General features: G+C 57.0%; 210 protein-coding genes, 1 tRNA gene and 2 pseudogenes (2 of these 213 only partly in view). 99 read left to right on the top strand and 114 right to left on the bottom strand.

All coding sequences use genetic code 11. The annotated features are described in order from the left end of the window. The 3 genes from QPM17_RS10470 to QPM17_RS10460 all read right to left on the bottom strand — a co-directional run. On the bottom strand, positions 1-1074 hold the 5' portion of the coding sequence (locus tag QPM17_RS10470) for a type I restriction-modification system subunit M (RefSeq protein WP_285390652.1). The gene continues 423 nt to the left of window position 1, outside the view; only the first 1074 of its 1497 coding nucleotides appear in the window; it begins with the start codon at positions 1072-1074; the stop codon falls past the left edge of the window. A 50-nt stretch (positions 1075-1124) separates the two neighbouring features. Further along, the gene (hsdR, locus tag QPM17_RS10465; RefSeq protein WP_285390651.1) at positions 1125-3557 is read right to left on the bottom strand and encodes an EcoAI/FtnUII family type I restriction enzme subunit R; all 2433 of its coding nucleotides are present in this window, start codon (positions 3555-3557) and stop codon (positions 1125-1127) included. 273 nt (positions 3558-3830) lie between these two features. After that, the gene (locus QPM17_RS10460) at positions 3831-4121 is read right to left on the bottom strand and encodes a type II toxin-antitoxin system Phd/YefM family antitoxin (RefSeq protein WP_285390650.1); all 291 of its coding nucleotides are present in this window, start codon (positions 4119-4121) and stop codon (positions 3831-3833) included. 103 nt (positions 4122-4224) lie between these two features. Here QPM17_RS10460 and QPM17_RS23775 point away from each other — a divergent pair. Then, positions 4225-4361: pseudogene (locus tag QPM17_RS23775) on the top strand (transposase domain-containing protein); the annotation flags it as partial. A 9-nt stretch (positions 4362-4370) separates the two neighbouring features. On the opposite strand, the gene QPM17_RS10455 reads toward QPM17_RS23775, so the two are convergent. Then, on the bottom strand, positions 4371-4550 hold the full coding sequence (locus tag QPM17_RS10455) for an RSP_7527 family protein (RefSeq protein ID WP_285390764.1): 180 nt from the start codon (positions 4548-4550) through the stop codon (positions 4371-4373). 127 nt (positions 4551-4677) lie between these two features. Here QPM17_RS10455 and gcvA point away from each other — a divergent pair, with 127 nt between their 5' ends. Next, complete coding sequence (gene gcvA / locus QPM17_RS10450; RefSeq protein ID WP_285390649.1) at positions 4678-5625, top strand: transcriptional regulator GcvA; 948 nt, start codon at positions 4678-4680, stop codon at positions 5623-5625. Positions 5626-5867: 242 nt separating this feature from the next. On the opposite strand, the gene QPM17_RS10445 is transcribed toward gcvA, so the two are convergent. The 7 genes from QPM17_RS10445 to QPM17_RS10420 all read right to left on the bottom strand — a co-directional run bounded on the left by QPM17_RS10445 (position 5868) and on the right by QPM17_RS10420 (position 12986). Beyond that, positions 5868-7664, bottom strand: coding sequence for a DUF2326 domain-containing protein (locus QPM17_RS10445; protein WP_285390648.1), 1797 nt, complete (start codon positions 7662-7664; stop codon positions 5868-5870). Then, positions 7651-7899: an ABC-three component system middle component 8 gene (locus tag QPM17_RS23725; RefSeq protein WP_340366519.1), complete on the bottom strand. Its 249-nt coding sequence runs from the start codon at positions 7897-7899 to the stop codon at positions 7651-7653. Before QPM17_RS23725 ends, QPM17_RS10445 begins: the two co-directional genes overlap by 14 nt. After that, positions 7893-8846 (bottom strand): ABC-three component system protein, encoded by a 954-nt coding sequence (locus QPM17_RS10440; protein ID WP_285390647.1) that lies wholly within the window; start codon positions 8844-8846, stop codon positions 7893-7895. The genes QPM17_RS23725 and QPM17_RS10440 overlap by 7 nt, the downstream gene beginning before the upstream one ends. 347 nt (positions 8847-9193) lie before the next feature. Further along, positions 9194-9269: transfer RNA gene (locus QPM17_RS10435), tRNA-Phe, on the bottom strand. Positions 9270-9377: 108 nt separating this feature from the next. Further along, complete coding sequence (locus tag QPM17_RS10430) at positions 9378-9650, bottom strand: oxidative damage protection protein (protein WP_285390646.1); 273 nt, start codon at positions 9648-9650, stop codon at positions 9378-9380. 94 nt (positions 9651-9744) lie between these two features. Beyond that, on the bottom strand, positions 9745-10809 hold the full coding sequence (gene mutY / locus QPM17_RS10425; protein WP_285390645.1) for an A/G-specific adenine glycosylase: 1065 nt from the start codon (positions 10807-10809) through the stop codon (positions 9745-9747). Further along, positions 10806-12986 carry an AsmA family protein gene (locus QPM17_RS10420; RefSeq protein ID WP_285390644.1) on the bottom strand — a complete coding sequence of 727 codons (2181 nt, stop codon included), beginning with the start codon at positions 12984-12986 and terminating at the stop codon, positions 10806-10808. Before QPM17_RS10420 ends, mutY begins: the two co-directional genes overlap by 4 nt. A 197-nt stretch (positions 12987-13183) precedes the next feature. Here QPM17_RS10420 and QPM17_RS10415 point away from each other — a divergent pair, with 197 nt between their 5' ends. The 5 genes from QPM17_RS10415 to hisF all read left to right on the top strand — a co-directional run bounded on the left by QPM17_RS10415 (position 13184) and on the right by hisF (position 16546). Continuing rightward, positions 13184-13645 carry an SRPBCC family protein gene (locus tag QPM17_RS10415; RefSeq protein ID WP_285390643.1) on the top strand — a complete coding sequence of 154 codons (462 nt, stop codon included), beginning with the start codon at positions 13184-13186 and terminating at the stop codon, positions 13643-13645. 113 nt (positions 13646-13758) lie between these two features. After that, positions 13759-14352 (top strand): imidazoleglycerol-phosphate dehydratase HisB, encoded by a 594-nt coding sequence (gene hisB, locus QPM17_RS10410; protein WP_285390642.1) that lies wholly within the window; start codon positions 13759-13761, stop codon positions 14350-14352. A 39-nt stretch (positions 14353-14391) separates the two neighbouring features. Beyond that, positions 14392-15033, top strand: coding sequence for an imidazole glycerol phosphate synthase subunit HisH (gene hisH / locus QPM17_RS10405; protein WP_285390639.1), 642 nt, complete (start codon positions 14392-14394; stop codon positions 15031-15033). Continuing rightward, complete coding sequence (gene hisA / locus QPM17_RS10400; RefSeq protein ID WP_285390638.1) at positions 15027-15764, top strand: 1-(5-phosphoribosyl)-5-[(5-phosphoribosylamino)methylideneamino]imidazole-4-carboxamide isomerase; 738 nt, start codon at positions 15027-15029, stop codon at positions 15762-15764. Before hisH ends, hisA begins: the two co-directional genes overlap by 7 nt. A gap of 8 nt (positions 15765-15772) precedes the next feature. After that, a complete protein-coding gene (gene hisF / locus QPM17_RS10395; RefSeq protein WP_285390637.1) occupies positions 15773-16546 on the top strand; it encodes an imidazole glycerol phosphate synthase subunit HisF in 774 nt (257 codons plus the stop codon). A gap of 111 nt (positions 16547-16657) precedes the next feature. On the opposite strand, the gene QPM17_RS10390 is transcribed toward hisF, so the two are convergent. The 4 genes from QPM17_RS10390 to gpmM all read right to left on the bottom strand — a co-directional run bounded on the left by QPM17_RS10390 (position 16658) and on the right by gpmM (position 21639). After that, the gene (locus QPM17_RS10390; protein WP_285390636.1) at positions 16658-17467 is read right to left on the bottom strand and encodes a divergent polysaccharide deacetylase family protein; all 810 of its coding nucleotides are present in this window, start codon (positions 17465-17467) and stop codon (positions 16658-16660) included. After that, entirely contained in the window at positions 17464-18852 is a 1389-nt protein-coding gene (locus QPM17_RS10385; RefSeq protein WP_285390635.1) for a S41 family peptidase, read from the bottom strand. The genes QPM17_RS10390 and QPM17_RS10385 overlap by 4 nt, the downstream gene beginning before the upstream one ends. Before the next feature lie 106 nt (positions 18853-18958). Further along, complete coding sequence (locus QPM17_RS10380) at positions 18959-20095, bottom strand: murein hydrolase activator EnvC family protein (protein ID WP_422732751.1); 1137 nt, start codon at positions 20093-20095, stop codon at positions 18959-18961. Next, entirely contained in the window at positions 20092-21639 is a 1548-nt protein-coding gene (gpmM, locus tag QPM17_RS10375; protein WP_285390634.1) for a 2,3-bisphosphoglycerate-independent phosphoglycerate mutase, read from the bottom strand. Before gpmM ends, QPM17_RS10380 begins: the two co-directional genes overlap by 4 nt. A 146-nt stretch (positions 21640-21785) precedes the next feature. Here gpmM and QPM17_RS10370 point away from each other — a divergent pair, with 146 nt between their 5' ends. Further along, the gene (locus QPM17_RS10370; RefSeq protein ID WP_285390632.1) at positions 21786-22202 is read left to right on the top strand and encodes a rhodanese-like domain-containing protein; all 417 of its coding nucleotides are present in this window, start codon (positions 21786-21788) and stop codon (positions 22200-22202) included. A 35-nt stretch (positions 22203-22237) separates the two neighbouring features. After that, positions 22238-22738 (top strand): protein-export chaperone SecB, encoded by a 501-nt coding sequence (secB, locus tag QPM17_RS10365; protein ID WP_285390630.1) that lies wholly within the window; start codon positions 22238-22240, stop codon positions 22736-22738. Positions 22739-22792: 54 nt separating this feature from the next. On the opposite strand, the gene QPM17_RS10360 is transcribed toward secB, so the two are convergent. From QPM17_RS10360 to traF, 6 genes are all read right to left on the bottom strand, one after another. Beyond that, positions 22793-23527 carry a substrate-binding periplasmic protein gene (locus QPM17_RS10360; protein ID WP_285390629.1) on the bottom strand — a complete coding sequence of 245 codons (735 nt, stop codon included), beginning with the start codon at positions 23525-23527 and terminating at the stop codon, positions 22793-22795. Next, the gene (trmL, locus tag QPM17_RS10355) at positions 23511-23975 is read right to left on the bottom strand and encodes a tRNA (uridine(34)/cytosine(34)/5-carboxymethylaminomethyluridine(34)-2'-O)-methyltransferase TrmL (protein ID WP_285390628.1); all 465 of its coding nucleotides are present in this window, start codon (positions 23973-23975) and stop codon (positions 23511-23513) included. The genes QPM17_RS10360 and trmL overlap by 17 nt, the downstream gene beginning before the upstream one ends. 7 nt (positions 23976-23982) lie before the next feature. Then, entirely contained in the window at positions 23983-25161 is a 1179-nt protein-coding gene (locus QPM17_RS10350) for an acetyl-CoA C-acetyltransferase (RefSeq protein WP_285390627.1), read from the bottom strand. Positions 25162-25252: 91 nt separating this feature from the next. Continuing rightward, a complete protein-coding gene (locus QPM17_RS10345; protein WP_285390626.1) occupies positions 25253-25999 on the bottom strand; it encodes a pteridine reductase in 747 nt (248 codons plus the stop codon). 8 nt (positions 26000-26007) lie between these two features. After that, a complete protein-coding gene (locus tag QPM17_RS10340; RefSeq protein ID WP_285390624.1) occupies positions 26008-27117 on the bottom strand; it encodes a tRNA nucleotidyltransferase/poly(A) polymerase-related protein in 1110 nt (369 codons plus the stop codon). A gap of 131 nt (positions 27118-27248) precedes the next feature. Next, positions 27249-28508 carry a conjugal transfer protein TraF gene (traF, locus tag QPM17_RS10335; RefSeq protein ID WP_285390623.1) on the bottom strand — a complete coding sequence of 420 codons (1260 nt, stop codon included), beginning with the start codon at positions 28506-28508 and terminating at the stop codon, positions 27249-27251. Positions 28509-28761: 253 nt separating this feature from the next. Between traF and QPM17_RS10330 the strand changes: the two genes are divergently transcribed. After that, on the top strand, positions 28762-29304 hold the full coding sequence (locus QPM17_RS10330; protein WP_285390621.1) for an LPP20 family lipoprotein: 543 nt from the start codon (positions 28762-28764) through the stop codon (positions 29302-29304). A 14-nt stretch (positions 29305-29318) separates the two neighbouring features. Next, a complete protein-coding gene (locus QPM17_RS10325; protein WP_285390620.1) occupies positions 29319-30509 on the top strand; it encodes a flagellar assembly protein T N-terminal domain-containing protein in 1191 nt (396 codons plus the stop codon). Positions 30510-30527: 18 nt separating this feature from the next. Here the strand turns inward: QPM17_RS10325 and QPM17_RS10320 are convergent, their stop codons facing one another. The 7 genes from QPM17_RS10320 to sufB all read right to left on the bottom strand — a co-directional run bounded on the left by QPM17_RS10320 (position 30528) and on the right by sufB (position 37216). After that, positions 30528-30989: a SufE family protein gene (locus QPM17_RS10320; RefSeq protein WP_285390618.1), complete on the bottom strand. Its 462-nt coding sequence runs from the start codon at positions 30987-30989 to the stop codon at positions 30528-30530. Beyond that, positions 30990-31532, bottom strand: a complete 543-nt coding sequence (gene sufT / locus QPM17_RS10315; RefSeq protein ID WP_285390617.1) for a putative Fe-S cluster assembly protein SufT — start codon at positions 31530-31532, stop codon at positions 30990-30992. 126 nt (positions 31533-31658) lie between these two features. Continuing rightward, a complete protein-coding gene (locus QPM17_RS10310) occupies positions 31659-32012 on the bottom strand; it encodes a HesB/IscA family protein (RefSeq protein WP_285390616.1) in 354 nt (117 codons plus the stop codon). 13 nt (positions 32013-32025) lie between these two features. Then, positions 32026-33279: an aminotransferase class V-fold PLP-dependent enzyme gene (locus QPM17_RS10305; protein ID WP_285390615.1), complete on the bottom strand. Its 1254-nt coding sequence runs from the start codon at positions 33277-33279 to the stop codon at positions 32026-32028. 6 nt (positions 33280-33285) lie between these two features. Continuing rightward, a complete protein-coding gene (gene sufD / locus QPM17_RS10300; protein ID WP_285390614.1) occupies positions 33286-34572 on the bottom strand; it encodes a Fe-S cluster assembly protein SufD in 1287 nt (428 codons plus the stop codon). A 12-nt stretch (positions 34573-34584) separates the two neighbouring features. Continuing rightward, positions 34585-35358 carry a Fe-S cluster assembly ATPase SufC gene (gene sufC, locus QPM17_RS10295; RefSeq protein ID WP_285390611.1) on the bottom strand — a complete coding sequence of 258 codons (774 nt, stop codon included), beginning with the start codon at positions 35356-35358 and terminating at the stop codon, positions 34585-34587. A gap of 409 nt (positions 35359-35767) precedes the next feature. Next, positions 35768-37216: a Fe-S cluster assembly protein SufB gene (gene sufB, locus QPM17_RS10290; protein WP_285390610.1), complete on the bottom strand. Its 1449-nt coding sequence runs from the start codon at positions 37214-37216 to the stop codon at positions 35768-35770. On the opposite strand from sufB, the gene QPM17_RS10285 reads away from it, so the two are divergent. Continuing rightward, complete coding sequence (locus QPM17_RS10285; protein WP_285390609.1) at positions 37215-37421, top strand: hypothetical protein; 207 nt, start codon at positions 37215-37217, stop codon at positions 37419-37421. The genes sufB and QPM17_RS10285 overlap by 2 nt on opposite strands. A gap of 295 nt (positions 37422-37716) precedes the next feature. Here the strand turns inward: QPM17_RS10285 and trhP are convergent, their stop codons facing one another. Next, complete coding sequence (trhP, locus tag QPM17_RS10280) at positions 37717-39036, bottom strand: prephenate-dependent tRNA uridine(34) hydroxylase TrhP (RefSeq protein WP_285390608.1); 1320 nt, start codon at positions 39034-39036, stop codon at positions 37717-37719. A 178-nt stretch (positions 39037-39214) separates the two neighbouring features. On the opposite strand from trhP, the gene QPM17_RS10275 reads away from it, so the two are divergent. Further along, complete coding sequence (locus QPM17_RS10275; protein ID WP_285390607.1) at positions 39215-39568, top strand: helix-turn-helix transcriptional regulator; 354 nt, start codon at positions 39215-39217, stop codon at positions 39566-39568. A 58-nt stretch (positions 39569-39626) separates the two neighbouring features. Here QPM17_RS10275 and fabB read toward each other — a convergent pair whose 3' ends face one another. Together fabB and fabA are read right to left on the bottom strand one after the other, a co-directional pair. Beyond that, positions 39627-40838, bottom strand: coding sequence for a beta-ketoacyl-ACP synthase I (fabB, locus tag QPM17_RS10270; RefSeq protein ID WP_285390606.1), 1212 nt, complete (start codon positions 40836-40838; stop codon positions 39627-39629). Positions 40839-40848: 10 nt separating this feature from the next. After that, positions 40849-41358 carry a bifunctional 3-hydroxydecanoyl-ACP dehydratase/trans-2-decenoyl-ACP isomerase gene (gene fabA, locus QPM17_RS10265; protein WP_285390605.1) on the bottom strand — a complete coding sequence of 170 codons (510 nt, stop codon included), beginning with the start codon at positions 41356-41358 and terminating at the stop codon, positions 40849-40851. Between the two features lie 182 nt (positions 41359-41540). Here fabA and QPM17_RS10260 point away from each other — a divergent pair, with 182 nt between their 5' ends. Then, positions 41541-42053 carry an SRPBCC domain-containing protein gene (locus QPM17_RS10260; protein WP_285390603.1) on the top strand — a complete coding sequence of 171 codons (513 nt, stop codon included), beginning with the start codon at positions 41541-41543 and terminating at the stop codon, positions 42051-42053. 32 nt (positions 42054-42085) lie between these two features. Here the strand turns inward: QPM17_RS10260 and QPM17_RS10255 are convergent, their stop codons facing one another. Continuing rightward, positions 42086-43270 carry an NnrS family protein gene (locus QPM17_RS10255; RefSeq protein ID WP_285390601.1) on the bottom strand — a complete coding sequence of 395 codons (1185 nt, stop codon included), beginning with the start codon at positions 43268-43270 and terminating at the stop codon, positions 42086-42088. A gap of 129 nt (positions 43271-43399) precedes the next feature. Here QPM17_RS10255 and QPM17_RS10250 point away from each other — a divergent pair, with 129 nt between their 5' ends. Then, positions 43400-43771, top strand: a complete 372-nt coding sequence (locus QPM17_RS10250; protein WP_285390600.1) for a SirB2 family protein — start codon at positions 43400-43402, stop codon at positions 43769-43771. A gap of 18 nt (positions 43772-43789) precedes the next feature. Here the strand turns inward: QPM17_RS10250 and QPM17_RS10245 are convergent, their stop codons facing one another. Next, positions 43790-44620 (bottom strand): ion transporter, encoded by an 831-nt coding sequence (locus QPM17_RS10245; RefSeq protein ID WP_285390599.1) that lies wholly within the window; start codon positions 44618-44620, stop codon positions 43790-43792. Between the two features lie 146 nt (positions 44621-44766). Then, on the bottom strand, positions 44767-46128 hold the full coding sequence (locus tag QPM17_RS10240; RefSeq protein ID WP_285390598.1) for an MFS transporter: 1362 nt from the start codon (positions 46126-46128) through the stop codon (positions 44767-44769). A 315-nt stretch (positions 46129-46443) separates the two neighbouring features. Between QPM17_RS10240 and QPM17_RS10235 the strand changes: the two genes are divergently transcribed. The 3 genes from QPM17_RS10235 to QPM17_RS10225 all read left to right on the top strand — a co-directional run bounded on the left by QPM17_RS10235 (position 46444) and on the right by QPM17_RS10225 (position 49363). After that, complete coding sequence (locus QPM17_RS10235; RefSeq protein ID WP_285390597.1) at positions 46444-46905, top strand: universal stress protein; 462 nt, start codon at positions 46444-46446, stop codon at positions 46903-46905. 28 nt (positions 46906-46933) lie between these two features. After that, on the top strand, positions 46934-48448 hold the full coding sequence (locus tag QPM17_RS10230) for an MFS transporter (protein WP_285390596.1): 1515 nt from the start codon (positions 46934-46936) through the stop codon (positions 48446-48448). Between the two features lie 159 nt (positions 48449-48607). Further along, positions 48608-49363, top strand: a complete 756-nt coding sequence (locus tag QPM17_RS10225) for a PEP-CTERM sorting domain-containing protein (RefSeq protein ID WP_285390595.1) — start codon at positions 48608-48610, stop codon at positions 49361-49363. A gap of 16 nt (positions 49364-49379) precedes the next feature. On the opposite strand, the gene QPM17_RS10220 is transcribed toward QPM17_RS10225, so the two are convergent. Further along, on the bottom strand, positions 49380-50972 hold the full coding sequence (locus tag QPM17_RS10220; protein ID WP_285390594.1) for an MFS transporter: 1593 nt from the start codon (positions 50970-50972) through the stop codon (positions 49380-49382). A gap of 256 nt (positions 50973-51228) precedes the next feature. Beyond that, on the bottom strand, positions 51229-52374 hold the full coding sequence (locus tag QPM17_RS10215) for an NnrS family protein (RefSeq protein ID WP_285390593.1): 1146 nt from the start codon (positions 52372-52374) through the stop codon (positions 51229-51231). Between the two features lie 113 nt (positions 52375-52487). Here QPM17_RS10215 and QPM17_RS10210 point away from each other — a divergent pair, with 113 nt between their 5' ends. Next, positions 52488-53051 (top strand): Yip1 family protein, encoded by a 564-nt coding sequence (locus tag QPM17_RS10210; RefSeq protein WP_285390590.1) that lies wholly within the window; start codon positions 52488-52490, stop codon positions 53049-53051. Here the strand turns inward: QPM17_RS10210 and trhA are convergent, their stop codons facing one another. Next, a complete protein-coding gene (trhA, locus tag QPM17_RS10205) occupies positions 53052-53717 on the bottom strand; it encodes a PAQR family membrane homeostasis protein TrhA (RefSeq protein WP_285390589.1) in 666 nt (221 codons plus the stop codon). Between the two features lie 197 nt (positions 53718-53914). Here trhA and wrbA point away from each other — a divergent pair, with 197 nt between their 5' ends. Next, positions 53915-54514, top strand: a complete 600-nt coding sequence (wrbA, locus tag QPM17_RS10200) for an NAD(P)H:quinone oxidoreductase (RefSeq protein ID WP_285390588.1) — start codon at positions 53915-53917, stop codon at positions 54512-54514. Positions 54515-54587: 73 nt separating this feature from the next. Here wrbA and QPM17_RS10195 read toward each other — a convergent pair whose 3' ends face one another. The 9 genes and pseudogenes from QPM17_RS10195 to QPM17_RS10155 form a co-directional block, all read right to left on the bottom strand. Next, entirely contained in the window at positions 54588-55319 is a 732-nt protein-coding gene (locus QPM17_RS10195; protein ID WP_285390587.1) for a Crp/Fnr family transcriptional regulator, read from the bottom strand. A 274-nt stretch (positions 55320-55593) separates the two neighbouring features. Next, positions 55594-57084, bottom strand: a complete 1491-nt coding sequence (locus tag QPM17_RS10190; protein ID WP_285390585.1) for a nitrite reductase — start codon at positions 57082-57084, stop codon at positions 55594-55596. Next, positions 57081-57917, bottom strand: a pseudogene (gene cobA / locus QPM17_RS10185) (uroporphyrinogen-III C-methyltransferase); the annotation flags it as partial. The gene QPM17_RS10190 and the pseudogene cobA, both read right to left, overlap by 4 nt. Before the next feature lie 38 nt (positions 57918-57955). Continuing rightward, positions 57956-59152: a heme d1 biosynthesis radical SAM protein NirJ gene (gene nirJ, locus QPM17_RS10180; protein WP_285390581.1), complete on the bottom strand. Its 1197-nt coding sequence runs from the start codon at positions 59150-59152 to the stop codon at positions 57956-57958. A 13-nt stretch (positions 59153-59165) separates the two neighbouring features. After that, complete coding sequence (gene ahbB, locus QPM17_RS10175; RefSeq protein ID WP_285390580.1) at positions 59166-59681, bottom strand: siroheme decarboxylase subunit beta; 516 nt, start codon at positions 59679-59681, stop codon at positions 59166-59168. After that, positions 59656-60147 carry an Lrp/AsnC family transcriptional regulator gene (locus QPM17_RS10170; protein ID WP_285390579.1) on the bottom strand — a complete coding sequence of 164 codons (492 nt, stop codon included), beginning with the start codon at positions 60145-60147 and terminating at the stop codon, positions 59656-59658. Before QPM17_RS10170 ends, ahbB (QPM17_RS10175) begins: the two co-directional genes overlap by 26 nt. Beyond that, positions 60131-60631 carry a siroheme decarboxylase subunit beta gene (gene ahbB, locus QPM17_RS10165; RefSeq protein WP_285390759.1) on the bottom strand — a complete coding sequence of 167 codons (501 nt, stop codon included), beginning with the start codon at positions 60629-60631 and terminating at the stop codon, positions 60131-60133. Before ahbB (QPM17_RS10165) ends, QPM17_RS10170 begins: the two co-directional genes overlap by 17 nt. Positions 60632-60672: 41 nt before the next feature. Continuing rightward, complete coding sequence (locus QPM17_RS10160; RefSeq protein WP_285390578.1) at positions 60673-61137, bottom strand: AsnC family transcriptional regulator; 465 nt, start codon at positions 61135-61137, stop codon at positions 60673-60675. A 27-nt stretch (positions 61138-61164) separates the two neighbouring features. Continuing rightward, a complete protein-coding gene (locus QPM17_RS10155) occupies positions 61165-62889 on the bottom strand; it encodes a nitrite reductase (protein WP_285390576.1) in 1725 nt (574 codons plus the stop codon). A 257-nt stretch (positions 62890-63146) separates the two neighbouring features. Between QPM17_RS10155 and QPM17_RS10150 the strand changes: the two genes are divergently transcribed. Genes QPM17_RS10150 through QPM17_RS10130 form a run of 5 tightly spaced genes read left to right on the top strand, consistent with a single transcriptional unit; the run spans position 63147 to position 66581 of the window. Further along, complete coding sequence (locus QPM17_RS10150; protein WP_285390575.1) at positions 63147-63458, top strand: c-type cytochrome; 312 nt, start codon at positions 63147-63149, stop codon at positions 63456-63458. Positions 63459-63484: 26 nt separating this feature from the next. Further along, complete coding sequence (locus QPM17_RS10145; RefSeq protein ID WP_285390573.1) at positions 63485-64702, top strand: cytochrome D1 domain-containing protein; 1218 nt, start codon at positions 63485-63487, stop codon at positions 64700-64702. Between the two features lie 25 nt (positions 64703-64727). Continuing rightward, positions 64728-65456 (top strand): type 2 periplasmic-binding domain-containing protein, encoded by a 729-nt coding sequence (locus QPM17_RS10140; RefSeq protein ID WP_285390758.1) that lies wholly within the window; start codon positions 64728-64730, stop codon positions 65454-65456. Then, on the top strand, positions 65453-66241 hold the full coding sequence (locus tag QPM17_RS10135; protein WP_285390572.1) for a CbbQ/NirQ/NorQ/GpvN family protein: 789 nt from the start codon (positions 65453-65455) through the stop codon (positions 66239-66241). The genes QPM17_RS10140 and QPM17_RS10135 overlap by 4 nt, the downstream gene beginning before the upstream one ends. Further along, positions 66228-66581: a hypothetical protein gene (locus tag QPM17_RS10130; protein WP_285390571.1), complete on the top strand. Its 354-nt coding sequence runs from the start codon at positions 66228-66230 to the stop codon at positions 66579-66581. The genes QPM17_RS10135 and QPM17_RS10130 overlap by 14 nt, the downstream gene beginning before the upstream one ends. A gap of 143 nt (positions 66582-66724) precedes the next feature. Here the strand turns inward: QPM17_RS10130 and QPM17_RS10125 are convergent, their stop codons facing one another. The 6 genes from QPM17_RS10125 to QPM17_RS10100 are packed head-to-tail and all read right to left on the bottom strand — an operon-like array spanning position 66725 to position 72273. Continuing rightward, on the bottom strand, positions 66725-66964 hold the full coding sequence (locus QPM17_RS10125) for a cytochrome C oxidase subunit IV family protein (RefSeq protein WP_285390569.1): 240 nt from the start codon (positions 66962-66964) through the stop codon (positions 66725-66727). Positions 66965-66976: 12 nt separating this feature from the next. Beyond that, positions 66977-67549 (bottom strand): cytochrome c oxidase subunit 3, encoded by a 573-nt coding sequence (locus QPM17_RS10120; RefSeq protein ID WP_285390568.1) that lies wholly within the window; start codon positions 67547-67549, stop codon positions 66977-66979. A 5-nt stretch (positions 67550-67554) separates the two neighbouring features. Beyond that, positions 67555-69378, bottom strand: a complete 1824-nt coding sequence (locus tag QPM17_RS10115) for a nitric oxide reductase activation protein NorD (RefSeq protein ID WP_285390566.1) — start codon at positions 69376-69378, stop codon at positions 67555-67557. Continuing rightward, the gene (locus tag QPM17_RS10110; RefSeq protein ID WP_285390565.1) at positions 69363-70340 is read right to left on the bottom strand and encodes a 4Fe-4S binding protein; all 978 of its coding nucleotides are present in this window, start codon (positions 70338-70340) and stop codon (positions 69363-69365) included. Before QPM17_RS10110 ends, QPM17_RS10115 begins: the two co-directional genes overlap by 16 nt. 57 nt (positions 70341-70397) lie before the next feature. Continuing rightward, positions 70398-71813: a cbb3-type cytochrome c oxidase subunit I gene (locus tag QPM17_RS10105; RefSeq protein ID WP_285390564.1), complete on the bottom strand. Its 1416-nt coding sequence runs from the start codon at positions 71811-71813 to the stop codon at positions 70398-70400. Between the two features lie 10 nt (positions 71814-71823). Continuing rightward, positions 71824-72273 carry a c-type cytochrome gene (locus QPM17_RS10100; RefSeq protein ID WP_285390563.1) on the bottom strand — a complete coding sequence of 150 codons (450 nt, stop codon included), beginning with the start codon at positions 72271-72273 and terminating at the stop codon, positions 71824-71826. 191 nt (positions 72274-72464) lie between these two features. On the opposite strand from QPM17_RS10100, the gene QPM17_RS10095 reads away from it, so the two are divergent. Further along, the gene (locus tag QPM17_RS10095; RefSeq protein WP_285390561.1) at positions 72465-73388 is read left to right on the top strand and encodes an AEC family transporter; all 924 of its coding nucleotides are present in this window, start codon (positions 72465-72467) and stop codon (positions 73386-73388) included. Positions 73389-73396: 8 nt separating this feature from the next. On the opposite strand, the gene QPM17_RS10090 is transcribed toward QPM17_RS10095, so the two are convergent. Both QPM17_RS10090 and QPM17_RS10085 read right to left on the bottom strand, forming a co-directional pair. Then, positions 73397-73960: a ferritin-like domain-containing protein gene (locus QPM17_RS10090; RefSeq protein ID WP_285390560.1), complete on the bottom strand. Its 564-nt coding sequence runs from the start codon at positions 73958-73960 to the stop codon at positions 73397-73399. Positions 73961-74080: 120 nt separating this feature from the next. After that, a complete protein-coding gene (locus tag QPM17_RS10085; RefSeq protein WP_285390559.1) occupies positions 74081-74716 on the bottom strand; it encodes a cation diffusion facilitator family transporter in 636 nt (211 codons plus the stop codon). A 307-nt stretch (positions 74717-75023) separates the two neighbouring features. Between QPM17_RS10085 and feaR the strand changes: the two genes are divergently transcribed. Then, complete coding sequence (gene feaR / locus QPM17_RS10080) at positions 75024-75938, top strand: transcriptional regulator FeaR (RefSeq protein WP_285390557.1); 915 nt, start codon at positions 75024-75026, stop codon at positions 75936-75938. A 48-nt stretch (positions 75939-75986) separates the two neighbouring features. Here the strand turns inward: feaR and QPM17_RS10075 are convergent, their stop codons facing one another. The 8 genes from QPM17_RS10075 to QPM17_RS10040 all read right to left on the bottom strand — a co-directional run bounded on the left by QPM17_RS10075 (position 75987) and on the right by QPM17_RS10040 (position 86267). Then, complete coding sequence (locus QPM17_RS10075) at positions 75987-77396, bottom strand: aldehyde dehydrogenase family protein (RefSeq protein ID WP_285390555.1); 1410 nt, start codon at positions 77394-77396, stop codon at positions 75987-75989. Between the two features lie 35 nt (positions 77397-77431). Beyond that, a complete protein-coding gene (locus tag QPM17_RS10070) occupies positions 77432-78760 on the bottom strand; it encodes an alginate export family protein (protein WP_422732756.1) in 1329 nt (442 codons plus the stop codon). Between the two features lie 104 nt (positions 78761-78864). Then, entirely contained in the window at positions 78865-81123 is a 2259-nt protein-coding gene (locus tag QPM17_RS10065) for a copper amine oxidase (protein ID WP_285390553.1), read from the bottom strand. A gap of 230 nt (positions 81124-81353) precedes the next feature. Continuing rightward, the gene (cadR, locus tag QPM17_RS10060; RefSeq protein WP_285390551.1) at positions 81354-81812 is read right to left on the bottom strand and encodes a Cd(II)/Pb(II)-responsive transcriptional regulator; all 459 of its coding nucleotides are present in this window, start codon (positions 81810-81812) and stop codon (positions 81354-81356) included. Between the two features lie 6 nt (positions 81813-81818). Further along, positions 81819-82586: a Type 1 glutamine amidotransferase-like domain-containing protein gene (locus tag QPM17_RS10055; RefSeq protein ID WP_285390549.1), complete on the bottom strand. Its 768-nt coding sequence runs from the start codon at positions 82584-82586 to the stop codon at positions 81819-81821. Between the two features lie 17 nt (positions 82587-82603). Next, positions 82604-83584, bottom strand: coding sequence for a HesA/MoeB/ThiF family protein (locus QPM17_RS10050; protein ID WP_285390548.1), 981 nt, complete (start codon positions 83582-83584; stop codon positions 82604-82606). A 681-nt stretch (positions 83585-84265) separates the two neighbouring features. Continuing rightward, a complete protein-coding gene (locus tag QPM17_RS10045) occupies positions 84266-85615 on the bottom strand; it encodes an ATP-binding protein (RefSeq protein ID WP_285390547.1) in 1350 nt (449 codons plus the stop codon). Continuing rightward, the gene (locus tag QPM17_RS10040; RefSeq protein WP_285390546.1) at positions 85602-86267 is read right to left on the bottom strand and encodes a response regulator transcription factor; all 666 of its coding nucleotides are present in this window, start codon (positions 86265-86267) and stop codon (positions 85602-85604) included. Before QPM17_RS10040 ends, QPM17_RS10045 begins: the two co-directional genes overlap by 14 nt. 156 nt (positions 86268-86423) lie before the next feature. Between QPM17_RS10040 and QPM17_RS10035 the strand changes: the two genes are divergently transcribed. From QPM17_RS10035 to QPM17_RS10010, 6 genes are all read left to right on the top strand, one after another. Next, entirely contained in the window at positions 86424-86963 is a 540-nt protein-coding gene (locus QPM17_RS10035; protein ID WP_285390545.1) for a cupredoxin domain-containing protein, read from the top strand. A gap of 13 nt (positions 86964-86976) precedes the next feature. After that, positions 86977-88668 (top strand): copper resistance system multicopper oxidase, encoded by a 1692-nt coding sequence (locus QPM17_RS10030; RefSeq protein ID WP_285390544.1) that lies wholly within the window; start codon positions 86977-86979, stop codon positions 88666-88668. Continuing rightward, positions 88665-89408, top strand: a complete 744-nt coding sequence (locus tag QPM17_RS10025) for a copper resistance protein B (protein ID WP_285390543.1) — start codon at positions 88665-88667, stop codon at positions 89406-89408. The genes QPM17_RS10030 and QPM17_RS10025 overlap by 4 nt, the downstream gene beginning before the upstream one ends. 131 nt (positions 89409-89539) lie before the next feature. Then, positions 89540-90052, top strand: coding sequence for a hypothetical protein (locus QPM17_RS10020; RefSeq protein ID WP_285390541.1), 513 nt, complete (start codon positions 89540-89542; stop codon positions 90050-90052). Positions 90053-90141: 89 nt separating this feature from the next. Next, positions 90142-91761, top strand: coding sequence for a BCCT family transporter (locus QPM17_RS10015; RefSeq protein ID WP_285390540.1), 1620 nt, complete (start codon positions 90142-90144; stop codon positions 91759-91761). Beyond that, a complete protein-coding gene (locus QPM17_RS10010; protein WP_285390539.1) occupies positions 91733-92197 on the top strand; it encodes a universal stress protein in 465 nt (154 codons plus the stop codon). Before QPM17_RS10015 ends, QPM17_RS10010 begins: the two co-directional genes overlap by 29 nt. 70 nt (positions 92198-92267) lie before the next feature. Here the strand turns inward: QPM17_RS10010 and thpD are convergent, their stop codons facing one another. After that, the gene (thpD, locus tag QPM17_RS10005; protein ID WP_285390538.1) at positions 92268-93173 is read right to left on the bottom strand and encodes an ectoine hydroxylase; all 906 of its coding nucleotides are present in this window, start codon (positions 93171-93173) and stop codon (positions 92268-92270) included. A 167-nt stretch (positions 93174-93340) separates the two neighbouring features. On the opposite strand from thpD, the gene QPM17_RS10000 reads away from it, so the two are divergent. From QPM17_RS10000 to QPM17_RS09930, 15 genes are all read left to right on the top strand, one after another. Then, positions 93341-94681: an acetyl-CoA C-acetyltransferase gene (locus QPM17_RS10000; RefSeq protein WP_285390537.1), complete on the top strand. Its 1341-nt coding sequence runs from the start codon at positions 93341-93343 to the stop codon at positions 94679-94681. 51 nt (positions 94682-94732) lie between these two features. After that, positions 94733-96841 carry a 3-hydroxyacyl-CoA dehydrogenase NAD-binding domain-containing protein gene (locus QPM17_RS09995; protein ID WP_285390536.1) on the top strand — a complete coding sequence of 703 codons (2109 nt, stop codon included), beginning with the start codon at positions 94733-94735 and terminating at the stop codon, positions 96839-96841. Between the two features lie 36 nt (positions 96842-96877). After that, a complete protein-coding gene (gene ftsH, locus QPM17_RS09990; protein WP_285390535.1) occupies positions 96878-98821 on the top strand; it encodes an ATP-dependent zinc metalloprotease FtsH in 1944 nt (647 codons plus the stop codon). Positions 98822-98830: 9 nt separating this feature from the next. Beyond that, positions 98831-99685, top strand: coding sequence for a YihY/virulence factor BrkB family protein (locus tag QPM17_RS09985; protein WP_285390534.1), 855 nt, complete (start codon positions 98831-98833; stop codon positions 99683-99685). Positions 99686-99748: 63 nt separating this feature from the next. Further along, a complete protein-coding gene (locus QPM17_RS09980; protein ID WP_285390533.1) occupies positions 99749-100870 on the top strand; it encodes a CapA family protein in 1122 nt (373 codons plus the stop codon). A 17-nt stretch (positions 100871-100887) separates the two neighbouring features. Further along, complete coding sequence (locus QPM17_RS09975; RefSeq protein ID WP_285390532.1) at positions 100888-101448, top strand: flavin reductase family protein; 561 nt, start codon at positions 100888-100890, stop codon at positions 101446-101448. 55 nt (positions 101449-101503) lie between these two features. After that, the gene (locus tag QPM17_RS09970) at positions 101504-102004 is read left to right on the top strand and encodes a Na+/H+ antiporter subunit E (protein WP_285390530.1); all 501 of its coding nucleotides are present in this window, start codon (positions 101504-101506) and stop codon (positions 102002-102004) included. Further along, on the top strand, positions 102001-102312 hold the full coding sequence (locus QPM17_RS09965) for an MrpF/PhaF family protein (protein WP_285390529.1): 312 nt from the start codon (positions 102001-102003) through the stop codon (positions 102310-102312). The genes QPM17_RS09970 and QPM17_RS09965 overlap by 4 nt, the downstream gene beginning before the upstream one ends. After that, the gene (locus QPM17_RS09960; protein WP_285390528.1) at positions 102309-102629 is read left to right on the top strand and encodes a cation:proton antiporter; all 321 of its coding nucleotides are present in this window, start codon (positions 102309-102311) and stop codon (positions 102627-102629) included. The genes QPM17_RS09965 and QPM17_RS09960 overlap by 4 nt, the downstream gene beginning before the upstream one ends. Further along, a complete protein-coding gene (locus tag QPM17_RS09955) occupies positions 102622-102897 on the top strand; it encodes a Na(+)/H(+) antiporter subunit B (RefSeq protein WP_285390527.1) in 276 nt (91 codons plus the stop codon). Before QPM17_RS09960 ends, QPM17_RS09955 begins: the two co-directional genes overlap by 8 nt. Further along, positions 102894-103595 carry an MnhB domain-containing protein gene (locus QPM17_RS09950; RefSeq protein WP_285390526.1) on the top strand — a complete coding sequence of 234 codons (702 nt, stop codon included), beginning with the start codon at positions 102894-102896 and terminating at the stop codon, positions 103593-103595. Before QPM17_RS09955 ends, QPM17_RS09950 begins: the two co-directional genes overlap by 4 nt. Next, entirely contained in the window at positions 103592-103912 is a 321-nt protein-coding gene (locus tag QPM17_RS09945) for a cation:proton antiporter subunit C (protein ID WP_285390525.1), read from the top strand. The genes QPM17_RS09950 and QPM17_RS09945 overlap by 4 nt, the downstream gene beginning before the upstream one ends. After that, complete coding sequence (locus tag QPM17_RS09940; protein WP_285390524.1) at positions 103909-105378, top strand: complex I subunit 5 family protein; 1470 nt, start codon at positions 103909-103911, stop codon at positions 105376-105378. The genes QPM17_RS09945 and QPM17_RS09940 overlap by 4 nt, the downstream gene beginning before the upstream one ends. Next, positions 105375-106871 (top strand): proton-conducting transporter transmembrane domain-containing protein, encoded by a 1497-nt coding sequence (locus tag QPM17_RS09935; protein WP_285390523.1) that lies wholly within the window; start codon positions 105375-105377, stop codon positions 106869-106871. The genes QPM17_RS09940 and QPM17_RS09935 overlap by 4 nt, the downstream gene beginning before the upstream one ends. Then, a complete protein-coding gene (locus tag QPM17_RS09930; RefSeq protein ID WP_285390521.1) occupies positions 106868-108361 on the top strand; it encodes a complex I subunit 5 family protein in 1494 nt (497 codons plus the stop codon). The genes QPM17_RS09935 and QPM17_RS09930 overlap by 4 nt, the downstream gene beginning before the upstream one ends. Before the next feature lie 61 nt (positions 108362-108422). Here the strand turns inward: QPM17_RS09930 and QPM17_RS09925 are convergent, their stop codons facing one another. The 14 genes from QPM17_RS09925 to QPM17_RS09860 form a co-directional block, all read right to left on the bottom strand. Beyond that, on the bottom strand, positions 108423-108566 hold the full coding sequence (locus QPM17_RS09925) for a DUF2256 domain-containing protein (protein WP_285390520.1): 144 nt from the start codon (positions 108564-108566) through the stop codon (positions 108423-108425). Between the two features lie 128 nt (positions 108567-108694). Next, entirely contained in the window at positions 108695-109579 is an 885-nt protein-coding gene (apbC, locus tag QPM17_RS09920) for an iron-sulfur cluster carrier protein ApbC (RefSeq protein WP_422732750.1), read from the bottom strand. Positions 109580-109593: 14 nt separating this feature from the next. Then, entirely contained in the window at positions 109594-110370 is a 777-nt protein-coding gene (locus QPM17_RS09915; RefSeq protein ID WP_285390519.1) for a ferredoxin--NADP reductase, read from the bottom strand. A gap of 36 nt (positions 110371-110406) precedes the next feature. Beyond that, positions 110407-111414, bottom strand: coding sequence for a YeiH family protein (locus QPM17_RS09910; RefSeq protein ID WP_285390518.1), 1008 nt, complete (start codon positions 111412-111414; stop codon positions 110407-110409). Next, positions 111411-111722, bottom strand: a complete 312-nt coding sequence (locus QPM17_RS09905; RefSeq protein ID WP_285390517.1) for a DUF971 domain-containing protein — start codon at positions 111720-111722, stop codon at positions 111411-111413. The genes QPM17_RS09910 and QPM17_RS09905 overlap by 4 nt, the downstream gene beginning before the upstream one ends. Continuing rightward, complete coding sequence (locus QPM17_RS09900) at positions 111715-111891, bottom strand: hypothetical protein (protein WP_285390516.1); 177 nt, start codon at positions 111889-111891, stop codon at positions 111715-111717. The genes QPM17_RS09905 and QPM17_RS09900 overlap by 8 nt, the downstream gene beginning before the upstream one ends. A 3-nt stretch (positions 111892-111894) precedes the next feature. Then, positions 111895-112218 carry a ferredoxin FdxA gene (gene fdxA / locus QPM17_RS09895; protein ID WP_285390515.1) on the bottom strand — a complete coding sequence of 108 codons (324 nt, stop codon included), beginning with the start codon at positions 112216-112218 and terminating at the stop codon, positions 111895-111897. A gap of 73 nt (positions 112219-112291) precedes the next feature. Beyond that, a complete protein-coding gene (locus QPM17_RS09890) occupies positions 112292-113251 on the bottom strand; it encodes a HEAT repeat domain-containing protein (protein ID WP_285390514.1) in 960 nt (319 codons plus the stop codon). 8 nt (positions 113252-113259) lie between these two features. After that, entirely contained in the window at positions 113260-113493 is a 234-nt protein-coding gene (locus tag QPM17_RS09885; protein WP_023012262.1) for a 4Fe-4S dicluster domain-containing protein, read from the bottom strand. Positions 113494-113561: 68 nt separating this feature from the next. Beyond that, positions 113562-115295 (bottom strand): fumarate reductase/succinate dehydrogenase flavoprotein subunit, encoded by a 1734-nt coding sequence (locus QPM17_RS09880; protein ID WP_285390513.1) that lies wholly within the window; start codon positions 115293-115295, stop codon positions 113562-113564. Between the two features lie 9 nt (positions 115296-115304). Beyond that, positions 115305-116048, bottom strand: coding sequence for a GntR family transcriptional regulator (locus QPM17_RS09875; RefSeq protein WP_285390512.1), 744 nt, complete (start codon positions 116046-116048; stop codon positions 115305-115307). Positions 116049-116118: 70 nt separating this feature from the next. Continuing rightward, positions 116119-116997 (bottom strand): ABC transporter ATP-binding protein, encoded by an 879-nt coding sequence (locus QPM17_RS09870; protein ID WP_285390511.1) that lies wholly within the window; start codon positions 116995-116997, stop codon positions 116119-116121. Continuing rightward, the gene (locus QPM17_RS09865) at positions 116994-117737 is read right to left on the bottom strand and encodes an ABC transporter permease (protein ID WP_285390757.1); all 744 of its coding nucleotides are present in this window, start codon (positions 117735-117737) and stop codon (positions 116994-116996) included. The genes QPM17_RS09870 and QPM17_RS09865 overlap by 4 nt, the downstream gene beginning before the upstream one ends. A gap of 255 nt (positions 117738-117992) precedes the next feature. Beyond that, entirely contained in the window at positions 117993-119354 is a 1362-nt protein-coding gene (locus tag QPM17_RS09860) for an ABC transporter substrate-binding protein (protein ID WP_285390509.1), read from the bottom strand. A gap of 351 nt (positions 119355-119705) precedes the next feature. Here QPM17_RS09860 and QPM17_RS09855 point away from each other — a divergent pair, with 351 nt between their 5' ends. Beyond that, the gene (locus QPM17_RS09855; RefSeq protein ID WP_285390508.1) at positions 119706-121394 is read left to right on the top strand and encodes an HAD family hydrolase; all 1689 of its coding nucleotides are present in this window, start codon (positions 119706-119708) and stop codon (positions 121392-121394) included. A 2-nt stretch (positions 121395-121396) separates the two neighbouring features. Here the strand turns inward: QPM17_RS09855 and QPM17_RS09850 are convergent, their stop codons facing one another. Continuing rightward, positions 121397-122644, bottom strand: a complete 1248-nt coding sequence (locus tag QPM17_RS09850; RefSeq protein ID WP_285390506.1) for a substrate-binding periplasmic protein — start codon at positions 122642-122644, stop codon at positions 121397-121399. Between the two features lie 120 nt (positions 122645-122764). Here QPM17_RS09850 and QPM17_RS09845 point away from each other — a divergent pair, with 120 nt between their 5' ends. The 7 genes from QPM17_RS09845 to QPM17_RS09815 all read left to right on the top strand — a co-directional run bounded on the left by QPM17_RS09845 (position 122765) and on the right by QPM17_RS09815 (position 130752). Next, complete coding sequence (locus tag QPM17_RS09845; protein WP_285390504.1) at positions 122765-123481, top strand: response regulator; 717 nt, start codon at positions 122765-122767, stop codon at positions 123479-123481. Beyond that, positions 123468-124937, top strand: coding sequence for an ATP-binding protein (locus QPM17_RS09840; protein WP_285390503.1), 1470 nt, complete (start codon positions 123468-123470; stop codon positions 124935-124937). Before QPM17_RS09845 ends, QPM17_RS09840 begins: the two co-directional genes overlap by 14 nt. Positions 124938-125047: 110 nt before the next feature. Next, positions 125048-126484 carry a carbohydrate porin gene (locus QPM17_RS09835; protein WP_285390502.1) on the top strand — a complete coding sequence of 479 codons (1437 nt, stop codon included), beginning with the start codon at positions 125048-125050 and terminating at the stop codon, positions 126482-126484. Positions 126485-126523: 39 nt separating this feature from the next. Then, positions 126524-127783, top strand: a complete 1260-nt coding sequence (locus QPM17_RS09830; RefSeq protein ID WP_285390501.1) for an ABC transporter substrate-binding protein — start codon at positions 126524-126526, stop codon at positions 127781-127783. 54 nt (positions 127784-127837) lie between these two features. Beyond that, complete coding sequence (locus QPM17_RS09825) at positions 127838-128764, top strand: carbohydrate ABC transporter permease (RefSeq protein WP_285390500.1); 927 nt, start codon at positions 127838-127840, stop codon at positions 128762-128764. Continuing rightward, a complete protein-coding gene (locus QPM17_RS09820; RefSeq protein ID WP_285390499.1) occupies positions 128757-129626 on the top strand; it encodes a carbohydrate ABC transporter permease in 870 nt (289 codons plus the stop codon). Before QPM17_RS09825 ends, QPM17_RS09820 begins: the two co-directional genes overlap by 8 nt. A 7-nt stretch (positions 129627-129633) precedes the next feature. Further along, entirely contained in the window at positions 129634-130752 is a 1119-nt protein-coding gene (locus tag QPM17_RS09815) for an ABC transporter ATP-binding protein (protein ID WP_285390498.1), read from the top strand. Between the two features lie 7 nt (positions 130753-130759). Here the strand turns inward: QPM17_RS09815 and QPM17_RS09810 are convergent, their stop codons facing one another. Beyond that, a complete protein-coding gene (locus tag QPM17_RS09810) occupies positions 130760-132292 on the bottom strand; it encodes a cryptochrome/photolyase family protein (RefSeq protein ID WP_285390497.1) in 1533 nt (510 codons plus the stop codon). Positions 132293-132641: 349 nt separating this feature from the next. On the opposite strand from QPM17_RS09810, the gene hemN reads away from it, so the two are divergent. Next, on the top strand, positions 132642-134060 hold the full coding sequence (gene hemN, locus QPM17_RS09805) for an oxygen-independent coproporphyrinogen III oxidase (RefSeq protein WP_285390496.1): 1419 nt from the start codon (positions 132642-132644) through the stop codon (positions 134058-134060). A gap of 21 nt (positions 134061-134081) precedes the next feature. Here the strand turns inward: hemN and QPM17_RS09800 are convergent, their stop codons facing one another. Continuing rightward, positions 134082-136811, bottom strand: a complete 2730-nt coding sequence (locus tag QPM17_RS09800) for an EAL domain-containing protein (RefSeq protein ID WP_285390495.1) — start codon at positions 136809-136811, stop codon at positions 134082-134084. Further along, positions 136808-138844: a methyl-accepting chemotaxis protein gene (locus QPM17_RS09795; protein ID WP_285390494.1), complete on the bottom strand. Its 2037-nt coding sequence runs from the start codon at positions 138842-138844 to the stop codon at positions 136808-136810. Before QPM17_RS09795 ends, QPM17_RS09800 begins: the two co-directional genes overlap by 4 nt. A 222-nt stretch (positions 138845-139066) precedes the next feature. Between QPM17_RS09795 and QPM17_RS09790 the strand changes: the two genes are divergently transcribed. From QPM17_RS09790 to QPM17_RS09780, 3 genes are all read left to right on the top strand, one after another. Next, positions 139067-139273, top strand: a complete 207-nt coding sequence (locus tag QPM17_RS09790) for a CsbD family protein (protein ID WP_285390493.1) — start codon at positions 139067-139069, stop codon at positions 139271-139273. A 97-nt stretch (positions 139274-139370) separates the two neighbouring features. Next, positions 139371-140366 (top strand): ubiquinone anaerobic biosynthesis protein UbiU, encoded by a 996-nt coding sequence (gene ubiU / locus QPM17_RS09785; protein ID WP_285390492.1) that lies wholly within the window; start codon positions 139371-139373, stop codon positions 140364-140366. Positions 140367-140378: 12 nt separating this feature from the next. Next, a complete protein-coding gene (locus tag QPM17_RS09780; RefSeq protein WP_285390491.1) occupies positions 140379-141269 on the top strand; it encodes a U32 family peptidase in 891 nt (296 codons plus the stop codon). Positions 141270-141275: 6 nt separating this feature from the next. Here the strand turns inward: QPM17_RS09780 and QPM17_RS09775 are convergent, their stop codons facing one another. Genes QPM17_RS09775 through QPM17_RS09760 form a run of 4 tightly spaced genes read right to left on the bottom strand, consistent with a single transcriptional unit; the run spans position 141276 to position 146888 of the window. Beyond that, positions 141276-141746: a cytochrome c gene (locus QPM17_RS09775; RefSeq protein WP_285390489.1), complete on the bottom strand. Its 471-nt coding sequence runs from the start codon at positions 141744-141746 to the stop codon at positions 141276-141278. Between the two features lie 48 nt (positions 141747-141794). Further along, positions 141795-144896: an efflux RND transporter permease subunit gene (locus QPM17_RS09770; RefSeq protein WP_285390488.1), complete on the bottom strand. Its 3102-nt coding sequence runs from the start codon at positions 144894-144896 to the stop codon at positions 141795-141797. Then, positions 144893-146266: an efflux RND transporter periplasmic adaptor subunit gene (locus tag QPM17_RS09765; RefSeq protein ID WP_285390487.1), complete on the bottom strand. Its 1374-nt coding sequence runs from the start codon at positions 146264-146266 to the stop codon at positions 144893-144895. The genes QPM17_RS09770 and QPM17_RS09765 overlap by 4 nt, the downstream gene beginning before the upstream one ends. Then, positions 146250-146888 carry a TetR/AcrR family transcriptional regulator gene (locus QPM17_RS09760; protein ID WP_285390485.1) on the bottom strand — a complete coding sequence of 213 codons (639 nt, stop codon included), beginning with the start codon at positions 146886-146888 and terminating at the stop codon, positions 146250-146252. The genes QPM17_RS09765 and QPM17_RS09760 overlap by 17 nt, the downstream gene beginning before the upstream one ends. A gap of 208 nt (positions 146889-147096) precedes the next feature. Between QPM17_RS09760 and QPM17_RS09755 the strand changes: the two genes are divergently transcribed. From QPM17_RS09755 to QPM17_RS09745, 3 genes are all read left to right on the top strand, one after another. Further along, entirely contained in the window at positions 147097-147459 is a 363-nt protein-coding gene (locus QPM17_RS09755) for a DUF488 domain-containing protein (RefSeq protein ID WP_285390484.1), read from the top strand. Between the two features lie 230 nt (positions 147460-147689). Continuing rightward, positions 147690-149699 carry a methyl-accepting chemotaxis protein gene (locus tag QPM17_RS09750; RefSeq protein WP_285390483.1) on the top strand — a complete coding sequence of 670 codons (2010 nt, stop codon included), beginning with the start codon at positions 147690-147692 and terminating at the stop codon, positions 149697-149699. Between the two features lie 46 nt (positions 149700-149745). Continuing rightward, complete coding sequence (locus tag QPM17_RS09745) at positions 149746-152844, top strand: bifunctional diguanylate cyclase/phosphodiesterase (RefSeq protein WP_285390482.1); 3099 nt, start codon at positions 149746-149748, stop codon at positions 152842-152844. An 89-nt stretch (positions 152845-152933) separates the two neighbouring features. Here QPM17_RS09745 and QPM17_RS09740 read toward each other — a convergent pair whose 3' ends face one another. After that, on the bottom strand, positions 152934-153380 hold the full coding sequence (locus tag QPM17_RS09740; protein WP_285390481.1) for a hypothetical protein: 447 nt from the start codon (positions 153378-153380) through the stop codon (positions 152934-152936). An 89-nt stretch (positions 153381-153469) separates the two neighbouring features. On the opposite strand from QPM17_RS09740, the gene QPM17_RS09735 reads away from it, so the two are divergent. Both QPM17_RS09735 and QPM17_RS23770 read left to right on the top strand, forming a co-directional pair. Then, positions 153470-153673 (top strand): YgaP family membrane protein, encoded by a 204-nt coding sequence (locus tag QPM17_RS09735; protein ID WP_285390479.1) that lies wholly within the window; start codon positions 153470-153472, stop codon positions 153671-153673. A gap of 206 nt (positions 153674-153879) precedes the next feature. Continuing rightward, a complete protein-coding gene (locus tag QPM17_RS23770) occupies positions 153880-154002 on the top strand; it encodes a hexameric tyrosine-coordinated heme protein (protein ID WP_422732749.1) in 123 nt (40 codons plus the stop codon). Between the two features lie 50 nt (positions 154003-154052). On the opposite strand, the gene QPM17_RS09730 is transcribed toward QPM17_RS23770, so the two are convergent. From QPM17_RS09730 to QPM17_RS09720, 3 genes are all read right to left on the bottom strand, one after another. Further along, complete coding sequence (locus QPM17_RS09730; protein WP_285390478.1) at positions 154053-155216, bottom strand: cytochrome P450; 1164 nt, start codon at positions 155214-155216, stop codon at positions 154053-154055. 99 nt (positions 155217-155315) lie between these two features. Then, the gene (locus tag QPM17_RS09725; protein WP_285390477.1) at positions 155316-156518 is read right to left on the bottom strand and encodes a trans-sulfuration enzyme family protein; all 1203 of its coding nucleotides are present in this window, start codon (positions 156516-156518) and stop codon (positions 155316-155318) included. A 6-nt stretch (positions 156519-156524) separates the two neighbouring features. Further along, the gene (locus tag QPM17_RS09720; protein ID WP_285390476.1) at positions 156525-157238 is read right to left on the bottom strand and encodes a succinate dehydrogenase iron-sulfur subunit; all 714 of its coding nucleotides are present in this window, start codon (positions 157236-157238) and stop codon (positions 156525-156527) included. Between the two features lie 255 nt (positions 157239-157493). On the opposite strand from QPM17_RS09720, the gene QPM17_RS09715 reads away from it, so the two are divergent. Further along, the gene (locus QPM17_RS09715; RefSeq protein WP_285390475.1) at positions 157494-157712 is read left to right on the top strand and encodes a hypothetical protein; all 219 of its coding nucleotides are present in this window, start codon (positions 157494-157496) and stop codon (positions 157710-157712) included. A gap of 31 nt (positions 157713-157743) precedes the next feature. Here QPM17_RS09715 and QPM17_RS09710 read toward each other — a convergent pair whose 3' ends face one another. After that, complete coding sequence (locus tag QPM17_RS09710) at positions 157744-158169, bottom strand: OsmC family protein (RefSeq protein WP_285390474.1); 426 nt, start codon at positions 158167-158169, stop codon at positions 157744-157746. A gap of 245 nt (positions 158170-158414) precedes the next feature. Between QPM17_RS09710 and QPM17_RS09705 the strand changes: the two genes are divergently transcribed. The 4 genes from QPM17_RS09705 (at position 158415) to selD (ending at position 162587) form a co-directional block, all read left to right on the top strand. After that, positions 158415-158549 carry a hypothetical protein gene (locus QPM17_RS09705; RefSeq protein WP_285390473.1) on the top strand — a complete coding sequence of 45 codons (135 nt, stop codon included), beginning with the start codon at positions 158415-158417 and terminating at the stop codon, positions 158547-158549. A gap of 6 nt (positions 158550-158555) precedes the next feature. Next, a complete protein-coding gene (locus QPM17_RS09700) occupies positions 158556-159398 on the top strand; it encodes an iron-sulfur cluster assembly protein (protein WP_285390472.1) in 843 nt (280 codons plus the stop codon). A 119-nt stretch (positions 159399-159517) separates the two neighbouring features. Then, a complete protein-coding gene (locus QPM17_RS09695) occupies positions 159518-161524 on the top strand; it encodes a putative bifunctional diguanylate cyclase/phosphodiesterase (protein WP_285390470.1) in 2007 nt (668 codons plus the stop codon). Positions 161525-161534: 10 nt separating this feature from the next. After that, entirely contained in the window at positions 161535-162587 is a 1053-nt protein-coding gene (selD, locus tag QPM17_RS09690) for a selenide, water dikinase SelD (RefSeq protein ID WP_422732755.1), read from the top strand. On the opposite strand, the gene QPM17_RS09685 is transcribed toward selD, so the two are convergent. From QPM17_RS09685 to QPM17_RS09650, 9 genes are all read right to left on the bottom strand, one after another. Beyond that, on the bottom strand, positions 162577-163446 hold the full coding sequence (locus tag QPM17_RS09685; RefSeq protein WP_285390468.1) for a beta/alpha barrel domain-containing protein: 870 nt from the start codon (positions 163444-163446) through the stop codon (positions 162577-162579). The genes selD and QPM17_RS09685 overlap by 11 nt on opposite strands. After that, positions 163439-164530, bottom strand: coding sequence for a 3-phosphoserine/phosphohydroxythreonine transaminase (gene serC / locus QPM17_RS09680; protein ID WP_285390467.1), 1092 nt, complete (start codon positions 164528-164530; stop codon positions 163439-163441). The genes QPM17_RS09685 and serC overlap by 8 nt, the downstream gene beginning before the upstream one ends. Further along, entirely contained in the window at positions 164530-165036 is a 507-nt protein-coding gene (locus QPM17_RS09675; RefSeq protein ID WP_285390466.1) for a urate hydroxylase PuuD, read from the bottom strand. The genes serC and QPM17_RS09675 overlap by 1 nt, the downstream gene beginning before the upstream one ends. A gap of 1 nt (position 165037) precedes the next feature. After that, positions 165038-166171, bottom strand: coding sequence for a pyrroloquinoline quinone biosynthesis protein PqqE (pqqE, locus tag QPM17_RS09670; protein WP_285390465.1), 1134 nt, complete (start codon positions 166169-166171; stop codon positions 165038-165040). Next, positions 166140-166433 carry a pyrroloquinoline quinone biosynthesis peptide chaperone PqqD gene (pqqD, locus tag QPM17_RS09665; protein ID WP_285390464.1) on the bottom strand — a complete coding sequence of 98 codons (294 nt, stop codon included), beginning with the start codon at positions 166431-166433 and terminating at the stop codon, positions 166140-166142. Before pqqD ends, pqqE begins: the two co-directional genes overlap by 32 nt. A gap of 81 nt (positions 166434-166514) precedes the next feature. Further along, positions 166515-166589 (bottom strand): pyrroloquinoline quinone precursor peptide PqqA, encoded by a 75-nt coding sequence (pqqA, locus tag QPM17_RS23765; RefSeq protein ID WP_422732754.1) that lies wholly within the window; start codon positions 166587-166589, stop codon positions 166515-166517. Positions 166590-166814: 225 nt separating this feature from the next. Further along, positions 166815-167318: a ubiquinone anaerobic biosynthesis accessory factor UbiT gene (ubiT, locus tag QPM17_RS09660; protein WP_285390463.1), complete on the bottom strand. Its 504-nt coding sequence runs from the start codon at positions 167316-167318 to the stop codon at positions 166815-166817. 68 nt (positions 167319-167386) lie between these two features. Next, a complete protein-coding gene (narL, locus tag QPM17_RS09655) occupies positions 167387-168046 on the bottom strand; it encodes a two-component system response regulator NarL (RefSeq protein ID WP_137435558.1) in 660 nt (219 codons plus the stop codon). A gap of 36 nt (positions 168047-168082) precedes the next feature. Continuing rightward, complete coding sequence (locus QPM17_RS09650) at positions 168083-169942, bottom strand: histidine kinase (RefSeq protein ID WP_285390462.1); 1860 nt, start codon at positions 169940-169942, stop codon at positions 168083-168085. A gap of 184 nt (positions 169943-170126) precedes the next feature. Between QPM17_RS09650 and QPM17_RS09645 the strand changes: the two genes are divergently transcribed. From QPM17_RS09645 to QPM17_RS09580, 14 genes are all read left to right on the top strand, one after another. Further along, positions 170127-171404, top strand: a complete 1278-nt coding sequence (locus QPM17_RS09645; protein WP_285390461.1) for an MFS transporter — start codon at positions 170127-170129, stop codon at positions 171402-171404. Positions 171405-171534: 130 nt separating this feature from the next. Continuing rightward, the gene (locus QPM17_RS09640; protein ID WP_285390460.1) at positions 171535-175278 is read left to right on the top strand and encodes a nitrate reductase subunit alpha; all 3744 of its coding nucleotides are present in this window, start codon (positions 171535-171537) and stop codon (positions 175276-175278) included. Further along, positions 175275-176843 (top strand): nitrate reductase subunit beta, encoded by a 1569-nt coding sequence (gene narH / locus QPM17_RS09635; protein ID WP_285390459.1) that lies wholly within the window; start codon positions 175275-175277, stop codon positions 176841-176843. The genes QPM17_RS09640 and narH overlap by 4 nt, the downstream gene beginning before the upstream one ends. A 10-nt stretch (positions 176844-176853) precedes the next feature. Next, positions 176854-177594: a nitrate reductase molybdenum cofactor assembly chaperone gene (gene narJ / locus QPM17_RS09630; RefSeq protein WP_285390458.1), complete on the top strand. Its 741-nt coding sequence runs from the start codon at positions 176854-176856 to the stop codon at positions 177592-177594. 20 nt (positions 177595-177614) lie between these two features. Beyond that, positions 177615-178292, top strand: coding sequence for a respiratory nitrate reductase subunit gamma (gene narI / locus QPM17_RS09625; protein ID WP_285390457.1), 678 nt, complete (start codon positions 177615-177617; stop codon positions 178290-178292). A gap of 137 nt (positions 178293-178429) precedes the next feature. Then, positions 178430-179236 (top strand): peptidylprolyl isomerase, encoded by an 807-nt coding sequence (locus QPM17_RS09620; protein WP_285390456.1) that lies wholly within the window; start codon positions 178430-178432, stop codon positions 179234-179236. 374 nt (positions 179237-179610) lie between these two features. Next, positions 179611-180360 carry a Crp/Fnr family transcriptional regulator gene (locus tag QPM17_RS09615; RefSeq protein WP_285390455.1) on the top strand — a complete coding sequence of 250 codons (750 nt, stop codon included), beginning with the start codon at positions 179611-179613 and terminating at the stop codon, positions 180358-180360. 23 nt (positions 180361-180383) lie between these two features. Further along, on the top strand, positions 180384-180785 hold the full coding sequence (locus QPM17_RS09610; protein WP_285390454.1) for a ribonucleotide reductase subunit alpha: 402 nt from the start codon (positions 180384-180386) through the stop codon (positions 180783-180785). Between the two features lie 196 nt (positions 180786-180981). Continuing rightward, the gene (gene nosR, locus QPM17_RS09605) at positions 180982-183102 is read left to right on the top strand and encodes a transcriptional regulator NosR (RefSeq protein WP_285390756.1); all 2121 of its coding nucleotides are present in this window, start codon (positions 180982-180984) and stop codon (positions 183100-183102) included. A 59-nt stretch (positions 183103-183161) separates the two neighbouring features. Further along, entirely contained in the window at positions 183162-185051 is a 1890-nt protein-coding gene (gene nosZ / locus QPM17_RS09600) for a TAT-dependent nitrous-oxide reductase (RefSeq protein WP_285390453.1), read from the top strand. Between the two features lie 227 nt (positions 185052-185278). Next, a complete protein-coding gene (locus QPM17_RS09595; protein WP_285390452.1) occupies positions 185279-186544 on the top strand; it encodes a nitrous oxide reductase family maturation protein NosD in 1266 nt (421 codons plus the stop codon). Next, complete coding sequence (locus tag QPM17_RS09590) at positions 186544-187476, top strand: ABC transporter ATP-binding protein (RefSeq protein WP_285390451.1); 933 nt, start codon at positions 186544-186546, stop codon at positions 187474-187476. Before QPM17_RS09595 ends, QPM17_RS09590 begins: the two co-directional genes overlap by 1 nt. Next, positions 187473-188303, top strand: coding sequence for an ABC transporter permease (locus QPM17_RS09585; protein ID WP_285390450.1), 831 nt, complete (start codon positions 187473-187475; stop codon positions 188301-188303). The genes QPM17_RS09590 and QPM17_RS09585 overlap by 4 nt, the downstream gene beginning before the upstream one ends. A gap of 13 nt (positions 188304-188316) precedes the next feature. After that, positions 188317-188901 carry a nitrous oxide reductase accessory protein NosL gene (locus QPM17_RS09580; protein WP_285390449.1) on the top strand — a complete coding sequence of 195 codons (585 nt, stop codon included), beginning with the start codon at positions 188317-188319 and terminating at the stop codon, positions 188899-188901. Positions 188902-188934: 33 nt separating this feature from the next. On the opposite strand, the gene QPM17_RS09575 is transcribed toward QPM17_RS09580, so the two are convergent. The 5 genes from QPM17_RS09575 to QPM17_RS09555 form a co-directional block, all read right to left on the bottom strand. Further along, positions 188935-189516 carry a DUF6448 family protein gene (locus tag QPM17_RS09575; RefSeq protein ID WP_285390448.1) on the bottom strand — a complete coding sequence of 194 codons (582 nt, stop codon included), beginning with the start codon at positions 189514-189516 and terminating at the stop codon, positions 188935-188937. Positions 189517-189663: 147 nt separating this feature from the next. Further along, positions 189664-190683 carry a helix-turn-helix domain-containing protein gene (locus QPM17_RS09570; RefSeq protein ID WP_285390447.1) on the bottom strand — a complete coding sequence of 340 codons (1020 nt, stop codon included), beginning with the start codon at positions 190681-190683 and terminating at the stop codon, positions 189664-189666. A gap of 144 nt (positions 190684-190827) precedes the next feature. Further along, positions 190828-191820 carry a GTP 3',8-cyclase MoaA gene (moaA, locus tag QPM17_RS09565; RefSeq protein ID WP_285390446.1) on the bottom strand — a complete coding sequence of 331 codons (993 nt, stop codon included), beginning with the start codon at positions 191818-191820 and terminating at the stop codon, positions 190828-190830. 112 nt (positions 191821-191932) lie between these two features. Further along, on the bottom strand, positions 191933-192415 hold the full coding sequence (locus QPM17_RS09560) for a hemerythrin domain-containing protein (protein ID WP_285390445.1): 483 nt from the start codon (positions 192413-192415) through the stop codon (positions 191933-191935). Positions 192416-192475: 60 nt separating this feature from the next. Next, entirely contained in the window at positions 192476-194767 is a 2292-nt protein-coding gene (locus tag QPM17_RS09555; protein WP_285390444.1) for a nitric-oxide reductase large subunit, read from the bottom strand. A gap of 223 nt (positions 194768-194990) precedes the next feature. Between QPM17_RS09555 and QPM17_RS09550 the strand changes: the two genes are divergently transcribed. The 4 genes from QPM17_RS09550 (at position 194991) to QPM17_RS09535 (ending at position 198091) form a co-directional block, all read left to right on the top strand. Then, positions 194991-195206: a hypothetical protein gene (locus tag QPM17_RS09550; protein WP_285390443.1), complete on the top strand. Its 216-nt coding sequence runs from the start codon at positions 194991-194993 to the stop codon at positions 195204-195206. Between the two features lie 46 nt (positions 195207-195252). Beyond that, positions 195253-195627, top strand: coding sequence for a YbaN family protein (locus QPM17_RS09545; protein ID WP_340366441.1), 375 nt, complete (start codon positions 195253-195255; stop codon positions 195625-195627). A 30-nt stretch (positions 195628-195657) separates the two neighbouring features. Further along, positions 195658-196095 carry an RrF2 family transcriptional regulator gene (locus QPM17_RS09540; RefSeq protein WP_275705265.1) on the top strand — a complete coding sequence of 146 codons (438 nt, stop codon included), beginning with the start codon at positions 195658-195660 and terminating at the stop codon, positions 196093-196095. A gap of 265 nt (positions 196096-196360) precedes the next feature. After that, a complete protein-coding gene (locus QPM17_RS09535; RefSeq protein WP_285390442.1) occupies positions 196361-198091 on the top strand; it encodes a sensor domain-containing diguanylate cyclase in 1731 nt (576 codons plus the stop codon). Here QPM17_RS09535 and QPM17_RS09530 read toward each other — a convergent pair. Together QPM17_RS09530 and QPM17_RS09525 are read right to left on the bottom strand one after the other, a co-directional pair. Next, positions 198082-199179, bottom strand: coding sequence for a fatty acid desaturase family protein (locus QPM17_RS09530; RefSeq protein ID WP_285390441.1), 1098 nt, complete (start codon positions 199177-199179; stop codon positions 198082-198084). The two genes, QPM17_RS09535 and QPM17_RS09530, sit on opposite strands and share 10 nt — an antisense overlap. Positions 199180-199249: 70 nt before the next feature. Further along, entirely contained in the window at positions 199250-200353 is a 1104-nt protein-coding gene (locus QPM17_RS09525; protein WP_285390440.1) for a ferredoxin reductase, read from the bottom strand. 182 nt (positions 200354-200535) lie between these two features. Between QPM17_RS09525 and QPM17_RS09520 the strand changes: the two genes are divergently transcribed. After that, positions 200536-201165 (top strand): TetR family transcriptional regulator, encoded by a 630-nt coding sequence (locus tag QPM17_RS09520; protein ID WP_285390439.1) that lies wholly within the window; start codon positions 200536-200538, stop codon positions 201163-201165. A gap of 17 nt (positions 201166-201182) precedes the next feature. Here the strand turns inward: QPM17_RS09520 and QPM17_RS09515 are convergent, their stop codons facing one another. Beyond that, positions 201183-202664, bottom strand: a complete 1482-nt coding sequence (locus QPM17_RS09515) for a WS/DGAT/MGAT family O-acyltransferase (RefSeq protein ID WP_285390438.1) — start codon at positions 202662-202664, stop codon at positions 201183-201185. A 270-nt stretch (positions 202665-202934) separates the two neighbouring features. Between QPM17_RS09515 and QPM17_RS09510 the strand changes: the two genes are divergently transcribed. From QPM17_RS09510 to QPM17_RS09490, 5 genes are all read left to right on the top strand, one after another. Further along, entirely contained in the window at positions 202935-203822 is an 888-nt protein-coding gene (locus QPM17_RS09510) for a bile acid:sodium symporter family protein (RefSeq protein ID WP_285390437.1), read from the top strand. Next, the gene (locus tag QPM17_RS09505) at positions 203819-204199 is read left to right on the top strand and encodes a CidA/LrgA family protein (protein ID WP_285390436.1); all 381 of its coding nucleotides are present in this window, start codon (positions 203819-203821) and stop codon (positions 204197-204199) included. Before QPM17_RS09510 ends, QPM17_RS09505 begins: the two co-directional genes overlap by 4 nt. Continuing rightward, positions 204192-204917: an LrgB family protein gene (locus QPM17_RS09500; protein ID WP_285390435.1), complete on the top strand. Its 726-nt coding sequence runs from the start codon at positions 204192-204194 to the stop codon at positions 204915-204917. The genes QPM17_RS09505 and QPM17_RS09500 overlap by 8 nt, the downstream gene beginning before the upstream one ends. Before the next feature lie 144 nt (positions 204918-205061). After that, positions 205062-207125 (top strand): TonB-dependent receptor family protein, encoded by a 2064-nt coding sequence (locus tag QPM17_RS09495; protein WP_285390434.1) that lies wholly within the window; start codon positions 205062-205064, stop codon positions 207123-207125. Between the two features lie 38 nt (positions 207126-207163). After that, complete coding sequence (locus tag QPM17_RS09490; protein WP_285390433.1) at positions 207164-208522, top strand: TrpB-like pyridoxal phosphate-dependent enzyme; 1359 nt, start codon at positions 207164-207166, stop codon at positions 208520-208522. A gap of 29 nt (positions 208523-208551) precedes the next feature. Here QPM17_RS09490 and QPM17_RS09485 read toward each other — a convergent pair whose 3' ends face one another. The 4 genes from QPM17_RS09485 to tmpT form a co-directional block, all read right to left on the bottom strand. Next, entirely contained in the window at positions 208552-210096 is a 1545-nt protein-coding gene (locus QPM17_RS09485) for a SpoVR family protein (RefSeq protein WP_285390432.1), read from the bottom strand. Next, on the bottom strand, positions 210093-211382 hold the full coding sequence (locus tag QPM17_RS09480; RefSeq protein WP_285390754.1) for a YeaH/YhbH family protein: 1290 nt from the start codon (positions 211380-211382) through the stop codon (positions 210093-210095). Before QPM17_RS09480 ends, QPM17_RS09485 begins: the two co-directional genes overlap by 4 nt. 53 nt (positions 211383-211435) lie before the next feature. Further along, the gene (locus tag QPM17_RS09475) at positions 211436-213358 is read right to left on the bottom strand and encodes a PrkA family serine protein kinase (protein WP_285390431.1); all 1923 of its coding nucleotides are present in this window, start codon (positions 213356-213358) and stop codon (positions 211436-211438) included. Positions 213359-213591: 233 nt separating this feature from the next. Then, entirely contained in the window at positions 213592-214245 is a 654-nt protein-coding gene (tmpT, locus tag QPM17_RS09470; RefSeq protein WP_285390430.1) for a thiopurine S-methyltransferase, read from the bottom strand. 99 nt (positions 214246-214344) lie between these two features. Between tmpT and QPM17_RS09465 the strand changes: the two genes are divergently transcribed. From QPM17_RS09465 to QPM17_RS09445, 5 genes are all read left to right on the top strand, one after another. Further along, the gene (locus QPM17_RS09465) at positions 214345-215274 is read left to right on the top strand and encodes a D-2-hydroxyacid dehydrogenase (protein ID WP_285390429.1); all 930 of its coding nucleotides are present in this window, start codon (positions 214345-214347) and stop codon (positions 215272-215274) included. Positions 215275-215791: 517 nt separating this feature from the next. After that, complete coding sequence (locus QPM17_RS09460; protein WP_285390428.1) at positions 215792-224029, top strand: Ig-like domain-containing protein; 8238 nt, start codon at positions 215792-215794, stop codon at positions 224027-224029. Between the two features lie 10 nt (positions 224030-224039). Next, on the top strand, positions 224040-224330 hold the full coding sequence (locus QPM17_RS09455; protein ID WP_285390427.1) for a hypothetical protein: 291 nt from the start codon (positions 224040-224042) through the stop codon (positions 224328-224330). Beyond that, positions 224317-224934, top strand: coding sequence for a hypothetical protein (locus QPM17_RS09450; protein WP_285390425.1), 618 nt, complete (start codon positions 224317-224319; stop codon positions 224932-224934). Before QPM17_RS09455 ends, QPM17_RS09450 begins: the two co-directional genes overlap by 14 nt. A gap of 124 nt (positions 224935-225058) precedes the next feature. Next, the gene (locus tag QPM17_RS09445) at positions 225059-226381 is read left to right on the top strand and encodes a YihY/virulence factor BrkB family protein (RefSeq protein ID WP_285390424.1); all 1323 of its coding nucleotides are present in this window, start codon (positions 225059-225061) and stop codon (positions 226379-226381) included. On the opposite strand, the gene QPM17_RS09440 is transcribed toward QPM17_RS09445, so the two are convergent. The 3 genes from QPM17_RS09440 to QPM17_RS09430 all read right to left on the bottom strand — a co-directional run. After that, positions 226378-227418, bottom strand: coding sequence for an HDOD domain-containing protein (locus tag QPM17_RS09440; RefSeq protein WP_285390423.1), 1041 nt, complete (start codon positions 227416-227418; stop codon positions 226378-226380). The two genes, QPM17_RS09445 and QPM17_RS09440, sit on opposite strands and share 4 nt — an antisense overlap. A 124-nt stretch (positions 227419-227542) precedes the next feature. Next, on the bottom strand, positions 227543-228772 hold the full coding sequence (locus QPM17_RS09435; protein ID WP_285390422.1) for a DUF445 domain-containing protein: 1230 nt from the start codon (positions 228770-228772) through the stop codon (positions 227543-227545). Positions 228773-229030: 258 nt separating this feature from the next. Further along, positions 229031-229429 carry the 3' portion of a 16S rRNA (uracil(1498)-N(3))-methyltransferase gene (locus tag QPM17_RS09430; RefSeq protein WP_285390421.1) on the bottom strand. It continues 336 nt past the right edge of the window, so 399 of the gene's 735 nt are visible here — the last part of the coding sequence; its start codon lies off the right edge, out of view; the stop codon is at positions 229031-229033.

Below are 229429 nucleotides of genomic sequence, written 5' to 3'. Positions count from 1 at the left end.
AGGGTTAAATACACCGTTGGGCAGGCGCACGATGGTGTGCAGGTTACACTCTTCCAGCAGCTTTTCCTTGAGGCGGGTTTTCATGCCTTCGCCGAACAGGAAGCCGTCTGGCAGCACGACGGCGGCACGGCCACCATCCCGTAGCAGGTGGATGAAGAGGGTCATGAACAGGTCGGCGGTTTCCCGGGTGCGGAAGGCGCTGGGGAAGTTGGTTTCGATTCCGTCCTCTTCCATGCCACCAAAGGGCGGGTTGGCCACGATAACGTCCACCCGCTCTTTCGGCCCCCAACTGATGAGCGGGCGGGCCAGGGTGTTATCGTGCTTAATCTGGTCCGGCACTTCGATGCCGTGCAGAATCAGGTTGGTTGTGGCCAGCAGGTGCGGCAGGGGCTTTTTCTCAACGCCGTGGACGCTCTTCTGCAGGGTTTGTTCATCCTTCGGCGTTTCCACGTAGTTCTTGCGCTTGTGCTCAATGGTGCACGTGAGAAAGCCGCCGGTGCCGCAGGCAGGGTCCATCACTTTCTCGTCCAGCTTCGGGTCTACCCGGTTGACCATGAACTCGGTCACGGCCCGTGGTGTATAGAACTCACCGGCATTGCCGGCGCTCTGCAGGTCTTTGAGGATTTGTTCATACATATCGCCGAGTTCGTGACGCTCGGCGGATTTGTTGAAGTCGATGCCATCTTGCAGCTTGTTGATAACTTGGCGCATGAGCTGGCCGGACTTCATGTAGTTGTAGGCATCCTCGAACACGTTGCGGATAACTACGCCGCGGTAGTCGTCACCGGCAGGTTCCAGGTTCTGAAGGCCGGGGAACAGGGTGTTGTCGATGAAGTCTTTCAGTTCGTCGCCGGTCATGCCCTCCGGGTCGGCGGCCCAGTTTCGCCAGCGCAGGTGTCCCGGGATTGGAGATTTATAGTCATCGTAGAACAGTTCCCATTCCTGTTCCCGATCGTCGAAGATTTTCAGGAACAGCATCCAGACTAACTGACCGATGCGCTGGGCGTCGCCGTCTACGCCTACGTCTTTGCGCATGATGTCCTGGATGGATTTGATGGTGGTGCTGATAGCCATAAGTGTTCAGTTCCTGGGTGTCCGGAATAGGTGTTAAGTGGTCATTCGGATTATGAGGTTTGCCGGTACAGCTCGTCTTCCAGGTCTTTCACGGCTTTGGTGTAGCCGGGCTTGCCGCCAAAGGCCTGTAACAGCTCCATGGGCGCACCGAGCTGGCTGAAGGGGGCAATGGTAAGCACCTTCATGTCCTCGATGGGTTCGATACCGTCATCGGTGTACTTGTCCAGCAGGGCATCCAGAACCTGTTTGCTGGCCCCCTCGTATTTGCTGAAGTAATCCTGCTTGCGCACGTGTTCAGCGCGCTCCTTGCGGCTCATGGGCGGCTGGTCGTAAACGATGTGGCAGATGACATCGAAGGGGTCTGGCTCGGCGCCCAGCTTTTTGCTTACGTCCCTGATGAGGTCGTCCCAGATGACACCTTGCTCGGCTAGTTCTTCGATAATGGCCTGTTTTCGCTCGGCCTGGTTCCAGTGTTTGAGGAAGTCCGTAAGTGTTGCATATTGCTCTTTGACTTTCTTGCGGGTGAAGTCTTTCAGGCTCTCGGTGATGAGCTTGCCGTCCGGCCCCAGATACTGGACACGTTCAGCAATAACGGTCACTTCGACATCACCCACAACGTAACGAGTTCTGCCTCCACCCGTTCCGCCGCCCTCGCCAGGGCCGCCGGTATCACCGCCCGTCGGGTCGTCGGTTTCCCAGCCGGAGCCGGGCTCCACTTCATAGCCTTCTGGTTCCTCACCACATTCGTGCTCCAGATCTGTGGTAGGCGTTGTCTGTTCGTCATCGGGGTTAACCGGGTCTCCGGCGCCCGGTTCATAGACCTTCACCGGGTCGCCGTCGAAGGCCGGGTCTGCAAACAGCTCGGTGGCTTTCTTGAAGTCCAGGATGGTGAACCAGTGCTTGTTGTAATCGTCGTTGATGCGCGTGCCACGGCCGATAATCTGCTTGAACTCGGTCATGGACTGGATCCGCTGGTCCAGCACGATGAGTTTGCAGGTTTGCGCATCCACGCCCGTGGTCATCAGTTTGCTGGTGGTGGCAATCACCGGGTAACGCTCTTCCGGGTTGATGAAGTTGTCCAACTCCGCCTTGCCTTCCTGCTCATCGCCGGTAATGCGCATCACGTACTTGCGGTTCTCCTTCACGCGCTTCGGATTCAGGTTCACCAGGGCCTGGCGCATGCGTTCGGCGTGGTCGATGTCTTCGCAGAACACGATGGCTTTCTGGTACGGATCGGTCTGCTCCAGAAACTCAGTGACTTTCTGTGCCACCACTTCGGTGCGCTTCTCAAGAACCAGAGTGCGGTCGAAATCCTTCTGGTTGTATATGCGGTCGTCTATCAGCTCACCGTGCTTGTCTGTCTGGCCCTTGTTCGGGCGCCAGCCTTGCAGGTCGCGGTCCAGGTCGATGCGGACCACTTTGTACGGGGCCAGGAAGCCGTCTTCGATCCCCTGCTTCAAGGAGTAGGTGTAAACCGGCTCGCCGAAATAGTCGATGTTGGAGACTTCTTTGGTTTCCTTTGGTGTCGCGGTCAGGCCGATGTGAGCCGCCTCAGAGAAATATTCCAGAATCTGGCGCCAGGCAGAATCCACGGAGGCGCTGCCCCTGTGGCACTCGTCGATAACCACCAGGTCGAAAAAGTCGGGCGAGAACTGTTTGTAGATGTTCTGCTCTTCCTCGCTGCCGGTGATGGCCTGGTAAAGGGACAGGTAAATCTCGTATGACGGGTCCACCGTTCGGTTGGTGACCTTGGTCATGGCCTGGCCGAAGGGCTTGAAGTCGTTGTTCTTGGTCTGGTCCACCAGAATGTTACGGTCGGCCAGAAACAGAATTCGCTTCTTCTGCTTGGACTTCCACAGCCGCCAGATTATCTGAAAAGCGGTAAAGGTTTTGCCTGTGCCAGTGGCCATTACCAGCAGGATTCGGTTCTGGCCCCGTGCCACTGCTTCTACGGCGCGGTTGATGGCGACCGTTTGGTAGTAGCGTGGTGTTCGGCCACTGCCGTCGTCGTAGTACGGCTGTTCGACGGTTTGCCGGCCAGCCTGGGTGATGCCTTTGAACTGGCAGTAAAACTCCCAGAGCGTGTCTGGGGAGGGGAATTCATCCAGGCTCAGAGTGGATTCGGTTTTACCGAAAAGGCCGGTACGGTCGTGGAGCAGGAAGCCATCGCCATTGCTGCTGAAGACGAACGGTGCATCGAGGGCATCGCTGTAGGCCAGTGCCTGCTGCATACCGTCACCAAGGCTGTGATTGTTGTCCTTGGCCTCAATGATCGCGATGGGCATGTTCTTCTTGTAGCTCAGAACGTAGTCTGCCCGGCGGCGCTTGCCTCGGGTGTGCAGGCGGCCACGAACGATGATACGGCCAGCGGTGAACGATACTTCCTCCCTCACCTGGCTGTGCATGTTCCAGCCTGCTTTCTCCAAAGCGGGGTTGATGAACTTGCTGCAGATGTCCCGCTCTGTGAGCTTTTTCTTGTCCATGCGCCCGCCGCCGTTACTTCCTGTTTGCAACTATCTGAGTTGAAATAGTTTTGTCGCTTCAGGGTAGCTCAAATCGTCAGGTTTCAGAAGGACTGGTCAATTCTCAGGGTTTGCGGGAGATTTTGAGGGGTGCTCACGTATTTGGCAGCTGTGGAAGAACAATGTTTTTGGGATCTGAGTTTGATCTTGTAGAAGTCGGAGGAACCCTTTAACTGGTGTTTCGGAATTCTTGGGTTTTCCAGGATCTTCAGAAACTCCGCCTGGATAGTAGGGTTAAGCTTGTTCCACTCCTTGAGCGCTTTTTTCTTGAATTGCAGCTCGTAGCTCATCGATAGTCACCGGTACTGATTCGTCGTCCATACGCTTGCGTGCCTCCTGTAGAAGCCGGTAATCCTCGAGCTGCTCTTGCATCTGTTCGAATGTCTCGACAGGTACCATGTAGGCCCTGGGCTTGTTGTGACTCAGGATCACAATCGGTTCGCCATTAGCCTGGTTGAGCACCTCATTCGGATTAGCCTTCAACTCCGAAATGGTGGCTGCAAGCCTCGCAAAAAGGCTTCTCATGGTGGTTTCCTCATTGGTTTTTGAGCGGCTGTTCTGTTGTTTTTTTCCGCAGGCAGTCAGAGGCTAGTATGAGTAGATACTTTGAAGGATTTTTCAAGAGATGTGCGGACTGCACGACATCAATCCTACACTTATCTGGCGGACGTGCTGCAGCGCATCAGCCAGCACCCGGCCAGTGAGGTCAGTGACTTGACGCCGCGTCTGTGGAAAGCGCGGTTCGCCGACAAGTCACTACGGGCATCAGATCAATCAGTGACTCGGGGACTGTTTAGAAGCCACAATCTGAAACCGATAACGAAGAGCAGCTTTGAACCTTTTCACCAAGGCTGTGGTCTTGTCCGCGATGTACTGGTTGCGTTCTGCTTTGGCCAGTTTTATATAGTAATCAATTTCGGTGCTGCTCGGCATAGTTGAGTATTGCTTAGCCATGGTGTGATCCTCTCAGGTGGCGTCTATAAGTTTCTATGTTGACTATGCTAATGAGGCCAAGGCTATTGGAAAAGCGATCCTTTCTAACCATAATGATGAGAATGATTCATCATAAGTGGTAACGCCTATGCGTCGTCTTCCTCCTCTTAATGCGTTGAGAATGTTTGAGGTCTCTGCCAGAAAAAGCAGTTTTGCGGCTGCGGCAGAGGAGTTGTCCGTGACCGCTTCTGCCGTTAGTCACCAGATCAAAACGCTTGAAGAATATTTAGGGGTAAGACTGTTTAGCCGAAGCAAGCGGAAGGTTGAGCTGACGCCATCCGGGGAGCAGTATCTGATGTCCGTCAAGCACGCGCTGGATGAGATTGAGATGGCGACTCGCCGATTGGCAACGAATAAGGAAACCAATGTCGTTCAGATTAGTGTGGCACCCAATTTTCTGACCCGGTGGCTAATGCCACGGATGTCTCGTTTCCGGGAGCTCTATCCGGATATTGAGCTTCAGATAAACGCTTCTATGGGATTGCTCGATTTCAGTCGGTCGAGCACCGATATGGCGGTCTACTATGGGCACGGCGAATGGGATGACATTGAGGTTCACTTTCTGCAGAAAGTTATGCTGGTGCCTGTGTGTAGTCCGAAGCTTTTAAATGGAAAGCTTCCTCTGGAGGTTCCGGAAGACCTGCGTCATCACACATTAATCTATGTCAGCAAACGCAAATGGGAGTGGGAAGATTGGCTACAATTGGCTGGCGTAGAGTTCATTACCCCAAGGGACAGCCTTCAGTTATCCAGTGGTCAGCTAACCACCGCGGCCGCACAGGAAAATCTGGGTGTGGCTCTGGCAGATCCCACACTGACATCCAGAGAAATCAGTTCAGGGGATCTGGTAGTGCCGTTCAATATTCCGCTTGATACGCACAGGGCTTTTTATCTCGTCTATCAGAAACACCGCCCTTTAACCTCGGCCATGAAGGCCTTCAAGGAGTGGTTGATGAGCGAAATGCAAGCCATCGACGCTTATGACGTGGGGCATGCTCCGTCACCGGGTAAGAGCGCCAACAAGAAGCCTCAGTAACGGACATTACTAAAGAGTAGTTGGATTAAATACTGGGGGCGGGTCAGATGTACCCCCCTTAGGGGTACCTGACATGCAAACCGAACTGAAACACACCGGTAATAAATCTGTGAACTTGTGGAGTCTAGGAAAGTTTGAAGATGGTCCCGAACCGCGCTCAGCGTTCCCCGCGGTGATGAATTCCGGCTGGGAAGGACCCGCCGAGACAGCACAGAGTGCTGGTGTAACCTTGGCGTTGGCTTTTACCAGCTGGCCATTCTAAAGAGCCTTCCAGAACTATCCTCATCATGAAGTCTCAGTACAACCTGTGCATTACTAAAGACGGGAGAGTCCTGCGTATTTCTTGCCGGAAGATCTGAGTCAATTGCAGTTACAATCATTTGTATTCCAAGATCTGTATATTCATGGATGACCTCTAGAAGATTTTCCTTCTTACGATTGTCTAACGACTCGAATATACCGTCATGGTAAAGCCAGCGCGGGAACCGCCCCTCTAAATGAACTCGAAGAATAGAAAGGTCGAATGCAACGCATAATAGCTTTTTGTATGTGTGTCCGAGGTCAGCACTGGTCGAATTGCCATCGTCATCAAGGATCTCTGCTAAAAATTCAATATGTCCTTGCTGATTCACGGAAACGCTTAATAAAGCTTTTCTTGATAATACCTTTTCAACGATATCACTAAAATACTCTCTGACCTTTGAGAAGCGGCTATTAGGGTCACCGTTGATGGTATCGACATTATGTTCGATCTCCTCTTGGACTTCGGACAACTGGCTCTTTATGTTTCGAAGCTCACTTCTTAGCTCTTGAAGCCGCTTCAAATTCTCCCGTTGCCTTTCTAAGGTTTCAATGTCAGCCTTGATCTTAACTAGATCTCTAGAGATCGATTTGTACTTCTCAAATACATCAACTTCTTTAATAAATCTAAGGTTTTTAGATCGCTCACCTGACAGGTTTTCGATTTGAGCCTTGATGTTGCCAAGTTCATCGTTGATTTCTTTCAGGTCTTCTTCGAGGTAGGACTTTCTTTCTTCGGTAATGGCTTGGTTAAACTCAATTAGCTGATCGAAGTCTTTTTTTATTTGGTCCTTAAATAATACGCCTGCTTCCTCGAATAATTGTTTCGCTTGTTCCGTATCGAAAAGTATAGAGTTATCCTTTATCGATTCCTCAATCTCAGATTTCGATTGGTTAAGGTAATATCTTCTAGTGGTTAAGTCCGCCAATTCTCGGTCGTAATCCGAAATTGTGACTTCGGCTAGCTTTGCATCTTCTTCGCGAAAATCAAACTGGGATAGTAGGGATTCTTTTTTTTCAGATTCACGCAGTTTTAGTTGTAGTAAGCCTTCAATCTTACCGGAATCGAGGTTTAATCCACCCAGCTCGGTCTTGACAGTTTCAAGGGACTTCTCTGCGCTATCGACTTTTTTCTCGGTTTCATATTGTTCGGTAATGAAGGCAGATTCAAAACCTAAGACTTGGGCGAGAAATGGCTTCCAAGTTTCATGCTTGCCTTTGAACTTCTGGAGCTGAAAGACATCTGTATAATCATTTTGGGTTCTAAGTAAATATCCGGTGATTTGTCTGTAGCTCCAAGGTGACAAATCACGGAGATCTAAAGCGCTGTCCAAAACATTTCTTGCTCTGTCGAACGTAACGCCTGCATGATCCCAATGAGCATCATCGAGTTGAGTGAAGTCTTGGTGCTTTTCGTTGTGATATTTAAAGGATATTTTGCTTGGCTTTGACACCGACCGGCGGATTGTTAAGAATTTTTCTGAGGTAATTTGAACCTCCAAAAAGAACACAAAACTTTCGAACATCGATAAGTGTTTGAACAAGAATTGTTTTTTGTTGCGTTGAGCAAGCAGAAGAAAGTCTAGCAACCTTGCCAGTGTGGTTTTTCCAAGGTTGTGAGTGTCCTTTTCTTTGTTCTCCGGTTTTCTTATCTCTGCGATTACAGCATTTAAGCCATCATTAAGAAAAATGGGGGCGAAAATTTCATCTTGATTGCTATAAATTTTAGTTAGTTTCATGATGGTCTATGTATTCAAAAGAATCAGTGTTTTGGTGGTACCTAACTTTCCCCATGATAAAAAGAAAGCTGAGCGCTGGGATGTAAAGGTTCTCTCCGCCAGCAATACGGCTTTTAGTTAGTTTTAAAAGCTCAGAATATTCAATAATTCGATCGTCTTTCAATGCTTTTAACAAAAGCAATGCTGCGCTTATAACTGTGCTGTCGGGGTGTGAATATTTGGTTGGCCTCAACATTCTTCATCCTCACCGATGTCACAGTTCCAATACATATAAAATAGCATAGCCCTAGTCAAAGACCTGTGCCTTCTAAGATCTGGGTCGCGCTCCACCAGTGACCGAAAAATATGATTCAATACTTCATCAAAATTTTGATGGTCTTTCCTCTTTGCGATGATGTTACACTGAAATTCATCAACTGTTGACTCATACATTTTCACAAATTTTGAATTTTGTGGCGCCGAAAGGAAAGAGTCAATTTTTGACGTTTCCTTCAAAAACCGGCTTCGCCAATATCGAGCCCCCTCAACTGTAAAGTTGTTAATTTTGTTTTTTGTTTTATATTCGACCCGGGGGGTTGGAGGCGTGTCATCGATTGTTTTAAAGCTCGCCTTTTGGCCATCTAATGCTTGAATCACCTCAGCGAGGTCATCTGGTGAGACTAGGAGTGGTGCGTCAACAGGATCGAGGTGAACTTGATCAGGGATTTCTCGAAAGAACTTCAGCCACGATTCAAGCTGTTCTATACCGCATACTTTGATCTGGGACTGGGGCAGGTTACAAGCGCTGGATATATAGGAAACAATCTGACTTTCGCCATTTCCTGTCAAGCGTCTGTTAGCAATCAAAAGATAATTATCTAACTCACCTTTTGAAATTAAGCTTTGGATTCTAGGGATTTCTTTTTGAATAACGCAATTTTCATTGTCTTTGCTAAAAAAATCGCTTTCGGTAAAGCTTTTATTTAATCCAATTGTATGTTTTGCCTGGATTATTGTGGTTCCTTGCCAAGGTGAGCTCGTGCTCGGATACCTCTCAGCTATGCCGACGAATTTTGCGTCACGTCCACCATCTGGACCCTTTGCAAACCCTTGTGTTGCTAACCCGAATAAATGCTGACAGATGGCAAGAACCAGTTCCTCGAATTGGCCGTCACTGAGATCAGAGTATGCATATTTCGCCATGTTTCGTCGGTGCCTTTCGGATTTTGTCTCTGCCAGTATGCTTGCTGGTAAACGTATACCCTACGTTCACTATAGGCAATTCTGAACGGCCTAAAATTAAGACCTAGTTTGCGCCCAGTCGTAAGGAGCGTTTGTCTGACGCGAATCGAGGGCGTTTGATTTTGCTCCGGTGTGTTCTTGGTCAGCCCCGTTCTGCGCCTGAGTCACCTCTTAGTCGAAACTAGCAAAAAGGGGAGGAAATTATGATCGGCTTTGCTGTTAGTAAATGAAGGTGCTTACATATTGCTTACAAATCCGAATTCGAGAAACAACAAAGCCCGCACAAGGCGGGCTAAGTCATTGAATCTTGGTGCCCGGAGGCGGAATCGAACCACCGACACGGGGATTTTCAATCCCCTGCTCTACCAACTGAGCTATCCGGGCGCGTTGCGGTACTGCTGTGCAACGGGGCGCTATTAAACCGGTTTAGGTTGCCCGAGTCAAGGCTGTTCCGGGAAAATTTTAATAGGCGCTTCCGCAGGTTGGGTGCGCCTACTTCTCGGGCGGCACATACCCTTCGGCCTTGTCGAACGGCTCATTGTTGAAGAAGCGTTCCATCTGCGCCTGGAGGTACTTGCGAGTGTTGGGGTCCATCAGGCTCAGGTGCTTTTCGTTGATCAGCATGGTCTGCTGGGCCTGCCATTCTTCCCAGGCTTTCTTGCTGATGTTCTCGTAGATGTCTTCGCCTTTTTTGCCGGGCATGGGCGGGAAATCCAGGCCTTCGAGTTCCTGTTGGTATTTGCGACAGAATACGGTGCGGCTCATGTCTGCTCCTGTTTGGAGGTAGAGTTGCGAAATCTGCGGTGGATGATAACAGATTGCGGCGTGGTGGCATTGACCGGTGTTAAGACTGTCCGCCTCAAAGCAGGACGGATTGTTCTGGCGATGTCAGGAGGGTACGTATGGGGGCGGGCAGGCCCAGGGCCAGAGCTTTATCCCGGTGAATCCACCGATGATTTTCGGCGTCTTTGACTTGTGCGGAGCTGTGAACAGTCAGCCGTGCCGGCCGAATGTGCAGGTGGTAGTGGCTGAAAGTGTGGCGGAAACCGCTGGTGAGCGCCGGTTCGCCGCAGTTGAAGCCGAAGGCCTGTTCGCAGGCTTCTGGCAGTTCATCCGGGCCATAGGCCGGGTCAAGTTCCGGCAGGCTCCAGAGGCCGCCCCAGATACCGCTCGGCGGCCGGCGTTCCAGCAGGATGCGCCCGTCATGATCTTGCAGTATCACCATCCAGGTGGTTTTCTCGGGTTTGGTTTTTTTGGGTTTGGAGCCGGGGTAGAGGCCGGTTTCGCCACGGGCATAGGCCTCACATCCGGTTCTCAGTGGGCAGCTTTCACAAGCCGGGCGGCTGCGGGTGCAGACCATGGCGCCCAGGTCCATGATGGCCTGGGTGTAGTCACGGATGCGCTCTTTCGGTGTGTGTTCTTCTGCGCGCGCCCAGAGCAGGTTGAGTACGCTGGTTTTACCCGGCCAGCCGGCAATGGCGTGGTAGCGGGCCAGCACCCGTTTTACGTTGCCGTCCAGTATTGCGGCCCGGCGCTGGAAGGCCTGGGCTATTATCGCCGCAGCGGTGGAACGGCCAATGCCGGGCAGGGTCTGTAGCTGTTCCAGGTCTTCCGGGAATTGCCCGTTGTGGTTCTCAACCACTTGTTGGGCGGCCTTCTGCAGGTTGCGGGCGCGGGCGTAGTAGCCCAGGCCTGACCAGTGGCTGAGCACATCGTCCACTGGCGCAGAGGCCAGCGCTTCCACATCCGGAAAGCGCCGCATGAAGGCTTCGAAGTAGGGGATGACGGTGGTGACCTGAGTCTGCTGAAGCATGATTTCCGAAACCCATACGCGGTATGGGTTCCGGTCATGATGCCAGGGCAGGTCATGCCTGCCATTAGTGTCGTACCAGGCCAGTAGCCTGTGGGCAAAACTGTCACTCATCGGTCGAACAGACCTTTCAGGGCATCCTTGACCTGCTCGCCACCTTGCTCACCGAGTTTTTCCTGCAGCTTCTTGGTGGCCTTTTCCGTGGCTTCGGCTTTTGCCTTATCGACTTCTTCACGGGCCTTGGCTTTTGCAGCATTCGCGGCGATGGTTTTCAGGGTGTCGCGGAAACGGGAACCGTCGAAGGAGCAAAGGCCTGCAGGGTCTTCGGCAAAGTCGCCGCGGCACTCGACAGGAATGACCACGTCTTCCACATATTCCGTGACCCGACAGGCTTCATCCCGGTGGATCTCGCCGACGATGCGAAGGCCAATTTCGTAATCAAGGTTGGAGGCAGCCAGGTCCACGGTGCCGTCGCCTTCAAGTCTCATGCCAGCGAGGGCAGCTACCAGGTCAGTATTGTTCAGAGTATTGCCGTCAATCTTCAGGGTACCTTTCATGTCGTTGAACGGCGTACTGGTGCCCCAGTCCGAGGTTCCCAGGCTTTCCTGGTTGACCAGAGCAATGCCCTGGCAGGCCATACGGGTGAGGTTCATCTGGGTGAACTCGCCTTCGGCCAGGTTGAAGTTGATCTCGCCTTTGGCGTTGTTGCGCAGGGCAGAGATCCGATTGCCAGTGGTTTTCACGTTCACCGCCATGTTGGCGCCCCCCGAAAGCAGGTCCACTTCGGCCAGATCCGTTAGCAGAGGGAGTGTCTGAACGTTCTTGATGTCCTTGGTGATGGTCCACTGGGGGTTGTCAGAGCGGGCATCCAGGGTGACGCTGGAGCGAAACGAACCGTCATAAAGCTTGCCACTGAAATCTTCCACTTTCAGCAGGCCGTTACGCGCAGTAATGGCGGACTTGATGTCATTGATGGTGAGATTGCTCACAATCAGTTCGCCCAGGCCCAGATTGATATCCAGTACCAGTGATCGCAGGGTCTCCAGTGGCAACAGGTCGCCTTCTTCTGCAGAGCCGCCGCCCTGTGGCTGCTCTTCAGCAGTTACTGGTTCTTCGTCAGTGGCAGGGGGGAGATAGCGGTCCACATTGATTGCATCACCCTGCAGGTTGAGGCCGATGGCATTATTGGCCAGACCATAGCTTGCCCCGCCCTTGAATGTGGTGTCGTCCAGGCTGATGGTCAGAGCGGTCAGCTCCACAGTGCCAGCAGGGCCGCCAATGTTGGTGGAGAAGGCAATGGCTTTCATCACATCCGGGTCTTCTGTCTCAAGCGCCGGCTGGCCCAGCGCGGCGAGCAGGGCTTTCAGGGAGAATTCATCAATACTGAGGCTGCCCTCAATTTTCGGCTTGTCACCAAAACCATTAACCGTCAGATCGGTGTTCAGTTTCAGGTCTTCCAGGCTGGCGGTGACGCCGTTGAGGGTCGCGGTTTCATTTTCCAGATTGGCTTCCAGTGAGCCTGCCAGTTCGGCGCGAACGGCTTCGCCGGCAAATGGTTCACCGCTCATGTCGAATACGGCTTCGAGGCCCGATACGCCAAATTCATTGAGGGCCTCGTTGGCGGCCAGGCGTGCGTTTATGTCGCCCTTGACTGCAAACTGGGGCTGATTGGTGGCAAAGCGGAACGCTACGTTCAGCGGGAAGCTGGAGCCCAGCGTAATATCGCTGGCGGTAACGGCGAAGTCTTCGAGGGTGAAGGCCTGGCCGGTGCGTTTGTCTTCGTAATGAACCCGGGCGTTGCTGATTTCGACGCTTTCCACATTGAAGTCAAGCGGCTCGCCGTCGCCAGTGTCTGCCTCGGCCGTTTGCTCGGGGGCCGCATCTTCCTGCTGCTGTGCATCGCCCTCCGGCATGATCCGTGTCCAGTTGCCGGTGCCGTCTTCGTTAACGGACAGATTGGCGTCCAGACCACTGAGCATGAAAGTATTCACCCGCGGCGACATGGTTACCAGCGACCAGAAGCTGACTTTCGCCACCAACTGGTCAAGACGAACCAGCCGCTCTTCTTCCAGTGTTGCCTCAACATCGTTGAGTTCCAGGCCCAGAGGGATGAAGGACCAGCCGATGTCTCCAGCCAGGATCAGGTCGAGGTTGGTGCTGTCTTCAACCACCTTTTCGATTTGCGGCTTGTAGGTGTTGGGATCTATGACGGCAATGGCAATGGCCACGGCGGCAATGGCAAGGATGATCAGGCCGACAATGGCGAGAGCCACATAGCGAACAGCTTTCATGATTCTGGCGTCCTTCCGTTAATTCGTGTCCGGGTACTGGGCGAATTGTTAGTCCAAGGATAACCCAGGGGTAACAAAATAAAAGCCTGGATGTATGACAATACGTTAGTGATCAGCCAAAATAGGCACCTTATTTCCACACGCTTTTTTTAACAGCAACGTAATGCGCGTCTTACAATCATAAAAAGGAGCAAGCAGTGGCTATTACTGTCTCTATTGAGCTGAACCGTGAACTGGATATGCCAGCCGGATATGACGAAGTTTTTGAGCTGCTGGCGGATGTTCCGAAATCGGCCAGCCACTTCCCCAAGGTGCAGAACCTGGTAGATCTGGGTGACAACACCTATCGCTGGGAAATGGAAAAGGTGGGCGTGGACAAGCACGCCATTCAGTCTGTCTATGCCTGTAAGTACCATGCAGACAAGGAAAACGGGAAAATTACCTGGGAGCCGGTGAAAGGCGAGGGTAATGGCGTGGTCAAGGGCTCATGGACTCTGAAGGCAAAGGACGACAACACCACCTCAGTGAAATTCCAGACCAGCGCTGAGTTGACTGTGCCGCTGCCAAGCCTGCTGAAACTGGCAATCAGCCCGGTGATCAAGCACGAGTTCAACAGTCTGGTGGATACCTACATGAAAAACCTGAAAAACGCGTTCTGATGCCTGTGGCTATCATCGCCATAAAGGCTGTTGCGGGACGCAGGAAGTGATAAAAGGTATAATGCTCGCAGACAATTTTCCGGCATTTGCCGATTGATGACTTTGGAGTCTCCATGGCCGAACGCAAGGCTCGGGTAGAAAGAAATACCCTGGAAACACAGATCACCGTTGAAATCGATCTCGATGGCACCGGCAAGTCCAGTTTCGACACCGGCGTGCCTTTCCTTGAGCACATGATGGATCAGATTGCCCGGCACGGGCTGATGGACCTGAACATCGTTTCCAGGGGTGACCTGCATATAGATGATCACCACACGGTGGAGGACATTGGCATCACCCTGGGGCAGGCCTTCAAAGAGGCGGTGGGCGACAAGAAAGGTATTCGCCGCTATGGCCACGCCTACGTGCCGCTGGATGAAGCGCTGTCCCGCGTGGTGATTGACCTGTCGGGCCGCCCGGGACTGATGATGCATGTGCCCTATACCCGGGGAGCCGTGGGTGGTTTTGACGTCGACCTGTTTGCCGAGTTCTTCCAGGGCTTCGTGAACCATTCCATGGTGACCCTGCACATCGATAACCTGAAGGGCAAGAACACCCACCATCAGATTGAAACGGTGTTCAAGGCCTTTGGGCGCGCCCTGCGCATGGCCATCGAGATGGACGAGCGTATGGCGGGTATTACTCCGTCCACCAAGGGGTCGCTGTAAGCGGCCCCTGAATCCACGATTCAGGAAGTCTCTCTTCACATGAAAACCGTTGCCATTATCGACTACGGCATGGGTAACCTTCATTCCGTCAGCAAAGCGGTTGAGCACGTAGCGCCAGACACTCGCGTGCTGGTCACAGACAACGCCGATCAGATTCGCGGTGCGGACCGGGTAATCCTGCCGGGCGTGGGGGCCATCCGCGACTGCATGGCGGAAATCCGCCGCCTGGGCATTGATGACCTGGTACGGGAAGTCTCCGCTGACCGCCCGTTGCTGGGCATCTGCGTCGGCATGCAGGCCCTGATGTCCCGCAGCGAAGAAAACGGCTGGGTGGATTGTATTGACCTGTTCCCGGCGGAAGTTCGTTTCTTCGGCGATAATCTCACCGAAAACGGCGAACGCCTGAAAGTGCCCCACATGGGCTGGAACGAAGTCTTCCAGACCATGGATCACCCGCTCTGGCATGACATTCCAGACGGCGACCGCTTCTATTTTGTGCACAGCTACTACGTCGAAGCGGACGGAAACCCCGATATCGCAGGCCGTACCCATTACGGTGTCGACCTTGCCGCAGCGGTAGCAAGAGACAACATCTTTGCGGTGCAGTTCCACCCTGAAAAAAGTGCACGGGCGGGTCTGCAGTTACTGAAAAACTTTACCAACTGGACTGGAAAATGCTGATTATCCCGGCCATAGATTTGAAAGACGGTAAGTGCGTAAGGCTGCGCCAGGGCCGCATGGACGACTCCACCGTTTTTGGTGATGATCCTGTTGATATGGCAACCCGCTGGGTTGACGCCGGCGCCCGCCGCCTGCACCTGGTCGATCTGAACGGCGCCTTCGCTGGTGAGCCCATCAATGGCGAAATCGTCCAGGCTATCGCCCGTAAATATCCGGACCTGCCGATCCAGATCGGTGGCGGTATCCGCTCCGCCGAAACCATTGAGGCCTACCTGAAAGCCGGCGTACAGTGGGTGATCATCGGCACCAAAGCCGTCAAGGAGCCCGAATTCGTCACCGACATGTGCAAGAAATTCCCTGGCCACATCATTGTTGGCCTGGACGCCAAAGATGGTCGTGTTGCCACTGACGGCTGGGCGGAAGTGTCTGAAGTAATGGCGACTGACCTGGCCAAACGCTTTGCCAATGACGGTGTGGACGCTATCGTTTACACGGATATCAGTCGTGATGGCATGATGCAGGGTGTTAATGTGGAAGCCACAGCGGCGCTGGCGGAAGAAGGCGGCATTCCGGTGATTGCGTCCGGCGGCGTAACCAATATGGACGACCTGAAGCGCCTGGCAACCGTGGCTGACAAAGGCATCCTCGGTGCCATCACCGGCCGTGCCATCTACGAGGGCACTCTGGATGTGGCTGAGGCCCAGGCCTTCTGCGACAGCCTGAAGGGGTAAGACGAATTATGGCTCTGGCGAAACGTATTATTCCCTGCCTCGATGTTGACAAGGGTCGCGTTGTAAAAGGCGTGAACTTTGTCGATATCCGCGATGCCGGTGACCCCGTTGAAGTGGCTCGCAAATACAATGAGCAGGGCGCTGACGAAATCACCTTCCTGGACATTACCGCCAGCCATGAAAGCCGTGACACCACTTACGAAACTGTGGAGCGCATGGCGGCCGAAGTGTTTATCCCGCTAACGGTTGGTGGTGGCGTGCGCACGGTAGATGATATCCGCAAACTGCTGAATGCCGGCGCCGACAAGGTGTCAATCAACACCGCGGCGGTGTTCAATCCCGAATTCGTTCGCGAAGCCGCCGACCGCTTTGGCAGCCAGTGCATTGTGGTGGCCATTGATGCCAAGCGTGTCAGTGCTGAAGGTGAAGAGCCGCGCTGGGAAATTTTCACCCATGGTGGCCGCAAGCCAACCGGGCTGGATGCTGTGGAATGGGCCCGCAAGATGACGGCCATGGGTGCCGGTGAGCTGCTGTTGACCAGTATGGACAGGGACGGTACCAAGGTGGGCTTTGATCTGGGGCTCACGCGTGCCATCAGCGACGCGGTGTCGGTGCCGGTCATTGCCTCAGGTGGTGTTGGTGAGCTGCAGCATCTGGCGGATGGCGTGACTGAAGGGCGTGCGGATGCGGTGCTTGCGGCGTCTATTTTTCACTTCGGCCAGCATACGATTCCGGAGGCGAAGGCGTTTATGAAGGCGCAGGGGATTGTGGTTCGGGAGTAGGGCGGGAACTTGTTTGTCGGATTACGCCTTCGGCTAATCCGACCTACGAAAGGCTCGACTCCACAGTAGGTCGGATTAGGCGAAGCCGTAATCCGACACCCCGCTTGAGTTCTACTCCTGCTTCGCCAGCGCCGGCCGGATTGCCCGCTTTTCACCCTCCGCAAACATCCGCCGGTTACCATTTCTCATGGCCCAAACACCGCTGATGGTGGCAATGGCGATGCCCTCCTCGTCCAGTTCCGGTAAACGCTTCTCCAGATAGTCCACGGTGACCCTGTGAGGGTGGCCGATACCGACGGCGCTGCCGTTCTCTTTTGCTCTCTTGATCAGAAGCCGGAACTGCCTGTCGATATACTCCTCGGTCTGTTCATGATCAAGAAATACGTCACGGGTGAGGGTAGGGATACGATAGGCAGCGGCCACTTCGCCAGCAATTGAGGAGGCGATGGTGCGGCTGTCAACAAAATAGACCGGGTAGTGTTCAAGTTCCGCCATCACCCAGTCCATGGCTTCCAGTTGCTGGGTGAGCAGGCTGCCCATGTGGTTGTTCACGCCACGGACATGAGGAATGGACTGCAGTGCGCGGCGAAGGGTAGTCGCCATACTGTTCTTGCTCATGCCCGGGCTCAGGCCGCCGGGACCAAGGCCAATGTTGCGGGTGTTGGCCATGGGGGCATGAAGCATGATCTCCTTCTGCTCCAGATGCGCCTGCTCTGCCAGTTCCGTTGTATGCCTGCGATAGGGGAGAAAAGCCAGTGTAATGGGCTGGTCGAGGGCAATCAGCCGTTTACCCTCCACCAGGTTGTGTCCCATGTCATCAATGATGATGGCGATTGTGGGCGGAACCCGCTGGCCACGTTCCCCGGCAAAGACCGGGGATACAGCAAGAGCAGCCGCAATCAGTGTTGCCAGGACTTTCAATCCGCGCTTTCCTGTTCTGGTTTGTTACGCTGGTTGAGGATGCTCAGTCCCTTGAGCAGGTTCAGTGCGGACCGCAGCTGAAAGTCTTTGCTTGCCGGCGAAGTTTGCTGGCGCTCTTCCTCGACCGTTTCCTGCCCTTCATCCTGTCCTTCGAGGTGGCCGCTGAGATCCGCCTCGGTGAAGAACGGCTGACTATCCAGCTCTGTTAGCTCGGCCGGCTTCACTTCAATGTCGGGTTTGATGCCTTTGGCCTGGATGGAGCGGCCGTCGGGAGTATAGTAGCGGGCGGTTGTCATCTTGATGGCGTGTGTTTCATCCAGCGGAATGACGGTCTGGACGCTACCCTTGCCGAAAGACTGCGTGCCCATGACAACCGCGCGCTCGTGATCCTGCAGTGCTCCCGCCAGGATTTCCGAGGCAGATGCGGAGCCACCGTTGATCAGAACCACCATGGGGGTGTTCGGCATGATGTCGCCGGGCTTGGCGTTAAAACGAAGGCGAGAGCTCTGTATCCGGCCCTCGGTATAAACAATCAGGCCCTCATCAAGCAGGGCGTCGGCCGCCTCAACGGCAGCCTGGAGGATGCCGCCCGGGTTGTTGCGCAGGTCGATAATCAGGCCGTCCAGATCGCTGCCATGCTCCTTCTCAAGGTCTTCAAGCGCCTTGGTGAACTGGGACCCGGTGTCTGCCTGGAACTGGGTAATCCGCACGTAACCATAGCCGTTCTCGATAATACGGGATTTGATGCTGGTAACTTTAATGATGTCCCGCTCCACATCAATCTCAATGGGGGCGGACTCGCCCTCACGCATGATAGTGAGGGTAAGGACGGTGCCCGGCTTGCCCCGCATGAGCTTGACCGCTTCTTCCAGCGACATGCCTTTGACCGGCTGATCGCCCAGTTTGATGATCAGGTCGCCAGCCTGTACGCCAGCCTTCTGGGCAGGTGTGTCGTCGATGGGAGATATGACCTTGACGAAGCCGTCCTCCATGCCCACTTCAATACCGAGGCCCCCGAATTCACCGGAGGTGCTCTCTTCCAACTGTTCGTAGTCTTTCGGGGCCAGGTAGGTGGAATGGGGGTCCAGGTCTGACAGCATGCCCTTGATAGCGCTCTCCAGAAGCTGACGATCGTCCACTTCTTCCACGTAGGCGTCCTTGATGCGCCCGAACACTTCGGCAAACTTGCGCAGGTCGTCAAGGGGTAGCTGCTCTTCCGGATCCGGGAGCTCGATTTCCACCTGTTCGCCGTGCTGAATGCCTTCCAGCAGGCGCCGGGTTTCTTCATCAGCTTCCTGGGCATGAATCAGGCCGGGCAGTGCGGTCAGGCAGAAGGCGAGTACGCTGATGGTTGCGGCATGGTTAAAACATCTTACCCGTCTCATTCACATATCCTGTGTTAATCCGATGACTGTTGGGTTCCCGAGTATTGCCGGACAGTATGGCGTTACCAGGCTGATTTGTCAGCCTTTAGGGTATCACGAGCGAGGCTCAGCGGTTGCCAAGCCAGCGCTGCGGGTTAACCGGTTTTCCATTATGACGGACTTCAAAGTACACGGCGGGGTTGTCAGTGCCTCCGGTGCGGCCTGCCTGGGCAATGGCTTCGCCGGCCTCAACCCAGTCGCCGGGGCTGGTGTAAAGGCTGCTGCTATGGCCATAGAGGGTCATGTAGCCGTCGCCGTGATCGAGAATCGTCATCAGGCCAAACCCCCGTAACCAGTTGGCAAACACAACACGGCCATAGTGAACCGCCCTGACGTCGCTGCCCTCATCGGTGTTGATCAGTAACCCGTTATAGCGAAGCTTGCCACTGGCATAGCTGTCACCAAAACTGCTGGCAACCTTGCCCTCGGCTGGCCAGGGCAGTTTGTTCCGGAGTGACCCGAAAGGATCTGATTCGTTTGGGATGGGGATGTTGGCGATGGCCTCTTCCACTTCTTTCAGCAGTTTTTCCAGCCGTTTGCGGTCTGCCGCCAGTTCCTGGCGTTCATCTTTGCGGTCACTGATGTCTGCCTTCAGGGCCGCCAGTGTCTGCTCCCGCTCCTGCTTGCTGGCGCTCAGTTTCTGCTGGCGTCCGGCAACATCCTGCTCAAGTTCAGCAAGGCGCAGTCGTCCGGCCTTTACCTGCCTCTGTGTTTCTTTGAGCTTGCGGAGGTTGGCGGCGAATGCCTCCAGCCGGTCAATGGTATCCCGGCTGAGGTATTCGTAATAGGTCATGGTGCGGGCAACCTTGTCCGGGTCAATCTCGTTGAGCAGCACTTTCACGGCAGGTGCGTCGCCTTCCATCCAGGCAGCACGGATCTGCATTTTCAGGCTGTCACGCTGGCTTTCCAGCGTGCGGGTCAGTTCTGCCTCATCCTCTGACAATTCCGCGAGACGCTGCTGCTGCTTTCTGGCCTGCTCACGGAGTTCGCGACGCTCCCGCGTAAGCCGGCCGATCTGCTGCTCGATACCGGAGAGCTGTTGCTCCAGCGACGAGCGGTCCTCCTCGGCATCTGCCAGCCACTCGTCAATATCGGCAATCTCTTCCCTGAGAGCTTTTATCTGGCCAGGGGTAACCTGTTGCTCCGCCAGTGCCGGTGCGGCAACGGCAAACAGTGCCAGCACCAGCCAGTGACGTACAATCAATCGATCTCCACCAGGCTGTGGCCTGTCATTTCCGCCGGTTTCTCAAGGCCCATCAGGGTCAGCAGGGTGGGTGCGACGTCGCTCAGGCTGCCGTCGTTCTTCAGGGAGACCTTGCGCGGGCCAACGTAGACCAGGGGGACGGGGCCAATGGTATGGGCCGTGTGAACCTGGCCGGAACTGGGATCGGTCATTTGCTCGCAGTTGCCGTGGTCTGCAGTGATCAGTGCTTCGCCGCCTACTTCTTCCAGTGCCTCGGTAATGCGGGCGACGCACTGGTCGATGCATTCGGCGGCCTTGATGGCTGCATCCAGTTTGCCGGTATGGCCAACCATGTCGCCGTTGGCGTAGTTGCACACCACAAGGTCGTATTTGCCGCTCTTGATGGCTTCCACCAGTTTGTCGGTCACCTCCGGCGCGCTCATTTCGGGCTTCAGGTCGTAAGTGGCTACCTTGGGGGATGGCACCAGGATGCGATCTTCCCCTTCGAATGGCGTTTCCATGCCACCGTTAAAGAAGAAGGTAACGTGGGCGTACTTTTCGGTCTCGGAAATGCGCAGCTGGGTTTTGCCCAGGTTTGAAACATACTCGCCCAGGCCATTGGTCAGCTGTTCCGGCGGATAGGCGCAGGAGGCTTTGATATCGGCGGCGTATTCGGTGAGCATGACGAAATCCGCGAGCTCAGGGTGCTTGCGGCGCTCGAAGCCTTCGAAGTCTTTCTCGACAAAGCAGCGCGTCATTTCCCGGGCGCGGTCCGCGCGGAAGTTCATGAAGATCACTGTGTCACCATCACTGATGGTGCCTTCCGGTTCACCGCTGACCTGAATGTGAGTGGCCTTGACGAACTCGTCGTTCTCGCCGCGCTCATAGGCCTGTTCCAGAGCGGTTATCGGATCCGCTGCGGTAAACTCCGCCTCTCCCAGGGTCATCACATTATAGGCTTCTTCAACCCGGTCCCAGCGGTTGTCCCGGTCCATGGCGTAGTATCGACCGACAATGGAGGCTACCCGGCCGACCCCAAGGTTCTTCAGTTTGGTGGCGGCTTTTTCCAGTGACGCTTTCGCACTGCGGGGCGGCATGTCGCGGCCATCCAGGAATGCGTGGATGTAGACTTCTTTGGCTCCGCGTTCGGCTGCCATTTCAGCAGCTGCCAGGATATGGTTCTCATGACTGTGCACGCCACCGGGCGAGAGCAGGCCCATCAGGTGAACGGCCCGGCCGCTGTTGATGGCCTTGTCCATGGCCGCACACAGAGTAGGGTTTTGCGTAAAAGTACCTTCTTCCACGTCTTTGTCGATACGTGTCAGGCTTTGGTAAACCACCCGTCCTGCGCCAAGATTCATGTGGCCGACTTCAGAATTACCCATCTGTCCCTGGGGCAAACCAACGAACATTCCAGACGTGTTGATCAGGGTTTTTGGCTGGTTTTTCCAGAGCTTATCCCAGAAAGGCGTATTGGCGTTGCTGATGGCATTGTCGTCAGCCGGGTCACGGTGACCCCAGCCGTCAAGAATAATCAGTGCAGTAGGCTTACGCGTGGCAGTCATCACTCAATCCGATGGTAGTTTGGTAAATTTACTAAAACGAACATTGATTCTAAACATTTCCGCACCCTTCGGCCACCTCGGTTATCTTCTGTCAGTGGGTAAGGGTGTGTATAATCCCGCCACAAACTATTCAGCAAGGTGTTTTCATGGAAAGGGTGTTCGAATTTGCGGTTAACCATTACATTCTGGTGTCTCTGTTTGTCGCTTTCCTGCTTGCCATACTGGTGCTGGAGTCCCGCCGTGGTGGCAAGAAAATATCGGCACAGGGTGCGGTAAACCTGATTAACCGCGATGAAGCTGTTGTTGTCGACATCCGTGACCGCAAGGATTTTAACGAGGGCCGGATTACCGGTGCAATCAATATTCCCCTTAATAGTATCAAAAGCCGTGCGTCGGAACTGAAGAAGTTCAAGGACAAGCAGATTATCGTGGCGGACAAGATGGGCCAGCATTCCGCTATGGCAGTCAAACAGCTGAATGCGGAAGGGTACACCAATGTGGTTCGTCTCGATGGCGGCATCGCCGACTGGAAAGGCAGCAACCTGCCGCTGGTCAAGAAGTAACGGTTCTATCCACTAATTGAAGAAAGGACAGTAAAATGGCTGAAAATGAACAGGCCGCAGCAGGCAACGAAAACCAGGCACAACCCCAGTTCGCCCTTCAGCGTATCTACGTGAAGGACCTGTCGTTTGAGTCTCCCAACTCTCCGACCGTCTTTCAGGACCAGTGGAAGCCGCAGGTAAACCTGGACCTGAACACCTCCCACAACAAGGTCAGTGACAACCAGTATGAAGTGGTTCTGTCCCTGACCGTGACTGCAAAGGTCGACGAGAAAGTAGCCTATATCGTCGAGATCCAGCAGGCCGGTGTGTTTTTGGTGAAAGGCATTGAAGGTCCGCAGCTTGGCCAGATGCTGGGTGCATACTGCCCCAATATCCTGTTCCCATACGCCCGTGAAGCCATCGACGGTATCGTGGGCAAGGGCAGCTTCCCCGCACTGATGCTGGCGCCGGTCAATTTTGACGCCATCTATGCCCAGGCGCTGAAGCGCAAGCAGGAAGAAGCAGCGGGCGAAAACAAGGAAGAGCAGACGCACTGACGCTGCCTTTTCTGGCAAGCAGAAAAACCCCACTGGCGCGCCAGCGGGGTTTTTTCATTCTGGTGAGCCTGATTCGATGCCGTCCCGAATTAAGCGCTGGAGTTCGCCGTCTTCCTTCATATCGATGAGTGCCTCGGAAAGGCAGGCAATGTCATTTTCCCTGGATTGGTGGACCCAGTGATAGATGGGGGATTCGAGTAGCGGTTTGCCGATGACCATGTCCGGGTTCTGATGCTTGGCGGCCAGCGCGTCCCATTCCAGTGTGAGGGCGACATCAATCCGTTTGCGCTCAAGCAGGCTGACCAGTTGAAAGGTGTCGCTGGTGGCTACCTGCGTGGCATTATCCGGTAATACGGCAGCAATCATCCGGTAGCCATTGAGAAAGCCGATTCGTTTGCCTGTCAGGTCTGAGTGGGCAGCAGCCGATTCACTGTCAAGGAACAGCGGGACCAGCCGTGCCATTTCAATGGGTGTATGTAATGGAACCAGGGGCGCTTCGTCCTTCACGGCCATGGGGATGCGTGCCAGCTCACCGTCGGACTGGCTTTTTTCCGCCATCATTACCGCGCGGGCGGCGGGCACATCCAGGTAACTGATGTTGAGCCCACAACTGGCATAAAGCTCTCTGATAATCTTCTTGCCGAGTACCACCGACACTTCTGAAGTAATCGAGGGGGTGGTTATAACCCGGGTGCCGTTGTACTCGGGCCAGGCCCTTGAGGCGAACAGCAATACAATGGCTGCAAATATCAGCTCTGCTGCCCGACGTTGTTTATTGAGCTCCTTCAAAATCCAGCTGTCTCCATGCTTCATAGACCACCAGGGCAACCGTGTTTGACAGGTTGAGGCTGCGGCTTTCCGGCCGCATCGGTACTCTCAGGCGATGCGCCTCGGGAAGCGCCTGGCGAATGTCTGCTGGCAGGCCCCGGGTTTCAGGGCCGAACATCAGATAATCACCCCTCTGGTATGACACTTCATGATGTCCACGGGAGCCCTTGGTAGTCAGTCCGAACAGTCTCGCAGGCTGTTCGCTATCCAGAAAGCTCTTGTAGTCTGCGTGAACCGTGACTGTTGCATATTCACTATAGTCCAGGCCGGCCCGCCGCATCTGTTTGTCTTCCAGAGTGAATCCCAGGGGTTCAATCAGATGCAGCCGGCATCCTGTATTGGCGCAGAGCCTGATAATGTTGCCGGTATTCGGCGGTATCTCCGGCTCGAACAACACCACGTTCAGCATTCTGTGATCAGCGCTCCACGGCAAGGGCCACGCCCATGCCACCACCGATACACAAAGTTGCCAAGCCTTTCTTCGCATCCCGGCGAGCCATCTCGTGCAACAGGCTGACCAGAATCCGGCAGCCTGACGCCCCGATCGGGTGGCCCAGTGCAATGGCGCCACCATTCACGTTGACCTTTGAGGTATCCCAGCCCATGTCCCGATTCACGGAAATGGCCTGGGCTGCAAAGGCTTCGTTGGCTTCAATAAGGTCCAGGTCGTCTACTGACCATCCTGCCAGTTTCAGGCAGCGGTGACTGGCCGGAATAGGGCCGGTGCCCATGATGGTGGGATCAACGCCTGCATTGGCATGAGCCCTGATGGTAGCCAGCGGCGTGAGGCCCAGCTCCTTTGCCTTGTCAGCACTGCAGACAATCACCGCTGCCGCACCGTCGTTCAGGGAAGATGCATTCCCGGCGGTGACGGTTCCATCCTTCTTGAATGCGGGGCGAAGTTTGCCGAGCCCCTCGGCGGTAACGCCGGCGCGGGGAGTCTCATCCCTGTTCACGACCAGTGGGTCGCCTTTTCGCTGGGGGATGGTGATGGGAACGATCTGGCCGTCGAAATAACCGGCGTCCATGGCGGCGGCGGCTTTTTGCTGGGAGGCGGCGGCGAAGGTATCCTGCTCTTCGCGGCTAATACCGTATTTCTCCACGATGTTTTCTGCGGTCACACCCATGTGATAGTCATTGAACGCATCCCACAGGCCATCGGAAATCATGGTGTCCACCATGTTCCAGTTACCCATGCGCTGGCCATTCCGGCTGTTGGGGAGCACGTGGGGCGCCTGGCTCATGCTTTCCTGGCCGCCGGCGATCATCAGTTCGGCGTCACCACAACGGATGGCCTGCACCGCCATGTGCACGGCCTTCAGGCCGGAGCCACATACCTTGTTAATGGTCATGGAGGGTACCGACGCCGGAATGCCCCCATTGATGGAAGCCTGGCGCGCGGGGTTCTGGCCACAACCGGCAGTCAGTACCTGGCCCAGGACGACCTCGTTAACCTGCTCGGCAGCAACACCGGACTCTTCCAGCAGGGCCTTGATAACGGCGCTGCCGAGCTGGTCGGCACGAAGGCTGGAAAGCCCACCTCCGAAGCTGCCGACGGCGGTACGTTTGGCGGCTACGATAACAACATCACGCATGGAGTCTCTCCGGTTTTCAGGCAGGATTTTAAAAGCTACCTGCATTGTATCGGAAAGCCGGAGTGGGCCAAAGCGGGTAGATGCAGTCCTGTTACATATTCAGGCTGCGCCCGCCATCCACTGACAGTATCTGACCGGTCACAAAAGGCGCATCACAGAGGAGGAATGCAATGGCGCCAGCAATGTCTTCCGGGATGCCAGTGCGTGCCAGGGGTGTTCTGGTCAGTATGCTGTGCTGGTAACTCTCATCAACGGCTGCATCACCCTCCGGCCAGAGGATGGCGCCCGGTGAAACACCATTCACACGGACTTCCGGTGCCAGGTCCTTTGCCCAGGAAAGTGTTAGCGACGCCAGGCCGGATTTGCTGGCGCAGTATAACGGATGATCGGCCAGTGGACGCTGACTGTAGATATCAACCAGGTTGATGATCGCTCCGTGGGTCTGTTTCAGCGCTGGCAGGCACGCCTGGCCGAGAAAGAAGGGCGCGCGCAGGTTGGTGTTCATGATGATGTCCCAGTCATCGGCGCCTGCCCCGACTGTGGGATTGGGGTAGAACACGGAGGCGTTATTGACCAGCCCGTCCAGACGGCCCCATGCGGCAATGGCCTTTGCGCCCAGCGACTCTGCTTCACCGGGAATGGCCAGGTCGGCCTGGAGAGATACGGCCGAACCATGTCTGATGCTATTCAGTTCCTCGCACAGGGCGTTGGCCTGGGCTTTTCGTGAGCGGTAATGAATGATCAGGTTCCAGCCGCGGTGATGCAGGTGTCTGGCGGTGTGTGCGCCCAACCGGTGTGCTGCTCCGGTGATAAGCACTACAGGTGTTGTTGATTCCATGGCGTGTCTCACTGTGTCCGCTTAAGTGCAGAGATACGCTGCAACCGCTCATTGCGGATTGCTTCCCCCAGTTCTTTACCCTTGAACCCCTGTGCGAGCAATTCCTTCGCTTCAACACTGAGTGCGGCGTGTTGTGCCGAAATCAGCCAGTCGAGTTTTGTTATCTCGGTATCTGGCAGGGCACACTTGAGGGCCTGCAGTAGCCGGTTAAATCGTTCTGCGCGCCGCGAGATATCGGCCTCCTCCAGCAGTTGTAGCAGCACCTCTGCCCGATAGTCTGTCATTGCGACAATCTGCGGTGCGAGGCTGGTAGTGAGGCGGGCCAGGTTCAGGCAGTCGTTCGGAGCCTTCAGTTGTGCGGCGCGGTTACGGGCTTCTTCTGGCGTCAGTGGCGACATCAGCGCTGCAAAGCGGGTGTCGGTATCGCCGCCGCTTTTGTGCACGCAGCGAAGTGCCTGAATGGCCGCTGGAAAGGCCTCCTCCTGGTCCAGTTCCGGAATAAGACGTGCCAGGGCGCCACAATCACGCAGTATTTCGAAAAAAGTGCCCGGTTCATTTTCGTGCAGTGCCCGCTGGATTTCCTGCCAGACCCGTTCCGGCACCAGGTGTCCGACTTCGCCGTCCTTGACCATCTGCTGCATCAGGGCCATGGTCGGTTCCGCCACGGCGAAACCAAGGGGCTGAAGGCGTGCCGCAAAACGCGCGGTGCGGAGAATCCGCAAGGGGTCTTCGGCAAAGGCGTCAGAGACATGGCGCAGGCTGCGGGTGCGGATGTCTTCACGGCCTCCGAAAGGGTCAACAAGTTCGCCGTCCGTGGATTTTGCCATGGCATTGATGGTGAGGTCCCGACGCTTGAGATCGTCCTCCAGGGTGACGTCAGGTGCGCTGTAGACAGTAAAGCCGTGATAGCCTCGCCCCTGTTTCCTTTCCGTCCGCGCCAATGCGTATTCTTCGCGGGTATCCGGGTGCAGGAACACCGGAAAGTCAGCCCCCACCTGTTTGAAGCCCCGTTGAAGCATCTCGTCCGGCGTTGCGCCGGTGACCACCCAGTCCCGGTCTTTCACCGGCAGGCCAAGAAGTTCGTCACGTACTGCGCCGCCAACCAGGTAGGTTTTCATGAATCGGGTGTTGCTCCTTGAAGAATTTACTCAGGGGATTATCAGGGTAAGGCCCGTTACTGGCAAACCGGCCGCCCACAAAAAAGCCCGGCACAGGGCCGGGCATTAGCAGGGTTTTTAAAAGGGTTGGGTCAGAACGCAGCCCCAAGCTCAATGGCAGCGCCGATATCCGCATCGCTGACCAGTGCGCCGATGTCCAGGCGGGCGCCAAACGGCGACAGGCCAATACCGGCGGTAAACTGGGTATCTTCCTCAATGCCATCGTTGTCGTCGTTGCTGGCGAGATTCTGGCGTACGCCAACGCGGAGCTGGGCATAACGGAAGGCGTCGAATTCGGCACCGAGGGCAAGCCACTGGGTGTCATCCTCGTAGCCGAAAGCTTCCTTCTTGGTCAGGTCCACTTCTGCGGTTACAACGTGGAAGTCGCCTTTATGGGCGATGCCGGCAGTGACCATGGGGTTCAGCTCAAGAGTTCGCTTCTCTTCAGTGGGGCGGTTTGCTGCTGAATCCAGCTCCATGGGAATGAGGTTCTTGACTACAACGCCGGTGTTCCACTGGTTCCGGGAACCGAAAGCATAGGCGGCGCCGACATCCAGGTTAAGCCCGCTTTTGTCGGTTTCATTCTCGTCACTGTCGAAGTCGTCGTCCTCGAAGCCTGATACTGTCTCAGTGTATTGGAAGGTGCGCAGTTGAACGTATTTGGGCGAAACCCCGATCTGCAGCTGCGAGTCGTTCTGGAGGTCAATGGAAGTGGCCAGAGAAATACCAACTTCGGTAACGGCAGAGGCCAGGACGCTGCCGCGGGATTGCAGGTCACGATCCAGGTTTGCAGTCAACAGCTCGGCTGTGCTCGCAGTTTCCAGGTCGGCCAGGAATTGGTCGTCATCCTGGTCGAATTCACCCCTTACTGTGGCGCGCAGGCTGCCATTAGTGAAAAAGCCGACGGATAGGGAATCCAGGGGTACGGCCAGCGCAATGCCCAGGCCAGCATCAATCCGGACGGTGTCACGATCAAAGTCATTCAACTGCTGCCGCAGTTCGCCGGCCGTCTGCCGGGCTTCTTCCTCGCTGGAGTTCTTGTCCAGTTCGTTGAAGCGGTCAATGGTGTCCTGAATGTCATCGATCTGGTCAATGGTTTCTTCTTCGTCAGCAAAGCGGGCGTTGACGGAGGGAAGGATCAGGCCAAAGTCATCCGACCACTCGTGTTGCTCGGCTGCCATCATGGCCGGGTTGGAAGCACCGGCTGCTGCCGGATGTGCGATGGCAACACCGGTTCCGCCCATCGCAAAGGAGCGCGACGACATAAACGTTTGCGGGCTGGCCATGGCGGCAGTGGTGGCGATGGATAGGCCGATGGCCAGGGAGAGTTTTGTCAGACGGTTTTCGGTCATGATGGATCCTGATTGTGCATCTGTATTATCGGTTTTAAGTTTGCGCAGGATTCAGACTAATCCAGTTCGGCCGGTGACACACCGGTGATGCGGTAACGGTTTGTTTTCCTAGTGTAAATGGCGGTGGTTTTTTGCCGCTCTGGCGGGATGTAAACAGTGCTGTCCGGTGTGCAGCGATAGATTTCAGCCAGTTACAAAGGTTGGCCTGAATTTTTCATGGAAATGGCGAACGGATACTTTTCGGAGAATCAACATGACCCTGCGGTGGATACTGATACCTGCGCTTGTGGTGACTATAGTCGGCTGTGCCCCGGTCGGTCAGCAGCGGGATTCGGGCGCCTCACAACAACAGACCAACCTCGACCCGATCACGGTTCGAGTCAGCGGTTTTGGTACCTATGAGGAAGTCTCGAAAGATCGCCTGAACACCCGTAAACGCCTGCTTGCCCGCCGGGCCTCGCAGCTGGATGCCTACCGCAACCTGGCGGAGCGGGTTTATGGCACGGTGATTTACGGTAGTTCAACGGTAAACGACTTCGTATTGCAGAACGATATGTTCCGCACCTATGTCGATAGCTATATCCGCGGCGCCAAAATGGTGGCCGTGAATGAGCACAGTGATGGCGTCGTGGAAACCGTGATGGAGTTGAAACTGGAGCCCAGATTCCGTGCCTGTGTTTCCCGGGTTTCTGACACGGAAGTTCAGGACCTGTGTCCGATTCCCATGCCGAGGGGCAATGACAGCGCTGGCGATGTCCAGAGCCGCGGCGTGGACTCCCTTTACTACCTGGATTGAGAGACTCATTCTCCATGAAGCTGGCAATTTTCTTTTTTACTGCGCTGATTCTTGCGTCCAATGCCCAGGCCGTGGTGCTGGAGGGTGTGGGGCATGCCACTATCCATGGTGATGATGTGGATGGCGCCAGGCAGGAGGCCAGAAAAGCAGCATTGAGGGATGTGTCCCTGCAATACGAGGCCAGAATCAGCAGTCGCGATACCGTCGAAAACGGTGTGGTGACAGAGTCCCGCCTGCAGGTGGCGTCCTCATCCCGGGCCAGATCCGTGAAAGTGGTGGACGAGTATCGCCGGGGCAATCTTTTACGGGTAACCGTGCGGGCCGATATGTCCGAAAGCGGAAGTTGCAGTGCAGGAGAGGCAAGTGGCCTGAGAAAACGCGTTGCGGTAACCGGCTTCCCAATGGTGTATCCGGACCAGGCGCGAATTGGCCGTATCGATGATGCCGGCGAGATCTTGCCGCAATTATTGCAGGCGGAGCTTCGGAGCACCGGCAATCTTCAGGTATTTGGTGCCACCACCCAGCGCCTGTTCAGCGATCTTCTGAACGCGCCAACCCAGCAGAAGTTCAATAACCGTCTTACCAACGTAATCCAGGTGGCGCGGGAACTGGGTGTGCAGTTTGTTGTTGCCGGCGTGATCCGTGATGTGGGTGTGTCTGATCCGGATGCCTGGGGCAGTTCCATAATCGACCGTATGCAGCGGGGGATTGGTGCCGTGAACCAGAATCGGAGGTTTGTGGCGGATCTGATGATTTACGACGGATTCAGTGGTTCGCCCATCTACCAGGAGCGTTTCGCGACCGAGGCGCGCTGGGACGCCGGCCCCGGCTCTGCTGACGGGTTTGGTTCCGCCGGCTTCCAGGAAACCGGTTATGGCAGGGCGGTTGGCGGCCTGATGAGGGATATGACAACCGCAATCAACAATGCCTTGGCATGTCAGCCTTTTATCACCCGGGTAACCCGGGTGGATGGCAGCAAAGTGACTCTGGATTCCGGCGCAACCGCAGGGCTGAGGCCGGGAGATGAGCTGAAACTCTACCGCAGTGCCAGTTTCTTCGATTCGCCGGGTGCAACCCCAGAGTTGCAGGACAGCCGCACAACCATGACGCTGAACAATGTCCACCCGGACTTCAGTAACGGTAATATTCCGGTCTCAGGCGGGCAGATCAATATCCAGCGGGATGATGTGGCAATCGTCTGGTAAATGTTGTTGCGAGAGCCCTCAGGCTGCGGCGGTTTCCGCAGCGATATCCCGGATCTTGCTCACCATGGCGCGAAGACCGTTGCCCCGGGTCGGGGAGATATGGCGGAACAGGTCGAGCTCTTCGAACAGCTCGTCAATATCCGTGGCCAGAAGATCCCTGGGTGTCTTGCCGTTCAGCGCCACCAGGATGATGGCAGCAAGGCCGCGCACGATAATGGCATCGGAATCAATCAGCAGGTAAAGCTTGCCGCTTTCTTCATCATAATGATGTATCAGCCACACCTGGCTCTGACACCCGTGCACGTAGTTCTCTTCCGTGCGCTCGTCATCCGGAAATGGCGGTAGCTGCTTGCCCAGGTCGATAATGAATGCGTAGCGTTCTTCCCAGTCGTCCAGGAATTCGAAGCCATCCACTACATCTTCCAGGGTGGTGTCTTTTCCCAGAGGGTTATTCAGAAAATCCTGTTCAGAGGCAGTCATTCACAGCATCCCCAGTTCAAGCTTGGCTTCGTCGGTAAGCATGTCGTTGTTCCAGGGTGGGTCGAAGGTAAGTTCAACCGTCACCTTGTCGACGTTGGGTACATGCTCGAGCTTGGTCTTGACGTCCTCGGTGATCACCGGGCCCATGCCACAGCCGGCGGCAGTGAGGGTCATCAGAACGTAAACGTGGTTACCGTTTTCAGGGTCGTTCTCTATCTTACAGTCGTAGATGAGGCCAAGATCCACCACGTTGACCGGAATTTCCGGGTCGTAGCAGTTTTTCATGGCTTCCCAGACCTGGTTTTCGTTCACGGTGCCGTCTTTGGGGGTTTCGAAGCTGCTTTCCAGCGGCTTCTTGCCCAGGGCGTCGGCGTTGTGGCCTTCAATGCGAGCAAGATTACCATTCACGGCAACGGTAAAGCTGCCCCCCAGTGACTGTGTGATGGTCACAAAGGTATCCGACGGAATCATGATTTCCGTGCCGGTGGGCACCAGTCGTGCCTCTACTTCGCGTTTGGTCAGGACCACTTCCCGTTCTTGCATGCCGTCTGGGGCCTCGTTTTCTCTCTAGCTGGTTTGTCGGATTGCGCTGCGCTTAATCCGACCTACATTGGTTGTCTTTGTAGGTCGGATTAGGCGAAGCCGTAATCCGACACCACAGTTTCAGGTTCAGGCAACCGTGAAACTCTCCCCGCATCCACACTCAGCGGTGGCATTCGGATTCCGGAACTGGAACAGGGAGTTCACCCCCTCAGTCACAAAATCGATCTCGATGCCATTCACCAGCGGCAGGTGCTCTTCCTTAACGAACAGGTCCACGCCATCAATGTGGAACACCTTGTCATCCGCGCCAACTTCTTCAACCCACTGGGTTTCATATTTGAAGCCGGAACAGCCGCTTTTCTTGATGGCCAGGCGGATACCTTTCGCCTCGGGCTTTTTGTCCAGTTGTTTGCGTACGTGTTTCACCGCAGTGGGCGTCATGGTGACGGCTACGGTTGGTGTGAAGACTTCGGCTGTCATGTTTCCACCTCCATCAGGCAAACAGACGCTGGATTTTCTGCAGGGCAGTGAACAATTGTTCCACTTCCTCCAGCGTATTGTAAAATGCAAAGGACGCCCGTGCTGTACCGGGAACCCCGTAAAAGTCCATCAGTGGCATGGCGCAGTGATGGCCGGTGCGGATCTCGATACCCTGCTGGTCCAGCAGGGTGCCTATGTCACTGGGGTGCAGGCCAGCAATTTTAAAGGACATAACCGGCATTTTATTGCTGGCCGTACCAATCACTTCCATGCCTGGGACGCTTTCAACCAGCTGGTTTGCCCGGGTGAGAAGCGCCGCTTCGGCCGCTTCCATGCCCTTGCGGTCGAGGCTGTCCAGATAGTCGATGGCAGCCCCCAGGCCGACTGCTTCGGCAATGGGTGGGGTGCCCGCCTCAAATTTATAGGGCAGTACGTTCCAGGTGGTGCGCTCGAAGGATACCCGTTCGATCATTTCCCCACCGCCCTGGTAGGGAGGCATTTCCTCGAGCAGTTGGGCTTTCCCGTAGAGCACGCCGATGCCAGTAGGACCGAACAGTTTGTGGGATGAGAACACATAGAAGTCGCAACCCAGTGCCTGTACGTCCGGCTGGAAGTGGGGCACCGCCTGGGCGCCGTCGATCAGGGTAATCACACCCCTGGCCTTGGCCTGTTCTATCAGCGGGGCAACCGGGTTAACCGTGCCCAGAACGTTGGAGACGTGGGTCAGTGCCAGCACGCGGGTGCGATCGCCCAAAAGGCTGGTGAACGATTCCAGGTCGAGCTCACCTTCCGGTGTTACCTGCACAGGAAGCACCTTCGCCCCCGTGCGCTCGGCCACCATCTGCCAGGGCACAATGTTGGCATGGTGCTCCATATGGCTGACGAGAATTTCGTCGCCCGGCTTCAGGCGGCCGGCCAGCCCGTTGGCGACCACATTAATGGCTTCGGTGGTGCCCCGCGTCCAGATGATCTCACGGGTACTGCCGGCGTTCAGGAATGACCGTACCTTCTCGCGAGCGCCCTCGAAAGCGCTGGTTGCGCGATCCCCCAGGGTGTGGGCACCCCGGTGAACATTGGAGTGCATTTCCCGGTAATACCGATCCATGGCGTCCAGTACGGCAATCGGCTTCTGGGCCGAAGCACCGTTGTCCAGATATACGAGGGGCTTGCCGTTGATCTGCTGATCAAGGATCGGGAAGTCCCGGCGGACAGCATCGACATCAAACGTCGCTCTGCCAGCCTTGTTTGCCACGGAAAGGTCTGTCATAACCGGTCAGGCCTCCTCAAATGTCTGATCGAAAAACTCATTCAGCCGAAGCTGTGCAGCGTCTTTGACTGCCTGAACCGGAATCTGTTCAACAAGTTCGTTAATGAAGGCCATAGTCAAAAGGGTATTGGCTTCACGGCGCCCGATCCCGCGGGAAACCAGATAGAACAGGGATGTCCTGTCCAGCTGGCCAATGGTCGCGCCATGGGCGCACTTGACGTCATCTGCGTAAATTTCCAGCTCGGGCTTGGTGTCAATCTCGGCGCCAGTGGAGAGCAACAGGTTCTTGTTGTTCATGTTGGCGTTCGACTTCTGGGCATCCTCATGAATATGGATGCGGCCATTGAACACAGCGTGGGACTCGTCTGCAGCGATATTGCGATAGGTTTCCTCGCTGTTGCAGTGAGCCGCCACGTGTTCAATGGAGGTGTGGTTGTCGTAATGCTGCTTGCCCTGAGTAACGACCACACCGTTCAGCTTGCACTCGCCACCCTCGCCTTCGAGACGAACCATCAGGTCGTGCCGGCGAAGAGGTCCGCCGAAGCCCACGCAATGGCTTTCGAAGCGGGAGTTGGCGGCCTGGCGAACACCGGTGGCGCCGATGTGCTGGACATTCTCACCTTCCATGACCAGCCGTACGCTGGTGACGTTGGCGCCGTCTTCCAGCATGTACTCGGTGACCGCGTTGACCATGACCGGCTCGTTGCCGCTGGAGAGGTACTCCTCCACCAGTGTGATCTGGCTGTGACGCGCAGCATCCACATAGATACGCGGATAGGCAGAGCCGGAGGCGGTGCCGGTTACTTCGTGCACAATGAACAGCGGCTGATCCAGCACGACTTCCTTGTCGAGGCGGATGTACAGGCCGTCTTCGAATCGTGCAGAGTTCAGCCTCGCCATCTGCACCGCGCGGGTGTCCAGGGTGTTGTCCAGGCGTTCTGCAAGGGCGGCTGCATCGTCGTCGTCAAGATCGCCGAAATTCTGGATGCGCACGCCATCAAGGTCCGGAAAATCAGACGCTTCCGGAATCATCACGCCGTTGTGGAACACCACCCGGTAACCGGGCAACGACAGGCTGTAGCCGTCCTTGCCGGTAGCGGGCAGGGTGGTGGCCAGATCATCCGTCAGTTTCAGATGCCGGCTGGAGTACTTCCAGTTTTCGGTTTTGCGGGTTGGCAAAGGCATGTCCACCAGTGCCGTACCCCGTTGTTTGCGCAGCTCAAGCAGTGGCGCCGGCAGTGAATGCCCGCGCGGCTCAAGGAAGGCGCTGGAAAGCGTTGGTGCTGGTTTCATTCCACGGCCTCCTTAACTGGCTGCACTGGGTGTGGCTTCTTCGTCTTTCACGCCGAGCCAGCCGTAACCGCGCTCTTCAAGCTCCAGCGCCAGCTCACGGCCACCGGATTTCACGATTTTGCCGCCGGCAAGAACATGCACGTAGTCCGGCACGATGTGATTCAGTAGACGCTGGTAGTGAGTCACCATCAGAATGGCGCGGTCTTCGGCACGCAGGGCGTTCACGCCCTTTGAGACCACCTGCAGGGCATCGATATCAAGCCCCGAGTCGGTCTCGTCCAGAATCGCCAGCTTGGGCTGGAGCAGAAGCGCCTGCATGATTTCGTTGCGCTTCTTCTCGCCACCGGAGAAGCCTTCGTTGACACCGCGCTTGAGGAAGGCCGGGTCCAGATCCACCTGTTTGGACACTTCCCTGGCCAGCTTCATGAACTCAGCCGCGTTCATCTCCGGCTCGCCACGGTGTGTGCGCATGGCGTTAACGGCGGTACGCAGGAACTGCAGGTTGCTGACGCCGGGAATCTCTACCGGATACTGGAACGCCAGGAAGATGCCTTCGCGGGCCCGCTCTTCGGTTTCCAGATCCAGCAGGTTGTCGCCATTGAGGGTAATCTCGCCTTCGGTCACCTCAAACGTCTCATTGCCCGCAAGCACCTGGGACAGCGTACTCTTGCCTGAGCCGTTCGGGCCCATGATGGCATGAACTTCCCCGGCCTTGATTTCCAGGTTGATGCCCTTGAGGATCTCTTCACCCTCAACGGATGCGTGCAGGTTCTTGATACTCAGCATTTGTAGGCTTCTCTCTCTTTTAACCGTCTGAATTCTGTTGCCTTGGGCTGACTGCCAACTGTGGAGGAGTCAGCCCTCGGGCAGGCCCTTCCGGGATACGCTGTGAATACGTCCATGTACGCTCGGAAAAATCATCCCTGATTTTTACGATCCCGGAAGGGCCTGCCCGATGGCTTCCGCATACTTTTGTGTTTGCCGTCCGAGGCAAAATAACGCTCTGTCGGAAGACCAAATGTTCGTGCCCGTAAGATGTCTGGGGCAGTGAGCAGGTTGGGCCTTCCGGAACCCTAAAAAACAAGGATGTTTTTTAGGAGCCTACATGGACGTATTCACGGCGTGTTCCGGAAGGCCCAACCTGCTCGCTGACCTCCACCCAAACCAGCGGGGCAGAGATCAGCAAACCAATCAGTTAACCAACAGACCCCTCAAGACTAACCTCAAGCAACTTGCCAGCTTCCACGGCAAACTCCATAGGCAGCTCCTTGAACACCTCTTTACAGAAGCCGTTCACAATCATGGAAACAGCCTGCTCAGGGTCGATACCACGCTGGCGGCAGAGGAACATCTGCTCGTCGCTGACCTTGGAGGTGGTCGCCTCGTGCTCGACGATGGCCGACTTGTTCTTGCTCTCGATGTACGGGAAGGTGTGGGCGCCGCAGCGGTCGCCGATCAGCAGCGAATCGCACTGGGTGTAGTTACGCGCACCTTCCGCACCCGGGCCGAACTTCACCAGGCCGCGGTAGGCGTTGGAGCTCCTGCCCGCGGAAATGCCCTTGGAGATGATGGTGCTGGACGTATTCTTGCCCAGGTGAATCATCTTGGTGCCGGTATCGGCCTGCTGGTAGTTGTTGGTCAGCGCCACCGAGTAGAACTCGCCCACGCTGTTGTCACCGCGCAGAATGCAGCTCGGGTACTTCCAGGTTACCGCAGAACCGGTCTCTACCTGGGTCCAGGAGATTTTCGAGTTCTTGCCAATGGCGGCGCCACGCTTGGTGACGAAGTTGAAGATGCCGCCCTTGCCGTTCTCGTCGCCCGGATACCAGTTCTGGACGGTGGAGTATTTGATCTGCGCATCGTCCAGGGCAACCAGTTCAACCACGGCAGCGTGGAGCTGGTTCTCGTCCCGCATGGGGGCGGTACAGCCTTCCAGGTAGCTGACGTAACTGCTGTCTTCAGCAATGATCAGGGTGCGCTCGAACTGGCCGGTGTTGGCCGCGTTGATGCGGAAGTAGGTGGACAATTCCATGGGGCAGCGCACGCCCTTGGGCACGTAAACAAAGGTGCCGTCGGAGAAGACTGCGGAGTTCAGGCCGGCGAAGAAGTTGTCGCCAGCAGGCACCACAGAGCCAAGATACTTTTTGACCAGTTCCGGATAATCCTGGATCGCTTCGGAGATGGAGCAGAAAATCACACCGGCCTTGGCCAGTGGTTCCTTGAAGGTGGTCGCCACGGAGACGGAATCGAATACCGCATCGACAGCTACACCTGCCAGCTTTTCGCGCTCGTGCAGGGGGATGCCCAGTTTCTCATAGGTTCTGAGCAACTCCGGGTCCACTTCGTCCAGGCTCTGGGGCATGTCTTCCGGGCGCTTGGGCGCGGAGTAGTAGGAAATCGAGTTGTAGTCGATCTTCGGGTACCCGACGTGGGCCCAGTCCGGCTCGTCCATTTCCAGCCAGCGACGGTAGGCTTTCAGGCGCCATTCCAGCATCCATTCCGGCTCTTTCTTGATGCCGGAAAGGCGCGCAATGACGTCTTCGTTCAGGCCGGGCTCGAACGTGTCGGATTCTATCTCTGTTACGAATCCGTGTTCGTATTCCCGTTTGATCAGCTCGTTCACCTCTTTGTCGGTGGTCGCCATGATCGTCGCTCCGTATTCTCTCATCTCGGGCTTTTCAGCCCCTGGTGTCGCCGGTGGCGGCATCTGCTGGCCGCCGGGCGGATGTAAAACTTTCGGCGTTGCAGTGGTCGCTCAACTAATGAGTACGCCCTGCAATCGGTTTTTGGATGACGGATTTGGTGTTGCCCTGTTGATAACCAAGGGCAAAATCCGTTTCTTCTGGTGAGCGAGTATACAATACCAGAGTAAAATAGTCAGGTATTAAATTGCGCGTGTCGTGATTATACCTTATTCGGCCCTTGGGGCACTAAGGGGCTGGCAATCGTGGTGATAGCTTTGGTCTGGCTTGGGGTAAGACTGGATGTTGCGGTGGCGGGCGTCAGGCGGGGCTTCCTCCCAAAACACGCCGTGAACCCATCCATGGGGGCTCGGCATTGCCATCCATGGCAATGCACGGTTTTGGGAGGAAGCCCCGCCTGACGCCTTCGACTAATTGCTGGTCTCCACCGACTCACAAACTGCTATGTAGATGATGGCAGGATTCGGGTCAGGTAACTGAAATCAAGCGAATCGGGCAGCGAGTGGGGTTTGGGGATGCGGACGACATGGCCGCTGCCGGGGGCATATTCCATGGCTTCACCATTCCGGTTTTCCATGGTTTCCGCACTGAACCGCAGGTTGCCGGCCGGTGTGATCAGTTCCAGGGCGTCACCGGGGGCGAACTTGTTTTTCACGTCGATGGTCAGCCACCGGTCATCCACGTCAGTAATAGTGCCGACCACCTGCTGGCTGCCGTTCAGGGAGGAGCCCTGTTCGTAGTTCTGGTATTCCTGGGGCACGTGGCGGCGGAGGAAACCTTCGGTGTAGCCGCGGTTGGAGAGCGCTTCCAGCTGTTTCATCAGGTTCATGTCGAAGGGCTTGCCGCCTGCGGCGTCGTCGATGGCGCGGCGGTAGGCCTGGGTGGTGCGCGCGACGTAGTAGGTGCTTTTGGTGCGGCCTTCGATTTTCAGGGAGTGGATGCCCATTTCCGCGAGTTGAGCGACGTGCTGGACGGCGCGGAGGTCCTTTGAGTTCATGATGTAGGTGCCGTGTTCGTCCTCGTAGGCGGGGATGTAGCTGCCTGGGCGGTTGGGTTCTTCCAGCAGGATCTCCTTCGGCTCTGCCATCCGGGCTTCGGCGCTGTTTGATGTGGCGATAAGGTCGCCGGTCTGGTCGTGACTGTGGCTGACTTCCTTGTAGTTCCAGCGGCAGGCGTTGGTGCAGGCACCCTGGTTGGCGTCGCGGTGGTTCATGTAGCCGGACAGCAGGCAGCGGCCGGAATAGGCCATGCAGAGGGCGCCGTGTACGAAGACTTCCAGTTCCATTTCCGGAACTTTTTCGCGGATGTCGCGGATCTCGTCCAGGGCCAGTTCCCGGGACAGGATGACGCGGTTGATGCCTTGCCTGCGCCAGAACTCGACTGTGGCCCAGTTTACGGCGTTGGCCTGTACTGACAGATGTATGGGCTGGTCTGGCCATTTTTCCCGTACCAGCATGATCAGGCCGGGGTCTGACATGATCAGGGCATCCGGCCGGTATTCCAGTACCGGCTCCAGATCCCGGAGATAGCTGCGCACCTTGTCGTTGTGGGGGGCGATGTTGGATACGAGGTAGAACTGCTTGCCAAGTTCGTGGGCGCGGGTGATGCCTTCGCCCAAAGCCGTAATGTTTTTGAAGCTGTTATTTCTTACTCTCAAAGAGTATCTGGGCTGGCCGGCATAGACGGCGTCGGCGCCATAGGCGAAGGCTGTCTCAAGGTGTTCGGCGGTGCCGGCGGGGGCGAGCAGTTCTGGGGTGTGCATCGGGGCTCCGGATAGGGTCATCGGTTGTTCGGAGAGTCTTGGTTGCCGATGGTGTCTTATTGACCGGGTTTTTACCTTGATGCGGCTCAAGGCTGGAGATGGTTATTTTCGGCTAACATGTGTACGCTGACTGGCGCGGGCATTCGATGTCTGCGTTGAACTATCAGGAGAAAGTGATATGCGATCAGATCCGATGGGGCCACTTGCGCCAAAAGCACCCTTCAGTGCGCGAGTGGCTTCGTTGATTGCCGGGCACCTGGAGCGTGGTCGTGTGGGGGTGGAAGCCGTTGCCTCCCAGCTGCACATGAGCCGGCACACACTTCATAAGAGGCTGAAGCAGGAGAACCTGACTTTCGCGGCTCTGCTGGAGGAAATTCGGCGCGAACGCGCATTGGCCTACCTGAAGGACCGTAGCAAGTCCCTGGTGGAAATCGCGGAGCAACTGGGGTTTTCTGAGCTCAGTGCGTTCAGCCGTGCATTCAAGCGCTGGATGGGTAAGTCGCCGGGGGCCTACCGCTCAATGGCGGCATAAAGCCTGACCAGGCAGCCGGGGTAGCGAACTCGCATGCCCCGGTGCCTTCCTGAAGGTATCAGACCTTCTTGAAGATCAGGGTGCCATTGGTGCCGCCGAAGCCAAAGCTGTTGCTCATCACCAGGGGCAGGTCCACGTTGTCCTGCCGTTCCCGCACGATGGGGTAGCCTTCGGCGCCTTCGTCCAGGTTCTCGATGTTGGCCGACGGGGCAATAAAGTTCCCCCGCTGCATGATCAGGCTGTAGATAGCTTCGTGCACACCTGCAGCGCCCAGAGCGTGGCCGCACAGGGGCTTGGTTGAGCTCAGTGGTGGTATCTTGTCACCAAAGGTTTCCTTCAGTGCTTTCAGCTCGGTGACATCACCTGCGGGCGTGCTGGTGCCGTGGGTGTTGATGTAGCTGATCTCGCCGTCCACATTCTTCATGGCCTGCTGCATACAGCGAATCGCGCCTTCGCCGCTGGGAGCGACCATATCGGCGCCGTCAGACGTGGCACCAAAACCGACCAGTTCGGCCAGGATAGTTGCGCCACGAGCCTCTGCGTGTTCCAGGGCTTCGAGTACCAGCACACCGCCGCCACCGGATATAACAAAGCCATCCCGGTCCTTGTCATAGGTGCGGGACGCCCTTCCCGGCGTGTCGTTGTACTTGGTGGACAATGCACCCATGGCGTCAAACATCAGGCTCAGGGTCCAGTGGATGTCTTCGCCGCCACCGGCAAACATCACATCCTGGCGGCCCAGAGCAATCAGGTCACCGGCATGGCCGATGGAGTGAGCGCTGGTGGCACAGGCGGAGGTGATGCCGTAATTGACGCCGGTAATGCCGAATGCAGTAGACAGGGAGGCGTTGATGGCGCTGCCCATGGTGCGTGGCACCCGGTAAGGGCCAACCCGGCGGATGCCCTTGGCGCGATGGGTATCAATCGCGTCCATCAGTTCCACCGTTGATGCACCACCGGCGCCCATGATCACGCCGGTCGAGTTGGCGCGGATCTGCTCATCGGTGAGCCCTGCCTGTTCAATGGCTTCCTTCATTGCCAGGTAGGAATAACCGGAGGCCGGGCACATGAAGCGCATCAGCTTGCGGTCGATCAGATCCGGCAGGTTCAGGTCGATCTGGCCGCAGACATGGCTACGCAGGCCATTATCCTTGGCTTCCTGACTGAAGCCGATACCGGGTATTGAATCCCGCAGTGACCGGGTCACTTCGTCTTTATTGGTTCCGAGGCTGGAGACAATCCCCATGCCGGTAATAACTACACGACGCATTTAATGGCTCCTAGAAGTCATCCGTAGAATTGAACATGCCAACCTTGAGGTCCTTGGCGGTGTATATCTCGCGGCCATCCACTTCCATGCGGGCATCGGCGATCGCCATGGTGAGCTTGCGGCGAATTACCCGTTTGATATCGAGGTGATAGCGAACCAGCTTGTTGGTTGGCAGCACCTGGCCAGAAAATTTTACCTCACCTGAACCCAGTGCCCGGCCCTTGCCTTCGCCACCGGTTGCCGCCAGGAAAAAACCTACCAGCTGCCACATGGCATCCAGCCCCAGGCAACCCGGCATGACCGGATCATCGACAAAATGAACCTTGAAAAACCAGAGGTCTGGATTGATGTCCAGCTCGGCAACGATGCTGCCTTTGCCATAAAGTCCATCGGTTTCGCTGAAATGGGTTACGCGGTCCATCATCAGCATTTCATTGATGGGTAGCCGCATCTTGCCTGGAAAAAGCGTGCCGTGCCCACAGGCGATCAAATCCGCCTTGTCAAAATGATCGGGGGTCATAATGCCATTATCCCTGTTACAAAATGGTTTCTTATACTTTAGCTGTTATTCGCCGTATGGCTATTGACCATTGGTTGCAGTTTTCAGAGAAGTGGCTGTCAGGGGGTTGATGGTCATCAAGGTGCTTTTCGGGGTAATTGGTTATTTTTCAGGCTGATCCTGAACAGATGCAAGGAGTCGTCATGTCAGCCACGAGAAACGCCTGGGGTGAACTGAGCCGCAGGGATGGCCGGGTTTTTGCGAAGCTGAAACGCAGAACGGACCATAGTCCTGCGAGGGTATGGTCGATGCTGACCGGTTCTGCCAATCTTGCCAACTGGCTGGCACCGGGAACGGTTGAACAGTGGCAGGGCGGTTCGGTGAAAATCGACTTTGAACAGAGTGGTTCGCCGATAGACAGCTATGTTCGCGCTATCAAACCCGAGCGGCTACTGGAATATTCCTGGAGTACCGGCGATGAGCCGCAGCGACCAGTACGCTGGACGTTGATTCCCGATGCGGAGGGAACCACCGTAGAACTCACATTGCTTTTGCCGGACGACCACCGGGTTTCGATTTCCTGCGCCGGCTGGGACGCGCATCTTGAAATGCTGATGGCGTCACTGGAGGGCATTCACATTCACTTCCCTGCTGATCGCTTCCGTGAAGCGCGGGCAGCATTCAGTGCAATCGTCGAGGAAGAGTTGGCAGCGTGACCAGCTCTTCCCCAGGCGGTTTTTCCTGAAACTCAGCCTTCTTTACCATCCGGCCTTGGCGAGGCCAGTATCCTTGTGTAGCGCACCAGGTATATGCCAAAGGCGAGCACCCACAGCAGGGAGCTTATCCCTACGCCCGCGTGCCAGGGCAGGACCTCGAACGCGGTGACTACCCGCACCAGTGCCGCCAGGTGAATCATCACGAACGCGGCCACCATGCCCTGTGGCAGGATCAGAGGACGGCCGGTATGGCCCAGGGAAACCCGGGCAATGACCCCCAGGATCAGACAGCCAACGGCACCGGTGCCGGCGGCATGTGCCCAGGCGTTGGTGGGCCAGTCGGCGAGAATGGAGCCGGCGAGAAGAAGCAGTGCAATCGGCACCCACAGAATCGACAGGTGCAGCACCCACAACAGTGGCTCTTTGCGGAACAGCCAGCCTTTCCAGCCTGCCAGGCGCACCAGCATCAGAACGGCAGCGATAATCGCAAGACCGGCGGTTACCGTTTGCCAGTCAGAAACCAGTGACGCCATCAGCAGAACCATAATGAACAGGGCAGCCATGTCCAGCGCCGGAACCATCCTGACCTGTGTTGCGTCAAGCCCACGCTGACGGAGCCAGCCGGCAGAGAAGGCAGGGGTGATGCGCCCCCCGATGATGCTAATCAGTGCCATCGCCATGATCAGGGCTCCGTAACTGAAGGCGGGGTCGAGTCGCGTTACGAAGCCGATCTGCATCAGCCAGAGCAGCCCGAGGACCACCAGTATCATCAGTTGACGTTTCTGCCTGGCGTGCCATACGCGCCAGCCGGCATCAAGCATTACCAGGGGCAGGAAGGCAAGGTTAACCCCCTGCACCAGCCATTCCGGAAGGTCAGCGCCGAACGCCAGCAACAGGCGACCTGCAAGCCACACGCCCCACAACAGAGCAAGGCGCACGCCATGGGTCCGGTTGGTCTGGGTCCATACACACACGGCTGTCAGCAGGAAGCCCGCAATTGCTGCCGAGAGAAAACCGAACAGCATTTCGTGCTGGTGCCAGAACAGGCCCGGCATCGCCAGTGGCAGCTGGATAGCGCCACTGACCTGTAGCACCCAAACAGGGATGGAAAGCATGGCCAGCACGGTCATGGAAAGGAAAAAAATACGGAATGGGTAGCCGAACAACTGGCGGATGCTTGCACTCTCCGCAGATTCGGATGTTGGAATAGCCTGCATGACGGTAACTCCACTGGCTGCCTGGATATAACTTATATCTTAAATAAATGTTTTATGAAATAACATACCCATCAGGCGGTACTTTTGCGTACAATGCCGCTATCGACTTGATTCCAAATGGATTAATTTATGAGTAGCTATCTGATCCTGAAAAGCATCCATATGTTTGCTGCCTACCTGACGGTGGTGCTGTTTTCCCTGCGTCTGCTGCTGGATGCAGTGGGCAAGCCTGACTGGCGGAAAACACCGTTGCGCTGGATCCCACACGCCAACGATACGATTCTGTTGCTGGCCGCCATCAGCCTGCTGTTTGTGACGCCCTGGATGCCATTCGTGCACGGTTGGCTGACAGCGAAGATTGTTCTGCTGGTCGGCTACATTGTGGCTGGCGTGTTTGCATTGAAGGAAACCCGTAGCCTGCAGGTGCGGTTGATCGCCACGGTACTTGCTTTTGTCCAGATCATGGCCATTTTCCACCTGGCTATCGCCAAACCCTTCTGACGCGCAAAATGCCGGGGGTCATCGCCCCCCGGCCTTCTCAGACATCTGTCTGGTCAGTTCCTGCAGCTGTTCCTGAACCGCTTTAAGCTGGCGGGCAATCTCATCCCTCTCATCATGGGCCTCCTGCGCCTGTTTGGCATTCTGCTCTTCGCTCATCACTTCCAGTATCGCACCGATCATCATGTTCAAAAACACAAACGCCGTCAGGAAGATGAACGTCAGGTAGTAGATCCAGCTCAGCGGATACTGCTCCATGGTGGCATACATGACATCTGTCCAGTCCTCGAACGTAGCCACGCGGAACAGCGTCAGCATGGCGATGGCGACATCTCCCCACAGTTCCTCATCCACCTTTGCAAAGAACATGGAGCCCATAGCTGCATAGATGTAGAAGATGATGAACATCAGCACCGCAATGTAGCCCATGCGGGGAATGGCTTTAAGCAGGGAGTTGATCAGGAACCGCAATTCCGGCACTACCGAGATAAGACGCAGAACCCTGAATACCCGCAACAGCCTGCCCAGCAGAACAGCATCGGAATTGTCCAGCGGAATCAGGCTACCAACCACAACCAGGGTGTCGAACAGATTCCAGCCGTCCATCAGAAAGCGTTTCTTGTTGGGACATGCGGCGAACCGGAACAGGATTTCCAGCAGGAAGAACACCGTGATGGCGTTGTCCATTACGATCAGTGAGCCTTCCACCAGAGGCGGAAGTTCATAGGTCTTGGCGCCGATGGTCAGTGCCGAAAGAATAATGATGCCAATGACCACACTCTGGAATATGCGGCTGGACTCGATTTGTCGTAATCGCTCAAAACCGGTTGCAGGACTTGATTGGGGAGGCATGGAAAACAACAGCTCCAGACAGTTCGTGGAGCCTGAATTCTAAAGCGAGTTGGGCGACTTGGATACAGTCCCCATAAAAAAGCCCCCGGCAGGCGGGGGCAGTGGTAGCGCAGGTCAAAGCTACAGAAGCAGGGAGTTCCGGTGCATCACTTCAGGGGCGGATGGCCATTGAGTGACTGCTTGTCGTTACGGGGCGGCCGGTTCAGTGGATAGAACAGCTGTGGTGATGCCAGTTCCGGCAAATCCGTCTTGGTTTCCTGGGCAGCCCATTCCACCCTCTCGGCAGAGCGGATGGCGTAATGCATCCAGGCCAGAGCGGCAGCCACGATCAGGAACATCAGCATGAAACTGCTTTGCCAGATACCGGTGATGTCATTCAGCACACCGAACATCAGCGGCAGCAGAAACCCACCGAGGCCGCCGATCATGCCGACAACACCGCCAACAGCCCCAACGTGGGTGGGATAATAAACCGGAATGTGTTTGTACACCGCAGCTTTTCCCAGTGACATGAAGAAACCAAGGATAAAGGTAAGCACCACAAACGGTATCAGTCCTACTTCCAGGAAGAAGCGGATGTCGCCATCTATGCCGTGCACCACGTATTCGGTTGGCGGATAGCTGAGCAGGAAGGTGCAGACAACGGAGGCCGTGAACGTCCAGTACATGACACGACGGGCACCGTAGCGATCCGACATCCAGCCGCCAAGAATACGAAACAGCGATGCGGGAATGGTATAGAGCGCGGCAATCATACCCGCGGTTTTAACATTCAGGCCGTAAACGCCAATCAGATAGTGGGGCAGCCACAGGGCCAGGGCCACAAACGCCCCGAACACGAAGAAATAGTAAAGCGCGAAGCGCCATACCCGAAGCTCCTTCAGTGGGGCCATCTGTTCCATGAAGGACTGGGACTGTTTACTGGCGCGCTCCTTCGCCATCGGATCTTCTTTTGCAAGGAGGATAAACAGCACCCCCATGACAGCCAGTACCGTGGCATAGACCTGTGCGGTCCCCTGCCATCCGAGTGCCACCAGCAGAAAGGGCGCGCCGAAATTGGTCACTGCAGCCCCGACGTTACCTGCCCCGAAGATACCCAAGGCTGTCCCCTGGCGCTCCCGTTCGAACCAGGCCGCGGTGTAGGTCACCCCAACGATAAATGAACCACCCGCCAGGCCAACTCCCAACGCACCCACCAGCAACATCAGATAGCTGTTTGCAAAGGTAAGCAGGTAAACACAGACAGATGTTGTGAGCATCAATATGCCAAACACCCAGCGGCCGCCAAAGCGATCTGTCCAGATGCCAAGGAAGAGGCGGCTGATGGAGCCGGTCAGAATAGGCGTGGCCATCAGCAGTCCCAGCTGGGTATCCGACAGCCCGAAGTCCTGGCTAATCTTGATGCCGATGATGGAGAAAATGGTCCAGACCGCAAAACAAAGCGTGAAGGCAAACGTGGAGATGCCCAGCGCCCGGTACTGTTCAGGTTTTGATACGCTGTTTTCCATAATTAATACCCTCCCGCAGCAAGCTGCAAATACCTGCCTTCGACTGTATCCCGACAGCCCGGTGACGCTACTTGAACAATATCAAGAAAGGTCGCTATGCCGCCGTGGCATTGGAGGTACCCCTTCAAGGCAGGGGGAGGTAGGCATTTGCAGGTTGATTCGGGCGAAGGTGATATCCGCTCTGTGTCTCTGGTGGGGTACCCGGCTGCAGGTTTGACGCATATCAAGTCCGGGCAATGGGTGATTGTGGGCTAATGCTGACAAATATGAAGCCTGCCATGCGTGTGTGCTGGCATAACGGGTCTGGAGTTTACGATGAAAATCATGATTGCCTATGACGGTTCGAGAAATGCCAGGTTGGCTCTGGCGCAAACCATCACCATGTTTCGGGATCTGAAGCCGCAGATTACGCTGGTTGCGGTGGCGGAAAACCCCCGTGACATCACCTCGGGAAACGAAGACTTCTTCCAGGAAGAAGTGGACGAGCTCAAACAGCACCTGGCGGAGGCGATGGACGTCTGCGAGAAAGAACAGATTGCTGCTGAAACCATGATGCTGGAGGGCGATGCCCGCAAGATGCTGCTGTTCGCGGCAGAGAAGAAAATCCGCCCTGACATGCTGGTGATAGCACGCCACAGCCACGAGCCCGATGGCGGCTTTATTGCCCGATCCCTCACCTATTTCGTGGATGAGCTGGATTACATGACCTTTGGCAGCGTGAGTTCATTTCTCGCGCGCCGGGTTCAGTGCCCGCTGCTCATTCTCCCCAGCCTTTAATAACCCTTGAATAGCCCCGGAGGCTGAAATGAAAGTCGCTGATGTGTTCCGCGTCCGCAATCCGGAAATCAGGGCATTGCACCTGACCTGGATTGCCTTCTTTATTACCTTCTATGTCTGGTTCAACATGGCGCCGCTGGCATCCAGCATGCTGAAGAGTGTGGACTGGCTGACGAAGGATGATATCCGGCTGTTTGCCATCTGTAACGTCGCCCTGACCATCCCCGCCCGCATTATCGTGGGCATGGCTCTGGATCGGTTTGGCCCACGCCGGGTGTTCTCGGTACTGATGGTGTTAATGGCCATCCCCGCACTGGTGTTTGCTTTCGGTACCACCATGATGCAGCTGCTCGTCAGCCGTCTGGTCCTGAGCTCTATCGGCGCCAGCTTTGTGGTGGGCATCCACATGACTGCCATGTGGTTCAAGCCCAGGGATATCGGCTTCGCCGAGGGTTTCTATGCTGGCTGGGGTAACTTCGGTTCGGCCGCCGCGGCCATCTCTCTGCCTACTATTGCACTGCACATGTATGGCGGTGAAGACGGCTGGCGCTGGGCCATTGCCCAGAGTGCGATTTTCATGGCGGCTTACGGTGTCTACTACTGGTTTGCCATCACCGACGGCCCTGTGGGTACCGTTCACCGCAAGCCCCGCAAGGCCATCGCGCTGGAAGTCAGCAGCTGGGGTGACATGGTCAAGCTTATCCTGTGGACCATTCCTCTGGTCGGCGTGCTGGGTATCCTGGTTTGGCGCATCGAAAGCATGGGGTACATCGGCAGGACCGGCGCGCTCATCTGCTATGGCATCATCGCTGCCATTGTGGTTTACCAAATCATCCAGATCCTGCGGGTGAACATCCCCATCCTCAAAAAAGGCGTGCCGGAGGATGACAAGTACCCGTTCAACAGTGTCGCGGCCCTGAACAGCACCTATTTCGCCAACTTCGGTGCCGAGCTGGCGGTGGTGTCCATGCTGCCAATGTTCTTTGAAGAAACCTGGAGCCTGAACGCAGCTGCAGCAGGCCTGATCGCGGCCTCGTTTGCCTTTGTGAACTTGCTGGCACGCCCCATGGGTGGCCTGGTCTCTGACCGCATGGGTAACCGCCGGTTCGTAATGCTCAGCTACATGTTCGGCATCTCCATTGGCTTCGCGCTGATGGGCTTCATGAACTCCAGCTGGCCGCTGATCATCGCCGTTGCGATTACCGTCTTCACCTCATTCTTCGTACAGGGGGCTGAGGGCGCCACTTTTGGTATTATCCCTTCCATCAAGCGCCGTCTTACCGGACAGATTTCCGGAATGGCCGGTGCCTATGGCAATGTCGGTGCCGTGGTATACCTCACCATCTTCACCTTCGTTACCCCCACTCAGTTCTTCTATATCATTGCCGCGGGCGCCTTCATCAGCTGGGTGTTGTGCCTGATGTGGCTGAAAGAGCCTGAGTCCGGGTTCGCCGAAGAATATCAGGTGTCTTCTGTTGACCTTCAGATCGAAGAGGAGGAGCGCAAGAAGCAGGCTGCCGCAGCCGCTGCAGCTTCCGGCTAGTCACCCCCCGAAAACTGCGAAGAAGCCCGCCCGGAGCAATCCCGGCGGGCTTTTTGCGTTCAGGACGAGCAATGTGCCCATAAACTTGACACAGTTCCGTTACATGATGTTACACGCTGATAGGATAACAAAGCGATTGAAACACAAGGAGAAATGATCGTGATAACAACAATTTCGAAAGCAGTTCTGATGGCTGGCCTGTCTTGCCTGCCGTTTGCCGCGGGAGCGAATGTTATTACCGGAACATTCAGTGGTTATATCAGCCATGGAGATTACGACCGGACCGGCGCGGTGACAGGAAATAGCGGTAGTGGAGCTAATGAAGGCCGTGAGGTGAACGGCACGTTGATGATTGATCTTGCCACTGCGCCAGTCGACGCCCTCGCAAATCCTGACCAGGGCGAGTACGCATCCTCCCTGGACTGGGTTTCCCTGTCTATTGACGGGTTTGATTTTGGCTTGCCGGATGATCAATCAGGTTACCTTACGGAAGATTCGGTCGGGATCTTTAATGAGGGCTCGCCTGATAAGCTGACGGTGCAGGATAGGGTCAGTGAGAGCACATCAATCAACGCACGGGTCTATTTGCGGCAGAAGCTCAGCATCTATTCCGAGCTTCTGGACTTCCTGTCGGATGATACTCTCGAGCAGTCAATTACTTGGAGTGACTCTGTCTCCGGAACAGTCGACAACAATTATGGACTCTTTGATTATCAGTACCTGTGGCGAGATGACGATCTCGGAGTTCTGGAGCAGGCTGATGGTTCAGTGGTGATCACCTCGTTCAACCTTGCGTCGGTGGCACACGAGGTACCGGAGCCCGGGGCGGCGCTGCTATTTTTGTCCGGTATGCTGGGCCTGGGAGCGTTACAACGAAAAAAAACCGGCCCTTGCGGGCCGGCAATCGATTCGTGAATCTTTTGCTGTCACATCATGGATTCTTGATATACGCATTCTTGCGCAGGTAGAACCACCAGTTCACCACAAGGCACAGTGCGTAAAACACCGCAAACCCGTACATGGCCACTTCCGGAGTTCCGGCCTGGATCTCCTGGCCCATCACTCGCGGTGCGATGAAGGCGCCATAGGCGGCGACGGCAGAGGTCCAGCCAAGTACCGGGCCTTTCTGCTGCTGGTCGAAGATTACGCCGATGCTGCGGAAAGTGGAGCCATTGCCGATGCCGCTGGCGGCGAACAGCACAATGAACAGAATCAGGAAGATCGCGAAGTAGCTGTTGGGGTCGGTTGAGTTGTACGCCAGCATCATCACGTAGCCGGTTGCCACCGATGCCACCACCATGACCACTGAGATGATCTGGGTGACGATGGAACCGCCCATCTTGTCGGAGATCCAGCCACCCACCGGACGGATCAGGGCGCCTACGAAGGGACCGATCCAGGCCCAGGTGAGGGCGCTGGGGGCGTCAGGATTGGTGACGCGGGTCACGGTGCCATCTGCGGCCACTTCCATCATGTTGCCGAAGATAACACTGATGGACAGAGGAAGTGCAGCGGAGAAGCCGATGAATGAGCCGAAGGTAAGAATGTACAGTACCGTCATGGCCCAGGTGTGCTTGTTGTTGAAAATGGCAAACTGCTTCTGAATGTTCGGCTTGATGTCGCCCGGGATCAGGCGCAGGAGAACAAGCGTCAGGATGATGGTGAGGGGCAGCGCCACCCACATGTTCAGGATGCCAAGCGCATAAACCCCGACCAATGAGGTGGCAAGGCCAACCGTATACAGGCCGATAATCTTTGCAAACGCTGACGCAGGGCTGCCAGGGTTCGGAGTGATGGTGCGCAGGTTGTTCATGCCGAACCAGCCAGCGAAGGCCAATGGGATCAGGAACACCAGCCAGATAAAGCCGGCGTTCTGGATCCAGGTGTCCGTGCCGGCCTCAATGCGACCGATCAGAGTGCCGCTCGGGCTCTGCAGCTCCAGGGGGCCGCCTGCGAGTGCTTCGAAAACTCCCACGGTCATTACCAGGGGAATCACCACCTGCATGGTGGTAACACCAAAGTTTCCAAGCCCGGCGTTCATGCCCAGTCCGTAGCCCTGCTTGCTCTTGGGATAGAAGGAACTGATGTTGCTCATGGAGCAGGCAAAGTTGCCGCCGCCGATACCGGACAGCAGTGCCAGCGCCTGGAAAACAATGAAGGGGGTATCCGGGTTCATCAGTGCGATGCCGGTGCCCAGGGCGGGCAGCATCAGCAGGGCAGTGGTCAGGAAGACCGTGTTCCGGCCACCTGCGATCTTGATCATGAACGACGCAGGGATCCGCAGGGTCGCGCCGGAAAGGCCGGCAATGGCTGTCAGAGTGAACAGTTGATCAACGGTAAAAGGGAAACCCAGGTTCTTCATCTGGGTGGTAATCATGCCCCACATCAGCCAGACGGCGAAGCCCATCAGCAGGCTGGGGATGGAAATCCACAGGTTGCGGGAAGCGATGCGCTTGCCTTCCCTTTCCCAGAATTCTTCGTTTTCGACATCCCAGTGTTCGATGTCGGCGTTGGTTTTAGCCATGTTAACTGCTCCTTTAGTTGCTGACCCTTGGCCACGGCAATGATGGCGTATGGGCTATGGGAGCCATTCTGCAAACGGAAGGTGTTGGTTGATCATGACAAATATCAAGGACAGGATGGGTCGGCTGGTTCTTGTTTTTTTGACGGTTTTAAGGCTAGCAGTGAGGCCTTTATTTGGTTTTTAAATCAATTGGTTATGTTGGTTATATACCTTATGGAGTAGTCGGCGCCGCTCCTGGCGCAGTGGAGGTAGCCAATCATTTCCGGCGCTTCTGGCTGTCACGAAACAGGGTAATAAGCTGTATGGCGACCAGCCCGTAGGCGGAGGACCAGCACAGGGCGGACAACCAGAGCAGACTGGGGTGGGCAAACGGGGTAGTGCCCGCCTGGAGCCGCGCCAGCACCGCAACTGACATTGCAATGGCAATGCCAAGAACCTGCCATGCTGGGGGAAAGGTTCTCCTGGCGCGTTGCCAGGCGAGGCGCAACATGACACTGGTAGACAGTGTGCCAAGGGCGCCAATGGTGATGACATGAAGTGCTGGCAGTGGGTCGGTTGCCTGCAAGAGAAAAATGCCCGTAATGCCGGCCCCAATCGCCAACCAGAGATAGCCAACCGCAAGCACCAGCAAATCGGGCCGGTTCATGCAATGCCAGAGCTTCCAGCGCATGGTTCGGATCATTATCAGCAGGGACGAAATAACCAGAAGTATGCCCGTGACCGGATCTGAAGAAGGCATGAGCGATAGCGCCATTGCCGCCGGAAGAATCAGCAGAAGCGCACCTTCAATCCGTGGCTGCACTCTTGCTTCCAGCCGGATGCCATGTTTGTCCATTGTGCCCGCCACCGCCGGAGCAATGATTCTGCCACCCATGAACGCCATCAGCAGTAACAGACCAAGAATTGCGGTTATCAACACACGTCGGGTGTCTGGCACGGGAAGCATCGGGGCATTCCGGAGATCAGTTGCAATCCAGAAAACCACCGGCAGAAGACAAAGAACCAGTATCAGCGGGCCAGCAATTCTGTTGCGCCATTTTTTGGCAGCCTGAAACCTGGGCACAGCGTATCGGGCAAGCAAGAGGGCAAAGGCTGGACTCAACAGCTGTGATGCCAGGCTCGCCGGTGCCAGTGTCCAACAAAGGCGTGCGACGAGCCACAGCAGAAACAGGGGTGCAAGTACCTTCCAGGGCTGGGGGCCCAGGGTATAGCCGGCTATCAGGGCCAGGGCAAAACCGAACACCAGCTCGTGGCCATGGCCAGCGCCGAGCAGCCCTGGTGGCCAGGCCGAACCTGACAGCACCGCAAGGATAGACAAGGGCACAACCACGGCTGCCCATAGTGCTGCCGCAGGGAAAAACAGCCAGAACGAATGAAATGGTTTTGCCTGTGTCCGTGCCATTAGCCTGTTACCGATAGCGGTGTGTCGACTTGTCCGAGGTCATGACTGGATATTGACCATACAGGTTGACCCGGCTATCACTGAAGTACAAGAACCGACGAAAGAGGTGCATTATGACTATCTCTCAGTTGTTTCATTTGCCATTCTCGGGCAACGGCGTATGGCTGGAGCTCAAACGCCAGAACTTCTCGATTCCCTTCCTGGCGTGGGTGGTGGTTGTGCCCATGTCATTTTTACCGCCTGTAATGCTCTATTATGCGGGCACCCATTACGGCGACGCCTTTCTGGCCGGGTTTGCAGACAAGGAATGGCGCTTCATAACGACCATCCTGTTCCTGGCGGAATTGTTGACGTTTTTCGTAATGGGCTGGCTTATCCGCGCCGTTCTTGATGGCTACAAGATGGAAATCAGTTATCAGGACTCGTACCTTCTGGCCACAGTGGCACCCATACCCTTGTGGCTGTCTTCCCTGGCGCTGCTGGTGCCGGTATTGGCGGTAAGCGTGGTAGCCGTCGCGGTAGGCATGTTCCTGTCCTGCGCTCTGATCTATCAGGGAGTCCGTTCCCTGTGTCACCGATCTGATAACGATGTGGTTGCCATGTCTGCAACCTATACCGTGATGGCCGCAGCGCTGCTGGCCTGGGGCATCCTCATGGCGATGGTCTGGGCGTTCTGATCAAGCCGTGTATGGAAGTACGCCGTAGTAAACGGCACTGAAGTGAAGGGCGCTGCCGCCTATTACAAACAGATGCCAGATGGCGTGCATGTACGGTATGCGATCGGCCAGGTAAAAAACGACGCCGGCGGTGTAGGCCACGCCGCCGGCTATGGTCAGATAGAGCGCGGTTTCGTTCAGGCTGGCCACCAGATCCGACGAGGCGAAGGTGATCAGCCACCCCATGGCAATATAGATGCCTACCCGGGCGAGTTTGAAGCGATTCTTGAAGATTATCTTGAGCACCACGCCGGTGAGCGCCAGCGACCAGATGATGGCGAACAGCGTCCAGCCTGTGGTGCCGCGCATGTTGACCAGCAGAAAAGGTGTATAGCTGCCGGCGATGAGCAGGAATATGGCGCAATGGTCCAGGGTTTTGAACAGTGCCCGCAGCCGCGGGTGGCGGGTGCCATGGTAAAGCGCCGATGCCACGTAAAGCAGGATCAGTGAAGCACCGAAAATGCTGAAGCTGACAATCTTCCAGACGTCGCCCATTTGGCTGGCTGCAACAACCAGGGCGATCGTCCCGATAACACTCAAAAAGGCTCCCAGCCCGTGGGTAGCGCTGTTCAGCCATTCTTCGATGCGGTGGTGGGTGGATTCCGTGGCAGTGCCGCTAGGTTTCATCAGTGTCGTTTCCCTTTTCATTCATAGTGCTACGGTACTTCAGCGTACACGTGTACGCAATGGGAGAAGCGTGGCATCTCTGTGAGGATCATCAGAAATTCTGAACAAGCCGAATGAAATCTTCCGATTTTTCGTTACCTGTCCTTGGAGTAGCCTTGGCACATTCATTAACTGCAACAAGCAGGAGGCTCTGAACTATGGCAAAGGTACTTGTTCTTTATTACTCCATGTATGGGCATATTGAGACTATGGCCAGCACCGTCGTTGAAGGCGCAAAAGGCGTCGCCGGTGCTGAGGTGACCGTCAAGCGTGTTCCGGAAACCATGTCCGACCAGGCATTCCTGGGCGCTGGCGGAAAATCCGACCAGGCGGCACCCGTAGCGGACCCGAAGGAGTTGCCGGAATATGATGCTGTCATCTTCGGCACGCCGACTCGGTTCGGCAACATGTCCGGTCAGATGCGCACGTTCCTGGACCAGACCGGCGGCCTCTGGGCAGAGGGTAAACTCCACGGCAAGCTGGCCAGCGTGTTCACGTCCACGGGAACCGGTGGCGGCCAGGAACACACCATCAGCTCGTTCTGGACCACACTGGCCCACCACGGCATGGTGATTGTGCCCCTTGGTTATGGCATTCCGGACTTCTTCGATGTCTCGGAGATGAACGGAGGCACGCCCTATGGCGCCTCGACCATCGCCGGTGGTGACGGCTCCCGCCAGCCCAGCGAGAAAGAACTGAACATTGCCCGCTATCAGGGCAGGCATGTGGCGGAACTGGCAGTGAAGCTGTTCGGCTGATAGTTGTTGCATTGATCAAGCGTTGAGCGTTTTCCAGGGTAGCAGGCGAGAGTTTGCTGCCCTTTTTTGCGCGTTATCTCCGCGCCTCTGCTGTGCCCTGTTTCGGTTTATTCACCGCGCCGGTTTTGAGCCGGGAAAAGGTTGCCGGCACTACGCCCAGCCAGGAAGCCAGCTGATTGTCGGGCACACGTTTGACCAGCTCCGGATATTCTTCCAGCAGCAACTGGTAGCGTTCGCCGGCGGACATGGTGTGTTTCCGGAACTCCCTCATACTGGTCAGTTCCGCCATTTCCTCGGTCAGTACCAGCGCGAATCGCGGCCATAGCCCTTCCCCGTGAGACTGGATTGCGGAGCGGAAGGCAGCAAAATCAGCCACCCACGCAGTGACCGGGGTTACGCTCGTCAGGCAGAGGGTATTTCGCACCGTGCGGCTGCGGCCGAAAACCGGCCAGACCATGTCGCCCTCGGAAAAGAAATGGTGCACGGCAACCTTGCCGCTTGGTGCTTCCCGGAATAGTCGCATGATGCCGTACTGGATCAGGTAAACGTTGGCCCAGGGGGTGTCATGTTTCTCCAGGGTGGTTTCGGCATCCACTCTGCGCTGGTGGAACAGGCGGGCGAGGTCTGCCAGAAACCGTGCATCTGGCTCGTTTTCATGCCCTGCCAGGCGAATACCGAATATACGGCTCAGGCCGTTGAGGAGCGCCGTCGACTCTGGCGCGGCATCCTGCTGGATTATGTCTGGATTGTTGTCTCCCAGCATGCAAGGTGCGGAAGACACGACAGGCCTGAATTGACTGTTCATGTCATTGATCCGTTGATGAATGTCTCATTAATTATGGTATCAAAAAAACATCTTTTAAAATGACTTAAATCATTAAGCCTTTTTCACTGAGTCGATTAATGCAGAAGGTTAGCGGGAGGCCCGGGCGTGGGGGTATCTTCCGAAACTGTGCGGAGCCATGGATGGCGGAGCTCAAGCGTCACATGGACGTGCCGAAGGAGCGTGTTTCGGAAGATACCCCCACGCCCGGGCCTAATCTCCAGGTGAGCGGCGAAGGCTGAGGAGGCCAACTCCCTCAGTGGCTGGTTCCTTCCTCATAGTTGATCTTGTTCCAGACGTTATATTTGCCAGAAGGCTTGTTCATGGGAATGCGCTTTTCCTCCTCCAGTGTATCGGCGTCATAGACGATTACCGCGCCGTCGTTATCCCAGATACTCAGCAGTAGCTTTTCACCGTAGCGGTCGAATTCCACGTGTGCAGCGACTTTGCCCGGAGCGGGCTGCAGCGTTTTGACGATTTCCAGGGTCTGCTTGTCGATGACGTGGACCTTGTCCTTGTTGGGGCCGAAGAACACATCCACCCAGGCGTAGCGGGAGTTCTCGTGGCTGCGCATGAAGAAGCCAGGGCCTTCGGTTTCAAGGGTTTTGATCACCTGCCAGTTGTCCATGTCGATAATGGAAACCGCACCGGTGCGGAAGTGGGGGGTGGCCATCACCCTTGTGCCCTGGTACCCCCAGGTGATGCCCGAGCCCAGGTGCGGCATGCCAGGAAGGGGCAGGTCAGCGACGGTTTTGCCGGTGTCCAGGTTGATTACCAGGCCATGTTTGCCATCTCGGGCAGCCCCGATGACGTGTTCGTAGCCCGGGTCGAAGAAGAAGTCATCCAGCCAGGTGTCTGTCTGCATCCGGCGGACGTTGGGCTTGCCGTCTTCCACCGTGATTTCCCAGGCTTCGGGAATGTCCTTGAGCGCGGCAATGAAACTGTTCCGGGGTGGCGCAGCGTACACGGCGCTGACGCGTGAGCTGTCGCCAGCGCCGTTTTCTACCGGGATGATGTCCATCAGTTCCAGGTTATCGGCGCCAAACAGCACCAGGGTATGAGGCAGGTAGTTTGCCGCCATCACGTACTTCCCGTCAGCAGAGACGGCAATGTTGCGCATGTTGATGCCGGCGCGGACTTCCGCTGTCACTTTCAGGTTGTACAGATCGTATTTGGTGATCCATCCATCCCTTGAGCCGAAATAGACATAGCGGCCATCCGGGCTGTATTTCGGGCCGCCATGCAGGGCGTAGCGACTCGGGAAGCGGTGGATGGGTTCCATCTTGTCACCATCAAGCAGGGTGACGTGATGGTCTCCGATTTCCACCACCAGGAACAGGTTCATCATATCGGCCTGGTAAACCGGTTCATCGGGCAGGGTGCCGTGGGAGTGGGGCAATAAATGACTGTCGAGAATTTCCACCTGCCCCCAGGTCGGTATGCTTGCAGGGGGGAGGTAGATGTAGTCTGCCAGTGCGGTGATCGATTCTGAGTCAAGAATATCGTCGAAGGCCGGCATCTGGGTTGCTGGCCGGCCGTCCCTGATGGCGTCCACCGCCTGAGTTTTCCTGAGCCGGGAGAGATTGTCCGGCAGCAGGGCCGGGCCCATGCCGCCCAGGCGGTCAGTGCCGTGACAGCTGGCGCAGTGTTGCTGATAGAGCGCTTCAGTCCCGGAGTCGGCCTGTAACGCGGCAGGAAGCAGCAGGCTGGTGGCCAGAACCAGCAGTGTCTGTTTGCGGATCATCATGCCGGCCGGCCTCCCGCACTGGCTGCAATGGCTGAGTTGTGGCCGGACTGCCACCCGGCGGCAGTGGGCTGGGCCAGTTTGTCGGCCAGGCGGACAACCTCACCTACGATAATCAGTGTGGGCGGCTGGAAACCTTCACTGACGATGGTGGCTTCCAGGTTTTCCAGTGTGGTCACTGCCATGTGCTGTTGCGGCGTGGTTCCCCGTTCCACCAACGCAACCGGGCAGTCTCCGGGCAGACCATGGGCGATAAGTTCGCGGACAATGGTCGGAGCGTTATGCAGCCCCATGTAGAATACCCGTGTCTGCCCCGGCGCTGCGAGCACGCGCCAGTTCAGCTCCAGGGACTGATCAGACTTACGGTGGCCGGTGACGAAGGTCACGCTCTGGGAGTAATCCCGGTGAGTCAGTGGTATGCCGCAGTAGGAGGCGCAGCCAGCAGCGGAGGTGATGCCCGGTACCACCTGAAAATCAATGTTATTATCCACCAGAAATTCCGCTTCCTCGCCGCCACGGCCGAAAATATAGGGGTCCCCACCTTTCAGGCGCACAACCCGGCGCTGCTTTACGGCTAGTTGCACCAGCAGTTCATTGGTGTCCTCCTGGGGTACGTAATGGCAACCGCTGGCTTTACCCACATGGATGCACTCGGCCGCAGGGTTCACCAGTTCCATAATCTGTGGCGACACCAGACGGTCATACACAATGGCGTCGGCCTGCTGGATCAGCATCAGCGCCCGCAGCGTCAGCAGGCCCGGGTCACCGGGACCGGCTCCGACAATGGCAACTTCTCCCACCCGTAAGGGTTGTCCCGCCAACTGGAACTCCACCAGGCACTTCTTCCTTTGGCTGGTTGTCATGATGCTTGTCCTTACAGGTTGTGAACCGGAATCTCGGTCACCGGAGCGGCTACGCGCCGGGGCATGTCGATGACACCGATCTCTTCGTTGGTGAGGTAACAACCGGGGTCCTCTTCCCAGAAGTCACCGGAAATGTTGTAGGCCCGGACACGGGTATTGCCGTTGCAGATGGCCAGATACCGGCAGTCGGCGCAGCGCCCCTTGACCGGGCGTGGACTCTGGCGAAAGCCAGCCATCAGCGCATCGCTGGCCTCGGACCATATCCGGGAGAAAGGCTGATTGCGGACATTACCCAGGTTGTAGTCCCACCAGAAGGTGTCCGGATGTACTTCCCCAAGGTTGTCAATATTGGAAATGTTCACGCCGGACGCATTGCCTCCCCAGTACTTCAACCTTTGTTCCAGGGCCGGAACCTGGTCCGGGTAATGTTCCGCGGCCCACTGCAGCAGGAACGGGCCGTCGGCGTCATTGTTGCCGGTTACGTATTCCCGCTCGATGCCGCGCTGGAGCTCATCGTGGCAGTGATCGAACAGCAGGGTCATGGCCTCGCGGGTCATGTCGTACCAGGCATCCCGCTTGCGGTTGCGGCCGCCCCGGCCGGAATAGTTCAGGTGCGACAGGTAGAATTTGTCGATGTCGTGCTCGTCCAGCAGCCTGAGCATGTCCGGCAACTGGGGAAAGTTGTCCTGGGTAAGGGTGAAGCGCAGGCCAACCTTTATGCCGGCGCTCTTGCACAGTTCCACCGCTTTCATGGAAGCGGCGAAGGCGCCTTTTTTCTGGCGGAACTCGTCGTGGGTCCGCTCCAGACCGTCGATGCTGATGCCGACATAGTCGTAACCGGCCTCAGCAATCTGCCGGATGTTTTCCTCGGTGATCAGTGTGCCATTGGTGGAAAGGCCCACGTAGAACCCCTTGGCTTTGGCGCGACGGGAGATGTCGAAAATATCGGGACGCATCAGCGGCTCGCCGCCGGAAAGGATCAGCACGGGGACACCGAACGCCTTGAGGTCATCCATCACCGTGTAGACCTCATCGGTGCTCAGTTCACCCTTGAAGTCCACATCGGCGGAGATGGAGTAGCAGTGCTTGCAGGTGAGGTTGCAGCGGCGAATCAGGTTCCAGATCACTACCGGGCCGGCCGGTTTCGGAATCGGGCGCACCGGAGCCGGATTCATCAGGCTCTTGATGTAGCGGGTCATTCTGAACATGGTGCTTCCTCTCTCATGATTTCCGCAGCCGCAGACCGGTTTTCTTGAGAATGGCCGAGCTGTAGAGAATGGTGTGGCCCTCGCTGGTGTCTCCGATTACGGCCTTGATCTGTGATGCCTTGTCTTCAACTTCTTCACGGCTGGTGCCATGGACCATGGCAAACAGGTTGTAGCGCCAGTAGGGCAGGTGTCGCGGGCGTCGGTAGCAGTGGCTTACGAACGGCAGTTCGCCGACCCGCCGCCCCATGTCGGATATGGCGTCGTCATGGACGTCCCATACCGTCATGCCATTGAAGCGATAACCCAGGCGGTAGTGATCGGGCACGGCGGCAACACGGCGGATAACCCCGGCATCCTGCATGCGCTGGAAACGCGCCAGCACCTCGTCTGCCGGCAGTCCCAGCTCCATGCCCAGCGTGCCCCAGGGATCCGGTACCAGAGGCAAACCGCCCTGGGTGGCCAGAATCAGTTGCCGATCGAGTTTGCAGAGCACGTAACCGGGCTCAGACCGGGAAGTGGAGATGGACATGGAACTCTTCCTCTTTGGGCATGTTGTAGACGGGATACCCTGTTGCGGATTCGATCCGGGCAATGACCCGAGCTATGTCATCAGGGTTCTCCGTTGCCACAACAAACCACATGTTCAGTTCATGCTCCCGGCGGTAGTTGTGGGCCACCTCATTGAACCGGTTTACCTGCTGCGTGACCGTCTCGAATTCCTCCGCCGGGATGCGCATGGCTGCCAGAGACAGGCCGCCCCCCATTTCTCCGGCATGAAACATCGGGCCAAAGCGCGTGAGGATGCGACGGTCAAGGAGGTCCTGAAGGGTGTGTAGAAGCTCCTGCTCGGTCAGTCCCAGTTCACCGGCTACTGCCGCGTAGGGCGCGTGCACCATCGGCAGCCCTGTCTGCAGCCTGTTGATAACGGACCGCTCCACCTCACTGAACGTGGGCGCCGTCGCCAGGTCCGGCTGGTGTTCAGTCATGGCTGACATAACGTCCTCCCCTTTGCCGATAAGCTCTGGTACTGAACAGCACCGCATGAGGCACCTGTTCCAGGCTATGGTCTGTAATCAGGGTTGTCAGCTGGCTAAAAACCAGTTTCCGGTCAACACCATGGATCATGCAGAACAGATTGTAGGGCCAGTCCGGCTGCCGGCGCGGGCGCTGATAGCAGAGCGTAATAAACGGCGCACGTGCCAAACTCCGGCCAAGGTTCTGGACCTGATCATCAGGTATGTCCCAGACCACCATGGCATTGGCGGTGTAACCCAGCGTCCGATGCCGCACTACCAGTCCGAATCGCTTGATAAGCCCCTGGGCCTGCCACTGCCTGATGGCAGCCATTACCTCCTGTTCAGACAGCCCGGTCATCTCTGCCAGCGCCTGATAAGGGCGCTGTGTCAGGGGAATGCCAAGTTCCAGCTGCCGCCGAAGGCGTAACAATCCCCAGGCACTGACTGAGCCGGGGCCGGCAATGTCCGGGATCCCAGCCAGATAGTCCGTGGAAGGAGAAACAGTCACGGCAGGGCCTCCCAGTCAATATCAAAGCCCAGATCGATGTGGTAACCCTCCACCATCGGCAGGCGCAGCATGGGAAGCCTGAGTTTGTGTTCCAGATCGTCAAGCCGCTCTTCCAGAGTATCTTCATCAGGCGCGGTCATGACGAACCAGAGATTGTAGGTGTGTTCCCGGGCATAGTTATGGTTCACTCCCGGGGCACGGTTGATCCGGGCGGCGACCAGATCCATCTGTTCCTCCGGTGCCGCCACGGCAGCCAGCAGGCTCGCGCCCGCCCGGCTGTGTTCGAAGACCGGTCCGACCCGGCTGAGAACCTGACTGTCCTGAAGCGACTGCAGCCGCTCGATGACCTCCCCTTCGGCAATACCCAGTTTCCGGGACATCTCCTCATAAGGCCTTTCGCAGACGGGCAGTTCCCGCTGGTAAAGGTTGATCAGCTGTCTGTCAGTGTTATCCAGTCTCATCAGTGCTCTCCTCCGGGCCGGAACCGATCAGTACACGTCGTGCTGGGTGTTGTAGACGTTGAACTTGCCTGTTGGTGTGACAAGCCTCTCGTCGGTGATCACCTTCTTCAGCTCGCGCGTCTTGTCATCGACAATCACCAGGGCGGATTTCTTGTCCTGGGTGTTCCACACCGAGAACCAGACTTCGTCGCCCTCAACGTTGTACTCCGGCTGCACGACCCGTTTTGGCCCTTCACCAAGCTCTGCCCATTCAGCAATCGGAAGCACTTCATAGCCGGCCTCGAAATTGTTGATGTCGAATACGGCAACGCTCTGACTAATCGCCTCGGCAGGGTTCAGCGCAGTATCCACCCACAGGTTGGCGGATTTCGGATGGGTCTTGATGAACAGCGATCCACCGCCCTGGCCGTCCAGGGTTCTGACGACTTTCCAGGCCTTGTCCGGATGGCCTTCGGGATCAGTGCCGATCATCTGGATGGTCGGGTCGCCCAGATGGCTGGTTGCCCATACCGGCCCGTGCTCCGGATCTATGAAGTTGGCACCGCGGCCAGGATGGGGAATCTTGCCGACATCCACCATGGCCTCGAGGTTGCGATCCAGGGAATCCACCACTGCAATCTTGTCGGACTGGTTGGCGGCCGTCAGGAAGTAACGCATGCTGCTGTCCCAGCCGCCATCGTGCAGGAACCGGGCCGCATCAATGTTGGTGATGGACAGGTTGTCCAGGTCCTCGTAATTCACCAGCATGATCTTGCCGGTTTCCTTCACGTTGACGATGAACTCCGGATGCTTGTGGGAGGCCACAATGGCGGCGACCCGGGGCTCAGGGTGATACTCCTGGGTGTCTACCGTCATGCCCCGGGTGCCGACGATTTTCTTCGGTTCCAGGGTTTTTCCGTCCATGATCACGAACTGTGGTGGCCAGTAAGTGCCTGCAATCGCGAGCTTGTCTTCCCAGCCCTTGTACTTGGAGGTTTCCACCGAGCGGGCTTCCATACCGACCTTGATCTTGGCAACGGTGTCGGGTTCTTCCATCCACAGGTCGATCATGTTGACCAGCGCATCCCGGCCGATCACGAAGACATAACGACCGGAGGCGGACATGCGGGAAATATGGACGGCGTAGCCCGTGTCGATGATATGGGCAATCTCATGGGTGTCGCCATCAATCAGGGCAACCTGGCCGGCATCCCGCAGTGTCACACTGAACAGGTTCTTGAGGTTCAGGTCGTTCATCTGTCTGGTGGGGCGGTCTTCCGGCGGGACGACTACTTCCCAGGTGGCCTTCATGTCCTCAAGGCTGAACTCTGGAGGCTGAGGCGGCTCGTGCATGATGTACTTCGCCATCAGATCCACCTCTTCCTCGGTGAAGTCACCGGAGGTTAACCAGTTCGGCATGCCTGCCGGCGAGCCATAACTGATAAACGTCTTGAGGTAGTCGATGCCCCGCTCCTGAGTGATGTCAGGGGTCAGTGGCTTGCCGGTAGCGCCTTTGCGCAGCACACCATGACAACCGGCGCAGCGTTCGAAGTAGATCTGCTTGGCTTTTTCGAATTCGGCATCTGTAAGGTCCGGCGCGCCAGGGCTACGGACGATTTTGGCAGATTGCGGGTCCACCGAGCTGGCGGTACCCTCGTACGCCGTTGAAGATGGATCGGGATCCTTGGGGGCGCCATGTGCTGACATGACGCCCAGTGATGCAATGGCCAGGGCCAATGCCAAAGGCTGAAACAACAGGTTGGTTACTCTCATCAGGTTCTCTCCTTGGATTCAAGAGTCCCTCTAGGTTTCTCTTCTTCCCTTCCATGAACATTGATTAATGTCAGACGAATGAAATTAGTCAGACATATACCCACACGTGGGTATGTCCAATGAGTCCTGGCATTGGGTTTCGGTTTTAACCAATATCAAGGATGAGGTTTCTTGGGGGCGTCACGATGCTGGTATCAATGGGGAGGGCACAGCGCTTGAAATGTTTCTGGCTGGAGAGGAAAAGGCGAAGTCCTGTCGTGGTTGCCCTGTTGTCCGGGCTGCTCATCGCCCCGGCCGCCGCGGTTGGCACTGAAGAGGTGGAAGAGGCGCGCTTGGCCAACCTGGTGATCCAGGACTGCGGCTCCTGTCATGGCCTGACCCTGCGTGGAGGCCTCGGCCCGTCGTTGCGACCAGAGAGTCTGGAGCGTCTGCCGGTGGAGGCCATCGCCGCCATTATCCGGGAAGGTGTTCCCGGTTCCGCAATGCCACCCTGGAAGCCTCTGCTGACTCCCGAAGAGATTCACTGGATCAGCCGCCAACTGAAATCCGGCGCACTGGTTTCGCCCTGAACGCCAATCTGGAGGAATGACCCATAATGAAGCTTGAATTCAATCTGCCCGGTAAGCTGATAGCGGCGCTGCTTCTTGCTTTTGTCCTGGGCGGTTGTCAGGTGTTCACCGAAACACAGAGCCGTTCCGAAGTGATGGGCACCGGTGACCTGGGCCTGATTATCGAGCGGGCGAGCGGCTCGGTACTGGTCATCAACACATCCCGACACGAAGTGCTGGGTCGTATTGACGGGCTGGGGGATCTGTCACATGCCTCGGTGGTCTATTCGCGGGATGCCCGGTACGGGTATGTCTTCGGGCGGGATGGCGGCCTCACAAAGGTGGACCTGTTGAGTCAATCCGTTGTCGACCGTGTGATTCAGTCCGGTAACAGTATCGGCGGGGCGATTTCCCAGGATGGTCGCTACGTGGCGGTTTCCAATTACGAGCCTGGCGGCGTGAAAGTCTTTGACAGCCAGACACTGGAGCTGGTGGCGGAAATTCCCGCCACTTACACCAGCGGGGAAGGTCAGGTCGGTCAGTCAAAGACCGTCGGTCTGGTGGATGCGCCGGGGAACCTGTTTGTGTTCAGCCTGTTCGAGGCCGGAGAGATCTGGATTCTCGACATGAGCGACGACTCAGCTGAAGTCACCCGTTTCGAGGCTGGCGAGTCCCCTTACGATGCCCTCATTACACCGGATGGCCGTTATTACATTGCCGGCCTTTTTGGTGAAGATGGGCTGTCACTGCTGGACCTGTGGAACCCGGCACAGGGCGTTACCGAAATCCTTCCGGGCTATGGCAAGGGTGAACAGAAACTGCCAGTGTATAAAATGCCGCATCTGGAAGGCTGGGCCATCGCCGATGGACGGGCCTTCGTACCGGCGGTGGGCCACCATCAGGTGTTGGTGGCAGACATGAACGACTGGTCGCTGGTGGATCGAATTCCGGTGCAGGGCCAACCGGTGTTTGTGATGGCCAGCCCGGACAACCGCCAGATATGGGTGAGCTTTGCCCATCCGAACAACGATGTGGTGCAGGTGATCGATTCACAGACTCGCGACATTGTCCGTACCCTGGAACCCGGCAGCGCGGTGCTGCATATGGAATTCACGCCCCGGGGCGAAGAAGTCTGGGTCTCTGCCCGGGACAGTAACCGGGTAACCGTATACAACACCCGCACGCTGGAGCCAGTTGCGACCATCAATGCTGAAAAACCCAGCGGCATCTTCTTTACCAGCCGTGCTCATGCGCTCGGTTTGTAGGCCGGGAGCGTCGTTGTTGGGCGCTATGCTGGCGGGTTTTCTGGCGACGACGAACGCCGGAGCTGACAGCACCCGGGTACTGATCGGGATTGAGTCTGCGAGCGGTGCTACCACGGTTGCCCGCCACCGGCTGACAGAGTATCTGCGGACACAGGGTTGTGAAGCTGATATCCGCTTCGAAACCAGCACGCCGGGGCTTGCATTGGTGTTCCTGCCGGGAACTCCGCCAGAGACAGCAACGCAGCCCGATCTGGATGCGATTAACCGGGTCGGACAGCTTCCGGTACCAGTCTGGATTACCCGCAGAACGGCCGGTGTGAGGGATATCAGTGAGCTGGAAGGCCGTGACCTCGCCACCGTTGCTGGCGGTGACCCCCTGGGAGCTAGCCTGCCGCTGGCCGCGCTGCGGAAACAGGGCATCACACCCAGCTCCGGGCAGTTGTACGAAGCTGGTGATTACAGCTCTGCGCTCGGGTTGTTGCTCCATAACAATACCTACGCTGCGGTTTCGGAGCGGGGTTTTGTGAGGCCGTTTCTGGCCAGGAACAGCCTTGTGGTGAGCTGGTCTGGCGAGCCGGTAAAGGCGGCTGGATGGTATCGCCAGGCCGCCTGGAACAGGAAAGCGGAAGCTTGTGAGAGGGCGTTGACCAGACCACGGCGGCCAGACGATCCGCAGATGTTTGCGGTGTTCCCCGAATGGGTGTTTGGCTTTGCCTCACCCGACAGTCTGTATTCAGAGGATGTAAGCCGATGACGTTTTACCAACCGGTAGGCAATGAGATAGAACTCTTTCAGGCAGCGGCCGGCAATGGCCTGCCTGTGCTCATCAAAGGGCCGACCGGCTGCGGCAAGACCCGTTTTGTTCGGTTTATGGCAGAAAAACTCGGGCGACCGGTGTACACCGTTGCCTGCCACGACGATCTCACTGCTGCCGACCTGGTGGGCCGACACCTGATCGGCCCCGACGGCACCTACTGGCAGGACGGGCCATTGACTCGGGCGGTGCGTGAAGGCGGTATCTGCTACCTGGATGAAGTGGTGGAGGCTCGCAAGGACACCACGGTGGTGCTGCATCCGTTGGCCGACGACCGCCGGGAGCTGCCAATCGAGCGCACGGGTGAATTGTTGCAGGCTGCACCCGGTTTCATGCTGGTGGTGTCCTACAACCCGGGCTACCAGAGTCTGCTGAAGGGCATGAAACCCAGTACCCGTCAGCGCTTTGTTTCACTGAGCTTTGATTACCCGGAGGCGGCGGCCGAGCAGGCCATTGTGATTGAGGAGTCCGGTTGCGACCGGGAGCTGGCGGAGCAGCTAGTGGGCCTTGCCCGCTCCGTGCGTAATCTCAAAGACCATGATCTGGAGGAGGCGGCATCGACACGTCTTCTGATTCACACCGCTCACCTGGTTCGCGCCGGTGTGCCGGTTGCTGAGGCTTGTCGGGCCGGGATGATAGAGCCGTTGACCGATGACGAAGCAACCGTCAGCGCACTCATGGAGGTGGTGTATGCCGTATTCAGGAAGTCAGATGAAAACCAGTAGCGGTGCCGTGGTGCCGGTCGCCTGGTACCTGTTGAATCTGTTGTTACTGCCGTTTGTCGGGTTTGCTGTTTTGCTCTGTGTCTATCTCCTTTCGGAGAATGCGTCACCCTTGCGGAAGCTGCATGCCAAAGCGGCAGTCTGTATGTCGTTACTGGGAGCGGCGCTTATTGGCGGCGGCGTGGCTGTGTTCTGGCTGGTTTTCGGCAACAGCGGTGACTTCTGGACCAGTGCTATTGTCTGGTCCATCGTTCTGCACACGTCGTTTGTTCTTTGGGGAATGATTGCGCTGGCCCAGGCTATTGGTGACAAGCCTCCCTATTTTCCGCGACGTTTCAGTTGAATCTTTGAGCTTGGTGATGGAGCGGCCGGGCAGGCCTTTGCAAAACACACTCCTTGCGGCACATCCATGTGACGCTTGGGCTCCGCCATCCATGGCTCCGCACAGTTTTGCAAAGGCCTGCCCGGCCGCTCCTGCTACTCTTTTCAGTGGATTCCGCGGGTTGCTGCCAGGGCAGTAATAATGATTACTGCCCAAGCTTGCGACGCCAGTCTCCATCCCCAGGGCGCGTGCCGCATTTCCATGAAGTGATCCACCAGCAGAATCGCTTTCACGATAATCAGCGCAAACACCAGCCCCACCAGAACAGACGCGTCGGCGCCGGCCTGCATGGCGATCACCGGCGTCATGGTGCAGACGATCAGGGCAATGTATACCGCCAGCATTTGCTCTTCTCCTTACGCCAGAACGTACAGCATCGGAAACAACACCAGCCACACCAGGTCCACCATGTGCCAGTAGGATGCGCCGGACTCCATGCCGTTCATGTCATCACCGTTGTAGTCACCCCGCTTAACCTTCACCGCCAGTACCACCAGGATGATCTGGCCCAATATCACATGCATGAAGTGGAAGAAAGTGAGGAAGAAATAGAACATGAAGAAGGTGTCGGTGCCCAGGTTGTAGCCGTTGCTGTAGAGGTCGGCGTATTCCCACAGTTTACCGAAGGTGTAGATGCAGGAGGCTGCGATGGCGCCCGATAGCAGCGGGGTAACGCCCGTCTGGCGGTGGCGCAGGCGGTGGACGGCGACGGCTACCAGGTAGCTGGCGGTGATCAGGCCAATGGTATTGATCAGTCCGGTCCAGGGGTGCAATACCTGGCGTCCGGCGGCGAAGGTGTTCGGGTCGAGGTTGCGGGCCACGCCGAAACCGATGAACAGGATGCCGAAGACTGCCAGTTCCGCGAAAATGAAGAACCAGACGGCAAGGTCGCCGGGGAGGTGGTGGCGTGTCTGGGCTGATGTCTGCATGAGTGTCAGCGGGTCAGGTTCATGTAGAGTTTGGGTAGCTGCAACGGCAACTGCGTCGGGTCCTTGATCACCACGAAATGGTTGCTGCCAAAGACATAGGGCAGGTATTCGTTGGCATCATCGTCGATGGTGACGCAGAAGGGGGTCAGGCCGGCTTTGTGGGCCTCCTGGACGGCCATCCGGGTATCTTCCACGCCGTACCGGCCTTCATAAAGGTCCAGGTCATTGGGTTTGCCATCGGTGAGCAGGAGCAGGATCTTTTGATGTTCGTGGCGACCTTTCAGCAGATTTGTTGCCTGGCGGATAGCGGCACCCATTCGGGTGTAGTAACCCGGTTCCAGTGCCTGGATACGGCCCCGGCTGACATCATTATAGGGTTCATCGAAGGACTTGATGTGATGAAAGCGGATATGGTCCCGGCGGCGTGACGAGAATGCAAATATCGCAAAGGGGTCGCGGCTGGCCTGGAGTGCTTCGCTGAGCAGCTGTAAGCCATCCCGGGCGATATCGATCACCCGCTGGCTGTTGTTGATAAACGTATCGGTGGACATGGAAATGTCCGCCAGGATCAGGCATGCCAGGTCCCGCTGATTCTGCTTGCAGCGGCGGAACAACTTCTGGTTGATCACGCCGGTGCCCCTGCGATGCTGGACTTCCCGCTCCATGCAGGCGTCCAGGTCCAGTTCTTCGCCCTCGGTCTGCCGGCGCTCCCATTGTCGCATGGGTTTCAGTGCGTGGAACTGGCGGCGTAACCGCATGGCAGACCTGGACAAGTGTTCTGGCAGCCCGGTCGGCATGGAATCTTTACTCATCATGGGTTGCAGGCAACAGAACTTTTCCCGGTAACTCTTGCTGCGCCAGTCCCATTCCGGCAAGTGAATGCCCGGGCCCAGGTACAGGTCGTCGTTTTCTTCCGATGGCAGGTCCAGGTCGAACTTGATGGCGGAAGAGGCTTCCCTGCGGTCCTTGGAGACAGAAATCATGTCCATGTCATCCGCTACTGAGTCGGCATCGTCTTCCTCTGTGTCGTCACCGGCCCGGTCGACGGGAATGAATTCGCTCCATGAGAACAGGCTTTCCAGGCGAAACAGCATCAGGCCCTGGTCTTTATCGAATGCGTCCACCCGCTCAGCGCGGCGGCGCTTGCGCTTCTTCGCGAGGCCGCCGGGCGTTGATGTCAGGTTGTCGTCGCCGATGATCTGGCCGGTCACCTTGCCCAGAGCGACCGTAGGGTATAGCCAGATCACAACCGGCCAGGGGTCTGATTCTGCTGGCGGCAGTGTTTCTACGCTGCCGGGGTAGATCAGCGCCTGGCGAATGGCCTCCTCGCGGCGACTCTCCGCTGGGGGTAAACTCTCCGGATCCGGACGCCATTGCAGGGTATGGCGCACCAGGCGCTGATAGACCGGTTCCATCCCCGGCCATTTCGCCAGCAGGGTCTGAACCATGGCCTGGTTGCCGGTGAGCCAGTCGGCATCCGTGAGTTCGCCACGGGAAGCCAGTGCTGCCAACCAGAGGTACAGATCCCGGTTGACCTGCTTTGAGGGGAACAGCGCCAGGCGTTCCGGTAGCCGCAGGCTTTGTTCATCCCGCCAGGCCAGCTCGAATTTCTTGTGGGTACCTGCCAGTTTCTGCAAAAAGCGGCGCCGGGTGCGGAAGTGGCGGGGCTCTGCAGTAACCAGGCTTAATGCGGGGTCGCCTCCCATGGCACGGAACAATACACCCAGGGTGCGGGCTTCATCCTTGAGATGAACCGCATGCTCCGGGAACTCGCCCATGGCCTGGCGGGTGATGTATTCGTGCCATTTGAAGCCTACCCACTCTTCCATTTCAACTCCTCAGATTTGGCGCTTTGCTGGCGTGGTGGATTGACCTGGCGAACCGGAATCAGAATGGTCTGTTTACCGGGTTCACCCGGTTCCCAGCTCAGCAGGGAACCTTCCGGGTTGTTCTTCTGTACCTCGCGACACGCGCTCACACACTGCAGGCACTGGGTGCAGGTAAATTTGGCCCGCTTGTGACTGCGGGTCGGTAAGCGCATGGGACAGGCTTCATCACAGGCCTTTGTGCAATCCCGGCAAGCAGCGGCGCGCTTGGCATCAAAGGTGACCACTTTCCCTTTGCCATTGGTCATCCACGCAATGCTCTGGACGACCCCGAAGGCGCAGCCGTATTTGCAGAACAGATGCCGGGCGAACAGAAAATCCAGGGTAAAAAGTGAGGTGGCTACCGCAAGGAAAATCGCCGGGTACTTTGCCAGTTCACCGGTAACCAGGTCGGTATACAAGGGGATCGGCGGCAGCAGGTAGGACAGCATCGCCAGTGCCCAGGAAAAGCCGATCAGGGCGCAGACCAGCGCCAGTCCTGCCCAGTGCAGAGCCTTCCCCCGGCGGCCCCTCCTGAGGGCTTCGTACAGGGTCGGGCGGCCGGTTATTCGGGTCATCAGATGGTTGATGGTTTCCACCACCGAGAAATGCGGGCATAACCATCCGCAATATATCCGCCCCCATTTCCAGGCTATCCAGAGTACGAGCGGAACGAGCAGGGTGATGGGCAGCACAAACCAGAACAGGATCTGCCCGGCTACTTCCGCCGGTGAGCTCTGGGTGACCCAGGCCAGTTCAAGATTGAATGACAGGGGAAATCCGAAAAGCACGAAATGGGTTTCTGTCAGATCGTATCGGAAAATATTGAGCACCGGTGCAAGCAGAAACAGCAGAAAGAACGCGGCTCGTGTCAGTAGCCGCTTCTGCTGGAGGGTGTCATTGTCCTTTTGCGTCTGAGCATGCACGGTGAAGGTCCGTAGAGGGTTGAGCAGGCCGGGAAGCCGGTTCCCGGCCTGCTGTGCTTACGCGTCCTGGGTTGCAGGGCCGCGGACCTCTTCAGCAGGGGATGCCTGCCCCTTGATGAAGAAGCTGCCGAGGTAAACAATCAGGCCGGCCATGAAAAAAGCGCCTGCGACAAAGCGCATCCAGTAGAACAATGCGATGTTGTCCTGGGTAGCCATGAACGACAGTGCTTCTCCGCTGTCCGGGATCCGCTGCAGCCACACCTGCAGAACACCAGCGGCGGTCAGGAACAGAGTGATGAATACCATGGAAACCGTCATCAGCCAGAAGCCCCACATCTCGACTATCTGTGCAGTGTTGCTGTTGCCATAAGGTCTGCCGCGCATGATTGGTACTGCGTAGGAGATGATGGTCAGCACGATCATTACGTAGGCGCCGTAGAACGCCATGTGACCGTGGGCCGCGGTAATCTGGCTGCCGTGGGTATAGTAGTTGACCGGTGCCAGGGTGTGCAGGAAACCCCACACGCCGGCGCCCAGGAATGCCATTACCGCTGTACCCATGGCCCACAGCAGGGCGGCCTTGTTGGGGTGGTTGCGACGGCGCCGGTTGATCATGTTGAAGGCGAAGATCACCATCATGAAGAACGGCAGCGGCTCCAGGGCGGAGAACACGGAACCCAGCCATAGCCAGTATTCGGGCGGACCGATCCAGAAGAAGTGGTGCCCGGTACCGATGATGCCGGTAATCAGTGCCATGGCAATGATCACATACAACCATTTCTCGATGACTTCCCGGTCAACACCGGTCAGCTTGATCAGCACATAGGCCAGGATGGCACCCATGATCAGCTCCCAGACGCCTTCAACCCAGAGGTGTACCACGAACCACCAGAAGTACTTGTCGGTGGCCAGGTTGCCGGGGTTGTAGAAGGAGAACATCCAGAGTACCGCCAGGCCGATCAGACCGGTTATCAGCACGATGTTGACGACGGTTTTGCGGCCCTTCAGGGCAGTCATCATGATGTTGTACAGGAAACCGACGACCACAAGAGCAATACCGATCTTGGTGATGGTGGGTTGCTCAAGAAACTCCCTTCCCATCGTGGGCAGCAACTTGTTCATGGTCACATCAGCCAGGGTGGCATAGTCCACAAACAGGTAACCAAGGATGGTCAGGGTACCGGCGACAGCAAAAACCCAGAACAGTATCCAGGCCAGCAGCGGGCTGTGTAACTCGGTTTGCGCCTCTTCCGGAACCATGTAGTAGGTGGCGCCCATAAAGCCGAACAGAAGCCAGACAATCAGCAGGTTGGTATGAACCATGCGGGCGACGTTGAAGGGTATTTCCGGAAACAGGAAATCTCCGACCACGTACTGGAGACCCAGCACCAGGCCAAATACAATCTGGCCGACAAACAGAACCAGGGCAAAGATGAAGTAGGGCATTGCTACCCGTTGCGATTCATATTTCATGTGGGTTCCCTCAGCCTTCGATGTTGGGTGGCCAGTCGTTGTCGTCGATCTTCGATGTCCACTCCAGGAAGGCAGAGAGGTCATCAATCTCTTCATCGGTCAGATTGAAGTTCGGCATTTGCCTGCGACCCGGCACATTGGTGGGCATGGCGTTCATCCAGGCATTCATGTATGCCTTGAAGGTCTCTGTGTCGCCACCACCGCGGCGGTCAAATACGTTGGCAAGTTCCGGCGCAAAGTACGCGCCTTCGCCCATGATGGAATGGCAACCTACGCAGTTGTTGTTCTCCCAGACATGTTTGCCACGAACCACCTGGTCAGTGAGTTGGTCGCGGTTGTCCCGCTCGGGCATTGCCCGCACCTGAGTGTCCAAAGTCAGGGCCAGGAACAGCAGGACGAAGAATGCACTTCCTCCCAGATATATGTTCCTGGCCATGCTTTTGGTAAAGCGCTCGGCCATGGGTCTCTCTCCTTGGTTTTATGGAATACCTGACTGCCCGACTAGGATATAAAGATGCATCCAGAATGCTGTTGATGATTATCAAGCATGACGGGAGTTTTCACCATTGCGCCGGGGAGTTACCTCCAGAGGGGTAGGTGATAAACTCCGCGCTCTGTCTGTCCAGAAATTTCCCTCTGTCCGGAGTGCCGATGGCTGCTGCGTTTGCTCTTTTTCTAAAACTGATTCCGCTCTATGTGACGGTAACTCTGGGCTGGATTGCGCGGCGGTACCTTGATGCCAGTGGTAAACATATTGCCGGCATCATGCTTTACATCGTAACGCCGTCGGTGGTGTTCTCGGGCGTCATGGCAGCCCCCCTGTCAATGGAAGTGATCCTGCTGCCATTCCTGACTTTCGCCCTGTGCTCGGTCCTTGGGCTTGTGCACCTTGCGGTGGCCAGGCGGATAATCACCGACGGTAGTGCGAGCCTCATTCCCTTGTCGGTGGGAACCGGTAACACGGGATACTTCGGCATACCGGTGGCATTGCTGCTGTTTGGTCAGGAGGGGCTGGCGCTCTACATCGTGTGTATGCTGGGCACCACGTTATTCGAGAATTCCCTGGGCTTCTATCTGGCCGCACGGGGGCGCTATAGCCTGAGGGATGCCCTGGTACGAGTCGTGCGACTGCCTTCGGTCTACGCTTTTGCGCTCGCGGTCGTGCTGAACCTCTCCGGTTTTTCCATTCCTGAGGTCTTCACGCCCCTGTTCGACAACCTGCGCGGGGCATACAGCATTCTGGGCATGATGATCATCGGCATGGGCATCCTCAGTTTTCGCGGGCTGGCGGGTAACCTTCGCTTCACTGGCCTGGCCTTCGTTGGCAAGTTCGTGTCCTGGCCGGCAGTGGCGATGGCGTTGTGGTGGCTGGACGCCAATTTTCTGGGTATCTACGACCTGGCGGTGTACCAGGCAATTTTCCTGATCTCCATAACACCGATTGCGGCCAATACCGTCGTAATCGCCACACTGCTGGATACCGCCCCGCGACAGGCAGCGGGAACGGCTTTGCTCAGCACGCTGTTTGCCCTATTGTTTATCCCGGTAATGATTGCCTGGGTGTTCGGGCAATAAGCGGGTGCTCAATCATAATCCTGCAGCAGGCCGGCCATGTCGTCGGCGTGTTCTTCTTCCACCGCAAGAATCTCTTCCAGCATACGGCGCGTGGTCGGGTCATCGTCGCCCAGGTACTGAATGATCTCGCGGTAGCTGTCGATGGCGATGCGTTCCGCCACCAGGTCCTCTTCAATCATCTCCTTGAGCGTGTTGCCCTCAATGTATTCCGAGTGGGCGCGTGTTGACAGACTGTCCGGTGAAAAATTCGGATTGCCACCCAGTTGGGCTATGCGCCCGGCAATCTGGTCGGCGTGATCCTGCTCCTGTTGCGCGTGTTCGAGAAACTCCTGCGCTACGGCCTCGGCGTTGAGCCCGTTAGCGGCGTAGTAGTGATGCTTGTAACGCAGCACGCAGACAATCTCGGTGGCGAGTGCTTCATTGAGAATCCTGATCACGGTTTCGCGGTCAGCTTTGTATCCCTCGGTGATTGCACCGTCACGCATATTTTGACGGGCGCGTTCCCGGATCTTTTTGATGTCGGACAGAAACGGCTGCTTGTTGCTGGCCGGGGTATGTTTCGATGTACTCATGTACAACTCCTTCTGTCGATTGACTTGCAGCACTTTCTTTCTTGACAGAATAACCTTAGCACTGGAACGGAAACCCTGCACAGTGTACCGCTTTGAAGCCGGCCCGCAGCGGGGTCGGCTTCAGCCTGTGCGAGCCGTTTCAGAGACTTTTCCCTGGGCTATATCGCTACGTGCATGACGCACAACACTGATGCCAGCGGTGATCGCGAGGGACCCCATAATCGTGGCCACGATAAGATCGGGCCAGGCGGTACCAGTGCCGAAGACCCCCAGCGCGGCAACCATCACCGCTATATTGCCGATGGCATCGTTGCGGCTGCACAGCCAGACCGACCGCATGTCGGAATCGCCTTCCCGGAACTTGAACAGCACGATGGCGACGCCCAGGTTGGCCGCCAGAGCCAGTGCGCCAACCACCCCCATGGTCAGGGGTTCCGGAGTAATGCCGCTTTGCATCACCCAGGCGGCACGGCCCAGCACAACGATGCCGAATAGGGCCATGGTAATACCTTTCACCATGGCGGCCCGGCCGCGCCAGAGCATGCCCATGGAGAGCACCGACAGCGACAGCAGGTAGTTGGCGCTGTCGCCGAAGAAGTCGATGGCGTCGGCGAGCAGAGACACAGAGCCGGACTGGAGGCTGGCAAAGCCTTCTACCAGAAACATGACCAGATTAACCCAGAGGGCAATCCACAAGGCTTTGCGAAAGCCCGGGGCAGGGGATTTGGGTTCGGGGCCAGAGCAGCTACACGCCATGAATACCTCCTGTTCTCAGATACTCATATTGAAAACCCTAGAGTAGCTACAGGGTCAACAGGTTTGCTGCATTTCTGGTTTATGTCGGAGCTGGCCGGACCTGTCAGGGCAGGAAGATAGTTGGGATGAGCAGCCACTCCGGTACGCCGGATATACGATTCAAAAAAACAATACAGTCGTTCTTTGCGTGTATCGAGAGTTGCATTGACTGCTCCATACCGCCCTATATAGGTGGTCTTGACATATACGAAGAAACTGGCCAATCTCTGAACCGACAATCATAAAAACTCACTTCGGTAGACTAGCCATGGTTCGAAGCTCTTTCGCAGCGGAGGAATTTGACCGTTGGATCAGTGATGTTAACCAGATTTGCGGTCCGTTTTCGGCAGAGCCCCTCGAAGGAACATTTTCTGGTGATATTCACAAGATGGGCGGCGGCGCCATAGATATGTCGCGGGTGTCGATTCGTGGAGCTCAGCTTGTTCGGGGTCGAAGCGAGATACGTCGCTGTGGGACGCCAGAGTTCTTTTGCGTTTTCCAGCTTCATGGGACATCACGTGTTGAGCAGGCGGGGAACCGTTCTATCCTCAAGACCGGGGATATAGTTCTGGTGGATTCGGCACTACCCTTCAGTTTTACCTACGATCATGAATCCCAGCAAATTTCCTTGATTCTGCCCCGTAGTGTAATTGAGCGTATCCTGAATCTGTCAGGTATTGAGCTCGGCGTTCGGATTCCGTCTCACAGTCATATTGCCAGTGTGGCCAACCGATTGATTGCAGAGGCAGCGCATTATGACAGCCTGGACGAGGAGGAAGGCTCGGCTATCGTTGACTCGCTGATTATGCTAATCAAACCTTCTGTGATTAAAAGTCTGGCGGACAGCAACCCCAACGAGCGGGTTTTCCTGCAAGCTGTCTCGTTTATTCAGAACAATATTGGCGAACCTGATTTGAGTGCACGAATGGTGGCGACTACGACAGGCGCATCAGTGCGTAGTCTATATCGAGCCTTTGCCGTTCGATCCCTTACAGTCTCCGGATACATCAAAACCCAGCGTATGGAGATGTGTGCCGATTATATGAAAACATCAAAGGGTAAGCTGAATCTGACCGAAGTTGGATACAGGTTTGGCTTTGCCAGTCCAAGCGCGTTCTCGACGGCCTTCAAACAGTACTTTGGTGTAACCCCTTCCGGTTATTGTAAAAGCTGTGCGACCTGAAATGGAGTCTGCCAGACCTTTATATCTGACAGACTCCAGAGCTGAACATCACTTCTTGATGCTGATAACCCTGGGTTGGGTAACGGCTTTCAGGCCTTCCAGGCCGAACTCTACGCCGTAGCCCGAGGCCTTGTTGCCACCGAAGGGCACCATGGGGTGTATGGCTCCATGCTGGTTGATCCAGACTGTGCCTGCTTCCAGGCGAACGGCCACCTGTTGTGCCTGTTCGAGATCATCTGCCCACACAGAAGCACCAAGGCCGGCGTCCAGCCGGTTGGCTGAAGCCACGGCTTCGTCCAGGCTCTGGTAACGGATAACAGGCAGGGCAGGGCCAAACTGTTCCTCATCCACCAGTCTCTGGCCGTCGCGAATGTTCCCTACCAGCGTGAGCGGGAGGAAGTAGCCGGTGTCGGGAATCGTTCCGAATTCCATAACTTCGCAGCCATTAGCGCGGGCATCAGCAACCAGGTCCTTCACCTTGTTGTACTGCATTTCGTTTTGTAGTGGACCGATCAGGTTCTTTTCGTCCATGCCATCGCCGATGGGCATCTGCTGGGCAAGGTTGCTGAGAGCATTAACCACGGCCTCATAGTCGCTATCATGCACATACAAACGCTTGATGCAGGCGCAAGTCTGGCCCATGTTCAGGAATGCTCCCCAGAACAGCCCTTCGGCTATTGCGTCGGCATCGGTACCGGGAAGAACGATGGCCGCATCGTTGCCTCCGAGCTCAAGGGTAATAGGTGCAAGGCTCCTGGTGGAAGCCTCGATGATACGCCTACCGGTGGCTTCGCTGCCGGTGAACATGATTTTGTCGATATCTGGATGGCTGGTCAGAGCCGCACCGATACGGCCATCTCCGGAGACGGTATTGAGAACCCCAGGCGGCAATACCTGATTGATCAGCCGTACCATTTCCAGGGTTGCGATCGGGGTGTATTCGGATGGTTTGATCACTACCGTGTTGCCCATGCGGATGGAGGGAATGATCTGCCAGATGGCAATCATCAGGGGCCAGTTCCAGGGCGCAATCGCAGCCACCACACCGAGGGGAACGCGGTGCAGGACGTCCTTGCGCTCCTCGTCCTCGTATACGATCTCCGGTGGTAATTCCAGCGCTGCTGGCACCTGTGTCCAGCCCACGCAGGCCTGCATCTCGAACCGGGAGCCGGGGCCGGATAGGGGCTTGCCCTGCTCGCGGGTGATGAGTTCGGCCAGGTACTCCGAGTTTTCTTCAAGCACCCGGGTGACGCGGACGATCGTGTCCCGCTTCTCCTGGTCGCTGACCCTGGCCCAGTTGAGCTGTGCCTTACGGGCGGTGTTTACAGCGAAACCTACGTCGGACTCAGTGCTTATCGGGGCCAGCCCGATGGAATCCCCTGTGGCGGGATTGAGGATTTCCTGGTGATCGGCTGCTTCGACAGCCTGGCCGTTCACCGAATTACTGTAAGTCTGCATGTTTGTGCTCTCTTGAAGCTGAATGTTTTACCTGGTCAGAACGGAACTATGGCGATGATCTGACCATAGACATTGGTGTCATCATTACCGATCTGGCTGCCACCCTCGGCAGCGCTGTTATCTGGCGTATAGACGCCTAACAGCGGACTGATGATCAGGTGTGGGGCTGCCACCCATTCGGCATAGAAATCAATCTCCTGTGCGTTCAGGTTGCCGCTGCCGGCCGCAGTGTCACGGAAGTTGAAGAAGAGGGCGCCCACACTGAGTGTTTCTGACGGAGTGGCCTTTACGCCCACATGATGCACGTCCGCGTCAGAGTTGAACGGCCCTGCATAATTGGCGGCGACTTCGCCCTGGAACCAGGTGCCATAGCCACGGTTAAAGCCAAAAAAGAGCGGGTCGAAGTTTTCTTCAAAGCTTGAGTAGCGATAGTTGACGCTGGGTGACCAGGTGACATCACTGAAGGTCCATCCTGCTTCTGCGTACCAGGCTTTGGCATCGTTGAAGGAACTGTCCCCCGGCTCCTGAGTGACAAACTCGCCGGACAGGAACAGATTCTCGATACCGGCATTGCCCTGGTATCGCAGGCTTACGGTTTGCTGGCCGTCCCGTGAGCTGTAACCCAGCAATGGCGCGACGTTGTCGTCAACGTCCAGCCCTTCAATATACGCCAAACCAAAGGTGCCTTTGGGGGTCACATACTCTGCGTTGGCGCCTGCCAGTTCCATCTGCGCCTGGGCTTTATTGTCGGAGTCAAGCCAGAACAGGTCGGCGCGCAGTCCGTCGGCTCCACCAATACGCGCAATGGCCGTCTGATCAAAGGCTTTGCGTGCGGCAAGCCAGTATGCGCCGCCCCGATCCAGGTCGGACCCCAGCAGGGGATTCAGGGCATCGCCAAAGTTCAGCGAGTCGCCATTGATGAGGAAACCATCACCGATGGTGAATGCTTGTCGCCCCACGGAAACGTCGAGACCATCCTGTCCAAGCGCCGGAATCAGATCACCGGAGCGCCAGCCTACGTAGGCGTCTTCCAGTGCGGTTCTGCGTTCATTGCCTGAAGAAAATCCGCCTGCGTCCCCATCGCCCCAAGTCCCGGAAGAGACCAGGTTCAGCGCTCCGTATACACTGCTGTTTGCGCCGATGATATGACTTCCGGATAGCCCGTACTTAATGAAGCCTTCCTGCCAGGTTGTTTCACCAGCCTCGGACTTGGCGCCAAGATTGTAAGCTTCCTGGCTGGAGAAAACGCCCAGCATTGCCTCGATGTCGAGGTTCAGCTCGGTTCCATCCTGTTTGTAGAAATTATAGGCGGAGGCCGGTGCCGACAGCCCGACCAGAGTGAGATAAACCAGGCTTTGTGTAATGCGATTCTTGTTCATTGCTTCTGATTCCCGTGCATCTGAATTTGTGGTCAAGCTTCCCTGCCCGGAACGTGCTTGTCCTGTGTCGATCAGTTTCCCGGTTGCTCCTATTCGGGCAGATTCAGCGTGGGTGTCTGATCGAAGAAGTTCCACGGCTTGAGCATTGAGTGGACATACTCGGTTGGCATCATCGGCCACTCCTCTGCACGGGCGACGTGCGTTGCGCCTGTTGTCATCCACAACACGGTGTCGACGTTTTCAATGGACTCGTCATCCTCGACGAAGACTTTCAACCCCGTGTCGGTTTTTGCCCGGTTCGGATATTTTCCTTCCGGAAAACGTTCGTCCGCCTTGTACTGGGTTACCCAGATCTGCTTGTCCATGAAGTGAACGCGCTTGTACAGCCACTCGTCCTCGCTGAACAGAGCCCCTTTGGCAATCGGGTGGGTTCCGCCCGCAAACGGGATGACCTGATAACCAACCGGGTAACCCATACGGTTCTCCTTGTTGGGGTTGGTCAGCAGGCGGATGGTTGATGGGTCGAATTTCTGTACAGAGTCGAGTTCCGTTGGTACGAGTCGCTCCTTGGTGATCATCACACTCTTGCGTGGGCCACCATCGGTGTTCTCCGCAACCACGGGGTCGATCTCCATCATGCTGTTCTGCATGCCATCGACATCCATATCCAGGCGGAAGTTGTAAATATGTTGATGGGTGGTACCCACGATGTTGTGGTCAATCAGGGTGCCGTAACGGGTATCTTCGTCTGCGGTGTCGTCATGAATGGTACGAGATTTCACAGCTTTGACGGCTTCAATGCCTGATGCTCCGACGCTCAGCTTGATGTTGCCATTGGCCATGAAGATCCAGTCGAACATGTAGTCGTAGTTGCCAATAGTGCTGACCCAGCGCACAACCAGTTCACGGCGTTCGCGACTTTCATTGCCGGGGCTGCTTCCGAGCATTTCATTGTGTTTGAACTCCGGTCCTGCGTAGCGCTCGAATACCGCGATGGCATTGGGGATGGTGAACGGATCACCATTGTTGTCTACTAGGGTTGCAGGTAGCAGGGTGGCGTTATTGGGTACATCATTTCCAAGCTCGAGGGGGGAGGTCAGGTTGCCCATGCCGTAATCGCCCGAGTCCAGATAGGCTTTGAAGTACCAGCCGACATCCGGATCACCATAGGGCACGATCATGCCTCCGAGGGAACCCTCGTACATGACTTTGCGCTTGTCACCCTGATCATCGTAGGTCAGCGTGGAAATGACGGGCCCGACGCGAGCGTCCAGCTTGAGATGGAAATCCCAGTTTTGCCAGTTAATGGTATTGCCGGACATGGAAACGTTCTTTCCTTCCGGTTGCACGACCATCAGAGGTTTCACATCGGCAATTTTATCCTGATCACGTCCATCATAAGGGCGAGGAGTCATTGGTACGGGTATGACGCCGTCGTCCTCAATCTTCAAGATGCTCTTTTTCTCCAGGTCCACAACGGCCACGAGATTTTCGATCGGATGGGCCCAATAGTTACCGTCGCCTACGTCGAGGTAGGAAACCACTTTTAGCAGCTTTAACTCATGCTCAAGGCCATCGTCACCGCCGAAATACCCCACCGTGAGGGGAGTTGCAACGACCTTACTAACATCGTCAATGCCGCGCTTTTTGAGCGCAGCTTTGTACGCGTCACTATTCGCGACGATCTCCTGCACCGCGATGAAGTCATCAAAAGTCACCATACCGTGGGCGCCTTCGATATGTTCCCAGCCCAGAACGGTCTCCGAAGCAAGATCAACCGTTCCCTCAATGACCTTTCTGCCATCGACCACAGTAAAGTTGGCCAGGCGCTCGAAGTCCTGGGATTCGCCGTAAGACCATTTCCAGACTTTTTCTTTGGCTGGATCCGCCAGTCGTATTTCTGTGAAGCGAATGTTTTCCTTGTAGTGTTTGGAGGCCTTGACGGCGTTTGAAACTTTGGTGATTTCTTCTGCTGTTAATGCATCGAGCGGGTGGCTCGCATTGCCAGTGGATATGTTTTGTTGGACCTGATCCCTGAACACCTCGTGAGTAAACGCCCGCTCGACGAACACCTCTCCATCATGCATTTTTGCCGGGGCTGAGAGCTTTATGGGCTTCCCGTTATAAAAAGCCTGGTTTTCTCCAAACGGCACTCTGATTTCCGCATCCCCGGACCGAATCAGCAATTCACTTTGATCCTTGCTGATCTCATAGCTGGCACCCGAGGATGTGAGCGCTTCCGCTATCGGGAGATAATCTGGCGAGCCGCCATGGGCCAGGGTGGTTGGACTGGAAAGTAACAATGAGGAGGCAAGGGCTACAGAGAGTGCGATCTTCTTTTTATACATGATGGCTCCAGGTAGTGTTTAAACGTACGAGAAAGACGGTTCAGAGCAGTCAGCGATACTATATCTGCGCCTGCAGTACAGATCGCGACCAACTCCGCTATCAGTAGGTGTATGAATATCATTCCCGGAGACGGGTAGCTTTTGAATGGCTGCCAGAGTTTTTTGAAATTGTGCCGCGAAGAGAAAAAGCCGGGTTTGTTACCTGAATGGCGATGAGATGTTCCGGGCTCTCAGGATTGGCCCGGGCGATGGGTGCCGGGAACATGGTTGTGGCGGTCTTCCGGTTCTGGGGCATCGAATTCCGAGCTGAGCCCCCCGAGAATGCCGCACTCGCTGACGGTTCGGCCTTCTGAGCAGGCCTGTTGGAGCTGCTCCAGGGTATCTTCCAGGTTTGCCAGCTCCCGCAGGCGCTCCCGCACATGGCTGAGATGACGCGCCAGCAGGGCGTCCACTTCACTGCAGTCTGCATCCGGCTGGTCAGCCAGGCGGATCAGCTCGCGGATTTCATCCTGGGCCATGTCCAGGTTGCGGCAGCGTTTGATGAAGAGCAGCCGGTCAAGGTGGCTTTGCCGGTAGTGTCGGTAGCCGCTGGCCTCTCGTTCCGGTTCCGGCACCAGGCCGATTTTTTCGTAGTAGCGGATGGTCTCCACCGGAATACCGGTGGCTTTCGAAATTTCACCGATTTTCATGGTTGATTACCTCTGGGCATCAGTGCTCTCACTCTGAGCCAGCCCGTCATGGTGCAGCAAGTGAAGTGGCACCTGATCCATGTCCGCAAAGCGGTGGATAGTTGTGTGCGGGCCCGAGGGGTGAAACACGTAGACATAGGCGCCGGCCAGTGAAGTTACAGCAACCGCACGCTCCCCGTCCCAGTGGACCCCAGCACCATTGTCACATGCAATAGCGGGTACCTGGGTTTCAATAACACTATCGATAAGAGCACCATGGCGGAGTTCCGCATTCAGGTGAGGGCAAAACATTCCGGGAAGCAGATTCATTGCTTTCACTACAGTGAGCTTCCAGTTTGTATCACCACTGAATTTCTCTGAGTCACTCAATCCGGCTGCATGCCAACAGATGGCTCCCGCGCTGATGCCGGAGAGGATTGTCCCGTTTTCCCCTGCGTTGATCAGCGCCTCCGAAATTCCGGTTTCCTGCCAGCGACTGAGCATTTTCTGAGTGTTTCCGCCACCGACATATATCAAGTCCGCGTCGGCGATGCTCTTCTGCGCTCTTCTGATGTCGAAATCAGCAGCGGCAGCAAGAACAAAGTCAACTTCACAGCCCAGCTGTTCCCCATATAGCCTGGAAAAATTCTGACAGTAGCCCGGTGCATCTCCGCTCGCTGTCGGAATAAAAAGCGCATTGGGCCTGTGCTTCTTTGTCAGACTCTTAATAAACTCATCAATCCTGTAGGTTTCATAGTCGGCGATTTCTCCACCGCCGATTGTCACTATGTCCATATAGTCACTCTGCCGGGTTAAGCGTAATAACAAGGTTTCCAGGAGTACTCTTTGCTCTTATTCTCTTCAGTTAACCGGGACTCTGAAGAAAATGCAATTCCATGGAGTACTGCCGATGCGGCTATCGCAGCAATCTCCATGTTCATTGGGCCGAAGCTTGGACCAATGAAGTTTTCATATCTCCTCCCGTTGACATATTTTCCTTCAGCTCGACATTTCTTAACCGATTTTTCATCCCATAACTTTACAATTGCTCTATCTTGGAAGTAGCCGCACGATACAATAAGGGGTAATTCTGCCTCTCCCACTCTCGACAGCAGGTCTTCGGCCAAGCCCAAAGGCTCGTCAGCCGAGATAACTATGGCGTCGTAACTCTGATCTAGTTCCTCAAAAAAGGTAGTGCTGACTTTTTCATTTATGCCTTCACATGTTGACAGAAATCGATCATTGATAGCCTTAACCAGAATGTCCACCTTGTTTCTTCCGATGTCACTGTTAGTCCATACGTACTGCCTGTTGAGATTGCTTTTTTCCACTACATCATCATCTATCATTGTAAGGCTTCCGATGCCGGCTCCGGCCAACTGCAAGGCAGTCATAGATCCAATTCCACCACAGCCAAGAATAAGTACTTTGGAGCTATTGATATTCCTGAATGCATTTATCAGAGCGGAACAGTTCCTTGCAATGCAGCAAAAGTAGGAGGCAGTCCTGCTGGTTGTGTCGTTAATAAATAGACTTTGGACTTGTTCAATTTCAGATTGATCGCCAAAAATAATACCGCCGGCCTCAATCAGTGATTCTATTATGCATTCCTTTTTATCCGGGTCGTGTACTATTGAAATGCCGGAGGGTCCGCCAAAATAATGAAAGTTGTCGCTATCGATTCCTTCAACAAGAGAGGGTCGAATAAGACCTACAGCCCTATCTTCAATGTAGACAACTGTACCCTCTACCCGTTCACTCCCTTGACTTAAGGTGTTCATCAATGAGGTCATAAAGCTCATCCAATAGTCAGATTGAAAAGCCGGCACTTTAAAGTGCCGGCATGTGATGCTGCAGTAGCAGTCAGTTACAGGAAGGAAGTGGTACAGGCCCAAAGGAACAGCTGGGGCGGAAATAATGTATATCCTGGCCGCCTACCGTGACCTTAGGTTGGTTTGTGGTTTCCTCTCCGTTTGCACGAAGGTCAGGGTTGGCTGTCATTGCGTTTGCGTGAGCCGTTAGCAATAGTGCAGCTGCAAGAGACGTCTTTTTGATTTCCATATCGATTTTCCTTCTGATGTTGGTTTGTGCCAGCAACGCGGTTTTACGTTGTCAGCACGCCAATTATCTAATCTTGGAATTTAAAATTAAATGATTATCATTTAGATATGTAAATAGGTTTTACAGACAGAGAATGTTTTGAGCACTGGAATGCTGCAAGTCAGCGAATGATGTTATGCAACTCTCTTTGGGTGGGAAGTATTAGGTATGGCCCCACGCACTCTTGCATTGAGCCGGTTCTGGTTAACATCTGCGCGAAAGTTGCTCACAGTGACTTTCGATAGCGACAACCAGTTGAACTCTAGGACTTTGCCAAGAGGGGAGACGGGGATTTACTTTTACGTCCAGAACAGTAGTGGAAATACTCAGAATCAACCCCTTAAACAATGGATTCCGGTGCCTCATCAGGAGTTTTACCCCCTGCCGATCCCTGGAAAACAGACCGTAGCTTTAAGGCCTCCCTGCGATCCTGTGCTGAATGTCAGACTACCACTGTAGCGCTCCGTGATCTCTCTGGCGATGGCCAGCCCCAGGCCGTGGCCCGGCGTCTGTTCGTCCAGTCGCACGCCTCGGGTTCCCAGTGTCGAAAGGGCATCGGCGTTCACGCCTGGACCATCATCCTCAACGGCAATGATCATCTGATCACCGGTTTCGGTCAGGGACAGCACCGAACTGCGCCGGGACCATTTGCCAGCATTATCGACCAGGTTGCCCAGAATCTCATTCAGGTCATGCTCTTCGATGGGCCAGCGTGTTTCCGGGCCCAGTTCTGTCTCCAGTTCGAAGTTCTTTTCGGGGTACAGCCGGCCCAGCATCCACAGCAGATCGCGGGCCTGGCTGACGGGTTTGGCGGCTTTACCTGCCTGGGGACCGGCGAACCGGCTGCGGCGCATTTCACTTTCCAGCTGTCGGTCGATGTCAGACAGGCGCTGGGCGAGCTGTTGTCGCATTTCCGGATCCAGGGCGCGGGTATCGTCCTCAAGGACCTGGCGGATGGCGGAAACCGGCGTCTTCACGCTGTGTGAAAGGTTGGCCAGGGCGTCCCGTGAGCGGGCCAGCCTCTGATCCAGGGTGTCCAGAAGCTGATTCAACTGGCGGATCAGGGGGCGGAACTCGGCCGGCGCGTCAACATCCAGCCGATTGCTGGCGCCGGTTTGCAGGGACGTCAGGCCGCTCTGAAGCCGGCCGACCGGGCGCAAAGACAACCGGATGGCTAGCCAGATAGCCATTATCAGCAGAGCCAGAAGGATAGCGGACACGATCCCCGTCCAGAGATGCAACTCCTGCTGGCTGTTTTTCAGGTTGCCCAGATCCTCTGCCACGACAATAACGACAGGCTCGCCGTTCAGAGTCAGAACCTTTCGGTAGGCCAGGAAGTCGGAATTGGAAGTTCCGGACTCCGGGTCGGCATTCTGGATAAAACCGGTTCCTGCTTCATGCAGCAGGGGTTCGAGTACTTTCGACCATTGTGCCGGAGAGCTGTGAACCTGGTTTCCTGTACGCAGGGCAAAGGCATGATGAAAGACCTCCTCGAAGTAGTCCCCTTCGGCAATGTCGCGGATTTCCTCAGGGCCGGAGCGTCGCAACTGGTGCTCCAGGAAGGCTACTTCGTCCTGTAGGCGGTCTTCAACGAATCCCCTGGCCATTCGCTCCAGCAACAGGCCGTGGACGATCCACGCGGAAACCATGAGCGCAATGGCAGCGGGTAGCAGCAGCGTGAGCAGGCTTTTACGTATCGAGCGCCGTGGGTTAATCCAGTGCATTGAAGATATATCCCTGGCCCCGCCGGGTGGTGATGGCTTCTGCTCCGGTAATTTTCCGCAGGCGGCGCACATAGGCTTCAATGGTGTTGTCGCTGGGGCTGTCGTTGAGGTTGTAAAGCTGCTCCAGCAACTGCTCCTTGGAGAACAGTTGCCCCGGGCGGCTCATCAGGCAGCGCAGCAGGCGGAATTCGGTGCCTGTCAGGGAATGTTCCTGGCCATCGGGTGTTTGCAGGCACTGACGATACTCGTCCAGTTCGAAGCCTCCGGCTGCCAGTTTAGCCTCCACCCGGCCCTCACTGCGGCGAATCAGGGCGTTCAGCCGCGCCAGCAGTTCCTCGGTCTGGAATGGTTTGGCCAGGTAGTCGTCGGCTCCGGCCTTGAGGCCATTTACCTTGTCCTGCCAGTCTCCCCGGGCGGTCAGGATCAGCACGGGCATGGTCAGTTTGTCGGCGCGCCAGCTTTTGAGAACATCCAGCCCGTTGCCATCGGGCAATCCCAGATCAAGCACCACAGCCCGGTAGTCTTCCTGTTTGCCGAGACGCTCCGCCTGTTTTGCGGTGCCTGCTTCATCGACGGTAAAACCGGCGGCGGTCAGTTGCCGGTTCAGGCTTTCAGCGATGAGGGCATCGTCTTCCACTAGTAACATTCGCATGCAGGTTCCTGGCCTTTGAAGTTAATGAGGTAGTGTAGGGCTGTTTGCTGAATGTAACCTGAAAAAGTGTTAATCGGAAAATTCAGCAAGAATTCAGGTTGCTGGGGCAGAGTATGAATCAAAATCCAACGGACCCGACAGTTTCAGGAGAAACCGATGAATACGATACTCAAGAATGCACTTTTGCCTGCGATTGCTTTGGCTGTCTCATCAGGTGCCTTTGCCGCTGGCGAACACTCTGGTGGCCATCACGGCGGCAACGCCGTGGGTGAGCCCGGTAAGGCGGAAGATGTGTCCCGCACCATTGAGGTGACCATGCGGGACAATTACTACGAGCCTGAGTCCGTCAATGTCGAGCCCGGCGAGACCATCCGTTTCCACGTCAAAAACGAGGGTTCTCTGGTACACGAGTTCAACATTGGTACCGCAGAAATGCATGAGGCACACCAGGAAGAAATGCAGATGATGGTGGAGCATGGGGTTCTCAAGGGCGACCAAATCAATTACGAGATGATGGAAATGGACATGGGTAACGGCCATTCCATGAAGCACGACGATCCCAACAGCGTCCTGTTGGAGCCGGGCGACAACAAAGAGATTATCTGGACGTTCACTGAAGCCGCCGACCTTGAGTTTGCCTGCAACGTGCCGGGCCACTACCAGGCCGGCATGTACGGTGATATTGAATTTGAATAAACAGGTCTACTCCATGAAAAGACAACTTCTGGCCGCCGTTTTCGGCGGCCTTTTCACCGTGGTGGTCAACGCCGCCGAATACAATATTTCTGTTGACCGGGTCCAGATTGACACCGGCGATTTCGTCAAGGAAGGCATTGGTTACAACGGAGCCTCCCCGGGGCCGGTATTACGGTTCAAGGAGGGTGAAGAGGTGACCATCAATGTCACCAACAATCTGGATGAGATGACCTCTATCCACTGGCACGGACTGATTCTTCCGTTTGAACAGGATGGCGTGCCGGGCATCAGTTTTCCTGGCATCAAGCCAGGGGAAACCTTCACCTATCAGTTCCCGATTGTTCAGGCTGGCACCTACTGGTTCCACAGCCATTCCGGATTCCAGGAGCCCAATGGTGCCTATGGCGCGATTGTGATCGAGCCGGAGGGCCGTGAACCCTTCCGTTACGACCGGGAATACGTGGTGCAGCTTACCGACAAGCATCCCCACTCCGGTGACCGCATTATGCGTAATCTGAAAATGTCCGCTGATTATTACAATCGCCAGCAGCAGACCGCGAGCGACTTCTTTGCCGAGTCCAGCAAGAAGGGGTTCATGGCTGCGCTGCAGGACCGGATGATGTGGGGCGATATGCGCATGATGAAAGCGGATATCGAAGACGTGCAGGGCTTCACAGGGCTGATCAACGGCAAGGGGCCGGAGCAGAACTGGACCGGGCTGTTCGAGCCGGGAGAGCGGATTCGCCTGCGTTTTATCAACTCCTCCGCCATGACCTATTTCGACATTCGGATCCCGGGACTGGAAATGACGGTGGTGCAGGCGGATGGCAACAATGTGCAACCGGTCAATGTGGATGAATTCCGCATCGGCGTAGCGGAAACCTATGACGTGATCGTTCGCATCAAGGACGAAAAAGCCTACACCATCTTCGCCGAATCCATGGGCCGCTCGGGTTTTGCCCGAGGTACTCTGGCGCCAGAGGAAGGAATGACAGCAGAAGTGCCTGAGTTGAGAGAGGCTCCCCTGCTGACCATGTCTGATATGGGCGGACATATGGATCATGGCGACATGAGCGATGACGACATGGCTGATATGAACGGTGATGACATGGCCGGCATGGATCACAGTGCCATGGGCCACGACAGTATGGATCAGGGTGATGGGGCTTCCATGCCTGCAGACCCTTTCTATGCCAAAGGTAGCGGGCTGATTCCCACTGCCAGTAATGGCGGAAAATTCCTGTCCTACGCGGACCTTAAGGCCCAGAACCCGCTGTACGAAGACCGCGAACCGACCCGTGAAATTGAACTTCGTCTGACGGGCAACATGGAGCGCTACGAGTGGAGCATCAACGGCACCAAGTACGAGGATGCCGACCCCATCGTGCTGCAATACGGTGAGCGGGTTCGCTTCAAGTTCGTCAATGAAACCATGATGACCCACCCCATGCACCTGCATGGCATGTGGTCAATCCTTGACGTCGGCGAGGGCAAGTGGAACCCCCTGAAGCACGTGATCAGCGTGGCACCCGCAACCACCGTTTACATGGAAACCGAAGTAGATGCACCGGGTGAGTGGGCTTTCCATTGTCACCTGTCTTACCACGCCGCCTCCGGCATGTTCCGCAAGATTGTGGTGGAGGGTGGCCCGGACACCACCATGGCCGAAGGCACGCAGAATGGTCAGCAGGGAGGTGAGTCATGAGTCGATTAACGGCATCCATGTGTGTCCTGGCTCTGACAGCGACCGCATTGAACGCTCCGGCCATCGCCCAGGAAGATCCTGCCAAGAAAACCCAGACCGCCAAGACCTTCTGGGGTGTGTCTGCCGAAAAGCTGGAGTACCGCTACAGTGATTCAGACGAAGAGCTGGCGGTGATTGAAGGCGATGCCTTCTATGGCACCGATGAACTGAAGTTCCGCTGGTTGTTCGAAGGCGAATGGGAAGAAGCCCACAACGCCTGGGAAACCCTGGAGAACCAGTTTGTTGCACAGATTCCGGTGGATGACTTCTGGGATGCCAAGGGGGGTATCCGCGTCGATACGCCGGAAGGTCCGGATCGGGTATACGGTGTGCTCGGGCTTACCGGCCTGGCGCCCTACTGGTTCGAAATAGACACGAACCTTTACGTCAGTGATGAAGGCGACACTTCGGTGGACTTTGAGGCCGAGTATGAATTGCTGATTACCAACTACTGGATTATGTCTGCAACGTTTGAAAGCCTGGTGGCGTTCTCCGAGGACAGGGAAATTGGTGTCGGTAAGGGGCTGAATTCCACTGAGGTAGGGCTGAGGTTGGGCTATGATCTTCTTGGCCGCTCTTTTGCGCCGTATGTTGGTGTGGTTCACGAGCGTAAGTATGGTGATACCGCAGATCTGGCCGAAGATTCCGGTGGCAGTACAGAGGACTGGTTCGCCGTGATTGGTGCGCGGGTTATGTTCTGAAGGCCATTCGATGACCCAGGTCAAGGATGACTGAATACTTGTATGTACCGGAACGTTCTTTCAGCCTGAATTCAGTTTCATGGTCTTTACTGAACAGGATGCAGATTGTTGCAGAATATAAGGAGGATCTAATGAACAGATTTACCCGTTTGATTGCGTGTTCCGTACTCGTGTCTGCGCCCCTGCTGGTTTTTGCCCAGGGTAACTCCGGGCAGATGCCCCGCGGAGGCATGATGAACGAAGAACAGATGGAGCAGATGCAAGAGAATATGGCGCGAATGCAGGCCATGAGACAGGAGATGCGCAGTGCTACATCAGATGCCGAGCGTCAGCGCATCCGGGAAAGGCATATGGAGTACATGCAGGAGCATATGGACATGATGCGTGGCGGCATGATGGGCCAGGGAATGATGGGCCAGGGAATGATGGGGCAAGGCATGATGGGCCAGGGCCAGGGCCAGGGAATGATGAATAACCAGGGCAACCAGGGTAAAAAACAGAATGGCAGTGGCCAGGGTAACCGCTCTGATGGCGCGGGTATGAATTATGAGCAGCGCATGAATATGATGGAAAATCGTATGAACCAGATGCAGCTCATGATGGAGCAGATGCTGGAACATCAGCGGCAGCTGAATCAGAACTGACTGAAATTGATCTCAGTCCTACAACGGGTTGGCGTGTATGTTAGCGTAAGGCCTTTCTTTTATCTTTTCTGAAAGGAATGGAGGCTCTTGTGCTGGAGCGGCTGCAACGCCAACTGGGACTGCAGACAATACCAGGGGTGTTTTTTACCTCGGCCGGGGTGGCTGCTCTATTTGTTGCCCTGGCCGTCCCTTTTGACGAAACCGTTGCCAGAAGCTTTGGCCTGCTGACCGGCTGGGTGGCCCGCAACCTGGGCTGGTTCTATATCCTCGCGGTTACTTCGTTGCTGGTGTTTCTGCTGGGTCTGGCGGTCAGCCGCTATGGAGCCATTCGCCTTGGAGCCGATGACAGCCGGCCCGACTATTCCAACCTGACCTGGTTCACCATGCTGTTCGCCGCCGGCATCGGCACAATACTGATGTTCTGGGGTGTGGCGGAACCGATTTCCCATTTCGCCAGCCCACCTTTCGAGGGAGTAGAGGCCGGGTCCGAGCAGGCTGCCGGCGACGCCATGACTGTGGCGCTATACCACTTCGGCCTGCACACATGGACCATCTTTGCCCTGCCCGGGTTGGCTATCGGCTATTTCGCCTACCGTCACAATCTGCCCATGCGGATCAGCAGCCTGTTCTATCCGATCCTCGGAGAGAGGGCATTTGGCCCGTGGGGATGGGCGGTGGATGTGATCGCCGTGCTGGGAACCCTTTTTGGTGTGGCCACTTCACTGGGCCTGGGGACCCTGCAGCTGAACAGCGGCCTTAATTACCTTTTTGGTGTGCCTACCACCGGACCGGTTCAGGTTGTTCTGATTGTTGTCATCACCAGTATCGCCGCCACCTCCGTAGCCCTGGGGCTGGACAAGGGCATACGCAGGCTGTCCCAGCTCAACATTATTCTGGCCATGACACTGCTCGGGTTCGTGTTTGCCGTCGGCCCGACGGTATTCATTGCCGAGGGGATGGTCCAGAGCGTGGGCGATTACTTCGATGCCCTGCCCTGGCTCGCGTTCTGGACCCAGACCTTCAGCGAATCCGATTGGCAACGGCAGTGGACGCTCTTCTACTGGGCCTGGACCATCTCCTGGGCGCCCTATGTGGGGATTTTCATCGCCCGGATTTCCCGGGGGCGTACCATCCGGGAATTTGTAGCGGGCGTTCTGTTCGCTCCCACAGCCTTCACCCTGGTGTGGTTCGGAGTTTTTGGCCTGTCGGCCATCCAGGTGGAAATGAATGGCCAGGTAGCCCTGGCTGAGCAGGTGCGCGAGGACCCTTCCGTTGCCATTTTTGCCTTTCTGGACGCCTTTCCGCTTGCCGAAGTGGCATCGGCGCTGAGCGTTGTGATCATCATTATCTTCTTTACCACTTCTTCCGATTCTGCCTCCCTGGTCATCGACATGCTGACAAGGCGTGATGATCAGCCCTCTCTCGTACGCCAGCGGATCTTCTGGGCCGCTGCCCAGGGTGTCATTGCCGCCACGCTGTTGCTGGCCGGTGGACTGGATGCGCTGCAGAACGTGATTACTTCCCTGGGGCTGCCATTCTGTATCTTGCTGATTTTCATGGCAGTTGCGCTCTTCCGGGCGCTTCGGGCGGATTACCGTGGTTACAGTATGGATGAGCTGGTGCATGGAAGGGCTTTCCCGGAAGTGGAGGCCACTTCCGAAACAAAACAGGAGAACGGGTATGTATCGGAAACTGTTGATCGCCATTGATCCGGAAGACGACGGTGAGGGCAAGCGCGCTCTGGAGGCCGCCATGGATCTGCTCGACGAGGACGGCGAGCTCCACCTAGCCAGTGTCTTCAGTCCGGGCGGTGGTGGGTTCTTCCCCCATGTGACCGAAGAGGCGCCGGACCAGAAAGAGGCCCAGGTGCGTGAAATGCTGGATCTGCTCGTTCGCAAATACCTGCCATTGAACCGTGGCGCGCATCTGCATGTGGTGGCGGGAAGCGCAGGCGAAAAACTGGTGGGGCTGGCGGGCCAGATCTGTGCCGACCTGATGCTGTTGGTATCCCGGGGCAGTACTGGTCACTGGCCTCTGCGTCGGGCGACTGTGGAGTATGTCTCGGTGAATGCCCCGTGTCCGGTGCTCGTGCTGCCGTCTCTGGAAAAGTCAGGGCCGGAGACAAAGGTGGAAGGAAGCGAATGACTGAACGGAGAGTCGTTATTGGTCAGAGCAGTGCTCTGACCAATCTTTAGCGCGGCTGGCGATTACTCCATCATAAGGGCTTCAGAGGTTCCCAGTTTGTCCGGTTGGCCAGGAACTCGGGCCGGGGCTTGTTGCCGCAGTAGGGCTCTTCAAGCGTGTTATGTACGCTGTTGTATACGAAGAACAGGTTGCTCCGTGGCCAGCATGACATGTTCACGTTGGAGCCATGCAGGGTGTTGCACTCGAATATGATCAGCGACCCCGGTGGCCCCTTGGGCGCTTGTATGGAGTTCTCATTCATCAGCCTGGTGAGGCTGGCGGCATCAGGAACACCCAGGTTCTGGGTTTTAAGGGATTCCTTGTAGTTGTCTTCCGGCGTGCGACCAACACAGGGAATGAAGTACTTCTGGGACCCCGGAATCAGCATCAGCGGTCCGTTAAACTCGTTGTTGTCGGTCATCACGATGGAACAGCTCAGGCATCGCATTCGCGGCATGCCGTCCTCACTGTGCCAGGTTTCGAAGTCAGAGTGCCAGTTGAAACCCTTGCCCTTGAACCCCGGTTTGTAATTGATCCGTGACTGGTGGATGTACACCTCGCTGTCCAGCAACTGGCGCACTATGTTCAGCAGGTGCGGGTCCCGGGTCAGCCGGTCAAAGCGTTCGGAGATTTGATGAATACCGAAGATAGAGCGAATTTCTTCCTTTCCCGGCTCAAGAATCGTACCTTCCGATAGCTTGAGATCATCGTCCTCCTCGTAATCTTTCAGTTCTTTGATGAACCCGTCCATCTCATCTTTGGAAAAGAACGAGTCAAAGAACAGAAAGCCATTCTCATCGAATTCGCGCACCTGCCCGGTGGATAACGGGCCGTCAGAGATCCGTTCGTCGGGCGTGTGCACGACGGGGTCCAGCCTTTCAAACATCCCCAGCTTGCGCTCGAGACGGGTCGGGAAAAGATCTTGTGGGCGTGACATACATGTCCTCCTTTTCGGGTAATCACTACTACAGTTGTAGATGAATTATCCGATTTCAACAGTGGGCTCTGGTGCAGGTGGCCCTTGAAACACTGAAGAACGAGTCCAAGTCGGTAAGTAAGTACTGGGTTTACCAAACTTTAGAATGAGCCAACGGAGGGACCCCAATGACGCAACGTACCTCGAAAACGTCCACTGGCAATACAGGCCCGGGCGGGAGCTCATCGTCGCGCCGGGTGTACCTGGTCGATGGCGCACGCACCCCGTTTCTCAAAGCCAGGGGGCGTCCCGGCCCGTTTTCACCGGTCGATCTCGCGGTCCAGTGTGGGCGACCTCTGTTGCTGCGCCAGCCAATACCCGTGGATGCCTATGATCAGGTCATTCTTGGCTGCGTGAATGTTGTGCCATCAGAGATGAATCCGGCACGAATTGCCGCCCTGCGCCTGGGGATGGGAGAAGCCATGCCCGCATTTACGGTACAGATCAACTGCGGTTCCGGTATGCAGTCCATCGATACCGCGTACAAATACATCCGCGATGGTGACAGTGACCTGATCCTTGCTGGCGGAACCGATGCCCTCAGCCACGCCCCGATGGTTCTGCAAACGGAGGCGGTGGAATGGCTGGCGGGGCTCAATGCTGCTTCTTCCCCCCAGGATTATGCCCGCCAGCTCGGCCAGTTCAGCCCGAAGGACTTCAAGCCGGAAATCAGTCTGGCCAAAGGGCTCACAGATCCCATTGTAGGTTTGAGTATGGGGCAGACTGCCGAGGTGCTGGCCCAGCAATTCAACATCACCCGGCAGGAAGCCGATGAGTATGCTGTATCAAGCCATCAACGCCTTGCCCGAGCCCAGGAAGAAGGCTGGCTGGACGACGAAGTAGAGCCTGCCATCTCGCCGGAAGGGGAGTTGTTCCGGCAGGATGATGGTGTGCGCGCCGATACATCCGCCGAGGCCCTGGCCAAGCTCAAGGCCGCCTTTGAACCGCCTTTCGGGCAGGTGACTCCCGGTAACAGTTCGCAGGTGACTGACGGGGCCTCCTGGCTGGTGTTGGCCTCCGAGGACGCAGTGAAGAAGTACGGCCTCAAACCCAAGGCGGTCCTGGTCGACAGTCAATGGTCCGCTCTGGACCCGAAAATCATGGGGCTTGGACCGGTTCTCAGTTCCACCGCCCTGCTGAAGCGGCACAAGGCCGGCCTTAATGATATCGACCTGTGGGAAATCAACGAAGCGTTCGCGGCTCAGGTACTGGCCTGTACCAGGGCCTGGGATGACCCCGAGTTCTGCAAGGTGGCCCTGGGGCTGGACAAGCCCATGGGCAAACTGGATCCCGAGCGGCTGAATGTTGATGGCGGTGCTGTAGCCATGGGCCACCCGGTCGGTACCAGTGGCAACCGGATCGTTCTGCACCTGATGAATGCCCTGCATCGCAAGGGCCTCAAGCGGGGCATAGCCACCGAATGCATTGGTGGTGGTCAGTCCGGGGCGATGCTGATCGAGGCAGTGTAGCGCCCATCGCAGCAGCAACCACGCTTCAGCCACAAGATTCAGGAGGCAGCAATGACAGGTCATATTCTGAAAGCACTGAGTACCCGTGAAATGGCCCGGGGCCCGTTCGAGAATACAGATAGCGAGGTACCGGCGGGAAACTGGCAGCACTGGCACCTTGATCGCGACGGTAATGACGTTGCGTGGCTTATTTTTGACAAGAAGGATGCCGGCGCAAACGTCATCTCGGCCGAGGTTCTGGAAGAGCTTGAGGGGATTATCAGCGAACTCGAGAGCAAGCCGCCAAAGGGGCTGGTGTTACGCTCCACCAAATCCACAGGCTTCTGTTTGGGGGCGGATATTTCTGAATTCTCCGATCTCAAGTCCGAGTCGGAAGTCGTGGAGAAACTGACCCGCGCCCACGAGGTGGTTGACCGGCTGGAGGCGTTATCATTTCCCACCATCGCCGTTATCCATGGCTCCTGCCTGGGTGGTGGTCTGGAACTGGCCCTGGCGTGTGATTACCGGTTTGCCATTCGGGGGGCAAAGCTGGGATTCCCCGAAGTTCAACTGGGCCTGCATCCGGGCCTGGGCGGAACCGCCCGTTTTACCCGGCTGGCAGACCCCATTGAAGCGATGACCATGATGCTGACCGGCAAGACAGCCCCCGATTTCAAGGCCAGAAAACTGGGGCTGGTAGACCAGGTACTGGAGGAGCGTCATGTTGAAGCAGCGGTCGCGGCAGCCATTGCCGGCGATATTGAACAGAGCAGCAATGGCGTGCGTGGTCGGGTGCTTACCACAAAGCCGGCACGGCAGTTGGAAGCCCGCCAGATGCGTGCACAGGCGGCGAAAAAAGCACCCCCTCAGCATTATCCCGCCCCCGAAGCATTGATCGGGTTATGGGAGCAGTACGGGGGTGATTCCGGTCCATCCATGCGCAAGGAGGAAATTGCCTCATTTGCCAGACTGATGATGACTGACACCTCCCGTAATCTGGTCAAGGTATTCTTCCTGCGTGAGAAAATGAAAGGCCTGACCCGCACCAAGGCGGAACCGGTCAGCCACGTTCACGTGGTGGGTGCCGGCGAAATGGGGGCAGATATAGCCGGCTGGTGTGCTTTCCAGGGGCTTAGGGTCACCCTCTTTGACATGGAAGCGGACAAGCTGGCGGAGGCGGTCAGAAAGCTGGCCGACCTGTGCGAGAAGAAGCACCGCTCCGAGTCCCAGCGCCGGGATATCCTGGATCGCCTGATACCGGATTTTGCCAACCGGGGCGTTGAACACGCCGACCTGGTGATCGAGGCGGTGCCCGAAAAGGTGGATCTCAAGCAGAAAGTCTATGAAGAGGTAGAACCCAGGCTGAAGCAGGGCGCTATCCTGGCCACCAACACGTCCAGCATTCCCCTGGAAACCCTGGGTGAGAAACTCAAGGACCCGAAACGCCTGCTTGGGCTGCACTTCTTTAATCCGGTTGCCCTGATGCCACTGGTTGAAGTGGTTAACCATGACAAGGCCGCTAAAAAAGTGCTGGATCGGGGCCATGCCTTCGTTGGCCAGATTGACAGGCTGCCGGCACCGGTTGAAACCGCACCCGGCTTCCTGGTGAACCGGGCGCTGACGCCATACCTGGTGGAAGCTATGGTCATGCTGGATGAAGGCGTTGCCGCGGAAAGCATCGACCGGGTGGCGGAAGAGTTCGGCATGCCCATGGGGCCGATAGAGCTGGCCGACCAGGTCGGCCTGGATATCTGCCTGAGTGTGGCTGAGATGCTGCGTGACCGGCTGGATACTGACTTGCCGCCGGCACCGGACTGGCTCAGGCAGAAGGTTGAAGACGGCAAGTTGGGCAAGAAATCCGGTGAAGGCCTGTACCATTGGAAAAAAGGCAAGGCCGACAAGCAGGACAAGACAGCCGCAGCCCCGGACGACACCCTCGACCGTCTGCTGCTGCCCATGCTCAATGCCTGCATGGCCTGCCTGCGTGAGGGCGTGATCGAGGATGAAGCCCTGGTGGACGGTGCGATGATTTTCGGCACCGGTTTCGCCCCGTTCCGTGGCGGCCCCATGAATTACGCCCGTGAACGGGGCTTTGACGATATCGGGAGGTCCCTGGAAACCCTGGCCAGTACCCATGGGAACCGGTTCAGGCCCGACCAGGGTTGGACCGACAAAAACTGATTATTACCAAGAGCATCCACAACTGAGGAACCTTTAATGTCTAATGACGCAGGGCGATTTGATCGGCAAAACGATCAGAAGCGAGACGATCAGCGTCAGCGTAAGCCCCTTGATCCGATGAATGAAACCGGGCAACAGAACCAACCACCCCAATGGGTCCGGGTGCTGAATGTTCTGCTACTGGCCTTTGTGATTTTCTATCTCATTGAGCTGGTCTCGCAATCGGGCTCCCCGGAGATCACCTACAATGAATTCAAGGAAAGGGTAACCGCCGGGCAAGTGGCGGAAGTGACGATCGAGGGGCACCAGGTAACAGGCACTATGTCAGCCGCGGGAGATTCAGACGATCCCACGGGCCGGCAGATGTTTCGCACCCATATTCCCGAGGTTGGTGATACCCGGATAGTGGAACTGCTGGAGCAGAATGGCGTCACCATTACTGCCAAGGAATCCGGCCCGGACGTATTGTCCCGTCTGATGGTCAGCTTTCTGCCCTGGCTGATCATCCTCGGCCTGATTATTTTCTTCTGGCAACGCATGCAGCGCCAGATGGGCGGCCAACAGAGCGGCGGGCTGTTCAACATGGGCAAGTCCAAAGCCAAGCGCTTTTCCAGGGACGAGCCCGGCAAGACCTTCAATGATATTGCCGGGGCGGACAATGCCAAGAAGGACCTGACGGAGATTGTCGATTACCTGAAAAATCCAGCCTTTTATCAGCGTCTGGGCGCCAAGCTGCCCCGGGGGCTGCTGATGGTAGGGCCGCCCGGTACCGGTAAAACCCTGATGGCAAGGGCGGTGGCTGGTGAAGCAGCTGTTCCTTTTTTCTCCATTTCCGGCTCCGAGTTCATTGAAATGTTCGTGGGGGTGGGCGCGTCCCGGGTGCGCAATATGTTCGAGGAAGCCCGGAAGGAGTCGCCTTCCATCATCTTCATTGATGAACTCGATGCCATCGGCCGGTCGCGGGGAGCAGGTGTTGGCGGCGGTCATGACGAGCGTGAGCAGACCCTCAACCAGATACTCTCAGAGATGGATGGGTTTTCTCCCCATGAAACCGTTGTGGTTATCGCCGCCACTAACCGGCCCGATGTCCTCGACCCCGCCTTGCTGCGCCCGGGGCGCTTTGACCGCAAGGTAACGCTGGACCGTCCGCACCGGCAGGCACGGGAAAAGATACTGGAAATCCATACCAAAGCCATGCCCCTGGGGGATGATGTGGACCTGGCGGCTGTGTCACGCAGAACGGTGGGATTTGCCGGTGCCGACCTGGAAAACCTCGCCAATGAGGCGGCCCTGTTCGCGGGTCGCGACGACAGCAAGGTCGTCTGTATGCGGCACTTCGACATGGCGCGGGACAAGGTGCTGATGGGTGGCAAGCGAGAGCAGAACCTCAGTGATGAGGAGAAACGGGTGATTGCCTTCCATGAGTCCGGTCACGCGCTGACAGCGCTGCTTTTCCCCAAGGCAGATCCGCTTGAGAAGGTCACTATCATTCCCCGTGGCCGTGCCTTGGGTATGACCGAGCAGGCACCGGATGAAGATCGCCTGAACATGAGTGCCAGCTACGCCCGCGACCGGATCGCGGTCATGCTGGGTGGACGGGCATCTGAGCAGTTGATCTTCAACGAGGTGAGCAGTGGCGCTGAAAACGACATAGAGCAGGCCACCAAACTGGCGCGCCGGATGATTGCCCGCTGGGGAATGAGTGAGGTTATTGGCCCCATGTCGGTCAGCTCAAGCCAGGAGGAAGTGTTCCTTGGCCATGAAATTTCCCGGGAGCGCGACTTCAGCGAAGCGACCGCCGAGAAAGTTGATGACGAAGTCAGGAAGCTCATCACCGGCATTGAAAAAGAGGTGAACAAACGGCTTGAAGAGAACCGTGACCAACTGGAACGGTTGGCCAATACGCTTTTTGAGGAAGAAACCCTCGAGGCCAGCGACATTGATTCACTGCTTGATATCGAGGTCAGGCGCGACAGCTAAACCAGGCCCATGACTGATATGACCGAAAGAGACGGTTCCCCGGCTGTATTGATACGGCGGCTCTGGCTGTTCTCGAGTCGTGTTCTGCGCGACTTTTTCCGCAATCATGGGGTCTTGCTGGCAGGGGGAGTTGGTTACAACGTCCTCTTGTCAGCGGTACCCCTGCTGGCTCTGCTCGGAGTTCTGCTCACCCGCGTGGTGGAAGAAGAGCAACTGCTGAAGGTCATGGCGATCCAGGCCCAGCATTTTGCGCCTGCTCACGCTGACCTCTGGCTGGATGCCGTACGTGCCTTCATGGAGTCGCGGGATATCATTGGAATTGCAGGTATCCCGGTCCTGCTTTTCTTCAGCTCATTTGCTTTCCGGATGTTGGAAGATTCGATTGCCATCATCTTTCACCGCCCGGACATTCCCCGTCGCAGCTTCTGGCTTTCAGCCGTGCTGCCCTATGCCTTCATGCTGGTGTTGGGAGCCGGCCTGCTTACCCTGACCCTGCTGTTTGCGTTCATCAATACGCTTTACGAGGAACCGGGGGTGATTCTCTACCTGCTCAGTTTTGTCAGTGTCTTCATCATGTTCAGCGCCATCTACAAGGTGCTGCCCATCCTGCGTATATCCCCGCGCCGGGCAGTGGTTGGAGGGCTGGTAGCGGCTATCCTGTGGGAGGCAACCCGACTGGTCATGATGTACTACTTTCTCAATATCTCATTCGTCAACGTGATCTACGGGTCACTGGCAACCATTATCGTGCTGTTGATCAGCCTGGAGGTGGGCTCCATTATCCTCTTGTTGGGAGCTCAGGTTATTGCAGAGCTGGAGCGCTGTGAGCGGGCCGGAGTGCCATGGTATGTCAGCCCGGACTGACGATGGCGTTGCGGCCTGCTTCAGGCCTGGTGTCAGCGTGCAAGGCAAGAAGGAGACTCTGTCATGACCGACAGACAGCAAACGGCAACCCTGTTTCTGTGTGGTGATGTAATGACCGGCCGAGGCATCGATCAGATACTTGCCAGTTCCTGTTCCCCAGAGCTCTATGAACCCTGGGTCAAGAATGCCCTTGAGTATGTGGCTCTGGCTGAAAGGCACAGCGGGCCGGTCAGGCAACCGGTCAGCAATCGTTATATCTGGGGGGATGCCCTGGATGAGCTGGACCGACGCCAGCCAGATCTTCGCTTTATCAACCTCGAAACCAGTATCACCACCAGCCCGACCCCTTGGCCAGGCAAGGGAATTCACTACCGGATGCATCCGGATAACATTGCCTGCCTGGAAGCTGCCAGGCCCGATGGTTGCAGCCTTGCCAACAACCATGTACTGGACTGGGACCTTGACGGACTCGACAGCACCCTGGAAACGCTGACCGGGGCAGATATTACACCGGTAGGTGCCGGGAGAAACGAAAAGGAGGCTACCCAGCCTGGCGTATTTCCCCTGGCAGGTGGTCGGCGCATTCTGGTGTTCGCGTGCTGTCTTGAGAGTAGCGGCGTGCCCGCAAACTGGGCCGCCACAGCAACCCACGGTGGAGTCTATCGTTTACCGGACCTGTCCGACCGGTCGCTGGAAAACCTTACAGGCCGGATTCGCGCGGTACGCAATCCGGGTGACCTTGTCATGCTGTCTATCCACTGGGGAGGCAACTGGGGCTATCGGATCGAGCCCGAACAGCGGGCGTTCGCCCATGCGCTGATCCAAAAGGCCGGCGTTGACCTGATCCATGGCCATTCTTCCCATCACCCGCGAGGGATTGAAGTCTACCAGGGCAAGCTGATCCTCTACGGCTGCGGTGACTTTATCAATGATTATGAAGGCATAAGCGGGCATGAGGACTTCCGGGGCGATCTTACCCTGATGTATTTCCCCACGGTGTCCCGCGAAACCGGCAAACTTCATTCTCTGAACATGGTGGCGATGCAGCTGCGTCGGTTGCAGCTGCATAATGCCACGGAGGAAGATCGCCAGTGGATGGCAGCTACCCTCAGCCGGATTGGCAAAGACCTGGGTACTCATTGCATGATCAATGCCACGGGTGACCTGGTGCTGGGTTGGAAGTAACTCACAGGAGTCAGAAGATGACATCTTCATCCCTGAAAAAACCTGTTCCCCTCGATAAGGTGCGACGGTACCTGGAGCCGGGGCCTATCGTACTGGTTTCCTCGGCCTGGGAGGGGCAACGCAATATCATGACCATGGGGTGGCACACGATCCTGGCTTTTTCACCTTCGCTGCTGGGTTGCGTTATTGCCGCAGGCAACCACAGTTTTGACATGGTTCGCCGTAGTGGCGAATGTGTGATAAACCTTCCCACGACGGAGTTGACAGACCAGGTGATCGGGATTGGTAACAGCAGTGGCGCCAAGATCGACAAGTTCGAGCAGTTTGGTCTCTCTGCCGGGGCTGCAATGAAAGTGTCGGCTCCACTAGTCCATGAATGTTATGCGAATTTCGAATGCCGGTTGGTGGATGACAGCCTGGTAGACCGGTATAACTTCTTTGTATGGGAAGTGGTTAACGCGGAGGCTGCGACCTCACCGGAATACCCCAAAACCCTTCATTACACCGGCGACGGTGTGTTTATGGTGGCAGGTAAGGTCATCAGCCGGCGTGAGCAGTTCCTACCGCAGATGTTGTGAGCTATTGGGAGGAAGCCGGGAGACCGGCTTGCTGCAAACTCCACAGGGAGTGTTTATGGCTTTACTCAGAGCCTTTTGCCTACGTGCGGGCGTCTTCTTCCTCGTGTGGTGGGTGCTGACTGAAGGCGATCCATCCGGGTTGTGGTCCGGTGCAGTGATTGTGCTGATAGTGGCATTATTTTCATGCACGCTGTATCCGCCGTCCAGCCATGCCCTCCGCCCGGCCGCGGCGTTGGCTTTCGCCGGGTATTTTACCCTGCGCTCTGTAACTGCGGGCCTGGACGTTGCCCGCCGTCTGCTGTCGCCCTCCATCCCGCTTAATCCGGGATATCTTTTGGTAAAAACCAGCCTGCCTGAGGGCGGTCCCCGCTGGCTTCTTGCCAACACCCTGTCACTGATGCCCGGCACGCTCAGTGTGCGTTTACAGGGTGCCAGCCTGGAACTTCATTGCCTTGATCTGGACCTGCCCATTGATGAAGACGTTCGCGCGGCCGAGCGGAGAGTCGCGGGGGTGTTTGGTTTAAGTGAAACCAGTGCCGAGGAAAGCCCCTCATGACCCTGATGCTGAATATGGTCGCGGTATTCCTTCTGGGGAATCTGCTGGTGGCGCTGGTGCGCATCTGGCGGGGGCCGCAACCTGCCGACCGAATGCTGGCTTCCCAGTTGTTCGGGACCACGGGTGTGGCCCTGATGCTGGTATTGGCCCAGGCCCAGAGCATGGCTTCGCTGAGGGATGTGGCCCTCATTCTGGCCCTGTTGTCAGTTATTGCCGTTGTGGCGTTTGTTACCCGGGTGGTGGGGATAGACAGTAGTGAAGAGAAAGCCCGGTCAGAGCGGCCCAGACCAGAAAGTGAGCGCCCATGATTGAATCGTTTGTCCTGATTACCCAGGTGTTGCTCATGCTGGCGGGTTGCTTTTTCTTCGGCGTGGGCACCCTCGGGCTGTTCCGGTTTTCGGATACCCTCTGCCGCATCCACGCACTCACCAAGATTGACAATCTCGGGCTCGGTTTTATTGTCCTCGCCCTGTTGCCCCTGGCCCCGTCAATGGCGGCAGGCCTCAAGGTGGTGTTGATCTGGGTGGTGGCACTGGCGGCGAGTGCCACCTCGGCGCATCTGGTGGCGAGGGCTGTCAGGTCCGGGGTCAGGGCCAGGATGGAGAAGGGCAACCGTAATGGTTGAGTGGTTACTGGATGGATTGCTGGTACTGGCGCTGTTGGTCACCGCCGTGGCGGCCCTGTGGTCCACAAATCTGTTTCGGGCGGTGGTGGTTTTCATGGCCTTCGGGGTGCTGATGGCAGTTGCGTGGGTGCGGTTGCATGCGCCTGATATTGCCCTGGCCGAGGCGGCGATCGGTGCCGGGCTTACCGGTGTGCTCTTGCTGGACGCCGTCAGCCATCTTGGCAGTCATTCCCTTGAGGTTCAAAAGCAAAGAGGCGACAGGCAATGATGCGGGCTCTACAAACACTTGTTATGGCCCTGGCGTGTCTGGCATTCACAGGAGTTCTGGCGACCAGCATCTGGACCATCTCCGGCAACCCCACCCCGGTGAACCTGACGCAACTGCTGACTGAAAACATGGGCCGCAGTGGCGTGGAGCACCCTGTCACGGCAGTGCTGCTGAATTTCCGCAGTTACGACACCCTGCTTGAGATCGGTGTGCTGGTGATTGCTGGCATTGCGGGTATCTCCATGGCAAAAACCGCATCGCTCGAGGACCCGGCGATGCGCACCTCGGACTCGCTGCTCTATGCCTTGCAACGCTGGTTCGTGCCGTTGATGTTGGTGCTGGCGGGGTATTTGTTGTGGGCAGGAGCAGACCGCCCTGGTGGCGCATTTCAGGCCGGCGCGGTGCTTGCCGCCACCGGGGTGCTGATGCGACTTGGTGGCAGCCCCATGGAGTTTCTCCGCCCAGGCCTGATGTTGCGACTGGGCCTGGCCCTGGGCTTTACGGTGTTTCTGCTGGTGGCGGTGGCCAGTGCCATCGGGGGTGATGCCTTCCTGGCGTATCCGCCCGGCATGACCAAAGCACTGATTGTCGTTATCGAAACGGTTCTGACCCTGTCCATTGCCATGGTATTACTGGCTTTGTTTGTGTCCGCTCCGGTCAATGATGCCGAGGACCCTGAAGAGGGGGCGCCATCATGACGACGCCGCTGCTGTATGCGCTGGCGGGGGCCCTGTTGTGCGGTATCGGCCTGTTCGGGCTGCTGTGGTTGAGGCACCTGCTTCGCAAGCTGCTGGCCTTCAATATCATGGGGTCCGGTGTGTTTCTGGTGATGGTGGGATTGCCCCAGCACCAGAGCGGCCCTGATCCGGTGCCCCAAGCGCTGGTGCTCACCGGCATTGTGGTGGCGATTGCCGCCACTGCACTGGCCGTGGTGCTGATACGGCGTTATTACCACCTTTCCGGTATGTCGAGCCTTGAGGACGAGCCTTCGCCCCGGGGGGATGATCCGGAATGACGCTGTGGTTGATGGCCGGCCTGCTGTTTACTCCGTTAGCCTGGGCGGTACTGACGCTGTTGATGAACTTTACCTGGGGCCGCCTGGTTACCTGGGTCGGCATTGTGGTTCAGGTTCTGGTATCGCTGGGGCTATGGCTGGCTGTCTCCCGCGACGGTGGGTTCTACTACGGCCTTGGGGGTTGGGAAGCGCCGTTGGGGATCGAGCTGCGAGTGGATGGGCTTGCGGTCACCTTCGTGTTGCTTACCGCGGTGGTAGCCAGCGCTTGCGGGTGGCATGCGGGGGTCTATATCGATGCGGATAAACCCTGGCACCGGTATTTCTGGCCCCTGTTCTGGTTTCTCTGGTCCGGGCTGAACGCCGTCTGGCTGGGTGGTGACCTGTTCAACCTCTATGTCGGGCTGGAACTGATCAGTCTCTCTGCGGTGGGCCTGGTGGCCCTGGGCGGCAAAGCCGGGGCGTTGCGGGCATCAATCAGATATCTGCTGGCGGCCCTGCTGGGTTCGCTGGCCTATCTGCTCGGGGTGGCATTGATATACGGGCAGTTCGGCACCCTGTCCATTGCGGGTGTGGTGTTCTGGCTGGAGGAACATCCTGTTCCGGCAGGTTCCAGCCTGGCGCTTGCACTGATGGTTACCGGTCTCGCCCTGAAAACGGCCCTGTTTCCGCTTCACCGCTGGCTGCCCCCGGCCCATGGCATTGCCAAATCGCCAGTCAGTGCGTTGTTGTCGGCGCTGGTGGTGAAGGCTTCTTTTTACATCGCCGCCAGATTGTGGCTGGAACTGGGCGAGCCGCTGGGTAACCTGGCCGCGGCGCAACTGGTGGGGCTGCTGGGTAGCGCGGCTATCGTGTGGGGCAGTTGGCTGGCATGCCGCCAACTGGAACTGAAACAGGTGGTGGCCTATTCCTCGGTGGCCCAGATCGGTTATCTGTTTCTGCTGTTCCCACTGACGTATTCGGTCTCTGAATCTGTCACGTTACAGGCCCAGCAAGGCATCACTCTTCAGGTTATCAGCCATGCCCTGGCCAAGGCAGCAATGTTTCTGGCGGCTGGCAACCTGATCCTGTCCACGGGGAGCAGTCGCGTGGATGCCCTGAAAGGTGTCAGCCGCTTCCTGCCGTTCTCCCTGTTTTCCTTTGGTCTGGCCGGGGTGTCCTTGATGAGCCTGCCACCGAGCGGCGGGTTTGCTGCCAAATGGCTGCTGTTGCAGGCCAGCCTCGGCAGTGGCCAGTGGTGGTGGGTGCTGGTGTTGCTGGTGGGCGGTCTGCTTTCTGCGGCCTATGTGTTCCGGATTTACCGAGCTTCTTTTCTCGAAAGCTCGGAGACGGATCATTTCTACCACCCACCGAGGAGCCTGGAGATCATCCCGATGATTCTGGCGTTGCTTTCTCTTGGGCTCGGGCTGGTGTCGGCGGAGGTGCTGTCAGTGATGGCGTTGCCGTTCGAAGAGGAGGGCTCGCCATGACGTTGAACACCTGGATACCGGTGCTTGCCCTGATGACCTCGCTGATTGCCTCGCTGGTGATCTTTGCCCTGCCCGAAAAGGGATACCGCTTGCGGACAGCGGTGAACCTGGGTGCCGCTCTGCTGAAACTCGGGCTGGTGGTTGTGATGGTCTGGGGCGTTTTCCGTGGTGTGGGCTATGGAGTGAGCTTCACCATGGTGCCGGGTGTGACGTTCGTACTGAAAGCCGATGCCTTCTCCATGATGTTTGCCGGGTTATCGGCAGTACTCTGGTTACTGACTACCATCTACGCGGTCGGTTATCTCGAGGACTCGCCCAATCGCAGCCGTTTCTTCGGTTTTTTCAGCCTGTGCGTGGCCAGCACCATGGGTATTGCCCTGGCAGGTAACCTGTTCACCTTCTTCCTGTTCTACGAAATGCTGACCCTGTCCACCTATCCGCTGGTGGTGCACCGGGGCACCGAGAAGGCCCTGAAAGCGGGGCGGACCTACGTCATCTATACGCTCACCGGAGGTGCCGTATTGCTGCTGGCGATTGCCTGGCTTCACGGCGTGGTGGGAGATCTTCCATTCCGTGAAGGTGGTCATTTCACCGGCTCCGATCCGGATATCCACCGTTCGCTGACCCTGATATTTATCCTGCTTGTGGCCGGGTTGGGGGTAAAGGCGGCGATTTTCCCCCTTCATGGCTGGCTGCCCCAGGCGATGGTAGCGCCGGCGCCGGTCAGTGCGCTCCTGCATGCGGTGGCGGTGGTGAAGGCCGGGGCCTTCGGCATTGTGCGAGTGGTTCACGATGTCTATGGCGTTGACGCGTCTTCCGCGCTAGGTCTGCTGGAACCGCTGGCCTGGCTGGCGGCATTCACCATTATTTACGCTTCAGTCCGGGCGCTATGGCAGGTTGACCTGAAAAGGCGGCTGGCGTTTTCTACCGTGAGCCAGGTGTCCTACATCATCCTCGGGGTCTCGATTTTCGGGCCGGTTGCCGCTGTCGGCGGCCTGGTTCACCTGCTGCACCAGGGCATCATGAAGATCACACTGTTCTTCTGTGCCGGCAACTACGCCGAAACACTGGGTATTCACCGCATCGACGAAATGGACGGTGCGGGGCGGCGTATGCCCGGTACTTCGGTGGCCTTTACCATCGGTGCCTTTGGCATGATTGGCGCGCCGCCATTGGCCGGCTTTATCACCAAGTGGACCATGGGCAGCGGGGCGCTGGCGGTGAATATGGACTGGGTGGTAGTCGTGCTGGTAGCGAGCAGCCTGCTTAACGCGGCTTACTTCCTGCCTGTCCTGTACCGATTGTGGTTCCGTAAGCCGGCAGCCCACTGGCCCCACGAACGACAGTGGGGGCGCCTGGAAACCAGCGCCTGGCTGTTCTGGCCGCCGCTACTGACAGCTGTAATGACAGTCATGGTCGGGGTGCTGGCATCGCTGCCGTTCAGCCCGCTGTCCTGGGCCGAACTGATTGTGTTGCGGGAGTATTCACCATGATGCTTCCTGAGCCGCTTCTGGTGATTATGGCGGTGTGTTTGCCGTTGCTGTATCCAGCGATGGCTCTGCGTGCGGCGTGGGAGAGGGCGATGCGGTACGCCCTGCCTGTGCTGCCACTGCCTGCCCTGGTTCTGGCACTTGGCAGCGAGCCTGGCTGGCAACTGGAAATGCCGTGGTTGCTCAACGGCGGACTATGGGCAGTGGACGGGGTGCGCAGGCTGTTCCTGCTGCTGACCGCGGTGCTCTGGATGGTGGCGGGTATCTACGCGGTGGGCTGCCTCAGGCCCGACCACCTGCGGCGATTCTGTGTGTTCTGGGGGCTGACCCTGGCAGGCAACCTGGGCCTGACGGTGGCCGTGGATATTGGCAGCTTCTACAGCTTCTTCGCGTTAATGACGTTTGCCGGCTATGGACTGGTGGTGCACGAGGGAACGAACGAGGCGATCCGCGCCGGGCGAGTCTATCTGGTGATGGCGGTGCTGGGGGAAATGGCCATTCTGACGGGGTTACTGCTGGCATCTGCTGCCGCCGGCAGTCAGATGCTTGCGGACCTGCCCGAAGCCATCGCCGCATCCCCCCGCAGGGATCTGATCATGGCGTTGTTGATAGCTGGTTTCGGTGTTAAAGCCGGTTTGCCATTGCTGCATTTCTGGCTGCCACTGGCCCATCCGGTGGCTCCAACACCTGCCAGTGCGGTGCTTAGCGGTGCCATGATCAAGGCCGGTCTGCTGGGGTGGCTGGTTACACTGCCATTTGGAGAGGTTGCCATGCCGGGGTGGGGGGCTCTGATGATAGTGGCAGGGGCAGTGGGCGCAATCGGTGCCGCTGTGCTGGGAGTCTGCCAGCAGCGGCCCAAGGCGGTACTGGCCTATTCCAGTATCAGCCAGATGGGGCTGATGGTGCTGATGGTGGGTGTCGCACTGGCTGACTCCGGGCGGGCTCCGGTGTTGTTTTCAGTGATTGCCCTGTATGCCCTTCATCATGGACTTGCCAAGGGCAGCCTGTTCCTCTCTGCAGGAGTGTCATTGCCAGCAGGCGCAATGCGCCGTGCGGTTGTCTGGCTATTGATTGCGTTGCCCGGTCTTTCCCTGGCCGGGCTGCCGTTCACCAGCGGTGCGCTTGCCAAACTGGCGATGAAAGAAGGCCTGTTGGAAAACCGGCTGGAGTTTGCGCTGGCCGGTTACCTGTCTCCCCTGATGACGGCTGGCGCCGTGGCCACTCTGTTACTGATCCTGCGGTACTTGTGGACGCTGTCAGCAAAGCTCGGCACAGGCCACAACCCGCCAATGCTGGTGGCCGGATGGCTGGCAGCTGTTGGGGTGAGTCTTGTGGCCTTCTGGTGGATGCCCTGGGAGGCCGGTGGGCTGGTGGAATCACCGGTCTGGTTGCCAGCGCCGTATCAGCTATGGGCACTGGTATGGCCGATGCTGATTGCACTTGGTCTGGCCCTGTTGACGTTGTGGGCAAGCCGGCTAGTCAAACAGCGATAACTGCCCACTGTCGCTCGCTGATCCCGGGTTCTGAGATCCCGCTTGAACCAGACAACGGTGGTCATCGACCGCTTCTCCCGGAGCGCCGGCAGCGCTCGCTGCAATAGCGCACGTGATGCCAGTTCCTTGCCCACTTCTTGCGCCAGGAGAAGGGGCGTTCACAGACAGGGCAGATCTTTTCGGGAAGGTTTGGTTTCCTGTGCATGGCAATAGCCAGTAATAGGTACGTCGGACTTTAATTACGCCGAAACCTGTTCGCTGGACCTGATTATTGGCCGTATCACTCAGATGGAAACCGGGGAAAAGCCCCGATAATGCTTGGGGCTCCAGTATCTACTCCATGATGATCTTTGGCATATTCTGCCTGGCGGCATCGCTCTGCGCCGAACCGGCGAGCGTTTCAATCTCCCTGGTAATCCGTGCTCCAATCTCCCGGTAGGCGCCGGCCAGGGTGCCATCGGGTTCGCTGATCATGATCGGCTGGCCCGAATCAGAGCCGGTACGGATGCGGATATCCAGAGGTAACTCTCCAAGCAGTTCAGTGCCAGCTTCCCCGGCCATTTTCCTTGCACCCCCTTCGCCGAAGATGTGTTCCTCATGGCCGCATTCGGTGCAGATGTGGGTGCTCATGTTTTCGATAATGCCCAGTACCGGCACGTTTACCTTCTCGAACATGCGCAGCCCCTTGCGGGCATCCAGCAGGGCGATGTCCTGGGGTGTGGTGACGATGACCGCGCCGGAAACCGGCATGCGCTGGGCCATGGTCAGGTGGATGTCGCCGGTGCCCGGCGGCATGTCCACAATCAGGTAATCGAGATTGTCCCAGCGGGTCTCGTACACCAGCCGGGTGAGGGCCTGGGTGATCATCGGGCCACGCCAGATGATGGGGGATTCGTCGTCCACCAGAAAGCCGATGGACATGGTCTGAATGCCATGGCCGATCATGGGTTCCAGGATTTTTCCATCGGGGCTGTCGGGCATGCCCTTCAGCCCAAGCATGCGGGGCTGGCTGGGGCCGTAGAGGTCGGCATCAAGTATGCCCACACGGGCGCCACTGCTTGCCAGTGCCAGGGCAAGGTTGGTGGTGGTTGTGGACTTGCCAACGCCGCCTTTGCCGGAAGCCACTGCTATCAGGTGTTTTACGCCGGGAACCGTTTTCTGTTCCGGCCCCTGGCGCTTCTGTTGATGGGCTGGCAGATAGGAAACTGGGCTGGACATGGCAATACCTCCGGTTATTGTTCCACGAATGCACGTTCAATGACGTAATCGCCGCGCTCGCCCTGGTGGGGAGAGGCTTCGAAACCGAGACCGTCGAGCATGGCGGAGAGGTCTTTCAGCATGGCCGGGCTGCCACAGAGCATGGCCCGGTCGGTTTCCGGGTTCAGTTGTCGCAGGCCGGTATCCTTCGCCAGTTGGCCGGATTCAATCAGGGTGGTGATCCGTCCCTGGTTGCGAAACGGCTCCCGGGTAACCGTGGGGTAGTAGATCAGCTTGTCGCCAATGATCTCCGCCAGGAACTCGTGGCCTGGCAGTTCACTGGTCAGGTAGTCGTGGTAGGCCAGTTCGCTGACTTCCCGTACACAGTGCACCAGCACGACCTTTTCAAAACGCTCATAGGTCTCTGGGTCGCGGATGATGCTCATGAAAGGCGCCAGCCCGGTACCGGTGCCGAACAGGTACAGATTCTTGCCCGGGTTCAGGTCCCCCATTACCAGAGTGCCCACGGGCTTGCGGCTGACGAACAGCGAGTCGCCTTCCTGGAGATGCTGCAGGCGCGAGGTCAGCGGACCGTCCTGAACCTTGATGCTGAGAAACTCGAGGTATTCCTCGTGATTGGCACTGACAATGCTGTAGGCACGAAGCAGGGGTTTGCCATCCACCGGCAGGCCGATCATTACGAAGTGGCCGTTCTCAAAGCGCAGGCTCTGGTCGCGGGTGGTTCTGAAACTGAACAGGGTGTCGTTCCAGTGATGGACGCTGATAACGCTTTCGGTTCCAAGTGCAGCCATGGGGTAGTCCTCCGTGTTGGCCGGTTGTATATCGGTTCAGAGTGAGTAAACGGCCATGGATCCCATGGCCGTGATAACAAGCAGGGCGCTGAGCAGGGCCAGCAAGGCAAAGGGCCGCCATCCCTGGGCAATCAGGGATGACAGGCTGGTGCGCATGCCCAGGGCGGCCATGACCACCAGCAGGCAAGCCTGCGAAGTGGTGGCCAGGGCCTGGCGCAGGTTTTCTGGCAGCCAGCCAAGGCTGTTCATGCCAAACAGGGTGACGAAGCCCAAAAGGAACCAGGGATGTTCCGCCTTGCCAGCGCTGTTGCGGTTGAGCAGTGCCCCCAGCAACAGCACCAGTGGTGCCAGCAGGGCTACCCTCAAAAGTTTGGTGAGCGTTGCAATGTCGCCGGCGGTATCGGAGACCAGATAACCGGCCCCGGCCGCCTGGGCAACATCGTGGATACTGGCTCCCAGCAGTAGTCCGGATTGTGGCTCGCTGTAGCCCAGCATGGCGAACAGCGGAGGCAGTACCAGCATGCTCAGGGTGCCAAGGGCAGTAACGCCCACCACAACGCCCAGTAGCCGCCGGTCTTCCAGTTTGCCCTGGGGGATAGCGGCAGCCACCGCTACTGCGGCAGACACACCGCAGATCGCCACGGCCACGCCGGCTACCAGGCTCTGCATACGGGGCAGACCAAACCACTGCCCAAGCAGAAGCGCGGAGCCGATGATGATGGGCGTGCAGGTCAGGACCACCAGCAACGGCAGGCTGCCGACGGTCATCAGCTGTTCCACACCGATTCGGGCGCCAAGCAGGGCGATGCCGACACGCAATACCTGACGGCTGCAGAATTCCACGCCGGGTTGTAGTCGGGTGTCTGCCGCCTGACTGGCAAAGCCGAATCCCAGCAGCAGTACCAGTACCAATGCCGGGGCACCATAGTGGTTTGCCAGGAAGCTGCCGGCCAGGGCGAGCACCCCGCACAAGGCGGCGCCGGGATATCGCAGCCGTGCCGGTGCCCACCAGTGGGTGTCCAGAGTGCGGAGAGTCTGGTTCATGATACCTGCTCGCTCAGTTCCCGCAGGAAGGCCCAGGGGTAAAGCCCCCGGTAATGACCGTCGCTGAAGAAAAACTGCAGCCCACTGACACCGGACAGCTCCACACGGTCCACGCGGATGTCGGCATCAATCAGGCTGAGCCGGCCGGTGCGTCTGGCCTGGGTGCAATGGGAGCAGGCGCAGGACTTGCGCAGTATCAGGCAGCTAAGCCTGGTGGTCAGGCCATCGGGCCAGCTCAGTTCCAGCTCATTGAGTTTGCGTTTCAGGCGAACTTCCTTGGGTGGTTCTACCAGGGTTTGTCTAGACACAACGGCCTCCTTCCATCAGGGACTGGATTACCAGTTCCGGTGTTTCTGGTAGCGGAATGTGGCGATCAGGCAATTCCATCGGGCGGGTACTGCCCAGAGCTGCGGCAGAAACCACCACCAAGGCCAGCGACAGCGTCCGCAAGCAACTCGTTATGACAAGTTGGGGCATTTTTTAGCGCTCCAGGTATTGCATCTTGTCCGGCTGATCGACCCACTGCTCCGCCTCCGGCATGGGCGCGGAGGTCGAGTCGATAACAGGCCACATCTGGGACAGCTCGGCATTCAGTTGAATGAAGTGGTGCTGATCCTCCGGCAGATCCTTTTCATCGAAAATGGCATCGGCGGGGCATTCGGCAACGCACAGGCTGCAGTCGATGCAGGTCTCCGGATTGATCACCAGAAAATTGGGGCCTTCGTGGAAGCAGTCCGTGGGGCAGACATCGACGCAGTCGGTGTATTTGCAGCGGATGCAGTTTTCTGTGACAACAAAGGTCATGGCAGTCTCCTTGCAACTTGCATTGGCTCGGCGGGTAATGGCCAGCCCGTTATGCGACGGGCCGGCCCATTGGTCAGGCCGCAGCGTCCAGTTTCGAGATGGCCCAGCGAGCCAGCTTGCGCACGTCTGGATCCGGGTCGTCCAGGGCGGTCACCACATAGGGCCTGCCGTCGTTGTGGGCGATGGCGCCGAGTGCGCCGATGGCGGCCTTGCGCAGGTTGCTCATGGCGTCCTTCGAGCACTTGCCCAGCACCGGTATGGCTTCGATAATCCCCAGCTTGCCCAGGGCATCCACCGCTTTTTCACGCACCTGCCAAAGCTCATCGGTGGTGGATTCCATCAGGGCGGGTGCGGCCGCCTGATGATCCAGTTTGCCGATGCTGTTGGCGGCTTCGCAGCGCACCTGCCAGTTTGGGTCTTTCAACAGGCTGATCAGTGCCTGCCCCACCTGGTGCGGAGTTGCATAAACCAGGGCTCCAGTGGCAGCCCGGCGCACTTCCGGGTCAGCGTCGTGTTGGGCGGTTTCCACCAATGCAGGCAGGTTCTCAGGCTGTTTCAGCCAGCCAATCACTGCCACCGCCTCGCGGCGAACCCGGGGATCGCTGTCACCCAGGCGCTTGAGGGCCGGACGCTGGGCGCCGGCTAGGCGCAGTGGCTTCAGGGCCCGCAGGATTCCGGACACCACAAAACCATCGGTGCTGTTTTCCAGGGCTTCCAGCAGGGGCTCGCCAGCGGCCGGGTCTTTCAGGTCTGCCAGGGCGTGGGCGGCGCTGTTGCGTACCACCTCATCGCCGTCGCTGAGCGCGGCTATCAGCGCGTCTGCCATGTCAGCGGCTTCAAACTCATCCACGACCTTGGCGGCTTCCTGGCGTACGTTGGTGTCCGGGTCGTTCAGGGCATGGATGACCAGTTCCACGGCTTCCGGTTCGCCGGAGTCCACCAGGTCCATGACCGCCACCCGGCGGATGCCGGGATCGTCGGAGGTGAGTTTTACGGCAATGGCCTGCAGTTCGGGATCGTCGTAGGTTTTCATGGCTTACCTCAGCGCAGCAGGTAGGGAATGTTGACGGTAACGGCGTCAGTGGGGCAGTCCGCCTCACAGGGCATGCAGTACCAGCATTCGTCGTACTTCATGTGGGCCTTGCCGGTTTCCTCGTTGATCCACAGCACATCCAGTGGGCACACGTCTATGCACACGGTGCAGCCCTTGTCGGCGATGCATTTGTCCTCGTCTACAATGACGGGAACGCTTGAGTGGTGATTGGCGATAGGCATGTTGGTGTTCCTCTCTCGTCACAGAATTCGTTAGTACAGGAGCCCACCCGGGCCCCTGTCTGTCGGTGTCAGGCGTTGGCTGCTTTCTGCACACGCATCTTCCGGTAGGCGTCTTTCTCTTCACCCAGAGAGACCAGGTAATCCGCAATGGGGCGCTTGCCGCTGGCCATCTGGCCGTTTTCATCCTTGAACAGGCGGCTGTGGTAGAACCACTCGCTGTCGTCCTGTTCCGGGAAGTCCACGCGGTAGTGGTAAAGCCCCCAGCGGGATTCGGTGCGGTAAAGGGAAGCGCGCGCCGCCATTTCGGCGCAGTCGATGATGGACTGCACTTCCATGGCCCTCAGCAGTTCGTGGGGGTCACGGGCGCAGAGCTGGGGCACGTCTTCACGTACGGCCAGAATCCGCTCCAGCCCGATTTCCATCTTCCTGGTCACCTTGGGTGGCTGCAGGTAGTCGTTCACCAGGCGGCGCACCTTGTATTCCATCTGCTCCGGCGGGATGCCGTCGGTGACTTTCATCGGCGCCTGGATGCGCTCCAGCTCGGTCTTGATGAAGTCCTCGTCCAGCTTGGGCTCACTGCGTGATTTCACGAATTCGACCGCGCTTTCGCCGCAGATCTGGCCGTACACGAAGGCGCCCAACATGTAGTTGTGAGCCACGCTAGCCATATCGCCGGCGCAGTAGAGGCCGGGTACCGTGGTGGCGCCGGTTTCATCGGTCCATACGCCGGAGGCGGAGTGCCCCGAGCAGAAGCCCACTTCAGAGATGTGCATTTCCACCATGCGCTCGCGGTAGTTCACCTTCCGGCCTTCGTGGAAACGGCCGCGGGAGGGGCGCTCGTTGGTGTGCAGTACCGTCTCGATTTCCTCGATGGTTTCCTCTGCCAGATGGTCCAGTTTGAGGAACACCGGGCCGGTGCCGGATTCCAGCTCCTTGAAAAATTCCAGCATCATCTGTCCCGACCAGTAGTCGCACTCGATAAACCGTTCGCCAAAGGCATTGGAGGTGAAGCCACCCAGCGGCCCGGTGACGTAGGCGCACGCCGGACCGTTGTAATCCTTCAACAGTGGGTTCACCTGGAAGCATTCCAGGTTCGCAAGGTCTGCCCCCGCGTGGTAGGCCATAGCATGGCCGTCGCCGTTGTTGGCGGGGTTCTCGTAGGTGCCGAACAGATAGCCCGATGTGGGCAGGCCCAGTCGCCCTGCGGCACCGGTGGCCATGATCACCGCTTTGGCACGGATGATGATGGGTTCCGCGGTGCGGGTGTTAACGCCGATCATGCCGGCAATCCGGCCGTCCGGATCCTTAAGCAGTCGGGTGGCGGTGAAGCGGTTTTCAATCTGCACCCGGTTGCGGCGCAGCCGGCGGTACAGAATCTTCTTGACGTTGTGGCCCTCCGGCATGGGCAGCACGTAGGTGCCCAGGTGGTGGACCTTCTTCATGTCGTAGTCGCCGGTCTCGTCTTTCTGGAAGTGAACACCCCAGGAATCCAGCTTCTCGATCATCGGGAATGAACGGGTGGCGTAGGCCATCAACGCGGGCTGGTGCACGATGCCGTCATTGGCAATGGTGATTTCCTTCACGTACTGTTCCGGCGTGGCATGGCCGGGCACAACGGCGTTGTTCAGGCCGTCCATGCCCATGGAAATGGCGCCGGAACGCTTGACGTTGGCTTTCTCCAGCAGCATGACATTGAGGCTGGGGTCCTGCTCCTTGGCGGTGACCGCGGCCATCGGGCCGGCAGTGCCTCCGCCAATCACCAGAACATCGGTTTCGATCACAGGAATGTCATTGATTTTCATGGTGCGCTCCTATTTCCGGTCAATCCGGAACTGGTATTTGAATGAATCACCGCGGTAGCAGAGATACTCGAAATCGATGGGACGGCCGTCCCGGTTATGGGTCAGGCGTTCAACCCGGAGAATGGCTTCACCGGCTTTGAGGTTCAGGTATCGTTGGGCTTCGTCATCCGCAAGGATGGAGTCGAGGCTGATGTCGGCACCGCCGAGTGGGATGCCAAACAGGTTTTCCAGCATGGGGAAGATGTCACCGGACAGGTCGAGGCCGAACATCCGACGTCCTATGTCCATGGGGAAGTAACTGTTCTCGATGCACACCGGCGAGCGGTTCAGATATCTCACCCGTTTGACTTCGATCACCTCGTCACCGGACTGCAGGTCCAGTGAAGCAGCAACGGCTTTGGGCGCCTTCAGTTGCTGGATGCTGAGCACCCGGGCCGAGGCTTCATAGCCCTGGGCGGCCATGGCTTCTCCAAAGCCCTCCAGGCGCTGGACGTTCTGTACCGCCTTGGGCTTGCTTACGAAGGTGCCCTTGCCCTGGGCGCTGAATACCAGGCCCTCGTTGTGAAGGTCCCGCAGTGCCTGGCGGATGGTGATCCGGCTGACACCGAAAACACTCATCATTTCGTTTTCTGACGGCAGACGCTCATGGACCTGGTAAGTGCCATCGAGAATCTGACGCCGCAGGCTGTCACGGATCTGGACATATAGAGGCAGAGGTGATTTCCCTGCCATCATTTGGGTGGCATTGGTCATCGTGCATCCCTCTGCTTGTTATGACAGGTCATGGCGAGTTCAGGTGACGTTGCGAGCAGACCGTTCATGGTTACCCCGCCTTGTTCTGCTGTTGAAATGCATTGAGGGTTTCCTTGCGAATCAGATCCAGACACTGGCGTTTCAGGGCCATGAATTCGGGGCTGGTAAGCAGGGACTGTTCCCGTGGGCGAGACAGGTTCACATCAATGTCGGCAATGATCCGGCCGGGGCTGGCACTCATCACTACAATCCGGTCCGACAGGAACACGGCTTCGTCGATGTCGTGGGTGACAAACACCACGGTGTTGCGGAACTCCCGCCAGATATCCAGCAGGTTCTCCTGCATCATGATGCGGGTCTGCGCATCGAGGGCCCCGAAGGGTTCGTCCATCAGCAACACACTGGGATAGTTCGCCAATGCCCGGGCTATGCCCACCCGTTGCTGCATCCCTCCGGACAGGGTGTTGGGGTAGGTGTTCTCAAATGCGGCCAGGCCCACCAGGGAGAGAAATGTACGGGCAACACCGTTCGCCTCGTTCTGGCCTACACCGGCCATCAAAGGACCGAAGGCCACGTTTTCCTTGACGGTTTTCCAGGGAAACAGGGAGTGTTGCTGGAATACCATGCCGCGATCGGGGGCGGGTTCGGTCACTGCTTCGCCGTCTACTGTGACGTCGCCGCGCGTGGGTGGTACGAAACCGGCAATGCTGTTCATCAGCGTGGATTTGCCGCACCCGGAGGGGCCCAGCAGGCAGACAAACTCGCCCGGGCGAACCGTGAGGCTGGCATTCTGAACCGCTACGTGGGGGCCGCTGGCAGTATCGAAAACGATATCCACATCCCTGACCGATATCCGGCCACGTTCCGCGCCCGGCTTACCGGAATTCGCCCGTAACCGGCTGTGATCCAGCACAGCAAGACGATTGTCATTTACAATGACGTCACTCATGAGCGGCCTCCTTTGGCTTGCCACTTCAGCAGAGGGTTGCAGCCCTTGCGAACCAGCAGGGTGCACAATGTGCCGAGACCACCGATGGTGAGCATGCCGATAATGATTTGCGGGTATTGAATGAGGGTGTAGGAGTTCCAGGTGTAGTACCCGATGCCGTACTGGCCGCTGATAATTTCCCCCGCCAGAAGCGAGAACCATGCCACGCCCATGCCTATGGCCAGCCCAGCCACGATCGAGGGCATGGCGCCGGGCAGCACAACGTGCCAGAGAATGGCAGTGCGGCTGGCACCCAGGCTTCGGGCGGCGCGAACCAGCACGCTGTTGGTCTGTTCAACACCGTGGACAGTGTTGAGAATCACTGGAAACAGTGCGCCCAGGAAGGTAATGAAAATAATGCTGGACTGCTCGGTGGGTAGCATCAGAATCGCCAGAGGAATCCATGCGACCGCTGGAATGGGGCGCAGCAGTTCGATATAGGGCAGGATGATGTCTTCCGCCCAGCGGGAACGTCCCATGGCGACACCCAGCACCACTCCTACAACCACGGCGATCACGTAGGCGATGGCGACGCGCTCCAGGCTATGGAGAATGTGCAGGTAAAATTCCTTGCCGGTCAGTTCCGTTACCAGAGCCGCGCCGACTACAGACGGTGCCGGGATGTTGTCGAAGTTGATGTAGAAATGGAAACCGTTGGTGGATGCCAGTTCCCAGAGCACAACCGCGACAACCAGGGCCATGATACGTACCAGGTAGCGGGTCCCGGTGGTTTTAAACCACACACCGGCGGGCGGGCGGGAGTCATTATCTGCTTTTTTCTCCCCGGCTGGCACGCCGGCCCCCGTCTCTTCCCGAGCGGCCTGTGCCATGGCCGGATCAGTTTCAGCCTCGACCAGGGGTTCGGTTGTCCGCATGGCTACATTGCTTTTGCTATCCATCTTTCTCACTCCTCAGGTCGTTGCGGTGCAGACATCTGGCATCTGCACCGCAAGGACTCAGTAAGCCATCGCCACAGTGCTTTCCGGGGTGACCGGGGTACCGCCGTGATTGGCAATGTGTTTCTCGGAGTCTGCCTTCTTGAGGAAGGCCACCACTTCGCCGTCGTCACCGCGCACCAGGTAGGCCGCTTTACCGAACAGCTTCAGGCCGGTGAGGTTGTCGTAGACGTAGGTAGCATTGATGGCGCTTCCCGGCTCTTCCATGGCAGCGAGCATGTCGGCAACGCTGTCGTAGGTGACAATGCCTTTGTCTTCGAACCAGATTTCAGCAGGTTTCAGGGCAGGATTGTTGGGTTCGGTAGTGACCACTGTGTTCACCAGTGCGTCGTAGTCCATATCCATGGCCTGATAGGCAGTGCGTAGATATGTATCATCTACCCAGCGTTCGAAATCCAGGTCAGGCACGCCCACTTCCCGTTTCAGCAGATCAAGGTCATACTTCATGGCATCGACCCATACGTCCTTGATGCTGGCCTCGGCGGTGGTGATCCCACCTTCACTGAAGTAGAGGTAAAGCACCTCTTTCTCTACACCGGTCCACTCGGAGACTTTAATCGCGGCCTCCATGGGGTTTTCCTGGATCCATTTCTGGGCTTCCAGCGTGGCTTTCAGAACGCCTTCAACGATTTCCGGATACTGCTTGGCGTAGCTCTCCCGCACCACGATGCCGTGAAACGTGGGAATGCCGGCTTCGCTACCGTCGTAGATTTTGCGAGCCGTGCCCCGGAACTCCATGATTTCTGACCAGGGGCAGAAATCGGCGTGGGCATCGATGCGTCCGGCCTGGATGTTTGCCGCCCCCACCGATGGGCTCTGGTTAACAATCTGCACCTTGTCGCTCAGGCCGGCTTCGCTCAATGCCTTAAGGGTCATGCCCCAGGCGGCGCTGCCCACCGGTACAGACAGGGTTTTTCCTGCGAGGTCGGCGAGACTCTGGGCATCGGAGTCGATGGGTACGACGATGCCGTTACCGGTACCGCGAAGGTTGTAGCCGGTGACCCCGATAAAGCGGGTTTCCTGCTTGCCGGTTTCCTGGAACTTGGCGCCGTTCACAATCAGGGGATAGTCACCCATGACTCCGAATTCCAGCTTGCCAGCCAGCATCTGGTTGGTGATGGGTGGTCCGGAGTCGTAGTCCCGGTACACTATTTCGTAATCCACGCCTTCGTATTTGCCACTGGTAGGCAGGTGCTTTTCCAGCAAGTCCAGCTTTTCCAGCACAATGCCGCCAGATACGGTATTGGTTACCATGCTCTGGTGGCCGATGCCGACGCGGATGGTTTCTGCAGAGACAGCGGTGGCAAACAGGGCCATCGATCCACAGAGTGTTAAGGTTGCAAGGGTTCTTGGTTCTCTCATCGTATTCGCTTCCCATGTGATTGACTTGTACTAACAGGTCATGACCCTTGCCTTGAGTGCTGCACCTGCTGTGCCAGAAACCGGAACAGGCCTCCAAAATGACTGTTTTTATTAGGGTTTAAATTTTGATGAGTGGAAGAAAGGCGGAAAGTAGCGAAACACAGATGCGCCCGTGTTTGGTGCGAAGGGCTCTGGGCGGGGCCAGGAAGGCGCAGGAGGGATTCGTGTCGCTATAACAAGTAATGCAAGTGACTGCGATAATGGGGAAGTGAGACGCGCTTTTTGTAGTCAGGCTGGAAATGGTTTTAACTGAACCAAGCAGGTACCTGATTCGGTTTCGGAGGAAAGTTCATGACCAGATTCAGCGATGGATTGCCCGCACCGTCGGTGCTGATGTTTGACTGGCATGGCACCCTGGTGGATACCCACGATGCCATGTTCAGCGCCATGGAAGAGATGCTGCCGCAACTGGAAGATCTGGGGCTGGTGGACCGGTTGTTACCCGAAGATAAGTGCCGCACGTCTGATGATGCCCGTCTGGTGCGTTACATCCGCATATTCCGGCGCCTGCATCCGCGCATTCTGGCGGAGCGTCGCGTCTCCCGCACCGAAATATTCAATGCCATCTTTGGTGACGACAAAGAGGCCAAACTGATCGCCCACGACGCCTACAACAATTGCTACAGAAAATATTTTGGAAAGGTGAAGCCCTTCCAGCAGGGCGCTTACGAGTATCTGACGGCCCTGAAAGCGATGGGTATTCGTCTGGCGGTGTCCACCAACCGCAACCGGGAGTTTCTGGACAAGGAACTGCAAATGGTGGATGAGGGGCGGTGGCAGAACCTGTTTGACGCCACGGTCTGTGCTGATGATGTGACCGAATATAAACCCGACCCCGAGGTAATCATTCGTGCCCTGGAGAAGCTGAATTTACCCGCGGATGAACGTGCCTGGTATGTGGGTGACAGTTACGTGGACATGCTCACCGCCAACCGTGCTGGTGTCTCCGGAGTGTTCTACAACGGTGCCTGTTGGGAATCCGGAAGGATTGACAGCTGGTTCAGCCATCGCGATGCCCCGTCAGCCATTCTCGACAGCTTTGAGGACCTGATCAATCTGCTGGCACTGCTGGAGAGGCGGGAGCCTGAGGCTTTTCAGGCAACCCCTGCCGAAGTCCGGCCACGACCGTACCCCCGCCCGGAACCACCGCAGCCACGGGTTGAACCTGACTGGCACCCGGCGGTTGTCAGCCTGATTCGTCCCTCGGTGGTGCTGTTCGACTGGCACGCTACCCTGGTGGACACTCTGGATGCCATGTACCACGCAGTGGACGACATGTTCCCTGAGTTCGAGGAGCTGGGCCTGATTGATCGCATGCTGGCGCCGGAAGACAGCAAAACCCCCGAGGACGCCCGCCTGGTGGCTTATGTGCGTGAGTTCGCCAGGTTGCATCCCAAGGTGCGGGCGGACCGCAAGATCTCACGCACGGATATTTTTGAAGTGCTGTTCGGTGAGGACCAGGATGCCAAACAGGTGGCTCATAAAGTATTCAACCGTCACTACCGTGAACATTACGGTACGGTGAAAGCTTTCGAACCCAAGGTGCGGGCGGTGCTTGAGGGCCTGCGGCGTATTGGCATTCAGGTGGGGGTGATTACCAACCGCGATCGGGAGTTCTTCGAGCATGAATTGGCCGCAGTGGAAGATACCGGCTGGACACACCTGTTTGATGTGGATGTGTGCGGTGATGACACTCCCTTGAGGAAACCCCATCCCGACCAGCTTTACCTCGCTGTGCAAAAACTGGATTACCCTCCGGACCCAAGTGTCTGGTATGTGGGTGACAGCACCACGGATGTGATTGCTGCCAAACGCGCTGGCATGACAGCCGTGTTTTTTAACGGTGCACAGTGGGACCTGCCCTGGCTGAACCGGATTTTCCCCGGCACGCACAAGCATCCGGACAAACCGGATGTGGTGGTCAATGACTTTTCGGAGTTCTGGGCACTGGTGTTGGCCTGTGAAATCGGGCCCCCGTAAGGTCAGTCTGTTTTGTCGGTCACCAGCACATTTTCTATGTCCAGCCCCAACACGATGATCCCCTGGGGAAGACTGTGGTTGACCGGCCCAACCGGTGCGCTCACGGTTACCTGGAAGCGGGAGGTTGAGGCATCGTAACGGATGTCTGACACGTACATTGCATCGTGCCCGGTCAAACCGGCCTTGAGGTTGTCCATAACGCGGATAAACTTGGGTTCGTCGCCCTGCCAGAAATCAGACGTAAGCTGGCTCATGGCGGCCACTGTCCCCAGGTTATTGGCCAGCAGAGCCTCGGTGACAATTTCCTTGTGGGTCAGCCTCCAGGCGTGCAGAGCCCGTGATCCAGGCAATTCAAGAATGGCTTTGGCAAGTTCCGTAGCGTGCCTTGGGGCAAGAGCCTGCCATTTGGTGTCGAAGTTCAGCACCGCCGTCAGACTTTCTACACGCGGACCGGCGTCGATGGCCTGTTGCAGGTTGATCATGCTGTTGATTTCGCTGAATAATCGCGCGGCCAGCTTTCTGATGCGCGCCTCTTCATCAACAGAGAGTGTGATCTGGCCTTCCATACAGGACGGCAGAAACTGGTTGAAGCTGGGCAGGAAGTCGGGGTTGTTGGCAGTGAAATTCTCGCTCAGATACAGATAGAGGGGAGCGTAGCGAAGAAAGTGTGCGTTCAGATTGCCGATGGTGGATCTATCTTTATCATGCAGGTTGCCCATGGCTCGCTGGTCCATGAGGGCTGCATCGATCCGTCCCCGCTCCAGCAGAGCGGGGAGTTGGCTCGGCGATGACACGCTCATGAAAACACTGTAATCGTTCGCCTCAAGCCAGGCTTCCTCGCTGCTGCCGTCGACAACACCGATTCGCGCGGATTCGGGCACCGCCCCTGATCCAGATGTGAAAAAATACCATTTCTCAAGAGTCACGGGCCTGCTTCGTTGCGCGGTGGCATCAAGTTCCGTGGAGGGGTCAATGGCAAAGTAACCGTCGATCAGGTTCCGGCGTAATGAGTGTTCGGCCCTGTTCTGCGGTATGACCCGTATGCGTGTTGACCAGCCCGCCTGGCTGGCCGCGCAGTTCACAGTGTCGACAGTTTCACCAATAACCTCTGCAATGCCGGCACCAGCCAGGACAGATGCCTGGTAAGGTGGCGAATCAAAGGTATAGAGATTGAGCACCGCGGGCTGCGCGTGACAGACAGAAGCCGTCGTTATACCGAGTACACCCAGTGCCAAAGGCCGAAGATCCATGGTGACCGATGCATCCATTCCGTTAATGAGGCTGAACTCAGCCTAGCACTGACGTGGGGCTTTTGCCTCACGACTTTTAGACATATGCTTGCACCCATGAATAACAATAAAGGCCTTCAAATGTCTGATGCAAAATCATCAATTCTTGTCGTGGACGACGACCTGGCCATTCGTGAGTTGCTGCATGAACACCTTTCCCGGGTTGGTTACGACGTGGCGACGGCTGCGGAGGGGGATAGCATGCGTCAACGGCTGGCGGAGTCCCCAGTGGACCTGATTGTTCTTGATGTCATGATGCCGGGGGACGATGGCTTCACGCTTTGCCGTGAAATCCGCGAGCACTCCCAGGTTCCCATTATCATGCTGACAGCAAGCTCCGATGAAACCGACCGGGTTGTGGGCCTGGAAATCGGCGCTGACGATTATCTGGCCAAACCGTTCAGTGCGCGAGAGCTGCAGGCCAGGGTAAAGGCACTGTTGCGGCGATCGAGTTTCACCCGGGCAGACAATCCCAGGTTTGTCCGCTTTGATCGCTGGCGGCTGGATACCCTGGCCCACGAACTTATCTCCGAGCAGGGCAAGGCTACGCCTCTGTCCGGTGCCGATTTTGCCCTGCTGCAGCTTTTTCTCGCTCACCCCAACGAAGTGCTGGACCGCGACACCATATCGGGGGTTACCCGTGGAAGGGAGTCCATGCCGCTGGATCGGGTTGTGGATGTGGCGGTCAGCCGCCTGCGCCAGCGCCTTGGGGATCAGGGGCGTAACCCCAGGCTGATCAAGACCGTGCGTGGTGCAGGGTATCTGCTGGCGGCAACGGTGACCCATGTCGCGGAATGAGTCAGGTGCGATTGATACCGGGCGCAAGGTCTGGCGTCTTGTCCCTTCGTCGCTTCTCGGTCGTATCCTGCTGCTAACGCTGTTGGCGATGGGCGTCGCTCAGGTGGTATCCAGTGTGATCTGGGTCGGGACCTTTCGTGCCCAGCAGGTTGAAGGGCTGGTTAATACTACCCGGAATCTCGCTGCTTCAGCCGCCGCGACCACGCAGTTTTTCAAATCCCTGCCGCTGGAATACCGGCATATTGTGTTGGATCAGCTCAGGGACATGGGCGGGTCACGATTTTTTGTCTCCCTCAACGACAAGCGCATCGAGATGCGCGCACTGCCGGATAGTGAGCGCAAGCAACTGGTCACAGAGGAAGTGAAGGCGGTGCTCAGAAGCCGCCTGGGCAAAGCGAGCAACCTGCATGTTGAATTCGTTCACCCCGATGACCTGCGAATCCTCAATACCCAGCTGCCGCTGGACGCGCTTCCCCGATCCTGGGCCCATTATGCCCTGACCCTGGAGCCTATCAAGCCGCCCGTTCTCGTGACCCAGGTGGAAGTGGCCGAGGGCGAGTGGCTTTATCTGGCTTCGTTGTTACCAGCGCCCTACGTGTCACTGGATGACGAAAGCATACCCGGCCAGCAGATTGTTTTTATCCTGGTGATGATTGGTGTGCTTTTCCCTGTGCTGGCGTGGTTGGTGCGTCGCCAGACACGACCACTGCATAAACTCGCCAGGGCAGCGCGGGACCTGCCACTGGACGAGTACCAGCCGCCACTGCGGGAACAGGGCAGTGCCGAGATTGTCGCGGTTACCCGCGGCTTCAACACCATGCGCAGGCGGCTGCAAAGTTATATCAGTGACAGGGACCAGTTGTTCCGGGCCATCTCTCACGACCTTAAAACGCCTATTACTAGGCTGCGCCTGCGTGTCGATCTGATTGATGATGACAATATCCGCGAACGGCTCGAGAGTGATCTGCAGGAGCTGGAGTTATTGGTAAAAGGTGCCCTGCAGAGCATGAAGGACACGGACATTCACGAGAATGTCGAGCTCGTTGATATCGATGGTATGTTACGTCGAATGGCGGAAGCGTATACCGGTGACAGCCCTCGTGTTGTAGTGGATGGACGCTGTGCCCCATACCGTGGCAAGCCCCTGGCACTCAAGCGCTGCCTGGGCAACCTGGTGGATAATGCGGTCAAATACGGAGAGTCGGCGACCATCTGTGTGGAAGACTCTCCCGAACAGTTGATCATTCACGTCCGGGATCACGGGCCGGGTATTCCCGAGGTAGAGCTCGGCCGGATTTTCGAGCCCTACTACCGCCTTGGTCAGGAGCACAGGAAAGGGCATGGTCTGGGCCTGGGCATTGCCCGCAACATTGCCCAGAGCCATGGTGGCGACCTCGAAATAGCCAATTGGTCTGGTGGTGGCCTGGACGTGACTCTCACGCTGCCACGACATTGAAATTTCCATGTAACAATCATGTTACATCGGCCTTTCAGTTTGATACTTATCCCCTCCGGGTATTGCCATAGACTCTGATGTTGCCAATACAACAAAAACAAGGAGTCATGATGAATACCTGTAAACCCTATCGTTCTGTATGGACCAGTGATGCCCTGAGTGGTCGCCGACTGGCGCTTGCCGTGAGTGTGGCCTCACTGGGGCTGCTTGCCAGCCACACACAGGCCCAGGAAAGCGTGGAAGACCGACTGTCAGCCCTGGAGCAGCAGTTGGCAGAGGTAGAACCCCATGCCCGGGGTGAAGAGGGCTTCTCCTTCAATACCTACGCACGTTCCGGGCTGCTACTGAACAACGAAGGCAAGAGCGCGCCCGGTGGCCCCTATCTCACACCGGCCGGTTCTGTCGGCGGGGCGGTTGGCCGGCTGGGTAACGAGCCGGACACCTACCTGGAAGCCATCCTCAATTACAAGACCGTGGCGGATAACGGCACAAAGGCCCATTACCGCCTGATGATCGCCGACTCCACCACCTCTTCAAACGACTGGACCGCTGGCGATGGCGCCCTGAACGTTCGCCAGGCCTATGTGGAATTCAGCAACCTCGCGAGCTTCACCGGTATTTTTGCGGATGCGTCCATCTGGGCCGGTAAGCGCTTTGACCGGGACCTTGATTTTGACATCCACTGGCTCGACAGCGATATCGTCTTCCTGGGGGGCACTGGTGCTGGTCTATACGACGTCACCTTCAGCGAGTCGGTGAAGTCCAACTTCTCACTCTACGGCCGCAGCTTCCTGGATTTTCCGTCCGACCCCGACACCACCGAAGGCACCTCGGACACTGACAACCTGATCCTCACTGCCAATAACTATTTCGGCAACGTTCAGTGGCTGATCAACGGCATGTCCGCGGCGGATAACGATGAGCGTGTGGTCGGGGGCGTTATGGAAGCTGCCGACACCGGTGTGCAAACCATGCTGGCTTATCACGGTGCCAGCTTCTTCGGTGTGTCTGACGGCAGCTTCAAGGTGGCACTGCTCCATGGTCAGGGCCTGGGTGCGGAGGTCAAGAATCTTGGCGCTGATGGCAACCTGCACGAAGACGCCGTCAGCACCCGCATAGCTGCCTACGGTACCACCCGGCTGAGCGATAGCTGGCGTATTGCCCCGGCCATCATGGCGGAAACCAGCAAGGACCGTTATGTGGAAGGGGATGAGTACCAGTGGCTGACTTTCAACACCCGCCTGGCCAACGAACTGGGGGCCAACTTCGAGATGCAGTACGAGGCCTCGTGGCAGATCATGGATCTGCAGACGGAAGGCTACGAGGGACGTGGTGATGTCGATGGCGACTATGCCCGTTTCACCATTGCACCGACCTTCAAGCCGCAGGTTGGTGGATTCTGGAATCGCCCGGAGATCCGTGTGTTCGCCAGCTACTCCACCTGGGACGATGAACTGAACCGTTATGACGGCGGCGATGCCCTGGGACAGGAAGACTTTGGCGGCAGCCAGTGGACCTTTGGCACACAGATGGAAGTCTGGTTCTGATACTCACAAACGTCTCCACTACAAAAACAAGGAGTCAATATGAATATTTTCAAGCGTCATCTCACAGCCCTGGCGGTATCTGCCGCCTTAATGCCGACAGCGGCCGTTCAGGCCGGTGAAGTGGAAGTTCTGCACTGGTGGACCGCCGGTGGTGAAGCGCGGGCCGCTGCAGCCCTGAAACAGATGATGGAAGAGCAGGGCCACACCTGGAAGGATTTCGCGGTGGCCGGTGGCGGTGGGGAAGCCGCCATGACTGTGCTGAAAACCCGTGCCGTGTCCGGTAACCCCCCTGCTGCTGCCCAGATCAAGGGGCTGGACATCCGTGAATGGGCGGAGCTCGGCTTTCTGACCAGCCTGGACAGTGTTGCCGAATCGGAGAACTGGGACCAGCTCATTCCGCCCATGATTTCAGACGTCATGAAATACGAAGGTGAATACGTGGCGGTACCCGTGAACGTGCATCGGGTGAACTGGTTATGGGTGAACCCGGATGTCATGGAAGATGCTGGCGTGGAAATCCCCACCACTCTGGACGAGTTCTTCGAAGTGGCCGACAAGCTCAAGGCCGAGGGGTACATTCCCCTGGCACATGGAGGGCAGCCCTGGCAGGACGCGACCGTGTTCGATGCGGTGGCACTTGCACAACTTGGCCCCGAGGATTACCGCAAGGCCTTTGTCGATCATGACATGGACGTGATCAACAGCGAAAAGATGGAAGAGGTCTTCTCTCAATTTGCCAGAGTAATGAGCTACGTGGACGACGATGCCGCGGGCCGGGACTGGAATACCGCAACCGGTATGGTGATTCGCGGTGAGGCCGCCATGCAGATCATGGGGGACTGGGCCAAGGGTGAGTTCACGGCTGCGGAGCTGACACCTGGTGAGGATTATCTGTGCGCGCCGGCGCCAGGCACTGCCGGGCAGTTCACGTTCAATGTGGACTCGTTTGCCATGTTCAGCCTGACGGAAGACGAAGATATCAAAGCCCAGAAGGATCTGGCACGTACCATTCTGGAACCTGAATTCCAGACCCTGTTCAACCAGAACAAGGGCTCCATACCGGTACGTACTGACATGGATATGGGGGCTTTTGACACCTGTGCCCAGGCATCCATGGAGACCTTCAGGTCGAGCGCCGAGGATGGCGGACTGGTGCCGAGCTTCTCCCATGGGCTGGCCACCACCAGCTACATCCAGGGCCAGATCTTCGATGTGGTCACCAACTTCGTCAACTCCAACAACCCGGACCCGGCAAAAACCACGGACCAACTGGCGGCAGCCATTCAGTCCGCAATGTAATGCCGTATCAGGCCGCCTGACGGGCGGCCTTCGGGTTCATTCGGGGGATTTCCCATGGAACATATTCAACGTCGCCCCACCGGGGTGGCCAGGGCATCGTCTGGCCTGATGGATGGCCTTCAGCGCTGGCTCCCCAAACTGGTGGTGGCACCAACGTTCATACTGATTGGCATTGGTATCTACGGATACATGCTATGGACCGGCGTATTGTCGTTCACCAATTCCAGCTTCCTGCCCAGCTATGATTTTGTCGGTCTTGCCCAATACGCCAAGCTGATGGAAAGCGAGCGCTGGCTGGTTGCTTCCCGGAATCTTGCGATTTTCGGGGGGCTGTTCATCGGCATCTGCCTGCTGATCGGAGTTGTGCTGGCTATTTTCCTGGACCAGCGCATCCGCCAGGAAGGTGCGATCCGGACTATCTATCTCTACCCCATGGCGCTGTCCATGATTGTAACGGGCACAGTCTGGCGCTGGATTCTGAACCCGAGCCTGGGACTGGAAAAACTGATGCACGACTGGGGCTGGACCTCCTTCAGTTTTGACTGGCTGGTGGACTCCGACTTTGCTATCTACACCATTGTGATGGCTGCTGTCTGGCAGGCTTCCGGCTTCGTGATGGCCCTGTTCCTGGCCGGTCTTCGTGGCGTGGACTCCTCCATTATGCGTGCCGCGCGGGTGGATGGCGCCAGCCTGCCGGTGATCTACTGGAAAATCATCCTGCCTTCCCTGCGGCCGGTATTCTTCAGCTCTGTGATGGTGCTGGCGCACATTGCCATCAAGAGTTTTGACCTGGTGATGGCCATGACCTCCGGTGGCCCGGGCTACTCCACAGACCTGCCGGCGGTGTTCATGTACGCCCACACCTTTACCCGCGGCCAGATGGGCCTGGGCTCTGCCAGCGCCATGCTGATGCTGGGTGCCATTCTCGCCCTGCTGGTGCCCTACCTGTACTCCGAACTGAGGGAGAAGCGCCATGACTGATGTGGTTCGTACCGGCTTTCGCCCCAGCCGCATTGCCATCTATGGGGTGCTGCTACTGGCATGCCTGGTGTACCTGATTCCGTTGATCATCATGCTGATCACCAGCTTCAAGACACCCATGGATATCCGTACCGGCAACCTGCTGGCTTTGCCGACGGACTGGACAGTGATGGGCTGGACCAAGGCCTGGTCCGAAGCCTGTACCGGTGTGCAATGTGAAGGGGTCAGAGGGTTTTTCTGGAACTCGTTCAAGATGACGGTACCGGCGGTGCTGATTTCCACACTGCTGGGCGCCTTCAATGGTTACGTGTTGTCCAAGTGGAAGTTCAAGGGCTCTGACCTGATGTTTGGCATGCTGCTGTTCGGCTGCTTTGTGCCGTTCCAGGTCGTCCTGCTGCCCATGGCAGCCACGCTGGGTAAATTAGGGCTGGCGAACACCACGGCCGGGCTGGTGCTGGTGCATGTGATCTACGGTGTGGCGTTTACCACACTGTTTTTCCGCAACTACTACGTGGCCGTTCCTGATGCGCTGGTGAAAGCGGCCAGGCTCGACGGCGCCGGCTTTTTTACCATTTTCTTCCGCATCCTGCTGCCCCTGTCCACACCGATTTTCATGGTGTCACTGATCTGGCAGTTCACCCAGATCTGGAATGACTTCCTGTTTGGTGTGGTTTTCGCCAGCGGCGACAGCCAGCCGATAACGGTGGCCCTGAACAATCTGGTGAACACCAGTACCGGGGTGAAGGAATACAACGTGGATATGGCCGCCGCCATGATCGCCGCGCTGCCGACACTGGTGGTGTACATCGTGGCAGGCAAGTACTTCATACGCGGCCTGACGGCCGGCTCGGTTAAAGGGTAAAACAACAATGTCACAACTCGAACTGCGGGACATCCGCAAGACTTACGCAGGCGCCCTGGACGAGACGCTCAAGGGCATCAATATAGACATCGCATCCGGTGAGTTTCTCACCCTGGTGGGCCCATCCGGGTGTGGTAAATCCACGCTGATGAACAGCATCGCCGGCCTGGAAACCATTACCGGCGGGTCCATCGTGGTGGATGGCAAGGATATATCCGGCATGGAGCCAAAGGACCGGGACATCGCCATGGTGTTCCAGTCCTACGCACTGTACCCCACCATGTCGGTGCGCGAGAACATTGCCTTCGGCCTCAAGATCCGTGGCATGCCGAAAGAGGAAATTCGCCAGGAAGTGGAACGCGTGGCAGACCTGCTGCAGATATCCCCCTTGCTGGATAAAAAGCCCTCCCGGCTTTCCGGTGGGCAACAGCAGCGTGTGGCCATGGGGCGTGCGCTGGCTCGCCGGCCAAAGATCTATCTGTTTGACGAGCCGCTTTCAAACCTGGACGCCAAGCTGCGGGTGGAGATGCGCACCGAGATCAAGAAGCTGCATCAGCGCCTCAAAACCACCATTGTGTACGTCACCCACGACCAGATCGAGGCCATGACCCTGGCGGACCGGATTGCCGTGCTCAAGGACGGTGAGTTGCAGCAACTTGGGACACCCAAGGAAGTCTACGACACACCGGAGAATCTGTTCGTTGCCAGTTTCATGGGCTCGCCTTCCATGAGCTTTATTGACGTGACGGTTGAGCGGTCCGACACCGGGTTGTCGGTTACGGTTGAAGGCAGTGACGGCCGAACACTTGCGCTGCCGGTACCAGAGTATCTCGAGAACTGGGCAGGAAATCGGGTGGTGCTTGGTATTCGCCCGGAACACATAAGCCAGCCTGACGAGCAGAAAAGGGATAACATGATGGTGGAAGAAGGCCGGTTCACGGTGGAGGTCACCGAACCGACCGGACCGGATGTGATCGCAGTTATCCGTCTGAACGGTATTGACGTGCAGTGCCGGCTGGACGCAGAACACCCGGTGGAGTGGGGCGAAGACGCCGAACTCATGTTCGACATGAGAAAGGTCGTGTTCTTCGACCCGCAGAGCGAGAAACGTATCCGCCCGCAATGAGGGGCAGTCAGATCTGCTCCAGCCTTGCCAACAGATCCTCGGCACGCTGGAGCAGCGCTTGCCGTCTTTCCGGGCTCTGTTTGTCCCAGTTCCGGTACATCATGCCCATACGTGGATTGTTGGCAAAATCGTCCCTGTGACGATCGATGAAGTGCCAGTACAGGGCGTTGAACGGGCAGGCATCCTCTTCCGTGGATTTGTTCACCCTGTAGTGGCAGTTGCTGCAGTGGTCTGACATCCGCTGGATATACTTGCCACTGGCAGCGTAGGGTTTCGAACCCAGATAGCCGCCATCCGCGTGCATCACCATGCCAAGCACATTGGGCAGCTCCACCCAGTCGTAGGCATCCGCATACACCGCCAGATACCAGTCACAGATCTCCTCTGGCCTGACGCCGGCCAGCAGCGCAAAATTGCCGGTGACCATCAGCCGCTGAATGTGGTGGGCGTAGGCGTTGCGGCGAGTGGCATCAATGGCTTTGTGCATGCAGCGCATCTTCGTTTCCCCCGTCCAGTAGAACCAGGGCAGGGCGCGGGTATTGCCGAGCCGGTTTTCCCAGGCATACGCCGGCATGTTCATCCAGTAGATGCCCCGCACAAACTCACGCCAGCCCAGAATCTGTCGGATAAACCCCTCCACCGCATTGATCGGCGCACGTCCCGCATGCCAGGCTCGCGCCGCGGCTTCGCAAACCGCCAGCGGATCAAGAAGACCACAGTTAATATAAGGCGAAAGAATCGAATGGAACAGCCAGTCCTCGTCATCGGACATGGCATCCTGAAAGTCCCCGAAACAGGGCAGGGCAAAATCGATAAAATAATCCAGCGCCTGCTCCGCGCCTTCCGGCGTCACAGCGAAGTGAAAGTCCTCCGTGGTGCCGAAATGATCGGCAAAGTGCTCCTCTATCAGCTCAATCACCTCCCGCGTCACCTCATCGGGTTCCACCCGAAAGGGCGCGGGAGCCGCCGGCTTGCCCGTCCACTTGCGCCGGTTATCCGCATCAAAGTTCCACTGCCCACCCTCTGGCTTGCCATCGGGAGTCATCAACAACCCCGTTTTCCGCCGCATTTCCCGGTAGAAGAACTCCATTCGCACCTGTTTACGCCCCTTCGCCCAGTCCGCAAATTCCTGCTTGCTGGCAATAAAACGGGAATCCGGGCGGATCTCCACCGGGACCCCAAGCCGTTCGTGCCACTGGCTGATCTGATCATGCAGACGCCACTCGCCACATTCCGTGGTGATCACCCTGCCTGCGCCGGTCTCTCTGAGCTGGCTGGCGATAACCGCCTCCAGACTCTTCGCCTCGTTTTCCGGGTGGTAAGCCTGATAGTGAACCTGCCAGCCATCGGCTTCCAGGCGTTGGGCGAAATGGCGCATGGCGCTGAACAGCAGCACCAGCTTTTTCCTGTGGTGATTGGTGTAGCTCGCTTCGTCATGAACCTCCGCCATCACGATCCTGTCCCTTTTTTGGTCAGCGTTTTCGAGGGCGCTGATGTCGGTGGTCAGTTGGTCGCCAAGAACTAAAATCAGGTTTGCCATGGCAGAAGGTAGGCTCCGTTAATTGGTTTGCAGGCGAGCAGCGTAGTGAGGTAAGCGGAGGGAGCCCCTGGCAAAATCGTGCGTAGCCATGGATGGCGGAGCCGAGCGTACACGGACGTATTCACAGCGTATTTTGCCAGGGGCTCCCTCCGCTTGCCGGGCGGCAATCACCGATCATTCCCCATAAGGGGTAGCAAAAGTACGCCAAGAGCCCAAGGGTGGTTCATACAATGGGCTGGTAAACTGAAAACATCGGTCAGCTGACCCGCATCAAACGGCGTAATGCTGGAATGCCCTAGAATACCGGCAAATCCCGGATGACCCCGTTTTCGACACCAGAGTTTCTATTATGACTTCCACCGCCCCACTCCAAACCAACGAATCCACCCTCCCGGAATTCATCTGGGACGAAGCACTGATCCGCCGCTACGACCTCAGCGGCCCGCGCTACACCTCCTATCCAACCGCGGTGGAATTCAACCAGAACTACCCGGTGGAAGACATGGTAAAGGCAGCCGCCCGCAGCAAGGCGAGCAACCGGCCGTTGTCGCTATACACGCACCTGCCATTCTGCGCGCACCTCTGCTACTACTGCGCCTGCAACAAGGTGATCACCAAGAAGCGCGACAAGGCCATGCCCTACGTGGAACGGGTGCTGAAGGAAGCCGCGATCCAGTCCCGCCTGTTTGGCGCAGACAGACCGGTGAAACAGCTGCACTGGGGTGGCGGTACACCCACCTTCCTGCCAAAGGATGTTATGGAGCACCTGATGGCAGGCTACGGCGAACTGTTCAACCTGCAGACCGGTGACGACCGGGACTACAGCGTAGAGATCGACCCACGTGAAGTGGACCAGGACACTTTACCGACACTATGGGATCTGGGCTTCAACCGCATCAGCCTTGGGGTGCAGGATGTGAATCCAAAGGTGCAGAAAGCCGTTAACCGCATCCAGCCCAGGGAAATGACCGAGGCCGTATTGAACGAAGCCCGGCGACTCGGTTTCCGCTCCATCAATCTGGACCTGATCTACGGGCTGCCACACCAGACACCGGAGAGCTTTGCAGAAACCCTCGAGGCTGTGATCGAGATGTCCCCGGACCGGCTCTCGGTTTTCAGTTATGCCCACCTGCCGGACCGTTTCTACCCGCAAACCCGGATTTTGTCGGATACCCTGCCCACGCCACAACAGAAGCTAACCATTCTGCATAACACCATCAACCGGTTACTGGAGGCAGGTTACGAATACATCGGCATGGACCATTTTGCCAAGCCCGACGACAGCCTGGCGGTGGCCCAGCAGGAAGGCCGGTTGCACCGGAATTTCCAGGGTTATACCACACATTCCGATTGTGACCTGGTTTCTCTCGGTGTTTCCGCGATAGGTCAGACCGATGATGCCTACTTCCAGAACAACCACGACCTGCCATCCTGGGAAGCCGCTATCGATGCCGGACAGCTCGCCATCACCAAGGGCGTGAACCTGACCCGGGATGATCGCATCCGCCGCTGGGTTATCGGCCAGCTGATCTGCCAGTTCCGGCTGGATCGCCAGCAGTTTTCCAGCGAGTGGGGAGAGAACCTGGATCGCTACTTCAGCGATGAACTGAGCCGCCTCAAGCCGATGATTCAGGATGAGCTGATTGCCGATGATGGTAACGCGCTCCAGGTTCAGCCTGCAGGCCGCCTGCTGATTCGGGCTATCTGCCAGATCTTTGATCTGTACCGGAAGGAAGGAGCGAGTCAGCGATTCTCGCGGATCATCTGAAACGCGCCGGTGAAGCCGGGATTACCGTACCTGCCAGGTTGCCGGTGGTTCCCATGCCTCCATCCACGACACGAACTCCTCTGGAGGCATGGGCCGGGCAATCCCGAAGCCTTGGGCGTTGATGCAGCCCATGGAGATCAGGGTGCTGCCCTGCTCCTCAGTTTCAACGCCTTCTGCAATGACGTCGAAGCTGAAAGCGGTTGCCAGGCCGATAATGCCTCTGACGATCGCCCTGTCGCCTGCATCATTCTCCATATCACGAACAAAGGTCTGGTCTATTTTCAGGCTATCTGCCGGCAACCGCTTGAGATACTCGAGAGACGAAAAGCCTGTACCGAAATCATCCAGCGAAATGCTGACACCCAGGTTCTGGCATTCGCTCAGTACTTCTCCCGCCCGCTGGATATCGTTTATCGCAACGCTTTCAAGAATTTCCAGCTCCAGGCTGCCAGGGTCAAATCCGGGATGCCGCCGGATGCACGCATCCAGAGATTCAGTGAACCCCGGGTCAAGCAGCTGCAGTGCATTTACGTTTACGCTTACTTTTACATTAATACCTGCGGATTTCCATTGCTCAATCCGGGAGATGGCAGTTTCAATTACCCAGTTTCCTATCATGATGGAGAATGGATGCTGTTCAATGCGTGGCAGGAATTCTCCCGGTGGCACCAGGCCTCGAACAGGGTCTTGCCAGCGAAGCAACGCTTCCAGTCCCAGCAGTTCGCCGGTCACCATGTTTACTTTAGGCTGGTAGTAAAGGCGCAGTTCATTGCTGGTGATAGCTCTCTCAAGTCGCCGGATTAATAGAGATAGTAGGTTTTGATTATGTCCGTTCTGCGAGTCATACCAACTTAGGCAAGAACGGCCATTGTGCTTGGACTGGTGGAGCGCCTGTGTTGCATGGCGAATCAGAGCGTCAGCATCACCTGTGTCTGAGGGGAAGACCGTAGCACCGATGCTGGCGGTCAGAGTCACAGAATGGCCGTGGAGCACAAACGGTTCAGATAGCTCTTGCTCTACTCGCTCAAGCACCTGAGCTGCCTGGTCTGGCGCGTCGAGTGCTTCAATCACCAGAAAAAATTCATCGCCTCCAGTACGAGCGAGCGAGTCACCGTCCCGGAGTAGCGAACGGAGGCGCTTGCTTACAAGCACCAGCACCTCATCACCGAAGGCATACCCGAATTGATCATTAATCTGCTTGAGATGGTCCAAGTCGAGACAAGCCAGAATAATCTGCTTGTCTTCCCGCTTTGACAGATGAAGAGCATGCTCCAGGCGGTCTCTGAGCAACATCTGGTTGGGTAGCCCGGTTAGAGGGTCATGATAGGATCGATATTCCAGTTGCCGCTGATGCTCGAATGCCCGATCAGTTGTGTCGAAAGAGACGGCAACGTAGTAGCGAGTGCTTCCATGACGGTTTCTGATTTCATTGATGGTGGTGAGTTCGGCATAGAGCTCGCCGTTTTTCCGGCGATTCCAGAGCTCGCCCTGCCAGGTTCCGTGTTGCTTCAGTTCACGCCAGAATGTTTTATAGGAGTTATGATCCTGCCGCCCTGATTTCAGTATGCTGGGGTTTTTACCCAAGGCTTCGGCGCGGGTATAACCAGTAATACGGCTGAACGCATTGTTTACCTCTACAATCCGTGCCCGGGCATCGGTAACAATAATACTGTCGTTGGTGTGTTCGAAGACTGCCTCGGTAAGCTGAAAACGGGCCTTGATGTGCCGAAAAATGAGAAAAGTGAGGGTAAGCGCGGCCATTAGTATCAGCGGCGAAATGATGACATATCGCCACAACTCATATTGTGCCGCGGCCAGTTTTTCGTGGGTGTCTGTCAGAATGGTCTTGACAAGCTCGTTCTCGACCGGGCCAATTTTCTGCATCCGTTCAGACTGCCAGTTAAACCATCGTTCCGGCGAGGTCCCTGCCATAAGAAGTTGCCTGCCGGTTGGACTGAAGAGCTGATCACGAAAATCTTTCGCAGCTGATTCAAGGGATAGGGACAAGGCGAGGTCAGCTGTATTGACCTGACTTTGGAAGCTGATCAATGCAGTCTGTTGCCCTCCGGAGAGACGGTGCAATGTCCCTAGCTGTTCCTCTGTTAGCTTTGTGGTGGCTAGTGCCCGGGATATAATTAACCGCTCCTTTCCAAGGAGCTCCTTTAACCGGATGAGAATGAAATAGGCGTTGAGCTTTCTCGCTATCTGGGCGTTATCGGCCTGACCTGATAGTCGCGTGATCAGTCCGTTGATTCTTTCGATATGCCGGGTGTAATACAGCAGCATATCGTCAGCGGAGACCTGCCGGAAATCAATGCGTTGCCGGATCTCCGGAAGCTTTGCAAGACTCCGGCCGATGTCACTGAAAGCAAGAGCAAAACCGGAAGGTTGCTGCTGGTTCATGGGGGCGGTCAGCGTGCTCTGAAAGGAGCCGAGGAATTTATCAGTTTCCCTGCGGGCAGGCTCCAACTGCTGTACCTGAATGGCATTAAGTCCATCAAGATAGATGGCGCTGAGGCCCCTCTCACTCTGCACGGATCCAACCAGCAGGCCTGCTTCTACAGCAAGGTTGGTATTGCGCTCCAGTTGTTTCATATTGTCGACTGTCTGGTAAAGATCAATCCCACGAGAGACGGACATCCAGATGATGGCGATCACCGGTAGTATAAGTGCCAGCAGGAATCTGACAGACAGCGGCAGCCGGTCAAATTCCTCCAGCAGTTTCTCTGCGAGGTGGCTTGGCTTCTTCAACTTTGGTAGGCCAGCTCATGGACTCTGAACTCATTAGCCAAGTCCTGAAGCTGGCGCGCGAGCCGCGCCTGTTCGCCGGTTACCTGGGTGATCTCCTGAGAACCGGTCAGCGTCAGAATGGCCGATTCACTGACGGACTCCATATTGCCGGCAAGCTCTCGTGTCACTGACACCTGTTCCTCAGAGGCAGTGGCAATCTGGGAAGCCATGTCAGAGATACGGCTTATGTCGCCAAGGATGTCAGCAAACGTCTGTTCCAGTTCCGAGGCCTGCTCACTGGTTTCACTGGCCAGTTTGTGGCTGGCGGTAATGGAGCGGCTGGCGCTATCAGTGATATCCTTGAAGCCGTTGATGATATCTTCAATTTTGGTGGTGGACTCATGGGTTTGCCGGGCGAGAGTACGCACCTCATCGGCGACCACAGCAAAACCACGGCCATGCTCTCCTGCACGGGCGGCTTCGATGGCGGCATTCAGGGCGAGCAGATTGGTCTGATCCGCCACCTGGCGAATCACATCCACCACATCGCTGATGGTGGAGCCGCGGCGTTCAAGTTCCTCGATCACCTTGTTCACTTCCTGCACCGAGGTGGCCAGGGAACGAATTCTGCTCACACTACCGTGCAATACCTCCTCGCCGGTTCTGCTCTTTTCCATTGCGCTGTTGGCGGCATCGGCGACTTGCTGGGTATTGCGGGATATCTCCTCAGAAGTGGCAGACATCTCCTCGGTTGCAGCGGCAACCTGCTCGATCTGTTGCTGCTGACTTTTTACTTGGCGGGCATTCTGGTCCGCCGTGGAACTGGTCTCTTCGGTGGCTGTTGCCAACTGGATGCTGGCCCTGTCAATGTGCTGGAGGGCACTGCCGAAACGGCCGAACAGTTCATTGATGGCCTTGCCGATAACGCCTACTTCGTCGTCGCTGGAAATGGACACCTGACGAGTTAGGTCTTTGTTATCCATCACAAACTGAACGGCTGCAAGAAGTTCGGCGACCTGACGGTTAATGGCCCTGATAATGAACAGCACCAGCAGTAGAACGGTCAAGACTGCGGCTGCGGCAATTCCCGATGCAATTATCAGGCTATTACGGGCATCGGTAACGCCTTCAGTAGCCACGTCCCTAACCTGAGACAGCATTTCCGTCCGCACCTGGTTCAGGTTCCCGATGCGCTGGGTGGTGGTTGTGAACCAGTCTGCCGCGCTCAGTGCATGCATGCCGGATGGGTTGCTGAACAGGGTTCTGCGTTTTTCTTCCAGGGACTGACTGACAGGGTTAGATGTCTGCTTTTCCATAGTCGCGCGCAGGGAAGAATTGGACGGAAGCATCGCCAGGGCTTGCGCGAAATAGGCTTCCTGTTGTCCGCCAAGATTGGCAACCTGGCGCACGTAGGGCAGATCAAAGTCGCCACTGCGAATCAATGAGGCGCCTGTCGCGCGTTCCCGGCCGGCCATTTCGGCAACTCCAGAAAGTGCATAGTAGGCGTTTACTTCGCGGGTCAACCCTGCATCGGTTGAATGGCGAATGATTAGGGGAATCTGATCAACCATCGCCATAATCATGGTGGTATATCGCGAGGCTGATTCACCGGCGGTTATGCTCCGGCTGTCCACAGAGCTGCGCAGGGACTCGAGATTCTTCAGTCCCTGGCTGACAGACTGCACGCTTGCTTCGACACTGCTATCAAAGCTTGTTTCAGCCATTAGGGCATTGATTTTTTTGCGATAGTCCAAAATACGGGTGTCAGTTTGCCGCCGTTGCTCTTCCAACTTGCCCTTGGCCTGGCGGGCGGCATCACTACCTGGTTGGCTAGCAAAGAATACAGCAGATCGACCGCGCTCCTTCTGCAGTGTCTCGGTCAGGGGATCACCAGCTTCCGCCAGTTCTACCATGGAGCGCAATTGGCGCATGTCGCTCAGTTCGCTGTAGTTCAGTTCAATGCTCTTAAAGGCGAAGTACATAATGACAAGCAGCGCAGGCACCACCAAAGTAACAAGTTTGCCTCGCATTGAAAGATTGTTGATAAGGTTCATAATTGCCACTTGGTTAGTTAGGGAAAGCAACAATTATAATGGTGTGCAGAAAGTGTACTATTGCCTTAAAGTAATAGAAGAATAGGTAGCTTTATTCCATTATCAGTCCCGCCATAAGTACCGCTACAGAGGTATTTCGACCTTTAGCGTGTTAGTGAACAGACCAGTATTTTGTCGCACGTTAGTCTCTTCTGTGAAACCACCAACAAAGGAGTCTTGATCATGAGCTTGTTCAGTGCAGACGAAATGAAAGCCAAGTGGAAACAACAGGTTGGCAAAGCCAAGCAATACTGGGGAAAACTGACTGAAGACGAGTTGCTAGAGGCAGAAGGGCGACAGGAAAAACTTGTGGGCCTGGTGCAAGAGCGGTACGCCGTCACCCGCGATGAGGCTGAAAAGCAGGTCAAGGAATTCTTCGGCAAGAAATAGGTTCGCTAGCCGGAGACGAATCTCACGCTGATAAAGGTCAAGGCACTTCCCGCAGGTGTAGCGGTAAGCTAGCGGCACCCTTGCAGTGGAGAATGCCATGGAACTCGTATGCCCGGCCGGCAGCCTTCCGGCTCTGAAAACAGCCGTGGACAATGGGGCGGATGCGGTCTATTTCGGCTTCCGCGACAGCACCAATGCCCGCCAGTTTGCAGGGCTTAACTTCAACGACAAGCGCGCGGCAGAAGGCATTGAATACGCCCATGCGCGTGGCTGCCGTGTGTTCAGTGCTATCAACACCTATCCGCAACCCGATGGCTGGGTACAATGGAAAGGGGCAGTAGACCGCGCGGCGGCCCTGGGTGTGGATGCCATTATCCTGGCCGATATGGGCCTGCTGGACTACGCCGCCAACAAATACCCGCATATCCCCCGGCACCTGTCTGTCCAGGGCTCCGCCACCAGTTATGAAGCCCTGTCGTTCTACAAGGACAACTTTGATATCCGCCGGGCCGTGTTACCCCGGGTGCTTTCCCTGGACCAGGTCCGCGGTGTTGCAAAACGCAGCCCGGTTGAGCTGGAAGTCTTCGCCTTTGGCAGCCTGTGCATCATGGCGGAAGGTCGTTGTTACCTTTCTTCCTATCTGACGGACGAATCTCCCAATACCCGTGGTGCCTGCTCGCCGGCCAAGGCTGTGCGCTGGCAGGAGACTCCGCAGGGGCTGGAGTCGCGTCTGAACGATGTTCTGATTGACCGTTACGGCCCGGGAGAATCTGCCGGTTATCCCACCTTGTGCAAAGGCCGATTCGAGGTTGAAGGCAGTGTTTATCACGCCATCGAAGAGCCGGTCAGCCTTAGCACTCTGGATATGTTGCCGAAACTGAAGGAACTGGGTATCAGCGCGGTGAAAATTGAAGGCCGTCAACGCAGTCCAGCTTACATTGCCGATGTAGCCCGCACCTGGCGCCATGCCCTGGATAACCTGGAAGCCCGGCAGAACGACTATAAAGTTGATCCGGCCTGGAGAAACACCCTTTCGGGCTTGTCCGAGGGTGGGTTGACCACCCTGGGCGCTTACCATCGCAAGTGGAAATAGGTTCTTCCGATTATGATGAAGTTATCCCTGGGCCCGATTCTGTGGTTCTGGTCCAAGCAAAGTGTTTTTGATTTCTATGGCAAGGCCGCCGAGTGGCCGGTAGATACCATCTATCTGGGCGAGGCCGTGTGCTCCCGCCGGCGGGAACTGAAGCCAGATGACTGGTTTGATCTGGCCCGTGATCTCAAGGCCTGCGGAAAGGAGGTGGTGCTGTCGTCCCAGACCCTGATCGAGTCAGAAGCCGATTTACGCCGCCTGCGCAGGATCTGTGATCAGCATGAGTTCGCGGTTGAAGCCAACGACCAGAGTGCCCTGCAGGTGGCCGTTCGGAACAGGATTCCGTTTATCTCCGGGCCGTCCATGAACATCTACAACGTAGCCACGCTCAAGGTGTTGGCACGACAGGGTCTGAAGGGCTGGAACCTGCCGGTGGAGCTGGGGAGGGAAACGCTGGACCAGCTCATCAGGGGGCTGAAGGAAGAGGGCCTGGACTTACCCGCGGAAGTATTTGCCTGGGGCTTCCTGCCATTGGCCTGGTCCTCACGCTGCTTTACCGCACGGCATTACAATCTGCCCAAAGACAATTGCGAGTTCCGATGCCTGGAGCATCCGGACGGTATGGAGTTGCGTTCCCGGGAGTCCCAGGAACTGTTTCGCCTGAACGGTATTTCGACCCTGTCTGGTTCGCGCTATGACCTGATGCGGGAACTGCCGGATATGGAGCGCATGGGCGTATCTACGGTGCGCCTGAGCCCGGAACACCTCGGTATGGACGAGGTAGTCAAACGCTTCGACCAGGTGCGCCGCGGCGAAGTCCCGGCTACCGATCCGTTGCAGCTGGTGGAGGCGCCACCCTGCAACGGATACTGGTATGGCAAGCCGGGGATGGACCTGGTCGGCTAGGGCCGATCAGTTCCCGGAGGATTTAACGCCAGGGAAACGGTCAGATACGTACTTGCTGTGGCACTGAATGCAGTTACCCGTCATTTTGTTGAACAGCTTTTGCTGTTTTTTCGTGTCTTTGTCTCTGCCCGCTTCTGCCAGTGAAGCCGCGAGTTTGTGAAACTCCTTGTCCAGCTTGATAAATCCCTTGGGGACAGCTGACATCAGGTCTTTGCGATCTTGCTCGGTCAGTTCCTGTTGCAGGATAAAGCTGTCATGGATCTGTTGGGCATTTTCAGCAACGCTCTCATGTTGCCCCATGACCATGGCGGAATGGATAGAGGCCATGCCTCCCTGCACAGCCCTCATTTCCTTCTGCAGCAACTGGCTCAGTTTGTCGGTGAGTTTCGGGGTGACAGGTTCCGCCGCCAGTGAACTGGTTGAAACTGCCAGGCCCAATAATAGGGTCGCCAGGAATTTTCCGGTTCTCGCTGTCATTTTAATGATTCCTTTTATTTGCAGGTTTAAAGTACCTTAGCAGTGAAGTTACTGCCTGTCAGGGCTGGGCGCTCTCGCCCAGCCAAGATCTTCGAGAATCGCATAAAGTGCCGGCAGCGCCACCAGTATCACAACGGTGGATACCAACAGACCGAATACCACGGATATCACCAGTGGAATAACGGCCATGGCCTGGGTGCTGGTTTCAGCCAGCAGGGGCAACAGGCCGGCCACGGTGGTGCTGGTGGTGATCAAAATAGCCCGGAAGCGGGCCCGGCTGGCAGCACCGGCGGCTTCCCCGGCACTCATGCCCTGTTGCCGGTAGCTCTTGATGAACTGCACCAGCAGAATGGCGTTGTTGACCACAATACCCGCCAGAGAGGCCGCGCCGATCAGTGAGGGCATGGACAGGTTATAACCCATGAGCAGGTGGCCCCAGACAGCTCCCATAAAGGCCACCGGGATCGCCAGCATGACAATGACCGGCTCCAGGTAACTGCGGAACTGGAACGACAGTATCAGGAAGATCCCCAGCAGGCCGATCAACAGCCCTCTGGCTATGGACTGGCCGGTTTCCTGCGAGCGGGCGGTCTGTCCCTCCACCTGCAGGCTGATCTCTGGCCATCGATCAAGAAGCTCCGGGAATGTCCGCTCCTGCAGGTCAGTGACGATGGCATCAGCGTTGGCTTTCCGTCCGTTTACATCGGCCGACACGGTGACAGTGCGCAGGCCGTCAATGCGTGTGACCTGTGACCATTGCCGTTCCTCGGTGATGGTGGCCACCTCCCGCAACGGAACCATCTGGCCCTCGCCGGTGGTGATTACGGTATCTTCCAGGAACTGACGGGTGTTGCGTTCAGCGCTGGTCTGGCGCACCAGGATTTCAATGTGCTGGTCTCCGATCTGGACCGTATCCACGATATCTCCCAGCAGGCCGGTGCGAATCTGGCTGGCGACTTCAGCAGCATTCAGACCAAGGGACAGGGCGCTGTCTTTCAGCGTCAGAATCCGCTGGGGCTTGCCGGGGCGGAGATCATCCAACACGTTGAACGTGCCGTTGTAGCTGGCGATGTCATCCCCCAGAAAACGGGCCGCGGCTTTCAGTTCGTCGAGATCGGTGCCCTGCAGGCGGACTTCGATGGGAACGCCCGCCGGACCGAAACCGGGTTCCTGTATGTTCAGGGCAATCAGCCCCGGAATTTCGCCGATTTCCTGGTACCAGCGGTCGGTCAGAGTGGCCAGATCCACAGTGCGTTGCTCTGCGGTCAGCAAATCAGCCATGACGGTTGCCACATGGGCACCTTTCTCGCCGGCCCCGACGTGCTCGTTGAAGCGGGTCTGAATGTTCTGTACCAGGGCCTGCTGGTCGGGCTGTTCCGGAGTGTATTCCGCATTGAGGCTGTGCATGGCCGAACTGATGCGGTCGGTAATGGCCCGCGTCTGATGCAGGGGGGTGCCCTGGGGCATCAGTACCCGGGCTTCCAGCACATCGCCCTCAATCTCCGGCATGGCCTCCATGCGCACCTGGCCGCCGGCCATCAGCCCGACTGAACCAAGGATTATCAGCAGCATGGCCGCCAATACCACGTAGCGGAAACGGATAGCCCTGTCCGCCAATTGCCCGACTTTTTCACGAACCGTTTCAAAGCCATTGTCGAACGCGGTGCGGAAGCGGGAAGGTGGTTTCTCGCGTTTTTTCCCCAGACCACTTTTGAGGTGGTGGGGAAGTATCCAGAATGCTTCGATCAGTGAGGCCGCCAGGGCGGCAATCAAAACCACCGGCAGAACCTCCAGCACCGCCCCCAGTTCCCCTGAAAGAAACGCAAGCGGGATGAACACGGAAACCGTAGTGAGAAATGACGACAGCACCCCGGGCAGGATTTGCTGTGTGCCTTTGACCGCCGCTTCCAGCGGGCTGCAGCCCTGGGTTGAGCTCTGGACGATGTTGTCGGTGATCACCACGGAGTCGTCCATGACGATACCAATGGCCATGAGCAGAGCCACCAGGGTGATCATGTTCAGGGACAGCCCGGTGAGAGCCATCACCAGAAAAGCACCGGCAAAGGCAGAGGGCAGGCCGAACAGGGCCCAGAATGCAAGGCGGGGGCGGAAGAACAGGGCCATCACCAGGCCCACCAGAAGCAAGCCAGTGATGCCATTGCCCACCAGCATCTGCAAGCGGTCCCGGACGATGGAGGTCATGTCCTGGGTAATCTCCAGTTCCACAGTGCCACCACGGCGGGCCTTTTCTTCCTCAACAAAGGCCTGTAGCGAATCCATTACCCGCAGGGCATCGTCGTGCCGGTTCTTGTGGATCTCCAGAATAATGGCCCGCTGGCCGTTGAATTCCACCCGCTCCTCTTCCCGTTCATGGGCTTCGGTAATGGTGGCGAGATCGCCCAGGGTGAGCACGGCACCGGCTTCGCCGCCGATAATGGGGATCTCGGCCAGGGCTTGCAGTGAACGCCGTTCATCCACAAACCGCAACTGGATGTCCTGGCGATCGGTTTCAATGTTGCCCAGCGGCATGTCCAGGTTCTGGCTGGAGATGGCGCGCGCAATGTCGCGCACCCCGAGGCCATACTGTCGCAGCAGATCACGGGAGACCTCAATGTGCCATTGACGCTGGGACAGGCCAACCGGAATGACATCGGCGATGCCATCCATGGCGAAAAGCCGGTCTTCCAGCTCGTTGGTATAAGCCTCCAGGTGGGAAAAGCTCATGGGCCCGTAACCCGCGATGGCAGCTACCAGGCTGGTGCGGTAAAGCTCGCGGATAATCGGGTCTTCGGCTTCCTCGGGCAGATCGGTCAGGGCTTCGATTTCGGTGCGGATATCATCCAGAAATCGGCCCATATCGCCCTGGGGCGCCATGCTGGCGATGGTCTGGGCCTGGTTGTCCCGTGCAGTGCAGGAGATTTCCTCCACGTAGTCCACACGCTGCAATGCTTCACCCAGGCGCTGGCAGATGGCTTCCTCCACATCCGCTGCGGTGGCACCCCGGTATTCCATGGTAATACTGACTTCCGGTGGCAGGTAGTCGGGGAAGGTTTCCCGGGTCAGGTTGGGCGCGGCAAACAGCCCCATCGCCAGAATCAGAATCAGCAGCAGATTGCCCGCAGTAGGGTGGCCGGCAAACCAGCGGATCATGGCTGGTCTCCTGCGGCCCTTTTCTCCAGCCACTGACGGCTCTGTTCATCGGCCCGGGGGCTCAGCAGCATGCCCTCAATGGCGGGAATCAGGTCGTCCAGTATCAGCCGGTCGCCCGGTACCAGCCCGCCGCTGACCACCGCAAGCTCACCCTGTTGCCAGGCCAGAGTGACCGATTGTCGTTGCAGGCGGTTATCATCGTCGGCCAGATACACCACGCCCTGATGAATGGCGCTGGCTGGCACCGCCAGCACCGGCTCGGGCGTCGGCACAGTGATCGTCGCCTGAACAAACATGTTTCGTACCAGCGGTGGCCGGGCCGGCGGGCTGGCATCACGGTATGGCTCTTCCACCGTGATCACGGCCTGAACGGTGCGTGTGGCCGGGTCAAGGCTGCCGGTAATACGGGTCAACTTACCGGGCCAGTGGCTGTCGGGTACACCGGTAGGCTGTACCGAGACAGTCAGGGACTCCAGGGGCAATTGCTGGTGGAAGTCGGTAAAGCCCGGAGCAGCCCGGTTGTGATCTGGCAGCTCAGGAACACCTGGTAGCTGGAACAGCACGTTGCGAAGCTCGGCTATCTCCAGCTGCACGGTGGCTTCTGCTGCGGTGATATCGTCTGCCACGAACAGGGTCTGGCCAGGATTCACCTGTTGGCCGGTTTCGATGTCGGATTGATGAACCCGCATATCCCAGGGGGCTTCGAAACGAGTGTCTTCAAGGTCTTCCCGAGCATTGGCGAGGGCGGATTCACTGCGGGCCAGGCGGGCGGCCAGGGTATCCTTGCGCACGGGAATCAGGTTGAGCTGGTTTTGCAGAGACTGCACCGCCTGCTGTTGCTGCAGGGTGGCCCGCTGTTGTTCATCAAGCCGGGTTTCCGACAGGGCACCACGACTCACCAGGGTTCTGGCCCGTTCCAGTTCCCGCTGGGCCAGGTCCAGCCGACGGTTTTCCAGTACCAGCAGCTCCCGCGTATTCCGCTGTTCCTGATCCAGTTGCCGCAGTTCCGCTTCAAGGCCGGCGATATCCGCTTTGGCCGAGGCTTCGGCCAGTTGGTAACGGGTAGGGTCAATTTGCAGCAGGTGGGTACCTGCGGAGATCAGATTGCCGCTCTCCAGATCCGGATGCCTCCAGGTGATGCGGCCGCCCACGTTGGCCACAGCCTTCCAGCTCCGGGCTGGTAGTACCTGGCCATAACCACGGGCTTCGGTGCGGACGGTGAGGGGGGTGACTTCCAGGACTCTTGCCGGTGTTGCAGCTACCTCTTCCGTTGTGCGTTCTGGTGGCTGTTTCAGTTTCACCATCACTGCCACGAAGGCAATGCCGGCGATCAGAGTCAGGGCGAGGGTAAGTTTATTCCTTCGGGTCATGGCTGGTCTCCCGGAGGCTGGCTCTGAACAGTTTGAAAATGCGGGGCGCCGACTGCTCGATAGAGGCAATGTCACCACCCACCATGGCCTGTACCACAAGGCCCTGGATGGCACCAATGTAGAGCACTGCGGCGGCTTCAATGTCGATGGACGGGCTGATGGATTGTTGTTCAATTCCACGTTGCATTAGCGAAATGACTTTCTGGCGGTAGAAGGCCAGGGTCTGGCGGATAATGCGCTTGGCGGGTTGGTTGCCGGGTTTCTGTAGCTCACCGAGCATCAGTCTCGGGATGCCCGGATGGCGGGCAATAAAACCGATATGTGCCAGAAACATGGCTTCCAGTGCTTTGTCTGCCTGTTCGTACTGCTCTGCAACACTGAATACCCGCGTTGTCAGCTGGCCCGCTACCCAGCCAGCTACTGACTCCCACAGGCTGCTCTTGTTGGGAAAGTGCTTGAAAAGAGCTCCTTGAGACACTCCCACCTTTTGAGCAATGCGGGCCGTGGTCAGGCTGGATGGGTCCTGCTCCGCGCACAGATGCACCACGGCCTCAATGGTCTCGGACTGGCGTTGCTCAGTGCTCTGGTAGGCTCGTTTCCCGGGTTCTGGGGTGGTTGTCATCAGCGCCTCTCAAAAGAAAGTAATTAATTACTTTATTCTGATTGCAAGAAGGCAGGTTTGCAACCTGAGCGTATTGGTTTGTCGGTCTGTGAAGTGCGAAGGGCAGCGGGTGATCCTTCACGGTGGCAGGCTGACCCTTGACTCATTTTGCAAGCACAAAACTCAGGGAGTAGGGTCGGAGATACCATGTCAAGATAGCGAGGGGACTATGGATATCCGCCTGAAAAGAGCCTATGACACCGCCGCCAGCTCAGACGGCCCCCGCATACTGGTGGATCGCATCTGGCCACGGGGTGTGGCCAAGGAAGATGCTGACATTGCCCACTGGCTGAAAGGGCTGTCGCCGTCTACCGAATTGCGCAAATGGTTTGGTCATGATCCGGACAAATGGTCGGAGTTTTGTGAGCGCTATCTGAAAGAGCTCAAATCCGACGAGGCCGCTGAGGACCTGAATACGCTCCGGCAACTGCTTGATGAACACAAGCGCATAACGCTGGTGTTTGCTGCGAAGGATACCGAGAACAACAATGCCGTGGCGCTTCGGAATTTTGTGCTGAACGAACAGCTTTGAACCTGTCCGTTAACACTGCTGATTACCAGAGTGCACCGCTGAACCATGCCATCGGAAACCGAATTTCGGCTTGGCCGGTGCTGCTTTAATTGGTTCAGCCTTCAAAAAGGTCCTGTCCGCTGATATTTATCAAATGCCCGGGAGCAGAAATCGAGTAGCTTGGTTTGCAATAGTCAATAAGAACTTTGTTTAAAACTACAATAAAAATTACAAATCTGTGAGGCGCGCTGATGTTTAAGCATGTGTTACGCCCGGGTACGAGTTTTCTTGGTTCTCTCACCTTCAGAAAAAAATTTCTGGTGATTGGTCTGGTTTTTCTGATTCCCATGCTCGCAATCAGTGTGCTGCTGCTCCGGGAGTCGTCAGAGTCGATGCACTTTACGGCATCCCAGAGGTCCGGTCTTGAGGATCTGGTTGAGGTCCGGAATGTGCTGGAGCTGATTCAGGAGCACCGTGGCATGTCGGCAGCCTATCTGAATGGTGCTTCCCAGTTTGCACGCCCATTGCAGGACCTCCAGGCCAGAGTAAACGAGTTACTGCCGCAATTGGGGCAGCTAACCTTTACCGATCAGCAGATTTTGGCTGACCTTCAGAGTGACTGGGGCCGCCTGAGGCAAGGGCTTGAGCAAATGGCTCCAGATGAGAGCTTCCGCAAGCACACTGCGCTTGTAGACAATCTGTTTGTGATCATCGACCAAATTGGAGAGCAATCAAATCTGATTCTGGATCACTCCCCCGAGACTTATTATTTGATCACCCTTGTAACATCCGTTTATCCGGAAGTTGTGGAAATGATGGGGCAAGCCAGGGGAGTCGGTGTGGGTGTCGCTGCTCGTGGTCGTCACGGGGATGATAGTCAGATTACCCTTGCGGCACTGAGTAGCCAGATTAAGCGCGGGGAGAAGGACATTCATCATAATTTACAGAGGGCGATCAACTTCCGCGAGTCCCAAAAGACTGAGTTGAATGATTTAGCCCACGAAGCCGTCAGTGCAATCAGTCGTTATATTGAGCTGCTGGAGAGCCGCGTCATTCGGCCGGGCAACCAGTTGGCATCCCCAGACGAGATTATTCGCCTCGCAACGAACGCGATTAATACAGTCTACGCGCAGTTTGATCGACTGGTGCCACTGGTAGATAGCGCATTAGCCGAACGGGAGTCCGGGGCCGCCATAGTCTTTAATCTGACACTTGCCACTCTAGCAGTTGTGTTGCTGTTAATGGCTTATTTGTTCACTGCATTTTACGTCAATGTTCGGGATAGCCTGTCTGCGCTGAGCTCAGCCACCAGGGCCCTCGCCGAGGGCAACCTTACCTCCCGAGCGAGCATCCATGGTAAGGACGAGCTCGCTGAGGTGGCCACATCTTTGAATGTTATGGCGGATGAATTCCAGAGTATTATCCGGCGTGTTTCCGAGTCAGCTGAACAGACCGCCCAGTCTGCTGAAGAGCTGTCGGCAGTGACAGAGGAAAGCGCAGAAGGGGTTGGCCGGCAGAAGCGGGAAACTGAGCAGGTTGCTTCCGCCATGACGGAGCTTTCGGCAACGGTAAGGGAAGTGGCTGAAAATACTGTCAAAGCCGCAGAAGCAGCTACCAGGGCCAACGCACAGGCAACAGAGGGGCAGCAGTTGATCAACCGTCTCACCGACCAGATCAGTGGTTTGGCCGAGGCACTGCGAAAAGCTACCGATTCTGTGAATTCTCTGAATGAATACAGCCAGGAAATTGGCTCAGTAGTGGATGTCATCAATGATATTGCCGAGCAGACCAATCTTCTGGCGCTGAATGCGGCCATCGAAGCAGCCAGGGCCGGTGAAGGTGGTCGGGGCTTTGCCGTTGTAGCTGACGAGGTGCGCTCCCTGGCCAAGCGTACCCAGGATTCTACCTCTCGGATCCATAAGAGTATTCAGCAATTGCAGTCTGGTTCTGGTGAGGCTGTGTCCGGTATGGAGAACAGTCTGAGAGAAAGTGACGAATCGGTGGAGATGGTTCGCAAAACCCGGGCGGCTTTCGAGGAGATTCTGGCCAGTGTCGATCTTATTTCTGACATGGGTGTCCAGATTGCCAGTGCCACGGAGCAGCAATCTTCAGTGTCTGAAGAAATGAATGCCAATATTGAGAAAATTGCAGAGGTAGCAGAGCAGACGTCGACTTCTTCAGGTCAGATTGCGCAAGCTAGTGAAAGCCTTTCCGAGCTGGCCCAGAACCTGTCTGGGCAGGTTGCCCGGTTCCAGGCCTAGGCGTGGTAGTCCCGTGAAAGCGATAATGGCATCCGGTGACAGTGCCTTGTTCCCAGAGCAAATTCGCTGGCAGGCAGAGTGGAAATTCTGGCTTCCGTGTTACGTTGTTTTCTCACTATTGGGTCACCTGTTTCTGGACCCCACCTATGGCTTTGCCCTGTATCTGGTAAATGGTGGTTTTCTCTTGGCCGGTTCCGTGGTTTTGTTTGACCACGGGCGTAGTGGTTTCCATTACTTTTTATTACTGGCGGCACTGTCTGACCTGGCCATCAAGGTTTACGTTGTACAGGAGCCGTTGGTAACGGCGATTGTGGCCAGCCTGACATTGATATTCCAGGCCTGGGCCGGCTGTTGGCTGATTTTTCTGAATGCTCCAGCATCCATCCTCCCGAATAGCCTGGCTCGTGTAATCAGCTTTCTGCTCTATGGCGCTGCGATTCCTTCACTTATTTCAGCGGCTATCATGCTCGCGTTGTTCAAGACGGGTATAGATAGTGTCCAGCAGCCAATGGACGGCTGGCTGTTCTGGATCTGGTGGTGGGTGAGGCGGATGACATCTCTGGTGCTGATTGCGCCCTTGGTGCTTCTGCTACTGGGTCGGCTGGTCAGCAACGAAAAAGCATACCGGTATCTGGATCTCCGGTTCCTGGCGGTTTTCGTTCTCACTACGGTGCTATCTGCGATCCTGTTCGCCACTGACAATACCGGTGGTGAGGCACTGCCAACCCACAGTTACCTTCTGATTCCTCTGATGTTGTTCATTGCCGTTTGGCTTCCACTCGAAAAAAGCCTGATGGTCGTGCTGGCAGTTACCATGGTCGCCTACTTGGTTGACTCGCAAGGCATAGGGGCTAGCCAGGGTATAGGCAGCATGCTGGTTCTGTCTTTGTACCTGATGATCAACGCCATTATTGTATGGATGCTGGGTGCTTTGATCCGGGAGCGCCAAGGTGCGTACCGGAAGCTGGCGAGACAGAACGCCGTCAACAGCATGAAAAGTCGCCTGAACGAATTTCTGATCAAGGAAGGCGGCAGTCAGGCTCATGTTTTCAGGGAAGCCTGCGGAATACTGGTGGAGCACGGCGTGTTTTTGCGGGCCTGTATCGAAGAGACCTGCCCGAATGCGGCAGAGCCTCCTGGTGCGGCCACGTGCATGCAGAGCCATACTGGTGAGTACGTCCAGGAGGTGGCTCGAAGTACCCCAGACTGCTTCATGGGTCACAAAGCCAGCCTGGATGAACCTGTTTATTTTTCCTGCCTGGATGACTTCGGCGCAGATGGCAGACACAAGCAGGTGATTTATGTCGGAGTTTTCCCGTTACAGAAACAGGGGCAGGTGATTGCCACGCTGAGCCTGTTTGCAGAAGATGCGCGGATGTTCGAGCCCGCACTGGCCCAACTAATCTGTGAAATGTTGAATGATATTGGCTTTGCCCTGGCGATGTACGATTCGCAGGCGCGCATGATGCAAACTTCAGAAGTATTTCTGCACAGCAAAGAAGCCATAATGATTACGGATAACAACGGCATAATCATGGATGTTAATGGTTCCTTCACCAAGCTGCTCGGCTACGAAAAAGATGAACTGGTTGGACAAAAAGCCCGCATATTGAGCTGTGGCAAGGATGACCGGGCTTTTTACAAGGATCTGTATGATCGTCTGGCGGTTGATGGCTTTTGGTCGGGGCAGACCTGGAAGCGCGCGAAAGGCGGGGAGGCGGTGCCGCTACGGGGGACCATTTCGGCGGTATTTGATGGCTCTCGCAAGCTCCAGCATCTGATTTCAATCATGGAGGACGCCTCAGTACAGATCGGATATGAGCAACGCATTGAGAAACTGGCTAACTTCGATTCGTTGACGCAGCTGCCGAACCGGGTGTACCTGCGCAATCAGTATGAACAGAAAGTTGCCCGGGCGGATTCTGCTGGTGACTGGTCGCTCATCTTCGTGGATCTTGATGGATTCAAGCATGTTAATGATGCATTGGGTCACCATGTTGGGGACGAATTGCTAAAGTGCGTTGCCGGCCGCATGAAAAATTGCATCAGGCAGGGAGATATGCTCTGCCGCTTCGGGGGCGACGAGTTTGTCGTTCTTGTGGATGGAGACAAGCGCAATGCCGAGCATCTAATCGATCGCTTTGTAAAAAGTGTAGGCCGGCCTTATCAGATTGGTGACCATGACATTCAGATTAATATGAGCGTCGGCGTTGCGGTCGCTGGTACGGATGGCAAAGATCTGGATGAGCTCATTCAGGCTGCCGACACAGCTATGTATTCTGCAAAAGCCACGGGTGGCTCCCGGCACTGTTTCTACTCTCCCGCCATGAAGGAGGACGCACAACTCAAGCTGATGCTTCGCAGAGACCTGCAGAAGGCGATTGAACAGGATCAGTTGTTCCTGATGTTTCAGCCAAAGGTCCAGTGCGTGGGGGGCGCGCTGAAAGTGGTGGGGGTTGAGGCACTGGTTCGCTGGCAGCATCCGCAAAAAGGCCTGGTATCTCCAGCCGAGTTTATTCCTGCAGCAGAGGAGAACGGCCAGATTGCCGATATTGACCGGTGGGTCATGGCGCAGGTGCTGAATCAGTTGGGGCAGTGGTACCGGCGACACGAGGAGGCAACGCTGCCGGTTTCAGTCAATGTCTCTGCGAGTCTTTTCTCGCTGGATGGGTTTGTTGAAGGTATGGCAGAGCTGCTAAGCAGGACGGCGGTGCCTGCGTGGCTTATCGAGCTTGAGGTGACAGAGCATGTTGCTATGGAGAATTATCGCCATACCCTGGAAACCATGAAAAAGCTTAAAGAGATGGGGGTTGGTCTGGCGATTGATGATTTTGGTACCGGGCACTCCAATCTCGCTTATCTCCGGGATTTTCCAGTTGATGTATTGAAAATCGACATTGCGTTTGTCAAAGATGTTCACGCAGACAGTAAAAAACAGGCCCTGGTCCGGGCGATGATCAGTATGGCTCGGTCGCTGTCACTCAAGGTGATCGCCGAAGGTGTTGAAACGGAGGCGGAACGGGCGTTTCTGGAATCCGTTGAGTGCACCCGGTACCAGGGGTACCTGTTCTACCGCCCGATGCTCACAAAAGACATAGACAAGCTGTTTGCAGCGGGCGAAGAGTATACTGGCCGGGTTAATTAGGGGCCGTTCCGGGTTGGGTCGCTGCTCAGGGTCGATGTATAACCCTGGCAATCCATCCTTTCCTTTAGCCGCCTGGTAATCCCAGGTGGCTACCACCACACGCCCATCAGTGCGCCTGATCCCAGAACCAGAGAGCCGCCTACCTCAGCAACAATCAGCAGTATCATAAAGCCATGAATCAACCACGGTGGGAGCGTGGTGCTGCCGAGCCGGTGCGGTTTGCGCAGCTGGTTGCTGGTGTCCTGAAGGAAGCCGTGAATGATGTAGGTGCCGATGGCCAGGGCAAAGAAACCAAGGGCGGAAAACGCGGCCAGTGAATTCAGCCACTCGGGATAAACACTGTAACCGGCAAACCAGCCCAGCAGAATGGCGGCAAAACTGTACATCAGTGAGCTTCGGTGGGCGATGTCAACATAGCGGGGCGCAGCGGCTTTCGGGCTGTTGGCCATGCACCAATACTTCCAGATACCGGTCAACAGTCCGGTCATGAAGAAAAGGAATGCGGCGCTCAGGCATAGTTTTTCGGCCAGTGTCATGTTTGATGTTCCTGAAAAGTGATTTGTGTCATTGCCAAAAAAGGGTAATGGGTAAATGGTATATCCTTATTCCCTCAAGGAGGTGCGCTATGACAATTAATGAAGGTCTCCGCCTTATGGCAGGTGTGTTCACCCTGATATCCATTCTGCTCGCCCACTATGTAAGTCCCTACTGGCTGCTGTTTACCGGCTTTATTGCCCTTAATCTTATTCAGTCTGCGTTCACCAAATGGTGTCCAGCAATGATGCTCTTGAAAAAGATGGGCCTGAAAGAGGAAAAACCGGTTAACTGAGTGGCCTCGTGGGAAATGTGGCGGCTGCATTCTGCTTCTGCCAGATCGGGTTTTGCATCTTTGGCAGTAGAATTGTAATCTTAAAGATTCATTTACAATAAATCTAATTTGGTTCATTACTGCAGGAGCCTCGCTGAAGAGGTCCATAAACTGATGAGAGCCAAGGAGATAATAATGATAAAACCAAGAAAACAGATTCTGGCAGTTTGTGCAGCCCTGGTGTTGAGCGTGCAAAGTACTCGCAGGATGGTGAGGCACTTATCCATGCGTCCGAGGTGGTTGCTGTCCATTTCCAGACCGTGGCCGCGGCCAACAACTACTGGAAATGATATTGACTATGGCGGCCAACAGGGCCGCCACTTCCTGAACGGGGCGGCCCTTATCGTTTGCTAATAGTCATCGGCAGGTAACTGAAGCCTCCGGTCGGGAAAACCGCCCGTTCAGGCCGATCCTCGGGCGCCGGTTCCAGTGTGTCGACAGCGGAAAGAAATTCCTCCATCAGCACCCGGAGCTCCATCCTGGCCAGGGGCGCCCCCGGGCAAACGTGAACGCCCGCGCCGTAAAGCAGATTATGGTCACGGTTCTTCTGTGGGCAAAACGCATCGGGGTCGCCGAAGACCTTCTCGTCCCGGTTGGCGGACGCCCACAGAATGGTGATTTTCTCGCCTGCGGGAATAGGTCTTCCGCCAATTTCCACATCCCGCGTGGTAACCCGGCGATTGGACATCAGTGGCGCGTCGATGCGCAGTATTTCATCGATAGCGTCCGGCAGGGCAATGGTATCGTTGGCAAGGCTCTGTTTAAGGTCGGGGTGTTCGGCCAGGTAACTCAGGAGAATCGATACACTGGAACTGATGGTGCCCAGTTCACCGACAGTCCAGTTCCGCAGAAGGCTTGTGAGCTCTTCATCGGTCATGGTGCGGCCATTGACGGTCTCTTCCATCAGCGAGGTGGTGACGTCTCTCGGGGCATTGGCTCCGGCCTGGCGCCGGGTTTCCAGCAGATCGTGAATATAGCCGTCGAACTCATGGGCAACTTCAGCCATGGCCAGCCGGTCACTGGCCAGGGTGGCCCGGTGATTTTTCAGTACCCATTCTCTCAATGGTTCATGAAGGGAGCCGGGCCACCCCATAAAAGCGCACTGTATCTGCAGGGCAAAGGCTCTGCTGAATTTTTCGACCACATCGAATGGCTGACCGTCGGGCAGGCTATCGACAAGATTGCGGGCGATATTGCGACAGGTTGGTTCAAACTGGCTCATTGCCTGTTGAGAGAAATAGGGCTCGATTACCTTTCGATAGGGCGTGTGTTCGGGCGGGTCCATGCCATTGGGGACCGAAAGGTGGCTGGATGCCGCACTGCTGAATGTCTGGTGATCTTCCAGAACTCGCATTACATCGCCATGCCTGAATAACGTCCAGTGCTGGTAGTTGCTCCAGGCAACGGGGCACTGAACGCGCATGGTATCGTAGGCCCGTATCTGGTCACCCAGGACCTCATCGGCCCGGGGGTTCCAGTCAGCTTTGCGGGGATCGTCTGCCATTGCTAATCCTCGAAACAAAAATGTGTTTCTTCAGATTAACAGGGCGCCGGATTGTCTTCTTGAAGATAAGTCAATTGGTGCCCGATGTAATGATTTGAATCAACGCGGCAAAATGCTGTTGGCAGTGGCCCTGTCAATCGCCTGTTGCATATCCGCAATCAGATCTGACGGATCTTCAAGGCCAATGGATAATCGGAGCATGCCGTCGCTGATCCCTCGTTTCTCCCTCTCTTCCTTACCGATATCATGATGACTGGTAACGGAAGGTTGGCTGACCAGGCTTTCTACACCACCAAGGCTGGTTGCCAACAGGAAAATTTTCAGGTTATCGGCAACGGCCGTGGCAGTTCCCCCTCCGCCAGTGATTTCGATGGTCATCATTCCGCCGAAGCCACTCATCTGTTCGACGGCCAGTTGGTGTCCCGGGAAGGATGGCAGACCAGGATAGAGAACACGGGTTACGCCGGGGTACCCGTCCAGAGCCTGCGCGACAGTCATGGCGTTTTCATTGTGTTGCCGGATTCGCACGGGCAGGGTGCGAAGACTCCGGGAGAGCAGGGCTGCAGTCTCGGGTGAGAGTAACTGGCCAAGGTTTTTACGCCAGGGGGCAACAGCTTCACTCAATGGTGCCGACGACATCAGGGCGCCGGCGGTAAGATCACTATGGCCACCCAGATACTTGGTAGCACTGTGAACCACCAGGTCTGCACCCAACGTCAGTGGACGCTGGTTTATGGGAGAGGCAAAGGTGTTGTCAACTGCCAGCAACGCCCCTTTTCCGTGGGTAATCCTGGCCATTGTCCGAAGATCAGCGATGGCAAGGGTGGGGTTGGCTGGGGTTTCACAGAACACGAGCATGTCGGGTCTGGTCAACGAAGCCTCGAGAGCTCCCGCATCGGTCTGAAGAAGAAAGGTGACCGGAATGCCCAATGGCAGGCAATGATTGGCAAGTAGCTCCTGCGTTCCTCCATAGATATCACCAACACAGACAACGCCCCGTTGACCGTGGGCGAGGATTGTTGCAGAAATCGCTGCCATGCCTGAAGCAAAAGCCAGCCCTGACTCGGCCTGTTCCAGTGCTGCGAGGCCCTGCTCAAGCTCCTGAATCGTCGGGTTGGTGCCCCATCGGGTGTAGAGGTAGCCTGGCTTTCTCGCCTCAATAACGTCCAGTTGTGCTTCGGTATCCGGGAAGCGATAGGTGGTCGTGTTATAGATCGGCGAATACGGGCTGCCAAAGGCGTCCCGGTGGTGGCGATTGTGGATGATGCGCGTGGATTGACCTTCTGGACGATCAGTGGCCATGGCTGATCAGACCTGTTCCCGAACGAGCATGGCCCTGATGTGACCAATGGCTTTCATCGGATTGAGCCCTTTGGGGCAGTACGCTGTGCAGTTGCCAATGCCGCGGCAGCGAAACACACTGAACGGGTCTTCCAGTTTCTCCAGGCGTTCGCGTGTGGCGGTGTCCCGGGAATCTGACAGAAACCGGTATGCCTGCAACAGTCCCGATGGCCCGATGTACTTCTCGGGATTCCACCACCAGGACGGGCAGGCGGAGGTGCAACAGGCGCAGAGAATGCACTCGTATAACCCGTCCAGCTTTGCGCGTTCCTCCGGGCTTTGCAGCCTTTCAATTGCCGGGTCAGGCGTATCGTTGATCAGCCAGGGCATAACCCGTTCGTACTGTTTGAAGAACAGTGACTGATCAACCACCAGGTCCCGGATTACAGGCATGCCCGGAAGTGGCCGAATTTCCAGAATGTCCTTTTTGCCCAAGGCATCTGATACGTTGGTAATGCAGCCCAGGCCATTGCGGCCGTTGATGCTGAGCCCATCGGAGCCACAGACGCCTTCGCGGCAGGAGCGACGGAAGGTCAGGGTCGGGTCCCGGGTTTTCAGGTGTTCCAGTACATCCAGTACCATGCGGTTCCGGAACCCATCGTCAACGTCAACATCCTGGCTGTAGGGGACTTCATCCTGTTCCGGGTTGTAGCGGTATAGCCTGACGATAAAACCACTCATGGCAATGTTCTCCCATGCATTCACCTGGTGAGCCCGAAAAACGCATTCAGTATGAAGGTTAGCAGGCGACCCGTGCAACCAAACCGAAAATTCGGGATTACGCTTCTATGCCACAATCTTTTCAGTAAGGGCGATAACCACTGTATTTGTCAAAATGGGGTTGCGATAGCAACGGGTTCCACATCCACCGCGTTGCAGCGTATTGTGCTCCTTGAGAGGATGTTATGAAGTGCTGAAACAGCTCAGGAGATACTGATGGATCTGACCGAACGCAGGGAATGGGACCGAATCAATTTTGTGGCCGACCGCGATGGTATTCCGGCAGCCCGTGCTTTTGCCGAGCAGGGTGTTGGTCAGTATGAATCCGCCATTCGGGAGGCTGATTCCGGAGGTAATGGGTATGGTGCCGCCTACCGGGAAAGTCTGTTGGCTTCCATCCGGGTGTACCGGCAATATCTGGAGCAAAAAGATTGAGCCCCGGGAAGTTCGGGGGCTCAGTAGACCGCTAGTTTTCCAGGTGAATGTCCATGGTGATATCTGACTTGAGGGCTTTCGATACCGGGCAATTCATCTTGGCGGTGTTCGCTGCTTCCAGGAACTTGGCCTGATCAATACCTGGTATTGTCGCCGTTACGTCAAAATGGATGGCTGATATTTCGAAACCGCCGTCTGCCTCGGTCAGAGTGACGCTGGCCTTGGTGTCAATACTGTCAGGCACATGGTCGGATTCACCCAGTATCATGGACAATGCCATGGAAAAACAGCCTGCGTGGGCAGCTCCGAGTAGTTCCTCGGGGTTGGTCCCATTGCCATCCTCAAAACGGGTCTTGAAGGAATACTGCTGTTCTGAAAGCACGCCACTTTCCGTAGAGACCGTACCCTTGCCTTCCTTCAGGCTGCCTTCCCAGTGTGCACTTGCGTTGCGTTTCATAGCGCCTCCTTTTAAAGCCTGAGTTCAACAAACTCAATTTCACCTAAACATGACATCTACGCTCCGTCAACCGGCTCAACCGATCCAGACTATCAACCAGCAGGATACCCGTGTATGCAGACCCTCGGTCGGTGTTAGTTGATAGTGCGTTGCTGGAACATCTTTCTTGCATTAAGATGTATATTGAATGCCTGTTAATGGTGGTCAGAAACTGTTCTCATTTTTTGGTGAATGGAGGGGTAACGATGGCTAACGACAAACCGGAGCAAACTAAAGATCCGATCTGGGATCAGCATCTGAGATGGCTGGATCTTATCAGTAATGAGTGCAAATCCAACCAGCTCAAGCGGGAACGTGAAAAACGCAGAAGGAAAGGTTAATAGCTCGTGAATATCAATGCTGAAGTGACACCGGAAGCCCGTGACTATCTGGTCACTCTGCTGACGAAGCAGGAAGTGCCGGGAATGGCGGCTCGTGTTTATGTGGACAAGGCCGGCACCCGGCATGCCGAGACTTGCCTGGCCTTCTGTCCGCCTGGCGAGAACTCCCCGGGGGATGTCCGTCGGCAGTTTGATGAACTGGTGCTGTATTTCGATGAGGCAAGTGTGCCTTACTTGCAGGATATGCAGATTGGTGTTCAGGGAGAGGGTAAGCTCCAGTGCCTGACCATCAAGGCACCAAATTCGAAGCAGCCGGCAAAACCACCCAAAACCTTCGTTCTGTCGCAAACGTGTGAAGCTTTACGGGTGCCATACGGAAACTCTGTCACCCTTCCGGAAGGGGCGTCCGTCTCGATAACCCAGGCCCTCGGTGGAAGCTTCACGGTTAACTACGAGGGCAACCTGTACCGTCTTTCTCCGGAAGTCACGCGACAATTGGGCTTCCATTCAGACGCCATCATGTTCGAACCGCCGGAGGATGGCCAGATCAGTGAGCAACAATGCTGGGATGCAATGCGGCTGGTCTATGATCCGGAAATTCCGGTCAATGTGGTCGCTCTCGGGCTTATCTATAAACTGAATATTGACCAGGACAGGCATTTCGTGCGAGTTGAGATGACCCTGACCTCGCCGGGGTGTGGCATGGGTGACATTATTGCCGGCGACGTGAAGGGCAAGCTGTTACAGGTTCCCCACGTCGAGGACGCCACCGTGGATATCGTGTTTGATCCTCCCTGGAGCTACGACAACCTGGAAGAGGAAGCGCGGCTGGAGTTGGGGCTGATCTGAGCCGTTATGTCCCTGCGTCTGGTTGCAGGTCTGGTTCTGCCGGGTTAATTGAGAAATCTCATGTGACAATTTGCGCTATGCTGTTAATGATTGTCTTTTCACATGGGAGTCCGAGAAACGTGACAACGAACCGGGCGAAAGAGTCGGATGCCTTTGAGATTTTTCCCTGGAACTGTAACTTTGAAACCGGACTGAAAGATATTGATGACCAGCATCGAGTGCTGGTGAATATACTGAACCGTCTGGCCTGGCATTTTGCTTCCAGTAGTTCGGAGGAGGATGGCTCACACCTGCTTGACGAGCTTCTCGCCTACGCCTCCTATCATTTCGAATACGAAGAGGGTGTCTGGGAGAAAAGTCTTGGCGCGTCAGTGATATCCCGGAACCACCACGATTCACACCAGATGTTTTTTAGACGGATCCAGACCTTTCGCCAGAGCCAGGCTCCGCAGGAGGATGTACTGGCTGAACTGTTCGATTACCTGACCCGGTGGCTTGCCTTTCACATCCTGGAATCAGACCGGCGTATGGCACTGACTGTGAAAGCCCTGGAGGCAGGCAAGCCTCTGAAGGAAGCCAGAGAGTATGTGGAGTCAGAGTTGAGTGGTTCTGTCTCCGTTCTCGTAGCCGCTTTGCTGGAGATATACGGCAAACTGTCGGACAGCACGATTCAGTTAATGCGAGAGAAGATGGCCAGACAGAAAGCCGAGGACGAACTGCATCGTCTGCAGAACGAGCGGTTGCACCAGGCTCTGGAAGCTCAGGCAAGTGATCATCAGAAACAGGTGGAGTTTCTCGCCTATTCAGACGCGCTGACAGGGTTGTGGAACCGTAACGGTATTACCCGGTTTATTCGCGAGTTGCTTGATCGTGGAGATCTGGAAGAAGACTCGGCGGCACTGGTCTCCATTGATCTGGACAATTTCTACGAGATTAACAGCCGCTTCGGTGAAGAAACGGCCGATCGTATGCTGGGTCTACTGGCCCGGCGATGGCTGGATGCACTGCCTCCCGATGCGGCTCTGGCACGGATTGGCGGAGATGAGTTCGTGCTTCTTCTGCCGGATGCCAGCCAGGTGGAGTCCAGGCTTCATGCCCTGCAGCTGACGGGTCGCCTGCCCTTCGACCTGGGTGGAGGGTCTGCGTTCGTCTCCTTCTCGGCGGGTATCGTATTGTTCCCCGACAAGGGCATGGGGGAATTGGCAGAAGATGCTGACACACTTCTGCGTCAGGCTGACAATACCCTTTTCCGGGCCAAGCATGAGCTCAAAGGCAGCTGGCTATTCCTGGATGTGGAAGAAAAGAAAGCCAACAGGTCACGGCAGTTGCTGCTTTCAGACATCCGGAAAGGTCTCGAAAACGGCGAGTTCAGGCTTTTTTACCAGCCCAAGGTAAATCTGAGGAATGGCGAGGTTAAAGGGGTTGAGGCCCTGATTCGCTGGGAGCATCCGGATAAAGGTTTGTTGTCCCCGGCTGCTTTTCTGCCAGCGATTGAATACCACCCCTTGATGATCGAGCTGGGCGAGTGGGTACTGTTTGAGGCGCTGACGCAAATGAAGGCCTGGGACAAACAGGGAATATATCTGAATATCGGCGTGAATATCGCGGCAATTCAGTTGCTGGCACCAGAGTTTGCCGAACGGCTACAGGACATACTGGCCGGTTTTCCCGAACAGGACCCCAGGCGACTCGACCTTGAAATACTGGAAACGGCAACCCTGGGCGAGCTCGAGAGGGCTGTGAGTATCATTGTTGATTGCAAGCGGCTCGGTGTGACCTTTTCACTGGACGATTTTGGTACCGGGTATTCATCGCTGTCTTATCTGAAACAGTTACCTGTGAACACCCTCAAGATAGATCGTGAATTTGTAAGTGGTGCAGGCGATACCGAGGAGAACCTGTCGATTCTGAGGGGGATCATCGGTTTGTCCAAGGCTTTTGACAGGGAGCTGATTGCTGAGGGTGTGGAAACCGTAGAACAGGGCGAAGTGCTGCTGAGTCTGGGATGTGACTTCGCCCAGGGCTATGGGATATCGCCACCGATAGCCGCGGACAGATTGGCGGACTGGTTCGCCGACTGGAAGCCTTTCCCCCAATGGACAGTAACTTCAACACTGTCTCAATAGACCCCAACTGATAGAGGACCGTATTTTGACCACTCGACTTACCGAGTTCAGTCATGGGGCCGGCTGCGGTTGTAAAATTGCGCCGGATGTTCTGGACCGCATTCTTCACACCACGACCCCCGATTATCATGACCCGCGACTTCTGGTTGGTAACGCCAGCCGGGATGATGCTGCGGTCATGGATGTTGGTAATGGCCTGGGGATTATCAGCACCACCGATTTTTTCATGCCGGTGGTGGACGATGCCTATGACTTTGGCCGGATTGCCGCTGCCAACGCCATCAGTGATGTGTATGCCATGGGCGGAAAGCCATTAATGGCAATTGCGATACTGGGCTGGCCGGTAAATCAGCTGGCACCGGAAATCGCCTCCCGGGTAATCGAAGGCGGGCGTGCGGTTTGTACCGATGCCGGGATCGCACTGGCGGGAGGGCATAGCATCGACTCGCCGGAACCGATCTTCGGGTTGGCCGTGACCGGTCAGGTGCCAGTGGACAGAATCGTGCGTAACGATACTGGCCGGCCCGGTGACCTGCTGTACCTGACCAAGCCGATTGGCGTGGGTATTCTGACCAGTGCACTGAAAAAGCACCGGATCAGCGAGGCCGATCTGGCTGTCGCCGTTGACACCATGTGCACCCTCAACAAGGTAGGTGAAGTCTTCGCGTCACTGGACGGCGTACACGCCATGACGGATGTGACCGGCTTTGGTCTTGCCGGCCATTTGCTGGAGATCTGCCGGGGGAGCGGTGTAGGCGCCACCATTAAACGTCTTTCAGTGCCGCAGCTACCGAATCTCGCGCGCTATATTGATTCGGACTGTGTTCCCGGCGGCACCCATCGGAATGCCGCATCGTTGGGCAACGACTTCGAGGGCCTGACAGACCAGGACAAGACACTGCTTTGTGATCCCCAGACCAGCGGCGGCCTCCTGGTCTGTGTCGCTGAACAGGATCGGAAGGTTTTCGAGGAAAAAGGCCGGGAACATGGGCTTGCCCTCCATCCGTTTGGCCAGTTGCAGGAGCAGGGTGCGGGTGAACCTCTGGTTCGGGTTACTGACTGAGTTTCCAGCCAATGTCAGGCCCTTCGAAAACAAGCGCGTTGTGCAGTTGTACCAGATCAGCACCGGCACTGAGCCGGTCCAGATAGTTCTGGCGTGACAACACGCCGCCATTGGTCAGCAGAGCTGAACTCCCTTTGATATGCCGCCGGCAGGCCTCAATGGTGCGGCAGGTGGTGGCCTGAAGTCCAGGGTCCTGCCATTGGCGGTAATGGACATCGGTGACCGGTTTGCCGAAGTCGAAACTGACCAGGATGCCATCAACGCCCTGGGAGGCCAGGTATGGCACGAGATTACAGGCATCCTGATTCCCCGGCTTTACACGGAGCTTGAAAACGATAGGGCAGAATTTCCGGGTCTGATTTTCCAGCTTCTGCTGGGCCTCCTGTAATCGCGACAGATTGGTGTGCAGCTGTTGGAAGGGAACGAACTGTTGAAGCCAGTCAGGAGCCAGGGTCAGGTAATCTGCCGTTAACCAGGCACGCTCAACCAGGCGAACAAGTTGCCGGGTTTCGTGATCAGGAGATCCTGGAGTTGTTGCTGCCAGCCGGATTCCCAGCCGGGCATCAAGTACTGCGTCGCAGCATTGGACAGGGTGGTTCTCGGGCCAGCTCTCCCGGGTCCAGCTTCCCAGTTCAATAGCACCAAACCCCAGGTTGCCCGCACGCCGCCCCAGTTTTCCGGTCCGGTCAAAACCCGCGGCAATACCCAGGCGGTTGGGGAAGGAAAGCCCCATACAGTTGATGGGAGTCCCACCCTGCGCCAGGCGCTTCCATGCGGGCAAAGGGGTACTGGCCTGGGTGCAGACGTTCGCGAAAGCCTGTTCCCGGGCACCGGCCGGTCTGGTGGGCAGGTCAGCCATAGCGCCGGCGGAAATCGGCCATGAATGACGCCAAAGCTGCGACTGCGGCATCCGACTGGGCGTTATAGAGGCTGGCGCGAAGCCCACCGGCGTGGCTGTGCCCCGCAAGGTTCATGAGCCCCATTGCCTCAGCCTCGGCAAGAAACCGTTGCTGATGGTTTTCATCCCGGGTGCCAAAACACACGTTCATGATGGAGCGGTATTCCGGTATCACCGGGCAGTAAAAGAAGTCGTCTTCATCAATAATCCGGTAGAGCACCTGGCTCTGGGCAATATTGTGGGGATGAATTGCGTTGACACCGCCTTGCTCTTCAAGCCAGTCAAGCATCAGGTGAACCAGGTAAATGCCGAACGTCAGTGGGGTGTTGATCCGATTCTGGCGTTCAGTCTGTGCCTGATAGTTGAATACCGTCGGGGTTTCCGGCCGTGCCTGCCCTAACAGATCCTTGCGGATGATGGCTATCACCAGGCCGGTGGGGCCCAGGTTTTTCTGGGTTCCGGCGTAAATCATGCCGTAACGTTCGATGTGGACAGGGCGCGACAGAAATTCGGACGTCATATCTGCGATCAGGGGGATATCACCGCAATCCGGGTCTTCCGGGAACTGGACGCCATTGGCGGTCTCGTTGGGCGTTATGTGGCAATAGTGGAGATCGTTATTCAACGCCCATTCAGAAACCGCAGGCACATGATCAAAACCGCTTCCCCGGGTACTGGCAACCAGGTGGCTTCGTCCGTACCTGTGGCCTTCCGCAAGTGCTCTTGCCGACCAGTGGCCTGTCTCCACGTAGCCTGCCGTGGCCGTGGGTGGTAACAGGTTCAGCGGTACAAGCGAGAATTGAGCCGATGCGCCACCCTGCAGAAATATCACCTGATAGTTGTCCGGCACCGCCAGGGCCGATTTCACCTGAAGCCGGGTGGCGTCCATCAGGGTCTTGAACTCATCACCGGTGAATGGCGCCTCCAGTAGCGAATAGCCCAGCCCCTGCCACTCGGAAAGACTTGCCCGGGCCCGCTCCAGTACCTCTGGGGGCAGAACAGCCGGCCCGGCGGCAAAGTTATAGACGCCTTCCCTGCAGATCATCAGAACAGCGCCAGCCCGTGGCTCCCGGCCGCCATAAAGAAAATCAGCGGGAAAGAGAGGATGGTGTTGGTCCGGGACGATAAAAATGTGATTCGTGAACAGCGGACGCGCTCTGCGGCAGGTGCAGCCACAAAACCCAGCACTTTCTTCTGATGCGGCCAGAGTACAAACCACAGATTCAGCACCATGATGATACCGATCCAGGCTCCGATCCCGATAACCGCATGGTGGCCCTGAAGCATCAGGGAGTCGGCAAGAATGCCGCGGTTCCAGAGCAGCAGGGCGCCAGATGCCAATACAACCAGGGACGCGTAGCGGAAGGTGCCGTGCTCCAGGCGCATGCGTCGGGTCAGGTCGGAGGATTGTTCGCTACCTTCATCGGGATCTATACGCAAGGGAATGAATCTTGGCGTTTTGACCACATTGGCGTAGTTATGGCCGATCCAGACCAGCGCAAACACGATATGGAGCCAGCGCAGGGCGATATCCATCAATGTCCAGCTCATATCAAACCTCCGTTGACACCCAGCCCACATCGCGGGCAATAAGCTTTTTGTGGTCCTGCTTTGTGGCAAGTGCCCTGGTCACCGCTTCCTGAACAATATGATGATGGGGTGATTTGCTGCAGGCGGGATCTGCGTTGGCGGCATCGCCGGTCAGAAGCATGGCCTGGCAGCGGCAGCCGCCGAAATCCTGCTCTTTCTCGGAACAGCTTCGGCAGGGCTCCTTCATCCAGCTGTCTCCCCGGTACAGGTTGAAGCTCTCGGACTCGTGCCAGATCCAGCTGAGGTCGTGATCGCGAACACCGGGAAAGTCGAGCCCTGGCAGTGAGCGCGCCTGTGAGCAGGGCAGTACCACGCCATCCGGTGCGATGGTCAGGTGAATGCTGCCCCAGCCATTCATACAGGCCTTGGGGCGGCCCTCGTAGTAGTCAGGAATAACAAAGAAAATGGTCATCCTGTCGCCTAGCTGCTCGCGGGCTTCGGCAACCCGGGCCTCTGCGGCTTCCAGCGCTTCCCGCGTGGGCATCAGCTGGTCCCGGTTCACCAGTGCCCAGTTGTAGTACTGCACATTGGCCAGCTCCAGGTATTCAACGCCAATATCAGCGGCCAGCTCAATGATTTCAGGCACCTGGTGAATGTTGACGCTGGAGATGGGAACGTTGAGAACCATCGGAAAACCAAGGGCCTTGATCTCCCGGGCGATGTTGATTTTCTTCTCGTAGCAGTCGACACCGGCAAGCCAGTGGGCGGTTTGCGGGTCGCTTGACTGGAAGCCGAGCTGGATATGGCGGAGACCGGCTTTTTTAAGGTTCTCCAGCCGCTTGCGGGTAAGGCCGATGCCGGAGGTAATCAGATTGGTGTAATACCCCAGATCGTCGGCCTCCGATACCAGCTCTTCCAGATCCTTGCGCAAGGTGGGTTCGCCACCAGAAAACCCGATCTGCATGGCCCCCATTTTGCGGGCGTCATGCATCACCTTTTTCCATTCCGCGGTAGTCAGCTCCTCCTCATGGGCATCGAGATCAGTCGGGTTGCTGCAGAAGGCACACTTGAGAGGACACTTGTAGGTCAGTTCCAGAAGCAGCCATACGGGGTTGCCCTGGCCATCAAGATTGAGGTTGGATCCAGCCTTTGCCATGGCACACCTCCAGAAACTGGTGAACGCGGGGTTCGATGAATTCAGGTTGTTCGGAGAACAGCACCGATAGTTGGAGAACGATGTCGCCGACAGTGTTTGTTCCGTTGCAGCGGGTCAGGATCTCGCCGGCGGTGGGGTTCAGTTTCACGATGCCTTCGGGGTACATCAGCACATGGGCCTGCTGGGATTCTTCCCACCGGAACAGGAAAACCGGCGCGATTCTGAACCGGGACAGGCTGTTGTGATTGTTTGAATCAGCCATCGGATGCCTCACAGATTGAATGGGTCGCTCTTGGTAACTGTTCCCGCACCAGGGATGGCATACGGGAACAGAGCACGGTGCTCAGCGAACGTAAACGTAGGCTGTTACTTCAAAGCCCAGTCTCAGGTCTTTGAACTCAGGGTCGGTCCACTTCATATTGATCTCCAGTATCTGTAATGAATGTTTATGGCCAATCGTATTGCCGGCCACATTCACTGTAGGCCTCACGAAACTGATGGATAAATGGTACCTTTGGCCTAATTATCTGGCGCTTTGGTACCAATTATGTGGGTTCTTGGTGAAGTGTCGGACAAGCGTGGAAAGCGCCGTATCAGACGGCGCTTTTAGAAGTATTTTTTTTGATTGTTATCAAGAAGGATGTCAGCGCCGTTTTCGACTGAACGTAAACGGGCGGATGACAAGATCCCACTCCAGGCTGTCGAGCAGGTTTTTCAGTCCCAATCCGAGTTCCGTATCCCCTTCAATAACCAGTTGGCGCTGAAAGAAGAGCTGGTCCGGGTCTTGCCGGCGCTCTGCCAGCGTCTTGAAGGCGTTCAGGGAGCCCCGGATAGTGGCTTCTCCCGGACCCTCAAGGACGCGCAGGCGACCGGCCCAGAAGCCGATGGTGATGCCTGGCTGGCCCCCCGTTGCTTCCAGGCGGATTCGGCGCCCTTCGAAATCATCGAACTCACCATCGGTGATGGCCGTTGCAAATAGTCGGTTGAGTGGCGCTTCAGCGGCCAGTTGCTTGAACGGAACCGGGATACGGCGGTCTATGGCTTCAAGCACCGGAAAAGGCGAGGGCAGATACTCCCTGATAACGGCCAGGGACTGGTCGAGAAGCGGGCTGTTCAGCGATGCAATGGGAGGCAGGGAAAATGCCATGGCTTACTCCGGACGGTCAGAAACCTGCCCAGAGTAACCGAAACCATGACATAGTAATTTGATATAACTCAGCCCTTGTGCAGGCCTTCCTCTACGGCCCAAACGGCGACTTCCACGCGGGAACGCAGGTTGAGCTTTTTCAGCAGGTGCTTTACGTGAACCTTTACAGTGCCATCACTGATGTCCAGCTTGCGGCCAATCATCTTGTTGGACAGGCCCTCGGCAATCAGTCGCAGGATATCCTTTTCCCGTGGGGTCAGGCTGTCAAAGTCCGGGCGTGAGGCCTGCTGGGGCTTCTGGGATCTCAGTGCCTGGGCCAGCAGGGCGGTCAGGCGGTCGCTGATGACCATCTTTCCTACGGCGGCGTCGTGCAGCTGTCGGATCATGTCTTCCGGCTCCATATCCTTGAGCAGATAACCATCAGCGCCGGCTCTTAGGGCCGCCACCACGTCGTCTTCATGATCGGACACCGTAAACATCACGATGCGGGAGCTGATGCTTCCTTCGCGCAGTTTTTTCAGTGCCTCAATACCGTTCATTTCCGGCATGTTAAGGTCCATAAGTACCAGGTCGGGCTCCAGCTCCTGTGCCAGGCGAATACCGTCAGCGGCGTTGCTGGCCTCGCCAACCACCTGCATGTCGTCTTCCATCTCGATCAGTTGTTTTATGCCCTGACGAAGCAAAGGGTGGTCATCAATCAACAGAATGCTTGCTGGTGAGTCAGACATGGTTCCTCTCATTATTTGAAGTTAGTGTTGCAACGCTCAGCCGCCAGCAGCTTCGGATGTAATCAGGTGCCTGCTCTTGGGTACAAAGCTAAGTGCCACTTCCACTCCGCCGCTGTCGCGATTGTGGATGCTGACCTTACCCCCAAGGGTGCGAGCCCTGTCCTGCATGATGATCAGACCGTAGTGCTGTGAAGGCTGGTCACTTGGCGGCAGCCCTTTACCATTATCAAGTATTCTGACCCGTACCCGTGGAGATTCAAACAGCACCTGTACCAGAACCTCCGAAGCCTGGGAATGTTTTACCGCATTGGCCAGACCCTCGCGAACGATCTGCAGGGTATGGATTTCTTCGTTGGGAGACAGTGTTTGCGGTGGCAAACGGTATTCCAGTTTCACCTCACTGCCCAGCCTATCAGAGAACTCCTGCGCCGTTTGCCGTAAGGCGGTGGCCAGGTCGGGGGTGTCAAGTTTCAGCCGGAAGGTGGTCAGCAACTCCCTGAGTTGGCGATAGGCGCTGTTGAGGCCGGTGCTGAGTTCTTCCAGAATGTCGTTGTGAATCTTTTCGTGTTCACCGGTAATGTCGAGACGGCGCAGTCTTGCTACCTGCATCTTCAGGTAGGACAGGGACTGGGCCAGGGAGTCGTGGAGTTCCCGTGCAATCACAGTGCGCTCTTCTGCCAGGGTGAGCTGTTGCTCCTCGGTAATCTGGCGTTCCAGGAAAATGGCCGTAGCAAGCTGATCACTCAGGGTCTCCAGCAGGCGGCGGGCAGTCTGGGACAGCCCTTTACTGGCGGGGTACCAGACTTCCAGTGTGCCCAGAAGCTGTCCCGATGTGCGAATCGGCAACAGCAGTCTTCGGCCGTCGTTGCCCTCATTTGGCAGCTCATCAAACACTTCCGGCGTTACCAGGCAGGCATTGCAGTGATGGTCCTTACAGTAGAACGGTCGATCCTTGGTAGAGGTGGTAATGGCTTCGACCGGCTCGCTGGAATTCTTGTCGTGCAGGAACAGCCGGATGGGGCCGATGCCAAGCAACTGCTCCAGATCCTGAAGCATGGGGATGGCGCCGTCGCAGAGGTCGTGATTGGCGAACAGGGAGCGACTGGACGAATGGAGCAACTCCAGGGCAGCGTGGCTCTTCTCCAGTTCACGGGTTTTTGCTATGGCGTCTTCTTTAAGTTCGTGGTAGCTCAGGGCCAGTTCGCTGGTCATCTGATCGAAGGCACTGCCGAGCTGTGAAAGCTCATCCGAGCCTTTCAGGTTGGCCTTGTGTGAGAAATCCTGCTCGCCAACGGCCACGGCGATATTGACCAGTTTACGCAATGGACGCAGCACGCGGTTTTTCAGATCCAGGAACAGCCCAAAAATAATGATTACTGAGAAAACCAGGCTGATAATCTGGATCAGGTGCAGCAGGTCGATACGGGCTTCAGTCCGGTGCTCCAGCATGCTCACTAGTCTGTCCACTTCATCTACATAATGCTCCGTGGCGGAGATGAGCTCGCCGGTCACGCGTGTGTTGCTGGGCGCGTTGGCAATCAGTGCTGGCCGGAGGTCTTCCTGCCAAAGTGACTGCATTGTCTGGTGCTGTTTGGCCAACGGGTGGTCCCTGGCCTCGGGAATTGCACGGCTGAACCCCGGGTGAGCCATGCGAGCCTCGTAAGCATCCAGCCGGGCCATGAAAGTGGCGGACTGGTCCCCTGCCGGGTCAGCAGCGGAGCGCGCAAGCAATTCGTAAGCGCCCATACGCAATGAACCGGCGATGTTGATCGCCGTGGCATTGCCCTCGATGCTTCGGGATACCGCAAGTGTTGTCGCCATGCTGACGATGGCCGTAAGCACGACGGCGCCCACAACAATGGCGATACGTTTGACGAGGGGGCTATTGCGTGTCATCTGGTCTCTTCGTTGGGGGGTAGGGCAGCTCGGGGGTATTCTCTCCGGTTTTTCATCCAGAGTGTACCTCCTTGAGGATAGTCAATTACCCTTAATTACCCCAATAGGCGATATCCCATCATAGTCTTTGACCCTTTGCAGGGCAAAGCATGAAACTGAAAATTGGTTTCTGGTGGGCAACGCAATGCAACCCTTTTCCATCCGCGATGACGATGATCACGATAGACTGACCTCGCTGGCGGTGGTGCTTCCATTGGCGCTGGCCGGTTTTGTGGCTGCGGCCGGTTGCTGGACCATTTTCGCGGTGGCGGGCGTGCATTTGCGGGATGCCTTGGCGCTGGGCAGCCTGGAATTTGGTCTGTTGTTGGCGATGCCCATGGCCGCTGGAGCCCTGCTGTCGGTACCTGCGGGCATCGCTGCCCAGAAGGTTGGGGCAAGAAGGGTAATGATTGCCTGTCTGCTTGGGCTTGCCGCCTGTATGGTTTTTCTGCTGCTGGTTGACTCCTTTGTCGGTTACCTGCTGGTTGCCGCTGGTCTGGGCCTGGCGGGAGGATTCTATAGCGCTGGCCTGCAGTTTGTTACCAGTCATGCTTCTCCGCGACATATGGGACTTGTGCTGGGTATATTCGGGGCCGGAGTCACCGGCGCTGGCTTTAACTACTACCTGGTTCCCCTGATCCTGCAGGCCTTCTCATGGAAGGGCGTCCCACTTGCCTATCTGGTTGTTCTCCTACTGGTGGCTTCCCTGCTGGTGTTATTGACGGATGACTCGGACTCCCGTGGCGATCCCGATGTTGAAACGAGCGCAAAGCAGCTGGTGCGTCGCCTCAAGAGCCTGAGGGTATGGCGACAGTGCCTTTATTTCGGTGTGGTGGCAGGAAGTTTTTTCTCGCTGGCATTATGGTTACCGGATTTCATATCGTCCCGTTTCCTGCTGACCGTAGAGACAGGTGCACGACTGGCGCTGTGGTTTGTGATCCCCGGCGCCCTTGCCCAGATTGCGGGAGGAGGGTTGTCAGACCGCTATGGTGCCAGGAGGGTGGTGGTGAGGTCGCTCGCGGCCTGTCTTGTTGCGCTGTTTGTGCTGTCGTACCCGCCAATGACTCTGTTTATTCGTGGCATAGAGTCGGTCATCGCTCTGGAGCTTGCCCTGCCGCTCTTCCTGGAAGGCACCTTCATTGTATTGCTCGGTGTGGCTCTGGGGTCTGCCATGGGCGGTCTTCAGCGTATGGTGGTTGCGGAAAACCGCGGCATTGCCGCATTCGCAGCCGGCATGCTGCTGTTCAGCGCCTGCCTGGTTGCTTTCCTTCTGCCGGTGCTATTCGGTGCCCTGATTCATATGGTTGGTGTTGGTACGGCCATGTTTATGATTGTTTTCCTGCTGCTGGCCGGCAGCCTGTTGCTGTTCGCCCGGGATAACCGTCGCAGTGAGCGTCAGGCGTTGTTACACAAGGGTGTATAGCCGCTCTACCCCCTGGGTGGTAGAACCCGGTTATGACGGGGTAACCACGCAGATTTCAGGGTCTTTCTCCCACACAATGGTCTCAAATCGGAACAATGATCCGGACGACGGGTTGATGGAGAGAGAGACCATGAGTCATTTGATCGATAAACTGAGCTACTTCAAAAAGAAGCGCGAGCCGTTCGCGAACGGCCACGGCGAAACCCATGAAGTCAGCCGCGAGTGGGAAGACAGCTACCGCCAGCGCTGGCAGCACGACAAGGTTGTGCGTTCCACCCACGGTGTTAACTGCACCGGCTCCTGCAGCTGGAAAATCTACGTCAAGAACGGCCTGGTTACCTGGGAAACCCAGCAGACCGACTATCCCCGTACCCGCCCGGACCTGCCCAACCATGAGCCACGCGGCTGTCCCCGTGGCGCCAGTTACTCCTGGTACATGTACAGCGCCAACCGCCTCAAGTACCCGCTGATGCGCAAGCATCTGATGAGGCTCTGGCGCTCCGCGAAGATGCAGCACAACGATCCGGTGGACGCCTGGGCTTCCATCGTGGAAGACCCCAAGAAGACCGCCGAGTACAAGCCCCGTCGTGGTATGGGCGGCTTTGTGCGTTCCAGCTGGGACGAAGTCAACGAGCTGATCGCCGCTTCCAACGTTTACACAGCGAAGCAGTACGGCCCTGACCGCATTATCGGCTTCTCGCCGATTCCAGCCATGTCCATGGTGTCCTACGCAGCCGGCAGCCGTTACCTGTCCATGATCGGTGGCGTGTGCATGAGCTTCTACGACTGGTACTGCGACTTGCCGCCGGCTTCCCCGCAAACCTGGGGTGAGCAGACTGACGTGCCGGAATCAGCCGACTGGTACAACTCCGGTTACATCATTGCCTGGGGTTCCAACGTTCCCCAGACCCGGACCCCGGACGCCCACTTCTTTACCGAAGTGCGTTACAAGGGCACCAAGACCGTTGCCATTACTCCGGATTACGCGGAAGTTTCCAAGCTGTCTGACGAGTGGATGAACCCGAAGCAGGGCACCGACGCCGCGCTGGGTATGGCCATGGGTCACGTGATTCTCAAAGAGTTCCACATTGAAAAGCCCAGCGAGTACTTTACCGACTATGTGCGTCGCTACACCGACATGCCGTATCTGGTCATGCTGGAGCAGCGCGAGGATGGCCGTTATGTGCCGGGCCGCTTCCTGCGTGCCAGTGACCTGGTGGATGGCCTCGGGGAAGAGAACAACCCCGAGTGGAAAACCATTGCTATCGATGAGAAGACCAACCAGCTGACAGCACCCAATGGCTCCATTGGCTATCGCTGGGGTGAGAAGGGCAAGTGGAACCTCAAGCAGACCGCAAGCAGCAACGATGTGGAACTGCAACTGTCGATGGTCGAGAAACACGACGAAGTGGTGGACGTGGCTTTCCCGTACTTCGGTGGTATTGAACACACTCATTTTAAGAGCGTCGAGATTTCAGACACTCTGACTCACAAGCTGGGCAGCCGCAAAGTGCAGCTGGCTGATGGTGGCGAAGGCAGGGTAGTCACAGTTTATGATCTGATGATCGCTAACTATGGCATCAGTCGTGGCCTGGGCGAGGATGACGGCGCAACTTCCTACGACGAAGTGAAGCCTTACACCCCGGCCTGGCAGGAAAAGATCACCGGCGTTCCCGCCCACAAGGTGACACGCATTGCCCGCGAGTTCGCCGACAACGCGAACAAGACCAGGGGCCGTTCCATGATCATCGTGGGTGCCGGTATGAACCACTGGTACCACATGGACATGAACTACCGTGGCCTGATCAACATGCTGATCATGTGTGGCTGTATCGGCCAGAGTGGCGGCGGCTGGGCCCATTATGTCGGCCAGGAAAAGCTGCGTCCGCAGACTGGCTGGCAGCCGCTGGCATTCGGTCTGGACTGGCAGCGTCCGCCACGCCACATGAACTCCACCTCCTTCTTCTACGCCCACTCCGGCCAGTGGCGCTACGAGAAACTGGGAGTGGACGAAATCCTGTCGCCGCTGGCGGACAAGTCCAAATTCGGTGGCAGCCTGATCGACTACAACGTACGTGCCGAGCGCATGGGCTGGTTGCCCTCCGCACCGCAGCTGAACCGCAACCCATTGGGTATTGCCGCGGAAGCCGAGAAAGCGGGTATGGAAGTATCCGATTACGTGGCCCAATCCATGAAAGACGGCTCCCTGGCGTTCGCCAGCGAAGACCCGGAAGCGAAACAGAACTGCCCGCGCAACCTGTTTGTGTGGCGCTCCAACCTGCTGGGCTCCTCCGGCAAGGGCCACGAGTACATGCTCAAGTATCTGTTGGGCACCACCAGCGGCCTGCAGGGTAAGGATCTTGGCCACGAAGGTGGCGTCAAGCCAACAGAGGTCAAGTGGCACGACGAGGCGCCTGAGGGCAAGCTCGATCTGCTGGTGACCCTGGACTTCCGCATGTCCACCACCTGTCTGTATTCCGACATCGTTCTGCCGACGGCCACCTGGTACGAGAAGAACGACCTGAATACCTCGGACATGCACCCGTTCATTCACCCGCTGACCGCCGCTACTGATCCGGCCTGGGAAGCGCGCAGTGACTGGGAAATCTACAAGGGTATTGCCAAGGCGTTCTCCAAGGCTACTGAAGGCCATCTGGGTGTCGAGAAAGACGTGGTTACCCTGCCGCTGCTGCACGACGCGCCGGCGGAACTGGGCCAGGCCTTTGATGTGAAGGACTGGAAGCGTGGCGAGTGCGAGCTGATTCCAGGCAAGACCGCACCCAGCTTCATCACCGTGGAGCGGGACTACCCGAACACCTATGCACGCTTTACCTCCCTTGGGCCGCTGCTGGAAAAGCTGGGTAACGGTGGCAAGGGCATCAACTGGAACACCGAGAAGGAAGTGAACTTCCTGAAGGAGCTGAACTACACCCATATCGGGGGTGCCAATGACGGTCGGCCGAAGATCGAATCCGCGATTGATGCCGCCGAAGTGATTCTGACCCTGGCGCCGGAAACCAACGGCCAGGTTGCTGTGAAAGCCTGGGCCGCGCTGTCGGAAATGACCGGCCTGGATCACACGCATCTGGCAAAGAACAAGGAAGAGGAAAAGATCCGCTTCCGGGACATCGTGGCGCAGCCGCGCAAGATCATCTCAAGCCCGACCTGGTCTGGCCTGGAAGATGAGCACGTGTCCTATAACGCTGGCTACACCAATGTCCATGAGCTGATCCCCTGGCGCACGCTGACTGGCCGTCAGCAGTTCTACCAGGACCACGAGTGGATGCGGGCCTTCGGCGAAAGCCTGCTGGTCTACCGGCCGCCTATCAACACCAAGACGGTCAGCAGCATGCTGAACCAGCGCAGCAACGGTAACCCGGAAAAAGCGCTGAACTGGATCACGCCGCACCAGAAGTGGGGTATCCACAGCACCTACAGCGACAACCTGCTGATGCTGACCCTGTCCCGCGGTGGCCCCATCGTCTGGCTGAGCGAAGACGACGCCAAGGAGATGGAGATCGAGGACAACGACTGGATCGAGCTGTTCAACGCCAACGGGGCCATCGCGGCCCGGGCGGTCGTAAGCCAGCGTGTGATGCCCGGCATGGTGATGATGTACCACGCCCAGGAGCGGATCGTGAATATTCCAGGCTCCGAGATCACTGGCACCCGTGGTGGCATCCACAACTCGGTCACCAGGGTCTGTCCGAAACCGACCCACATGATCGGTGGTTACGCCCAGTATTCCTACGGCTTCAACTACTACGGCACCGTAGGCTCCAACCGCGATGAATTCGTGGTGGTGCGCAAGATGCACAACATCGACTGGCTCGATGGCGAAGGTAATGACACTGTTCAGGAGGCGAAAAAATGAAAATCCGTTCCCAAGTCGGCATGGTACTGAACCTGGACAAGTGCATCGGTTGTCATACCTGTTCGGTGACCTGCAAAAACGTGTGGACCAGCCGTGAAGGCATGGAATACGCCTGGTTCAACAACGTCGAGACCAAGCCCGGTATCGGCTACCCGAAAGAGTGGGAGAACCAGGACAAGTGGAAGGGCGGCTGGATGCGTGACAGCTCCGGCAAGATCCGCCCGAAGATCGGTGGCCGTTTCCGGATTCTGGCGAACATCTTCGCCAATCCGGATCTGCCGCAGATCGACGACTACTACGAGCCGTTCGACTTCGACTACCAGCACCTCCATACCGCCGGTGACAGCAAGCATCAACCCGTGGCGCGGCCCCGCTCGCTGATTTCCGGCAAGCGCATGCAGAAAATCGAATGGGGCCCGAACTGGGAAGAAATTCTGGGCACCGAATTCGCCAAGCGCCGTAAGGACAAGAACTTCGATCAGGTCCAGGCGGACATCTACGGCCAGTTCGAAAATACATTCATGATGTACCTGCCTCGCCTGTGCGAGCACTGCCTGAATCCCACCTGTGTGGCCAGCTGCCCCAGCGGCGCCATCTACAAGCGGGAAGAGGACGGCATCGTGCTGATCGATCAGGACAAGTGCCGTGGCTGGCGGATGTGTGTGTCCGGCTGCCCCTACAAGAAGATCTACTTCAACTGGAAAACTGGCAAGTCCGAGAAGTGCATCTTCTGCTACCCGCGGATTGAAGCCGGCCTGCCCACCGTATGCTCCGAGACCTGTGTCGGCCGCATCCGCTACCTGGGTGTGCTGCTCTATGATGCTGACCGCATCGAAGAAGTAGCCAGCACGCCGGGCGAGCACGAGTTGTACGAGAAGCAACTGGAAATCTTCCTGGATCCGAACGATCCGAAGGTGATCGAGCAGGCGAAAAAGGACGGCATCCCGATGAACGTCATCGAAGCCGCCCAGCAAAGCCCGGTCTACAAGATGGCAGTGGACTGGAAACTGGCTCTGCCACTGCACCCGGAATACCGCACCCTGCCCATGGTCTGGTATGTGCCGCCACTGAGTCCGATCCAGTCTGCGGCGGAAGCCGGCAAGGTCGAGTTTGACGGCATCCTGCCGAAGATCGAAAGCCTGCGGATTCCGGTCAAGTACCTGGCCAACCTGCTGACAGCTGGCGACGAGAAGCCGATTGTCCGTGCACTCAAGCGGATCATGGCTATGCGCCTGTACAAACGCGCGGAAACCGTGGAAGGCAAGGAAGACCTCCGGGCACTGCAGGAAGCCGGGCTGACCAAGGCCCAGGCCGATGAAATGTACCGTTACCTGGCCATTGCCAATTACGAGGACCGCTTCGTGATCCCCACCAGCCATCGCGAGCTGGCGAAGGAAGCTTTCCCCGATGCTCACGGCGAGCGCGGCGGTTGCGGGTTCAGCTTCGGCGACGGCTGCAACGGCGACAGCGAGTTCAACATGTTTGGAGGCCGCAAGCAGACCACAAGCATGGTTCAGAAACTGTCTACCGTTAAGCAGGTAGATCCCAAGCAGCTGCAGGAATAAGGAGGCTATCATGCAAACACTCAAAGTAATGGCAAGGCTGCTGGAATACCCCACCGCCGAGTTGCAGGAGTCCAGGGATGCACTGGTAGCCGCTGTCCTTGAGGACAACCGGCTGCCAAGGCAGAACAAGGAACAACTGCTGCAGTGTATCGATCTGGTGTGCGACGGTGATCTGCTGGATATGCAGGAAAACTACGTAGGCACCTTCGACAAGGGCAGGGCGACATCCCTCCTGTTATTCGAACATGTGCACGGCGAATCCCGCGACCGAGGCCAGGCCATGGTGGACCTGATGGAACAGTACCGCGCCAATGGTCTGGAAATCGATGCGAAAGAGCTACCGGATTACCTGCCGTTGTTCCTGGAGTATCTCTCCACCAGACCATGGGAAGAGATCAGGAACTGGCTGGAGGATATCCACCACATTCTTGGCCTGCTGGGCGAACGACTCTACCAGCGCGAGAGCCTCTATCACGTTGTGATGGATTCTCTGCTGGTTCTGTCCGGCCGCGAGACCAATCGCCAGGAGCTGGCACAGATTGTGGCCGCAGAAGAGCGTGACGATACGCCGGAAGCCCTGGACAAGGTCTGGGAGGAAGAAATGGTGAAGTTTGTGGACGATCAGGGCAGTTCCTGCGCTACCGGCGGCGTTGTCGGCCAGCGCCGTCGCGAACTGGAGCAGACCCAGACCATTCACCTGAGCGATCAGCTGATGACGGACGCCATGCCCCGTCAGGCAGGAGGCGCCTGAAGGCGCGGGAGGAAACTGAAATGTCCTATCTTAATACACTGTTATTCGGAATCTACCCCTATGTGGCCATCGCCATTCTGGTGATCGGCACATGGGCGCGTTACGACCACGGTCAGTTCACCTGGAAGGCCCATTCCAGCCAACTGCTGCGCAAGAAGAACATGGTGATGGCAAGCGTGCTGTTCCATGTGGGTATCCTGGTGATCTTCTTCGGCCATCTGGTTGGCCTGCTGACGCCGCATGCCCTCTACGAGCCGTTCATGACGCCCGGCACCAAGCAGGTCCTGGCCATCGTTGTTGGCGGCATCGCCGGGGTGGCCTGCCTGATCGGTGGCGCCATGCTCGCCTGGAGGCGTCTGACCGACCCGCGGATCCAGGCCAGCAGCACCTTTGCTGACAACATGATCATCCTGATCCTGGTAGCTCAGGTTGGCCTTGGTCTGGTAACTATCCTGCCTACGCTGGGTCACCTGGATGGAAGCACGATGCTCAAGTTCTCAGCCTGGGCACAAGGCATCTTCACCCTGCAGGGCGGCGTGGCCGACTACATTGCGGACGTGCACTGGATCTACAAGACCCACATCTTCCTGGGCCTGACCATCTTTGTACTGTTCCCGTTCACACGGCTGGTGCACATGCTGAGCGTGCCGGTGGAGTATTTCGGGCGCAAGTACCAGGTGGTGCGCAAGCGCGCTTGATCGGAGGGTAACGTTAGAAATGTCGGATTACGCGTGGCGGGGCCACGCTAATCCGACCTACCAGAGCCCGAAACCCCAAACGTAGGTCGGATTAGACGAAGTCGTAATCCGACATCCAGATCAAAAAGGTGAATGCCATGCAACTCATCCCCGTCGGCGACGCCGAAAAACCCAGAAACCAGTTTCCGCCGGTCTATGTGGGAGAAACCCTGATCGGTGAGGACGACATTGCCCGGGAAATGCAACACCACCCGGCCGAAGAAGTGGTTGATGCCTGGCATGACGCCGCCAGAAGCCTCGTTATCCGCGAACTCCTCCTGCAACAGGCCACGCGCCTGAACCTGGACACCATCGCCGACGAAGAAGACCGCATCGCCTGTGTACTGGAGCAGGAACTCGACGTTCCTGACCCCAGCGAAGAGGACTGCGAACGCTTCTACGCCGCCAACCCCGGCCGCTTCCGCAGCCCGACCCTGATGGCCGTCAGCCACATCCTCCTGGCTGCCGCCCCGGACGACGTCCAGGAACGCATCCGCCAGGAAGAAGCCGGTCGACAACTGCTGTCATCCTTACTTGACGGCCGCGCCCAGTTCGCAGAACTGGCCAAACAGTACTCCGCCTGCGAATCCCGCCACCAGGGCGGCAGCCTCGGCCAGATCAGCAAAGGCCAGACGGTAGAAGAATTCGAGCGCCCGGTGCTGTCCCTGCAGGAAGGCCTCAACCCGGAACTGATCGAAACCCGCTATGGCTGGCACATCGTCCGCGTCGACCAACGCATCGACGGCGAACAGCTGCCATACGAACACGTCAAGCCCCAGATACGGCAATACCTGAACGAAAGCGTCACAAGACGGGCATTCCGGCAATATCTGCAGGTTCTGGCTGCGGAAACCGGCGTGGAAGGTGTAGACCTCGAGCTGCCAGACTCACCACTGATGCAGTAAAGCGGGCACCCGACAACTCTGGAGACTGGCGGGGGACCTCTTTCCAAAACTGTGCGGAGCCAAGGATGGCGGAGCTCAAGCGTCACAGGGACGTGCCGCAAGGAGCGTGTTTTGGAAAGAGGTCCCCCGCCAGGCTATGCACCGGAGCTCAAGCGCCACATGGATGTGCTTGAGCGTGTTTTGGGAAGAAGGGACCCATTGGCCTGTGCTCCCAAGTAAAGAAAAGAGCCGGGCAACAAGGTCCCTTCTTTGAGGCAAGTCAATTACTCAGAAATAACCCGCCATATACCCCCATCGGGGGAGCGATTTTCCCCTCCAGCCACACTAATATAAAACCAGATCTGAAATGCATTATTAATGCAGGGGGAAATATCATGGCACTATTGCAGACTGCCGAAACACGTTACAGCAAACCGGTACTGGTTGCCGTCAACAAACCCGTGGAAGAGGATGACCGCCTGGCCCCGATGCGTGAGCATCCGCTCTTCTCATCACTGGCCGAAGACGACCTGTCAGACCTGATGCAACAGTCCAGGCGCCTGCGTCTTGGCCACCACCAGCTTCTCTACCGCCAGGACATGCCCGCCCATCACTTCTTCTTCGTGGTCTCTGGCCGGCTCCGTCTATACCGCCTCGACGCCTCGGGCATAGACCGCACACTGGACAGTATCGCTCCCGGCGACTGCTTTGCGGAAGTCATGATCTACGCAGACCCGGCCAGATACGCCTGTTACGCCGAAGCACTCAAATCCAGTGAAGTATTGATGATACCCGTCAAGGTCTATCAGGAATTGCTGGAAAGAAAGCCCGAATACACCCAGGCGGCACTGCGCCATTACGCTAAACGTGCCGTGGCCCGCTTTCACGATCTGGAAATCATGACCATCCAGAGCGCCCGGGACCGGCTGATCCGTTACCTGATTGACCTGCTGCCCAGTGGCGGCGAAGAAGGCGGCGAAGTGGAGCTGCCCCTGCCCAAATGCCTGGTGGCGTCGCGGCTTGCCATGCAGCCGGAAACCTTCTCGCGGATCCTGGCAGACCTGAAATCGAACGGCCTGGTCAGGGTTAACCGTAGCCGGTTGTTTATCTCCGACCCCGCTCGGTTGATCCAGATCAGCCAGTAAATGCTTAATGCAGGAAACACTCAATGATCTCCAGCTATAACGATCTGCTCAAAGCCGCCAATGCGGAACCCGATCCCCAGCGCTTCTTGTTCGTGTTCTGTCGTGCCGAGCTCCCGGATGATGCCTCAGCAGCTGAAAAGGCGGCCTTTGCCAACGGAGAGGGTGGCGCCCTGACCCCCGTGGTATGCGTTGACAAATCGCCCGATGAGGTCGGTGATTTCAGCGCCCTTGTTGAAGAGTCACGTGAGACCGGTCAGGACTGGGATGTGGTGTTTGTTGCTGCGATGTCTGGCCGTGGCGGGATGAAACCTTCTTCGGATGAAGCACAGCAACCCCTCACCATGATGGTGGAATCTATCCGCCTGGGCCACGTGGGAAACTATCTCCCACTGGATCAAAAGGGCCAGGCCGTGTCCCTGGGTTAATCCTGCTAAATGATGCATTTGAAGTTTTTGTTTTGTCGACTAGCTTTTACAGGGCAGCCCGTCACCAGTGAGAAATGTCAAATATCCCAATGCGCCAGGCTAATAGTATGCCGCTGTCGCTCGTCTCTTCTCCATGCAGCTGTCCCCAGGGGGTATCGTGACTTTGATTAAGCGTGCAGCCATATCATTTATTACCATGGCTTGCCTCGTCCTGATTCCAGTGACCACGGCCACCGCAGCCGCTCCAAGACACTATGAGCCTGCAGCGGCACGTCAGGTAATCAAAAAGGCTTTCCCCACTGTTAACGATATATCTCCCAGGGAAGATAACCGTGCAATTCAGGAGCTTCGTCGAGGTGACAAGCTTCTGGGATACGCCTACCAGACTCTCGATTTCGTGCAGACGCCCGCCTATTCCGGCAAACCCCTGAACGCCATGGTGGTGCTTGACACCGACGGCGAGATCAAGGGCGCTAAGGTGATACACCACGACGAGCCGATTCTTCTGATCGGCATCCCCGAAATCAAGATGCACGAGTTTACTGACCAGTACGTCGGCCTCAAGGCGGACCAGAGGGTCACGGTGGGCGGCAAATCCTCCGAACGCCGAATTGCCGTGGATGGCCTGTCAGGGGCTACAGTGACGGTGATGGTGATCAACGAAGTCATCATGAAAACTGCTCATCGCATAGGCGCCGAACTGGGGCTGGTTGAAGGTGGAAGCGATTCCCGGCCACCGGTCGCGGAACTCAAGACCAGTGAATTCGAGGAAAAAAGCTGGAAAGAATTGACTGGTGATGGCTCGGTCCGTCGCTTGTTGGTGACCCGGGGCCAGGTGGACGATGCATTCGAGGGCACGGAGGCAGAAGGTATTGACGAGGCCGCTCCGGATGAGCGTAACGAGGCGCTGATCGATCTTTACACCGGCTATCTGAATGTACCCGCTATTGGCAGGAGTCTTCTGGGTGAAAGCCAGTACCAATGGCTGATGTCAGAGCTGAAAGAGGGTGAGCACGCCATCGCAGTGATGGCGAGCGGAGAATACTCCTTCAAGGGCTCTGGTTATGTGCGTGGCGGTATTTTCGACCGCATCCAGGTTCGCCAGTTCGGCGATACCTTCAACTTCCGGGATCTGGACTTCTATCGGCTGAGTGACGTTTATGCCGAAGGCATGCCTGATTTCTCCGAAATGGCGATCTTCATCATTCGTCAGCAATACAATTTCGATCCGGGCACGCCCTGGTCGCTGGAGCTATCCGTCAAGCGCCAGACCGGACCGCTGGACAGCGAGTTTGCCGTATTCCCGCTGGAATATCAGCTGCCGGATCAGTACTACACCCGGCCAGAAATTGAGCTGTCCGAGGAGGAGTGGCTGGAAACACAGCCCATGTGGGTGCAGGTGTGGTATCAGCGCCAGTTCCAGATCATTGTTCTGGGTATTGGTATCGGTGTGCTCATGTTCATTCTGTTCTTCCAGGACTGGCTGGTTAAGAAGCCCAAGGTAACACGCTGGATACGCCATGCATTTCTGACCTATACCCTGTTCTTTATTGGCTGGTATGCCCTGGGGCAACTGTCCATCGTCAACGTACTGACATTCGTTAATAGCCTGATCAGCGGATTCCAGTGGGAGACCTTCCTCGTTGACCCTGTGATATTCATCCTCTGGGCCACGGTCGCTGGTATCGTTTTATTGTGGGGGAGGGCTGTTTACTGTGGCTGGCTCTGCCCCTTCGGTGCGCTGCAGGAACTGGTGAACGAGATCGCACGCAAGCTCAAAGTGCCCCAATACACCGTTCCCTTTGCTATTCACGAGCGCCTGTGGGCCATCAAATACATCGTTCTGCTGGTGCTATTCGGCGTTTCACTGGATTCGCTTGCAACAGCGGAAAAAATGGCTGAAATAGAGCCGTTCAAGACCGCCATCACCTTGCGCTTTGACCGCAGTTGGCCCTTCGTCACTTATGCTCTGCTGCTGATCGCGGTGAATCTTTTCACCCGCAAAGTCTTCTGTCGCTATATGTGCCCTCTGGGGGCGGCGCTGGCGCTCCCCACCAAACTGAGAGTGTTCGACTGGCTGAAGCGGCGCAAAGAATGCGGGCATCCCTGCCGGCTGTGTGAGCATGAATGCGAAGTGCAGGCAATCCATCCCGACGGCACCATCAATTATCAGGAGTGCCACTACTGCCTGGACTGCCAGATGACCTATTTCGATGACCACAAATGCCCACCACTGATTGTAAAACGACGCGGCAAACGCCGTGGCCATAACGCACCCGGCCATCCGGAACAGATTCCGGTCACCCAGGTGACATAACAAAAAAAGCAGTAAACCAAAAATCAATACCGCCATTACCAACAACGGAGTTGGACGCTATGAAAAAGAAAGAAGAGCTTGGTAACACTGCACCGGAAGAGAGCGGTCTTAGTCGCCGTAAATTCCTGGGTGCAACCGCACTGGCAGGCGCCGTAGGCGCCACTGGCCTGGGTGGCGCCGTGATGACCCGGGAGTCATGGGCTGCTGCAGTCAAGGACGCCCAGAACAAGTATCACGTTGCACCCGGCGAGCTGGACGAATACTACGGCTTCTGGAGCGGTGGTCATCAGGGTGAGGTGCGTGTCCTTGGCGTGCCCTCCATGCGTGAGCTGATGCGTATTCCGGTTTTCAACGTGGACTCCGCCACCGGCTGGGGTATCACCAATGAAAGCAAGGAGATCCTTGGCGGCGATCGGCAGTACCTGAATGGTGACTGTCACCACCCCCACATTTCCATGGAAGACGGGCGTTACGACGGCAAATACCTGTTCATCAACGACAAGGCCAACAGCCGCATTGCCCGTATCCGTCTCGACATCATGAAGACGGACAAAATCACACATATCCCGAATGTACAGGCGATTCACGGCCTGCGACTGCAGAAAGTACCGCGCACCAAGTACGTGTTCTGTAACGCAGAATTTGTGATTCCACACCCGAATGATGGCAGCGATTTCAGCCTGGAAAATAGCTACACCATGTTCAGTGCTGTTAATGCAGACACCATGGAAGTGGCCTGGCAGGTGATTGTGGACGGCAACCTGGATAACACCGACGCCGACTACACCGGCAAATATGCCGCTTCCACCTGCTACAACTCTGAAAAAGCGGCAGATCTCGCTGGCACCATGCGCAACGACCGCGACTGGGTTGTGGTGTTCAACGTCGAGCGCATTGAAGCCGCTGTCAAGAACGGTGACTTCAAGACCATTGGTGACTCCGATGTTCCGGTAGTTAACGGGCGTGAAGGCTCGAAACTGACCCGCTACATCCCGGTTCCGAAGAACCCGCATGGTCTGAATACATCACCGGATGGCAAGTATTTCATTGCCAACGGCAAGCTGTCACCGACCTGTTCCATTATCCAGATCGACAAGCTGGATGATGTGTTTGATGACAAGATCGGGCCGCGGGATGCTATCGTAGCCGAGCCGGAGCTGGGCCTCGGCCCCCTGCACACCACCTATGATGGTCGTGGCAACGCCTACACCACCCTGTTCATCGACAGTCAGGTGTGTAAGTGGAACATCGCTGATGCGATCAAGGATTACAACGGTGAGAAGACCAATTACATCCGTCAGAAGCTTGATGTGCACTACCAGCCAGGGCACAACCATGCGTCCCTGACTGAGTCCCGCGATGCGGACGGCAAGTGGCTGGTGGTTCTGTCCAAGTTCTCCAAGGATCGCTTCCTGCCAGTGGGGCCACTACACCCTGAAAATGATCAGCTGATTGACATTTCCGGTGAGGAGATGAAGCTGGTTCACGATGGTCCGGCGTTTGCGGAGCCACACGACTGTATCCTGATTCGTCGTGACCAGATCAAGACCAAGAAGATCTACGACCGTGATGATCCGTTGTTCGCCACTGCTCGTGCCCAGGCTGAGAAGGACGGGGTCACTCTGGAGGCTTCCAATGAGGTGATCCGTGACGGCAACAAGGTGCGTGTTTACATGACCTCTGTGGCGCCGCAGTTCGGGACTACGGAGTTCCGAGTCAAGGAGGGCGACGAAGTTACGGTGTATGTGACCAATCTGGATTCCATTGAGGATGTGTCTCATGGGTTCGTTATGGTGAACCATGGTGTGAGCATGGAGATCAGTCCGCAACAGACGTCATCGGTGACCTTTACGGCGGGTAAGCCGGGGGTTTACTGGTACTACTGCAGTTGGTTCTGTCATGCGCTGCACATGGAGATGGGTGGTCGCATGTTGGTGGAGAAGGCCTGACCTTCTTTTGCCTGATCCTGGGCTGGGGCTCCTTCGGGAGTCCCGGCTTTCAGGCTTGGGAGAAGCAATCCAAGAGGAAAGCCCTTTCCAAAACACGCTCAAGCCCGTCCATGGGGCGCTTGAGCTCCGCCATCCATGGCTCCGCACAGTTTTGGAAAGGGCTTTCCTCTCGGCTTGCCAAACTTGGAAGCAGGCCGCTGTCTGTTTCACCTTTGTGAGATGTATTGATGCAAGAATTCATGCGTTATGGGGTGGCCCTGACAGTCGCCTTGTTATCGCTGACCGCTCATGCGGACCTGCAAAAACAGCTTGATGCACTGGAACCCGGTGCTGTCTTTGAGCTTCCCCCTGAGAAAGTTTCGTCGCTGGATTTTCGCGTGCCTGGTGTGACGGTGTCCTGTCATGCCGATACGGTAATCGACGGCGGTGGTGAGGGTAATGCGATCGATATCCTGGCGGAGGAGGTGTCGTTTTCCGGTTGCCGGGTGCGCAACTGGGGTGGCGATCTGAATGAGCTGGATGCGGGGATTTTTGTGGCGCCGGAGGCTCGGGGTGCTGTTATCGAGAATAACCGTTTGCAGGGGCCGGCGTTCGGGGTGTGGCTGGATGCGACGAAGGATGTAACGGTCCGCAATAACGAAGTACGCGGGGATGCGTCCATCCGGTCGCAGGATCGGGGGAACGGAATTCATATGTTCAACACCACCGGGGCGTTGATTGAGGGGAATGACATCAGTCAGACCCGGGACGGTATCTATATCGAGACGGCCAACAATAACGAGCTCCGCAACAACCTGATCACGGATCTGCGCTATGGCATTCATTACATGTACTCGATGCATAACGTGCTTGAAGGCAATGTTACCCGGGGAACCCGAACCGGGTATGCGCTGATGCAGAGCAAGTATCTGAAGGTGATCAACAACCGCTCAGAGAATGATGAGAATTACGGCATTCTGATGAATTTCATTACCAACTCCGAACTCCGGGGCAACGTGGTGACTGGTGTATCCCAGGGGCAGACCGCCGGGGCTGTTATTTCCGGTGCTGAGGGTAAGGCGGTGTTTATCTATAACTCGCTGTACAACACCTTCGAGAACAATGTGTTCCGGGACAGCAATATCGGTATCCATCTGACGGCAGGGTCGGAAGAAAACGAGGTGTTCAGCAATGCGTTCGTGAACAACCAGCGCCAGGTAAAGTATGTGGCAACCCGCACCCAGGAGTGGTCGAAGGAGGGACGGGGCAATTACTGGAGTGATTATCTGGGGTGGGACCGTAATCAGGATGGCATCGGCGATGTGGCCTATGAACCCAATGACAATGTGGACCGGTTGCTGTGGACCTATCCGGAAGCCAAGGTGCTGATGTATAGCCCTGCGGTGGACACCCTGCGCTGGGTGCAGGACGCGTTTCCTGTGGTCAAAGCCGCCGGCGTCAGCGATTCCCACCCGCTGATGAGTCTGCCCGAACCTATACAACCGGAGTCCTGATGAGCTGTTTCCGTCTTGAGAATGTGAGTTATCGGTACGATAAGGCACTGGTACTGAATGGGGTTGATCTGCGTCTGGAATCCGGCGAGATTCTGGGACTGTTTGGCCACAACGGTGCCGGTAAAACCACCACTATCAAACTGATTCTGGGGCTGATGACGCCGTCCCAGGGCAGGGTGTCTGTACTCGGCGGTGAGGCAGGCGATCCCCATGTCACTCAACACATTGGCTACCTGCCAGAGAACGTGATGTTTTACCCACAGCTGACCGGGCGGGAGATCCTGAATCACTTTGCCCGCCTGAAGGGCGCGCCGTTGAGGCAGGTGCCTGAGCTGCTGGAGCAGGTGGGTCTCGGCGATGCCATGAATGCGCGGGTTAAAACCTACTCCAAAGGCATGCGCCAACGCCTTGGGCTGGCGCAGGCACTTCTGGGCAAGCCGAAACTGCTGATGCTGGATGAGCCCACGGTGGGGCTGGACCCGGTGGCCACGGCCGACCTTTACCGGTTGTTGCGTAAACTGCGGGATGAAGGCACGGGTATTGTGCTTTGTTCCCATGTTTTGCCGGGCGTGGAACCCTACATCGACCGTGCGGCGATTCTCACCGATGGTGCCTTGAAGGCCGTGGGTGACCTGTCTGCGCTGCGCCGGCAGGCGAACATGCCGGTGACTCTGTCCATCGAACCGGCCAATGGTACGCCAGCACTGGAGAAAGCCATTGCCGGTGCTTCAGCGAGCAATGGCCTGATGATCAGGAAAGATAACGGACGCCTGCAGGTGGACGTACGGCCATCTGAAAAAATGGCCCTGATCCAGGCCCTGCTGAATTCCGGTGAGGTACAGGATCTGGGCATCCATCAGCCCACACTGGAGGATGTGTACGTCCACTTCATCGGCTCCGGTGGCCTTGCTCACCGTGGAGGTGCCCAGTGAACAGCATCTGGACCATCGCCCGCAAGGAACTCAGTGACAGCCTGCGTAACCGCTGGTTGATTGCCATAGCGCTGGTATTTGCCGTGCTGGCGCTGGGCATTGCCTGGTTTGGAGCAGCGGCATCGGGGCAGGTGGGTTATGCCTCCACGCCGGCAACGATCGCCAGCCTTGCCAGCCTGGGCATATTCCTGATCCCCCTGATCGCGCTGTTGCTGGCCTATGACGCCATCGTCGGTGAGGAAGAAGGCGGCACGCTGCTTCTGTTAATGACCTACCCCCTGAGCCGTGGCCAGCTGCTGTTCGGTAAGTTCCTCGGTCATGGCCTGACACTGGCGTTTGCAACCCTGATCGGCTTCGGTGTTGCCGGCATTGCCATCGCCTTGCTGGTGGAAGACGTGGCTGTTGGCGCCCTGGCCGCCGCCATGTCCCGCTTTATCGTTTCCACCATTCTGCTTGGTTGGGGGTTCATTGCGCTGGCCTACATGATCAGCGTGCGGGTCAGCGAAAAGCCTGTTGCGGCCGGCCTGGCCCTGGGTATCTGGTTTTTCTTTGTGCTGGTTTTCGACCTGATGCTGTTGGGGATCCTGGTGGCCAGTGAAGGCAAACTCAGCCCCGAGCTGCTGCCCTGGCTGCTGATGCTCAACCCCACCGACATCTACCGCCTGCTCAACATCGTCGCATTCGGCGAGGGTGCCCAGCTAAGCGGCGTTCTGAGCCTCGGCGCAGATCTGCCCATTGGCGCGGCAGGCCTGTGGTTCGCCCTGGTGCTCTGGTTTGTTATTCCCCTTGCTGCTGCCTGGGCCCTGTTCCGTAGCCGCCGAATCTGACATGGAGATATTCATGCGTACTGTTGATTTCAAAGCTTTGTCTACCGCGGTCGTGCTCGCCGTGTTCCTGGCCGGTTGCTCCGAGTCACAAGAGCAGGTCACCGAAAAGCCCGACCCGGTCCATATCGAATCCGGCGACGAGTGCCACGTCTGCGGCATGGCCATCACCCGTTTCCCGGGCCCGAAAGGCGAAGCCATAACCGCCAGAGAGCAGCAGGTGAACAAATTCTGTTCAACCCGCGACATGTTCTCCTGGGCACTGCAGCCCGAAAACGCAAAGCGTGAGCACACCCTCTACGTTCACGACATGGCCCAGACCGACTGGGAGCACCCGGACGATACCGCCCTGATCGATGCCCGGGAAGCTTTCTTTGTGGTGGGATCCAAGCGCACCGGAGCCATGGGTCCAACCCTGGCCTCGTTCGCTGCCGAAGAGGCCGCCAGGGAGTTTGCGATGAACTATGGCGGCCAGGTGCTGAGCTATAACAACGTCACCATGGACCACCTGAACGTTGGTGGTCCATCGGGAGAGATGGATGGAATGCCCGAGATGCATGAGCCGGAAGGTTCAGAAACTGAGCATTCCATGGACCACTGATTTCATCGCTGGCATCACGTACCAGGATGGGAATCAGTGTTCGTCATGAGTGCCCGCGATGATGTTATGGATCTCCTCAATGGCGTGGACATAACGAACGTAGTTGCCGACAAATTTGCGCCCGTCTGGAACTGATTCGGCGTTGGCATCTTGAATGGTCTCCCGAAACTGCTTCACTACAAAGTTGGTGACATTCTCACCCAGTTTTTGTGCCAAGGCATCCACATTACCTTCGGCTAGTGCTCTGTCGGCAGCTTTGGCTGCTGCTGAAGCACTGCCTGCCGGCTTTAACCCGGTGTAGGGCGCACCTTCAGTTTCCCGGTGCAAGCGCACGAGCGTCTCGAAGAAGTACTTGTCAGCCAGTTTCCGGGCCTGGGGACTTTCCCCTCGAACCTCCAGAGTATCGTTGAACGCGGCAGTGAGATCTTTTTCATTGGTGGGGGCTATCCATTTCATGACCGGTTTAAGGGACTGTTCGTTCAATGCGGTCCTGGCATCTTCGATAACAGGACCGTCCAGAGAGTCGCAGTGGGCAAAGCTGGCGGAACTCCAGAGCAGGCTCCCGCTGATCATTGCAAGTGTGGCGATTCGTTTGGTTTTGCCGAATGATTTCATGACTATCCTCTCGGTATTCTCAGGAAGTGTTTGGCAGCCCGGGAAAAGCCCGGAGGCTGCCGGTTGCCAATCCACTATGTCCGAAAGGGGGAGTCCTGGCGTTCGGATACAGGAATACGAACGTTTGGATGTGTCGCCGAACGCCGATTAGCTGTTTTTACGGAGTGTGCGGCGATACTGCGAAGGCGTTTTGCCGTTTGTTTTACGGAAAAGAGTGTTAAAGACCGACTTAGAATTAAACCCGGATTCGTACATGATATCCGTGATGGTTCCTGTGTCTGCAGGATCTGCCAGACGTTGCCGCGCATGTTCGATTCGATACCCGTTCACGAACTCGTAAAAGTTATTGCCCATCTGTTGATTGAGGAATTGCGACAGTTCCCGGGGCGAAAGCTCTGCCTGGCGGGCCAGCCGATCTACGGTAAGGTTCGAGTACAGGTAGGGTTGGTGCTCTTTCATGAGCCGTTCTATTCGGCTGGCCAGAGACTCTGAAGACGGGTCTGAAGTGCTGACTGCAGAGCTTGTTCCGGTATTCATCAAAGACTGACCAATACCGGCAAAGACGGCGGGCTGCCGAAATGCCAGCACCGACATTGGAAGCAGGACTGCGACACTGACCATCGTTGTGGCAATGGTCAGCGATTGATGGCTGCCCGTTACCCGCATCACATGGGCAAGAAGGCAGTAAACAAGACTGAGTGACCAGGCTGCTCCGTAGGCAAAAAGTAAATTCCGGAGCCATGCCAACTCCTTGTTGCCGAGGTCCGAGAAAATATTCCGCAGTTCGACACCAAAATGCGAAATTCTCTTTAGTGTTGCAGCCAAGTACCCGATTACGATGCCGTGAAGGACAATTGCCAGGACAATAGAGTTCATGACGCCTGGGTAGTGGCTGTCCGACAACATCCTTACCTGGGCTTCCTCGGGAAGGCTGTAGTAACCCATCGCGAATACCACAGCAGCGAACGGAACCGGGAGGAAATGGACCAGGTGTCGCAACCTCAACCGGAAATCACGATACATGACCGATTGAGCGTACAAGAAAATAGCTCCGGGCTGCAGCATTCCCAGGATGGTGCCGGTAAAGGCGGTATCCGGGTATCTGGAGGCAAGGCCGGTGGTGTGTAGAAATACCTCAAATAAAGTGCCCACCATGCCGGCAAGCATCAGCGCCAGGAGCTGCCGGGGTAGACGTCGCGCCTTCAGCGGCGCGATGCAAAGCAGAATCAGGAACAGGAACTGGGAGATGACGCCGAACAGAATGAGTTGGGGCAGTGTCAGGAACACAATGGCATCAGTGTGTGAGAATCATCAACCACCGGTCATATTCATAAACCGAAGAATCTGGACATCCCCGTTAGTGGAAAAGTGATGCTTCTCCGGCTTCAGGTCCATTGCATTGATGATGGTTTCCCGAAGCTTGTCGTCCGTCACCGGATTGCCACGCAGAACACGACGCAGATCCACCGAATGCTCATTGCCAAGACAGAGCAGTAGCCGGCCCTCAACGGTAACCCGGACCCGGTTGCAGGTGGAGCAGAAATTGTGGGAATGGGGGGAAATAAAGCCAACCCGCGTACGACTGCCAGGCATCCGGTAATAGCGGGCAGGGCCACCGGAGTCCTCAGTGGCGGGCACCAGTTCATGGTGCTGACGGATGATGTCCCGCACTTCTTCGCTGGTACACAGGGCCAGGCCACGATCGTGCTCGGAGATCTCGCCCAGGGGCATTTCCTCAATGAAGCTGATGTCTACCTGCTTCTTTCTGGCAAACTCTATCAGCTCCGGAATTTCCTCATCGTTGCGGCCCTTCATCACCACCGTATTGAGCTTGATGCCCCGAAAACCGGCCTCACGGGCGGCATCGATGCCATCCAGCACCTGGCTGAGCCTGCCGGTGCGGGTAATGTTGTGGAATTTCTCTGCGTCCAGGGAATCGAGGCTGATGTTCAGGCGATGCATTCCGGCTTTGCGCAGGGGCTCAGCCATGGTGGTCAGCTGGCTGCCATTGGTCGTCATGGCAAAGTCGCGCAGCCCGTAGCTGCCGATTTCCTTGACCAACTCGAGGATGTCTTTGCGCACCAGAGGCTCACCACCGGTGAGGCGGATTTTTTCAGTGCCCAGAGCCACGAAGTTACGGGCCACGCGGGCGATCTCCTCCAGGGTCAGCACCTGCTGGCGAGGGAGGAAAGTCATATCCTCGGCCATGCAGTAGACACAGCGGAAATCGCAGCGGTCAGTAACGGACAGGCGCACGTAGTTGACGGTACGGCCAAATCGGTCTGTCAGCTTGGCGTGGGGCATGTGAATCGTTCCTGTCCTTTACTGTGTGGACTCTCGCCAATAAGCATAGAGCATAGGCTGATTATGGCAAATCAGCCCTGCAAATCCGATACCCCCGCGGGAGTATCCCTTGCTAGCTTCCGCCATCGATGCGGCTGAAAAGCAGAGTGTTTTCTGTCTGTATGTGGGCTTTCAGGTCATCACGGAACGATTCAAGCCCCTGATAGAGGCGCTGCCAGCTTCTGCAGGCACCTTCTGGCAGGGTCAGACCATTGGTAATGCGCTCCAGTTCCTCCAGCGCGGTGCCGTGATCTTCGTGTTCATGCCGCATCACGGACACAGGGCCACTGGCCATGGCGCCCATTCCCCGGGCAATCATGGGGAAAAGGATCTGCTCCTCTTTCGCCATATGAGTCTCGAGCTCTTCAGCCATCTGCGCAAGGTGGGCCGAAAGGCCGGCCGGGCAGGCGGTATGGCCGCCGTGGACCCGTTCTACCCGTTCGGACAGCTGGATCAGTTCCGGCAACTGCTCCCGGTGGGTGTCGTGGTAACGGGTCAGGATATGTTCGATCAGTTCTTCGTTGGATGCCTGGGTCATAGTTTCAGCAATTGTCATGACAGCACTCCTTGGTTTGGGTTGCGCAGAGCGGCCATCCCTGGCCGGGGCTCTGCTGAATCAGGCGCTGAGCTCGCTGGCTGCGCCTTGCTCGTCAGTTTCGAGGACAACCGGCTCCAGATCCGGGAAGAAGACCCCCTTCACTACCTGCCAGGCCACTGCCAGGGCGCCGACGATAAAGACCACGTCGCCGATGGTTCTGACCCAGCGCAGGGTTTGCAGGATATCGCTCTGCATGAAGGCTTCACTACGTGCGTACCACAGCCCTTCGCTGGCGCTGGCCACGAACTGGATGATGCCGACGGGCAGCAGGCTGGTGAACAGCATCAGTACCAGGCCAATGTTCAGCCACCAGAAGCCTACTTTCATCAGCCGCTCGTCAAAGACGATGCGTGGGCGGATGTAGCGCAGAATCAGCAGGGCGAAGCCCAGGGCCAGGAATCCGTAGACGCCAAAGAGAGCTGCGTGGGCGTGGGTGGGCGTGGTGTTCAGGCCCTGGATGTAATACAGCGCGATCGGTGGGTTGATCATGAACCCGAGAACGCCTGCCCCCAGCATGTTCCAGAAAGCCACAGCCACGAAGAAGGTCAGCGGCCAGCGGATGTTTTCCATCCACGGTGCGCGGGACTTCAAACGCCAGTTTTCCCAGGCTTCGTAGCCGAGTACAACTAGTGGCACTACTTCCAGGGCGCTGAAGGTAGCACCCACTGCCATCACCGGTGTGGTGGTGCCGGAGAAGTACAGGTGGTGGAAGGTTCCCGGTACACCACCGAGCATGAACAGGCTGGCAGAGGCCAGGCTGGCGGATGTCGCCACGGTGCGGGACACCAGGCCCATGCTGCAGAAGATGAATGCCAGGGCTGCGGTGGCGAACACTTCAAAGAAGCCTTCTACCCACAGGTGGACAATCCACCAGCGCCAGTACTCCATGATGGAGATGTGAGTGCGCTCGCCGTAGAAGAAGCCGGCGCCGTAGAACAGGCCGATGGCGACCACAGAAGCGGTCAGCAGGGCCAGCAGGTTCTTGTCACCGGGCTGGCGCAGGGCGGGAACAATGCCGCGTAGCATCAGTACCAGCCAGAACACGATGCCGAGGAATTTGCCAATCTGCCAGAGGCGCCCAAGGTCCACATACTCATAACCCTGGTGGCCCAGCATGAAGCTGAGGTTGGCTGGCATGATCTGAGCGATAGCCAGGAAGTTGCCGATGAATGAGCCGGCAACCACAACCACCAGGGCCCAGAACAGCACGTCGACACCCAGTTTCTGGAATTTCGGGTCCTTGCCGCCATTGATGATGGGAGCGAGGAACAGGCCGGCGGCCAGGAAGCCGGTGGCGATCCAGAACATGGCGGCCTGAATATGCCAGGTGCGCATCAGGGAGTAGGGGAACCATTCGGAGGTGTTGATACCGTAGAAGCTCTGGCCTTCCACCGTGTAATGCGCAGTAAAGCCGCCGAGCATCACCTGGAAGGTGAACAGGCCAACGACCAGTACCAGGTATTTGCCCAATGACTTCTGGGAACGCGTAAGCCCAACGGCGCTCAGCGGATCCTTGAGCGGGGCTTGCGGCTCCTCATCTTCTTTGCGCAGGAAGGCCCAGGCCCAGATCAGACCACCTACGCCGGCAATCAGCAGCACCACACTGATTAACGACCAGACCACATTCTCCGCGCTTGGCTTGTTGTCGATCAGTGGCTCGTGTGGCCAGTTATTGGTGTAGGTAACGTCGCTGTCTGGCCGTTCTGTGGCGGCGGCCCACGCGGTCCAGAAGAAGAACTCGGTCATCCGCTCGCGGCGCTCGGCGCTGGGCAGGGTGTTTTCCTTCATGGCGTAGTTTGAGCGGGTAGACTGCAGCTCGGGCGCATCACTGAACAGCCGGCTGTAGTAGTCAGCGGTTTCGGCAATGGCAGCGGTCCTGCGTTCGGACAGGTGCAGGGTGCCGGTAGCGTCCTCGTAGGTATTGGTGCGGTACTCGGTCTTCAGGTCGTACTGCAGGGCGTTCTGCTGCTGCCCGCTGAGGCTGTGCCAGTCCTGCCCGTATTCTTCCTGAGCAGCGATTTCCAACCAGGTTTCCAGTTCCCGGTGCAACCAGTCGGCCGTCCAGTCCGGTGCCTGGTAGGCCCCGTGGCCCCAGATGGAGCCAAGCTGCATGCCGCCGACGGACTGCCAGGCAGTCTGGCCGTCGAGGATGCTTTCCTCGGTCATCAGGGTGTCGCCGTTGGCAGACACCACCTGGTCAGGAATGGGAGGCGCGGCGCGGTAGACTTCCGCGCCGAAATAGCCCAGTAACGTGAAGGTAACCCCCACGATGGCAATCAACAGAAACCATAGACGACGGTATTTGGCCATGGTCAGCTCCTCTCTGGTTTAAAGATGTACGTATAATACATCTATAAAAATAAAAAGTAACGGGGTTGCACCATTTTCTGAGAGGTAACCATGGAGTGGTATTCATCATGATGGTTGCGGTAAAAAAAAGCTGCCATGAAGGTTCTTAATCAGGCTGTTGAAATTGTGATCAATCGGGAATATATTAAAGATGTATATTAAATAATTTATTGGAGGGAAGGTGATGGAGAAGCTGCTCGGATTCTCGAATGGTGCTCTGCTGGCTTCGACAGTTGGATTGCTGGCCACGATTCTGCTCGCTTACCCGTTTGCCAGTGCGTTGCCTATGGCGGGGCAGATTGTAGCTCACATCGGAACACTGATATTTGCAACCGGGATCAAGATTTCCTACATCTCCAGGCTGGTGTCACTGAAGCAACTGGGAAGACCCGTGCACTGATTACAGGTAGAATAGCGACAGGTATTGCTGTCGTCTGTGAGAGAATATGCCAATGATTTCTTGGTCCGGAAGAACTGGTTTCAGACTCCTTGCGTATACAAGTATCGCATTGGCCGCTATAGGTGTTGTGTTGCCACTGGTGCCGACGACACCGTTTGTTCTGCTTGCCGCCTGGTCGGCAAGCAAGGGGTCGCCCGTTTTTGCCGCCTGGCTGGAAAACCATCAGTTTTTTGGCCCGGCAATCGAGAACTGGCGTGACAGGCGCGCCATTCCTGTAAAAGCAAAGTGGCTTGCCTGCGGAATGCTTTGCGTGAGTTGGGCTGCACTGTTCATGGGCGGTGCGGCCACAGTGGTTCTGGTAGCGACAGGTCTGATGTTTCTTGGCCTCGCCTGTTATCTCTTAACGCGTGCCTCGTGTTGACGAGGCATCTGAAGTATCTGGAGTTGATGAATGCATATCACCCGTTACACCGATTACTCACTGCGAGTTCTGATCTACCTGGCAGTGCAGGGTGACGAACTGGCAACAATTCAGGAAATCGCGGACAGTTACGATATTTCCAAGAACCATTTGATGAAAGTGGTTCATCAGCTCAACAAGAAAGGCTATATCGAGACGGTTCGTGGCAAGAAGGGCGGTATGCGATTGCAGATGGCGCCCGCAGATATCAACGTTGGCATTCTCGTGCGGGAAACCGAGCAGGATCTCAATATCGTTGAATGCTTTTCCTCGAAGAATGCCTGCCGGATTACCCCTGTTTGTGGGTTGAAGTCCATGCTCGGCGAAGCACTTACAGCTTTTCTGGAAACGCTGGACAAGTATACCCTGGCTGATGTAATTCAGGACCAGCATAGGCCACAACTGCTCAGATTGTTGCAGATCGCGTAACGTCCCGCTGCAGCCGGCCGCAAAATGCGGCCGGCTGCAGCGGGAACAAAAACTTACAGTTTTGAGACATCTTTGGTTACTCTCTCCCTGCCTGGTCCAGTAACATAAACTGAAAAGCCCTGGTCACTACTACATAACAAAAAGGTGGGTTTTGCGGCTGTCCATGTTTCTAATGCTGCTTCTGTGTCTGGTACAGGGGGTAGCTTTCGCGAGTACCGGAATAATAGATCCTCGTCCTGTGATTCTGGACGAGGACAGCGAACGTGTGGATATCTCGCGTCATTTGTCATTCTATGAGGATGTTTCGAGCGCCTATCGCATCGAAGATATCCTGGCCGATTGGCCAGCAATTGCCTCCGTTAAAAAGCCGGACGAAGCTTACAATTTTGGCTTCACTGACTCCACCTACTGGTTTCACACCCGAATTGAGAACCGTCGCAACCCCAACGAGCGCTGGGTAATAGAAGGGCTTTATCCGATCATTGACCGGATGGACGTGTTCTTCCTCAGGGAAGATGGTCGCATTGAGCATCAGAAGGCCGGCGACACGGTTCCCTTCTCCACCCGCGGACGTACCCACCACAATATAAACTTCGCGTTTGATCTCGGGGTAGGCGAAGCCACCGATGTGTTTTTCCGCGTTCGCACGTCCGGTGCGATTCAGATGCAACTGATATTGTGGGAAAACGAAGCTTTCAGCAGGGCAGACCATCAGGAGCGTTTCGTCCTGGGTATCTATTATGGCCTGCTTTTCTGTATGGCAGCTTTCAACCTGCTGATCTTTTTCTCGATACGTGACAGGAACTATCTATGGTACGTGTCTTACATTGTCTTCTACGGGCTGCTCCAGTTTACGCTCAACGGACTTGCATTTGAGCATCTGTGGCCCGACTCCACCTGGTGGAATAACCGCGCGGTATCTTTTTTCATTGCCATGGGGATGTTCAGTATTCTTGGCTTTTCCAAGTCGTTTCTTGCCCTGAAGGTAAATGCCCCACAGTTGGAGCGGATATTCCTGGGCTTTATGATGTTCTTCCCGTTTATGGCGCTGGCTTCCCTGTTCTGGCCCGATTACGGCCCGGTCATACGGGTGAACACCTTCATGGCGTCAGTGTCAGTACTCTTTATTCTGGTTGCCGGCGCTATATGTCTCTACCGGAATTTCAAGCCCGCCCGCTATTTCATGATTGCCTGGTCTGCGCTCCTGGCCGGAATGATTCTGTATACCCTGAAAACCTTTGGTCTGATACCTGCCAACTTTATTACCGAGTACGGCATCCAGATTGGTTCGGCCTTCGAGGTTATTCTGCTGTCGCTGGCACTGGCTGACCGGATGAGGCTGCTGATGCTGGAAAACCAGCAGATCCAGGAAGAAATGACACATCGCCTGGAGCAACGGGTAGTGGAGAGGACATCAGAGCTGGAAGTAGCCAATCGGCAACTGGAGGCACTCAGTTCAACCGATGGGTTGACAGGGGTTTTCAATCGACGCTATTTCGATGAGAAGTTGTCCGAAGAGAGTGTACGCTGCAGTCGCGGTGGGCCACTCTCGTTGCTCATGATTGATGTCGACCGGTTCAAGCCACTCAATGATTCCCTCGGACACCAGGCCGGTGACGCCTGCCTCAAAGCGGTGGCCAATGCCGTCTCGGGCTCGGTGAATCGCCGGGCGGACGTTGTTGCCCGCTACGGCGGGGAAGAGTTTGTGGTTATTCTGCCCGATACGGATCTGGCGGGAGCAAGGACGATGGCCGAGCGGATCCGTACAGGAATCTGCGATAGGCTCGGTTTCACCTGGAATGGTCAGGCGGTTCCAGTGTCCGTCAGCGTGGGTGTCTCGACGGTACCGGCCGGACAGCGGGTTGAACCCGATGACCTGATTGGTGCCGCAGACGCGGCCCTGTATGACGCCAAGGAGGGTGGGCGAAATACGGTCAGGTACAGGGACTGCGCCGGCCATGGTGCCGGCATGCAGCCCCCGCCCCATCAGGGCTGAGCGCCGGCACTGCTGAATTCCGGCAAGAGGCGGCTCCGCATCCGGTCCGGCAGTGAATACCCGATGATCCGCTTCAGAACGGTTGAATACTGTCTGGCAAAGGTGCCCGTGTTATAGGGTATGCCATGCTTCCTGCACACTGCCTGCACCTGTTCCGAGATCTCCGGGTACCGGTGTGCCGGCAGGTCGGGGAAGATATGGTGTTCTACCTGATAGCTCAGGTGACCACTCAGCACGTGCATCCACTTGCCACCGGTAAAGTTGCTCGAGCCGGTCAGCTGGCGCAGATACCAGTGTCCCTTGCTCTCTCCCTCGCATTCTTCCTCGGAAAAGGTTTCCGCATCCTGGGTAAAGTGACCGCAGAAGATCACCGTAGATGACCACAGGTTACGGATCAGATTGGCGCCAATATTGCCGGCCAACACCACAGGTGCCACCGGGAAGGTCACCAGCGGGAAAAACACATAGTCCTTGAAGGCCTGGCGACCGCCCTTCCGGAAGAAGTCCTTCAGGAACGGGATTTTCTCCCGCACTGAAATCTCCCGGCGACGGATTCGCTCGGACTCCAGCTCATGCAGACCCACGCCCCACTGGAAAAATACGCTCAGCAGCACATAGTTGATGAACTGCAGGCTGTGGGCAGGCTTCCACTTGTCGTCGTCGCTCAGCCGCAGCAGGGCGTAGCCGTAATCCCGGTCCTTGCCGATGATGTTGGTGTAGGTGTGATGCTCGTAGTTGTGAGTGCGGCGCCAGGAGTCGCCAGTGCACACGGTATCCCACTCGTAGGTCTGGGAATGGAGGGATGGATCGTTCATCCAGTCGTATTGGCCGTGCATGACGTTATGGCCGATTTCCATGTTTTCGATGATCTTGGAAAGGCCCAGCGCCGTGGTGGCCGCGATAAATACCGGAGGAATAAAGCCGAAGGGCATCAGCACCCGGCCGCCTACTTCCAGGGAACGGTGCAGCCGCACGATCCTGCGGATGTAACGGGCATCCCGCTCGCCAAGGTCGGCGATCACCTGATCGCGGATGGTGTCCAGATCCTGTTCAAGTTCTTTCAACTGTGTTTCGTTCATCGTCTTCATGGTTTACTCCTTGCAGAGCCGTCAGTGCGGCCCTGCGAATAGTGGGTTCAGGCGTTGTAGTCAAGGCCAGTCAGATATCGATAGACACCGGCCCGCTTGGAACAGACACACAAAGCTGAATGGTTTCCTCTCCTGGTCCGGACGCCTTTCCGGTCAGGCGATTGACGACTGTGCCGCTGGTTTTCCGGCAGCTGCACTGATGGCAGATTCCCATACGGCAGCCATACCGTGGCGACAGCTTCGCCGCTTCGGCAATCTCCAGCAGAACCGCGTCGCCCTCGGAAGAGACGTCCAGGTTGCTACGTTCGAAGTGCACCGCGCCGCCCAGGGTGTCGGTATCCAGACTCGCTGCCGGTACCGAGAAGAAAGTGCTGTGAATGCGATCTTCGGTGATGCCCCGGCGATACAGCAGGTCGTTTGCCAGGTCCATAAGCCCTTTGGGCCCGCAGAGGTAACATCGCCTTGCTGGTAACCCGGGCACCTCATCCAGGTGCAGGTCGCTGAGAAACTGCGGGGTTTCTGTTTCACTGGTGGCATATACCTTCAGCGTAAACGCCGGCCAACGCTCGGCCAGAGCATGCAGTTTTTCTGCCGCAATCACGTCTGCCTGGGTGCGTACGAAATACAGCAGGGTAACCGGTGCCCGGTAATCTGATGCCGCCATGGTTTCAAGCTGGCTCAGTACCGGCGTGATACCGCTGCCGCCGGCAATGTACAGGGCCGGTTCCTGAGGGGCGGGAACGCGGAAATCACCGAATGCCTCACCCAGGCCGATTACCGTGTCCGGTTCCAGGTGGTCGTGCATCCAGTTTGTCACCAGCCCGCCGGGCAGACGCTTGATCGTCAGGGTGACAGTGCCATCGGTGCGCCATTGAATTGGTGAGCTGGACAGGCTGAATGTGCGATTGCGGCGTATGCCGTCAATATCAATACAGATATTGACGTGCTGGCCTGCCTCGAATCCCTGCCAGCGCTTTGCGGGCGCCAGCACGAAAGTCTTTGTGTCTGCGGTTTCGTTGTAGATCGCAGTCACCCTGGCGGGTGTGTATTGTTGCACCCACATTGGGTTGATGCGCTCCAGCAGGGGGTCAAAAAAGGCAGCCGGGTCATCCCGGTTAAAAAGCTGCCTGCCCAGCCAGTGCAGGGTGGATGACTTTTCCAGTACAGATATCATGGTTGCTCTCCTTTGTACTGATGTGTACAAGTGTTCACTAATGTGTACGACTGTACACACAGAGAGATGGGGCAGCAATCAGACGAATAACATTGTCCTATAATGACAAGTCCGGGTTATTTTTGATTCGCGGATGTGTACACTTGTTGACTTGTTGATAACAGGCGAGCTGTACCGGGGCTATGGCAGATAAACAACGACGCAAGCCGGGTGAAACCCGTGAAAAGCTGATGAACGCGGCACTGGCCCTGGTGGGCAAGGGCAGACACTTTGCCAGTCTGGGCATACGGGAGGTCACCCGGCAGGCCGGTGTGGTGCCCACCTCGTTCTACAGGCATTTCCGCAATATGGATGACCTGGGTCTGCAACTGGTGGATGAGCTGGGGCTGGTGTTGCGAAAAATGATGCGTGAAGCCCGCGCCAACGTGCTACAGGCAGACAAACTGATTGATGAGTCGGTGGGCATTTTTATCGCCCATGCCCGCAATAACCGCAGCTTCTTCATGTTCATGGCCCAGGGGCTGGCGGGAGAAAGCCGGGCAGTTCAGGAAGGCATTCGCAGTGAGATGCGCTATTTTGCCAGCGAGCTTGCCAACGACCTGCGGCGACTGAAGCTCGCCGATCACCTCAGCGATGCCGATCTGGACATGACCTGTGACCTGGTGGTGCGCAGCGTGGCCTTCAGTCTCACGGACATTCTTGTGATTTCACCAGAAGACGAATACCAGGAAGAGCAGGTGAGGAAGCGCACTGCACGCTTCCTGCAACTGATATTTGTCGGCGCAGCCAACTGGAAAAGCCACCCCGATTAACCCGGATTAGCGGGTTGTCAGGTTTTGGGGGTTGTTTTCCTGCGGGTTGCCCGGCGTACCCGGGTGGCGGGCTTTCCCTTGGTGGCGGCACCAGGCTTCACGGGTGGAGGCAGTACCAGGCTTTCAAGTTCATCCAGCGCCTCGCCGGTATAGACCGCAAGTTTCTGCATGCTGGGCAGGGTATCGCGGCAGCCGGTAAAGCCGAAGTTCAGAGATCCTGCGTAACTCAGGCAGGTAATGTTAAGTGCGCCACCGTGTGCAATCAGCGACACCGGATACATGGCTTCCAGGCGTGCCCCCTCGTAATAGAGAGTTTCCTCTGGCCCCGGTACGTTGGAGATGGTGACATTAAAGACCGGGCGCATACGCCCGCCCATGCCCGACATCAGCTGAAGTATGTAAGGTGACATCAGCAGCATGGTGTATTGAGTCAATGCCTTGCGGGGCAGTTTCTGCAGGTGTTGTTTGGCCCGGCGTGTGGACTGCTTGATGTTCTGTAAACGGGTGAGAGGGTCGGCTTCATCCGTTGCCAGTGAGGCGATCATGAAGCTGATCTGGGTGCCCGTGCCCTGGTCATCCGACGGTCGGATATTAACCGGAATACCGGCTGTCAGTGGGGTGTCCGGCAAGCCGTCCTGTTCCAGAAGAAAACGACGCAGCGCGGTGCCGCACAGGTACAGTACGATATCGTTCAGGGAGCCGTTCGTGGCATGGGAGACCTGCTTGATCCGTTCCAGTTGGTAATGCTGGGTGGCAAAACGGCGCTGACCGGTCACCCGGTGATTGAGCGGCGACAGGGGGCCAGCGAAGGGTGCGGTAAGCCCGTCTTCAGGATGCCTGGCCGAGTGGATCAGCCTGGTCATGGCGTCCCACAGGCGTGGTGCGAGATCCGCCTGAAGCTTCAGTGCGTCCTTCGCCTGGGCCAATGCCGCAGTGACACTGGCTTCTTCGTCGGTTTTGCTGCCACGGGTGCGTTCCGGTCGCACCGACCAGGGTGGCAACATGTTGATTTCGTTTGGGTCTTTGCTCAGTACACGCTGCATCAAACGGACGCCGCTAATGCCGTCAATCATTGAGTGGTGCATCTTGGTATAGAGGGCGAAGCGGTTATTCTCCAGGCCCTCGATGACGTGGCATTCCCACAGAGGACGGGCGAAGTCCAATGGATTGGAGTGCAGCCGGGATATCAGGATGCCCAGCTCCCGCTCGCTACCAGGTCGGGGCAGTGCCGAATGGCGCACGTGGTAATCCAGATCCAGCTTCTTGTCGACCTTCCAGGATGGTGCGACAAGGCGCCCAAGAAAGCCGGAAAACGCCAGCTTGTAACACCAGGGTGGTGCAACATCGGCATCTGCTTTCATGCGGGCAAGCATGTCTCTGAGGAAGGTCTCCGGTGCGTCTTCCGGTAGCGAAAAAATCTGCAGGTTGCCAACATGCATTGGCGTATCTTCTGACTCTACCGCCAGCCAGGATGCGTCCAGTGTTCCCAGGCGTTTCATTACTCGTCCTCTTCCATTTTGAGCTGCCAAACTGCGCGTCGTTGACTGCGTTTGGATTCGCATAGTTATTGATCGCAAGTATACGCAACAACAGGGCTAATCACACGATGGACGAAGAGAAAGGTTTCACTTTTTTGCATCATGCACCATCATCGGATGGAGGCGCCGGGATTACATCTTTTTGCGAATCGGGATTCACTCCTTTCTTTTCGCTTGTGCTATTTTCTTTAGCTGGCTAACGTCATTAAAATAACAATTCGTGGAGGCACTGTGGAGTCCAGTCCCTTGATTTCCGCAGGGTTACCGATCGCCCTGTTCATTATCATGATCGGTATTGGAATGACCCTGACAGTCCGGGATTTCCGCCAGGTGGCTGTCTACCCCAAAGGCATGATTGTGGGGACGGTTGCCCAGATCCTGCTGATGCCGCTGATAGCCTTCGCGCTGGCCTCCATGCTGGGTCTCTCCCCCGCCATCGCCGTGGGCCTTGTGATCATCGCCGCCTGCCCGGGTGGCACCACCTCCAACCTGTTTGTGTTACTGGCACGGGGAAACATTGCCCTGTCGATTGTGCTGACAGTGACAGCCAGTCTCATCACTATTGTCACCCTCCCTCTGCTGACCAATTACGCCCTGCAGGTTTATGCCGGCACGGAAGAGTCCATCACCCTGCCAGTAGGGCGGACCGTGGGAATGCTGATTGGCATTGTGCTGTTCCCGGTTGCCGTTGGCATGGTCTTTCGTATCCGCGCGCCGGAGCTGTCCCGCCGCGCCGAAAGTGCGGTGAGTGTGTTTGGGGGCGTGGTTCTGGCGCTGCTGGTGGTCGGCCTGATCTGGGGAGTGCGTGATCAGATATGGGACCTGCTTCGCCAGGCTGGCCCGGCGACGCTTCTGCTGAACCTGTCCGGTATCTTCCTGGGGCTTCTGACGGGCCGCGTGGCCGGCTTGACCCAGCGTGAATCCATTGCGGTTGCCGTGGAACTCGGCATCAAGAACAGCACCATCGCGCTGCTGGTAACCCTGACGCTGCTGGAATCCAGCGCCATGTCTATTCCCGCCGCTGTTTACGGGGTATTGATGTTTCCCATCGGCTTTTTGCTGGCGGCTTACGGACGGAAGATCATTCCGGCCCCAATTATCGCAAAACCTGCGTTATGAATTTTCTCAACGGAATAACCCTGCTGCTGGTCTATCAGCTGATAGGCGAAGTCACCGTTCGTCTCCTGGCTGTTCCCATCCCCGGGCCTGTTCTGGGAATGGTTATGTTGTTTCTGACCCTGATGATCCGGGGCTATACGCCGGAACCGTTGCAGAATGCCTCAACCGCTCTGCTCAGTCACCTGTCGTTGCTGTTTGTGCCAGCCGGTGTCGGCATGATGGCGCATTTTGGCCGTATTGCAGACGAATGGCTGCCGATTACCCTGGCACTGTTTTTATCCACAATTATAACCATGGTCGCAACCGCTGGCATTATGCAGGTAACCTCCCGGTGGTTTGCCCGGCCTGAACAAGGGGGAGGGCAGGCGGATGAATGAGCCGGCTATCCGGGATATCTGGGTATACCTTTCCGCCTCACCATTACTGGGGCTGACCATAACGCTGGTGGCCTATGGCCTGGCTTATCGTCTGTACCTGAAGTCCAATTCCAGCCCGCTGGCCAATCCGGTGGTGACTTCCGTCGTTATGCTGATAGCTCTGTTAATGGTCACGGGTACTTCTTACGATGAATATTTTGAGGGCGGCCAGTTTGTTCACTTCCTGCTGGGGCCCGCCACCGTGGCGCTGGCGGTACCTCTCTATGAGCAGTTTTCGCGGTTGCGGGAACTCTGGCTGCCGGTGACCATTTCGCTGGTATGCGGGGTGGTAATTGCCGCAGGAAGCTCTATTGGTCTGGCCTGGTTGCTGGGTGGCTCCACGGAAATCCAGATGTCACTGGCGCCAAAATCTGCAACCGCACCTGTCGCCATGGGTATCTCGGAAACCATCGGCGGCATACCCTCTCTGACGGCCGTTCTGGTGGTCGCAACCGGTATCACGGGTGCAGTGCTCGGCACCAAGCTGTTTGAATGGATGCGTATCACTGATGACAGCGTCAAAGGGATCGCCATGGGCGTGGCCGCTCACGGAATAGGCACGGCGCGGGCGTTCCAGGTAAGTTCGCAGATGGGGGCTTTTTCCGGATTGGCGATGGCACTGTCGGCGTTTGCGACAGCCATAATTGTACCCTGGCTAGTGGATCTGGTCGGAATATAGCAGAACGGCACCCTCGGCCCGGCACCAAAGTGCCATTCTGTTAGTCGGAAACTGCCATACAAAAGTCCGTTGGTCTTGTATCCAATGGAGATGACAGTCACCGGGAGCAGGGGCAGCGTAGTGGTACTCTCAACGTGTAGGAAAGTGGCAAAATCATGGGGTGTGGTGTTCTCCGGGCTGGCAGCGGCCAGCGCTTGTCCGGCGGCAAAGGCTCAGGATGACCCCAGTGCTGCAGAAGTCGTCATCGAAGTGACCTCGCCTCGGCTGGTGCGGGATCTTTACGATACGCCCGCAGCCGTTTCCGTCACCGATACCCCGGATATTCAGGAAGGCCAGCAGCGGCTGCAACTGGATGAATCCCTGAACACTGTACCCGGCCTGTTTTTCCAGAACCGCTACAACTTTGCCCAGAACCTGCGCCTGTCCACCCGCGGCTTCGGCGCCCGTGCGCCGTTTGGTATCCGTGGCATCCGAATCCAGGTGGATGGTATTCCCTACACCCTGCCGGACGGGCAGTCCCAGATTGACGCGGTGGACCTGGATTCAGCCCAGCGTATTGAGGTCATACGCGGGCCATCGTCGGTCCAGTATGGCAATGCTGCCGGCGGCGTGATTGATATAACCACCGCGAGGGGGAGTGATCAGCCCCCAGGGTCACGGCTGCGCCAGGACGTGGGGAGCGACGACTACTACAAGACCACCGTTCAGGCCAACGGGAGCCGGGAAGCGACCAGCGGCATCGCGACCATGTCGTGGTTGAACTATCACGGATACCGGGACCAGAGCGAGGTTGAAAAGGGCCTTTTCAATGGTCGCCTCTCCCATCAGTGGGAGCACGGACAAAGGCTGACGGCTACTTTCAACGCCCTGCACACGCCGAAAGCGGAAGACCCCGCCGGCCTGACGGCCGCGCAGGTAGAGGAAGATCGCAGTCAGGCTACCCCTAATGCCGAAAGGCTGGACTCGGGGCAGGAAGTCGATCAGCAGACACTGGGGCTGTTATACGAAACCCCTTCGCTTGGTGACGGTGATCTGACCGTCAGCACCTTTTTTACACGTCGTGATTTCGCCCAGCAGCTACCGTTTCCCGGCCCCAGCGGGATTGCCTATGATCGCCAGTTCTACGGCATCAGTTCTGGTTATCAGCAGGGCAGTGAAGTGGCCGGACGCCAGCTGACCTGGATGGTGGGCGCGGATCTTCACCGCCAGGTTGATGAGCGACGTCGCTATCTCGTGCTCTTTGACGGTGTAAAACGGTTGATTCAGGAAGAAGACCAGAAAGGCACCACTGCCGCCGTATTTGCCCAGGGCGACCTGGCGATAACCGACCGCCTCAATTTTTCCCTCGGAACCCGGTTTGACCGCCTTCGGCTGTCGGTAGATGACGATTTCCTCGGCGATGGTGACGATTCCGGTAGCCGGACCTATGACGAGTTCAGCGGTTTTGCTGGTGTCAGCTACCGATTGGCCCCGCGCCAGCAGGTTTATGCGACGATTGGTACCGCTTTTGAATCCCCTACCTTCACGGAATTTGCCAGGCGTGACGGCACCGGCGGCCTGAACCCGGACATTGAGCCGCAACGGGCCCTCAACAGGGAAATCGGCATCCGTGGTGGTTTCGGACAGGGGGGCAGCTATGACCTGGCATTTTTTTCGATCCGGGTGGATGATGAGATTCTGCCGGAGGAGATTGATGACCGCACATTCTTTGAGAATGCCGGCAGGACCCGGCGTAACGGTGTCGAGCTGGGGGTCGGCTGGGACATCTCCTATGCCTGGCGGATAACCAGTGCCCTTACCCTGGCGGATTACACCCTTGAGGATTTCGAGGACGAGCAGGGCAACGATGCTGATGGTAACCGCCTGCCAGGATTGCCCCGGGAACAATGGGTAACCGAGGTGGAATGGAGAGGTGCGGGTCAGCGTTTTGCTGCACTTGAATGGCAGTATGTGGGCGATCTCTATGCCGAAAACAGCAACCAGACAAAAGTCAGCGACTACTGGCTGCTGGGCGCCCGGGCAGGTGACACCGTTCACCTGGGTAGCCAGAGCCTGAACCTGTATGCCGGTGTCCGCAATCTTCTGGATGAGGACTATTTCAGCAATATCCGGATAAATGCCAACGCAGACCGGCCGGTGGAAGAGCGTGGCTACTTCGAGCCGGCACCAGGAAGAACTTTTTATGCCGGCCTGGAATGGGTATTCTGAGAGCTGATAACAACACGAAACTCAGGATATTCATAACCATGCAAACCAAGTTTCTTCTCGAAGAAAGCCAGATGCCGAAGTACTGGTATAACCTGCAGGCGGATTTCCCCGAGCCGCTGCCAGCGGTCTTGCACCCCGGAACGCAGCAGCCGGTGGGACCGTCGGACCTTGAGCCGCTGTTTCCCATGTCACTCATTGAACAGGAAGTGACCACAGAGCGGGAAGTCGAAATTCCGGAACCTGTGCGTGATGTCTATAAACTCTGGCGGCCGGCACCGTTATATCGTGCTCACGGTCTGGAGAAGGCCCTTGGTACGCCGGCGAAAATCTTCTACAAGTACGAAGGGGTGAGCCCGGCGGGCAGTCACAAGCCCAATACTGCTATTCCCCAGGCGTTCTACAACCGTGAAGCGGGCATTCGCACCCTCACCACGGAAACCGGGGCGGGCCAGTGGGGCACCTCCCTGTCGTTCGCCGGTTCCCTGTTCGATATGGACGTGACCGTGTTTCAGGTTCGGGTTTCCTACAATCAGAAGCCCTATCGCCGTGCGGTGATGGAAACCTACGGTGCGAAATGCGTAGCCTCGCCCTCAGAGCTGACGGAGTTCGGGCGCAAGGTACTGGCGGAGAATCCGGATCACACCGGCAGCCTTGGGATTGCCATTTCCGAGGCGGTTGAACTGGCCGTGCAGGACCCCAACACCAAATACGCTCTGGGCTCTGTACTGAACCATGTCCTGCTGCATCAAAGCATCATTGGCCTGGAATCCATGCAGCAGATGGAAATGGCGGATTGCTGGCCCGATGTCATTGTTGGCTGTACCGGTGGTGGCTCCAATTTTGCCGGCATCGCATTCCCGTTTATGGGCCATGCGCTGCGCGGTGGCCAGAAATCCCGGATTGTTGCAGTTGAGCCATCAGCCTGCCCGACACTGACCCGTGGTAAATACGCCTACGATTACGGCGATACCGCGCATATGACGCCGCTCACCAAGATGCACACCCTGGGTTCTGACTTTACCCCGCCGGGTTTCCACGCCGGCGGTCTGCGCTACCACGGTATGGCGCCCATGGTGTCCCACGCCAAAGAACTGGGGCTGTTTGAAGCGGTGTCTTACACCCAGCGCGAATGTTTCGAGGCCGGCGTGCTGTTTGCCCGCAACGAGGGCATCGTGCCCGCACCGGAAGCCAATCACGCGGTCAAGGGAGCCATCGACGAAGCGCTGCGCTGCAAGAGGGAGGGCAAGGAAGAAGTAATCCTGTTCAACCTCTGTGGCCATGGCCATTTCGATATGGCGGCTTACACCTCGTATTTCGCCGGTGACCTGAGTGACTACGAATACGACGAGCAGGAACTGGCCATGGCGCTGTCAGGATTGCCATCGGTTTCGGGTTGATCAGAGGCTGATGAGGAGTGGCCTCGCGGTCACTCCTCATCCAGGTCTTTCGGCGGGCAGTGGGCTTCGTCCACTACCAGGCCGTCATCCACACTCTCCAGATGTACATCGAACCCCCATAGCCGATGCACATGGCGCAGCACCTCATCCGTGTCGTCGCCCAGTGGCACCCGGTCTACCGGGATGTGACGCAGGGTCAGCGACCGGTCACCCCTGACATCCACATTCCAGACCTGGATATTGGGTTCGCGATAGCTCAGGTTGTATTGCCGTGCCAGCTTCTCACGAAGGATGCGATAACCAGGATCGTCATGGATCGCGGTGATCCGGTAAACGTCTTCCTGGTCGTCATTCTGGATGGCGAACAGCTTGAGATCCCGCATTACCTTGGGCGACAGGAACTGCTGGATGAAACTTTCATCCTTGAAGTTTTTCATGGCGAAATGCAGGGTTTCCAGCCAGTCCGAACCGGCAAAGTCCGGGAACCACTGACGGTCTTCGTCGGTTGGATTTTCACAGATCCGCCGCAGGTCTGTGAAGATCGAGAACCCCAGCGTGTAGGGGTTGATGCCTGAATACCAGGGGCTGTCAAAGGGTGGCTGGTAAACCACCGCTGTATGGCTCTGCAGGAATTCCATCATAAAGCCATCGTTGACCAGACCCTTGTCATACATCCGGTGTAGCAGGGTGTAGTGCCAGAAGGTGGCCCAGCCTTCGTTCATCACCTGGGTCTGGCGCTGCGGGTAGAAATACTGGGCCAGCTTGCGCACGATACGGATGATTTCCCGCTGCCAGGTCTGCAGCAGTGGCGCATTCTTTTCAATGAAGTAGAGAATGTTCTCCTGGGGCTCTTCCGGATAACGCTGTTTGCGTTTTACCGGGTCTTCGTCCTCGCCCATCTTCGGAATTGTCCGCCACAGGTCATTCATCCTTCGCTGCTGGTATTCCTCCCGCTCTTTCTGCCGGCGAGCCTCTTCCGCTGCCGAGATGGGCGCAGGGCGCTTGTAACGGTCAACACCATAGTTCATCAGGGCATGGCAGGAATCCAGGATCTCTTCCACCGCGTCCACGCCATAGCGCTCCTCGCATTCGGCCACGTAGTGTCGGGCAAATACCAGGTAGTCAATAATGGCGCTCGCGTCGGTCCAGGTGCGGAACAGGTAGTTACCCTTGAAGAACGAGTTGTGACCGTAGGAGGCGTGGGCAATCACCAGTGCCTGCATTGGCAGAGTGTTCTCTTCCATCAGGTAGGCAATGCAGGGGTTGGAGTTGATCACGATCTCGTACGCCAGCCCCATCTGGCCCCGCTGGTACCCCTTGGAAGTAGACAGGAACTGCTTGCCGAACGACCAGTGATGGTAACCAACGGGCATGCCGACCGAACTGTAAGCGTCCATCATCTGCTCGGCACTGATGACTTCCACCTGATTGGGGTAGGTGTCGAGCCCGAACTCTGCGGCGCACTTGGCGATTTCCTCGTCGTACTTTTCAATCAGCGGGAAGGTCCACTCCGAACTGGTGGAAATGGGTTCCCGGGTTCTCGGCTCGTTGGGTCTGTCGATGATGTCGGTCATGCGGCTTTCCTCTCGAACAACTGGCGGAAGACCGGATAGATCTCACCGGGATCGGATATCTGCTGCAGCGCGAAACTCTGGGGGAACCGCTCCTGAATCTTCTCGTATTCGTACCACAACATCTGGTGATCCTGGGGCGTGATTTCCACATAGGCGTAGTACTGCACCAACGGCAGAATGCTGTCGGCCAGCAATTTGCTGCAAATGGGGGAGTCATCGTTCCAGTTGTCGCCGTCCGAGGCCTGGGCCGCGTAGATGTTCCATTCCGCGGGGGAATAGCGGGACTCAATGATCTTGTGCATCAGCTTGAGGGCGCTGGAAACGATAGTGCCCCCGGTTTCGCGGGAGTAGAAGAACTCTTCCTCATCCACTTCCTTGGCGCTGGTGTGGTGGCGGATGAACACCACTTCAATTTTTTTGTAGTTCTTTTTGAGGAACAGGTACAGCAGGATAAAGAAGCGTTTGGCGATGTCCTTGTGCATCTGGGTCATGGACCCGGATACGTCCATCAGGCAGAACATGACAGCACTGGTTGCCGGTTGGGGCTTCTTGATGTGCTGGCGATAACGCAGGTCGATCTCGTCAATAAACGGAATGCGACGAACGTTGGCCTTCAGTTCTGCGATTTCTTCTTCCAGGGCCTTGATCTGGTCTTCATGGCTGAAGGCAGCATCCAGATCCGCCGGCGCACTCTTCAGCGCGGCGAGCTCTTCCTCCATCCGGCGGATCTTCTTGCGGCGAGCGCCACTGAGCCCAAGACGGCGGGCATGGGCGCCTCTCAACGAGCGCACCACATCCAGTTTGGCCGGCACGCCGTCGGTGGAAAAACCGGAGCGAACATACTTGAACGCTTCGGTATCCTTAAGCTTCTTGCGGGCAAGGTTGGGCAGTTCCAGATCGTCGAACAGGAAGTCCAGGAACTCTTCCTGGGTGATCTGGAAGGCAAACTCATCCATGCCTTCACCATCCGGACTGGCCTGGCCCTGCCCCTGGCCTTTACCACCGCCACCCGGGGGCTTGGGGACGGTATCGCCGGTCACGAACTCCTTGTTCCCGGGATGGACCATTTCCCGTTTGCCGCCCTGGCCATGGTGGAAGATGGGCTCATCAGTATCCCGCGAAGGGATGCTGACGTTCTCACCGCGCTCAATGTCGGTGATTGAGCGCCGGTGAACCGCATCCGCCACTGCCTTTTTGATATGTTGGCGGTAGCGGCGCAGGAACCGCTCGCGATTCACTGCGCTCTTGTTTTTTCCGTTCAGTCGCCGGTCGACTACGTGGGTCATACCCATAGCGTTACTCCAGTTCAGCGCACGTTTTCAGCACCTGAGTGGCTGACTTAATGAGACTTACGAACCCTCAGGTACCACTCTGCAAGGAGGCGGACCTGTTTTTCCGTGTAGCCTCGATCGACCATACGCTCGACGAACTGCTTGTGCTTGTTCTGATCCTCCTGGCTGGCCTTCGGATTGAAGGAGATGACCGGCAACAGGTCTTCGGTATTGGAGAACATCTTCTTCTCAATCACACTGCGCAGCTTCTCGTAGCTGAGCCAGGAGGGGTTGCGGCCCTGGTTGTTCGCCCGCGCCCGCAGCACGAAATTGACCACTTCGTTGCGGAAGTCTTTCGGGTTACTGATGCCAGCGGGCTTCTCGATTTTCTCCAGTTCGTCGTTAATGGCTGAGCGGTCGAGAATCTCCCCGGTTTCCGGGTCGCGGTACTCCTGGTCCTGAATCCAGAAATCGGCGTAGGTGACATAGCGATCGAACAGGTTCTGGCCATACTCGCTGTAGCTCTCCAGATACGCTGTCTGGATTTCCTTACCGATGAACTCCACATAATGGGGTGCCAGGAACTCCTTGATGAACCGCAGGTAGCGGTCCTGGGTTTCCGCCTGGAACTGCTCCTGTTCTATCTGTTTTTCCAGTACGTACAGCAGGTGGACAGGGTTCGCAGCCACTTCAGTGGTGTCAAAGTTGAAGACCTTGGACAGGATCTTGAAGGCAAAACGGGTCGACAGTCCGTCCATGCCTTCGTTTACCCCGGCTGCATCCCGGTATTCCTGGATCGATTTGGCCTTGGGGTCTGTATCCTTGATGTTCTGGCCGTCATACACCCGCATCTTCGAGAAGATGCTGGAGTTTTCCGGCTCCTTGATGCGCGACAGAATGGAGAACTGTGCCAGCATATCCAGGGTGTCCGGGGCGCAGGGGGCGCCGGACAGGGAGCTGTCCCGCAGCAGTTTGCGATAGATATCAATCTCTTCGGTAACGCGCACGCAGTAGGGCACCTTGACGATGTAGACACGATCGAGGAACGCCTCATTATGCTTGTTATTCCGGAAGGTCTGCCACTCCGATTCGTTGGAGTGAGCCAGGATAATGCCGTCGAACGGCACCGAGCCCATGCCTTCGGTGGTGTTGTAGTTGCCTTCCTGGGTAGCGGTCAGCAGCGGGTGCAGAACCTTGATGGGGGCCTTGAACATCTCCACGAATTCCATCAGGCCCTGGTTGGCCTTGCACAGGCCGCCGCTGAAGCTGTAGGCGTCCGGGTCATCCTGGGAGTAATCCTCCAGCATGCGGATATTCACCTTGCCCACCAGTGCGGAAATGTCCTGATTGTTGTCATCCCCCGGTTCGGTCTTGGAAACACCGACCTGGTCCAGAACCGATGGATATTTCTTCACCACCCGGAACTGGCTGATGTCGCCACCATACTCATGCAGGCGTTTCACCGCCCAGGGTGACATGATGGATTTGAGGTAGCGGGGAGGAATGCCATATTCCTCTTCCAGGATGCCGGCGTCTTCCGCCGGGTCGAACAGGCCCAGTGGGGACTCGTTCACCGGAGAGCCCTTGATGGCGTAGAAGGGCACTTTCTGCATCAGAGATTTGAGCTTTTCAGCCAGTGAGGACTTACCGCCGCCAACGGGACCAAGCAGGTAAAGGATCTGTTTTTTCTCCTCCAGGCCCTGGGCGGCATGGCGGAAGAAGGAGACGATGTTTTCCACGGCCTCTTCCATGCCATAGAACTCGGAGAATTCCGGGTAACGCTTGATCACCTTATTGGAAAAGATTCGGGAGAGCCGGGAGTCACGGGATGTGTCGATATGCTCCGGTTCGCCGATTGCCAATAACATCCTTTCTGCGGCTGTGGCATAGGCCGCCGGGTCCTTTTTGCAGATCTCCAGGTATTCCTCAAGGGAGTATTCTTCCTCCTGAGTTGATTCATACCGGTCTTTGAAGTGCTGCATGATGCTCATAGATGGCCCCTCGCTTGCTCTCTTACCGTTTAAAGACAGCTTTCAATTCACGCAATATCCCCGTTGCTGTTGGATCCGCCGCTCCGGACGGTTTATATGGTTATGGGTGGAAGTATAGGAAGCACCAGACCGAATTACGCTAGTGCGTTTATTGCGGTCTGGTTACTTTGAGCTTAGTTCAAGCTTCCGGACTTGGACAGCGGTAGAAAGGTTAAGGTTCATTAAATTGTGTATCAGCGTTTCCTGAGCCGAAACACGCTTTCGGTCGCTCCGGCAAGGCCCTTGCGCTTGGTAAAGGGGTGATCCTTGGCGAGGGTATTGGTAAGGATGTGTTCTATTTCGTAATCGGCGGAGTACAGTTCCCGGACTTCGTCGTCGCTGACATTGAAGGGCGGGCCCTTGATCTCAGTGTCGTAGTCCAGCGTGATCAGCAGAATTCGTGTGCCGTCCGGAATGATCGCCGTGAGGTGATCCACATAGTCCTTGCGCATGTGGGGTGGCAGCGCAATCAGGGCAGCGCGGTCGTAGACCAGCCGTACGTGTTGCAGATCTTCCGGTACCAGCTGGAAGAAGTCGCCACACCAGAGTTCGAGGTTGTCATGTTTGAAGGTGATGAAGGGCTCTCCGGGATGAACACTGGCCTTTTCGCCACCTTCTTCGAAGAAGTCCTTGCAGGCAATCTCGCTCAGTTCCACACCGATGACCGGGTGGCCGCGGTCGTGAAGCCACCACATGTCGTGGGCTTTACCGCACAGAGGGACGAAGACGGCACCGACGCCATTGCCGGCGAGTTCTGGCCAGTGGTCGTGGAGGTACTGGTTCACGGTGCCTTCGTGAAAGCCGATTTCTTTTTTGGCCCAGCGCTCGTGCCAGAATTCGTGTTCCATGTGTGTTCCCCTTTTTTCGCCGGTTGGAGGTTTTGTTCAGTCTAACTTAATCTTGGGGGCTGATGGTTGACCAAAAACATCACGAATAGGGATGGACTAATGAAAGCCGTATTTCTGGATGCAGACACACTTGGTAGCGATGTGGACCTTTCGCCCATTGAGGCAGTGACCGGTGAGTTGGCCAGGCACCCGCGAACGTCTCCCGAGCAGGTGCAGGAGCGTATAAAGGGATTTGATACGGTGCTGGTGAACAAGGTGGTGTTGTCGCGGGAGCATTTTGAGGCATGCCCGGAGCTGAAGACCATTGCGGTGGTGGCCACGGGGTTGAACAACATTGATCAGGAGGCTGCCAGGGATCATGGCATCAAGGTGATGAATGTGACCAACTACGGCCGTTCCACCGTGGCGCAGCACACCATGGCATTGATGCTGGCGCTGGCCACGCGCCTGCTGGATTACGACCGGGATGTGCGGGCCGGGCGCTGGGGGCAGAGTTCGATGTTCTGCCTGATGGATCATCCGATCATGGAGCTGGAAGGGCGAACCTTGGGAATTGTCGGTTATGGCGACCTGGGGCAGGGCGTTGTTGAGCGTGCAAAGGCATTTGGGATGAATATCCTGCTCGGTGCGCGACCCGGCCAGGCGACCGGAGAGGTGGACGGTTATCCACGGATTCCCATGGATGAACTGCTGCCCAGAGTGGATGTGCTGTCACTCCACTGTCTGCTGACCGACGAGACCCGCAACCTGATTGGCGCCCGCGAACTGAAGATGATGAAAAAGGAGGCGCTGCTGATCAACACCAGCCGTGGTGGGCTGGTGGATGAACAAGCTTTGGCCGACGCCCTGCGGGCGGGGACGATTAGCGGTGCCGGTTTTGATGTGCTGACGGAAGAGCCGCCACGCAACGGTAACCCGCTGCTGGCGGACGATATTCCCAATTTGATTGTGACGCCGCATTCGGCCTGGGCGAGCCGGGAGGCTCGGCAGAGGATTGTGCAAATCACCGCGGAGAACCTGGCACAGTAACCCTGAAGCTGGCTTTCTCATCCTGGCCACTTCCAGCGGTAACAAGTGTTTACCTGATGTAACTATTAACGCCAGGATTCCTTGTGTCTGTTGGTTCATATTCATCACTAACAGAATGTTAATGATCTATTTCTGGTATTGGTATCGACGTGCCCTCCAGGACCAGATTTGGGACACATTGGTGCTGACGTGCCTGCATTCTGTTCAGTGCCGACAGGCAGATAGCCAATTACCGCTGAGACCTTCCCAAGAAGAGATTGCCTAAAATATGAAGCCCTCACTGCGTCAAAATCGCGTGCTTGTATGCCTGTTTTTTTTATTCTGTGCTGCCGGGATAAGCGTCCCGGCGATCGGAGCACCGCCGCCTGATGGCGTATATTCATTCGCTGGGGCCACGGACAATGGCGATGGTACGTTCACCACTGCCGACGAGTTTTTTCTAATATCGACGGATGACCCACAAGGAATCCAGGCGGATGGCTATGGAGCCTTTATCAATGATGCGACAGCGCGGAGTGTGTCAGGGACTGCTTATATTGAAGTGAAGGTAGCGGGTGGTGGGAGTTTTCAGATTACTGGCGCAGTTCTGGGCGAGTATTCTGGAAGTGCCACCCCGGACGGCAACGATTTTTACAATGTACGCCTGGTTGGCTATCGGAACGGTCTGGAGGTTGCCTCAACTGGCTTACACGACAGTTCCGGTGTCTATCAAACAGCCTACCCATTGGATTACAGTGCCTTCTCAGGCACGACCATCGATACAGTGAGAGGTTATTACTCCTGGCTGGGGTCTTCGAATGCGATTCTGACCTACACCAATCTGGAGAGCATGACGGTTGTCGCGGCCACGGTAACTGAGCCCCCTTCCTACGAAAATGGTACGCCGCTGGTAGGGAGCATCGACCTTTCAGGTGGGGTTCTTTCTGTCGACCTGGATAAAGACGGGACCGCTTACTATGTCATCGTTGCAGATGGGGACGGGGTGCCGAGTGCCACTCAGGTAAAGTCAGGTCAGAACTCGGCGGGATCCGCCGCGCTTATAAGTGGCAGCTTTAGCACAGTGGGTACCACAGGCAGTGAGGCATTCAGCGGATTGGCACCAGGCACGGCTTATGATCTGTACGCAGTGGCCGAAGATCTTGAAAGTCCTGCCAATCTTCAAAGCGCGCCAACGAAGGTAGACTTTTCCACCGCCTCGCCGGACAGCGATGGCAGCTTGACGGCCAGTGCTTCGGTAGTGGAGCCAGTGGCTCTTGCCACGACGGCGGATACAGTTGGCGAGGCCGTTGATGTCTTCGATTTCACTCTCACCGATGGCGGCACCAGCGACGGCCTGGCCATGAACGTCTCACAGGTGACCGTCAACGTCTCCGGAACCAGCACGGATACAGAACGCTCCAATATTACCTGGCGGCTTAACGGGCCGGATGCCAGCAACGTGACCGGTACCTATAACGCGGCCACTAATACGATCACCTTCTCTTCGCTGGCTGTTTCTGTTGCAAATGGTGGCAACGAAACCTACACCGTCAACGCCTACTACAACGACAACACCAACCTGACCGAAGACCATGCGATCGTCCTGTCGGTGGATGGCGATACCGACCTGACGGTGGGTGGCTCCGGTACCCAGATGGGGGCTACCTCTGCCGTTAGTAATGGCTCGGGCACGACCGTTGATGTGGTGGCCTCGCAGCTGGCGTTTACCACCCAGCCTTCAGGCTCGGTGTCCGGCAGTGCCTTGATCACCCAGCCTGTGGTGACCGCCCAGGATGGATTCGGCAATACCGATATCGATTTCACCGAAACCGTCGCCCTGACGGAAGCTAGCGCCGGATCACTGACAAACAACACCCAGGCAGCAGCCAGCGGTGTTGCGACGTTTACTGGGCTTACCTACACCGCCACAGCGGATCAGGAGAGCTTTACCCTGACGGCAAATGACCAGGATGGCGTTGGTAGTAATCTGTCGACAGCAGATGCCAATGCGGTGACTACCGATGTGGTGGCCACCAAGCTGATCTTTGATACTCAGCCCGCACCCGCCACAGTCTCCAGTGGCGTGGCTACAGCGTTTTCCACAGTTCCAGTGGTCACGGCCGTTGACGGCAATAACCTCCCGGATACCGGCTACTCAACTGACATAACGCTTGCGGAAGTCAACGGCGCCGGCACCGCCAGCCTGACGGCAACGGGCGACACTGATGGCAACGGCGCTACCGTCTCGCTGACGCCCGTTTCAGGCACTGCGACCTTTACGGACCTGCAGGCCGTTTACACGGCGTCTGGTTCGAGCAATGAAACCTTCAACTTACGGGCCTCGTCTGGTGGGTTGTCTACTGCTGACAGCACCGAGTTAACCGCCAGCGTGACCCCCACCATCCGCAGCGTCTCCGTTCCGTCCAATGGTACGTATGTGGCCGGGCAGAATCTGGATTTCACGGTTAATGCCAGCCAGCCGATGACCGTGAACACGGTGGGTGGCACTCCACGTCTTTCCCTCACGGTGGGCGGCTCGGTCGTCTACGCCAGTTATGTTTCCGGTAGCGGCACCAGCGCCCTGACATTCCGGTACACCCTTCAGGCGGGCGACCTTGATGCGGATGGCATCGGCGTCAATGCCCTGGAAACCAATGGCGGAACCCTGCGAGATGGCTCCGGTAACGACCTGGATACAACACTGAATTCAGTAGGGAGTACCAGTTCAGTTCTGGTGGATGCAGTGAACCCAACCGTCAGCAGTGTCTCTGTGCCGTCAAACGACCGGTATGTCGCAGGCGAGAGCCTGGACTTCACCGTTAATGCGAGCGAGAACGTGACGGTTAATACCGCCGGCGGAACACCCCAAATTCCTCTGTCAGTAGGCAGTACCACCCGTTATGCCAGCTATATCAGTGGCAGTGGAACCTCCGCCCTGGCCTTCCGATACACCGTGCAGGCGGGAGATGAAGATGCAGACGGCGTGGTCGTCTCTGCGGCGGTCGATCCGAATGGCGGCACGCTACAAGACGGTGCGGGCAATGACCTGGCGACCACCTTGAACTCGGTGGGCAGCACCAATGACGTCCTCGTGGATGCGGTGACACCGGCCGGCTACTCGGTAAGCATGGACGATGGCATGCTGAACGCGTCCGAATCGGTCTCTGCCAGCTTCACCTTTGCCGGTGCTGAGATCGAGACCGACTACAGCTATACCGTATCCAGCAGCGGGGGTGGTACACCGGTGACGGGTAGCGGCACGATTGCCAGTGCCAGCGACCAGATTACCGGCCTTGACCTGTCAGGTCTCGGTGACGGCGCCCTGACACTGACCCTGATCCTGACCGATGCCGCCGGCAATAGTGGTACTGCGGCGACGGACACGGCAATGCTGGATGCCACTGTTCCCAGTGGTCACAGCGTCAGCTTCGATGACGGAACCCTGAACAGCACCGAATCCGGTTCCGCCAGTTTTACCTTTGCAAGCGCTGAGGCGGGTGCGGATTACAGCTACACCATTTCCAGCAGCGGTGGTGGTACACCGGTCACTGGCACAGGCACGATTGCCAGCGCCACTGACCAGATCGGCAGTATCGACCTCAGCAGTCTGAGTGACGGCACCCTGATCCTGGCTGTGACCCTCACGGACGCGGCCGGCAACAGCGCCAGCGCGGTCACTGATACAGCGATGCTGGATGCCGCTGCTCCCGACGGTCATGGGGTCAGTTTCGATGACGATGCGTTCAACAACACCGAAGCAGGTGCTGCCAGCTTCACTTTCAATGGCGCGGAAGTGGCTGCGGATTATAGCTACACCGTATCCAGCAGTGGCGGCGGCACGCCGGTCACCGGCAGCGGCACTGTTGCCAGCGACGGAGAGCAGATCAGCGGTATCGATCTTGGCGGGCTGTCTGACGGTACCCTGACTCTGTCTGTAACCCTGACGGACACCGCTGGAAACAGCGCCGGAGCGGTAACAGATACTGCTATCCTCGACACCACGGCGCCTGCAGGCCAGGGCGTGAGTTTCGATGAAACCGATATCAGTGCCGCTGAAGCAACCTCTGTGAGCTTCACTTTCAATGGTGCGGAAGTGGGTGCGGACTTCAGCTACAGCATTTCCAGTAACGGCGGCGGCACGCCGGTCACTGGCATGGGTACCCTGTCTGATGGCTCCCAGCAGATCAGTAGCGTGGATGTCAGTGGTCTTGGCGATGGGACTCTTACCCTGTCTGCTGAGTTGACGGACGAGGCAGGTAACCAGTCCTCTCCAGTCACCGCAACGGCCACGCTGGATGCGACGGCGGCCTCTACCACTCTGGATTCGCCGGCGGAAGCAGTGACCAACGCGGCATTTACTGTATCCATCACGTTCGATGAGCCGGTCAGTGGTTTCGCGGTGGGGGACATCACTGTGTCCAATGCCACTGTGGGAAGTTTCGCGGGTAGCGGGGCCAGTTATACGGCCACGATAACACCCACCGCCGATGGCACTGTCACCGTGGATGTTGGTTCCGGTGTTGCACAGGACGCAGCGGGTAACCCCTCTACGGCCGCGACTCAGCTTTCCCGGGTATACGACGGCACGGCGCCGGCGCCCGTCATCACAACGGATGTAACGGCAGACGTCACCAATGCGCCAATCGGATTGTCGGTCGACTTCGGTGAAACCGTTACCGGCTTTGTGTCTGGAGATCTGTCCGTCAATAACGGCTCGGTTACCGGGTTCACCGACTCGGGTAACGGCCTGTTTGCACTGACGGTTGAAGCGACCGGTGAGGGCGATGTAACCATTGAATTGCTGGCGGGCGTTGCCGAGGACGAGGCGGGTAATGCCAGTGAAGCCTCTGATCCATTGGTTATTGCTTTCGACGGTTCTGGCCCTGTTCTTCAGAGCTCCGTGCCGGCGCCAGGCGCCAGCGACGTTCCCTATGAAAGCGACCTGACATTGACGTTCGACGAGCCAGTGTTTGCAGGCGCCGGGGAGCTGGTGGTCCAGGACGCCACCGAAGGCGTCGAGCACACGCGCCTTTCCGTGACTGACTCACAGATTTCCATAGACGATGCGCAGGTTACCATCGTCCTGGACAAGGTTCTGGTGCCAACGCACGAGTACTACGTTACCTTCGCTGCGAACAGCCTGGAAGACGCAGCCGGTAATGGCTGGGCTGGCATCTTGAGTGGCACCGCCTTCCGTTTCACCGTCGGTAATCAGGCACCGGAAGCCGACAACGACAGCGCGACCCTGGATCAGAATACGCGAGTGGCTTTGGACGTGTTGGCAAACGACCTCGACCAGGAAGGGCGCCTGAACCCGGCCAGTGTGCGGGTTATTACCCAGCCGGCCCACGGCCATGCGTCCGTGGAGACCAGCACGGGTGCTGTAACCTATGAGCCGGAGCCGGATTACACCGGCCCGGACAGCTTCACCTACGTGGTAGAGGATGAATTCGGTGGTGAATCCAATGCGGCGACGGTCAGCCTGAGCGTTGGGCCGGCCGGCCTTCCGCCGGTCACCCGTGGGGATGTCGCCACGGTAGCGCCCGGTGGCACGGTGGCTCTCGCGCCGCTGGCCAATGACCGCGCCGCCGCTTTGGGCGTGGCGCTGAACCTGCAAAGCGTAGAACTCGTCCTCAGTCCTCATTTCGGCACGGTCCAGTGGGTGGATGGTGAACTGACCTACACCGCAGCTGAAGAGTTTCAGGGTGTCGAAAGCCTCGCCTATACCGTGGCGGATGCCAATGGTGTCCGTTCCGCAGTAACTCATCTGTTTATCAACGTGGCTGATGGCGCCGCCGCTCCGCTTGCGCGGGATGACTCCGCCGACACAGAGATGGCTGCTGAGGTTGCGGTGGATGTGCTCGCAAATGACGAAGCCACGGGTAGCGCACTTGCCAGTGGCACTGTTGAACTTGCCAGCCTGCCGCGCCACGGTGTGGCCGAGGTTGACGCAGCCACCGGCGCAATTGCTTACACGCCGGATGCGGATTTCCGGGGCGAGGATGTTTTCCACTACACCGTCCGTGATGACCGTGGCCTGGTGTCGGAATCAGCGCTTGTCACGATCAACGTCGGTCTTGCGGGTGTGCCGGTGGCTGAAGACGATCGGGTTCAGGCCATGGACGGTGCAACCCTCGCAATCAACGTGTTGGGCAATGACCGTGGATTGGCTGTGGCGTTGAACCCGGCAACCCTGAGTGTGGTGGATAACCCCGCCCAGGGACTGGTAGCACTGGACATCGGGGCCGGCGTTTTCCGCTACACCCCTGATGATACCTTCGATGGAACCGATACCTTCACCTATACCGTCCAGGATGAGGATGGCCAGGTATCCGCCCCAGCCACGGTCACAGTGACCGACCAGCCGGGCAATAACCGGCCCCTGGCCAACGATCTTGCCCTGACGGTGGCCGAGGACAGCGAAACCAGCGTGTCACCAATGACCAATGACCAGGACCTCAACGGCACCCTGGATACGGCGTCACTGCAGGTTGAGCAGCAACCGTTGAATGGCACCCTGACCCTAGGTGCCAGTGGCGCATTCAGCTACACGCCAGGGGAGAATTTCTACGGTGAGGACCGCTTTACCTACACCGTGGCAGACGACACTGGCCGTACATCCCGGTTGGCCGTGGTTCGCCTGGTGGTGGCGCCGGTTCCGGATGAGCCACAGATCTCCGGTTCGCCAACCACGACCGTTCCAGCCGGTAACGCGTATCGATTCACCCCCGTGGCGACCGACATCGACGGCAATCCATTGACCTTCAGTGTGGCCAACCTGCCGGACTGGGCAACGTTCGATGTGCAGAATGGACGTATCAGCGGCACGCCGGAGCTGGACGACGTGGGTAGCTACGGTGACATCGTGATAAGCGCCAGCAACGGCGACGAATCTTCGGAACTGGCTGCCTTCAGCGTTCGGGTAACCGACAATTCCGGCGGTTCCGACGACGGTGGTCAGGGCGAACCTGAAAGCCCTGTAGCACCAGGGTCGGACGAGCGTGCGGACATTCCGCTCATCGACCCGGACAACCCTGCTGTTGAGGTAGGCAACCACCAATGGCCCTCCTACACCGACGATCAGCCTTCGAAGGCCCGGTATGAAACCACCTTCGTGGACGCGGCAGGCGAGAAGCGGAGTGTGTCGATCCTCGTGGATGATCCCCAGGCGCCGCTGCCTGCGACGGAATCGCCCGACGGGTCCGGACGGCAGACACTGACCTTCTCGCAAACCGACGGCAGTGAACAAACCGTTGCCGTGTCGCCCTCGGGCGAGACAACGATCGCCGTGTTCGCGCAGGCCGGTGATGCCAACCCTGCCAGCAGGTTGACCAGCGATGTCGCCGAACTGAGTGTCACGGCCCTGGCGGGTGGCGACATGCGCAGCGCAGTGGTCATCGAAAACGGTGGCGGTGGCAGCAGCGAAATGACGGTCGTCCAGTCAGCCAAGGGCGGGGTACTGGTGTCCGGAACCCGCTATTCGGCCGACGGTGCCGTGCTTGAAACCACGACCGTCCAGTTCGATATGGTGCCCGCTGATATTGAGCTGGCTGCCGACGGCACGGTTTCACTGAGGGGTGAGGTGACCAGTGGCAGCGACACGACTGCTGTAGAGTATCGTGTGACGCCCGCCGGAACGGTCAGTGCTGTTAGCCAATACGCGGATGGCATCAGCACGCCGGTGTCATCTGGTGTGACGGTTCGTCAAGGTGGTTCGGTGGGCATGGTCATGGCCGATGGGCACATCGCCCTTGAGCAGCCCTATACAGGCGGTGGTGCCGAGCACCAGGCCAGCGTGGCCCGTGATGGTCAGGTGCAGTATATCGATGGTAGCGACGATACCACCAATCTGCCAGCCGGTTCGATTCTCGTCATTGATGGCGATCAGGCATCTACCGGCGACCGCGATCTGGACCCTGATGGCAACGGGTTGAACCGTGCCGGTGAGATTTCGGGATCGGATGGCGGCCAGCCTACCATCAGCCGGCTAGAGGTGACTGACGTTTCCAATGGCAACGAGTCGGTCTTCGTCAGTCCGGCAGCGGACGGTGATGGTATTAATGCATCCCGCTCGCTGTCTGAGGGCGAACTGTCGGCCAGGATTCGCCTCGACGGCACATCGGTCCATCGACGGTCAGGGCGTGATGGCAGGCGGGATAACCAGGCCCGCTCCCTGATTCCCGGCAGCCTGTCGTTGTTCTTCAACGACCGCATAGTGACCGTGGCTGACGAAATTGACGCCACAATGCTGACTGAGCTACTGGACAATGGTGAGGTCCGGCACGAGGTGGCCACGGGCGGTGAGTCCACTCGTGCCTTCAGCTACCTGCCAGGCTCATCCACGGTCATGGAGCGGGACGGCGATGGTCTTGCCAGGGTAGTGACCCGCGCAGCCAAAAACGGCCGTTCCCTGGAAGCAACCGCCAATGCCGACGGCAGTGCCCGCCACCGGTTGATCAATCGCCTGGGTGAGCGCTCCGCGGCGGATATCCGGGTTCCCGGCGCCTTCACCAGCCTGAACGAGGATGGCAACCTGCGCAGTCGAGTGAGGCTTGAGGGTAGTGATGTGTGTGCCTGGGTGGAAACCTTTGGTAACGGTGAAACCGGCACCGGATTCGGGACCTACGACCCCGATACACTGGCCTGTCAGGGCGTGGAAAGACCCACAAGCCTTGAAAGCCTGTTTGAAGCGGGCAACTCCGTCGCTGTTGAGAGCGAGTCTGGTGAGCACACCATTACCATCGAAACCCGCGTGACGCGGCCGATCCGGTTCTGAGGAGATGATGATGTATACAGTAGCCCGTAAGTCCGTTCGTCACGCGTTCCGCACCAGTGCGTTGGCCCTGGTGGTATTGCTATCCGCTTGTGGCGGGGATTTTGATGAGGAGCAGAGCAGCACCCGTTTGTACCTGCAACAAGGGGATGAAGTGGAAGTCTTCAGGGGTGATGAACTGACGAGCCCGTCAGAGGATTCGAGGATTGCGGTACGCCATGAACAACAGGGTGACCGCAAGTTTGTAACCATGCTGGCGGGAACGGCGGAACTGGTCAGGGGAGACTACTATGCACAGCAGTAATCGATGGCAGTGGCTGACAGGGTCCCTGCTGATTGGGGCCATTCTGGCTCCGTCCAGTGTGTCAGCAGCCAGTGGTGATGTATTAGTCGGCACCCAGTTGGGCGGTTCATCCCTCGCTGCGGATACCGAAGGGCCTGGCGCGGCCTTTTCCAGTTTTGATCATGGCACGACGCTGTCTGGCTCGGTTTTGGCTGGCTATGAAGGTAGCTATGGCGATCGGGCTTACCGGATAACCGGAACCCTGGGCCATGCAAAATGGGATAACGCGCGCTCGCTGGAAGCATTGGGGGGAGTGGACTTTCTCTGGCGGCAGGCTGATGGCAGTGGTGTTGTATATGCCGGTCCAAGGGTCGGGGCAGTTCGCTTCAGTGATGACATCACCGACGACATCAATACGGAGTTTGCCTGGGGCGCCGAAATGGGGGCGCTGACGACACTGGGCTCTGCGCCCAGTTCCAACGGCCGACCATTGTCGGTGGGCTTGTTCCTGCGCCACACGGTCATTGATGGCCGACAGTCTGGCGTGGCCAGCAATGGCCTTGAGCGTGACATTAGAGTGAGTGGCCAGACCTGGTTTGGTTTTCAGGTACTCCTTCCGTTGTAACGAACCGAGGGGGCAGCGCCACTGAACCGAAACCGCTAGTAAAAGCCACACAATACGCCATACTTTGTTGTGATTTGGTATCTGACTGATAATCTGTACAAAACACTGGCAAACAGGATGTTGTGTGGCTTCTTTCCAATTCAAGGACCGGCTCCAGGACGCTGAAACCTGGATACTGGCCAACCCCAACCCACCGCAAAGCTGGCCATGGACCTGGTTATACAAGACCGGTCGTACCGCCTATGCCCTGGTGCGGGACATTATTGCCGGCAATCTGACTCTGCACGCCATGAGTCTGGTGTATACCACGCTGTTGAGCATTGTGCCGTTGCTGGCGCTGAGCTTTTCGGTGCTCAAGGCGCTGGGAGTGCACCAGCGCATGGAACCTTTCCTGTACCAGTTCTTTGAGCCCATGGGCCCGCAGGGCGTGCAGCTGGCCGAGCAGATTCTCGGGTTTGTGGATAACATGAAGGTCGGTGTGCTGGGTTCCGTAGGCCTGGCTCTGCTGGTCTACACCGTGATTTCACTGGTCCAGAAGATCGAGCGCTCCTTCAACATGATCTGGCGGGTGCCGGACATGCGTTCCATGGCTCAGCGCTTCAGCAATTACCTCAGCGTTATCATGGTTGGCCCGCTGCTGATGGTGTCGGCCATCGGCATCAGCGCCACCATTTTCTCGTCGGCGTTTGTCCAGGCGTTGATGGAAATAGAGCCGCTAGGGTCAGTGGTTGTCTTCGCCACCCGCTTCACACCGTTCATGCTGGTGGTCGGGGCGTTCACCTTCGTCTATGTGTTTATTCCCAATACCAGAGTGAAGCTCCGCTACGCATTGATTGGTGGCCTGGTGGCGGGCATTTCCTGGCAGGCGGCGGGAATGCTGTTTGCCTCTTTTGTGGCAGGTTCGGCGAAGTATGCCGCCATCTATTCCAGCTTTGCCATCGGTATCATCCTGCTGATCTGGCTATACCTGAACTGGATCATCCTTTTACTGGGCTCCAGTATCGCGTTCTATTTGCAGAACCCCGGGGCAGTGGCCAAGCGCAGAGAGGTAAGGCTGTCTCCAGAACTGCAGGAGAAAACCGCTCTGGCGTTGATGTGGCTGGTGGCAAAACCCTTCAGTGAGGGCCGGCCAGCGCCTCAGCAGGAAGAGGTTGAGCAGAAGCTGAGGGTGCCAGGAGAGGTGACACGAGGTGTCAGCGACAAACTCATTCGTGCACGTCTGCTGGAGTTGGCGGGTCGTAATGGTGACTGCCTGCTCCCCGGGCAGTCACTGGACAGGATTACCGTTGGCGGTGTCCTGGAAGCCATTCGCCACGACGAGGATCGTGTGGTGGACCGGCTGCCTTACCTGGTGCCTCAACACCTTCTGGCCCAGACCCCTGAAGGGGACTCCGTCTCCTTTGCCGAACTGTTGAGGCAGGAAAGCGAGGCCGGGAAAAAACGCTAGGCCCTGGTTTTGGCGCCTGCCTCCAGAACGTCAAGGATGACTTTACGCACCCGGGTAAACTGCGGGCCCGAAAGGTGAATGATGCGCAGGACGTCCTCCTCCGGCATATTGCGCTGGTGGGCATGGCGAAGCACTTCTCTGGTTCCCACAATAATGCCGTCGTTCAGGGGGGTATGCTTCTGCTTCGGCGCAGGCCGTTCCGCCGCCATCAGGTGCGCATGGTACTTGGGCGGAAGGTTCCAGGCGTTGGCGAGCAATTGGGATGTGGCCCACTGGTAGCGGGACAGGGCATCATGTATCAGAGAGGGAGGCGGTTCTGTCATCCCGGGTTCCGCCCGGCAGATCCGCTGCAGTTCCCTCCTGAGGGTAATATAGGAGAGTGCTGGCAACAGCCCTGCCATGAAATAGACACTGGCGTCCTGGCCCTGAATCTTTGCAATCAGCTCGGCACTGCGCGCACAGGTCAGCCCCCAGCGCCACACCCTCTGGGCAAAAAGGGCTTCCCGGCTGTTTCGTGCCGCCATCATCGGGCGCATGATGGCAGCAGAAATCACGTTGCGAATACCGTCCAGGCCCAGCACAAAAACGGCCTGATCGACGGAGTCAATGGACTGGTCGCCGGGCCGGAAATAGGGGCTGTTGGCAATCTGGAGTAACTGGTCAGTCAGTGCGGGATCGTTAAGGATGATGTTGGTCAGGCGATGTCGATCTGATGTCTCGTCCGAGAGCGCCTGCATCAACATTGGCAGGGCCATTGGCTGGCGCGGCAGCTCGTCGAGCTCCTGATGAGTAATTCGCCAACGCAGTTTTTCCAGTACATGCTCCCACTGGCCGGTCTCGGCTCTGAGCGTTGTGGGGGAAGAGTCGAGCAGCCAGCAGAACAGGTGCTCTTCCAGTTGATCAACCAGGGCGGGGTTTGTTTCCGCGTTGTCCTGGGGCAAAGCAACCGGATTGAGCAGGCGGGATTCGGGTGCTGATAGGGTTGCTGTCTTGTTGGGAGAGAATAATCCTGAAATCCAGGAAAGAAAGCCTGGCATCCAATGCCTCCGGGAATAGAATAGTCGCCGGGAAATACACACCCGTGTCCGACGAGTATAAAGCCCAGCAGCCGTTATTCCCAGCGTAAAGCGCTACAACTGCCGGTTTTCCCGGCATTAACGGTCAGAGAACGGAGCCGCCGAACACAAACACCAGCTGGCCGATACCGGCAGCGAAGCCCAGGAAGGCTCCCACCAGAATCAGTTTGATCTCATCCTCCTGAAAACAGGGTCGCAGCAGGTCCTGGAATTCCTCCGAGGAGAGGGCAATCATGCGTTCGACCATGATGCTCTCTACCGCTCGTGCGCGATCGGTTTCAAATACGGGGTTGTTGAACGAGGTCTGCGAAATCTCAATGGCTTTCTGGCCCACCTGGTTCTTCAGGGTGGCGAATCCGGTGGGCCCAAAAGCCATCTGGGTCAGGGCCTTGCCCATACCGGCGGTTTCGTCCACCAGTGGTTTGATGTGTTTTTTCACCATGTTGCGGGCCCGGTCGCCCTTCGGGCCTTCCAGTATGGAGCTTACAATATTGCCGACGGTGAGGATTTCATGGGTAACGATATGGCAGAAGGATTCAGCCACTTCTTTCTGGCGCTTCAGGAACAGTCCCTGGAGCCGCACCGGCCCGATCTTTTTCTCATGTAACGGTCGGAAGATGACGTTCAGTGCAATCCAGTTGGTGGCCCACCCCACCAGCAAGCCGAAGAAGGGCAGTACCCACCAGCTCTGGTAGAAATACCAGACAGTCATCTGTATAAGGCCGAACAGGAAGCCGAAGTAAAAGCCGGAGTTGATAATAAAGCGGAACTCCACTTCGCCGCATTCGATGAAGATCCGGTTCAGCAGGCGCTTGTCTTTGGCCAGGCGTTCGATAACCATACTTTTGATGTCCAGCAGGTCTTCGATATTGTCGGAGACATCGCCGACCAGGTTGTCCACCAGTTGCGGGGTGGCTTTGCGTACCCGGTCGTAGACCATGTTCCTGGCGGAGGATGGCAGGTTTTCCCAGAAGGTGGGGTATTCCCTGAGCATGAGTTCGTCGACGTATTCTTCGGTGCGGGGTTCGACGGTGTAAATGATGTGGGCGGCGAGTACTTCGGGGTCAATCTGCTGGAAGATCTCCCGCACGGTGCCGATCTTGGAGATGGTGGCGTCGACGCTGATGGCGGCCATTTTGCGGGCTTTGGAGGGGATGATTCCCTGCCAGCCCAGCAGTGGCGGTTTGCCGACGAATTCCAGCGGGTAGAAGGTCATCTTGATGGCCAGCCAGTTGGTGGTCCAGCCAATCAGGGCGGCAATAACCGGGATACTGAGGTATTGCCAGAATTCTGGGGTGCTTAGCAGGCTTGTCATCCGGTGTTCGCTTTTTGTGTTCTGGAGTTCGCTGCATTACGGGGAGGCGTTTCCAAAACACGCTCGAGCACATCCATGTGGCGCTTGGGCTCCGCCATCCATGGCTCCGCACAGTTTTGGAAACGCCTCCCCGTAATGCAGCCCCGACTACGGAGTTGTCCGAAACGCTCTTTTTACCCGACAGGGATAATGTTGTCAGGCACCGCTGCTGTCAATGACTTGGCTGCCTGCATGCGACGGCGGCACGGTCGGAAGTTGTCAGCTTCCGATGTCTCCCCATAACCACTGACACAGGGTCATTGCCGCTACTGGCGCCGTTTCTGTTCTGAGGACCCTTGGGCCAAGGGCGACGGGGAGGAAGCCGGCGGTTTCGGCGGCGGTGATTTCTTCCTGGCTGAGGCCGCCTTCGGGGCCGATCATCAGGGCAACCCGGGTGGGTTTGGTCATGGTGTCCAGGGATTGTTCTGTACGATGGTGGAGTACCAGGCGCAGGTCGCAGTCGCTGGTGTGGTGGAACCAGTCCGTCAGTGTCATAACCGGTAATATCTCCGGTACCCGCGCGCGACCGCATTGTTCGGCAGCGCTGATGGCGACGGATTGCCAGTGGCGCAGGCGTTTGTCTTCGCGGTCGCCCCTGAGTTTTACGTCGCAGCGTTC

Origin of the sequence: Marinobacter azerbaijanicus (assembly GCF_030250645.1) — a bacterium.
Taxonomy (GTDB): Bacteria; Pseudomonadota; Gammaproteobacteria; order Pseudomonadales; family Oleiphilaceae; genus Marinobacter; species Marinobacter azerbaijanicus.
The sequence above is the reverse complement of the archived record's forward strand: the minus strand, read 5'-3'. Positions and strand labels throughout refer to the sequence as shown.

Bases quoted from the DNA above. Each gene is read 5' to 3' on its own strand.
- QPM17_RS09970 (WP_285390530.1), top strand. From the start codon at position 101,504: ATGGCTTTACTCAGAGCCTTTTGCCTACGTGCGGGCGTCTTCTTCCTC.
- serC (WP_285390467.1), bottom strand. From the start codon at position 164,530: ATGATCTGCAGGGAAGGCGTCTATAACTTTGCCGCCGGGCCGGCTGTT.
- QPM17_RS10125 (WP_285390569.1), bottom strand. From the start codon at position 66,964: ATGCTGGCGGTATACATTGCCCTGATCGTCTGCACCATGACGCCGGTG.
- QPM17_RS09875 (WP_285390512.1), bottom strand. From the start codon at position 116,048: ATGACCAATGCCACCCAAATGATGGCAGGGAAATCACCTCTGCCTCTA.
- secB (WP_285390630.1), top strand. From the start codon at position 22,238: ATGGCTGAAAATGAACAGGCCGCAGCAGGCAACGAAAACCAGGCACAA.
- QPM17_RS09685 (WP_285390468.1), bottom strand. From the start codon at position 163,446: ATGGCTGACCTGCCCACCAGACCGGCCGGTGCCCGGGAACAGGCTTTC.
- feaR (WP_285390557.1), top strand. From the start codon at position 75,024: ATGGTTCGAAGCTCTTTCGCAGCGGAGGAATTTGACCGTTGGATCAGT.
- QPM17_RS09725 (WP_285390477.1), bottom strand. From the start codon at position 156,518: ATGGCCACTGATCGTCCAGAAGGTCAATCCACGCGCATCATCCACAAT.
- QPM17_RS09995 (WP_285390536.1), top strand. From the start codon at position 94,733: ATGACAGGTCATATTCTGAAAGCACTGAGTACCCGTGAAATGGCCCGG.
- QPM17_RS10215 (WP_285390593.1), bottom strand. From the start codon at position 52,374: ATGGCACGGACACAGGCAAAACCATTTCATTCGTTCTGGCTGTTTTTC.
- QPM17_RS09815 (WP_285390498.1), top strand. From the start codon at position 129,634: ATGTCACAACTCGAACTGCGGGACATCCGCAAGACTTACGCAGGCGCC.
- sufD (WP_285390614.1), bottom strand. From the start codon at position 34,572: ATGAAACCAGCACCAACGCTTTCCAGCGCCTTCCTTGAGCCGCGCGGG.
- QPM17_RS09570 (WP_285390447.1), bottom strand. From the start codon at position 190,683: ATGCTTGCCGGCATGGTGGGCACTTTATTTGAGGTATTTCTACACACC.
- QPM17_RS09555 (WP_285390444.1), bottom strand. From the start codon at position 194,767: ATGGCCAAATACCGTCGTCTATGGTTTCTGTTGATTGCCATCGTGGGG.
- QPM17_RS09590 (WP_285390451.1), top strand. From the start codon at position 186,544: ATGAGCTGTTTCCGTCTTGAGAATGTGAGTTATCGGTACGATAAGGCA.
- QPM17_RS09740 (WP_285390481.1), bottom strand. From the start codon at position 153,380: ATGACACTGGCCGAAAAACTATGCCTGAGCGCCGCATTCCTTTTCTTC.
- QPM17_RS09540 (WP_275705265.1), top strand. From the start codon at position 195,658: ATGCATATCACCCGTTACACCGATTACTCACTGCGAGTTCTGATCTAC.
- QPM17_RS09950 (WP_285390526.1), top strand. From the start codon at position 102,894: ATGATGCGGGCTCTACAAACACTTGTTATGGCCCTGGCGTGTCTGGCA.
- QPM17_RS09675 (WP_285390466.1), bottom strand. From the start codon at position 165,036: ATGAGCTGGACATTGATGGATATCGCCCTGCGCTGGCTCCATATCGTG.
- QPM17_RS10250 (WP_285390600.1), top strand. From the start codon at position 43,400: ATGAGTAGCTATCTGATCCTGAAAAGCATCCATATGTTTGCTGCCTAC.
- QPM17_RS09890 (WP_285390514.1), bottom strand. From the start codon at position 113,251: ATGAAAACCTACGACGATCCCGAACTGCAGGCCATTGCCGTAAAACTC.
- mutY (WP_285390645.1), bottom strand. From the start codon at position 10,809: ATGAGTGACAGTTTTGCCCACAGGCTACTGGCCTGGTACGACACTAAT.
- QPM17_RS10105 (WP_285390564.1), bottom strand. From the start codon at position 71,813: ATGAAATATGAATCGCAACGGGTAGCAATGCCCTACTTCATCTTTGCC.
- QPM17_RS10255 (WP_285390601.1), bottom strand. From the start codon at position 43,270: ATGCAGGCTATTCCAACATCCGAATCTGCGGAGAGTGCAAGCATCCGC.
- QPM17_RS09610 (WP_285390454.1), top strand. From the start codon at position 180,384: ATGATCTCCAGCTATAACGATCTGCTCAAAGCCGCCAATGCGGAACCC.
- fabA (WP_285390605.1), bottom strand. From the start codon at position 41,358: ATGACCCCCGATCATTTTGACAAGGCGGATTTGATCGCCTGTGGGCAC.
- QPM17_RS10130 (WP_285390571.1), top strand. From the start codon at position 66,228: ATGAAAACCAGTAGCGGTGCCGTGGTGCCGGTCGCCTGGTACCTGTTG.
- QPM17_RS10160 (WP_285390578.1), bottom strand. From the start codon at position 61,137: ATGAGACTGGATAACACTGACAGACAGCTGATCAACCTTTACCAGCGG.
- QPM17_RS09825 (WP_285390500.1), top strand. From the start codon at position 127,838: ATGGAACATATTCAACGTCGCCCCACCGGGGTGGCCAGGGCATCGTCT.
- QPM17_RS09730 (WP_285390478.1), bottom strand. From the start codon at position 155,216: ATGGCAGACGATCCCCGCAAAGCTGACTGGAACCCCCGGGCCGATGAG.
- narI (WP_285390457.1), top strand. From the start codon at position 177,615: ATGTCCTATCTTAATACACTGTTATTCGGAATCTACCCCTATGTGGCC.
- QPM17_RS10065 (WP_285390553.1), bottom strand. From the start codon at position 81,123: ATGTATAAAAAGAAGATCGCACTCTCTGTAGCCCTTGCCTCCTCATTG.
- cadR (WP_285390551.1), bottom strand. From the start codon at position 81,812: ATGAAAATCGGTGAAATTTCGAAAGCCACCGGTATTCCGGTGGAGACC.
- hisB (WP_285390642.1), top strand. From the start codon at position 13,759: ATGGCCGAACGCAAGGCTCGGGTAGAAAGAAATACCCTGGAAACACAG.
- QPM17_RS10285 (WP_285390609.1), top strand. From the start codon at position 37,215: ATGATCGTCGCTCCGTATTCTCTCATCTCGGGCTTTTCAGCCCCTGGT.
- QPM17_RS10455 (WP_285390764.1), bottom strand. From the start codon at position 4,550: ATGGCTAAGCAATACTCAACTATGCCGAGCAGCACCGAAATTGATTAC.
- QPM17_RS10240 (WP_285390598.1), bottom strand. From the start codon at position 46,128: ATGGAAAACAGCGTATCAAAACCTGAACAGTACCGGGCGCTGGGCATC.
- thpD (WP_285390538.1), bottom strand. From the start codon at position 93,173: ATGTCACGCCCACAAGATCTTTTCCCGACCCGTCTCGAGCGCAAGCTG.
- QPM17_RS10155 (WP_285390576.1), bottom strand. From the start codon at position 62,889: ATGAGAGTAACCAACCTGTTGTTTCAGCCTTTGGCATTGGCCCTGGCC.
- QPM17_RS09985 (WP_285390534.1), top strand. From the start codon at position 98,831: ATGACTGATATGACCGAAAGAGACGGTTCCCCGGCTGTATTGATACGG.
- trhP (WP_285390608.1), bottom strand. From the start codon at position 39,036: ATGCACACCCCAGAACTGCTCGCCCCCGCCGGCACCGCCGAACACCTT.
- QPM17_RS09885 (WP_023012262.1), bottom strand. From the start codon at position 113,493: ATGCCTATCGCCAATCACCACTCAAGCGTTCCCGTCATTGTAGACGAG.
- QPM17_RS09955 (WP_285390527.1), top strand. From the start codon at position 102,622: ATGGTTGAGTGGTTACTGGATGGATTGCTGGTACTGGCGCTGTTGGTC.
- QPM17_RS10050 (WP_285390548.1), bottom strand. From the start codon at position 83,584: ATGACCTCATTGATGAACACCTTAAGTCAAGGGAGTGAACGGGTAGAG.
- QPM17_RS09795 (WP_285390494.1), bottom strand. From the start codon at position 138,844: ATGAACCTTATCAACAATCTTTCAATGCGAGGCAAACTTGTTACTTTG.
- QPM17_RS10420 (WP_285390644.1), bottom strand. From the start codon at position 12,986: ATGAAAGCTGTTCGCTATGTGGCTCTCGCCATTGTCGGCCTGATCATC.
- QPM17_RS09645 (WP_285390461.1), top strand. From the start codon at position 170,127: ATGCAACCCTTTTCCATCCGCGATGACGATGATCACGATAGACTGACC.
- QPM17_RS10340 (WP_285390624.1), bottom strand. From the start codon at position 27,117: ATGAAAACCTACCTGGTTGGCGGCGCAGTACGTGACGAACTTCTTGGC.
- pqqD (WP_285390464.1), bottom strand. From the start codon at position 166,433: ATGGCTGATTCAAACAATCACAACAGCCTGTCCCGGTTCAGAATCGCG.
- QPM17_RS09640 (WP_285390460.1), top strand. From the start codon at position 171,535: ATGAGTCATTTGATCGATAAACTGAGCTACTTCAAAAAGAAGCGCGAG.
- QPM17_RS10320 (WP_285390618.1), bottom strand. From the start codon at position 30,989: ATGACTGCCTCTGAACAGGATTTTCTGAATAACCCTCTGGGAAAAGAC.
- QPM17_RS10325 (WP_285390620.1), top strand. From the start codon at position 29,319: ATGAAGCTGGCAATTTTCTTTTTTACTGCGCTGATTCTTGCGTCCAAT.
- QPM17_RS10035 (WP_285390545.1), top strand. From the start codon at position 86,424: ATGAATACGATACTCAAGAATGCACTTTTGCCTGCGATTGCTTTGGCT.
- QPM17_RS10170 (WP_285390579.1), bottom strand. From the start codon at position 60,147: ATGTCAGCCATGACTGAACACCAGCCGGACCTGGCGACGGCGCCCACG.
- QPM17_RS09840 (WP_285390503.1), top strand. From the start codon at position 123,468: ATGTCGCGGAATGAGTCAGGTGCGATTGATACCGGGCGCAAGGTCTGG.
- ahbB (WP_285390580.1), bottom strand. From the start codon at position 59,681: ATGTCCATCTCCACTTCCCGGTCTGAGCCCGGTTACGTGCTCTGCAAA.
- traF (WP_285390623.1), bottom strand. From the start codon at position 28,508: ATGACCGAAAACCGTCTGACAAAACTCTCCCTGGCCATCGGCCTATCC.
- QPM17_RS10095 (WP_285390561.1), top strand. From the start codon at position 72,465: ATGGCTGCTGCGTTTGCTCTTTTTCTAAAACTGATTCCGCTCTATGTG.
- wrbA (WP_285390588.1), top strand. From the start codon at position 53,915: ATGGCAAAGGTACTTGTTCTTTATTACTCCATGTATGGGCATATTGAG.
- QPM17_RS09910 (WP_285390518.1), bottom strand. From the start codon at position 111,414: ATGAACCAGACTCTCCGCACTCTGGACACCCACTGGTGGGCACCGGCA.
- pqqE (WP_285390465.1), bottom strand. From the start codon at position 166,171: ATGGCAAAGGCTGGATCCAACCTCAATCTTGATGGCCAGGGCAACCCC.
- ubiT (WP_285390463.1), bottom strand. From the start codon at position 167,318: ATGGCATTTTCCCTGCCTCCCATTGCATCGCTGAACAGCCCGCTTCTC.
- QPM17_RS10195 (WP_285390587.1), bottom strand. From the start codon at position 55,319: ATGAACAGTCAATTCAGGCCTGTCGTGTCTTCCGCACCTTGCATGCTG.
- QPM17_RS10120 (WP_285390568.1), bottom strand. From the start codon at position 67,549: ATGCAGACATCAGCCCAGACACGCCACCACCTCCCCGGCGACCTTGCC.
- QPM17_RS09860 (WP_285390509.1), bottom strand. From the start codon at position 119,354: ATGAGAGAACCAAGAACCCTTGCAACCTTAACACTCTGTGGATCGATG.
- QPM17_RS09755 (WP_285390484.1), top strand. From the start codon at position 147,097: ATGGATATCCGCCTGAAAAGAGCCTATGACACCGCCGCCAGCTCAGAC.
- QPM17_RS09595 (WP_285390452.1), top strand. From the start codon at position 185,279: ATGCAAGAATTCATGCGTTATGGGGTGGCCCTGACAGTCGCCTTGTTA.
- sufB (WP_285390610.1), bottom strand. From the start codon at position 37,216: ATGGCGACCACCGACAAAGAGGTGAACGAGCTGATCAAACGGGAATAC.
- nosR (WP_285390756.1), top strand. From the start codon at position 180,982: ATGGCTTGCCTCGTCCTGATTCCAGTGACCACGGCCACCGCAGCCGCT.
- QPM17_RS09820 (WP_285390499.1), top strand. From the start codon at position 128,757: ATGACTGATGTGGTTCGTACCGGCTTTCGCCCCAGCCGCATTGCCATC.
- QPM17_RS09705 (WP_285390473.1), top strand. From the start codon at position 158,415: ATGGCTAACGACAAACCGGAGCAAACTAAAGATCCGATCTGGGATCAG.
- QPM17_RS09830 (WP_285390501.1), top strand. From the start codon at position 126,524: ATGAATATTTTCAAGCGTCATCTCACAGCCCTGGCGGTATCTGCCGCC.
- QPM17_RS09870 (WP_285390511.1), bottom strand. From the start codon at position 116,997: ATGAGTGACGTCATTGTAAATGACAATCGTCTTGCTGTGCTGGATCAC.
- QPM17_RS09780 (WP_285390491.1), top strand. From the start codon at position 140,379: ATGATGAAGTTATCCCTGGGCCCGATTCTGTGGTTCTGGTCCAAGCAA.
- gcvA (WP_285390649.1), top strand. From the start codon at position 4,678: ATGCGTCGTCTTCCTCCTCTTAATGCGTTGAGAATGTTTGAGGTCTCT.
- sufC (WP_285390611.1), bottom strand. From the start codon at position 35,358: ATGCTGAGTATCAAGAACCTGCACGCATCCGTTGAGGGTGAAGAGATC.
- QPM17_RS09505 (WP_285390436.1), top strand. From the start codon at position 203,819: ATGAATTTTCTCAACGGAATAACCCTGCTGCTGGTCTATCAGCTGATA.
- QPM17_RS10010 (WP_285390539.1), top strand. From the start codon at position 91,733: ATGTATCGGAAACTGTTGATCGCCATTGATCCGGAAGACGACGGTGAG.
- narJ (WP_285390458.1), top strand. From the start codon at position 176,854: ATGCAAACACTCAAAGTAATGGCAAGGCTGCTGGAATACCCCACCGCC.
- QPM17_RS10260 (WP_285390603.1), top strand. From the start codon at position 41,541: ATGTCAGCCACGAGAAACGCCTGGGGTGAACTGAGCCGCAGGGATGGC.
- QPM17_RS10090 (WP_285390560.1), bottom strand. From the start codon at position 73,960: ATGAGTACATCGAAACATACCCCGGCCAGCAACAAGCAGCCGTTTCTG.
- hsdR (WP_285390651.1), bottom strand. From the start codon at position 3,557: ATGGACAAGAAAAAGCTCACAGAGCGGGACATCTGCAGCAAGTTCATC.
- QPM17_RS09775 (WP_285390489.1), bottom strand. From the start codon at position 141,746: ATGACAGCGAGAACCGGAAAATTCCTGGCGACCCTATTATTGGGCCTG.
- QPM17_RS10330 (WP_285390621.1), top strand. From the start codon at position 28,762: ATGACCCTGCGGTGGATACTGATACCTGCGCTTGTGGTGACTATAGTC.
- QPM17_RS09770 (WP_285390488.1), bottom strand. From the start codon at position 144,896: ATGATCCGCTGGTTTGCCGGCCACCCTACTGCGGGCAATCTGCTGCTG.
- QPM17_RS09515 (WP_285390438.1), bottom strand. From the start codon at position 202,664: ATGAAACGCCTGGGAACACTGGACGCATCCTGGCTGGCGGTAGAGTCA.
- QPM17_RS10385 (WP_285390635.1), bottom strand. From the start codon at position 18,852: ATGAGACGGGTAAGATGTTTTAACCATGCCGCAACCATCAGCGTACTC.
- QPM17_RS10100 (WP_285390563.1), bottom strand. From the start codon at position 72,273: ATGGCCGAGCGCTTTACCAAAAGCATGGCCAGGAACATATATCTGGGA.
- QPM17_RS10020 (WP_285390541.1), top strand. From the start codon at position 89,540: ATGAACAGATTTACCCGTTTGATTGCGTGTTCCGTACTCGTGTCTGCG.
- hisA (WP_285390638.1), top strand. From the start codon at position 15,027: ATGCTGATTATCCCGGCCATAGATTTGAAAGACGGTAAGTGCGTAAGG.
- QPM17_RS09790 (WP_285390493.1), top strand. From the start codon at position 139,067: ATGAGCTTGTTCAGTGCAGACGAAATGAAAGCCAAGTGGAAACAACAG.
- tmpT (WP_285390430.1), bottom strand. From the start codon at position 214,245: ATGGAACACGAATTCTGGCACGAGCGCTGGGCCAAAAAAGAAATCGGC.
- QPM17_RS09650 (WP_285390462.1), bottom strand. From the start codon at position 169,942: ATGACACGCAATAGCCCCCTCGTCAAACGTATCGCCATTGTTGTGGGC.
- hisH (WP_285390639.1), top strand. From the start codon at position 14,392: ATGAAAACCGTTGCCATTATCGACTACGGCATGGGTAACCTTCATTCC.
- QPM17_RS09975 (WP_285390532.1), top strand. From the start codon at position 100,888: ATGACATCTTCATCCCTGAAAAAACCTGTTCCCCTCGATAAGGTGCGA.
- QPM17_RS09765 (WP_285390487.1), bottom strand. From the start codon at position 146,266: ATGACCCGAAGGAATAAACTTACCCTCGCCCTGACTCTGATCGCCGGC.
- QPM17_RS10045 (WP_285390547.1), bottom strand. From the start codon at position 85,615: ATGCACTGGATTAACCCACGGCGCTCGATACGTAAAAGCCTGCTCACG.
- apbC (WP_422732750.1), bottom strand. From the start codon at position 109,579: ATGTCCAGCCCAGTTTCCTATCTGCCAGCCCATCAACAGAAGCGCCAG.
- QPM17_RS10000 (WP_285390537.1), top strand. From the start codon at position 93,341: ATGACGCAACGTACCTCGAAAACGTCCACTGGCAATACAGGCCCGGGC.
- QPM17_RS09525 (WP_285390440.1), bottom strand. From the start codon at position 200,353: ATGATATCTGTACTGGAAAAGTCATCCACCCTGCACTGGCTGGGCAGG.
- QPM17_RS09560 (WP_285390445.1), bottom strand. From the start codon at position 192,415: ATGACAATTGCTGAAACTATGACCCAGGCATCCAACGAAGAACTGATC.
- QPM17_RS10055 (WP_285390549.1), bottom strand. From the start codon at position 82,586: ATGGACATAGTGACAATCGGCGGTGGAGAAATCGCCGACTATGAAACC.
- QPM17_RS10140 (WP_285390758.1), top strand. From the start codon at position 64,728: ATGCTGGCGGGTTTTCTGGCGACGACGAACGCCGGAGCTGACAGCACC.
- QPM17_RS09855 (WP_285390508.1), top strand. From the start codon at position 119,706: ATGACCAGATTCAGCGATGGATTGCCCGCACCGTCGGTGCTGATGTTT.
- QPM17_RS09575 (WP_285390448.1), bottom strand. From the start codon at position 189,516: ATGAAATCATTCGGCAAAACCAAACGAATCGCCACACTTGCAATGATC.
- QPM17_RS10025 (WP_285390543.1), top strand. From the start codon at position 88,665: ATGAGTCGATTAACGGCATCCATGTGTGTCCTGGCTCTGACAGCGACC.
- QPM17_RS10115 (WP_285390566.1), bottom strand. From the start codon at position 69,378: ATGGAAGAGTGGGTAGGCTTCAAATGGCACGAATACATCACCCGCCAG.
- QPM17_RS09715 (WP_285390475.1), top strand. From the start codon at position 157,494: ATGGATCTGACCGAACGCAGGGAATGGGACCGAATCAATTTTGTGGCC.
- QPM17_RS09900 (WP_285390516.1), bottom strand. From the start codon at position 111,891: ATGCCCCAACTTGTCATAACGAGTTGCTTGCGGACGCTGTCGCTGGCC.
- QPM17_RS10440 (WP_285390647.1), bottom strand. From the start codon at position 8,846: ATGGCGAAATATGCATACTCTGATCTCAGTGACGGCCAATTCGAGGAA.
- QPM17_RS09710 (WP_285390474.1), bottom strand. From the start codon at position 158,169: ATGAAACGCAACGCAAGTGCACACTGGGAAGGCAGCCTGAAGGAAGGC.
- QPM17_RS09880 (WP_285390513.1), bottom strand. From the start codon at position 115,295: ATGAAAATCAATGACATTCCTGTGATCGAAACCGATGTTCTGGTGATT.
- QPM17_RS10245 (WP_285390599.1), bottom strand. From the start codon at position 44,620: ATGCCTCCCCAATCAAGTCCTGCAACCGGTTTTGAGCGATTACGACAA.
- ftsH (WP_285390535.1), top strand. From the start codon at position 96,878: ATGTCTAATGACGCAGGGCGATTTGATCGGCAAAACGATCAGAAGCGA.
- QPM17_RS09455 (WP_285390427.1), top strand. From the start codon at position 224,040: ATGTATACAGTAGCCCGTAAGTCCGTTCGTCACGCGTTCCGCACCAGT.
- QPM17_RS09925 (WP_285390520.1), bottom strand. From the start codon at position 108,566: ATGCACAGGAAACCAAACCTTCCCGAAAAGATCTGCCCTGTCTGTGAA.
- QPM17_RS09735 (WP_285390479.1), top strand. From the start codon at position 153,470: ATGACAATTAATGAAGGTCTCCGCCTTATGGCAGGTGTGTTCACCCTG.
- trmL (WP_285390628.1), bottom strand. From the start codon at position 23,975: ATGCTGAACGTGGTGTTGTTCGAGCCGGAGATACCGCCGAATACCGGC.
- QPM17_RS10210 (WP_285390590.1), top strand. From the start codon at position 52,488: ATGACTATCTCTCAGTTGTTTCATTTGCCATTCTCGGGCAACGGCGTA.
- QPM17_RS09865 (WP_285390757.1), bottom strand. From the start codon at position 117,737: ATGGCCCTGGTTGTCGCGGTTGTGCTCTGGGAACTGGCATCCACCAAC.
- QPM17_RS10345 (WP_285390626.1), bottom strand. From the start codon at position 25,999: ATGGAATCAACAACACCTGTAGTGCTTATCACCGGAGCAGCACACCGG.
- narL (WP_137435558.1), bottom strand. From the start codon at position 168,046: ATGTCTGACTCACCAGCAAGCATTCTGTTGATTGATGACCACCCTTTG.
- hisF (WP_285390637.1), top strand. From the start codon at position 15,773: ATGGCTCTGGCGAAACGTATTATTCCCTGCCTCGATGTTGACAAGGGT.
- QPM17_RS09440 (WP_285390423.1), bottom strand. From the start codon at position 227,418: ATGCCAGGCTTTCTTTCCTGGATTTCAGGATTATTCTCTCCCAACAAG.
- hemN (WP_285390496.1), top strand. From the start codon at position 132,642: ATGACTTCCACCGCCCCACTCCAAACCAACGAATCCACCCTCCCGGAA.
- QPM17_RS09720 (WP_285390476.1), bottom strand. From the start codon at position 157,238: ATGAGTGGTTTTATCGTCAGGCTATACCGCTACAACCCGGAACAGGAT.
- QPM17_RS10040 (WP_285390546.1), bottom strand. From the start codon at position 86,267: ATGCGAATGTTACTAGTGGAAGACGATGCCCTCATCGCTGAAAGCCTG.
- QPM17_RS09810 (WP_285390497.1), bottom strand. From the start codon at position 132,292: ATGGCAAACCTGATTTTAGTTCTTGGCGACCAACTGACCACCGACATC.
- QPM17_RS10430 (WP_285390646.1), bottom strand. From the start codon at position 9,650: ATGAGCCGCACCGTATTCTGTCGCAAATACCAACAGGAACTCGAAGGC.
- QPM17_RS09465 (WP_285390429.1), top strand. From the start codon at position 214,345: ATGAAAGCCGTATTTCTGGATGCAGACACACTTGGTAGCGATGTGGAC.
- QPM17_RS09450 (WP_285390425.1), top strand. From the start codon at position 224,317: ATGCACAGCAGTAATCGATGGCAGTGGCTGACAGGGTCCCTGCTGATT.
- QPM17_RS10030 (WP_285390544.1), top strand. From the start codon at position 86,977: ATGAAAAGACAACTTCTGGCCGCCGTTTTCGGCGGCCTTTTCACCGTG.
- nosZ (WP_285390453.1), top strand. From the start codon at position 183,162: ATGAAAAAGAAAGAAGAGCTTGGTAACACTGCACCGGAAGAGAGCGGT.
- QPM17_RS10145 (WP_285390573.1), top strand. From the start codon at position 63,485: ATGAAGCTTGAATTCAATCTGCCCGGTAAGCTGATAGCGGCGCTGCTT.
- nirJ (WP_285390581.1), bottom strand. From the start codon at position 59,152: ATGTTCAGAATGACCCGCTACATCAAGAGCCTGATGAATCCGGCTCCG.
- QPM17_RS09750 (WP_285390483.1), top strand. From the start codon at position 147,690: ATGTTTAAGCATGTGTTACGCCCGGGTACGAGTTTTCTTGGTTCTCTC.
- QPM17_RS09580 (WP_285390449.1), top strand. From the start codon at position 188,317: ATGCGTACTGTTGATTTCAAAGCTTTGTCTACCGCGGTCGTGCTCGCC.
- QPM17_RS09500 (WP_285390435.1), top strand. From the start codon at position 204,192: ATGAATGAGCCGGCTATCCGGGATATCTGGGTATACCTTTCCGCCTCA.
- QPM17_RS09480 (WP_285390754.1), bottom strand. From the start codon at position 211,382: ATGACCCACGTAGTCGACCGGCGACTGAACGGAAAAAACAAGAGCGCA.
- QPM17_RS10135 (WP_285390572.1), top strand. From the start codon at position 65,453: ATGACGTTTTACCAACCGGTAGGCAATGAGATAGAACTCTTTCAGGCA.
- QPM17_RS10190 (WP_285390585.1), bottom strand. From the start codon at position 57,084: ATGATGATCCGCAAACAGACACTGCTGGTTCTGGCCACCAGCCTGCTG.
- QPM17_RS10370 (WP_285390632.1), top strand. From the start codon at position 21,786: ATGGAAAGGGTGTTCGAATTTGCGGTTAACCATTACATTCTGGTGTCT.
- QPM17_RS10445 (WP_285390648.1), bottom strand. From the start codon at position 7,664: ATGAAACTAACTAAAATTTATAGCAATCAAGATGAAATTTTCGCCCCC.
- QPM17_RS09475 (WP_285390431.1), bottom strand. From the start codon at position 213,358: ATGAGCATCATGCAGCACTTCAAAGACCGGTATGAATCAACTCAGGAG.
- QPM17_RS09915 (WP_285390519.1), bottom strand. From the start codon at position 110,370: ATGGCTGCACTTGGAACCGAAAGCGTTATCAGCGTCCATCACTGGAAC.
- QPM17_RS09545 (WP_340366441.1), top strand. From the start codon at position 195,253: ATGCCAATGATTTCTTGGTCCGGAAGAACTGGTTTCAGACTCCTTGCG.
- narH (WP_285390459.1), top strand. From the start codon at position 175,275: ATGAAAATCCGTTCCCAAGTCGGCATGGTACTGAACCTGGACAAGTGC.
- QPM17_RS10075 (WP_285390555.1), bottom strand. From the start codon at position 77,396: ATGCAGACTTACAGTAATTCGGTGAACGGCCAGGCTGTCGAAGCAGCC.
- gpmM (WP_285390634.1), bottom strand. From the start codon at position 21,639: ATGACTGCCACGCGTAAGCCTACTGCACTGATTATTCTTGACGGCTGG.
- QPM17_RS10235 (WP_285390597.1), top strand. From the start codon at position 46,444: ATGAAAATCATGATTGCCTATGACGGTTCGAGAAATGCCAGGTTGGCT.
- QPM17_RS09935 (WP_285390523.1), top strand. From the start codon at position 105,375: ATGACGTTGAACACCTGGATACCGGTGCTTGCCCTGATGACCTCGCTG.
- QPM17_RS10230 (WP_285390596.1), top strand. From the start codon at position 46,934: ATGAAAGTCGCTGATGTGTTCCGCGTCCGCAATCCGGAAATCAGGGCA.
- ubiU (WP_285390492.1), top strand. From the start codon at position 139,371: ATGGAACTCGTATGCCCGGCCGGCAGCCTTCCGGCTCTGAAAACAGCC.
- QPM17_RS10275 (WP_285390607.1), top strand. From the start codon at position 39,215: ATGCGATCAGATCCGATGGGGCCACTTGCGCCAAAAGCACCCTTCAGT.
- QPM17_RS09760 (WP_285390485.1), bottom strand. From the start codon at position 146,888: ATGACAACCACCCCAGAACCCGGGAAACGAGCCTACCAGAGCACTGAG.
- QPM17_RS09850 (WP_285390506.1), bottom strand. From the start codon at position 122,644: ATGGATCTTCGGCCTTTGGCACTGGGTGTACTCGGTATAACGACGGCT.
- fabB (WP_285390606.1), bottom strand. From the start codon at position 40,838: ATGCGTCGTGTAGTTATTACCGGCATGGGGATTGTCTCCAGCCTCGGA.
- QPM17_RS10220 (WP_285390594.1), bottom strand. From the start codon at position 50,972: ATGGCTAAAACCAACGCCGACATCGAACACTGGGATGTCGAAAACGAA.
- QPM17_RS09945 (WP_285390525.1), top strand. From the start codon at position 103,592: ATGACGACGCCGCTGCTGTATGCGCTGGCGGGGGCCCTGTTGTGCGGT.
- QPM17_RS10460 (WP_285390650.1), bottom strand. From the start codon at position 4,121: ATGAGAAGCCTTTTTGCGAGGCTTGCAGCCACCATTTCGGAGTTGAAG.
- QPM17_RS09550 (WP_285390443.1), top strand. From the start codon at position 194,991: ATGGAGAAGCTGCTCGGATTCTCGAATGGTGCTCTGCTGGCTTCGACA.
- moaA (WP_285390446.1), bottom strand. From the start codon at position 191,820: ATGCCCCACGCCAAGCTGACAGACCGATTTGGCCGTACCGTCAACTAC.
- QPM17_RS09485 (WP_285390432.1), bottom strand. From the start codon at position 210,096: ATGACCGACATCATCGACAGACCCAACGAGCCGAGAACCCGGGAACCC.
- QPM17_RS09960 (WP_285390528.1), top strand. From the start codon at position 102,309: ATGATTGAATCGTTTGTCCTGATTACCCAGGTGTTGCTCATGCTGGCG.
- QPM17_RS10085 (WP_285390559.1), bottom strand. From the start codon at position 74,716: ATGGCGTGTAGCTGCTCTGGCCCCGAACCCAAATCCCCTGCCCCGGGC.
- QPM17_RS09615 (WP_285390455.1), top strand. From the start codon at position 179,611: ATGGCACTATTGCAGACTGCCGAAACACGTTACAGCAAACCGGTACTG.
- QPM17_RS09835 (WP_285390502.1), top strand. From the start codon at position 125,048: ATGAATACCTGTAAACCCTATCGTTCTGTATGGACCAGTGATGCCCTG.
- QPM17_RS10305 (WP_285390615.1), bottom strand. From the start codon at position 33,279: ATGACAGACCTTTCCGTGGCAAACAAGGCTGGCAGAGCGACGTTTGAT.
- QPM17_RS09930 (WP_285390521.1), top strand. From the start codon at position 106,868: ATGATGCTTCCTGAGCCGCTTCTGGTGATTATGGCGGTGTGTTTGCCG.
- QPM17_RS09845 (WP_285390504.1), top strand. From the start codon at position 122,765: ATGTCTGATGCAAAATCATCAATTCTTGTCGTGGACGACGACCTGGCC.
- QPM17_RS09965 (WP_285390529.1), top strand. From the start codon at position 102,001: ATGACCCTGATGCTGAATATGGTCGCGGTATTCCTTCTGGGGAATCTG.
- QPM17_RS23725 (WP_340366519.1), bottom strand. From the start codon at position 7,899: ATGTTGAGGCCAACCAAATATTCACACCCCGACAGCACAGTTATAAGC.
- sufT (WP_285390617.1), bottom strand. From the start codon at position 31,532: ATGCAAGAACGGGAAGTGGTCCTGACCAAACGCGAAGTAGAGGCACGA.
- QPM17_RS10350 (WP_285390627.1), bottom strand. From the start codon at position 25,161: ATGCGTGATGTTGTTATCGTAGCCGCCAAACGTACCGCCGTCGGCAGC.
- trhA (WP_285390589.1), bottom strand. From the start codon at position 53,717: ATGAAACCTAGCGGCACTGCCACGGAATCCACCCACCACCGCATCGAA.
- fdxA (WP_285390515.1), bottom strand. From the start codon at position 112,218: ATGACCTTTGTTGTCACAGAAAACTGCATCCGCTGCAAATACACCGAC.
- QPM17_RS09490 (WP_285390433.1), top strand. From the start codon at position 207,164: ATGCAAACCAAGTTTCTTCTCGAAGAAAGCCAGATGCCGAAGTACTGG.
- QPM17_RS09620 (WP_285390456.1), top strand. From the start codon at position 178,430: ATGCAACTCATCCCCGTCGGCGACGCCGAAAAACCCAGAAACCAGTTT.
- QPM17_RS09435 (WP_285390422.1), bottom strand. From the start codon at position 228,772: ATGACAAGCCTGCTAAGCACCCCAGAATTCTGGCAATACCTCAGTATC.
- QPM17_RS09520 (WP_285390439.1), top strand. From the start codon at position 200,536: ATGGCAGATAAACAACGACGCAAGCCGGGTGAAACCCGTGAAAAGCTG.
- QPM17_RS10310 (WP_285390616.1), bottom strand. From the start codon at position 32,012: ATGACAGCCGAAGTCTTCACACCAACCGTAGCCGTCACCATGACGCCC.
- QPM17_RS09530 (WP_285390441.1), bottom strand. From the start codon at position 199,179: ATGAAGACGATGAACGAAACACAGTTGAAAGAACTTGAACAGGATCTG.
- QPM17_RS09980 (WP_285390533.1), top strand. From the start codon at position 99,749: ATGACCGACAGACAGCAAACGGCAACCCTGTTTCTGTGTGGTGATGTA.
- QPM17_RS09940 (WP_285390524.1), top strand. From the start codon at position 103,909: ATGACGCTGTGGTTGATGGCCGGCCTGCTGTTTACTCCGTTAGCCTGG.